Consider the following 227471-nt stretch of genomic DNA (forward strand, 5'->3'; position numbering starts at 1 on the left):
GCGAGCAGCGACACCCGGGTCGTCGACGTCCACGTGCAACGGCTGCGGATGAAGGTCGGCAAGGAGCGCATCGAGACGGTCCGCGGGTTCGGCTACAAGCTGGTGGGCTGACGTGCGCGTCGCGGTGAAGAACGCGCTGGCGATCGCCGGGGTCGCGGCGCTGGCGGGCGTGGCGTTCGCGCTGTGGACGCACTACCGCGCCGTGGACCTCAGCGAGGCGTTGAGCAGGCAGGAGACCGGCAGCAGGTTGCGGATCGCGGCGGAGTCGTACTACGCGCACCGCGACCTGCCCGAGTCCGCGAGCCTGGACGACGCGTCCGCCCCGGCACCGCTGGTGGCCGCGGTGCGGGCCGGTTCGCTCGCGACCTACGTGGACGCGGACGCCGCCGACCCGGCGGTGTGGGCGGGCACCGAGGTCGGCGGGCACGTGCTGACCGTCCACGACCCGTACACCGAGCAGGCCCGGCTGCTGGCGCAGCTCGACCAGGCGCTGGTGCTGGGTGTGGTGGCGCTGCTGCTGGTGTCCGGGGCGCTGGCGGTGTTCATCGGCCAGCGCCTGGCGCGGCGGATCGGCGCGGCGTCGGCGACGGCGCTGCGCATCGCCGACGGCGAGCTGGCTGCCCGCGTCGGCAACACCATCGCCGGAGCCGGGCGCGACGAGGTGACCGCGCTCGGCGGGGCGGTGGACGCGATGGCAGCGGAGCTGCGGGCACGGCTGGAAGCGGAGCGCCGGGTCACCGCCGACATCGCGCACGAACTGCGCACCCCGGTGACCGGCCTGGTCACCGCCGCCGAACTGCTCCCGCCGGGGCGGCCGAGCGAACTGGTCCGCGACCGGGTGTCCCGGCTGCGCGGGTTGATCGAGGACGTGCTCGAAGTGGCCCGCCTCGAAACCGACGGGGAGCAGGGCGCCCGGGAACGCATCGGCGCGGACCTGCTCGCCGAGCGGGCCGTCGCCGCCGCCGAGAAACCGGTGCGGCTGGAGGTCGCCGAGCCCGCGGAGGTGGACACCGATCCACGGCGGGTGCAGCGGATCCTGGTGAACCTGCTCCGCAACGCCCACCGGCACGGGCGACCGCCGGTGGTGCTCTCGGTGCGCGGCGCCACCCTCACCGTCGCGGACCACGGCCCCGGCTTCCCCGCGGACCTGCTCGCCGACGGGCCGCGGCGGTTCCGCACCGGACGCGCCGAACGCGGCGGCGGGCACGGGCTCGGACTGACCATCGCGGTCGGGCAGGCGCGGGTGATCGGCGCGGAACTCCGCTTCGGCACCGCCGAATCCGGTGGGGCGCGGGCGGATCTGGTCCTGGGGTGAGCCGCGCGGCCCGCTGCGCGCTCGGCGGCGGGTCACGCGTTCCGCCCGGCTCCGACCCCGGCGAGCGGCCGCGGCACCTCGCGGGGACGACCGGCCGCACGTGACCGCCCGGGTCAGAGGCGGGCCACCAGGTTCTCGAACAGCTCGTCGTAGGTGCCGTCGACGGCCGCGAACCGCTGCGGCTTCACCCGGTCCACGAGCACCTGCCGGATGTCCGGGTCGGCCTGGATCAGGCCGATCGCCTCGGACACGAACTCGCCCAACGGCATGGCCCCGGCGTGGTCGGTGCTCGGCCCCATCAGCGTGGTCCTGGTCAACGGCGGCGCCAGCTCGATCAGCTGCACCGGCGTGCCGCGCAGTTGTGCCCGCACGGCCTCGGTGAAGGCGTGCACGCCGGCCTTGGTCGCCGAGTAGGTCGGCGTCAGCGGCATCGGCACGTAGGCGAGGCCGGAGGTGACGGTGATGATCGACGCTTCGGGCCGGGTGCGCAGGTGCGGCAGGAACGCGGTGAACACGCGGATGGTGCCCAGCAGGTTGGTCGAGATCGTCCGCTCGGCGACTTCGAGCGCATCGGCCTCGAGGTGCCGCTCCGGGAGCATGATGCCGGAGCTGATCAGCACGGTGTCCAAGTCGGGGAACCGGTCGACGACCCGGTCGCGCAGCGCGGTGATGGACGCGGCGTCGGTGACGTCCACGACCTCTCCGGCGAAACCGTGTTCGGTGGCCAGCTCCTCGACCCGCTCCCGGTCGCGGCCGGTGATCACGACGGAGTTGCCGAGCGCGGTCAGCTGGTGCGCGAACTCCAGGCCGATGCCCGACGTGCCGCCGACGATCAGTGCGGTGCGTCCTGTGGTCTTCATCCCTACGTTCGGCGACAAGGACGACCTGATGGACGCGGTCGCCGGGCACGCGCTCAGCACGTACCTCGCGGGCAAGACCGCGATGCGCCCCTCCGGCGACCCGGTCGAAGACCTCCGCAACGGGTGGCGGCTGCACATCGGCTTCGGCCTGGAGAACCCCGACGTCTACAGCGCTCTCTACGGTTCCCGCAGGCGCCACGCCCCCTCGGAGGCGGAGCAGCAGGCGGAACGGATCCTGACCGGCCTCCTCCACGCGATCGCCGAAGCGGGACGGCTAGCGGTCCCCGAACCGCAGGCGGTGCAGCTGATGCACGCGGCCGGGCGGGGCACCATCTTCACCCTGATCGGCAGCGACTCCGACCCGGCGGACGCCGACGCGCTCGCCGACCGCGCCTTCGAGATGGTCCGCGGCGTGATCACCGTTCCAGACCCCGCCGACCGGCCCTCGGCCGCGGACCCGGTGGCGCGCGCGGCCACCACCCTCCGCGCGGCCCTGCCCGACGTCGACCGCCTCACCGCACCGGAGAAGGCGCTGTTGGACGAGTGGCTCGACCGCGTCCAGGGAAGCGGCCCACCCTCGCCCGAACGCTGATCCCACGCGCGGCGCGACACGACCGCAGCGCTTCCGAACCCGGCCGGATCCCTCGCGCGCGGAACCGAACGAGGAACCACCGCGCGCAGCGGCGCATCGCAGAACCGGAGCACGGCGCGACGTCCGATCCGGAGCAGCACGAGAAGATCGTCGTGGAGCACCACCGGACGACTCTCGGTGGCGTCCCGGAAAAGGCGATCGCCGACCACATCGGCCCCGGACCTCCAGGATCACCCCGAAGCGTTCAGCGGCTTCCTGCACATGCGTGACGGCTGGACGTCGAGCGCGTCGGCGCCGAGGGGACGGGGCGGCCACGCATTCCCACCTGATCCGGAAACCCGGCCGCCCGGCGTGCTCCCACGGACCGGTTCCGGCCGGAGAAGGGGAAAGTCGCCGAGCACCGGGACGTCCGCACCGATTCCGCCAACGCGAACGGCGTGTTCCGACCGGTCCGCCGGCCCGACTTCCTCGGCCCTGGGCGAGCAGCGCGAGGCGGGAGGGTAAAGTGGGGGATGATCTTGATCGAGATCGTCCCCCACCGCTGTGACCAGCATCGGAGCGCCCCCGGCAGGACTCGAACCTGCGACCTAAGGATTAGAAGTCCTTTGCTCTGTCCAGCTGAGCTACGAGGGCCCGCACATCGCTCGCGTGAGCTGCAGCAAGCAGGGTAACCGGCCGCTCCGTCGACAGTGGTACCGACGCCAACGGCGTTGCAGACCCGGTATCGAACGGCAAGCTGATCGACAGCTCCACGCCGGGAATCGCGCCGGAAGATCACAGAGGAATCACCGCGCGCACGTCGGGGCCGCCGCGCGAATCCCGCGCGACGGCCCCGACGGCTCCCCCTCAGGAGCAGGATTCGGGCTGCACCCGCAGCACGTCGTCGTCCTTGCCGGCACCGGTGAACGAGTAGTCGTCGACCGGCGTGGCCACGCCGTCGCGCACCTCGTAGGCGACCCGGGAACCGTCGTAGGAGGGTTCCGTCGTCTGGCTCTCGTTCGACGCGGCCAAGGTGATCAGGACCCGGCCGTCCGAGCCCGCGGGCGCGCACTCGTAGCCGAGGCGGGCACCGATCCCGCCGCCTTCGTTGATCTTCAGCGGCTCGCCGTCCTGCGTCTTCAGCTCGCGCGGCGCGCCATCGGCACCCAGGTCCCACACGCTGAACCAGGTGGTGTTCGCGCCGACGGACTCGGTCACCAGCAGTTCCTGCCTGCCGTCGCCGTTCACGTCCAGCACCCGCATCGGCTGGGTGCCGAAGGACGGGTCGCCGGTCAGCACGGCCTCGGTCGTACGACCGTCCACAGTGAACTTGAGCAACTGCTTCGCCCCATTGCCGATGGCGGACAGCTGCGCGGTGTCCGGAGTTCCGCCCCCGTTCAAGTCCACAACGGACGTCTCGCTCGAGTCAGCGGCGGCGATCCCCGCCGGCACCAGCGCCATCGCCGCCACGGCCAGCGCACCGATGCCGACACCCGCCCGAACACCGCTCTTCACCACAGCCGGTTCCTCCCGATCGCTTCGTCGCACCGGGACGGAAGAAATCCGTCCCGCCCCCTCACCTGTTCACAAGACGCACCACCGCGCGGCAGGTTGCCCGCGGTTCGAAAAACCTTCCGGCGGTCGTCGCGGCGCCCGGGTGATCCGGACGGCAGGGCCTTGTCTTCCCGCCAGAAGCAAGTAGCCTCCGAAGTGCTGGTGGTTCGCACAGCCCTGCGAAAGCGGGGGTGCGCGAGGCAAGAGGGAACCCGGTGGAAATCCGGGACTGCCCCGCAGCGGTGAGTGGGAACGAACGCCGTCACCGGTCGCCACGACCGGTCACAGCACTGAGCGCGAGCTCGGGAAGCGACGGCCAGTAGGAGACCCCGGTTCCACCGGGAAGCGCCCACGAGTCCGAAGACCTGCCGCCGGTGCGCGCGTCCTGCGTGACGCGCGCTGTTGCGAGGTCTCGCGGGAAGACCTGGACGAACGAGCCGCCGCGTGCGGCCACGTGTGCCCGGATCCTGCCCGCTCGACCTCGCAGAACTGCCGTCCAGCTCGCGAGGAGAGAGCGTTGACCAGCACAATCGGATCCACCGTGCTCGGGTTCCCCCGGATCGGCCCGAACCGGGAACTCAAGCGGGCGTTGGAGAGCTACTGGAAGTCCCGCACCGGCGAAGCGGAACTGCGCGAAGTCGCGCGCACGCTGCGCACCGACACGTGGCGTTCGCTGCGCGACGCCGGGCTGGACTCGGTGCCGGGAAACACCTTTTCCTACTACGACCAGGTCCTCGACGCCGCCGTCACCTTCGGCGCGGTCCCGCCGCGCTTCGCCGAACTGGGCCTGAACCCGCTCGACACGTACTTCGCGATGGCCCGCGGCGTGGAATCCGCGCCACCGCTGGAGATGACGAAGTGGTTCGACACCAACTACCACTACATCGTCCCGGAGATCGGCCCGGACACCGAGTTCCGGCTGTCCGACCAGACCGTCGTCGACCAGTACCACGAGGCCGCTGAACTGGGCATCAAGACCCGCCCGGTCGTCGTCGGACCGCTGACGTTCCTGCTGCTCTCCAAACCGCAGGACGGCGCGCCCGCCTCGTTCCGCCCGCTGGACAAGGTCGACGAGCTCGTCACCGCCTACGCCGAACTGCTCGGCGAGCTGCACCGGGCCGGGGTCGAATGGGTGCAGCTGGACGAGCCCGCGTTCACCGCGGACCGCTCGCAGGCCGACCTGGACACGCTGCGCGCCGCCTACCAGCGGCTCGGCGAGCTCTCGGAACGGCCGAAGATCCTGGTCGCGTCCTACTTCGGCGACCTCGGGGACGCGCTGGGCGTGCTCGCCTCCTCCCCCGTCGAAGCCGTCGGCGTGGACCTCGTCGCCGGGCAGCGCACCGTGGACGAACTCCCGTCGGTGCCCGGGCTGCGGGAGAAGACGCTCGTCGCGGGCCTCGTCGACGGGCGCAACATCTGGCGCACCGACCTGGACAAGGCGCTCACCACCGCCGCCACCCTGCTCGGCCTCGCCGGCGAGGTCGCCGTCAGCACCTCCTGCTCGCTGCTGCACGTGCCCTACGACGTCGACGCGGAAACCGACCTCGACCCGCAGGTCGCGTCCTGGCTGGCGTTCGCCGCGCAGAAGGTCGGCGAGGTCGTCGTCCTCGACCGCGCGCTGCACCAGGGCCGCGACACCGTCGCCGAGCAGCTCGACGACGCGCGGCGGCGCATCGCCGACCGCGCCGGAGCCGACCGGGTGCGCAACAACCGGGTGCAGGCGCGGCTCACCTCGCTCAAACCCGAGCACGCCCAGCGCGGTGACTACGCGAACCGGCTCGCCGCACAGCGCAAGTCGCTGCGGCTGCCGCCGCTGCCGACGACCACCATCGGCTCGTTCCCGCAGACCACCGACGTGCGCAAGGCCCGCGCCGCGTTGCGCTCCGGAAGCATCGACCACGCCACCTACAAGCAGCGGATGCGCGACGAGATCGAACGCGTCATCCGGCTGCAGGAAGACCTCGGACTCGACGTGCTCGTGCACGGCGAACCCGAGCGCAACGACATGGTGCAGTACTTCTCGGAACACATGGACGGGTTCGCCAGCACGCACAACGGCTGGGTGCAGTCCTACGGTTCGCGCTGCGTCCGGCCGCCGATCCTCTACGGCGACGTGTCCCGGCCCGAGCCGATCACCGTGGAATGGGCCAAGTACGCGCAGAAACTCACCGCCAAGCCGGTGAAGGGCATGCTGACCGGGCCCGTCACCATCCTCGCCTGGTCCTTCGTGCGCGACGACCAGCCGCTCGGCATCACCGCCGAGCAGGTCGCGCTCGCCATCCGGGACGAGGTCAAGGACCTGGAGAACGCGGGCATCCGGGTGATCCAGGTCGACGAGCCCGCGCTGCGCGAACTGCTGCCGCTGCGCTCCTCGCAGCACCAGGAGTACCTGGACTGGGCGGTGCGCTCGTTCCGGCTCGCCACCTCCGGGATCGCCGAATCCACCCAGATCCACACCCACCTGTGCTACTCGGAGTTCGGCGACGTCATCAACGCCATCGTCGACCTGGACGCCGACGTCACCAGCATCGAAGCCGCCCGGTCCCGGATGGAGGTCCTGGACGACCTCAACGCCGTCGGGTTCGGCCGCGGCGTCGGACCCGGTGTGTACGACATCCACTCGCCCCGGGTCCCGGAAGCCGGGGAGGTCACCGACCTGCTGAAGGCCGCGCTCGCCGCGGTGCCCGCCGAGCGGCTGTGGGTGAACCCCGACTGCGGCCTGAAGACCCGCGGCTACGCCGAGGTCGAGACCGCGCTCAAGAACGTGATCAGCGCTACGGCGGCCGTGCGCCCGGCTGCCGGCTGATCCCGAAGCCGGGGGTGGGTGGTCGCTCTTCCCACCACTGCCCACCCCCGGCCCCCGCTCCAGATCGAGTGAACGGACCGTTCGTCCGATCTAGTTGGTCGAACGGTCCGTTCACTCGCGTCAGGCCGGCTCCGCGGCCCGCGCGCCGCCCGTGCCGTGGTTCGGGGTGAACGGACCGTTCGTCCCATCTAGTTGGTCGAACGGTCCGTTCACCCGGCTCGCTGCGGCCGGTGCGCGTGGCGCCGGTGTCACGGGACGACAACGACCCGGCACCGCTGATCACTTTTGCACTACGGCTGCACGTCGTTCCCCGGCCCGCCCTCGCGTCGAGGTGCCGCCGGCCCGGATCCAGCGCGCCGGGCAGGCGCGGACATCCGCAGTGGAACCCGTTGCGGCCCAAGGGATCCGACGTCTCGAGCGCCGAGGGCGGAGCGCGGTTCCGAGACCTCCCGGCACCTACCACGACCCGGCGAAAGCCGCAGTGCAGGTGGTTAGGGTGAGCCGGTGTCGGAGCAGTGGAGCCACAACGTGCACTACCACCCGCTCGTTCTCGACTCGGTGCCCGAAGGATGCGACGCGGCGCTCGACGTCGGGTGCGGCGACGGGACGCTGGTGCGCGCGCTGGCGTCGAGGGCGAAGCGCGCCACGGGCATCGACCGCTCCCGCACGATGATCCGCCAAGCCCGCCGCGCCAGCTACCAGTACGACAACGTGTCCTATGTGGACTCGGACTTCGTCGATTTCGCCGCGAAGGCGCGGGACGGCTCGTACGGGTTCATCAGCAGCGTCGCCGCGCTGCACCACATGGACTTCGATTCCACGCTCACCGCCATGGGCCGGATGCTCGCCCCCGGCGGGAGGCTGGTGCTCGTCGGCCTGGCTCGGCACCACACCCCGCTGGACTGGGCGAGGGACATCGCGGCGATCCCGGTGCACCGCTTCCTCGCCCGCAGGCACGGCGGGGTCACCGAGCCTCCGGAGGTCCCGGTGAAGGACCCGATCATGACCTGGGATGAGGTGCGCCAGGGCGCGCAGCGACAGCTGCCCGGCGTCCAGTACCGCAGGTTGCTGCTGTGGCGCTACGCGCTCACCTGGGACAAACCCGTCCCGACCTTCTCCGGGTGAACGGCCCGTTCGACCAACGCGATGGGACGAACGGTCCGTTCACCCACTTCGGCGGCGACAGGACCGATCGCACACGAACCACTTCCCCGGGTGAACGGACCGTTCGACCAACGAGATGGGACAAAAGGTCCGTTCACTCGGAAACCCCTGGCCCGGTGCCGACCACTCGCGCCGGAGCGAACGGACCGTTCGACCAACCAGATCGGACGAACGGTCCGTTCACCCATCGCCGCGGCGGCGGGACGGCCGGGCGTTCCGGAGCGACGGTCGGCGTAGGCGCGGGTGCGCACGTGGACGTCGTGAACGGACCGTTCGTCCGGTTCCGCTGGACGAACGGTCCGTTCACTCCCGATCGGGGCGTCAGGCCCGGGCGGTGACCCGGTGGAAGGCGTCGACGAGGTCGCCGAGTTCGGGGACCTGTTCGGCTTCGGCGAGGGTCTTCTCGAGCGCCGCGTCGTGGGTGGGCCGCGCCTGTTCGAGGAGCGCGCGGCCTTCGTCGGTGAGTTCGGTGTAGATGCCCCGCCGATCGTCCTTGCACAGGATCCGGGTGAGCAGCCCCCGGTCTTCGAGCCGGGTGACGAGCCTGGTGGTGGCGCTGCCGCTGAGCGCGGCGGCGCGGCTGAGCTGCTGCATGCGCATGTGCCAGCCGTCCTGCCTGCTGAGCGCGTCGAGGACGGTGTACTCGACGACGGACAGCCCGTGGTCGGCGGTGAGCGCCTTCTCCAGGGCGGATTCGAGCATTCCGTGCAGTGCGGCGAGGGTGCGCCAGCCTTGTGCCCGCACTTCGACCGCGTCGTCGGCGATCCCCACGCCACACCTCCTACCGGCGAGCTTCGACGGGTGAGCTCGCTCTCCCCACCACCATAGCAGCTTGCGCAGATAGCAAGCGCCTGCAACTATTTAGGAAGCGCGTGCAACTACCGGCTAAAGCCGCATTTCTTCACACGCACGACGCCGAAACACCCGCATCACCCCGCGCCCCAGCGGGAACCCGTGGCGAACACCCTAGGAGAGCGAGCACCGATGAACACCGACATGACCGGCCGCACCGCCCTGGTCACCGGCTCCACCAGCGGCATCGGGAAGGCCATCGCGGCGAGCTTCGCCCGCGCCGGAGCCGACGTCGTCGTCAACGGCCGGTCCCGGGACCGGGTCGACGCCACCGTCGAATCGCTGCGCGCCGACACCGGCGGTTCGGTGCGCGGCATCGCCGCGGACATCGGCACGGCCGAAGGCGCCGAAGCGCTCATCACCGAGCTGCCCGACGTGGACGTTCTCGTGAACAACGCCGGGATCTTCTCCGCCACCCCGGTCTTCGAGATCAGCGACGCGGAATGGTCCCGGTTCTTCGAGGTGAACGTGCTCTCCGGGGTGCGCCTGGCCAGGCACTACACCCCGCGCATGGTGCAGCGCGGCTGGGGCCGGGTGATCTTCATCAGCAGCGAGTCCTCGATCTTCATCCCCACCGAGATGGTGCACTACGGCATGACCAAGACCGCGCAGCTGTCCGTGGCGCGCGGCATGGCCCAGGAGGTCAAGGGCACCGGCGTCACCGTGAACAGCGTGCTGCCCGGCCCGACGCTGACGCCCGGCGTCGCGGAGTTCATCGCCAGCCGGGTCGGCGACGACGTGCCGTTCGAGGAGGCGGAGCGCCGCTTCATCGCCGAGGAGCGCCCGAGCTCGTTGCTCGGCAGGCTGATCCGCCCCGACGAGGTGGCGAGCCTGGTGCTCTACGCCGGATCGGAGGCCGGCTCGGCGACGACCGGGGCCGCGCTGCGGGTGGACGGCGGCGTCGCCCCCTCGCTGGCCTGAGCGGTGCCGCGGATCCGGCGGGCGGTCGAGCCCACCGGATCCGCCGCTGCTCAACCGCGGTACTCGGCCAGGAACGGACGCATCGCGGCGAGCATGCCCACCGGATCCTCCTCCGGCACGTAGTGCCCGGCACCCTGCAGCACGACACTGGTGACGTCCGTCGCGACCGCGCCGATCTCGGCCGCCATGCCTTCCCCGATGGACTCCGAACCGGCGATCGTCAGCACCGGCAACGTCAGCTTCCGCTCACGCCGCACCAGGTTCTGCTCGATGATCGAATCGATGGCGCGGTAGTAGTCGAAGCTGGCCCGCAGCGCCTCCGGGTCGCGCAGCGCGTCCACGTAGACCTGCACCGCGTGCTCCGGGATCGACGTCGGCGTGGCGGCCTTCGTGGCGAACTGGTGCCCGAAGTAGACGTCCTCCCGGCCGCGCACCAACCGCTCGTTGATCTCCAGCGCGCGGTTGAAGTTGAAGTGCCACAGGAGATCGCTGGTCCGCCGGTCGGCCAGCAGCGGCGGCGACTCGGACAGCCCGGGCACGATCGCCTCCGAGAACACCGCCCGCTCCAGCACCTCCGGGTGGTCGGCGGCCAGCGCGTAGCCGGTCCAGGCACCGATGTCGTGCGAGACGAGCGCGAACCGCTCGTGGCCGAGCTCGCGCATCAGCTCCACCAGATCGGTGGCCAGCGTCCCGGAGTCGTAGCCGGCGGCGGGCTTGTCCGTCAGGTTCACGCCGCGCGGGTCCACCACCACGACGGAGAACCGCTCGGCGAGCTCCGGCAGGACGAAGCGCCACTGGTACCAGTTCTGCGGCCAGCCGCCGAGCACCAGCAGCGGCGGACCGTCGCCACCGCTCAGGTAGTGCGTGCGCAGGCCGCCTGCCGTGGTGTAGTGGCCCCGGAAGGTCTCGGTGAAACCGTCCGGCAGCAGCGGCGCCGAAGCGAGGGAACCGGGGCCGTGCGGAACTTCGGTTGAGGTCACGAGGAAACTCCGTGTTCGACGAAGGAGGGGAACCCGGCCGGTGCCGCTCGGCGCCTAGCGGACGGCTCACCTGGGTGGCCGGGCCGGCCGGTGCGACCTACACTAGCCATGTTGGAACGATCGGTCAAACATAGCGGAGGGAGTGCGCCAGATGGCAGGACGCAAGCAGTTCGACGTCGACACCGCCCTGGACGGAGCGATGCACGTGTTCTGGGAGCACGGCTACGCCGAAGCCAGCCTCAGCAGACTGCTCACCGCCACCGGGCTCGGCCGCGGATCGCTGTACTCCACCTTCGGCGGCAAGGACGAACTGCTCCAGCGCAGCGTCCGCCGCTACGCCGAACTGTTCGCCGCGCCCATGTCCGCCGCCCTGCGCTCCCGCCCGGACGACCCCACCGCCGCCGTCCGCGCGTTCTTCGACACCGTGCTCACCCGGCTCGCCGACCCCGAGGTGCCCGCCGGCTGCCTGATCACCCGGCTCGCCGCCGAAACCGCCGACCTGGACGCGCCGGTGCGCGAGGTCGTCGCCGGCGCCCTCGCCGGGCAGCGCGCCGAGATCCGCGCCGCCCTCCGGCCCGCCGAAGACGCGGTGTCCGCGGAACGGCTCGACGACCTGGCGCTGTACGCGGCGGCGATCAACCAGTCGCTGACCGTGCTGCACCTCGCCGGGACACCGGTGGCCGAACTGCGCACCATCGCGGACCTCGCTCACGAGCACATCGCGGCGGCGCTGGCCACGCCGCCGCGAACGGAGTGAACGGACCCTCCGACCAACTAGATGGGACGAACGGTCCGTTCACTCCGCTCCGGAGCCACCGAACTCCGAGTCAACGGACCGTTCGACCAACGGGACTGGACACACGGTCCGTTCACCCACGCGCAGCGACGCCCCGCACCGACGGGAGGCCCGTGGAGTGAACGGACCGTTCGACCAACTAGATCGGACAAGCGGTCCGTTCACTCCACACGGCGGGGCTCGGAAAGAGGCCGTCGCTCGCCGCCGCGGTGCACCGGTCGCGCCGAGTGAACGGACCGTTCGACCAACTAGATGGGACGAACGGTCCGTTCACTCCAACAAGGGGGGAGGAGTGCGGCACCCCGCTCTGTGGCGTCTGACGCAGAACCCGAACACCACGAGTGCTGAACTGGTCACGCAACGAGATCGGCCCACCGCAGGGAGGACTCCGCCATGGCCCGCCGCACCGCACCTCGTCCCGCTCCGCATCCCGAGCCCGCCACCGACGACCACCTCACCCCCGAGCAGGAGCTGGACGTGGCGCTGCGCACCGCAGGTGACTTCCGCACCTGGATCTCCGGCGCCGACACCAAAGCGGGGCTGCTGATCCCCGCGCTCGGCATCGGCATCGGCGGCGCGGGCAACGCCATGTCCGGGTCCCACGCCGCAGCGCTGCAGCACGGCCCGCTGCGGGCCGCGTCGCTGGTGCTGCTGGGGCTGCTGTTGTGCGGGGCGCTGGGCGCGCTGCTGCACCTCGCGGCCGTGCTCACGCCGCGCACCGGCGCTCCGGCCGGCGGGGCGAACGCGTTCGCCTTCCCCTCCTTCCGCCCGGCGCACGGAGCCACGGCTACCGAGCTGTGCGCGCAGGCCTGGCAGCAGGCGGAGGCACTGGCGCAGATCGCCGCCACCAAGTACCGGCGCCTGCGCATCGCCCTGCACTGCTCCTGCGGGGCGCTGCTGGCGTTCCTGGCGTGGACGGCGCTGCTCGCGGTGCGCTGAGCCGCTACTCGAGCCCCGCGTGCTGGGCGAGCAGTTCTCGGTCCAGCACCGCGATCCGGCGCCGCCGCGTGTCGACGGCGCCGCGGTCCCGCAACTCCCGCAAGGCCCGCGCCACCGTCTCGCGGGAGGCGCTGGTCGCGGCAGCCAACTCGGCCTGGCTCAACGGGATCGCGATCGCGTACCGGCCGGGCCCGTCCGGCACCCCGTGCTCGCGCACCAGGTCCAGCAGCAGCCGGGCCAGCCGCTGCCCCACCCCGGACGAGGTGAACTCCACCCGGTACCGGTCGGACTCGCGCATCCGGGCCACCACGCCGACCAGCAGCTCGAACATCACGTCGGGGTGTTGGTGCAGGAACCGGCGGAACTCGGCGCCCGGCACCACGTCCGCCTGCACCGGCCCCAGCGCCGTCACGGCGGAAGCCCGCGGTCGCCCGTCCACCGCGGAGAACTCGCCGATCACCGAGCCGGGCCCGCGGATCGCGAGCACCGTCTCCGCGCCCCGCGTCGACATCGACCACACCTTGACCTGGCCGCTGCGGATCAGCAGCACGTGGTCCGACCGGTCCCCCACGCCGAACAGCACGGCACCTCCCCGCCACCGCCGGGACGTGCCCACCGACCGCAACGCGGCCACCGCCGCCTCGTTCCACCGCTCGCCCATGCCGCCCCCGCTCGCGCGCCTCCGCGGGGCTCCACGCACCCCGGCGCTCCGCTGCAACCCGGTGGCCGAGTGGCGGCCGACCATGATCGTGGAGGACCCGAGCTTGGCAGGCGTGGGCCGGGCTCGGCCAGCACCCGGACGAGGAGCGGTGCGAGAGGCCTCCCACCACACCGACGTCCCGGCCGGACGCGACCGCGTGCGACCGACGTCAGCTGAAGGTCGGCAGGCCCACCGCGGCGTCCACCGCGATCGCCACGAACAGCACCGCCAGGTACGAGTTCGACAGGTGGAACAACGTCATCGGATTCGTCGCGCGCCCCTGCCGCACCGAAGCGTGCAGCCGCTGCGCCACGATCAGGAACGCCGCGCCGGACAGCACCGCGATCGCCACGTACACCCAGCTCGTCGCGGGCACCAGCAGCAGCGTGGAGGCGACCGTCGCCCAGCTGTACACCAGGATCCGCGCCGACACCTGCCGCGGCGTCGCCACCACCGGCAGCATCGGCACCCCGGCCCGCGCGTAGTCGTCCCGGTACTTCATCGCCAGCGACCAGAAGTGCGGCGGCGTCCACAGGAACACGACCGCGAACATCACCAGCGCCGGCCACTCGACCTTGCCCGCCACCGCGGCCCAGCCGATCACCACCGGCATGCAGCCCGCCGCACCGCCCCACACGATGTTCTGCGAGGTGCGGCGCTTGAGCAGCAGCGTGTACACGAAGACGTAGAACAGGATCGCGGCCAGCGACAACACCGCCGCCAGCAGGTTCGCCCCGATCGCCAGCACCGCGAACGACACGGCGCCCAGCACGATCCCGAAGATCAAGGCGTGCTTGCGCGGCACCTCGTAGCTCACCAGCGGACGGCTGCGGGTGCGGTGCATCACCGCATCGATGTCCGAGTCGGCCACGCAGTTCAACGCGTTCGCGCTGCCCGCCGACATGGCGCCGCCGACCAGCGTCACCAGCACCAGCCACGGCGACGGGATGCCGCGCTCGGCCAGGAACATCGCCGGGATCGTGGTGACCAGCAGCAGCTCGATGACGCGCGGCTTGGTGAGCGCGAAGTAGGCGGCCAGCACGCCGCGCCGCTTCGCAGTGGTGGTGGGAGCGGCTTCCGCCTGTTCGGGAACGGCCGTCATGAGCTCGTCGACCCGGTCGTCGCCGCGGCCTCGAACGGCAGCGGTTCACCGCCGGTGCGCAGCCGGTGCCACAGCACCACCTTGCGCTCCGCGAAGAACGCGCCGAGCGGGATCGTCCCGGCCAGCAGCACCAGCAGCATCCGGCCGTACGGGATGCGCAGCTGCACCGTCGTCACCAGCGCGACGAACAGGTACACGATGTAGAGGTAACCGTGGCCGATGCCGATCGTGGTCGTCCACGAGTCGCCCATCAGCTGCGCGGACGAACCCTCGGGCCACAGGTATTTGAACACCATCGCCAAGCACAGCAAGATGAGCAGCACCGCTGTCACGTACGCCATGACCCGGTATGCGGCCAGAACGCCAGGCTTCACCACAGATCCCTCAATCCCGCCTCTGCCACGAACACCGGAAACGACCGTACGCCACCACCGGTGCACGCCTGCGCGTGACCTGGCGGGACAGTGGTGCCGGCCACGCGATGGCGTGGCTCAGGACACTCCGGGCAGACCGTAGGCGCGGGCGATCAACTCGTAGGAGCGCAGCTTCGCGTCCCGGTCGTACAGGTTCGCGGTGAGCATCAGCTCGTCGACCTCGGTGCGTTCCCGCAGCTCCTCCAGCTCCGCGTGCACCGAATCCGGCGTGCCGTGGATCGCGTCCGCCAGCCACGAGTCCACGATGCTCTGCTCCACCGCGGAGTACGGGTAGTCCCGCGCCTCCTGCGGGCTCGGCATCCGGCCCGGGTTCCCGCTGCGCAGCCGCAGCATGCTCAACGCCATCGGACGCGCCAGGTCCAGCGCCTCCTGCTCGGTGTCGGCGGCGATCGCCTGCGCGCCGATCATCGAGTACGGCTCGGCCAGCACCTCGGAGGGTTGGAACGACTTCCGGTACAGGTCCAGCGCAGGCAGCGTGTTGCGCGCCGAGAAGTGGTGGGCGAACGCGAACGGCAACCCGAGCGCGCCCGCGACCTGCGCGCTGAACCCGCTCGAACCGAGCAACCACACCGGCGGCGCCTGCCCGTGCGGCACCGAACTCACCTCGGCGTACGGGTGGTCGGCGCTGAAACCGTCGCCGAGGAACCGCAGCAGGTCGCCCAGCTGCTCCGGGAAGTCGTCCACCGACAGCGGGCCGCTGGTGCGGCGCAGCGCCCGCGCCGTCCCCTGGTCGGTGCCGGGAGCGCGGCCGATGCCCAGGTCGATGCGACCCGGGTGCAGCGCCTGCAAGGTGCCGAACTGCTCGGCCACGACCAGCGGCGCGTGGTTCGGCAGCATCACCCCGCCCGAACCGAGGCGCAGCGTGCTCGTCGCCGACGCCAGGTGCGCGATCACCACCGGCGGGGAAGAGCTCGCGATGCCCGGCATGCCGTGGTGCTCGGCGACCCACAGCCGGTGGAATCCCCAGCGCTCGGCGGCCCGGGCGAGTTCGGTGGTGGTGGCCAGCGCCTCCCCCGGTGTCGTCTGCGCGCCGACGGGCGCGAGGTCCAAGATCGACAGCGGCACGGCCGAGCGGCCGCGGGCGGTGCCGCGGATCGGGTCGGGCCGGGATGCGGGACCGCCGGCCTCGAGGGCGGTGCGGTCCGGGTTGGCGACGGTATCCATCGCCGCTTGCAACCATCCGGCGGCGGGGCTTTGTTCCCGGGCCGCTGTGCGGGTGCTCACACGCCCGGCCGCGGGTGAACGGACCGTTCGTCCGATCTAGTTGGACGAACGGTCCGTTCACTCCCCCGCTCGGGTCAGGCCCGGTCGCCGGTGAGCGCGTAGTCCGGGTGCGCAGCCGGGGCCGGCGAGCTCCGGTGGCGCAGGATCGACTCGCGGATGTCCCCGGCCCGCACCGCACCGTTCGACAGCAGCGAGGAGGTGATGCCGTGGGTGTGCTCGGTCCCGCCTTGGAAGTACACGCCGCCGCGCACGCCGCCGGTGGTGCGCACCCGGTAGTCGCGGTCGACCTGCACCTGCCCGTCGCCGTCGCGGAGGCATTCCTCCCAGGTGCGCCCGAGGAACCGCCCGGGATCGCCGGGACGGCAGCCGGTGGCGTAGACGAGCACGTCGGAGTCGAGGACGGTGCGCTCCCCGGTCGGGAGGAATTCGACGGTGACGGCGACGCCGTCGTCGGTGGCGCGCACGTCGACGATGCGGGAGGCGTTGAGCATCCGCAGCCGTTCCTCGCCGCGCACCTTCTCCTGGTAGGCCCGCGCGTAGAGCTGCTCGATGAGTTCGAGGTCGACCACCGAGTAGTTGGTGTTGCGGTGGTAGTCCATGAGCATCTGCTTCACCCCGCTCGGCGCGGTGTAGAAGTGGTCGACCGCGTCGGGGTCGAAGATGCGGTTGGCGAAGGGGCTGTCGTCGGCGGGGGTGTGCCCGTACCGGCTGAACACCGAGCAGACCTCGGCGCCGGTGAACGTGCGGTGCAGGTAGTCGGTGACCTCGGCGGCGCTCTGACCGGCGCCGATGACGGTGAACCGGCGCGGTTCGCTGTCGCGGAGTTCGCCGACGCGGTGCATGAGTTCGAGGTTGTGCCACACGCGGTCGCCGAGCTCGGCGCCGGGCGGCAGGCTCGCTTCGAGCCCGACGGCGACGACGATGTTGCGGGCGCGGCTGGTGGTGACCTGGCCGGAACCGTGCCGCACGAGCACTTCGAAGACCTCGCCGTCCTGCACGGGCCGCACGTCGATGACTTCGGCGTCGTACTGGACGAGGTGGTCGAGCCTGCCCGCGGCCCACTCCAGGTAGTCGTGGTATTCGACGCGGGTGGGGAACATCGTCTTGTGGTTGATGAAGTCGACGAGCCTGTTCTTGTCCTGCAGGTAGGACAGGAAGGAGAAGTCGCTGGCGGGCTCCCGCATCGTCACGAGGTCCTTGAGGAACGAGACCTGCATGGTGGTGCCCTCGATGAGCATCCCGCGGTGCCAGCCGAACTGCGGTTTGCGTTCCAGGAAGCTCGCGTCGAGCCGTTCGCCCTCACCGCATCGGCGGTTGTGTTCCTCGACGGCTACGGCCAGCGCTAAGTTGGAGGGGCCGAAGCCGATGCCCAGGATGTCCTGGCCGTGGCCTTGCACGTGGGTCGGAGCCGCAGACACGGTTGTCCCTTCGCCGGTACCCGGTCGGTGTCGCGCGCGGGCACGGTGGAATCCGCAGACCGCTCGTCAGTCGCGGTCGTGGTTGTATCGATCGTGGTAGTCGGTTTCGGCCATGCCGGCCTTCCAGTAGCCGATGGCGAGCACCGACGCGGGGTCGAACCCGCGGTCCTGCCGCAGGTGGCGGCGAATTCCGCGGACGACCCCGGATTCACCGGAGACCCAGGCCGACACGTCGAGGGTGTCGGGGATGTCGAGGTCGCGGACCGCGTCGGTGAGCAGGGTGGAACGCCCCGCGGGGATCCCGTCGCGGTGCAGCCAGGTCATCCGCACGTTCGGCGGGCATTCGATGTGCTGCTGGTCGCCGCTCCCGCCGACTTCGAGGAAGACCTGTCCGCTGGCGGTGATCGGGAGCTCTTCGATGATGGAGGCGATGGCCGGCATCGCCGTCTCGTCGCCGACCAGCAGGTACCAGTCGGCTTCCCGGCAGGTGCGCCCACCGGGTCCGAGCACGCCGAGGTAGTCGCCGGGTTCTGCGCGGCGCGCCCAGGACGCGGCGACACCGTGTTCCCCGTGCATGACGAAGTCGATGTCCAGCTCGCCGCGCTGCTCGTCGTAGCGGCGCACCGTGTAGGTGCGCATCGTGGGTCGTTCGTGCGGTTCGGGCCAGTCGTAGCGGCCCTCGTCGTTGAGGACGGGGAGCACCGGGCGATGTTGACCGGGTTGCGGAACGAACACCTTCACGTTGGGCCCGCTGTGCTGCTCGCGGAATCCGGTGAGTTCCTCGCCGCCGAGGGTGATGCGCCGCATGGACGGCGAGAGCTCCGTCGTGCGCAGCACTTCCAGCGTGCGGGTCGGCGGACGGCGGTGTGCGCCGCGTCGGGGTCGGTCCGCTGTCGTCATCGGGCCTGGCGTTCCTTCCTCACTGTCTCCAGAACGATCACTGGAATTAAGGCTAGCCTAACCATAGAACGTCGGCATGTCTTCCTCCGGTGGGCCAGATCTCGCCACTCGGGCGCGACCACCCCACCGGCCCGTCAGCCGCGCCCGGCGGGCACCGCGTCGGCCCCGTCCCCGGCGTCGGCCGCGCGACCAGCGGTGGCCCCAAGTTCGCCCGGGTTCTTGATGCGCAGCGCGACCAGGACGCCGAGCAGCGCGAACCCGGCGGAGACGAGCATGGCGAAGTGGTACACCCCGAGCGAGCCGGAAGAACCCGCGCCGCCGATCGCCAGCACCCCCGCCGTCACCGCCACGCCCAGCGCCGAACCGACCTGGCGCTGCACGTTGAACAGCGTGGAGGCCCCGCCGGTGGCGGTGGCGCTGATCGTCGCGAACGCGACCACCTGCAACTCGATCGAGGCGGCGCCGACGAAGAAGCCGGAGGCGAACTGCACGACGCCCGCCGACAGCGGTCCGGTCACCAGGTTCATCGCGGCGAACGACCCGGCCGCGCCGAGCATCGCCACCGCGATCAGCAGCCGCGGACCCCACTTCGGGTGCGCCCAGGTCACCGCCTGCGAAGCCACCATCAGCCCCACCGCCTTCGGCAGCGTCACCAGGCCCGTCTCCCACGGCGAGGCGCCCATCCCCGACTGGTACATCAACGTGAACCCGTAGAGGGTGCCGAGGAACCCGGCCACGCACGTCGCCAGGATCAGGCTGGCCCGCCGGAACGAGGCGTCGCCGAACAACCGCACGTCCAGCATCGGCTGCCGCGACCGCAGCTGGCTCACCACCAGCGCCACCAGGCACCCGACGCCGACCGCGCCGGCCAGGTAGAAGTGCGGCGAACCGGGCCCGCGCATCGACACCGCGTCCAGCGCGTACATCAGCAGCCCCAGGCCGGGCGCGGCGAGCGCGAACCCGACCAGGTCGAACCGCTTGTGCACCGATTCGACGTGCTCCCGCAGCCGCAGCGCTCCGTACACCAGCGCCAGCACCCCGAACGGCACGTTCACGAAGAAACCCCACCGCCAGGTGAGCTGCTCCACGAACAGCCCGCCGAGCACCGGCCCCAGCGCGGGGGCGACGGCGGTCGGGATCACCAGCACCCGGGACAGCTTGATCCGCTCCTGCGGCGGGTAGGCGCGGAACAGCATGGTCAGCGCCACCGGGCTCAGCACCCCGCCGCCCGCGCCCTGCACGATGCGGGCGAGGGTCAGCTGGGTGAGGTCCTGCGCCGCCCCGCACAGCGCGGAGGCCAGCACGAACGCGCCGAACGCGGCCAGGAACACCTTCTTCGTGCCGAACCGGTCGCCGAGCCACCCCGACACCGGGATGCACACCGCGAGGCTCACCAGGTAGCCGATGTTGATGGCGCTGGTGGCGCTCGGCGGCACCCCGAACTCGGCGCCGATGGCGGGCAGCGCCACGTTCACGATGGTGGCGTCCATGCCGTTCATGAACATCGCGGCGACGTAGACGACGCAGACCGCGACCTTGGGGTCGTTCACACGCATTGGTTTCCCGATTTACACGCTGTTGCGGGCCGGGCGGATGTCCGTCCAGTGCACCTCGATGTGGTCCAGGCAGGACTTCCGGTCGGCGGGGCCGTGGGCGACGGTCCAGCCGTCGGGCACCCGGATCCGCTCCGGCCACAGCGAGTACTGGTCCTCGTCGTTGATCAGGGCGTAGAACGAGCCGTCGGCGTCGTCGAACGGGTTGCTCATGCTCCGGAACTCCTTCGTCGGTCGGAGGCGGTTCGCTGGTCGGAGGCGGTTCGCCGGTCGGAGGCGGTTCGCCGGTCGGGCTCCGCGGCGCCGCGGAGCCGATCTTCGACGATGGCCGCGATCTCGGCGAGCGGGGCGGGGCGGGTCATGTCCTTGTGCTCGCAGGCGATGTCGTGGTTCTCCACGACGCCGTCCACGTACGGCTCCCACATCCGGGGGGTGAGCGAGGCCTTCGCCTGGTTCTCGGTGGCGGTGAAGAACAGCAGGTCGCCGTGGAAGGTGCCGTGGTCGGCCTCGTTCTCCAGCACTGCGCAGTTGGCGAAGTTGTCGATGATCGCCTTGACGGTGTGCTCTTCGAGGTTGGCCAGGGCGCTGCCCTCGGCGGAGAGGATCTCCATCACGTCCGCGCGGCGCAGCGGCCCGTCGCCGAGCCGCGCCATGTCGTAGCCCGCCATGTACAGCAGCGCCTTGAGCGCCTCCTCCTCGGTGGGCAGCACGTCCCACACGTCCTTCGGGTACGAGTCCAGCATGCACAGGAACCGGACCTGTTCGCCCTGGTCCTGCAGCTGGGTGCTCATCTCGTGGGCGATGACGCCGCCGAAGGACCAGCCGAGGAAGTGGTACGGCCCGTGCGGTTGCACGGTGCGCACGTGCTCCAGGTATTCGGCGGCCATCGCGGCGAGGTCGTCGAGCACCGGTGCCGGTTCGTCGAGCCCCCGGGACTGCAGGCCGTAGAGCGGGCGCTGCGGGTCGATGTGCTTCATCAGCCCGGAGAACGGCCAGGCGAGCCCGGCGGCCGGGTGCACGCAGAACAGCGGTTCCTCCGTCCCGTCGGTGCGCAGCGGCAGCAGGATGCCCAGCGCGTCGCCCTTGCCGCCGGTGCGGACCCGCGCGCCGAGGCCGGCGACGGTGGGGGCGGCGAACAGGCTGCCGACGTTGAGCTTCACGCCGAGCGCCTCGTCGATGCGGGCGATCAGCCGGGCCGCGAGCAGCGAGTGCCCGCCCAGGTCGAAGAACCCGTCGTGCACCCCGACCCGCGGTAGTTCGAGGACTTCCGCGAACAGCTCGCACAGCACTTCTTCGGTGGGGTCGCGCGGCACGGCGGAGCCGACGGCGGCGGCCAGGTCGGGTTCGGGCAGCGCGGCGCGGTCCAGCTTGCCGTTCGGCATCAGCGGCAGCGCGTCCACGAACACGATCGCGGCGGGCACCATGTAGTCCGGCAGCGATTCGGCGACGTGCGCGCGCAGTTCCGCCTGCTCCACGTCCTGCTGGGCGACGACGTAGCCGATGAGCCGCTTGTCACCGGGCCGGTCCTCGCGGACCACGGTGGCGACCTGGCCGACCGCGGGGTGGCGGGCCAGCGCGGCTTCGACCTCGCCGGGTTCGATGCGGAAGCCGCGGATCTTGACCTGGTCGTCGGCGCGCCCGGCGAAGTCCAGCGCCCCGTCGGAACGCCACCGCACCAGGTCGCCGGTGCGGTACATCCGGGAGCCGGGGGCGCCGTACGGGTCGGCGACGAAGCGTTCCGCGGTGAGCCCGGGCCGCTTCAGGTAGCCGTGCGCGAGCCCGGTGCCGGAGACGTACAGCTCGCCGACGACGCCCGGCGGCACCGGGCGCAGCGCCGCGTCGAGCACGTACAACCGGGTGCCGGGGTCGGGGACGCCGATGGGCACGGAGGTGCCGGTGTCCGGTGCGCAATCCCACAGCGTGGAGTTCACGGTCGCCTCGGTCGGCCCGTAGCAGTTCAGCATCCGGCGGTCCCGGGACCAGCGCTGCACCAGGTCGGCGGGCACCTTCTCCGCGCCGCACAGCAGGGTCGCGTTCGGCGGCAGGTCCACCTCGGGCGGGAACATGCCCATCACGGACGGGCCGATGGCCAGGTGCGTCACCCCGTGCTCGGCGGCGTAGTCGGCCAGCGGCGCGCCCGGCACCCGCCGGTCGGCGGGCACCACGACGAGGGTGCCGCCGGAGAGCAGACCCATGCAGATCTCCCAGAACGCCACGTCGAAGCTCGGCGAGGCGAACTGCAGCACCCTGCTCTCGGCGGTGACGCCGACCCGCTGCGCCTGGGTGGCGACGAGCCCGGCGACCCCGGTGTGCGGGACGACGACCCCCTTGGGCCTGCCGGTGGAGCCGGAGGTGTAGATCACGTACGCGGGATCATCCGCAGTGGACTTGCGAGGCGGGGTACCGGTGGGCCGGGCGGTGAGCGCCGTGCGCACCTCCGCGTCGTCCAGCAGCACCGCGGGCGCCCCCTCGGGGACGCGGTCCGAACGCGCCAGCACCAGGCCCGGCTCCGCGTCGTCGATCATGTGCTGCAACCGGTCCGCCGGGTAGTCCGGGTCCAGCGCCAGGTAGGCCGCGCCGGAGGCCAGCACCGCCAGCAGACCGATGATCAGCTCCGGGGAGCGCGGCAGCATCACGCCGACGATCCGGCCGGGGGCAGCACCGCGCTCGATCAGCAGGTGCGCCAGCGCGTTCACCCGCTCGCCCAGTTCGGCATAGCTGAGCTCCACGTCCTCGAACACCAGCGCCGGCTCGTCCGGGTGCGCCGCGATCCGCGCGTCGAGCAGGTCGGGGAAGGTCGCGGGCCGCACGTCCTGCTCCGGCACCGCGTCGCCCCAGCGGAAGATCCGCCGCCGCTCCTCGGCGTCCAGCAGGTCCAGGTCGCCGATCGGGGTGTCCGGGGCGGCCGCGGCGGCGGTCAGCAACCGCACGAAGCGGGCGGTGAGCGCTTCCACGCTGCGCTGCTCGAACAGGTCGGCGCTGAACTGGGCGACGCCGTCGACCCCGTCGCCGGTCTCGCGCATGCTCAGCGCCAGGTCGAACTTCGCCGCCCCGGCGTCCACAGTATCCACAGTGGATTCGAGGCCGGGGAGTTCGGCGTGCACCGCCTCCGCCTCGCCCCAGTAGGCCAGCATCACCTGGAACAGCGGGTGCCGGGCCAGCGAACGCGACGGGTTGAGCACCTCGGCGAGCCGCTCGAACGGCAGTTCCGCGTGGTCGTAGGCGGCCAGGTCGGCCTGGCGCACCCGGTCCAGCAGTTCCGCGAACGTCGGCTCCCCGGAGGTGTCGGTGCGCAGCACGAGGCTGTTCACGAAGAACCCGACGAGCTCGTCGAGCCGGTCGTCGCCGCGACCCGCCACCGGGGTGCCGATGGGGATGTCGGTGCCCGCGCCGAGCCTGGTCAGCAACGCGGCCAACCCGGCCTGCACCACCATGAACGGGCTGGCCCGGTGCGCCGCGGCCAGCGCCCGCAGGTCCCGGTGCAGCGCGGCGTCGAGGGAGAACCGCACGGTGCCGCCGCGGTGGCTGGGCGCCGCGGGCCGCTGGTGGTCGGTGGGCAGCGCCAGCTCGTCGGGCAGCCCGGCCAGCTCCGCCCGCCAGAACGCGAGTTCGCGGGCGGCGAGGCTGTGCTCGTCCTGCTCGTCCCCGAGCAGTTCCCGTTGCCACAGCGCGTAATCCGCGTACTGCACCGGCAGCGGCGCCCACTCCGGTGCCGCACCGCGCAGCCGGGCGGCGTAGGCGGTCGCCAGGTCGCGCAGCAACGGCGCCATCGACCACTCGTCGGTGGCGATGTGGTGCAGCAGCACCAGCAGCACGTGCTCCCGCTCGCCGGTGCGGAACAGCTCGGCGCGCAGCGGCGGCTCCTGCGCCAGGTCGAAGCCGTGCCGGGCCGCGGTTTCCAGCGCCTCGTCCAGTTCGGCGGCGGCGACCTCGTGCACCGGCAGCTCCGGTGCGGCGGCGGGCAGCACCCGCTGCCGCGGCTCGCCCTGCCGGTCCGGGAACGTGGTGCGCAGGCTCTCGTGCCTGCCGACGACGTCACCGAGCGCGGCGCGCAACGCCGCCACGTCCAGCTCGCCGGACAGCCGCACCCCGATCGGCAGGTTGTAGGTGGCGCTCGGCCCCTCCAGCCGGTGCAGGAACCACAGCCGCTGCTGGGCGAACGACAACGGCACCTCGTCCGGGCGCGGCACCGGTCGCAGCTCCGGGCGGGCCCGCAGCGCCGGTCCCAGCCGCCGCACCAGCCCCGCCACCGTCGGGTGGTCGAACAGGGTGCGGATGGAGACCTCCACCCCGAGCTCGCCGCGCACCCGCGCCAGCAGCCGCGTCGCCAGCAGCGAATGCCCGCCGAGGTCGAAGAACCCGTCGTCGATGCCGACCTCCGGCACCCCGAGCACCTCGCCGAACAACCGGCACAGCGCCGATTCGACCTGGTCCCGCGGGGCACGGCCGGTGGCCTGCGCCGCGAAGTCCGGCGCGGGCAGCGCGCGGACGTCCAGCTTCCCGTTCGCCGTCAACGGCAACGTGTCCAGCAGCACCACCGCGGACGGCACCATGTAGTCCGGCAGCTCCGCGGCCAGGTGCGCGCGCAGCTCCGCCGGGTCGGCGGTCGACACCGCGTAGCCGACCAGCCGGTGGTCGCCCGGCTGGTCCTCGCGCGCCACCACCGTCGCCTGCGAGACCTGCGGGTGCGCGGCGAGGCGGGCCTCGATCTCGCCGAGCTCGATGCGGAACCCGCGGATCTTCACCTGGTGGTCGGCGCGGCCCACGAACTCCAGCAGGCCGCCGTCGCGCCACCGGGCCAGGTCGCCCGAGCGGTACATCCGGGTGCCGCCCGCGCCGAACGGGTCGGCGACGAACCGGGACGCGGTCAGCCCGCGCCGTCCCAGGTAGCCGCGCGCCAGGCCCGCCCCGGCGATGTAGAGCTCGCCGACCACACCCGGCGGCACCGGCTGCAGGTTCTCGTCCAGCAGGTACACCCGCAGGTCCGGGATGCCGCGGCCGATGAGGCTGCCGTCGCGGCGCGCCACCAGCTCGCGGTCCAGCTCCACGTACGAGACGTGCACCGTCGTCTCGGTGATCCCGTACATGTTGATCAACTTGGGTGCGTCGGGGTGCCGCGCGTACCAGTCGTCGAGCCGGGACAGGTCCAGCGCCTCACCGCCGAACACGACGCGGCGCAACGCCAGCTCCCGGCTCGGTTCCGGCGCGTTCCGGTCCGCCTCGACGAGCTGGTAGAACGCCGACGGCGTCTGGTTCAGCACCGTCACCCGCTCCCGCACCAGCAGGTCCAGGAAGTCCTCCGGGGAACGGCTCACCTCGTGCGGCACCACCACCAGCCTGCCGCCGTGCAGCAGCGCGCCCCACAGCTCCCACACCGAGAAGTCGAAGGCGTACGAGTGGAACAGCGTCCACACGTCCTCGGTGCCGAACCCGAACCACGGCTCCGTCGCGGTGAACAGGCGCACCACGTTGTGGTGCGGGATGACCACGCCCTTCGGCTGCCCCGTCGAACCGGACGTGTAGATGACGTACGCGGCGTGGTCCGGGGTCAGCGGGCCGCGCTCGCCGCCGAGCGGATCCCGCTGCGAGTGCTCGGCGATCTGCGCGGCGCTCGCCGGGTCGTCCAGCAGCAGCCGCGGGATGTCGGCGGGCAGGTTCTCGTGGTGCGCGGTGTCGCTGATCAGCATCGCCGGCTCGGAATCCGCCACGATGTAGGCGATGCGGCTCGCCGGGTTCCCCGGGTCCAGCGGCAGGTAGGCGGCACCGGCCTTGAGCACCGCCAGCACCGACACCACCAGCTCCGCCGAGCGCGGCAGCGCCAGCGCCACCAGCTGCTCCGGGCCGACGCCGTGGTCGATCAGGCAGTGCGCCAAGCGGTTCGCCCGCGCGTCCAGGTCCGTGTACGTCAGCTGCTCGTCGCCCCAGGTCAGCGCCACCGCTTCCGGGGTGCGGCGGACCTGGTCCTCGAACAGTTCCGGCAGCGTCTTCGCCGACAGGTCGGGGCCGACCGGGCCGCCGTTCCACTCCTCCAGCACCAGCCGCCGCTCGTCGGCGGACAGCAGGTCCAGCTCGCCGACCGCGCCGTCCCCCGCGGCGAACCGGTCCAGGAAGCGCAGGAACCGCTCGCGGTGCGCGTCGACCTCGTCGCCGGTGTACAGGTCGGGGTTCGCGTCGAACTCGAAGCGCATCCCGGTGCCCGCCGTGTACACCGACACCGTCAGGTCCTCCACCGGGCCCGCGGCCAGGTTGTGCACCGTCGAGGTGTGCTCGCCGAAGCACAGGTCGTAGTCGAACGCCTTCACGTTGATCATCGAGCCGAACAGCGGGCGATCGGTGCCCAGCAGCCGCAGGTCCCGGCGCAGGTCCTCGCCCCGGTACTGCTGGTGCTTGCGCACCTGCCGCACGGCCTTCGCGACCTGCGCGATCAGCTCGTCCCGGGTCGTCTCCGGGGTGACGGCCAGCCGCAGCGGCAGCACGTTCACCACCATGCCCGGCACCCGCGACGCCGCCGAACCGAGCCGCCCCATCACCGGCAGGCCCAGCACCACTTCGCGCCGGCCCGTCACCCGGTGCAGGTAGGCGGCGAACGCGGCGATGAACGCGTCCGGCCAGATCGTGCGGCTCTGCTGCGCGGCACCCGCCAACGCGTCCGCCGCACCCGAACCCACGTCGGCGACGCGGCGCACGAAGGTGCGCGCGGTGCGGCCCGACCGGCCCGCCAGCGTCGTCGCCTCCGGCTCGTCGGCGAACGACTCGCGCCAGAACCGCCGGTCCCGCTCGAACTTGTCCGACCCGCGGTAGTCCTGCTCCGCGTCGAGCAGCGCCGACAGCGGCTCGAACGGCGAATCCGCCGGCTTCTCGCCCGCGACCAGCGCCGAATAGGCCTCCGCGACCCGGCGCAGCACGATCGAGAAGCCGTAGCCGTCGATCGCCACGTGGTGGATCCGCTGGTACCAGAGCCAATGGTCGTCGGCGAGCTTCACCAGCGCCGCCGTGAACAACCTGCCCCGCTGCCCGCCGACCGTCAGGTCGACCGGTTCCGCCAGGTCCGCGCGCATCCACCTCAGCGCCGCCGCCAGCGGATCCGCGTCGCCGCTGACGTCCACGACCGGCAGGTCCAGGTGCCACGGCGGGTCGATCACCTGGCGCGGGCCGTCCGCCGCCTCCACCACCCGGATGCGCAGCGACTCCGCCTCGGCGAGCACCACGTTGAGCGCGTCCTCGAACAGCTCCGGCTCCACCGGGCCGTGGATCTCGACGTACTCGCTCGTGTTGTAGATCGGGTTCGCGCGGTCGAGGGCCTGCGCGAACCAGATCCCCGCCTGCGCGGCGGACAGCGGCAGCGACACGTCCAGAGGCTCCGGCATCGTTCTCCCCCACGGGACACGGACAAAGTAAGGCTAACCTTATTTCACCGTCCGCCGGGTGACCAGAACCCCTGCTGCGTGCGCTACCTCTCAGCGGGGAGGCGTCCACCCGGCGGTAACCACCCGAGCCCGTGGAGTGAACGGACCGTTCGTCCCATCTAGTTGGTCGAACGGTCCGTCGACTCGGGCTGCGCACCCGCGGCGGAGGACCTGGATCCGCCCGCCCCGGGAACGAGCGAACGGACCGTTCGCCCAATCCCGTTGGACGAACGGTCCGTTCACCGTCGAAGTCCTCCCACCCACCGCGCCGGACCATCGTCCGCGAGCACCGGGGTGAACGGACCGTTCGTCCCGTAGAACCGGACGAACGGTCCGTTCACCTGCGCGGGAGAGCTGTCAGCGGTCGTGCACCATCAACGCCGAGTTCTTGCCGGGCAGCCCGACCTCGCGGGCTCGGACGAAACCCGCCTTCCCGAACGCCGCCACCGACGCTCCGTTGTGGACGTTCGGCTCGGCGACGACCCGCGCGCATTCCGGATCCGCCGCCAGCAGGCCGTGAGCCACCGCCTCCAGCAGCGACGAGCCGAAACCGCGCCCGATGGCGTCCTTCTCCCCGATCGCGATGTGCACGCCGAGATCACGCGGGTGCAGCGGGTAGCAGGTGGCGAGCTTGTCGCGGACCACCCGGTACAGCTCGACGTAGGCGACGTCCCGCCCGTCGCGCCGCACGATGCACGGCACCGAGTGCTGCCCGCCGAGCTGTGCGCCGAGCTCGTCCCGCCAGCGCTGCAACGACCACGCCTGGTTCCAGTTGACCGCCACGTGGTCTTCGTTCATCCACCGGTGCACCAGCTCCGGGTCATCCGAGTCCAGCGCGACCGGCCGCAACGACCAGCCGTCGCCGAGTTCCGGGACCGGCACCCCGGGCACGCCGTCCGCGGCGGTGGCGCGCATCGGGTTCGGCACCTCGTAGCGCACGGGCGAGACCGCCACCTTGCCCTCGGCCAGGTAGCGCAGTCCGGAACCGTTGAGCACCGCCAGGTCGGTCAGGGTGGCGCTGTCGAGCCAATGCCGGATGACCCGCTCGGTGTCGGGGTAGGTGTCGGCGAGCGCGCCCAGCTCCTCGGCCAGCGCGACCAGCAGTTCCTGCTCGTCGGCGACTCCGCGCAGTCCGAACCGGCCGATGGCGGCCAGCGAGCGGCGGGTCAGCAGCCGGGCGGTCACCTCGGCCAGGTCGGCGCGCTCGTCGAGGTTGCGCAGCGCCGGCGTCACCGTGCTCTCCACGTGCGAGGCGAGCCAGCGCCGCGCCTCGTCCTGCGACGACACGCCCTGCCCGAGCACGTCGACCTCGTCGTTGCCCGTCAGCGGATCCACCGCGCCGGTGCGGACCGCGTCCAGCAGCCAGTCCAGCAGCGTGCCCGAACCTTCGGCGTTGATCGGGGCGTCCGCGGTGGCCCGGCCGCGTGCATCCGCCGAGCACGCCGCGGCCAGCAGCGCGGAGTCGGCGAGGTCACCGGAGTCCGCCACCCGGATCGGTCCGAACCCGTGCGCGCCGGTCGGTGAGCGGTAGGTGACCTCGGTGGTGAACCGCAGCGGCCCGATCGTCACCTTCAGCGAACCCGCTTCGATCGGGGTGTGCGTTTCCGCGAGCCACCTCCGCAACAACAGCGCCGCCCGCGGGTCCACCTGCACGTTCTCGGCCACACCTGTCACACGCCACCTCTTCACGCTGCGTTGGGAACGCCGACCCTAACTCAGCCGACCGGGTAAACGGACCTGCGTTCTCCGGTGCCCCCCGGTCACCGCCTTCGCGGAGTGAACGGACCGTTCGACCAACTAGATGGGACTAACGGTCCGTTCACCCGAAACCTCGCACGGCCGACCGGGTGAGACAGCTCCAGTGCCCGTCCCTCCACTCCGGGCGCCGGGTGAACGGACCGTTCGTCCAAGCGGATCGGACCAACGGTCCGTTCACCCCTGACGGCCGGCGGCAGCGGGGAGCTCCGAGCAGCATCGGCCGGAGTGAACGGACCGCTTGACCAACTAGATGGGACCAACGGTCCGTTCACTCCAGGACCGGCGGGGCGGGCGCGGCACTCGGCACCGCCCCGGCGCACCACGACAGCACCGGAGTGAACGGACCGTTCGACCAACTAGATCGGACGAACGGTCCGTTCACTCCGGAACGGGGGTCAGAGGACTCGGTCCAGGAACTCCCGCGTCCGCGCCTCCCGCGGCGCGAGCAGCACTTCCGCGGGCGGGCCCGATTCGACGACCAGGCCGTCGTCCAGGAACACCACGGAGTCCGCGACCTCCCGGGCGAAACCGATCTCGTGGGTGACGACGACCATGGTGAGCCCGCCGCGGGCGAGATCCTTCATCACGGCGAGCACTTCACCGACCAGCTGCGGGTCGAGCGCGCTGGTGGGTTCGTCGAACAGCAGCACCTTCGGTTCCACGGCGACGGCCCGCGCGATCGCCACCCGCTGCTGCTGTCCGCCGGAGAGCCGCCGCGGGTAGGAGTCGGCGTGCTCGGCGAGCCCGACGTCGCGCAACGCGGCCAGCGCCCGCACCGATGCGTCCTTCGTGGACAGTCGCCGCACGCCGACGAGCGCCTCGGCCACGTTGCCGAGCGCGGTCATGTGCGGGAACAGGTGGAACCCCTGGAAAACCATGCCGATCTCGGCGCGCTGCCGGGCGATGATCCGGTCCGGCAGTTCGTGCAGCTTGCCGCCCGCTTCCCGGTATCCGACGAGCGATCCGCCCACCTGCACCCGGCCGGCGTCGACCTTCTCCAGGTGGTTGATGCACCGCAGCAGCGTGCTCTTGCCGGAGCCGGACGGCCCGATGACGCAGGTGACGGACCCCTCGGCGACGGTGAGGTCGACGCCGCGCAGCACCGGCACCGGCCCGAAGCTCTTCCGCACGCCGCGGACATCGATCATCGCGGTCATCGCCCGCCTCCCAGGACTCGCCGCCACGACACCGGTTCCGCTTCGCTCCGGGTCCCGCGGGCGTAGTGCCGTTCGACGCGGTGCTGGGCGATGGTCAGCAGCGAGGTGACGATCAGGTACCAGGCGGTCGCGACCAGCAGCAGCGGAATCACCTGGTAGTTGCGGTTGTAGATCAGCTGCACCGAGTGCAGCAGGTCGTGCACGGCGATGACGCTGACGATCGAGGTGCCCTTCAACGTGCCGATGAGCATGTTCGCGGCGGGCGGCACGATGGCGCGCATCGCTTGCGGCAGCACGACGCGCCGCAGGATCCGGCCGCGCGTCATCCCCAGCGCCTGCGCCGATTCGGACTGCCCGGGGTCGACGGAGAGGATGCCACCGCGCACCACTTCCCCCGCGTAGGCCGCTTCGTGCAGCACGAGCCCGATCACCGCGGTCGTGACGCCGCCGAGCAAGTCCACCGTGCTGGTGGAGAACTCCCCCACACCGATCACCGGGTACAGCGCGCCGATGTTGAACCAGAACAGCAGCTGCACCAGCACCGGAACCGACCGGAAGAACCAGGTGTAGCCCCAGCTCACGGCGGCGAGCACCGGGTTCCCGGACAGCCGCAGCACCGCCAGCACGGTGCCGAGCGCGAACCCGAGCACCATCGTCACCGCGGTGAGCCACACCGTCAGCCACAACCCGTGCAACACCGCGGGCGTGGCGAAGTAGGCGCCGACGACGTTCCACTGGAAGTTCGGGTTCGTCGCCACCGAGAACACCGCGCCGGCCAGCAGCGCCAGCACGAGCACCGCGGCCGCCCAGCGGAACGGGCGGCGCAGCGGCACCACTTCGGGGACGTCCGCGACGGGCGTCGGGACGACTCGCAGTTCGGACATGATCTCCCTCCTGTGCAAGGGAATCGGGAGTTCGAACATCCATCCCGCGCCGAGTCCGGTCAAGACCGCGCCCTCCCCGTCCCACCCTGTGGCCACCGTTGACACCTCCGGTCGAACCCGGTGAAGCTCGTCGCGTGCCCGCCCGTACGTGCTTGGTCGCGCGAACTCACATCGACCTCGGCCTGGTGTGGTCGGCGTCCTGTCGACGCCACCGCTGAACCCAGGCCCGCCGCGCCCCGCCCTCGGTTTCCGGGGCGCTCCACCGATTCCCGCCGCCCGGTGCGGCGCGGAAGGGGACCACCATGCGCATCGGACACCGCGTGGCGACCGCGTTCGCCCTGCTGTTGAGCGGAGTTCTGCTCACCGCCTGCGGGCCCGCACCCGATCCGGACGCGGTCGCGCCGGGCCTGGACGCGCAGGCCGACGTCGTCTCCGGCGTCCGGCGCAGCGAGGCGGCGGCCGCGCTGCTGCCCGCGCGGATCCGCGACGGCGGGGTGCTGCGCATCGGCCGTTCCGTCGGCGGAGCACCGCCGACCGCGTTCTACCTGGCGGACGGCAGCACGGCGGTCGGCCTCGACGTCGACCTCACCGAGGCGGTGGCCCGCAAGCTCGGCCTGCGGGTGGCAGCGCAGGACGCCGCGTTCGAGACGATCCTGCCCGCGCTGGGCAGCGGCAAGTACGACGCCGGCACCGGGAACTTCGGCGTCACCGAGGAGCGCAAGCGCACCATCGACTTCGCCACCTACATCCGCGACGGGCAGGGCTTCGCGGTCCGCTCCGGGGACGACCGCGCCCCGATCGCGGAGGTGACCGCGCTGTGCGGGCAGACCGTCGGCACCGCGAAGGGCACCACCTTCGAGGCGACCCTGTCCGCGCAGGCCCACCGCTGCACCGACCTCGGCCGCCCCGCCTACCGGGTGCAGGTGTTCTCCGAGAGCAGCGCCCTCTACTCGGCGCTCACCCAGGGCAAGGTCGACGTCATCATGAGCACCATCAACGGTCTGCGCTACGCGGCGACGCAGCAGCCCGCGCTGCGGCTGGCCAACGAGTTCCGCAGGCTCGACGTCGGCTTCGCGCTGGCGAAGGACTCCCCGTTGGCCCCGGCGCTGCAGACCGCGGTGAACGAGCTGATCCGCGACGGCGGCTACGCCCGCATCCTCGACAAGTGGGGCGTGGCCGCGTCGGCCATCCCCGAATCGCAGGTCAGTCCACCCGAGATCCACTGAGCGGCGGCACTACTCGATCAGGTGGCGATCGCGCCGCTCCACCGCGCGCGGTGTCCGGATCAGACCTACTCTCCTCGGCGAGTCGACCCTCGCCTGTGGAGAGGAGTGTCCAACGTGGAGGACTCCGCACAAGCCGTCGTCCCGCTCCGTCCCGGATTCGACATCCAGGTACGAGGTTTCCACCGCCGCCAGGTCACCGAGCACATCGAGCTGCTCGAAGATCAGCTGCGCATGGTCAGCATCGATCGCAACGAGGCGGTGGCGTTGAACACGGACCTCCGCCGCCTCTGCGACGACGCGCGGCGCGACCTCGCCGAAGCCGAACTCCGCCTCAAGCGCATCGAAGCCTCCGACACCGGGCTTCCGCACGCGTCGCAGCGCGTGCAGAACATGCTGTCGCTGGCCGAAGAAGAAGTGCAGACGTTGCGCGAACAGGCGCAGCGGCAGGCGGAGACCATCCGGGGCAGCGCGGAATACGAGGCGCAGCAACTGCTCGACGAGGCCGGCCGGGCCGCGGAGGCGATGCGGGCCGAATGCGCCCGCCTCGTCGACGAGCTCGACGTCCGGCAGCGCGAGATCCGCCGGGAGCACGAACAGAGCCTCGCCGACATCCGGGAGCGGGAGCGCACCATGCGCCACGCCATCCGGGACGAGTACAAGTCGATCGTCACGGCCGCGCAGGAGGAGGCCGACGCGCTGCTCTCCCGCACCCGCTGGGAGTGCGGCAGGCGCGACGCCGAGACCGAGCAGCTGCGGCTCGACGTCCTGCAGGACCTGCACACCAAGCAGGCCCGGATGGAGGAGCTGCGCACCGCCGTCATGTCCTCGTTGGACAGCGTCGGCAGGCTCGTCGGCGCCTCCAGCAACGAGATCGCCGCGCAGGAGATCGACAACGTCATCGATGCCGAACTCGTCGGCGAACCGGCGCACCACGTGTGGTTGCCGGAGCCGCGCGGGGACACCCAGAGCTACCTGATCCCGCTGGAGTCCCCCTTCAACGGCGGTGCCGCGGAGCCCGCCGAGACCGCCGAAGCCGAACCGACCGAAGCCGTCCAGCGGAACTGATTCGGAGCGAGCACGTGGAGCTAGTCGTCTTGTCCTTCGCCGGAGGCGCCGTGGTGGCCGCACTGGTCTTCTGGCCGCTGCTGCGCCGGGTCCGCAAGCACGCGGACGGGCCGCCCACCGGCAGGCACGCGTTGCGCACCCACCGCAGCACCGCCCCGCCGACGGGAGCCCCCAGCACCGGGCCCGCGCCCACCGCGAAACCCGCCGCCGCCGAGGCGGACGCCGAACCCCACCCCATCCCCCGCCAGGAGACGGCGGCCGACCGCGCCGACGAGCCCGTCCCGGACCAGCCCGCGCACGGTGGCGAACTCGGCGTCACCGTCTCGACGTTGCCGACGGCGCTGTTCGCCGAGCAGTACGAGGCGAAGTTCCGCCGCACCCGCGACCGCATCGACCGGCTCCGCACCCAGCTCCACGACCACAACTGACCCGACGAGCAGCGGCGGCGACGCCTCGGTACCGACACCGAGCCGTCGCCGCCGCTTCTTCGTGCGCGCCACTCCCGGAGACCGCCGACCGGAGCAGGACCCGGCGGCCGAACGCGCCCCCGCGGCCGCCCCGGATGCCTCCGAACGGGACCCACCGCGCCGGGTTGTTAGGTTCGGCGCCTACCGCGCCCAGCCGCGAACCCGAACGGTGGAGAACCCAGTGTCGAGTCCCGCAACGCCCCCCACGCTGTACCTGGTCGCCACGACCGGGAACCCGAACTACGGCGACGAGCTGATCGCCGCGACCTGGCTGAAGTACCTGGCCAGAGTCGCCCCCGACAGCGAGGTGTGGCTCGACTGCCCCAACCCCGGCCCCAGCGAGGTGCTGCTCGGCCACCTGCACCCGCACGTCCGGTTCACCGACACGCTGTGGCGGCTGTGCTGGTCGGCGCCCTCCGACGAGCCGTGGGAGGTGGCGTCGTTCGTGCAGCACGCCATGATCAACCCGGGGTTGGCGCCGCACTGGCTGGCCGGGATCGAGCTCGCCGCGCGCGCCGACCTGGTGCACATCATCGGCGGCGGGTTCATCAACTCGATCTGGCCGCGGCACTACGGGCTGCTGGCGGGCGCGGTCGCCGCGGTGCGCCGCTCCGGCGGGCGGGCCGTGATGACCGGGCAGGGCCTGTGGCCGACGCCGGAGGAGGCGCGCCCGCTGGTGCGCAACCTCGCCTCGCAGTTCGAGCTGATCGACGTGCGCGACGAGCCGTCGGCCGAGCTGCTCGACTCCGCGGGCCAGCTCACCGCCACCGGCGACGACATGTTCTTCGGCATCGCCCCGGAGCTGTACCGCACCGACGACCTGCGGGACGTGATGATCTGCCTGCAGTCGGACCTGCTGGACGTCACGGTGCCCGCGCTGGCCGGGTTCCTGCTCGACACGCTGCGCGCCTGGGACGTGCGGCCCGAGCAGGTCGGTGTCATCGAAGGCATCCCGCGGGTGGACCGCGAGGTGTTCGCCCTCGTCGAGCACGACCTGCCCGGCGCCCGCTTCTACCCGTTCTCCGAGATCATGGACCACGGGCTGCCCGCCGCCGCCGGCCAGCGCTGGTTGTCGACCCGGTTCCACATGCACCTGATGGCCGCGGCCGCCGGGGCGCACGGCGTCGCCGTGTCGATCAACTCCGGGTACTACACGAACAAGCACCGGTCGCTGATCCAGCGCGGCTCCGGCTGGGGCCTCAGCGAGGGCCTCCAGGTGCCGCCGCAGCCGCGGGAAGGCGGCTACGAGCGGTCGACGCTGGACGCGTTGCAGGAGGCCAAGTCGAAGCTCGCCTGGTCCATCTACGGGGACTGAGCCGCCGGGCCGGGCAGCGGCGCGCTCAGGCCGCCGCCTGCCCGGTCTCGCAGGTGCCCTCGGCGCGGGGCCGCAGCACGTGGATGTCCGCGGACGATTTCTCAGGCTCCGTTTCCGCCTGGGCGGACTCGGCGTCCGCCCGGCGGTCGGCGATGTAGAAGGGGGCTGCGGCCAGCACCGGCACCAGCATCCCCGCCAGCATGATCAGAATTGAAGTCCCCGTACTCAAGGCCACCGAACCCCGCGCGGTGGGAGGCGGACCTCCCACGACCGAACACGCCGAACGAACGTGTCGTGAGCCTCATCGTCGTGGCTGAGGGTGTTCGTTAACACCGCCCGAAAGTGCTCCTGATCACGCTTCCCGCGAGCGCCCGCACCGCGGCTGACCACCCGCGTCACCGCCCCCGCCGCGCCGCAGGACACGTCGCGGAGGGTGATCGGGTCCGGGCATCCGCCGCAGCGCGGAAACCGTGCCGCCGCAACGACTTCTCACGCCGGGAGCCACTGCGCCGTCGGCCACCGCTCCAGGCGCCACGCGCCGTCCCAGAACATCCACTCGTACTCGGTGGCACGCGAGAACGCGGCCAGCATCCGCTCCCGCACCGGCTCGTCGGCGGCCGCGGCCGCCCGGTCGGTGAGCTCGCGGGCCGCCAGCACCGCTTCGGCGAACTCCTCGTCGGCGTAGGTCTCGATCCACCGCCGGTACGGGTGCGCCGACACGTCGCCGACGGCGGCGAGGATCTCGCTGCCCACGTGCTGGTACACCCAGAAGCACGGCAGCACCGCCGCCAGCAGCACCGGGTAGGGGTCGACCAGCGCGCTCGCCCGCAGGAACGAGGTGTAGGCGGTGCACGACGGCGAGGTCGCCACCCCCGCCAGGTCGTCCGCGGAGAGCCCGAACTCCTCGACGTAGCCCGCGTGCAACCGCCGCTCCTCCACCAGCGCGCCCCGCGCGGCCCCCGCGAGGAACGCCGCGTCCGCCGGATCCTCGGACCGGGTCGCGGCCGCCGACAGCGCCTGCGCGAACGCGATCAGGTAGCGGGCGTCCTGCACGATGTAGAACGCGAACCGCTCCCGGTCGAGGGTGCCGTCGGTGAGCGCCGCGTTGAACGGGTGCGCCACCACGGCCCGCTGCAGCTCGGCGGTGCGTTCCCAGGCGCGGGCGCAGAAACCGCCCGCGGGCGGATCGGGCAACCTGCTCATGACCTTCGTCCCTCCGATCTCACCACCAGCGGTGGAAGTGGTGCACGGGCCCGTGCCCGCGGCCCACGTCGAGGCGCTCCGCGGCCCGCAGCGCCCCGGTCAGGTAGTCCTTGCCGTCCCGCACGGCGGTCGCCCAGTCGGACCTGCGGGGGCGCAGCGCCGCGATCGCCGCGGACAGCGTGCAGCCGGTGCCGTGGTCGTTCGCGGTGTCGATCCGCTCGCTGCGCAGCCACCGCACCTCGCCGTCGCCGCGGAACAGGTCCGCGCTGGCGGGTTCCGCGCGCAGGTGCCCGCCCTTGAGCAGCACCTGCTTCGCGCCCAGGTCGGCGAGCCGCTGCGCCTGCGCGGCCATCTCGGCCGAGCCGGTGATCTCCGGTTCGCCCAGCAGGTCCGCCGCTTCCGGCAGGTTCGGGGTGATCAGGTCGACGCGCGGCAGCAGCTCGTCGCGCAGCACCGCGACCGCTTCGTCGGCGAGCAGCCGGTGGCCGCTCTTCGCGACCATCACCGGGTCCAGCACCACGTGCGGCGGGGCGTAGCGGTCCAGCACGGCGACGACCGCGCGGATCACCTCGGCGTTCGCCAGCATCCCGATCTTCACCGCGTCCACCCGGACGTCGTCGAGCAGCGTCGTGAGCTGGGCGGTGACGAACTCCGGCGGCACCTCGCGGACCTCGGCGACACCGGTGGTGGTCTGCGCGACCAGCGCGGTCACCGCGGACATGCCGTAGGCGCCGTTCGCGGAGAAGGCCTTCAGGTCCGCTTGGACGCCGGCTCCGCCGCTGGGATCGGTCCCCGCGATCGAGAGCACGTTCGGGACCCGGTCGGATCCGGGCAGGGCAGCACGAGTGGTCACGTCGGTGACGTCCCTCCGCTAGCACGAACTAGGTCAGGTTCGACGGGTCTGCTCTCAGCCCGGCCGTCCGGGCACCCCGCGTCACTGGCCCCAACCTAGCAACGGGCGTCAAGCCGCGGACTCACTCGACGAGGCCGATGATCGCGCCCGCGGTGAACCGCTCCCCCGCCCTGCCCTGCCGCCACAGCGTTCCGCTCGCCGGGGCGCGCACCGTGCGCGGGGCGCCGTCGGTCACGACCTCGGCCACCGGGGCTCCGCTGCGCACCCGGGCGCCGTCGGAGACCAGCCAGCGGGCGAGGGAACCGGGCTCCCGCGGATCGTCGTGCGGACGCGGGAAGTGCAGGTCCGTCACGGGGTGCGCCTCCGGGTTCCGCTCGCTCGACGCGCCCAGCATGAGCGGTGATCCTTCTCACCACAAGCGGGTTCCGGGCCCGGCGCCCTGGTTCGGGCGGCCCAGCACCGGGTCAGCGGCGGGTCGAGACCGCTCCGCCGAACAGCCGCTCTCACACGATCGGAGCAGCGCAGCCGCCGATCGCCCCCGCCACGCGAATGCAACGTGCGCGCTGATCGTTCCGTCTAGAGTTCGAGATCCGGCCAGTGGACCGAAGCCGGACGAACTGCGCGCCCGCGGGTCGTCCTGACAGGTATGGGGGTGGGACGGCAATGTTCCCCGATCAAGAGCACGTGTGGTGGATCGTCGGAGCGGGCAAGCGGGTCCGGCACGCGATCACGGTGCGCCCGGGCGCCAGACCGGCCGGTGATCCGGTGCAGACCCTGTGCGATGCGACGATCAAGCTCCCGCACGAGACGTGGCCCGCCACCAAGGAACCGTCGAGCCGCCGCATCACGGAGCGTTGCGCGGAGTGCGAGCAGGCGGTCGACGAACAGCTCGCGCGTGACGGCGATCTCGTAGTCACCACCTGGGACGCCTAGGGCGAGGGAAGTCACACCGCTCAGGGCTGATCGCCTAGTGAGGCGACCCTGCGTGGCGGATTAAAGTTGACGCAATGGACACCACTGCCGACGCCCCCCAGACCGCCCGTTCCCGCCGCTCCGCCCGGCCGGATCCGGCGGAGGTATGGGCTCCGCTGGCCGGTCTCGCCGACGCCGCAGCGCAGGGCGGGACGTCCGGAGCCGTCGCCATCACCCGCGGGTTCGACCGCAACAGCAGGCTGCGCGCCAAGGCGCTGCGCGACCTGCTGGAGGAGCGCGGGGTGGCGGCCATCGAGATCACCCCGGCCGTGGGCAGCGAGCGGCTGCTCGCGGACAGCGAGATCACGTCGGTGGTGAACCTGATCGGCGCCGGTTCCTGGCAGCCGTACCGGCTGGCCGCGAAGCTGCGCGCCCCGCTGCTGGCGGTGCGCGGCGACGAGGAGGCCGGGCAGGACTCGCGGGACGTCATCGGCGTCACCGCCGCCGAGGACCGGCGCGACGTCGCCCTCTCGCACGTGGCGGTGCGCCCGGAGACCGAGGGCCAGGGCAGCCTGATCGTCACCGCCGACGGCGAGCCGATCTCGGTGCCCGGCGGTTCCGCGGTGGTCACCCTGCGGGAGCAGCGGCTGGAGGTCCGGCTCGCGGGCCCGGACTTCGCCGAGCAGACCTTCACCGCCACCGAGGTGCGGGTGGAGACGGCTGACGCGCCGCACCGCCTGGTGCGCGACGAGCTGCCCATCGCCGACTTCGAGGGCGCGCTGACGTTCACCGCCGAGCCGGGCGCGCTGACGGTCCGCCCGGTCTGACCTGCCGCTTCCTCGCGCGGCCCCGGCGTCCGGGGCCGCGGGGAAGCGATGTCACAGCACCCGGTTCAGCAGCGCGACCAACGCCGCCAGCACCACGCCGACCAGCGCCAGTGCGAGCGGGGCGAGCGTGCCGGGGAACAGCGCGTTGGCGATCGTCCAGCCGAGCACGAACAGCGCCACCAGGCCCAGCAGCCCGATCATCGCGGTCATCAGCGGCCGGTGCCGCGGCAGCGCCCGCAGGTTCCCGCGGGCGACCGGCGTCATCCGCTGGAACGTGATCCACACCGGTAGCGCCACGAGCGCCACGACGAGCACGCCGAACAGCGAGTCGGCCCGGCTCGGCTCGTGCCCGAGGCCGAGCAGCAGGCCCAGCACGCCGACCGCGAGGACCAGCAGCACGCGGTGCAGGGTGCGCCACAGCATCCCGTCGTATCCAGCCATGATCGCAGTCTCCCAGCAGCGCTCACCCGGTGGTGGAACCCCGCGGGCACGGGCCGGTGGAATTCCAAGATTAATCAGGCGAACACCCGTCACGTCCGTGATCCTGAGTCGTCTTACCGGTGGAGGACGCACCGGACGAGCGTTCCCCCAGGGAGGGAGGCCACGTGGCTGACGACGAGAAGTGGCAGGTGAGCTGCCGCGATGTGGCGGGCAGGCGGCGGAACATGGCGGTGTACGTGAACCAGGGCAACGTCGTGGTCGTCGCTCCGCCCGGGGAGACGGCGGTGCTGGCACCATTGGAGGCGGGTCGCCTGCGGGCCGCGATCCGGGAGGCCGTGGTGGCCGCGGCGGCACCGGAACACACCATTTCGGACCGGTGAACCCTTCCCCCGCGTCGCCCCCCGAGGCATTATCTACCGATGAGTAGCTAAATCGGAGGAGACGCGTGGCGATGTGGCGACGGCCGGCGGGACGGACACGAGGCGAAGCGGCGAAGGCGGCCGTCCAGGCCGGGGCGGACCGGCTGGCCCCGACGCTGCAGACGCTGTGGCTGCTGATCAGGCAGGGCGTCGTCCGCCCGATGCGCCCGGACAAGCTGCTGCGCATCGTCTTCGCCTGGCGGCGCTGGGGCGTCACCCCCGCGCTCGGCTACGCCGTCGCCGCGATCCGGCATCCCGACCGGCCCGCCGTGATCGACGAGCGCGGCGCGCTGAGCTTCCTCGAACTGGAGCAGCGCACCACCCGCCTCGCCCGCGGGCTGCGCGCCCGCGGTATCCGGGACACCAGCCGGGTCGCGGTGCTGTGCCGCAACCACCACGGGCTCGTGGAGACCATCGTGGCCTGCGGCAAGATCGGCTCCGACGTGGTGCTGCTCAACACCGGCCTGCGCCCGCACCAGATGCGCACCGTGCTCGACGAGCAGCGGGCCGACCTGCTGATCGCCGACGTCGAATTCGTCGAGGCGCTGCCCGACCTGGAACTGGACGTGGTGCTCGCCTGGACCGAGGGCACCACTCGCAAGGCCACCCTGGAGCACCTCATCGGCAGCTCCGCCACCGGCACCCTCCCGCGCCGTCCCCGGCACGCGCGGGTCATCGTGCTCACCTCCGGCACCACCGGCACGCCGAAGGGCGCCCGCAGGCCCGCGCCGCCCGGGGTCGGGCCCGCCGCCACGATCATGTCGCGGATGCCGCTGCGCGCCGGTGAGCGGATCATGCTGGCGGCGCCGATCTTCCACACCTGGGGGCTCGCCGCGTTCCAGCTCGGCTCGGCCATCGGCGCCACCCTCGTGCTGCGCCGCAAGTTCGAACCGCAGCAGGCGCTCGCCGCCGTGCAGCGGCACCGCGCCACCGCGCTGTTCGTGGTTCCGGTGATGCTGCAGCGCATCCTGGACCTGCCGCGGGAGGCGATCGAGCCCTACGACACCTCCTCGCTGCGGATCGTGGCCGCCAGCGGTTCGGCGCTGCCCGCCGACCTCGCCACCCGGTTCCAGCGGGTGTTCGGCGAGGTCCTCTACAACTTCTACGGCTCCACCGAAGCGTCCTGGGTGAGCATCGCCACCCCGCGCGAACTCGCCGAAGCGCCCGGCACAGCGGGCCGCCCGCCGCGCGGCACCAGCGTGAAGATCCTCGACGAGCGGGGCGCGCGGGTGCCCGACGGCGAGACCGGGCGGATCTTCGTGCGCAACGACATGCTCTTCGAGGGCTACACCGGCGGCGGCGGCAAGGAGGTCCGGGACGGCATGCTCGCCACCGGTGACCTGGGCCGCATCGACGAGGCCGGGCGGCTGCAGGTGGTGGGGCGCGAGGACGACATGATCGTCTCGGGCGGCGAGAACGTGTACCCGAAGGAGACCGAGGACGCGATCGCCACCCTGCCGGAGGTCTCCGAGGTCGCCGTGATCGGCGTGGACGACGCCGAGTTCGGCCAGCGCCTCGCCGCGTACGTGGTGCTCGTCGACGGCGCCGAGCTGGACGGTGAAGCGGTGCGGGAACGGGTCCGGCCCGCGCTGCCCGGTTTCGCGCTGCCCCGCGACGTCGTCTTCCTGCCGGAGCTGCCGCGCAACGCCACCGGCAAGGTCGTGCCCGCGCGGCTGCGCGAGGGTTCCGCCGATACCGAACGGTGATCTCCGCGGCGCCGGTGCGATCCCGGCGCCCGGTCGCACCGCGTTAGGCTCGGTGAGGTGAACGACCGTCTAGTGTGGATCGACTGTGAAATGACCGGTCTCGACCTGGGTTCGGACGCCCTGATCGAGATCGCCGCCCTGGTCACCGATGCCGACCTCAACATCCTCGGCGAGGGCGTGGACATCGTGATCCACGCCCCGGACGAGGCGCTGTCGGCGATGCCCGACGTGGTGCGGGAGATGCACGCGCGTTCCGGGCTGACCGAGGAGGTGCGGCGCTCCGCGGTCACCACGGCCGAGGCCGAACAACGCGTCCTGGACTACATCCGCGAGCACGTGCCGGACACCGTGTCGGCACCGCTGGCGGGCAATTCCATCGCCACCGACCGCGGGTTCATCGCCCGCGACATGCCCGCGCTGGACGCGCACCTGCACTACCGCATGGTGGACGTGTCCTCCATCAAGGAGCTGTGCAGGCGCTGGTTCCCGCGGATCTACTACGCGCAGCCGGAGAAGGGCCTCGCGCACCGCGCGCTCGCCGATGTGCGGGAGTCCATCAGGGAACTCGCGTACTACCGCCGGACGGCGTTCGTGGCCGAGCCGGGACCGACCACCGAGCAGGCCCAGGCCGTCGCCGCGGACCTGCTGGACGGGCGCGGCCCCGCGGGCACCGGCCGCAGCCCCGACCAGCAGTGATGCGCGGCCGGGAGCCCGGTCGCAGCCCGCTCCGCAGCGCACGCTAGGATATTCGTGTTGCTCCGGAAGGCCGGGATCACCGGCTGGCCGGAAGCTGCGGTGGGTGTAGCTCAGTAGGTAGAGCACTGGGTTGTGGTCCCAGGAGTCGCGGGTTCGAATCCCGTCACTCACCCCGCGGGAAAAGGCCCGCTCCGTTCGCGGAGCGGGCCTTTCGCATCGCACGGGACGGAAACCGAGGCATACCGCGGCCTTTTCCCTGTCAGCGGCGAAGCCGATGAGCGGCGAACGTGCGCATCGGGACCACTCGCCGGCCCTCAGCGGGCCCCTCGCGAGGACAGCGTTCTCTCATGTGGCAGAGCCGCCTGTGAGAACGATCCCGCAGCGGGGGTCCCGCTGAGGTTCCGCCACCCGACCCGGACAGCAGGACGAGCGACCGCCGGAACTCACCGGTTCCCGGCGGTCCATTCGGCCCAGGGCACCTGCCAGTCGCCGAAGCCGTCCCAGGACCGCAGGTTCGGCCCGCCGGAGTTCGTGATCTCCACGACGTCGCCCTTCTTGAGCAGGTCGTAGACCCACTTGGCGTTGGCGTCGCTCATGTTGATGCAGCCGTGGCTGACGTTGCTGCTGCCCTGCTGGGCGACCGACCACGGGGCCGCGTGCAGGAACTCACCGCCGTTGGAGATGCGCACCGCCCACTTCACCTCGGTGCGGTAGCCGCCGTTGTCGATGTCCAGGCCGTAGCTGGACGAGTCCATGATCTTCGTGGCGTGGTGCTCGGTGACCACGTGCACGCCGTTGTTCGACGGCCACGCCGGCTTGCCGAGCGAGACCGGCATGGTGCGCCGGGTGGCCCCGTTGACCTCGACGGACATGGTGTGGCTGGAGCCGTCGGCGCGGAGCACGACGGCGTCGCCGATGGTGATGGTGGCGCTGCGGCTCTCCTCGCCCCAGGAGCCGTTGCCGAGGTCCTTGCCGTAGACGTCCGCGTTGATCGTGATCTTCGTGCCGGGCTTCCAGTACTCCTGGGGGCGCCAGTGCACCTCGCGGTCGTCGAACCAGTAGAAGGCGCCTTCCACCGCCGGTTCCGTCTGGATGCGGATGGCTTCTTCGGCCTTGGCCTTGTCCGGGGCGGGCGCGTTCTCGGAGAAGTAGAACGCGAGCGGCTGGCCGACGCCGACGGTCTCCCCGTCGAGCGGGTTCATCGACACGTAGGTCTGGTTCTCGGGATCGACGGTGCTGAACGTGGATTCCTGGACGACCGGGGCGCCTGCCGCGCCCTGCAGGGTGAGCTTCGCCGTGTAGGTCTTGCCGTAGCCGAGCGGCTCGGAGGCGGACCAGCTCGCGCCGTCCGGTGCGACGGTGTTCGCCACCGGCTTGCCGTCCTGGTTCACCAGTTCGGCGGCGGTGATCCGGCCGTCCACGGCGGTGGCCGTGATGGGCGCGGTCGGCGAGATCCGCTGGGCGCCGTTCGCCGGATCGAACCTGGCCGACGCGGGCGGCGGTGGCGGCGGGGCCGGGCTGCTCGCCCCGCCACCCGTGCACGACGCGAGGAGCATCCCCACCAACGCCACGACCACGGCCGGCACCGCACGAGACGACGCCCCCAGAACTCTCCCGACAGAGTTAAGACACAGCTTCATGCGTGACTGTCCGTTCGATCCGATCCCCACATCCGCCTGAGAACAGTGTGCATCAGCCCCCCGACCGTGTGGCCGACGACCAGCCCTGCACGAAGAGTCAACCGCGGATCTTCACCCGGGAGACGGATGACGACCCTCCTCGGTTGCTCGTCCAGCCACATCGGACCCCGCCGACCGGCTGAAACGCCACCGCGCACCCCGAAAGGCACCCCCCGATTCACCCCCCGGAACGGGGTGCTAAAGTTTCTTTCGTCGCCAGGGAGACGGCAAGAACGAAAACCTGGTGAACACCAAGCGCCAATAGCTCAACTGGCAGAGCAGCTGACTCTTAATCAGCGGGTTCGGGGTTCGAGTCCCTGTTGGCGCACCGAAACCCCAGGTCATCGACCTGGGGTTTTTCTTTTGCCCATCGAGCCGGTGAGAATCCCGCGCCTTTCCGCGATCGCGTCCAGCAGGGCGGAAGAATCCGGGGGCCGGAGATCCGGCATCGGCCGGTCCCGCCCCCGCGGGGAACGGGACCGGCCTCGTCGGTGCCCCGCGGGTACGCGCCGCGCACCCGGGAACCGCCGCCGATCAGCGGACCGAGCCGACCATCTGCCCGTCCGGAGCGCACTCGGCGCCGCCGACGTCCGGCCGCGACACGACCTCGTCCAAGTGCTTGCTGCAGTTCTCGAACGTCCCGTACTCCCCGAGGACCTCGTTGTGCCAGGCGAGCGCGGTACCCGCGCCCATCAGGGAGGCACCGGCGCCGGTGGCGCAGAGGACCATCGCAGCCATGCTCTTGCGGAACCGCATCAACAACACCTTCTCCACGAGGATCACGTGCGAGCGGCGCTCTGCCGCTCTGCCGCCCGCGACCCTAGGAACCACCCGCGGCCGGCCTCGGGGCTCGTTCGGCCGGACGAGGGTTCCCCTCACGGGAGCGCCGCCCCGGAACTCGCGGTTCAGGGGATGAGCAGGACCCGGCCGAAGGCGCCGCGGCCCTCGATGTGGCGGTGCGCCTCGGCCGCTTCGGCGAGCGGGAACTCGCGGTCGACGACCACGGTCAGCTCGCCCGCGGCGACCCGGGCGATGAGGCGTTCGATCAGCGCGCGGGTGCGGGCGGGGTCGTGCGCCATCTCGCCGCCGAAGTAGACGCCGTTGAGCGAGGCGCTCTTGAACATCAGCGGATCCAGCCGCGGCGGGTTCGGCTCCCGCCCGGCCTGGCCGACCCAGCTGATCCGGCCCCGGTAGGCCAGCGCGGCCACGCTGCTCTCCAAGGTGCGGCCGCCGACCGGATCCACCACCAGGTCGGCGCCGCGGCCATCGGTGAGCTCGGCGACCCGGGCGGCGACGTCCTCCTCCCGGTAGTTGATCGCGTGGTGCAGGCCGTGCTCGCCGAGCCGCGCCAGCTTCTCCGCGCTGGAGGCGGTGCCGAGCACCGTGGCGCCCGCCGCCGCGGCCAGCTGCACCGCGGCCAGGCCGACACCACCCGCCGCGGCCTGCACCAGCACCACTTCGCCCGCGCGCAACCGGCCGAACTCGAACAGGCAGTCGTCGGCGGTGCCGAACTCGACGGGGATGCCCGCGGCCAGCCGCGGATCCAGGTCGTCCGGGACCCGGTAGGCGTTGTGCTCCGGCACCGCGGCCAGCTCGGCGTGCGAACCGTGCGGCATGAACGCCACCGCCCGCTGCCCCTCGCGCAGGCCGGTGACGCCCTCGCCGACCGCGGCGACCGTGCCCGCGGCCTGGTAGCCGACGACGTGCGGCGTGGTCTCCGGCGGCGCGGACTGCCGGTGCAGCAGGTCGCCGCCCTGCACGCCGACGGCCTCGATGCGCAGCAGCACCTCCCCCGGACCGATCTCCGGGTCGGGGACGTCCGCGTAGCGCAGCACGTCCGGCCCGCCGTTCTCGTAGTACACCGCTGCTTTCACGACCACCACTCCCGATTCGATCGACGTCCGTTCCCGATCATGCCTCGTCCCGCTCGCGCATCTCCCGCACCGCTTCGCGGGCCTCCGCGCGGGAGGACGCGGTGGGCTTCGCCCCCGGCAGCGGCAGCCCCGCGGACTCCCGGGCGAACCAGGCCGCGACCAGCCCCACCACCCCGGCGGCCATCAGCAGGAACGCGGGCGCGGTGCTGTGGCCGGTGCCGGTGACCAGCGCCTGCGACAGCAGCGGGGTCGTCCCGCCGAACAGGGCCACCGAGATGTTGAACCCGATCGACACGCCGCCGTAGCGGACCTCGGTGGGGAACAGCGCGGGCAGGCTCGACGGCATCGTGGAGCTGAACGCGATGAGCATCAGCCCGATCAGCACCAACCCGGCCACCACCAGCCCCACCGAACCGCGGCTGATCAGCCAGAACGCCGGCCAGGACAGCACCACCAGCGCCCCCGACCCCGCCGCGATGATCGGCAACCGGCCGATCTTGTCCGAGGCGCGCCCGAGCCGCACCACGAAACCCATGATGATCAGCATGGTGACCAGCACGAACACCAGTGCCGAGGTGTGCGCGTAGTGCAGGTCCGCGGTGATGTAGGTCGGCATGTAGGAGGTGAGCATGTAGTTGACCACGTTGAACACCGCCACCATCGCCACGCACAGCAGCAGCGGCCGCCAGTGGTCGCGGAAGATGGTGCGGTAACCGGCCAGCCGGCCCTCGTCCTCGCCGCCGCTCTCCTGCTGCTGCTGTTGGGCGGGCGTCTCCTCCAGCCGGAACCGCAGGTACAGCCCGATCACGCCGAGCGGCGCCGCCAGCAGGAACGGGATCCGCCAGCCCCAGTTCACCATGTCCTGCTCGCCCAGGGTCGTCAGCAGCGCGGTGACCACGGCGGCACCGAGCGAATACCCCGCCAGGGTGCCGAACTCCAGCCAGCTGGCGAGGAAACCGCGCCGCTTGTCCGGCGAGTACTCGGAGACGAACGTGGTGGCCCCGCCGTACTCGCCGCCGGTGGAGAAGCCCTGCACGACCCGGGCCACCAGCAGCAGGATCGGCGACCAGATGCCGATGGTGGCGTACGAGGGGATCAGGCCGATGGCGGTGGTGCCCGCCGCCATGGTCATCATCGTGATGGCCAGCACCTTCTTCCGCCCGATCCGGTCCCCCAGCGGGCCGAACACGAACCCGCCGAGCGGCCGCACCAGGAACGCGACGGCGAACGTGGCGAAGGTGGCCAGCAGCTGCGCGGTGGCGTTCCCGGCCGGGAAGAACACCTTGCCGGTGATGACCACGAGGTAGCTGAAGACCCCGAAGTCGAACCACTCCATCATGTTGCCGATGCCGGCCGCGGTGACCGCCCGCCGCACGTTGCCGACCTTGACGATGGTGACGAGGTCGTCGAGCCGACGAACCGGCCCGGTGCGACGTCCCGTCCTCGACGATGGCATCCGCTGCGCCTCCTCGGCCTGGTTCCGGGTCCGGGCCAGGGGGTACCCGAGATCGGGTCCGGGCACGCCCGCCGCTCCCCGACCGGGTGCACGAGCACCGCTGACCAGGCACGTCGCCTGCCGGGATTTTTTCCGGGCCCCCGTTCGTTGATCCCTTCCGACGGATCGGCCTGCGTGTGTCCCTGGGGGTGGTGTGGAGCAGTCCGGACGCACGTTCCCCGCACCTCCGGCAGCGCGCCCGGTCCGGCCGTGCGAAACCGGCCGCGCCCGTTCCCGTCCAGCACACTCGGACGCGGCCTGCGCGGCGCGTTCCGGGAACGACCGCGCGGCACCTCTTCCCGTTCTTGTCGGACACCGACGGAGATCTCCATGTCCCACCACACCACCATCTCGCTGCGGGTGAACGGCGAGGACCGTTCGCTCGCGGTCGACAACCGCACGACGCTGCTCGACGCGCTCCGCGAGGGCCTCGACCTGACGGGCACCAAGAAGGGCTGCGACCAGGGCCAGTGCGGCGCCTGCACCGTGCTGCTCGACGGGCAGCGCGCCGTGTCCTGCCTGCAGCTGGCCGTCGCCGCCGACGGATCCGAGGTCACCACCGTCGAGGGCATCGCCGATGGCGACCGGCTGCACCCGGTGCAGCAGGCGTTCCTCGACTTCGACGGCTACCAGTGCGGCTACTGCACGCCCGGGCAGATCTGCTCGGCGGTCGCCGTCCTCCAGGAGCACGCGGCGGGCTGGCCCAGCGCCGCCACCGAGGACGTGCGGCCCGAGGCCGGCGCCCCCGCCCTGGACGCCGCGGAGATCCGCGAGCGGATGAGCGGCAACCTGTGCCGCTGCGGCGCGCACAACTCCATCGTCCGCGCGGTCGCGCAGGCCGCCACCATGCACGAGGTCGAGAGCACCGTGTCCCGCGGTGGAACGGAGGTCTCGGCGTGAAGGAGTTCGAGTACCGGCGCGCCACCGACGTGCGCACCGCCACCACCCTGCTCGCCGAGAACCCGGACGCGCGGTTCCTCGGCGGCGGCACCAACCTCGTCGACCTGATGAAGGTCGGGGTGGAGACGCCGCCGCAGCTGGTGGACGTGCGCCGGCTGCCGCTGGACGCCATCGAGGTCGCCGCGGACGGCGGGCTGCGCATCGGCGCCACCGCCACCAACAGCGGCGTCGCCAACCACCCGGAGGTACGGCGCCGCTTCCCCGCGCTCGCCCAAGCGGTGCTCGCGGGCGCCTCCGGCCAGCTGCGCAACGTGGCCACCGTCGGCGGGAACCTGCTGCAGCGCACCCGCTGCGGCTACTTCGCCGACGTCACCCAGCCCTGCAACAAGCGAGTGCCGGGCAGCGGGTGTCCGGCCATCGAGGGCGAGCACCACAACCACGCGATCTTCGACTGGTCCGAGCAGTGCGCGGCGACCAGCCCGTCGGACATGGCGGTGCCGCTGGCCGCGTTCGACGCCGTGGTGTCCTACGAGACCGCCGACGGCACCGGCGAACTGTCCTATTCGGACTTCCACCGCCCGGTGGGCGACCGGCCGGACGCGGACGTCGCGCTGCCCGCGGGCGCGCTGATCACCGGGATCACGTTGCCCGGAGCGGAGATCGCGGCCCGCTCCCGGTACCGGAAGGTGCGGGAACGGGCCTCCTACGCGTTCGCGAACGGCTCGATCGCCGCCGCGCTCGACGTGCGCGACGGGGTCGTCTCCGACGTGCGGATCGCGTTCGGCGCGGTCGCCAACCGGCCGTGGCGGGCGCGCGCGGCGGAACGCGCGCTGCTGGGCCGCCCCGCCACCGCCGCCGAGTTCGGGGCCGCCGCCGACGCCGAACTCGCCGCCGCGACACCCCTGCCGGACAACGCCTACAAGGTTCCGCTGGTCCGGAACCTCGTGGTGTCCGTGCTGACCGAGCTCGCCGAGGAGGCCACCCGATGACCACCGTCGACCCGCGGCTGAGCGCCACCGGCACCACCACCGCACCCGCGGACACCGGCACCGCCGGATCCGCGCGCACCCGGCTCGAAGGCCGCGCCAAGGTCACCGGCGAAGCCCGCTACGCGGGCGACCACCCCATCGAGGACCTCGCGCACGGCTCGCTGGTGCTGTCCACGATCGCCCGCGGCCGGATCCGCTCCATCGACGACGCCGCGGTGCTGGACATGCCGGGCGTGCTCACCGTGCTGCACCACGGCAACGCGCCGCGGCTCAACCCGGAAGCGGGGATCTTCGGCCCCGACGCCGGGCTGCAGCTCCTGCAGGACGACCGGGTGCAGTACGTGGGGCACCCGGTGGCGCTGGTGGTGGCGAAGACGCCGGAGCAGGCGCGCGCCGCCGCCGACGCGCTCCGGGTCGCCTACGAGGAGGAACCGCACGACGCCGAGTTCCGCGCCGACCACCCCGCCGAGTACGCGCCGCAGGGCGCGGGCACCGTCGACAAGGGCGACGTGGACGCGGAAGCCGACGAGGCCGCGGCCGTCGTCGAGCACACCTACACCACCCCCGAAGAGCACCACACGGCGATGGAACCGCACGCCTCCATGGCCCGCTGGGAGGACGGCAGGCTGGAGATCGTCGACGCCAACCAGGGCTCCTACCTGGTCGCGCAGGTCGTGGCGACGCTGTTCGACCTGGACCCGGCGGCGGTGCGGATCCGCTCCGAGCACGTCGGCGGCGGCTTCGGCTCCAAGGCCCTCGGCCCGCAGCTGGTGCTGGCGGTCATGGCCGCGACGCGGCTGCAGCGCCCGGTGCGGGTGGTGCTGACCCGGCCGCAGGTCTTCGCGATCACCTCGTTGCGCTCGGCGACCGAACAGCGGGTGCGGCTGGCCGCGGACGCCGACGGCCGGTTGCGCGCCGTCGACCACGAATCGCGCTCGTTCACCTCCACCGTGAAGGAGTTCGTGGAGCTCGGCACCGAGCTCACCGGCGTGATGTACGCGTCCGAGGCGATCCGCACCCGGACCGGGGTGGTGCCGCTGAACGTGCCCTCGCCCGGCTGGATGCGCGCGCCCGGCGCGGCACCCGGCTCGTTCGCGCTGGAATCGGCGATGGACGAGCTCGCGCAGCGGCTCGACGTCGACCCGGTGGAGCTGCGGCTGCGCAACGAACCGACCGTCGGCCCCGCCTCCGGGAAGCCGTTCAGCAGCCGCAGGCTGGTGGACTGCCTGGAGCAGGGCGCGAGCCGCTTCGGCTGGTGGCAGCGGGATCCGCGGCCCGGGGTGCGCCGGGACGGGCGCTGGCTGCTCGGCACCGGGGTCGCCGCCGGATCGTTCGGCGCCGGGCCGATGCCCTCCACCGCCGCGATCACCGCCGAGGGCGACGGGACCTACGAGGTGCGCATCGCCGCCGCCGACATCGGCACCGGGGCGCGCACCGCGCTCGCCCAGGTCGCCGCGGAGGCGCTGGACGTGCCGCTGGAGGCGGTGCGGATCCGGATCGCCGACAGCGACTTCGGGCCCGCGTTCATCGCGGGCGGCTCGCGCGGCACCGAATCCTGGTCGTTCGCGATCATCGAGGCCGCGCGGGCGCTGCAGAAGAAGCTCGCGGCCGGGGAATCCGCCCCGGTGACCGCGCGCGCCGACACCACCGAACTCATCGGCGCCCGCGAACAGCTCGAACGGCACTCGTTCAGCTCCCAGTTCGCCGAGGTCGCCGTCGATGTCACCAGCGGTGAAGTGCGGGTGCGGCGACTGCTGGGCATGTTCGCCGTCGGGCGGATCATCAACCCGCTCACCGCGCGCAGCCAGTTCGCCGGCGGCATGATCATGGGCTTGTCGATGGCGCTGCACGAAGAGGGCGTGCGGGACTCCAGCGGCCGCCAGGCCAACGCGAACCTCGCCGGGTACCACATCGCCGCGCACGCCGACATCCCCGAGATCGACGTCGACTGGGTCGACGACCCCGACCCGGGCAACCCGTCCGGGGTGAAGGGCATCGGTGAGGTCGGCATCGTCGGCACGGCCGCGGCGATCGCCAACGCCGTGTGGCACGCGACCGGGGTGCGGCACCGGGATCTGCCGATCAGCTTGGACAGGGTGCTGGAGGCGGCCGGGTGACCGCGTCGGCGGCCCGCTCGCCCCGCAACGGGGCGGGCGGGCCGCTGTTCGCCCGGCCCCCGGCTCGTCGGCCTTCTTCGCCTCGTCGACCGGTTCCCGGATCGGGACGCCGCTGAAGGACTCGGGCTCATCCCCGCGTTCCGCGGCGAGCGGATCCGCCACCGGACCTCGGGGAGCTGGGCCGGGGCACCGGCGGATGCGGGGAGCGGGGCGGGCGGCGGGTCAGTCCCGCAGCGGGTCGAACTCCGGCGGGAAGTCCTCGTCGTCGTCCGGTCTGCGCGGGCGGCGCTGGCCGGTCGGGCGGGTCGCGGACGAGCCGGGCGAGCCGGACCCCGGCGGGCTCGGCGGCGTCGGGCCGGGCCGCTGCTGCGGCTCGTCGTCCTCGGGCGCCGCCCACGTGGCGGACCCCGGTGCCTCGGCCTCCGGCTCGTCCGGTTCCTCCGGGAAGCGGTCGCGCAGGTTGTCCAGCATCAGCGATCGGGTCTGGCGATCCTCGTCGCCGAGCTGCTCGGACATCACCTCGCCGACGCGGGAGGCGATGTCGCCCTGCGCCTTGCGGATGGTGCCGAGGATCTGCGCGGACAGCTCCTCCAACGGCATCGAGCGGATCTTCTCCGAGAACTCGATGCCGGTGAGGCTGCCGTCGGCGCGCACCGTCACCTTCACCCGGCCGTCCGGGCCCGTGGCGGTCAACCGGATCTGCTCGGTCTCCTCGCGCACCGCCTCGTAGCGGCGGGCCTTCTCCTCGAAGCCCTTCACCCAGTCCTCGATGCGCCGTTCCGCGTCGTCCGGGTCGCTGCCGAGTGCGGCGAAGCCCGCTGGTCCGGACATGTTCTTCCCTCCGATGTGCTGCTCGATGACGTGCGCGCCGCGCGCCCGCGGCGGGGTGGGGCTACGACGTCGCCTCCGGGTCGATCCGCGGGGTGGTGCCGAGCACCTGCTGCGAATGCCCCTGGACGGCCGGGTTCAGCACCTGCCCGCCGTGCGGGGCGTTCATCGCCGTCGGGGCCTGCACCTGCCCGCCGTGCGGAGCGTTCATCGCCGTCGGGGCTTGGACCTGCTCGGTCGGGCGGGGCGCGGTTCCCCGCTGCTGCTCGGTCATGCCGTCCGGCGGAGTTCCCCGCTGCCGCTGGGAGAACCCGGTGGGCGACGTGCCCTGCTGCTGTTCGGAGGCGTCGCCGGGCAGCGTGCCCTGCTGCTGTCCGGTGGGGCCGGCGCCGCCGCTCATCAGCTGGAACTGCTCGGATCCCTCCGGCACGGTGCCGTGCAACTTCTGGAAGGACTGCGAGTTGTCCTCGTCGTTGGTGTCGTACTCCTCGGCGCTGGTGCGGACGTTCTGCGCGGTGGTCTCGATGCCTTCGCGGGCGGCCTGCAGCGCCGCGATCCCTTCCTGCTCGGTCGGGTTGATGATCGGCGGCAGGAACGAGCACAGCAGCCCGTAGGCCTCGTCGGACATGCTGACCTGTTCAGCGGCCGAGATCGCGGTGTCGATCCGGTCGGTGAGCGCGTCGAGGTGGGCGGCGTGCGCCGCCAGGTCCTCGGAGACGACTTCGTAGGCCATGCGGGGAGATCCTCTCCGGATGCGTTGCGCGGCAGAGTGATCAGCGGGACACGAGCTCCGCGAAGTCCACAGTGGACAGCACTTTGCCGAGCCGCTGCTCGACGCGGCCCGGCTCGGCGGGCATGATGCTCAGCCAGCCCCGCTCGCCGATCAGCAGGTAGCGGCCCTGCGCGGTGTCCAGCCAGCTGATGAGCGTCCGCGCCCGGGCTCCGCCGCGGCGGACGCCGAGCTGCCCACCACCGCGGCGGTTCTCCGCCAGCTCCACCAGCGCGGCCGCGTCCTGTTCGGACACTCCCGCCCGCACCAGCGCGGTGTGCTCGTCGAGATCGCCACCGAACGGGTCGTCACCGGGATCGTCCTCGTCCGCGGCCTTCGCCAGCACCTCCTGGCGCACCGTCAAGGACCGCCCCTTGCCCGGATCGGCGGGTGGCAGCACGCCCGCCACCACCGCGGCCAGCGCGCCCGGCCGGAAACCGCGCAGCGACAACCGATCCCCGTCCAGCACCGCCAGCACCCCGGACCGGCGGTCCGCGGCGGCCAGCGCCCGGATCGTCCCGCCCACGTGGCCGACGACGTCCACCGAGATCTCGTGGACCGCCAGCAACCGCAGCAGCCCCTCCAGCTCGGCGTCCAGCCGGTCGCCGGTGGCGAGACCGCGCTCGGCCAGCGCGCGGAACGCCGCGGCGGTGCGCGCCGCGCGCTCCCCGCCGGTCGCGCCGATGCTCGGCACCCGCAGCGGGTACGGCGCCCGGCCCAGGTCGAGCGCCCCGGACACCAGGTCGAACTCGACGGCGGACAGCACGAAGTCCGCTTCGCCCATCACTTTCCCCTCATCAGCACGCGCGTGATCGCGCACCGGCCCGGACCGGCCGGTGCGCCGGACGACGCGGTCAGTCCTTGTCCTTCTTCTTCGGCTTGCCACCGCCGATGACCGGCGGCGGCAGGTTCACGCCCTGGGCCTCGACGATCGGCGTGCTCTCCACGTACTTCGCGCGGCGCTCCTGGTCCTCGCCGCCCTTGCCGCGGTTCGCCTGCCCCGGCGCACCACCGGCCATGCCGCCGGCACCGGCCTGGCCGGTCGCACCCGCCGCGCCGGCCGCGCCCGCCGGCTGGCCACCTGCCGTGCCGCCGGTGGGGCCGACACCGGCCCGGCCGCCCGCACCGGGGCCGGAACCGCCCGAAGCGGCACCTCCCGAGCCCGCGCCACCGGCGCCGACCGCTCCGCCGGAGCCACCGGACGTGCCCGGAACCGACGGGATCGAACCGGACCAGCCACCGCGGGAACCACCCGGGCCACCGGAACCGGGGCCACCGCCCGGGTTCTTGGCGAACGGATTGGGGGTGATCGCGGTCGGCGCGTCCGGGCCGGACACCGGCCGCGGCTGGTAGGTGCCGCGACCGGTGATGTTCGGCGACGACGGGTTCGGCACCGAGCGGGGCTTCGCGGACTGCGGGGTCGTGCCGCTCGGCTTGACGTGCTTGACCGTCGGCGGGTCGAAGTTCGACTTCGCCGCGGGCGTCCGGCCGCTCGGGCCCGAACGCGAGGTCGGCGTGGTCCCGGCGGGGAGCTGGGTGTCGCCCAGCTTCGGAATCGGACCGCCGCGGTCGGGCTGCTGCGGGGCCTGCGGGCGTTCGGGCGCGAGCGCGTTCGCCGGTTCGCTGGACGCCGGTTCGCTGGACGCCGGGGTACCGGCGGCGGGGTCGCCGAGCACCGGCATCTTCCGAGTCGCCTGGTCCCCGCCCGGGGCGACCGGCTCGGCGGGCTGCTGGGCCTCCGCGGCCACCACGTTCGCGGGAGTTGCCTGGTGGTGCGGCGTCAGCTTCGCGGTCGGCCGCAACTCGCCCTGCTCCTGCTCGGTGCGGATCGGGTCCGGCGGCGGCTCGAAGCGGGGCGTGTCGCCGTCCAGCACGCGGGAGAGGTGCTCCATCCTCTGCATGACCTGCACGGCCTCGTCGTGCTTGGAGTCCGCTTCCACCGCCTGTTCGGACAGGTCGCTGTAGGCCATCAGCATGCCTTGGAGCGCGTTCAGCCCGGTTCCGCCCGCGGCCCACCGGTCGACGATCTCGTCGTCGAACTCGACGTCGACCGGCTCCGGCATGCTGGACTTGGCCTCTTCCATGGCCCGGCCCTGCTCCTCGACGTGCTTGCCGAGGTCACCGGCCGTCGAGCCCGCCGCCGAGGTCCACCCGGCGATCTCGTGGATCGCGCCGCGCGCCGCGGTCGCCGCCTCGCCCTGCCAGCCGTGCTCGGTACCGCGGAGCCGTTCTGCCATGCGCTGCGCGGCCTCGCCCATCTCGGTGCCCAGCCGGGACCACTCGCCGGCGAGTTCGCCGACGCGGCCCGGATCGTTGTCCTGGTGCACCGCGTCGTACAGCTCGCGGTGGCTGTAGGAACTCCAGTTCTGGACGTCAACCAAGGCCCGGTCGTCGTCGGACGACCGCGCGCTCTTCGCCCGCATCACGGCCTGCTGCTTTTCTGCCACTTCCACTTCCCCCTCCGGCGGCGGTTCGCGTGCGCATCACCACCGGCCTGATCCTGCGGCCGAACCGGCCGCGCCACTCCGCTGCACGCCCCGGACGCGCAGGCGTCCCGCCGAAGCCACGGCGGGGCGCTCGTTCTCGATCGTCGAGCCGGAACGCGGCCCGCTACCCGCGGCCGGTCACAGCTGCTGGCCGATGCGGCGGAATTCCTCTTCGGCGCGCTCGTCGTCGGCCCGGGAGCGGCGCATCGCGTCCTCGACGGCTTCGCGGGTGTCCTCCAGCACCTGGCGGTACTGCTGCAGCACGCCGGTGAACGAGTCCTCGTCCCCGGTGCCGTGGTCGGCGAGCTTCGCCGCCACCGCTTGCCCCACCGGGTTGCGCCCCAGCGGCGCGCGCCGACCGAGGTCCGTCGCGCGCTTCAGCCAGTTCTGCACCTGGTCCACCTGCTCGGCCAGCATGTGCTGGATCTCCTGGCCCGCCACCGGGTCCAGCCGGAGTCGCCCGGCCGCCACGTCCTGGCGCAGCGAGCCGACCGCGGCGGCCGAAGCGCGCACCTGTGCCTCAGCCGCGCTCGCCGTCCCCCGCACCTGGTCGGCCATCCTCGCCCCGCTCACGCGTCTTCCCCTCTTCTCGGCCGCGCTGTGCCGCCGGATCAACGGCCCCCCGCCACGACAACGGGCCGTACCGGTCCGCTTTCGGTTCGCGACAGTCCCGGAACAGGAAGGTGGCCGAACGGCCGGAATGCTCCGTCCTATCGGTCAAGATCGTTCCGAGCTCGGAGCGAGTTGTTCCCCGCGCGTCAGCTCGACCGGCCGGACCCGGTGCTGCGCGCCGCATCGACCACGAACCAGACCACCCCGATCGCCAGCGCCACCGCGGTCACGTAGTTCACCGTCGACCAGTGCTCGGTGGTGATCAGGGTCGGCACCACCGACAGCGCCGCCAGGACCAGCACCAGTGCGTTCACCACGTTGCGCTTGTTCATCTCCGCGCTCCACCTCCCGCGCCGCGCCGGCACCGGCGCGGTCTCGTACATCGACACCGGTGAGCCTGCCGGGGCCGGGCGGCGGGGGCATCGGACTTCGGTACGAGACGTGCGGCGCGCGCACCGGTCGAAAGTACGACGTCGACGAAAGCGTTGCGGGACAACGCGTTCCACCCGGTCCGGTGGTCGTCCGGTGCCGAGTACGATGGGCCGACCGCAGGCCGCCCCAGGGAGAACGCGATGGTGCCGACCGTGCAGCACCCGGAGCAGGACGCCACCGATCGCCGCGCGAAAGCGGCCTACCTGGGCAGGCGGTGCGGGCAGATCGTGCTGGACGCCCTGCTGCTGTGGCTGGTCTGCCTGCTGCAGATGCCGCTCGCGGCGGTGATCGCGCTGCCGCTGCACGGGCTCGGGGTGCCGCTGGCGCCCGCGTTCGTCAGCGGGTTCTCCGTCTACTTCGCACTGGTGCTGGCGGAGAACTGGTGGTGGCACGTGTGGGTGCCGTACCGCCGCGGCGGCAGCACGTTCGTCATGCGGTGGCTGGAGCTGCGCATCATCGGGCTCGACGGCGAACCGGCCCGGCTGGGGCAGCACAACGCTCGGTGGCTGCTGGTCTCGGCGGACGCGATGTTCTTCGGGCTGGTCGGGCTGGTGCTGATGACCGTGACGCCGCAGCACCAGCGGCTCGGCGACATCGTGGCCCGGACCCACGTGGTGCGGATCCAGGCGGCGGCCGAGCCTGGGCGGGGCGAGGCGGACCCGGGCGGCGCGGAGCAGGACGAGACGGGGCGGGGCGTTGCGGGGCAGGGCGAAACGGCTCGGAGCGGCGCGGCGCGAAGCGGAGTGGCTCACGTCGCGGTGCACGGGGATGCGGTGCGAAGCGGTGCGGCGCGCGCCGACCTGCAAGGCGACGCGGCAGGAGGCGGTCCCGCGCAGGGTGATGCGGCGGGAAACGACGTGGCGCTAGGCGACGTGGTCCGCGGAGGTGCGGCCCAGGGCGGTGGAATCCAGGGCGGTGGAGTCCAGGGCGGTGCTGCTCGGGCCGCGGAGGTGCCGTCCGAAGCGGGCCGGGACGCGGCATCCCGGCCCGATGCGGGAACCTCGCTCAGCTGACCAGGCCGTGCTGCCAGGCCCAGATCGCGAGCTCGGTGCGGTTGCGGGCCGACAGCTTCTGCTGCGAGCTCGCCAGGTGCGATTTCACCGTGGACAGCGACACGTGCAGCTCGGCGGCGATCTCCGCGTTCGTGGCGCCGCGCGCGACCGCCAGCACCACGTCCAGCTCCCGCTCGGTCAGCGGCGTCTCGCCGCGGCTCATCCGCCGCTTGCCGGGTCCGGTGAAGTGCTGCAGCAGTCGCGTCGTCACCGACGGGGAGATCATCGACTCCCCGTCCGCGGCCGCGTGCACCGCGTTGATCAGCAACGTGGCACCCGCGTCCTTGAGCAGGAACCCGCGCGCCCCGGCCAGCAGCGCCGCGTACACGTTCTCGTCCACGTCGTAGGTGGTGACCACCACGACCTTCAGCGGGTCCGCGACGTCCGGCCCGGCCAGCAGCCGCGTCGCCTGCAACCCGTCGACCTTCGGCATCTGGATGTCCATCAGCGTCACGTCGGGGCGCAGCTCCCGAGCCATGCTGACCGCGGCCTCGCCGTCCGCGGCTTCGCCGACGACCTCCAGGTCCGGCTCGGCGCTGAGGATGAGCCGGAACCCGGTGCGCACGAGCGTCTGGTCGTCGGCGATGAGAACGCGAATGGTCACCGGAGGTCTCCCTGGTCGCCGGTCGGCCGCGGCGGGTCCACCGGGAACCGGGCGGTGACCCGCCACCTGCGGCCCGGGGCGGGACCGGCCTGCACGGTGCCGCCGACCGCCTGCACGCGTTCGGCCATGCCGACCAGCCCGTACCCGGAACCGGTGCGATCCGGCGACACCGACGGCACGTTGTCGTTGTCCACGACGAGGACGAGTTCCGCCCCCTCGCGGCGCCCGGTGACCCGGGCTTCGGTGGCGTCCGGGGAGTGCTTGCGGGCGTTGGTCAACGCCTCCAGCACGATCCGGTGCGCGGTCGTCGCCAACTCCGGGTGCACCGGCACCCCGTCCAGCTCCGGAGCGAGGTCCACCGCCGCGTGCACGCCCGCGGCCTGCCGCACCGCGGTACCGAATCCGGTGCCCTGCGGGAGGGAATCGTCGTCGTCGGTGCGGAGCATACCGACGAGCCTGCGCATCGCGGCGAGCGCTTCCGCGCCCGCGTCCTCGATCTCGGTGTAGACCTCGACCGGATCCTCCTTGGCCGCGCGCGGATTCCCGGCGATCGCGCGGGCCGCGTTCGCCCGGACCACGATGCCGCTGACGTGGAACGCGACCAGGTCGTGCAGTTCCCGCGCCAGCCGCAGCCGCTCGCCGGTGCGGACCTCGGCCAGCTCGCCGCGCCTGCGGTTGTCGGCGTCGCGCAGCACCAGCCCGATCGCCAGCGCCAAGCCCCAGACGAGGGCCGCCACCACCGCGATCACCGTGCGCGGGGTGCCGTCGTAGCGCAGCAGCGCCGCACCCACCAGGGCGGGCACGCTGCCCGCGGCGACCAGCACCGCCGCCCGCGGCCGCAGCCGACGGCAAGCGGCGCCGACCAGCAGCGACAGCCCGACGACCTCCGCACCGGCCGGGAGCAGCCCGGGGCTCATCCCGGCGGCGCCGAAGGAGGCACCCAGCCCCGTGCTCAGCGCGCTGAGCACGATGGAGGCCGCGGCCAGCCTGCCGACGTGCGCGGGGAACCGCCGCCGCAGCACCGCCAGCAGAGCGATGATCGTGCCGCTCGACGGGACCAGGAACGCCGCGGTGGGCGAGACGTCCAGCCCGAGCCCGACCATCGAGACCAGGTCGCCGAGGTAGACCAGCGACAGCGCGACGACCTCCGCGGCGAACAACCCGCGCCGGGCAGGCGGCCCGAAGTACCACGGACTGCTCATGATCACCGACCTTAGCGCAGCGTGGGTGCCCGATCAGCGGACCGCTTTGACGTCGACGACGTACCGGTTGGACTCGGGCAGGAAGCTCAGGACCAGGCCGGCGAGCGCCAGGGCGAGCCCGACGTACTCGGCGACGCCCGCGGTCGGGCCGAACAGCGCGGTCACGTGCAGCACGGCGAAGATCGCCAGTACGATCCGGGCCCAACCGCGGCCAGCGCGCAATTTCACGACCAGCCAGAGATAGAGGATCAGCGGGACCACGGAGAAGACCGCGGACATCTTCATGATGAGATCGGCCTGTTCCGGCGAGGTGCCGGCGGGAATCGGGTAGTCGCCACCGGCGATCAGGGCCACGCTCCACACCAGCGGAACCACCGCTGAGATCAGGTAGGCCAGTGCTGCGAAGTTGATGCTCTTCGGGGCGACGGGAAGTGCGAATTCCGTATTCATGCCGAGGAAGTTAGCCGCACCGAAGAATCGGTATCAAGCCAATCCGTCGAGTTTCGTACTTTCGGCCATCCACCTCGTTCATGCGAACTAGAGCCGCATTGTTCGATTCATGCCCGAGACCGGTACATGAGCGCAGATAATCGCGCGACACTTCTCCCGGACCACCGACCCGAAGGAGCTCCGAATGCGCGATTCAACGAGGGTGCGGGCGGCCGCCGCCCGCCCTGGGCCACCCAAGGCCCCCATCCCCGCGACCGGAGTGGAGTGAACGGACCGTCTGTCCGATCTAGTTGGACGAACGGTCCGTTCACTCACGTCCGAGGCGGGGCGACGACCGTGGTGCCGCAGCCCTCCGCACCGCCGGCCGCCACCGCGGGAAGAGCGGGTGAACGGACCGTTCGTCCCATCCGGTTGGACGAACGGTCCGTTCACCCACATCACGGGCGGAGCAGGATCCTGATCGGGTCCCCCTCGTGCTCCCGCAGCCGCCGGATCCCCTCGGCGACTTCGTCCAGCGGGAGCACGGCGCTGACCGAGCCGGACACGTCGAGCCTGCCGCGGTCGGTCAGCTCCACCAGGTCTTCGAGGTGGCGCATCCGATAACCGGTGTGGCCGATGACGGTGTGCCGGTTGCGCACGAAGTGGATCTCCGGTCCGACGGCGAGCCGGTCGGGCGAGATGCCGACGAGCACGAGCCTGCCGCGGTGCCCGAGCGCGGCGTCGGCTTGGGTGAAGGTGGTGCTGCGCCCGACGCAGTCGAAGGCGGCACGCAGCCCGCGTCCACCGGTGATCTCCGCGATCCGCGCCGCGACGTCCGGGTCCCCTGGGTCGAGGGCGAAGTCGGCGCCGAGCCCGATGGCGCGTTCGCGGGCGGATTCCAGCGGGTCGAGCGCGATGATCGGCGAGGCCCCGCAGATCCGGGCGAGCTGCACGAGGTGGGTGCCGATGCCGCCGAGCCCCCAGACGCCGACGGATTCGGCGGGCCGCAGCTGCGCGGTGTCGAGGGCGCCGTACGGGGTGGACACGGCGTCGGCGAGCACGGCGGCGTGTTCCAGCGGCACCGATTCGGGGACGTCGACGAGCGACACCGCCGAGGTCAGCACGTACTCGGCCCACGCGCCGTCGTAGTGGAACGCCAGCACTTGCAGGTCTTCGCACCGGTCGGTGCCACCACCGAGGAGGCACTCGGGGCATTCACCGCATTCCTTGCCCGCGGCGATGACGACCCGGTCGCCGAGCTGCCGGTTGCGCACGCCCGCGCCGAGCGCGGCGACGACCCCGGCGGCCTCGTGCCCGGGCGTGATCTCGGGGAGCCGCGGCCGGATGTGTCCGTCGAGCTGGCTGAGGTCGGATTGGCAGATGCCGCAGGCGGCGACGCGCACGAGCACTTCACCGGGCCCGGGCTGGGGGACGGGCACGTCGCGGACGGCGAGCTCACCGGTGGCGGCGTCGAACCGGGCCGCGCGCATGGTGGCGGGAACCGGTCGGTCGAGGACAGCTGGCATGGGAGTGTCCTTTCTCGGTGCACCCCGGATTCGGGGCGCGGGAGGCGGTCGCGCACCGGCGCGCCCGGCACACGACGGGCACGACGCGCGGCGGAGCACGAACGGGTCGGTGGATCAGTCGACGGTGGATCAGTCGACGGTGGATCAGTCGACGGTGGATCAGTCGACGGTGGATCAGTCGACGGTGGATCAGTCGACGGCGGGTCAGTCGACGGCGGGTCAGTCGATCGGTGGAGTCGGTCGGAAACGGGCGGCGGCGCAAGCGATCGGCGACGAGCACCGCCGCTCGACGGCACGAACGACCGGCGTAGCTCAACGGCGCGGACGGTCGGCAGCCAACCGCTCGACGGCACGAACGATCGGCAAGAGCAGCCACCGCGAGGGCGAGCACGCACCCCCGGACCACCAGCACCACGACGCCCGGCAGCGCAAGCAGCGGCACGCGCACCCGCCGAACTCACCGCCCGAGCAGCGAAGCGCCCGAGCCGATCCGCCCCGCGCACTCACCCCCGGAATCCGGGCACCCCGCCGGAGAACAAGGTGCTCACCGAGTCGGCGAGCTCCGCGGGCGTCCAGTCGGCGTCGGCGTCGAGCAGCAGCCGGGCACCGGATTCGGCGGCGCCGACGGCGAGCGCCGCCAGCACGCCGGCGCGGCGGTCGCCCTCGGGCGCGGTGTCGCCGAGCCAGTCGCGCAGCACCGGGGTGAGCCGTTCGACGGCCCGCGCCCGGGAGCCCTGCACGGCGCGCGCCCGGTCGGCCCGCACCTGGGTCCCGTACAGCAGCCGGTAGCTCTCCGGCGCGTCGCGGACGGCGGTGTAGTAGGCGATGAGCACGTCGCGCAGCGCGTTCGCCGGGTCCGGCTCGGCGCGGGCGGCGTCGAGTGCGGTGGCGAGCTGTTCGGTGAACCGGCGGCTTTCCCGCTCGTCGAGGGCGTGCAGCATGGTGTCGCGGTTGTTCCAGCACCGGTAGAGCACGGTCTTGGCGACTCCGGCTTCGGCGGCGACGGCGTCCATGGACACGGCGTCCCCCTCGCGCGCGGTCACGCGCAGCGCGGCGTCGAGCACGAGTTCCTTGCGGACGGCGAGCGGCAGGTGCTGCGCGCGTCCCCCCTTGGCGCCGGTCATGGCCGCGTCCTCCCCGGTTCGTCTCAGCTGTCGCGCATCGGGTGCATGCGCAGCAGGAAGGTCGGCGAGACCAGTCCCACCGGCAGCGGCAGCTTGCCGACCCTCATGTTGACGCGGCGGTAGTGCGCGTTCAGCGGCGGCCCGGAGATGAGGGTGTCGAGCGGGTCGGTGTAGGAGCCGCCGATGGTGAGGTCGACGTCGGCGGCGCGCTGCTCCAGCGGGTGGTCGACGGTGCTGAAGGTGACGAGCCGGGGGACGGAGAGCCCGACGGTGCCGATGACGTTGCGGAACGGCTGGTTGAAGATCGGCGGCACCGAGTCGACCTCGTCGCCGAAGCGGCCGGTGATGCGGATGAGGTCGACGCCGCGGCGGCGCACGACGGCTTCGACGCGGTCGTCGTGCTCGGCCCAGTCGATCTCGGCCATCTTCTTGGGGAAGCCGAGGGTGTCGCGACCGCCGATGAGCGCGGTGTCGTCGTCGACGACGATCCACGGGCAGTGGGCGGCGCGGAACGGGCCGTGCTTGACGTTCAGGAACAGCGCGGCTTCGTGGTAGGTGCTGTTGAAGTTCGTCCACGGGTAGTCGACGACGAACAGGGTGGCGGTGCTGCTCTCGTCCATCTTGACCCCGGCGGGCAGCACGTGGTTCGCGGCGTCGCGGTCGATGGGGACGGTGGCGGAGAGGAACTTCGCGTTCTTGTACTTGTCGGCCTGGGGGCTCTGCCTGCGGCGGAGGTCGGCCTTGGCCTCGTCGAAGGTGAACTCCGGGCGGGCGTCGGCGGGGGCGACGCCTTCTTCGGACATCTGGACCTTGCCGACCTGGTGGGTCGTCATCTGTGCCTCCTCGTGTTTTGTACCTCGCAGTACAATCATTGTACTTACGGGTACAAAAGTCAAAGGTGCAGGTGAACAGCGTTGTTCGACCGCCCGAGGCCGCGGATCGCCACACGGGCGATCATCCGGCGGCCGAGCCGTCGTATCGTCCAGGACCGTCGGTGCCCGATCGGCTGCGAAGGAGCGGGCGGTGTCGAGTCCCACCACCGGAGGACCCTCGATCGCGGGTCGGATGGATCGCCTCCCGCTGATCGGCACGCATCGGAAGGCCACCACCGCCGTCGGGCTGGGGCTCTTCTTCGACATGTACGAGATCTTCCTGACGCCGGTGCTCAGCACCGCCCTCGTGCAGGAGTTCCAGCTCAGCAAGGCCGAACTGCCGCTCGTGCTGGCCTCCACGTTCCTCGGCATGTTCGTCGGCACGCTGCTGCTCGGCAGGCTCGCCGACCGCATCGGGCGCCGCCGCGCGTTCTTGCTCAGCCTCGCCGTGTACTCGCTGTTCTCCCTGCTCGGCGCGTTCAGCACCGGGCCGTGGATGCTGGCCGCCACCCGGTTCGTCGCCGGCATCGGCATCGGCGCCGAACCACCGCTGGCGGACGCCTACCTCAGCGACCTGCTACCCGCGAAGCGCCGCGGCCGGTACATCGCCTGGGCCTACACCGTGGCGTTCCTCGGCGTGCCCGCCGCCGGGTTCCTCGCGCACTGGCTCGTCCCCGCCGCACCACTGGGCATCGCGGGCTGGCGCTGGATGTTCGCGCTCGGCGCGCTCGGCGCCGTCGTCGTGTTCCTGCTGCGGCGCGGGCTCCCCGAGTCACCGCGCTGGCTGGCCGCCACCGGCAGGCAGGCCGAGGCCGAAGCCCTCGTCGACGAGTTCGAAGCGCAGGCCCGCGCCACCGGAGCCGCACTGCCCGAGCCCGAACCCGCGCGCACCGCGCCCCGCCCGGCCGGTGGACTCCGCGACCTCGTCGCCGCCCCGTACGGGAAGCGCACCGCGATGATGGCCGCGTTCCAGGTGCTGCAGACCGTCGGCTACTACGGGTTCGGCACGATGGTGCCGCTGGTGCTCGCCGCGAAGGGCTACGAGATCACCGACACGCTGCTGTTCAGCGCGGTCACCTACCTCGGCTACCCGGCGGGTGCGGCGCTGTCGCTGCCGTTCGTGGAGCGGATGGAGCGCAAGCACCTGGTGATCGCCTCCGCGCTGGGCATGATGGTGCTGGGGCTGGCGTTCGGGCTGTCCGCCTCGACGGTGCCGATCGTGGCGTTCGGGTTCCTCTACACCGCGGTGAGCAACGTGTTCTCGAACGCGTTCCACATCTACCAGGCGGAGATCTTCCCGACGCACATCCGCGCGACCGCCGCGTCGTGGACCTACTCGCTGTCCCGGCTGACCACCGGTGCGATGCCGTTCGTGCTGGTGCCGCTGCTGCACGCGCAGGGCGCCGGGGTGCTGTTCGCGGTGGTCGCCGCCGCGATGATCGGGGTCGGCGTGGACATCGGCCTGTTCGGACCGCGCTCGACCGGGCGCCCCCTGGAAGACGTCAGCGAGCGGTAGCGAGCTCCGGCTCCGGCTCGAACCGGGCCCGGAACCGCTCGGTGGTCTGCGGCACCACCAGCACCACCGCGATCGCCAGCGCCGGCCCCACCAGCAGCGCGGTGAACGCGGCGGAGTAGCCGCCGTGCTCCACGACGTAGCCGAACACGCCGGGGCTGAGCACCCCGGCCAGCTGCCCGCCGAACATGATCACTCCCCCGGCGGCGCCGGTGAGCCCGGCGGGCAGGCTGCGCAGCGGCACCGAGAAGCACGGCAGGTACGCCAGCCCCGCCACCCCGCCGAGCACGGTCACGCACGCCACGAACAGCGGCACCGACGGCATCCGCGGCAGCAGGGGCAGCAGCAGCCCCACCACCAGCATGCTCGGCACCACCAACCGCCGCGGCCGCCCGCCGAGGCGGTCCGACAACCGCCCGCCCAGCACCGTCCCGGCCGCCCCCAGCAGCGTCGGGCCGATCAGCGCCAGGCTCGCCTCGCCGATCGCCAGGCCGCGCACCTCGACCAGGTACGAGGTCGTCCAGGTGCCGATCCCCCAGCTCACCACGTCGTAGGCGAAGAACATCACCGCGAACCCCCACAGCACCGGGGAGCGCAGCAACCGCGCGGTGCCACCGCCGGCGCGCGCGGACCCGGTGACCTCCGGGGCCATCGGCTCCGGCATCCACCGCAGCACCGCGGCGAACACCAGCAGCCCCAGCACGGCCACCACCAGGAACCCGACCCGCCAGTCCCACAGCGACAGCAGCACCGCGCCCACCACGGCGGCCAGCAGCGCCCCCACCGCGTTCGAGCTCTGCATCCACCCGTTCGCGGTGAGCCGCTGCTGCGGGGTGCTGCGCGCGCTCAACGCGCTGACCGACGCCCCGGGGAACAGCCCCTGCGCGGCGCCGAAGCACAGCCGCAGCACCACCAGCGAGGCGAACGACCAGGCCAGCGCGGTCAACCCGGTGCACACCGACCACAGCAGCAGCGCGATCGCCGCCACCCGCACCCCGCCGAAGCGGTCCGCGAGCAGCCCGCCCGGGATCTGCACCAGGGCGTAGGTCAGGAAGAACGCCGACACCACCAGCCCGCGCTCCCCGTGTCCGAGGCCGAACTCCTCGCCGATCGACGGCAGCGCCACGTTGATGAGGAGCCGATCCACGTAGTCCACGGTCCAGGCCGCGAACAGCAGGGCCACGGTGATGCGGGTCGTCCGGTGCACGGGCGATCCTCCCACCCCTGCGGGGCGAACGGCCGACGGGGCCACCGGAACCTACGCCGGACGGACCCTCCCCGGGGAGGCCCCGGCGTGAATTCGATCTTGCGAATGGACGGCGCCGGGCCGAGCGCGCCACCATCCCGGCACTGCGCAGCACCTACCCCCGTCCGAGTGACCGTCCACGATTGACACGCATACCCCCCAGGGGTATACCTGGCACGGCGGAGGAACGGTGCGCACCGGACCGGGGAGGACGTCGATGCACGGGTACACCCAGGACAAGGACGAGTACGCCAAACGGCTGCGCCGAATCGAGGGACAGGTCCGCGGCCTCGCCAAGATGATCGAGGACGACAAGTACTGCATCGATGTGCTCACCCAGATCAGCGCCACCACCAAAGCGCTGCAATCGGTCGCGCTGGGACTGCTCGACGAGCACCTCAAGCACTGCGTCGCCGAAGCGCTCACCGAAGGCGGTGCGGCCGCCGACGCCAAGGTCGCCGAGGCCGCCGCGGCGATCGCCCGGCTGGTCCGGTCCTGACCACCGGCAGCACCACGAACCACGAGAAGGGGACGTACATGAGCCAGTCGACCTACACCGTCACCGGGATGACCTGCGGCCACTGCGTGAGCTCGGTGACCGAGGAGATCAGCGAGATCGCCGGCGTCTCCGACGTCGCCGTCGACCTCGCCACCGGATCGGTGACCGTGACCAGCGCCGAACCGCTGTTCGACAGCGCGGTCCGCGGCGCGGTCGAGGAGGCCGGTTACCAGCTGGTGACGGCGTGACCACCGCGGCGGGAGCGGCCGCCCCCGCTCCCGCCGCTCCCGCACCTCCGGGCGAACAGGAGACCGCACGATGAGCACTGCAACGCCGGCCGGCACCGGACGGCACGTCGAGCTGATCATCGGAGGCATGACCTGCGCCTCCTGCGCGAACCGGGTGGAGCGCAAGCTGCGCAAGCTCGACGGCGTCACCGCCACCGTCAACTACGCCACCGAGAAGGCCGCCGTCACCTACCCCGCCGAACTCGACCGGCAGCGGCTCATCGACCAGGTCGAAGCCGCCGGGTACACCGCCTCCGTTCCCGAACCGGACGAGACCGGCGACGCCGCCGAGACCACCGACCTGCGCGACCGGCTGATCACCTCCGCCGTGCTGGCGGTGCCGGTGATCGTGCTCGCGATGGTGCCCGCGTTCCAGTTCACCTACTGGCAGTGGGTGTCGCTGGTGCTCGCCGCGCCCGTCGTCGTCCTCGGCGGCTCCCCGTTCCACCGGGCGGCCTGGACCAACCTGCGCCACGGCGCCGCCACCATGGACACCCTCGTGTCCCTCGGCACGCTCGCCGCGTTCCTCTGGTCGCTGTACGCGCTCGTGCTCGGCACCGCCGGCATGCCCGGCATGACCCACGGGTTCGAATTCGGCACCAGCCCCGGCGGCAGCGGCGCCGGATCCATCTACCTGGAGGTCGCGGCCGGAGTCACCACGTTCCTCCTCGCCGGGCGCTACTTCGAAGCGCGCTCCAAGCGGCGCACCGGAGCAGCGCTGCGCGCCCTCCTGGAACTCGGCGCGAAGGACGTCGCCGTGCTGCGCGACGGGCGGGAGCACCGCATCCCCGTCGACGACCTCGCCGTCGGCGACCTGTTCGTGGTGCGGCCCGGCGAGAAGATCGCCACCGACGGGACCGTCGACGAAGGCGGCTCCGCCATCGACAGCTCCATGCTCACCGGCGAATCCGTGCCCGTCGAAGTGGGGCCCGGGGACGGGGTCGTCGGCGCCACGGTCAACTCCGGTGGATGGCTCGTGGTGCGCGCCACCCGCGTGGGGACGGACACCCAGCTCGCGCAGATGGCGCGGCTCGTCGAACAAGCCCAGACCGGCAAGGCCGCCGTGCAGCGGCTCGCCGACCGGATCTCCGCGGTGTTCGTGCCGATCGTCATCGGCCTCGCGCTCGCCACCCTCGGCGGATGGCTGCTCGCCGGTGGCGGTGCCGACGCCGCGTTCACCGCCGCCGTCGCCGTGCTCATCATCGCCTGCCCCTGCGCGCTCGGACTCGCCACCCCGACGGCGCTGCTCGTCGGCACGGGCCGCGGTGCCCAGCTCGGGGTGCTCATCAAGGGCCCCGAAGTGCTCGAATCGACGCGGCGCATCGACACCGTCGTGCTCGACAAGACCGGCACCGTCACCACCGGGCAGATGTCGCTGTCCGCCGTGCACCTCGCCGACGGCACCGACGAGCAGCAGGTGCTGCGGCTCGCGGGCGCCGCCGAACACGGCTCCGAGCACCCCATCGCCCGCGCCATCGCCCGCGGCGCCGCCGACCGCGTCGGCGAACTGCCCGTCGCCACCGACTTCGGCAACGTCGAAGGCCTCGGCGTGCGGGCCACCGTCGACGGGCACCAGGTCAGCATCGGGCGCCTTTTCGACGGCGAGCTGCCCGCCGCGCTGCGCGACGCCAAGACCGCCGCGGAGAACGCCGGCCGCACCGCCGTCGTCCTCGCCTGGGACGGCGCCGCGCGAGCCGTGCTCGACGTCGCCGACACCGTGAAACCCTCCTCCGCTGAAGCCGTGCGCGGGCTCCGCGACCTCGGGTTGCGGCCCGTGCTCCTGACCGGCGACAACGAGGCCGTGGCCAGGACCGTCGCCACCGAAGTCGGCATCGACGAGGTCATCGCCGAAGTCCTGCCGCAGGACAAGGCCGCCGTCGTCAGCCGCCTGCAAGGCGAAGGGCGGGCCGTGGCGATGGTCGGTGACGGCATCAACGACGCCGCCGCGCTCGCCCAAGCCGACCTGGGGCTCGCCATGGGCACCGGCACCGACGTGGCGATCGAAGCCTCCGACCTCACCCTCGTCCGGGGCGACCTGCGCGCCGCCGTCGACGCCATCCGGTTGTCCCGCGCCACGTTGCGCACCATCAAGGGCAACCTGTTCTGGGCGTTCGCGTACAACGTCGCCGCCATCCCGCTCGCCGCAGCGGGCCTGCTCAACCCGATGATCGCCGGTGCTGCGATGGCCTTCTCCTCGGCGTTCGTGGTGGCGAACAGCTTGCGGCTGCGCCGCTTCCACCCCACCACCCACCCGCCATCGGAGTGAACGGACCGTTCGTCCCATCTAGTTGGGCGAACGGTCCGTTCACTCCATCCGGTTCGGGACTGCACGGGGGCGCCGCGATCTTGCGGAACGGCGCACCGCGACCGACGAGGACTCCGAGTGAACGGACCGTTCGTCCGATCTACTTGGACGAACGGTCCGTTCACTCGCTCAACCGCGTGGCGCCGCGCCTCCGCCCGGCCGAAGCGGACCTCAGGCGCGCCGCGGGCTCGGCAACGCCCGGAGCACCAGCGCAGGATGCGGGTCCGGGCCGAACGCCGTGGACTTCACCGGCAGGCGAACCCCGGTCGCCGCGGCAGCCGACAGGTCCAAGTGGCTCGGCGGGAACGCGATCGCCGCGATGCCGCCGAGTTCGCGCACCGCGTGCAACGCCCGCGGCGCGCTCGGCTCGTACAGCACGGGTGACTCGGCCACCACATCGAGGAACGCCTGCAGCACCGAGATGTGCATCGACCGCAACGACTCTGGGAACCGCTCGCACGGTCCCTGCAGGAACTCGACGTTGGGCCGGTCCAGCAAGAAGGCGCGGTCCGGCGTCGCGATGATGAACGCGGCCCCGTGGTAGGAGCGGGCCCGCAGCACGTCGAGCCACTCCTCCAGCGGCCCAGCCAACGCGGTGATCTGGAACCACTGCTGCGCGGCGGCGAGCGCCTTCCACGGATCGACGTGCGGCAGCACCCGGTGCACCGGACGCAACCGCATCGGGCTGCGCTTGGTGTCGACGAGCAACGCGGGGATGTAGTCCCACGGCCCGCGCCCGTACCCGGCGGCGTGCACTTCGCGCCGGAACCGGCGGGCGGCCACGTGGCGGTGGTGACCATCGGCGATCAACGCGGCCCGCTCGTGCAGCGCATCGATGATCTCCCCGCAGGTGGAGCGTTCGGTGAGCCGCCACACCCGGTGCTGCTGGCCGTCCGGAGTGCGCAGCTCGGTCAGCGGCCGCTGCCGGACGGCGGTGTCGAGCTGCGCGGCGGTGCGGTCGGTACCGCCGTAGCCGAGCAGAATCGGCGGCATGCTCATCCGTCCAGCGCGCATCAGCTCGACCATGGCGTCGGTGTGCGCAGGTGCGACGTCTTCGTGCGGAAGCAGCCGGCTGTCCAGGTGCACTGCGGAGATCACGCCGCGTTGCACGCCAAGCGGACCGGTCTGCTCGTAGACGTACATGGCGGGACGTTCTTCGCGGGCGAGCACCTCGAGGCGCTTCCACTCGTCCAGCAACCGCACCGAGTTCTCGACGTCCACGCGGTCCCACGGAGTGGCGTGGCGATCAGCGAGGCCGCGCAGCCGCTCGGGCGCGAGTACCCAGGCGCGGAACGGGCGGATGTCGACTCCCACTCGTACCGAACTCGTCACCACCGCAGTATCAACCCGCGGCTGAGCGTGCGGTGAAGCGGTCGCGGAAAGCACCGATTTGTGCGCTATGCCAGAGGTTTCCTCGACGGAGAGTGATCTCCACTCACCCTGGCGGGGCTGCGACGAGCGCGGCGTGGAGGTCGTCCAACGCCCCGTCCGCGGCGACGAGGAGACGGGTGCATTCCTGCTCGGTACCGGGCTGCGGCGGGAAGCACCCGCGTCCGGACAGCTCGGTCACCCGCTGCTCCAGCGTGCGCGCCGGGTCGGTGATCTGCGGCGGGTTCTCGGTGGAGTCGGTGGCGCTGAGCGCGATGTTGCGCACCTGCGCCAGATAGCGTTCGCAGCGCTCGGTGCCGTGCTGAGCAGCACGCGTGTAGCACTGGTCCTGCGTGACGAAGCCGATCTTGGTGATGATGTCCTGCCGGGACACGCTCGGCACGTGGCGCTGCACGCCGGGGTCGGTCTGGTAGCCGGCGCACCCGGTCAACGCCAGCGCCGCCAGCGCCACGACCACCGCCGATTTCCGGTGTGATGTCGTCGTTCGCATCCCTCACCCCTTCCGCGGGTCACAGTACGCCCGGGTGGGTTCGGTCGGAGCGGTAGGCGGAGGTCGCGACGCCCCCGCACGCAGCCCTCCCGGAGTGAACGGACCGTTCATCCGATCGTTCTGGGCGAACGGTCCGCTCACTCGAGTCGAAGGCTCGGCGAGCCGGCTTCCACGAGCGGCGGACGTCGCGTCACACGCACGAGATCTCTCCCGGGTGAACGGACCGTTCGTCTGATCTATTCGGACGAACGGTCCGTTCACTCCACCAGGAATCGGGACGTTGTCCACAGGTCGGCGATTCATCCACAGATCTCGAAATCGATGTGGCGCCGAGGTGAGCTGAGTGGTCATCGTGGAGTCATGCCGAGGAGAACGATCGCTGACTGGGACGGGGTGGCCACCGCGGCCACCTACGGCGTCATCACAGCGCGCGCTCTCGACGAACTCGGCGTACCAAGGCAGACCGTCTACCACCGGGCCTCGATCGGCGGCCCGTGGAAGCGGCTACTCCCCGGGGTCATCATGCTGTCGTCGGGCACCCCCACTCGCGAGCAGCGCCTGGACGCCGCGCTCCAGTACGCGGGCACCGGCGCGATGATCACCGGAATCGCCGCTTGCCGATTGCACGGGATGACGCAGTTCCCCGGCACGGAAGAAGTGCACATGCTCATCCCGGAAGCTCGAAAGCGCGCCAGCAAGGAGTTCGTCGAGATCGAGCGGACCACCCGCTTGCCGCGGCCCGCATCTCAAGGTGGCTTCCGGGTTGCGCCTCTCGTCCGTGCGCTGCTCGACGCGGCGCGTCGACTGCCGACGCTGGACCAGGTGCGAGCACTGCTCGCCGAGGCCGTGCAACGCGGCATGGTCACGGCGGAAGCTCTCGCCAAGGAAGCGAAGGCCGGGTCTCGACGAGGGGTCGCCCGCTGCCGCGTCGTGCTCGAAGAGCTGGGTGCCAACGTCCATTCCGCGGCCGAAGGGTGGGCGTACCGGTTGGCGCGGAAAGCCGGTTTGCCGCGGACGCAGTGGAACGTCCGGTTGCTCGGCCCCGACGGGAAGCTGTTGGGCGTACCCGATGGCTGGATCGACGAGGTCGGGCTCGCCTGGCAGATCGATTCCCTCAACTTCCACCTACGGCCGGCCGGCTACGAGAACACGGTGCGACGGCACACGCTCATGACCGCCGCAGGTGTCGTCGTCGTGCACACGCTCCCGAAGCACATCCGATCGAACCCGGCCGCGGTGCTGGATGAGCTCCGACGCTCGTACCAGGTTGCTCGACAACGTCCCCGTCCACGAGTGACAGCCGTTCCCCACACGACCGAACGCCGCTGAACCACCCGCGCCCCGAACGGATCCCGTGCTTCGCGCACGGCGTCACGTCTCCCCGCCACCGGCTCCCCAGCGCCGACCTACGCACCACTCACGCCGCATTTCGGCCCACCCGCGTCGGTTACAGCACGCGCGGCGTTCTGCTGCCGCGAGGAAGGTGGGCGGACCGTTCGCCCAATCCGGCTGGACGAACGGTCCGTTCACTCCAGAGGATCTCGAGCGCGCTTGAATCGGTCTGCTGGTCACCACGCCGACAGCCGACGCAGGTAATCGACCGAATCAGTTGGTGAACGGACCGTTCGTCCCATCTAGCTGGACGAACGGTCCGTTCACTCCTGGACGGTGCGTGCGGGGCCGAACGGCGTTCTTCGAGTGAACGGACCGTTCGTCCCGATCTATTGGAACAACGGTCCGTTTCACTCGGGTGCCGGTTAGGGCTGGGCTAGGCGGAGCAGGCGCGCGCACGCCGTGTCCTCGTCCGGCGAGGTGGCGATCACGTGCCACTCGCCGCGTTCGGCGACGCCGGTGTCCCAGCCCTGCGCGCCCTTGCGCAGGAACAGGAACTCGGTGGGCGGCATCCGCGGTTCGTGCACGCCCTCGATCCACAGCTCGCTCTCGGCCACACCCGATCCGCGCAGGAGGGTGAACAGTTCGCGGCGGTCCATCCGCCTACCGTAGATCGTCCGCGGGCTTGAGGTAGCCGTTGGACAACAGCCACCGGACGTTCAGCCGCTGCCCTTCGCCCGGCTGGAGGAACGCGGGGTCGAGCAGGATCTGGGTGCCACCACCGGGCTGGGCGAACCAGGCGGCGATGGGTCCTTCCCACGCGGTGAACGGCCGCGCCACCTCGTACCGGTGGTAGCCGCAGGGGAAGTCGGCTTCCCTGGTGGTCAGGCTCTGCGGCGGCAGCGAACGTTCGGCGTAGTCGTCGCCGGCCGGGGCGAGGAAGGAGCCGTACTCGGAGCCGAAGCGGTCCAGTTCTTCGCCCACTTCCAGCACTTCGGCGTCCTTGTCGGCACTCCCGTCGGGGAGCACTTCGAACCCGTCCAGCGGCGGGTACTTCCAGCTCTCCGCCGCGGAGTCCCAGTACTCCGCCAGGAACCGGTCCGGCGGGAGGTTCCCGCTGCGGGAGTAGCCGGCCAACAGCGGTCCGACGGGCTCCTGCCACGGCCGGGGCAGCACCGCAGGCCCCCACCGTTCGTCGCCGGCGTGGACCCCGGTGCAGGGTTCGGGCCGGTCGGCGTGCGGCGCCGCTTGGGCCGGTGCGGCGGGCACCAGCACGGCCACCAGCCCGAAGCACAGCGCGAGCAGCGCTCGTCTGCGGCGCGGCACGCGCGGGTGCGGGACGGCCGCGCCGCTGCGTCGGATCGCGTTTCGGGAACACGGCATTTCGAACCCCAGCATGGAACTCCTCCTGATCACTGTGCTGGCCCCACTGATAGCGGCCGAGTGATCACCCGGGGAACGTTCCGCGTGGATTGCGCTCGATCGGTTCGCACTCGCTACCTGATCGGGTGGATCTTGGTTCTGATTCTGACGCTCCGCATCCGAAGTCGTCGGTGCCACCGCCGCGGGCTGCTCGGAACCCGCCGCTGAACTCGGCGACCGGCCCGCAGGTCCTTTTGGACGTGCCGAATCCGGGACTTTTCCCTGGCGGTGAACGCTCGACCTTCCCCGGAAGGCGGCCGCGGACCCCGCTGCGCGAACCCGGCACCGTCCACGCTGAGTCACCACGGAACCGACCGGCCTCCCGCGAGTGGAAATCCCGGATCCGGCCACGACTCGAATTCACCGGGAAAAAGCAATCCGGCATTGCCGGAACGCGCGCTCTGAAATCCGCTGCGCACATCGACCCAGCCCCGCCGAGACGGCGAACCGGCGGCGGAACGCCCGGCCACCCCGACGATTCGGCGGGCTCAGCCCGTGCCGGTCCCGCCGGTCCCGTCCCCGAACCGGACGTGCTCGGGCTGCGGGATGAGCAGTTCGTCGACCCCGCAGCCGAGCACGGCGCAGAGCACGTCCAGGTCGGCGAGCTTCACGCTCCCGGGCTGCCCGGACCACAACGCGGACATCTTGCCCGCGGAGATCACCATCCCGCGCTCGGCGAGCCTGCGCTGCAGGTCACCGGCCTTCCATATGCCCCGGTTGGCCGCAGCCAGCCGCAGGTTCCACCGCATCCGGACCTCCTCCTGCCCCAGCCGGCACCGCGGACGCGCGCGCGGCACCGGTCGCGAGACCACCCCGTTCTGATCGCCACACCGTTCCCCGCCCAACACCGCGCGACGCCTTTCGGGATTGTTTCAGGAATGCCGAATTCGCCTCGACAAGGTCGGGTTAATCGCGAACGCTACTGCATCGATCCAAGCACTCCGCAACCGGTTCCCACCGACCGCCCCCGCACTTCGCCCGGCCGGAGCAGCACGTCGTGCACGGCGCGAATCGGACCCGCTGGAAAACGGGTTCGATCGTCCGCGGAACGACCAGAGAACACCGATTTATTTCCAAGCGAAACTACTTCCCGTGATCACAATAGGCGAAACGAGTGATGGTCGGTGATGTAGCTCCCGCCCGCCACCGGAGCAGCCACTCTTAGCACCTTCGGGTGACTGTACGGCCCCATCCGGCGGTGCTAGCGTCTTCTCCGCCAGGAAATGAGCACGCAATTTGCCGATGCCCGGTTTCCACGTCGGCGTCTTTCCATTCACGCGAAACCCAGCGGAAAACAAGCGAACTCAGTCGAAGAATCGGCCTGTTCCCCTCGAACCGGCCGATTGGCGACCCCGCGACCCGAACCGGGCCGGGCCGGGTCGTTCGAAGCACCGGCACGGCGGCCAGCGAAGCCCGCCGCGGTCGAGCACGCCCCGCTCCACCGGAGCATTCGGCGCTTTCCCCAGAACTCGAACGAAAGATTAGGTGGTGTACGTCGTGACCGTGGCGGATTCGGGTGTCGACGAGAACGAGCGGCCGCAGCTGAGCCTGGGTACGGCCGCCGCGCGGAACCTCGCGACGACGACCAAGACCCCACCGCAGATGCAGGGCATCACCTCGCGGTGGCTGCTGCGGATGCTCCCGTGGGTGCAGGCGACCGGCGGGACCTACCGGGTCAACCGCAGGCTCACCTACACCTTGGGCGACGGGCGGGTGACCTTCACCAACACCGGCTCCGATGTCCGGGTCATCCCCCGAGAGCTGCGCGAGCTGCCGCTGCTGCGCGACTTCGACGACGAGTCGGTGCTCGGTGCGCTCGCCGACCGCTTCGTCCAGCAGAACTTCGAGCCCGGCGACGTCCTCGTCGAGGCCGGGCAGCCCGTGGACCAGGTCTTCCTGCTGGCGCACGGCAAGGTGAACAAGCTCGGCCGCGGCGAGTACGGCGACGACACCGTGCTCGGCGTCCTCGCCAACGGCGAGTACTTCGGGGAGTCCGCGCTGCTCAGCGCCGACGGAACTTGGGCCCACACCATCAAGGCCGTCACCTCCGGCACCGTGCTCGCGCTGCGGCACCAGAGCCTGCAGGAGATGAACGCCGCCGAGCCGCTGCGCCAGCACCTCGCCGGCATCGACACCTCCACCGGGAAACCGCAGAACGAGCACGGCGAAGCCGAGATCGGCATCCACTCCGGGCACAGCGGCGAAGCTCCGCTCGGCGGCACCTACGTGGACTACGAGCTCAGCCCGCGCGAGTACGAGCTCAGCGTCGCCCAGACCGTGCTGCGCGTGCACAGCCGGGTCGCGGACCTCTACAACCAGCCGATGAACCAGACCGAGCAGCAGCTGCGGCTCACCATCGAAGCACTCCGCGAACGCCAAGAGCACGACCTGCTCAACAACCCCGACTTCGGACTCCTCCACAACGCAGACCTCTCCCAACGCATCCACACCCGCACCGGCCCACCCACCCCCGACGACCTCGACGAACTCCTGTCCACGGTGTGGAAGGAGCCGACGTTCTTCCTGGCGCACCCGCGGGCGATCGCCGCGTTCGGCCGGGAGTGCAGTAAGCGCGGGCTGTACCCGCAGAACGTGGACTTCCAGGGCCACCAGGTCCCGGCGTGGCGCGGCGTGCCGCTGCTGCCGAGCAACAAGATCGGGGTGTCGGACACCCGCACCACCTCGATCATGCTGTTGCGCGCCGGGGAGCAGAACCAGGGCGTCGTCGGCCTGCACCAGACCGGCATCCCGGACGAGTACCAGCCGGGCCTGTCGGTGCGGTTCATGGGCATCAACGAGAGCGCCGTCATCTCGTACCTGGTCAGCACCTACTACTCGGCCGCGATCCTGGTGCCGGATGCCCTCGGCGTGCTGGAGCACGTCGAGATCGGGCGCGAGGGCTGACCCGGGATGCGGGCCTTGGAGATCACCGGTTCCGGTGCACCGTGCGGTGCGCGGCTGAACCCGCACGTGGATCGCGCGCACGCGCTCGCCGCCAGGTGGACGCGGGAACAAGGCCTGCTTCTGTCCGATGTGGACTTATCCGGTCCACGTCGGCCCGCGGACGCGGGGATCCCGAGCTCCCCGCACTCCCCCGGCGCGGACCCGTTCCGGATCGCGCCCGGGGAGGAAGCTCCGGGGCCGGTGGCTCACACGCCTGACGCCACCGGCCCCGGGGTGACCGCGTCCGCCGTGCGGGACCAGGTGCTGCTCGCCGCCTGGACCCATCCCGACGTGCCCGGCGCGGAGCTGGCGCTGATCGCCTGCTTCGAGGTGTGGGTGGCGGCGGTGCGCGGGCACGTCCGGCGCTGCTCGGGGGCAGTCGCCGAGCGCTCCGTGGCGGGGTTGCACCAGGTGCTGACCGGTGCGGCCGAATCCCGGGACGCCGCTGACCCCGCCGGCAGGGCGTTGCGCGACCTGCGTTCCCGGGTCGCGCCGTCGTGGCGGCGGCAGGTCGATGCCGCGCTGATCGACCTGCTGCGCGGGCAGGCCGCCGAGTCGGCGGGGGCGGCGGTGTCCCGGGTGCCCAACCCGATCGACCACCTGGGCGCGGGCCGCACCAGCGGGCCCGGCCCGTGGGCCGCGCGGCTGGTGGCCTACGGGCTGCGGGTGCGGATCCCGCGGCAGGTCGCCGCGAGCGCCGCGTTCCGCGCGGTGCACGACGCGTTCTGCGACGTGGTGCTGCTGCGCACCCGGAACGCGGGCGCGCCGGAGGAACCGCGGGACGAGCTCTCCGACAGCGTCGTGGTGCTGCAGCGGCACTTCGGGCAGTCCCGGGCGCGAGCGCTCGCCATGCTCGACGACCTGTTGTCGTGGCGCGCGGAACGGTTCGACGAGCTCACCGGCACCGGCCTGCCCGTGCTGCTGGCGGAGTGCGCGGACGCGGCGCAGCGCGACGCGGTGCTGCGCTACGTCCAGGGGCTGCGGGACTGGTCGGCGGGCCTGCTGGCGTGCCGGCCGGACACGGCGCCGCGGGACGCCGGGCAGCCGCGCCCGGCCCCGCGGCACACCTCGAACCGGGTGCGGCTGCCCGAGTTCTTCATGCCCTTCGACACCAGGCGGAATCCGGCGGTGGACGCGGCGCGGCGGCACTGCCGCGAGTGGGCCGAGGAGCACGGGTTGTTGCGCGGCACCCGCTCGTGGACGCCCGCCGCGTTCGACTCCGCCGACTACGCGCTGCTGGCCGCGCTGACCGAACCCGATGCGGCGGCGGCCGAGCTGGATTTGGCCGCCGATTGGCAGGTGTGGTCGTGGTACGCCGATGACCACCTCCGGTCCCGGGCCTCGGGTGCGGCGTTCCGGGATCGGCTCGCGGACCTGCTCCGCGACGGGCCGGAACCGCGGGAACCGTGGGAGCGGGCGCTGGTCGACCTGTGGCGGCGCACCACCGACGAGCTGGAACCCCGGCGGCGGCGCGAGTTCGCGGTGCGGCTAGCGGAACGCTTCGAGTACCGGGTGGCGGAACTGCGCGGCCCGGAGCCGGCCGACCCGCTGGCGCTGCTCGCGTCCCGGCGGCGCAGCTGCGGCGCCGAGTTCAGCGCCGCGCTGCTGCGGCACCGCCACGCCGCGCAGCTGCCCGCCGAACTGTTCACCGGCACCCCGATGCGGGCGCTCGCCGAGACGTTCGCCGAGGTCAGCGCGCTGCGGCACGACCTGCTCCGCTACCGGGCGACGTCTCCCGGCCCGCCGCGGACGCCGAACGTGGTGGCGGCGGTGGCGGCGTTCCTCGGCTGCCGGCCGCAGCAGGCGGTGTCGCTGACCGACGACCTGTGCACGGCGCGGCTGCGGCGGTTCGAGTCGGTCGCGCACTGGGAACTTCCCGCGCTCACCGGCGAGTTCGACCTCGACGCGGCGGGCTGCGCACGGCTGGAGCGGTACGTGCGCGGCATGCAGCAGTGGATGGCGGGCGAGCTGCGGTGGGTCGCGGTCACCGGCCGCTACGCCGGTACCGGAGACCGGCCGCGCCGGGTGCGGCGCGCGCACGGCCGACCCGGGCGCCCGGACGAGCGCTTCCTGCGCCGGGCTCCCGGCTAGTACCCCGGGCCGGCTCCCGGCCCGGTTCTTCCAGCAACGACAACGGGATTGGTGACTGCATGACCCGCGAGACCCACACCGAGGACCCCACGGACGCGGGTTCCGGCGCTCGCCCCGCGCTCAGCCTGGGCACCGATGCGGCGCGGAACCTGTCGACCACGACGAAGACCCCGCCGCAGATGCAGGGCATCACGTCCCGCTGGCTGCAACGCACCCTGCCGTGGGTGGAGGCGAGCTCCGGCACCTACCGGGTGAACCGCCGGTTGACCTACACCCTCGGCGACGGGCGCGTCACGTTCGTCAGCACCGGCAAACACGTGCAGGTGGTGCCGCAGGAGCTGCGGGAGCTGCCCGCGCTGCGCGACTTCGACGACGCCGCGGTGCTCGGTGCGCTCGCCGACCGGTTCGTGCAGCGCGAGTACGAGGCGGGCGCGGTGCTCGCCGAGGCGGGCGCGCCGGTCGATCGGATCCTGCTGCTGGCGCACGGCAAGGCGCACAAGCTGACCCGCGGCGAGTACGGCGACGACGCGGTGCTCGGCCTGCTCGCCGATGGGGACCACGCCGGGTCCGGGTTGCTGCTCGACCAGGGGTCGCGGTGGCCGCACACCGTGAAGGCCGTCACGCCCTGCACCGTGCTGGAGCTGCGCGGCGACGTCGTGGCGGAGACGGCGGCCCGCGCCGACGGGCTGCGCGCCCACCTCGACGACGTGCGTTCACGGCCGTCGAAGTCGCAGAACAAGCACGGCGAGGCCGAGATCGGCATCCACTCCGGGCACAGCGGCGAAGCACCGCTCGGCGGTACCTTCGTCGACTATGAGACCTCGCCGCGCGAGTACGAGCTGGCCGTCGCCCAAGCGGTGCTGCGCGTGCACAGCCGCGTGTCCGACCTCTACAGCACGCCGATGGACCAGACCGAGCAGCAGCTGCGGCTCACCATCGAAGCACTCCGCGAACGCCAAGAGCACGACCTGCTCAACAACCCCGACTTCGGACTCCTGCACAACGCAGACCTCTCCCAACGCATCCACACCCGCACCGGCCCACCCACCCCCGACGACCTCGACGAACTCCTGTCCAAGCGGCGCAAGACCCGGCTGGTGCTGGCGCATCCGCGGGCCATCGCCGCGTTCCGGCGCGAGTGCAACCGGCGCGGGGTGCTCCCGGACGTGGTGGAGGTCGAAGGAACCCGGGTCACCGGGTGGCGCGGGGTGCCGATGCTGCCCAGCGACAAGATCCCGGTGTCCGAGGTGGGCACCACCTCGATCCTCGCCATGCGCACCGGCGCCGAGGACCACGGCGTCGTCGGCCTGCGGCAGACCGGCATCCCCGACGAGCACGAGCCCGGGCTGAACGTGCGGTTCATGGGGATGGACGAGCACGCCGTGGTGTCCTACCTGGTCAGCACCTACTACTCGGCGGCGGTGCTGGTCCCCGACGCGCTCGGCGTGCTCGAACACGTCGAGACCACCCGGTGAAGGAGATCGGCGCAGATGACCGCACATGTGGACGAGGCACGACGGACGGTGGCCGACACGCTGCGCACCGGCCGGGAGCTGCTGGACCCGGCGCTGCGCGCCGCGGTCGGTTCGCTGCCGGAGTCGATGCAGCGCATCGTCGGGCACCACTTCGGCTGGCGGGACGAGCACGGCGCGCCCGTCGACGAAGACCAGGGCAAAGCGATCCGGCCCACCCTGGTGCTGCTCGCCGGGCGGGCCGTCGGCGCCGACGCGCGGCAGGTGCTGCCCGCGGCGGTCGCCGTGGAGCTGGTGCACAACTTCTCGCTGCTGCACGACGACGTGATTGACGGTGACCTCACCCGGCGGCACCGGCCCACCGCGTGGCGGGTGTTCGGGTCCGGGCCGGCGATCCTCGCCGGAGACGCGCTCTTGACGCTCGCCGCCGACGTGCTCACCGGCAGCGGGCATCCGGCGGCGCTCGCCGGGTTGAAGGAGCTCAACACCACCGTGCTCGACCTGGTGGATGGGCAGAGCTCCGACATGTCGTTCGAGCGGCGCGCCGATGTGGCGCTGCCCGAGGTCCTCACCATGGTCGGGGCGAAGACGGGGGCGCTGCTCGGGTGCAGCTGCGCGCTCGGCGCGTTCTTCGGCGGTGCCGGGCAGGAGCGGGTGGAGCACCTGCGGCGCTTCGGCTACCGGCTCGGCCTGGCGTTCCAGCTGGTCGACGACATCCTGGGCATCTGGGGGGATCCGGCGGTGACCGGGAAGCCGGTGCACTCCGACCTGCGGAACCGGAAGAAGTCCTTGCCGGTGGTGGCCGCGTTGAACTCCGGCACGGCCGCCGGTCGGGAGCTCGCCGAGCTGTACTCCCGTGAGATGTCCGATGAGGACGCGGTGCGGGCCGCGCGGCTGGTGTCCGACTCCGGGGCCCGGGAGTGGAGCCGCAGCCACATCGCCACGTTGGAGGCCGAAGCGCTGCACCACCTGGACGTGGCCGCCCTCGAACCGGGGCCGGCTGCGGAGCTGGCGGCGCTGACGCGGATGTTGACGGGGCGCGAGTTCTGACCCGCGCCCGGCTACGGGAGTGAACGGACCGTTCGTCCGATCTAGTTGGGCGAACGGTCCGTTCACCCATGTCCGAAGCCGCCTCCGGGTGGGGTTCGGTTCGCACCCGCGAGCCGATCACCTCGACCGCGGAACCGGGTGAACGGACCGTTCGACCGATCCAGTGGGACGAACGGTCCGTTCACCCGGAACTCGGCCCGTGGTGGGCCGGGACGGGTGTGTCGGCACCCGCCCGAGTCCACCCGCTCCGGAGGTTCGGGAGTGAACGGACCGTTCGTCCGATCTAGTTGGGCGAACGGTCCGTTCACTCCACCGGAGTTCAGTCCTCGTCGCCTTCGGCGGCGTCTCCGGCTTCGTCCAGGACCTCGCCGAGGACCATGCCGCCGACGAGTCCGGCGCCTGCGCCGAGCGCGGCTCCAGCCGCTACGCCACCCCAGCCCGGACCGCCGCCCTGCTGTTCCTGGTAGTGCTCGTGCTGCTCGGGATGTCCGCCGCTGAACATGCCGCCGCGCTGCGCCGCCTCGTCGAGCCAGCGGGTCAGCTCCGCGACCCAGTCCGCCTGCTCCGCCTCCGCGTGGGTGCGGCGGAACCGCCCGAACGCGTCCTCGCCGGAGCGGAACATGCCGCCGCGGCGGTCGGCTTCGAGCACGACGTGCAGGTCGTCGGCGTCGGCGACGAAGGTCAGCTCGACCTCGTCGACGCGGCCGCGGTACTGCTCCGGAGCGAAGAACTCGATCTCTTGGAACATCGGCAGCTGCTGGTCGATGCCGTGCAGCCGCCCGATCTCCAGGTCGGTCGACTTGAACTGGAAACCGAGCGCGCCGAACGCGTCGAGCACCCTGGACTGCGAGGGCAGCGGGGCCACGAACAAGCCGTCCAGGTCGCCCTTGTCGGCGCTCTTCGCGACGACCAGTTCGGTGCGCACGCCGAGGGCGACGCCGGGGAGCTGCGCGCCGTCGACGACGTTGATCGGTGTTTCCGCTGGCACGGGGATCGCGAACGGGATCACCTTGTGCTCTCCGTCGCCGACGTGGAAGTTCTCGGCGACGACGACCTGCATGAACTCGATGGTGGCGTCGTGCTGCTCGTCGCCCCGCTCGACCTCGGCGCGGGCTTCGAACCTGAGGACGATCCGCTCGATGTCGACTTCGTCGTCTCCGGTGACTCGGACTTCACCGGAGAGCGTCGAGCCCGGTTGGACGTGCGGTTCGGAGAACACCGTGTCGACGGTGGGTCCTCCGATCCCGAGCGCCCGCAGCATCTTCTTGAACACCAACGCGACCTCCCAGTCGTTTCAAGATCATCATACGAGCCCCTGCCCCGCGTCTGATCTTGCCCCAATGTCCGATTCGTCCGCCATCGCCGTGCCGCCGCGCCGCGAAGATCCGTCGAATGCCGCAGCGCTCACCCCCGGCCTCCCCCACCACGTCACTCACCGCGGCCGGGGACGAGTGAACGGACCGTTCGACCAACTAGATGGGACGAACGGTCCGTTCACTCCATCCACCGGGCGGGTGCCACCGCTGCCCACGATCTCCAGCCGCACCGGCACGACACCGAGTGAACGGACCGTTCGTCCAAGACCGCTGGACGAACGGTCCGTTCACTCACACCGGTGGTGGGGGCGGCGGCGCCGGTGATGAGCTGTCCCCACCGCCCCGGCTGGCCACGACCGCCACGCCGGGGGACGGTGTTGACGCGCCGCGGCGAGTGGTTCGCGGTCACCGAGCGCGAGGAGTCGACGTATGCCTTCGGGTCCGTTCCCCGAGCTGGAAGCCGCGCTGCCTGAGTTGGAGCGCTGCTACCTGGATCTGCACCGCCACCCGGAGCTGGCGTTCGCGGAGCACCGCACCGCCGAGGTGGGCGCGCGGGCGCTGCGGGCCGCCGGTTGCGAGGTCACCACCGGCGTCGGCGGCACCGGAGTGGTGGGCGTGCTGCGCAGCGGGGAGGGCCCGACGGTGCTGCTGCGCGCCGACATGGACGGGTTGCCGTTGCGGGAGCAGACGGGCCTGGACTACGCGAGCACGGAGGTCGCGGACGGCGAGGTCCCGGTGGCGCACGCCTGCGGCCACGACATGCACGTGACGTGGCTGCTGGGCGCGGCACGGCTGTTGGCGGGCCGCCGCGCCGAGTGGTCGGGCACGGTGCTGTTCGTGCTGCAACCGGCCGAGGAGCACGGCGGGGGTGCGCGGGCGATGCTCGCGGACGGCGTGTTCGACCGGTTCGGCACACCGGACGTGGTGCTGGGCCAGCACGTCGGCCCGATGCCGGCGGGGCACGTGTTCACCCGCCCGGGGTTGACGATGTCGGCGAGCGATTCGGTGCACGTGCGGATGTTCGGCCGCGGCGGCCACGGTTCGCGCCCGGAGACGACGGTGGATCCGGTGGTGATGGCGGCGGCGACGGTCATGCGGTTGCAGACGGTCGTGTCGCGGGAGGTGGCGGCGACGGAGTCGGCGGTGGTGACGGTGGGCGCGTTGAACGCGGGCAGCAAGGAGAACGTGATCCCGGACGAGGCGGAGCTGCAGCTGAGCATCCGGTCGTTCGCGGAGCCGGTCCGGACCCGGGTGCACGAGGCGGTGCGGCGCATCGTGCGCGCGGAGGCGGCTGCCGCGGGTGCGCCGCGCGAACCGGAGTTCACCGAGGTCGACTCGTACCCGGCGACGGTGAACGACGAGCGGGCCACGGAGGCCTTGACCGCGCGGTTCCGGGAGGTGTTCGGCGAGCAGCGGGTGCACCCGGCGCCGGTCGTGGCGGGCAGCGAGGACTTCGGCGAGTTCGGCGCGGCGAGCGGGGCTCCTTCGGTGTTCTGGTTCGTCGGCGGCGTGGACGCGGAGCGCTTCGCGGCCGCGTCGGAGGCGGGCACGGTGGAGCGGGACGTGCCGTCGAACCATTCGCCGCAGTTCGCCCCCCAGCTGCACCCGACGTTGTCGGCCGGGGTGGAAACCCTGGTGGCGGCGGCCCTGCACCACTTGGACTGACCGCCCCGCGGTGACCGCCCCGCCCCGCTACCGGTTGGCCGGCCCCGCCCCGCGGTGACCGGTCCCGCGGCGCCACCGGTGACCAGTCCCGCACCGCGGTGCCCGCCGCCGGTGGTCACCCCCGTCGCGGCGGCAGCGGCAGGAACCCGCTGGTGCGCTCGACGTAGTCCGCGTAGCCGGGCCGCCGTTCGCGCATTCCCCTCTCCAGCAGCGGTTTCCCGGTGCCGCGCGCCAGCAACCAGGTCATGACGAGCGGCGAGAGCAGCGTCGCCGCCCCGGCCCAGCTGTGGCAGGCCAGCAGGTACAGCCCCCACCACACGCAGGCGTCCCCGAAGTAGTTGGGGTGCCGCGTGTAGCGCCACAGCCCGCTGTCGAGGACCCGCCCGGAGTTGGCGGGGTCGGAGCGGAACCGGCTGAGCTGCGCGTCGCCGACGGTCTCGAAGCCGAACCCGATCACCCACACCACGATTCCCGCCCACCCGAGCGCGCCGAGCTCACCGGGGAAGGCGATGGCGGCTTGCACGGGCAGCGACACGAACCACATCACGAGCCCCTGCACCAGGTACACGCGCAGGAACATGAGCAATCCGACCCGGTCGCCGTAGCGCCGCGCCATCTCCAGGTAGCGGGGGTCTTCGGCCCCGCCGGAGTTGCGGTGGTGCAGGTGCGCGGACAGCCGCACCCCCCACCCGACGGTCAGCGCGGTGGCGGTCCACCCGGCGGCGGAGCCGGGCCCGGTGAACGCGCAGCAGAGGGCGATCACCGCGAATCCGGCTCCCCACACCGAATCGATGGTGTCGTAGCGCTTGCGCAGCCGGGCGACGCCGTAGGCGGCGAGCACGGTGACGAGCGCCGCGGCGGGGGCGGTGAGGAACGCGTTCATCGGGCGGCTCCGGCGAGCGCGGCGGCGGCACCTCGTCCGTCCGCGGTGGTCTTGGTGGCGAGGATCTGGTTGACGCCCATGCGGTTCTCCTCGAACGCGAGCCCGCCGCCGGCGAGGTAGAGCCGCCAGGTGCGGGCCTGTTCGGGGCCGAGCAGCGCGACGGCCCGCTCCCAGTTCCGGTCGAGCGTCCGCGCCCATTCCTCGACGGTTCGGGTGTAGTGCTCGCGCATGGCCTGCACGTCGCGGATCTCCAGTCCGGCGCGTTCCAGGTGGTCGAGGGTGTGGCCGACGGGGACCATGCTCATGTCGGCGGCGATGTAGGCCTCGATGAACGCCCCGCCGCCGGGCGCGTCGCCCGCTCGGGACATCTGCTGGATGAGCAGGTTGCCGCCGGGCCGCAGCATCCGGTGCAGGGTGGCCGCGTACACCGGGTACTGGTTCTCCCCGACGTGCTCGCCCATTTCGACGGAGGCGACGGCGTCGAAGGGTTCGCCGGAGATCTCCCGGTAGTCCTGCAGCCGCACGTCGACCTGCCCGCGCAGGCCGAGTTCGTCGATGCGGCCTTGGATGTGGGCGGCCTGCTGCGCGGAGAGCGTGACACCGGTGGCGTGCACGCCGTGGTGCCGGGCGGCGTGCAGGATGAGCGATCCCCAGCCGCAGCCGACGTCGAGGAGCCGGTCGCCTTCGGCGAGCCGCAGCTTGCGGCAGATCAGGTCGAGCTTGTCGTGCTGCGCCTCGGCGAGCCCGTAGTCCTCGCCGGTCCCGGTCCAGTAGCCGGAGGAGTAGGCCATGTTCGGGTCCAGCAGCAGCTCGTAGAACTCGTTGCCGGTGTCGTAGTGGTGCGCGATCACGTCGCGGTCCCGGGAGCGGCTGTGCAGCCGGCCCGCGAGCTTCGCCTCCCCGGCGGGCGGGGCGGGCCGGGGCCCGATGACGCCGAGCGCGACGGCTTCGGTCAGCAGCCGCCGCCACTGCGCGGGGCCGAACCGCACCGCGCCGGTGCCCCCCGCGCGGATCGCGGACCAGCAGCGGCGGAGCCCGTCGGTGAGGTCACCGCGCACGTCGAGGTCACCGCTGACGTAGGCGCGCGCCAGGCCCAGTTCCCCGGGCCGGTACAGCACGTGCCGCAGTGCTCGGCGGTTGCGCAGCACCACGCGCGGTGATCCTTCGGGACCGGCGGTGCTGCCGTCCCACGCGGTGAGCCCCACCGGCAGCGGGATGCCGATGAGGTCCCGCACGGCGCGTTCGATCCGGTGGGCCGCTCCGCGCGGCTTGCGCTGTTCGGACACACGAACCCCTTCCTCGGTCTGGTGCCCCTCGTTCGGAGCGGGATCGCCCGCGGATCGGTGGTTGTGATCCGACGCACAACGACCAAGCCGGATCGGGTGGTGTTCCGAACCGGGGGCATGCAGATCCAGCAGCGTCCCGGCGATCCGGCCGGGCGGCGCGGGCCGCGGCCGTCGGTGCGAGTCCTGCGGTCCCGCGTCGACGAGCCGCGGACGGTGGTCCTCGTGCTGCACGGCGGGCGCGCCACCAGCGACGACCCGGTGCGCACCCACCAGCTCGCGTACCGGCGGATGCTCGCGGTGGCGCGTTCGGTGCGGCGGGTGGCGGCGGGTAGCTCCGTGCGGGTGTGGCTGCTGCGCTACCGGGTCCGGGGCTGGAACGAGCCGCGGCTGGACGCGTTGGCCGACGCGCGCTGGGCGTTGCGGCAGGTCGAGGAGCGGCACCCGGGCGCCCGGGTGCTGCTGGTGGGGCATTCGCTGGGCGGCCGGGTCGCGTTGCGGCTGGCGGGCGAGCAGCGGGTGCGCGGGGTGTGCGCGCTGGCGCCGTGGGTGGAGCCGGGTGAGCCGGTGGAGCAGCTCGCGGGCCGCGAGGTGCTGATCGCGCACGGCGACGCGGACCGGGTCACGTCGCCCGCCGAGTCGGCGGAGTTCGCGCGCCGCGCGCTGCAACTTCCGCGGCCGCCGTCGCTGACGTACGTGCGCGTGCCCGGCGCGGGCCACGCCATGCTGCGCCGCTGGACCGAGTGGGAAGCGTTGACGAGGCGTTTCGCCCGCGCACTGATCGTCGAGGAGGAGCTGCGATGAGCGGCACCGTGGCCGTGGTCGGCGCCGGGGTCTCCGGACTCACCGCCGCGTACCTGTTGCAGCGCCGCTACCGGGTGCTGCTGTTCGAGGCCGACGACCGGCTCGGCGGGCACGCCCACACGCACCGGTTGCGCAGCGCGGACGGGCGCGTGGTGCCGGTGGACAGCGGGTTCATCGTGCACAACGAGCGCACCTACCCGAACCTGCTGCGGCTGTTCGGGGAGCTGGGGGTGCGGACCGCGGAGACCGAGATGTCGATGAGCGTGTCCTGCGACGGGTGCGGCTTGGAGTACGCGGGGGCGCGGCGGCTCGGCGGGTTGTTCGCGCAGCGCGGCAACGCGGTGCGCCCGCGCTACCTGGCGATGCTGGCGCAGGTGGTGCGGTTCCACCGGGCGGCGAACCGGTTGCTGGACGCTCCCGGCGAGTCGGCGGATTCGGTGACGCTGGGGGATTTCCTGGCGGGGCAGGGCTTTTCGCGGTACTTCGTGGACCACTTCGCGCTGCCGCTGGTGTCGGCGGTGTGGTCGGCGGATTTCGAGGTGAGCAAGCGGTACCCGGCGCGCTACCTGTTCGAGTTCCTGCGCCACCACGGAATGCTGTCGGTGGGTGGTTCGCCGACGTGGCGCACCGTGTCGGCTGGTTCCGGCGAGTACGTGTCGCGGGCGGTGGAGCGGCTGTCGGCGGTGCACGTGGGCACGCCGGTGCGGTCGGTGTCGCGGTTCGCGGACCGGGTGGAGCTGCGGGACGCGCAGGACCGGGTGCACGAGGTGGACCGGGTGGTGCTGGCCTGCCACGCCGATCAGGCGTTGGCGCTGCTGGCCGATCCGACTCCGGCGGAGGCGAAGGTGCTGGGCGCGTTCGGCTATTCGGAGAACGAGACGTGGTTGCACTCCGATGCGGGTGTGCTGCCGCGGGCGGCGGGCGCGCGGGCGTCGTGGAACCACCACAAGCCGAGCTGCGTCGCCGATCCGGGGCACGTGCTGGTCAGCTACGACATGAACCGGTTGATGCGGTTGGCGGAACCGGTGGACTACCTGGTGACGTTGAACCCGGCGGGCCGGGTGCGTCCGGAGCGGGTGCTGGCGCGGATGCACTACCGGCATCCGATCTACACGCCGGATTCCGTTGCCGCGCAACGGAACCTGCCCGAGCTGGGCGATGCGCGCACCCGGTTCGCCGGGGCGTACCACGGCTGGGGGTTCCACGAGGACGGCTGCGCCAGCGGGGTTCGGGCCGCCGAGGCGTTCGGGGCTGGCTGGTGAGCGCCGCGGGCGTTCCGGCGCTGTACCACGGGGAGGTGGTGCACGTCCGGCACGGCGACCCCGGGAACCGGTTCCGGCATCCGCTGTACACGTGGCTGGTCGACCTGGACGCGTTGCCGCGGCTGCCGTGGTGGCTGCGGCCGCTGGCCCGGTTCGACGCGCGGGACCACCTCGGTGATCCGCGGCGCGGCATCCGGGAGAACGTGGAGCGCTGGCTGGCGCTGCGCGGCGTCGAGCTGGACGGCGGCCGGGTGCTGATGTTGGCGCACGCCCGCGTGCTCGGGCACGTGTTCAACCCGATCACCGTGTACTGGTGCTACCGGCTCGACGGTTCGGTGCGCTGCGTCGTCGCCGAAGTGCACAACACCTACGGGGAACGGCACGCCTACCTGCTGCACCCGGACGAGTCGGGGCGCGCGGAGGTGGGCAAGGAGTTCTACGTGTCCCCGTTCCTGCCGGAACACGGCCGCTACGAGATGCGGGTCCGCCCGCCCGATGAGCGGCTGCACCTGCGCATCCGGCTCCACGACGAGCATCGGCCGCTGCTGACGGCGGTGCTCACCGGGGTGCGCGAACCCGCCACGGCGCGGGCGGTGGCGCAGGCCGCGCTGCGCCACCCGCTGGTGCCGCAGCGGGTGTCCGCGCTGATCCGCAAGCACGGGATCTCGTTGTGGCTGCGCGGATTCCGCATCGTCCCCCGCCGTCCCCACCCGCACCAGGAAGGCATCCGATGAGCATCACCGTCCAACCCGCCACCCAACTGGGGCCGTGGGATTCGATCGGGCCTGCACCGCATTCGCCGGTGCGCGCGCGCTTGGCCGAGCAGCTGTTCCGGTACGCGGTGCGGAACCTGCCGGTCCGCGTCGCCCTCGCCGGGGGTGAGCGGCTCGGCGCGGGCGGGCCTGGTGCGCCGCTGATGCGGATCCTCGATCCGGCGGCGTTCTTCCACCGGCTCGGCGCCGACTCGAAGATCGGGTTCGGCGAGTCGTTCGTGGCCGGGGAGTGGGACAGCCCGGAACCGGCCGAGCTGCTCACCCCGTTCGCCGAACGACTCGCGGACCTGGTGCCCGCACCGCTGCAGGCGCTGCGGCGCTGGGTGGACGCGCCCAAACCGGGCGCGGAGCGCAACACGACCACCGGGTCGCGGCGCAACATCGAACGGCACTACGACCTGTCCAACGACGTGTTCGCCGCGTTCCTCGACGAGACCATGACCTATTCGTCGGCGATGTTCACGCCCGGTTCGGACGACCTCGCGGACGCGCAGCGCACCAAGATGGACCGGGTGCTGGACCTCGCCGGGGTGGGCGCCGGGACCCGCTTGTTGGAGATCGGCACCGGCTGGGGGTCGTTGGCGATCCACGCGGCCGAGCGGGGCGCGCAGGTCACGACCCTCACCTTGTCCGCCGAGCAGAAGGAACTCGCCGAGAAGCGCATCGCCGCCGCCGGGTTCACCGACCGGGTGGACGTGCAGCTGCGCGACTACCGGCACGCCGAGGGCGGTCACGACGCGATCGTCAGCGTCGAGATGATCGAAGCGGTCGGTTCCGAGTACTGGCCCGAGTACTTCGCCGCGCTGGACCGGCTGCTCGTGCCCGGCGGCCGCATCGGGTTGCAGGCCATCACGATGCCGCACGACCGGATGCTCGCGAGCCGCCGCTCGCACACCTGGATCCACAAGTACATCTTTCCCGGCGGGGAGATCCCGTCCCTGCAGGCCATCGAGGGGACCGTGCGCGAGCACACCGGGTTGCGCGGCACCGGACGTCATTCGTTCGGGCCGGACTACGCGGCGACGCTGCGGACCTGGCGCGACGCGTTCCAGCAGCGGTGGGACGACATCGCCGCCCTCGGTTTCAGCGAGCGGTTCCGCCGCACCTGGGAGTTCTACCTGGCCTACAGCGAAGCCGGGTTCCGCGCCGGGTACCTCGACGTGTGGCAGCTCGGCTTCCGCAAACCCGCCTGACCACGCCGCCGGACCAGCGGCGGTGCACACTCGGCACGATCCCGGTGAAGGGACCCGGCATGCAGGAACGTCCGCACTCCAGACCGCAGCGGTGGACACCGCCGCCGGATGAAGGGCCCGACGCGCGGGCGCTGATCGCCGACGTCGCCAAGGGCGATGAACGCGCTTTCGAACAGCTCTACGAGCTGCTCTCCGGTTCGCTGCTCGCGATGATCCAGCGGGTGGTGCGGGACACCGCGCAATCCGAGGAGGTCGCGCAGGAAGTGCTCGTCGAGGTGTGGCGCCGCGCCACCCACTACCGACCGGAGCTCGGCAGCGTGCAGACCTGGGTGTTCACCCTCGCGCACCGGCGCGCCGTCGACCGGGTCCGCTCCGCCCAGGCCGGGCGGGACCGCGAGGCCCGCGTCGGTGCGCAGCAGCACGGCAGGCCGTTCGACGAGGTCAGCGAGTCCGTCACCACCCGGTGGGAGCAGCGGCAGGTGCGGCGCTGCCTCACCGCGCTCACCGAGCTGCAACGGGAATCGGTCCTGCTGACCTACTACCGCGGCTACACCTACCGGGAAGCCGCCGGTCTGCTCGAAGCACCCGCGTCCACCGTGAAGACCCGATTGCGGGACGGACTGATCCGACTGCGCGACTGCCTGGGGGTGGGCCGATGAGCACCGACCTCGCCACGTTGACCGGTGCTTACGCCGTCGACGCGCTGCCTGACGACGAACGCGCCGAGTTCGAGGCGCACCTGAACTCCTGCGAGGACTGCGCGCAGGAGGTCCAGGAACTGCGGGAAGCCGCGGCCCGGCTCGGGTCGGCCGAACAGTCCGCGCCGCCGGAGGCGCTGAAGCAGCGGGTGCTCGCCGAGATCGCCCAGACCCGGCAGGATCCGCCGCCGCCCGCCGACCTGGCGGCGCACGCGGCCAAGCGCCGCCGCCGGTACTCGTGGGCGACGCGGCTCTCGGTGGCGGCCGCCGCGGTCGGCGTGGCGCTCGCCGCCGTGTTCGGCGTCGTCGCCGTCCGCGCCCAGCAGGAGCTCGACGCGGCCCGCGACCGCATGACCGCCGCCGGGACGCGCGGCGCCGAGATCTCCGCCGTGTTGCAGGCCCCCGACGCGCGGGTGATCAACACGCCGGGGCCGGACGGGATGCGGGCCACCACCGTGCTGTCGCACGCGCAGGGCAAGGCGATGTTCATGGCGACCGGCATGGCGCCGCCGCCCGCGGACCGGGCCTACCAGGTGTGGTTCATCGAACCCGGCGGGTCGGCCACCTCCGCGGGCATGCTCACCGCCGCCGGCGCCGACGACACGGAACCGTTGATCGCCGCCATGCCCCCGGACACCGCGCAGCTCGGCGTGACGGTGGAACCGGAAGGCGGCTCACCGGCGCCGACGACGACGCCGATCCTGATGCTCCCCACCACCTGACCCGGAGCTGAGTGAACGGACCGTTCGTCCGATCTAGTTGGGCGAACGGTCCGTTCACTCCTTCCGGCGCGCGTGGGCGTGGTGCTGTGAGTGGCCCGCTCTCCGAGCCTCATTCCACCGGCGTTCGGGAGTGAACGGACCGTTCGTCCAGTCTTGTTGGGCGAACGGTCCGTTCACTCACCTCCAGGAGCGGAGGTGTCGGCGCGATGTGGTGTCGGGTGAACGGACCGTTCGTCCGATCTAGTTGGTCAAACGGTCCGTTCACTCACAACCGCGGGGTGGCAGGGGCTCCTTCGGAGGCGGAACCGACCAGGGCCGCGTACTTCGCCAGGACGCCGTGGCGGAGCGTCGGGCTGGGCTTGGTCCAGGTGGCGCGGCGAGCGGTCAGCTCGGCGTCGGGGACCTGGAGGTCCAGGGTGCGCGCGGCGAGGTCCAGGTGGATCGGGTCGCCGTCGCGAACCAGCGCGATCGGTCCCCCGTCCGCTGCCTCCGGAGCGACGTGCCCGATGCACAGTCCGGTCGTCCCACCGGAGAACCGGCCGTCGGTGAGCAGCAGCACGTCCTTGCCCAACCCGGCACCTTTGATCGCGCCGGTCACCGCGAGCATCTCCCGCATCCCCGGACCACCCCGCGGGCCCTCGAAGCGGATCACCACCACGTCACCCGGCCGCAACGTCCCTTGCTCGACCGCGTCCATCGCACCTTGCTCGCCGTCGAAGACCCGCGCCGTGCCGCGGAACGTGTCGGCATCGAAGCCGGCGCTCTTCACCACGGCCCCGTCCGGTGCCAGCGAACCGCGCAGGATCGTCACCCCGCCCGTGGGGTGCAGCGGGTTCGACAGCTGCCGCAGCACGTCGCCGTCGAGCTCGGGCGGATCCAGCGCCGCCAGGTTCTCCGCGAGGGTGCGGCCCGTGACGGTGAGGCAGTCCCCGTGCACCAGGCCCGCGTCGAGCAGCGCCTTCAGCACCACGGGAACTCCGCCGATCCGATCGACCGCGGGCATCACGTGCCTGCCGAACGGCTTCACGTCGGCCAGGTGCGGCACCCGGTCCCCGATCCGGTTGAAGTCCTCCAGCCGCAGGTCCACCTCGGCTTCACGGGCGATGGCCAGCAGGTGCAGCACCGCGTTGGTCGAGCCGCCGAACGCCATCACCACTGCGATGGCGTTCTCGAAGGCCTCCTTCGTGAGGATGTCGCGGGTGGTGATCCCCCGTTCCAGGAGTCCCACCACGGCTCGGCCCGCTTCGCGCGCGCTCACGTCGCGGCGCTGGTCCACCGAAGGCGGGCTCGCCGAGCCGGGCAGGGACATGCCGAGCGCTTCCGCGGCGCACGCCATCGTGTTCGCCGTGTACATACCACCGCACGCGCCTTCACCTGGGCAGATGGCGCGCTCGATGCGTTCCACTTCGTCTTCACCGATGAGGCCCCGCGCGCACGCTCCCACCGCTTCGAACGCATCGATGATCGTCACCTCGCGGTCGTCGACCTTTCCCGGCAGCGTCGAGCCCGCGTAGACGAACACCGAGGCGAGCCCCAGTCGTGCCGCCGCCATCAGCATGCCGGGCAGGCTCTTGTCGCAGCCCGCCAGCAGGACCGAACCATCCAGCCGTTCGGCCTGCATGACGGTCTCGACCGAGTCGGCGATGATCTCGCGGGACACCAGGGAGTAGTGCATGCCGACGTGGCCCATCGAGATCCCGTCGGACACCGAGATGGTGCCGAACTCCATCGGGAATCCGCCGGCCTCGCGGACCCCGTCCTTGCCGGCCTGCGCCAATCGTTGCAGTGACAGGTTGCACGGGGTGATCTCGTTCCACGACGAGGCCACTCCGATCTGGGGTTTCGCGAAGTCCTCGTCCTGCATGCCGACGGCTCGCAGCATGCCGCGGGCGGGCGACCGTTCGATCCCGTCGGTGACGTCACGACTGCGTGGCTTCAAGTCCGGTTCGCTGTGCTCGCCAGTGCTCATCCGGCCGACTGTAGTGCGGACGACAACTGCTGACCCGGTGCCGAGGTCCCACGACGGGACACAAAAAAAGGGGGCCCGGTCCCAGGTCGTGGCCTTCAAGCCACTTCCCGGGGACCAGGCCCCCATCATCGTCTCCGCCCCAGCCCCTTGACGGGCCTGGAAAGCAGGACACGCCCCGGAACTTGGTTCCGGGGCGTGTCCCCTCATGAGTATTGTCGGCGGTGTCCTACTCTCCCACACCCTATCGAGTGCAGTACCATCGGCGCTGGAGGGCTTAGCTTCCGGGTTCGGAATGGGACCGGGCGTTCCCCGCTCCGCTAAAACCACCGACAAATCCAACCACACCAACACCCCACCCGGGGCGCCGTGTGAAACCTCTATCCAATTCAACAACCAACCAGTTGCTGCCTCAGACACCGTATAGTGGATGCGTAGCAATCTTCGTGAACAAGTCCTCGGCCTATTAGTACCCGTCCACTCCACACATTACTGTGCTTCCATGCCGAGCCTATCAACCCCATCATCTCTAGGAGGCCTTAACCCACAAAGGGGTGGGAGACGTCATCTTGGAACAGGCTTCCCGCTTAGATGCTTTCAGCGGTTATCCCTCCCGAACGTAGCCAACCAGCCCTGCTCCTGGCGGAACAACTGGCACACCAGAGGTCCGTCCGTCCCGGTCCTCTCGTACTAGGGACAGCCTTCCTCACATCTCCTACGCGCGCGGCGGATAGGGACCGAACTGTCTCACGACGTTCTAAACCCAGCTCGCGTGCCGCTTTAATGGGCGAACAGCCCAACCCTTGGGACCAACTCCAGCCCCAGGATGCGACGAGCCGACATCGAGGTGCCAAACCATGCCGTCGATATGGACTCTTGGGCAAGATCAGCCTGTTATCCCCGGGGTACCTTTTATCCGTTGAGCGACACCGCTTCCACCAGCCAGTGCCGGATCACTAGTCCCTGCTTTCGCACCTGCTCGACCTGTCAGTCTCACAGTCAAGCTCCCTTATACACTTACACTCAACACCTGATGACCAACCAGGCTGAGGGAACCTTTGGGCGCCTCCGTTACCCTTTAGGAGGCAACCGCCCCAGTTAAACTACCCACCAGGCACTGTCCCTGAACCCGATCAGGGTCCGAGGTTCAGATGCTCAGAACGACCAGAGTGGTATTTCAACAACGACTCCACACCCACTAGCGTGAACGCTTCACAGTCTCCCACCTATCCTACACAAGCCGCACCGAACACCAATACCAAGCTATAGTAAAGGTCCCGGGGTCTTTCCGTCCTGCCGCGCGAAACGAGCATCTTTACTCGTACTGCAATTTCACCGGGCCTGTGGTCGAGACAGCGGAGAAGTCGTTACGCCATTCGTGCAGGTCGGAACTTACCCGACAAGGAATTTCGCTACCTTAGGATGGTTATAGTTACCACCGCCGTTTACTGGCGCTTAAATTCTCCGCTTCACACACCAAAGATGTGCTAACAGGTCCTCTTAACGTTCCAGCACCGGGCAGGCGTCAGTCCGTATACCTCGTCTTACGACTTCGCACGGACCTGTGTTTTTAGTAAACAGTCGCTTCTCCCTGGCCTCTGCGGCCACCACCAGCTCCAGGAGTAAATCCCTTCACCAGCAATGGCCCCCCTTCTCCCGAAGTTACGGGGGCAATTTGCCGAATTCCTTGACCACAGTTCACCCGACCGCCTCGGTATACTCTACCTGACCACCTGTGTCGGTTTCGGGTACGGGCCATGCACACACATCGCTAGAGGCTTTTCTCGGTAGCACGGGATCACTGACTTCACCACAACGGCTACGCATCACCCCTCACCCTTCACACCGCCCGGATTTACCTAGACGGCAGGCTACAGGCTTACACCAGTACTACCACTCACTGGCACAGCTACCCCACTACGTCACCCCATCACTTGACTACCGCAGAATCAGGTCCCATGCACTCACACAACAACTCCGAAGAGCCATCATGCTCGCGGATGGTTAGTCTCAACCGTTTCGCCATGGGCGCGTGCACACGGGTACGGGAATATCAACCCGTTCTCCATCGACTACGCCTGTCGGCCTCGCCTTAGGCCCCGACTCACCCTGGGCGGACGAACCTGCCCCAGGAACCCTTAGTCAATCGGCGGCAGAGATTCTCACTCTGCTCTCGCTACTCATGCCTGCATTCTCACTCCCACACACTCCACGCCAACCTTACGGTGACGCTTCACTGCATGCAGGACGCTCCCCTACCCAACAAGCCACAAGGACTCATTGACACGGCTTCGGCGGTGCACTTCAGCCCCGCTACATTGTCGGCGCAGGACCACTTGACCAGTGAGCTATTACGCACTCTTTCAAGGATGGCTGCTTCTAAGCCAACCTCCTGGTTGTCTGGGCAATCCCACATCCTTTCCCACTGAGCACACACTTAGGGGCCTTAGCCGGTGTTCTGGGCTGTTTCCCTCTCGACGATGAAGCTTCTCCCCCACCGTCTCACTGCCGCGCTCTACCCAGGCGTATTCGGAGTTTAGCTGACGTCAGTAACCCATAAGGCCCATCAACCAACCAGTGCTCTACCCCACCCAGGAAACACACGACGCTGCACCTAAATGCATTTCGGGGAGAACCAGCTATCACGAAGTTTGATTGGCCTTTCACCCCTACCCACAACTCATCCCCCAGGTTTTCAACCCTGGTGGGTTCGGGCCTCCACACGGTCTTACCCGCGCTTCACCCTGGCCATGGGTAGATCACTCCGCTTCGGGTCTGCACCACGCGACTCCACGCCCTCTTCAGACTCGCTTTCGCTCCGGCTACCCCACAACAGGTTAACCTCGCCACGCAGCAGCAACTCGCAGGCTCATTCTTCAAAAGGCACGCCATCACACAACCCAAAGATCATGCTCTGACGGATTGCAGGCACATGGTTTCAGGAACTATTTCACTCCCCTCCCGGGGTACTTTTCACCATTCCCTCACGGTACTATCCACTATCGGTCACCAGGAAGTATTTAGGCTTAGCGAGTGGTCCCGCCAGATTCACAGCGCCCTCCACGGAAACGCTGCTACTCGGGAACAAATCCACACGTATCGCATGTGCTTTCGCCTACGGGACTCTCACCCACTCCGGCCAGGCATCCCAACCTGTTCAACTAACACACACAACCACGCTGAAACGGTGACAGCCGCCTCCAGACAAGCCCCACAACCCCAGACACGCAACCCCTGCCAGGTATCCCACGCGCCCGGTTTAGCCTCCTCCGCTTTCGCTCGCCACTACTCACGGAATCACCAGTGTTTTCTCTTCCTACGGGTACTGAGATGTTTCACTTCCCCGCGTTCCCTCCCAACACCCTATACATTCAGGTGCAGGTGACCCGACATCACTCGGGCCGGGTTTCCCCATTCGGACACCCTCGGATCACAGCTCGGTTGACAGCTCCCCGAGGCATTTCGCAGCCTCCCACGTCCTTCATCGGCCCCTGGTACCAAGGCATCCACCATGTGCCCTACATAACTTGGCCACAAAGATGCTCGCATCCACTATACAGTTCTCAAACAACAACCGAAAAAACACACACAGTGTGTTCTCTCAGACACCCAACAGCGTGCACGATGACGAAAAACAGAGCGGCATTTCCACTAATCCTATGAGCACTCAGAGCATGAGAACATGCGTCTCATCAACCCTGAACACCCCACCGATACATCGTATCGATGGACGTGAGCTTGCTCCTTAGAAAGGAGGTGATCCAGCCGCACCTTCCGGTACGGCTACCTTGTTACGACTTCGTCCCAATCGCCAGTCCCACCTTCGACCACTCCCCCCGGGCGAACCGGTTGGGCCATGGGCTTCGGGTGTTACCGACTTTCATGACGTGACGGACGGTGTGTACAAGGCCCGGGAACGTATTCACCGCAGCACTGCTGATCTGCGATTACTAGCGACTCCGACTTCACGGGGTCGAGTTGCAGACCCCGATCCGAACTGAGACCGGCTTTAAGGATTCGCTCCACCTCACGGTATCGCCACCCTCTGTACCAGCCATTGTAGCATGTGTGAAGCCCTGGGCATAAGGGGCATGATGACTTGACGTCATCCCCACCTTCCTCCGAGTTGACCCCGGCAGTCTCCTGCGAGTCCCCACCATCACGTGCTGGCAACACAGGACAAGGGTTGCGCTCGTTGCGGGACTTAACCCAACATCTCACGACACGAGCTGACGACAGCCATGCACCACCTGCACACAGGCCACAAGGGAAACCCCCTCTCAGGGGCGATCCTGTGCATGTCAAACCCAGGTAAGGTTCTTCGCGTTGCATCGAATTAATCCACATGCTCCGCCGCTTGTGCGGGCCCCCGTCAATTCCTTTGAGTTTTAGCCTTGCGGCCGTACTCCCCAGGCGGGGCGCTTAATGCGTTAGCTACGGCACAGGAACCGTGGAAACAGTCCCCACACCTAGCGCCCACCGTTTACGGCGTGGACTACCAGGGTATCTAATCCTGTTCGCTCCCCACGCTTTCGCTCCTCAGCGTCAGTATCGGCCCAGAGACCCGCCTTCGCCACCGGTGTTCCTCCTGATATCTGCGCATTTCACCGCTACACCAGGAATTCCAGTCTCCCCTACCGAACTCAAGTCTGCCCGTATCGACCGCACGCCCACCGTTAAGCGGCAGGTTTTCACGGCCGACGCGACAAACCGCCTACGAGCTCTTTACGCCCAATAATTCCGGACAACGCTCGCACCCTACGTATTACCGCGGCTGCTGGCACGTAGTTAGCCGGTGCTTCTTCTACACCTACCGTCACCCGAAGGCTTCGTCGATGTCGAAAGAGGTTTACAACCCGAAGGCCGTCATCCCCCACGCGGCGTTGCTGCGTCAGGCTTTCGCCCATTGCGCAAGATTCCCCACTGCTGCCTCCCGTAGGAGTCTGGGCCGTGTCTCAGTCCCAGTGTGGCCGGTCACCCTCTCAGGCCGGCTACCCGTCGTCGCCTTGGTAGGCCATCACCCCACCAACAAGCTGATAGGCCGCGGGCTCAACCTGCACCGCCGGAACTTTCCACACGCAGACCATGCGGCCACGTGTCCTATCCGGTATTAGACCCCGTTTCCAAGGCTTATCCCAGAGTGCAGGGCAGATTACCCACGTGTTACTCACCCGTTCGCCACTCATCCACCCCGAAGGGTTTCAGCGTTCGACTTGCATGTGTTAAGCACGCCGCCAGCGTTCGTCCTGAGCCAGGATCAAACTCTCCAACAATGTCTTAGAGAAAATCCTGCCCCGAAATAAACGAGGCACCCCAGCAATCCGAAGAAAGCCGAGGCATGTAATTCATCAAGATGAGTTTACCACTCACCATCATCGGCACGCTGTTGAGTTCTCAAAGAACACACCCACACCATCACCCACAACCCCCTACATCCAGGGCCGCGAACTCCGGGGAGTCAGTTCATTTCGTCTTTCGTTCTTGCGATGTTCCAAACTCTAGCAGGCCCGATTTTCGGCCGTTTCAGGGGGGTCAGTTCCGCGTTCCCGCATCCCGCCACACCCACAGGCGAAACATCCGCCACCGGCCTGCCGTTTAGAGTTGATCCATCCGGCCGCTCACTCTACCAGTCACCTGGAAGCCCGTTTCGCGACCCCGCCGCACCCGGCCCGATTCGTTTTCGGCCCGTTCCGTGCTGGCAGAAAGAAATCTACACGGGCCGAAAACGGCCTTGAACACCACCCCCCATTAACGCGAAAACCGCAGGTCATCCCGCTTCACCCGGATGGCGGCTTGCCGCGGGACCACCGAGCACCGGGACACCGGGCCGCGGCCCGGCCCGAGTCCGGCGATCTCCATCGAGTGATCGCGGTGCGTTTCGCGGGCTGCACCCACCCGCGCGCGGGTAGCCTGCTCGCCGACCAAGAGGCAGGGGGTAACCGTGGACTCGACACCGATCTACACCGAGTTGCAGCAGCAGCTGATCGACCCGGAGGCGGACAACTGGGGACTGAGCTCCCCACCCGAGTTCGCCGCGGCGCTGACCGAGAGCGCCGAGTCGTCGGCCGCCGAACCGGTGGCCGCTCAGCACGGCGACTCCGGCGGTCGCGCGAAAGGGCGCAGGCACCGCGCCGCCGATTGAGGCACCGAGCGCTCCGCGCGCGGGGGAGGCGGCAGCGGAGCGACCGGTACCGGAAAGACGAAGAACCGCATCGCGGATCACCACGATGCGGTTCTTCTGCGTTCGGGGCCGGAAGCGTCCCGTTCCGGGAACGCCGGGACCACCGGTACCGGCTCAGTCCACAGCGGACGAGAATTGCGGCAGGGACACGGAGGCGACGGTGGAGTTCGACCGCTCCTCCTCCTGGCGCGGAGGTTCGGGGACGAGCTGTTCCGGTTCGCGCGGTTCCACCGGGAGTGCGGGCCCGGCCTCGGCGGCCTGCTCGTCCGCTTCCGGTTCCTGCTGCTTGTGCAACCGGTCCTTGCTCCGTTGCGCGGCACCGCGAATCTGCTCGGTCAGCTGCCGGTTGGCCTGGCGGGCGTCGCGTTCGTCCCGTTCCTGGCGTTTGGCCGTGGCGGCGGACTGCTCGCGCTCGGGAACGCGCGCCCGCTCGATGTACCGGGCGAAGACTCCGCGCAGGCGTTGCGCGTGCCGTTCGCTCAAGTCGATTTCGTAGGTCACGCCGTCCAGCGCGAAAGTAACGGTCTGCTGGGCTGGCGACCCGTCTATGTCGTCGACGAGTTCGACCTGAATCCGCTCGGCCATGATCACCTGTCTCGGGAACGTGCCCCGTCTCGATCCGCGACACCTGCAGGCGAGACTCCTGCGACCCTGACCCACGTTGTAGCACGCGGCATCGCTGTTGTCTCGCGTCAACGATAGAACAGCACCACCGGCCGTTGAGAACCGCCGTGCGGGGGCACCGTCGACCCCGCGATGCCGGGTCCCGGGCGAACCGCCCCGCGACACACCGTAGCCGATCGGCCGCGAAATCGAGAAAGTAATCTGAAGCACAACGTCGCTACAACAGCGTTCCGAGCTCACGGTCAGTGCTCGACGGACCCAGGGTGGCACATTTTCGCAACAACGGTTTATTGTTCAGAACGTTCTTCGTACGCTCTCGCACGAAGGCCAGCAATAACGAACCGGAATCGAGGGTTTTCCAGTGGCGCAGAAGGTCACCGTGCAGCTCGTCGACGACGTCGACGGGTCGGAAGCGGAGTCGACGGTCGAGTTCAGCCTGGACGGGGTCGACTACACCATCGACCTGTCCGCCGACAACGCAGCGAAACTGCGGGACTCGTTGGCGTCGTACGTCTCCGCCGCACGCCGCACCGGGGGTCGCAAGCGCGCGGCGGGCAAGGCGGGCAAGACCGCCGCTGCTCCTACCGCCGCCGACCGGGAACGCAACCAGGCCATTCGGGAATGGGCCCGGGAGCAGGGCATGCAGGTGTCGGATCGGGGACGCATTCCCTCGGAGATCGTGGACGCCTACGACAAGGCCAAGTGAGTCCATCGGGGTGTCGCGCGGCGCCGCCCGTGCGGGATCGGACATTTCTCCGGTCGGCGGCGTCCGCGACATTCCACCCCGCTTCCGCGCTCAGCCGCGGAACTCCCTGATCTCCTGTTCCGTCGGCATCGACGACATGGCGCCGTGGCGCCCCACGGCCAGCGCGGACGCGGCCGAGGCCGCCGCCAGCGCTTCCCGGACCTCCGCTCCTCCGGCCCGCGCGGCCGCGAAGACACCGACGAAGGTGTCCCCCGCCGCAGTGGTGTCCACGGCCCGCACCCGATGGGCGGGCGACCGGACGACCTCTCCCGCCGCATTGCCGTAGAGGGCTCCTTCGGCACCGAGCGTGATGATCGCTTCCGGTACTCGTTCCACCAATTCCCGCAACGCCGCGTCGGGATCGTCGCGACCGGTGAGGACCGCGGCTTCGTGTTCGTTCGGCACCAGCACGTCCACGTTCGCCAGCAACTCGGCGGACAGTTCCGCGGCGGGAGCCGGCGTGAGAATCACCGGAACTCCGGCGGAGCGCCCGGCCGCGGCGGCGGATTCGACCCCGGCGAACGGGATCTCCAGCTGCAGCAGCAGCGCTCCGGAACTCGCGATCAGTTCGGCATCGCCGGGCGCGAGCGAATCGACGGTCGCATTGGCCCCCGGGACCACGACGATCGCGTTTCCGCCGTCGTCGTCGACGACGATATGCGCCGTGCCGCTGTTTCCGGGGACGGTGCGCAGACCGCGGGTATCGACTCCGAACCCGCGCAATGCCTCGCGCAGCCCGCCACCCAGTTCGTCCTCCCCGACCGCGCCGATCATGAGCGCTTCCGCGCCCGCTCTGGCGGCCGCGACGGCCTGGTTCGCGCCCTTTCCGCCGGGCGCCGTGCGGAATTCGCGCCCGAGCACGGTTTCGCCGCGCTTCGGCGCGGTCCCCACGTAGGCCACCAGATCCATGTTGCAGCTGCCGAACACCGCCACCGTCGTCGTCACCGGGCCATGATCCCGCGTTCCCCGGTGGTGGCGCAGGCGGCTCTCCGCGCGGGCAGGCACGTACCATGCGGTGCGTTCGGGAGGAGAGGGCGAGCAGCGGTGGACTACGTGGTGACGGCGGTACTAGAACCGCCGGTGGCGGTGCAGGGACTGGACGAGTTGCAGCAGCAGGGCGTGGTCGCGCTGCTCGACCGCAGGCTCGCGCTCGTGGAAGGCGTCACCGGGCCGGACCAGGCCGACATCGACGTGCTGGACTTCCGGATCTCGCCGGGCCCGGCCCGGACGACGGTGGAGCTGGTGCTGGACGCGCCGTCGCTGGTGTCGGCCGAGTGGGCCGCGGCGACGGTGCTCGACGAGCTGCTCAGCGAGATCGACCTGCTCAGCGGCTGGTCGGTCGCGGAGTCGAAGGTGCGGATCACCGAGGACGAGTTCAACCAGAGCCTGGCCGCGGCGGACGTGCGCACTCCGGAGGACTCCAGCGAGCTGGAGCTGGCCGTGGAGGAGGCGCTGGGGGCCGCGGAACCGGTGGTGGAGGCGCGGCACTGGCGGGAGACGCTGCTGGAGTGCGCGCCCCGGCTGCGCGCCTTCGGTCCGGAGGCGTTCGCCGCCCCGGACGTGGACGAGTCGGCGGCGCGGCTGGCGGCGGGCGCGCTGATCCACGCGGTGTGGGTGGTGACCGACGAGATCTTCTACGACGAGCTGTCGTTGTCCATCAACAACGCGACGGTCGACGAGGCCCAGGGCCTGCTGGTGCTGGCGGAGCTGCCGCCCTGCTACGGCGCCCGCTACGACTCGGCGTTCGCCCGGGCGTTCCTGCTGGCGTCGGCGGCGGTGGCGACGCGGCTGTCGGAGCCGGTGTGGACGCCGCCGCGCTGCGTGGCCGAAGCGCTGGCGCTGCGGCTGGTGGTGCACGAGGCGCAGGTGCTGCTGGACGCGGCGGAGCTGCTGGACTGGTCGCAGAGCACGCCGATCTTCGCCCGGTTCGCCGCTACCGCGTTCGGCGACACCGCGCACGAGCGGTTGTACGAGGTGGACGCGCGGCTCGCGGAGGATGCGGGGAACGCGGAGCTGGAGGCGCAGCTGCGCGAGCGGGGCATCGCGTTCGAGCAGTGGTTCGGCGCGCGCAGCGGCGCCCCCGGGCTGCACCCGTACCTGCAGTTCCTCTGACGCCGGGCATGCGAAGAGCCCGCCGGATCGGGTGATCCGGCGGGCTCTACGGCGTTCGCTCAGCCCTGGTTGCGCACCGAGTAGGGCGGGACGGTGCAGCCGATGAGGCTGGCGTCGTCGATGGTGCGCGGCTGGTACTCGCTGTTCGGGAGGTTCTCCAGCATGAGGTTGGTGGGGTCGTCGACCGGTTCGGCGCGGCCGAACAGGAACGCCCACTCGTGCTCGTCGGAGCCGAAGTAGGTGACGGTCTCGAACACCGACCGGAACCGGTTGTAGGCGCGGATCAGCGTTTCGTTGCGCCACACGGTGGGGCAGCCCGCCTGGAAGGCGACGACGCCGCCGGGGGCGAGCACGGTCTGGCAGCGCTGCAGGAATTCGAGGCCGTAGAGCCGGTTGTGCTGGCCGTCGGCGTCGTCCGCGCGTTCGTCGGGCAGGTCCACGACGACGAGGTCGTAGCCTTCCGGCGGGGCCTGCTCCAGGAAGGCCACTCCGTCGCCGAAGTGCAGGGTGATGGGCCCGTCGCCGCGTTGCAGCGCGGGGATCTCGTCGGTGGTGTAGCCGTAGGGCAGGTGCTCGGCGCAGGCCCGGACGCATTCCTCGTCGATGTCGACGTGGTCGACGCGGGTGGCTCCGGCGGCGACGGCGAGCTGGCTGGCGACGCCTTCGCTGGAGCCGATGATGAGCACCCGGTCCAGGTTCGCGGCGAGCAGGAAGCCGGGGACCAGCATGGCCTCGTGGTAGACGAGCTGGGAGAACTCGGTGCTCTGCCGGTCGTCGTCGCAGAACAGCGAGACGCCTTGGCCGGTGCGGCCGATGAGCACGTGCTGGTAGGCGGTGTCGCCTTCCCAGATCACGTCGTCGATGCGCCACAGCCGCCGCATGTCGGCGCCCATGGGTTCGCTGACCCAACGCTGCCCGTCGATTTCGATCAACGGTGCTCCTCCTCGTTACGGCGCCCGGGTCGGGCGGGGGAACGCACTTGTGTGTCCATTGCGGAGGGTGTCCCGCCTGCTCGCGGTCGGCGAGCCGGCGAGCCGGTCACGAGACCAGTTCCGGGTCGTAGTCCCGGCCCCGGCGGATCGTGCGGGTGTTCACCGACGCGGGTCGCAGCGCTTCGGCGAGCAGTTCGACCGCCCGCTCGGGCTGCGCGGTGTTGCCGCAGGTGAACACGTCGATGAAGATCGATCCCTCTTCGGGGTAGGTGTGCAGCGACGCATGGGATTCCGACAGCAGCGCCAGCACTGTGACGCCTTGCGGTTCGAACCGCTTGGCGATCACCTGGCACACCGTGGCCTGCGAGCGGCTCAGCGCGCTGTCCAGGGTGTCGCGCAGGAACTGCTCGTCGTCCAGCAGCTGCGCGTCCACACCGTCGAGCTCGGCGAGCACGTGCTGCCCGGTGAACAGACCGACGGGTTGCAGGGTTCCGGCATCGATCGACATCTATCGACCTCCCAACATTTCGCAGATTTCGCGGAGAACGTTCGTGTTGCGCTCCGGGCGCACCGCTGCGGCACGGGCGTGCCGCAGCGGTCAGGGTCGCTCGTGCCCGTCGATGCAACGGGTCGGCAGCGGCGGGAAGCCGTTGAAGCCGACCGAGGCGTAGCTGGCGGTGTAGGCACCGGCGCTGAGCAGGTCCACGGTGTCCCCGGCGCGCAGGGTCAGCGGCAGCTCGTAGCGGGTGCGCTGGTAGATCACGTCGTCGCCGTCGCAGGTGGGTCCGGCGAGCACGACCGGGCCGACCGGGTCGCCGTCGCGGGAGGTGCGCAGCCGGTAGGTGATCGCTTCGCCTTCGGTCTCGGCGAGCCCGTTGTAGCGGCCGACGTCGAGGTAGACCCAGCGGCGTTCGCCGTCGGAGTCCGGGGAGACGAGGACGACTTCGCTGCGCAGCACGCCGGCGTCGCCGACGAGGCGGCGGCCGGGTTCGACGAGCAGTTCGGGCCGGTCGGCGCCGAACTCGCGGTCGAGTGCCTGCTCGATGCGCCGCGCGTAGTCGGTCAGCGGCGGCGCGACGTCGGTGTAGTGCGCGGGCAGCCCGCCGCCGAGGTTGACCAGTCGCGGCCGGACGCCGTGCTCGGCGGCGCCGCGGAACACCCGGTGGGCGGCGGCGATGCCGTGCTCCCAGGCCGCGGCGTCGTGCTGCTGCGATCCGATGTGGAAGGACACGCCGCACGCGTCGAGGCCGAGTTCGGCGGCGCGGCCGAGCAGCCGGACCGCGGTCTCGGGGGTGCAGCCGAACTTGCGGCCGAACGGGGTGCGGGAGCCGTCGTTGGCGACGAGCACGCGGCAGAACACGCTCGCGCCGGGCGCGGCTTCGGCGATGGCGGTGAGGTCGGCTTCGCTGTCGGTGGCGAACAGCCGGACGCCCTGCGCGTGGGCGCGGGCGATGTCGGCGCGCTTCTTGATGGTGTTGCCGTAGGAGATCGCCGCGGGGTCGGCGCCCTGTTCGAGGCAGAGGTCGATCTCGCCGGGGCTGGCGACGTCGAAGGAGGAGCCGAGCTCGACGAGCGCGGCGACGACTTCGGGCATCGGGTTGGCCTTGACCGCGTAGCAGATCCGCGCGTCCGGCAGTGCGGCTCGCAGTTCCGCGTAGCGCTCCCGCACCGCCGTCAGGTCCATCACCAGGCAAGGGGTGGCGGGTACCGCGCCGTCCAGGTGTTCCCGGATGCGTTCAGCGGAACGTGCCGCGGTTCCGGCGACGTCTCCGTCGCTCGGGCGGTCCGTCACACCGGTGGTGGCGGACTGATCGGTCAATCCCGTTACCTCCGTGGCTTCGCGTCGCGTCGGCCGCCGGGGTGGCGGCCGACCAAGCACGGTACCGGTCGACGCAGCCGATTACGAACCGATCGGGTGAAACATCCCCGGCCGGACGGGCGTTTGTGACGACTCACACGACGCAGCGGCCGATCAGGACGGGCTGTCGTCGAGAAGTTGCAGTGCGAGGTGGAAATCCACTCGTGCGGAGAGATCTCCCAGTTCTCGTCCGGTGATCTGCTCGACCCGGCCGATCCGGTACCGCAGCGTGTTCACGTGCACGTGCAGCAGCGCGGCGCAGCGCGACCACGAACCCGAGCACTCCAGGAACACCCGCAGGGTGCGCACCAGATCCGCCGCGTGCGCCGCGTCGTAGGACAACAGCGGCCCCAGCAACTTGTCCCGGTAGGACCGGCGCAACTCCGCCGGCACCGACGCCAGCAACACCCGGTGCGACGCCAGCGCATCCGCCGTCACCACCGCCGAATCCGGGGCCAGCTCCGCCAGCCGCCGCGCATGCCCCGCCTCCTCCAGCGCCGAGCGCAAGCCGTCCGCCGCCGCGACGTCGCTGACGCCCGCCCGCAAACCGGCCGCCGGACCCGCCAGCTCCGCGAACCCGCGGAACCGCGCGGGCAGCCCCACCAGCCGCCGCTCGTCGGCCGCGAACACCGCGACCGCCGCCTCCCCCAGCGGCGCCACGACCGACGGCGAGCCCGTCGCCGCCGCCAACTCGCGCAGCACCGCGGCCGCGCGCGCCGCACCACCCGGCACCGACAGCTGCACCACCCGCAGCGGCTCCCCCACCGGCACACCCGCCGCGTCCAGCCGCACCGCCACCTCCGACGCGCTCGACGTGCCGTCGAGCAGCCTGCGCAGCGCCGACTCCGCGGACCGGCCCGCGATGCGCCGCGCCTGGTCCACGCGGCTGCGCACCAGGGCGACCACGGTCGCGAGTTCCTCGAGCGCCTCCGGGGGAACCGCGCCGGCGCGGGACACCACGAACCAGCGGGCGATGCGCGGCTCACCGCCACCGCCCACCGGGCGGAAGGACCACCCGGCCCGAGTCCCCTCCCCGGCCAGGCCGGGGCGCAGGTCGTCCGCGGCCGGCGGCTCCGCGGGACCCGCCAGCACCGCCCCCGCGCCCGACACCACCCAGCAGCCGGTGCCCAGCTCGGCCGACGCCCGCTCCAGCACCTCCTCCAGCCCGGCGCCCGCCGCCAACGCCGACACCCAGCCCCGGCCCGCCGCGCGGTGCGCGTCCAGGACCCGCTCGGACAACGCGCTGAAGCTGACCGCGACCGGCACCTCCAGCAGCGGGAGGCCGTGCTCCCGGCAGGCGGCCACCAGGTCCGGCGGAGTGCTGCCCAGCCGCGCCGTGCCCGCGGCGACCGCCGCCACGCCCGCCGCCGCGAGCGCGGCGGCGAACCGGGCCGAATCCGCCGGGTCCGCTCGCCACATCAGGCCGGTGACGACCAGCTCGCCGCCGCTCAGGTAGCGGCTCGGGTCGAGCAGGTCGGTGACGTACACGCCGTGGACCACCGGATCCGCCGGGCCGGTGAGCAGCGTCAGACCCAGGTCCGGGTCGTCGACGAGTTCGCTCAGGCGCACGCCGCTCACTCTGCACCGTCCGGGGCGGGCTGTGGAGTCCCGCGGGAGGGAGTGAACGGACCGTTCGTCCGATCTAGTGGGACGAACGGTCCGTTCACCCGGCTCGGCCGTGCGGGCGGCGGCGGTGTGCGGTGCGGCACCGCTCGACCCGAGCGCGGGCGGCGAGTGCCGGGAGATCCGTGGTGAACGGACCGTTCGTCCCATCCCGTTGGACGAACGGTCCGTTCACTCCGCAGCGGTGGGTGCGTGCTTCGGGAGGCGGCCGGAGGGGCGCCGGGCGTGCCCCGGGTTCGTAGGAACGTACGAGGGACGGGTGTTCACCCGTCCGGCATTTCGGGTGTTCCACCGCTGGTCAACCTCCGTTCGCGAGTTGTGTACTGGGACGACCACCCACGGCGACGGGCTACGAGTGGTGCGGCCCTCGTCGACTCCGACCGACAGGGGGAAGCGCCGTGGACTTCCTGCGCCCGGCCTCGTGGCGCGAGGCCCTGGAGATCCGGGCGGCCCGCCCGGCGGCGACCGTGCTGGCGGGCGGCACCGACGTGCTGGTCGGGCTGAACTTCGGCCACGACCGGCCGGAGGCGCTGCTGGACCTCACCGCCACCGGCGCCGAGCAGGAGTGGTCGGAGTCGGACGGGGTGCTGCGCATCGGCGCCCTGCTGCCCTACGCGCGCCTGGTCGACGAGCTGGGCGACCGGCTCCCGGGCTTGGCGACGGCAGCGCGCACCGTCGGTTCTCCGCAGATCCGCAACCGGGGCACGCTCGGCGGGAACCTCGGTTCGGCCTCGCCGGCCGGGGACGGGCATCCACCGCTGCTGGCCTCGGACGCGCGCGTCGAGGTGGCCTCGGTGCGCGGCACCCGGACGCTGCCGGTCGCGGAGTTCTTCACCGGGCCCAAGCGCAACGCGCTCGCCGCGGACGAGCTGATCGCCGCGGTGCACGTGCCAACCGCTTCCGGCCCGCAGCAGTTCGCGAAGGTCGGCACCCGCAACGCGATGGTGATCGCGGTGTGCGCGTTCGCGATCGCCCTGCACCCGCAGCGGCGGCGGATCGGCACCGGCGTGGGGTCGGCGGGCCCGGTGCCGTTCCGCGCGACGGCGGCCGAGGACTTCCTCGCCGCCGAGCTCACCGCGAGCGACCGGTGGGAGCGGCCGCGGGAGCTGCCGGACCTGGTGGTGCGGCGGTTCGGCGAGCTCGTGGCGGCAGCCGCGCACCCCGTCGACGACGTGCGCGGCACCGCCGGGTACCGGCGGCACGCGCTGGGCGTCCTGGCCCGGCGGACGGTGCTGCGGGTGTGGGACGAGCACCGGAACGGGAGGCGGTCATGCGCGTGAACTTCACCGTCAACGGGCGGCGGCAGCGGGCCGACGACGTGTGGGAGGGCGAGAGCCTGCTGTACGTGCTGCGGGAACGCCTCGGCCTGCCCGGGTCGAAGAACGCCTGCGAGCAGGGCGAGTGCGGTTCGTGCACCGTGACCTTGGACGGGGTCCCGGTCTGCGCGTGCCTGGTCGCGGCCGGCCAGGTCGAGGGCCGGGAGGTGGGGACCGTGGAGGGGCTCGCCGACGGCGACCGGCTCAGCGAGGTGCAGCAGGCGTTCCTCGACGCGGGCGCCGTGCAGTGCGGGTTCTGCACCCCGGGTCTGCTGGTGCAGGCCACGGATCTGCTGCGGCGGCGCGCCGACCCGTCGGACGTGGAGATCAGGGAGGCGCTGGCAGGCAACCTGTGCCGCTGCACCGGCTACGAGAAGATCGTGGACGCGGTGCGGCTCGCGTCCCGGCGGGAGGCCGGCGATGCCTGAGCGGTTCGTGCTCGACGGTGCCGCGGTCGTCACCGTCGACGGCGCCGAGCATGCCGAGGGCCACGTGGTGGTCGACGGGGACCGGATCGCCGCGGTCGGCACCGGCCGGGCCGATCCGGGGCTGGGCGAGCGGATCGACGTGCGCGGTTGCCTGATCACGCCGGGCCTGGTCGACGCCCACCAGCACCTGTACCAGTGGGTGACGCGCGGGTTCGCGCCGGACGCGCCGCTGTTCGACTGGCTGACCTCGCTCTACCCGGTGTGGGCGGGGTTGGACGAGGACTGCGCGCACGCGGCGGCCGCCGCGGGTGCGGCGCGGCTGGCGTTGTCGGGGGCGACGACGATCGCCGACCACCACTACGTGTTCCCCCGCGACGGCGGTGACGTGTTCGGCGCGGTGATCGCCGCGGCCGGGAGCATCGGGGTGCGGCTGCACGCGGTGCGGGGCTGCATGGACCGCGGGCGTTCCCGGGGCGGGTTGCCGCCGGATTCGCTGGTGGAGGACGCGGACGTGGCGTTGGCGGGCACGGACGCGGCGATCGGCCGGTTCCACGATCCGAGTCCGGGGTCGGTGGTGCGGATCGCGGTGGGCCCGTGCTCGCCGTTCAGCGTCGGCGAGCGGTTGCTGCGGGACGCCGCGGAGCTGGCGCGGGCGCGCGGCGTGCGGCTGCACACGCACCTGGCGGAGACCGCGGAGGAGGAGCGGCGGTGCCGCGCCGAGTTCGGCCGCACCCCGGTGGAGCACGCCGACGCCCTCGGCTGGCTGGGCCCGGACGTGTGGCTGGCGCACACCGCGCACCTGTCGGCGGCGGAGGTGTCGCGGCTGGCGGTGACGGGCACGGGTACGGCGCACTGCCCGAGTTCGAACGGCCGCCTGGGGGCGGGGACGGCACCGCTGCGGGAGCTGCTGGACGCGGGCGTGCGGGTCGGGCTGGGTGCGGACGGGGCCGCGTCGAACGAGGCGGGCGGGATCGGCGAGGAGATGCGGCAGGCGCTGCTGACGGCACGGGCCCGGCGGGGTGGAGCTCCACCTGCGGCACCGGATCGGCGGGGTGCGGCGCTACCGGCGGAGCGGCACCGGCCCGGCACGGCGCGACCTGAGGACGCGGACCTGCCGGGCGCGGCGACATCGGCCGATCGGTCCCGGGGGCCGGCGGCGCTCTCGGTGCGGGAGGCGTTGTTCGCCGCCACCCTCGGCGGTGCCCGCTGCCTGGGCAGGCAGGACGAGCTGGGGTCGCTGCGGCCCGGGAAGCTCGCCGACCTCGCGGTGTGGCGGCTCGACGGGCTCGGTCACGCCGGGATCGAGGATCCGGTGGCGGCGCTGGTGCTGGGTCCGCTGCCGCCGCTGCGACTGCTGCTGCGCGGTGGCAGGCGCGTCGTCGAGGACGGCGCCCTCACCGCGGTGTCCGAACTGGACTTGGCGCGCGACCTGCGCGCCGCGAGCGCCCGGATCCGCGCGCGATCCGGGGCACGGCACGGGGAGGTGGCCCGATGAGCGGTCCCACGCGCACTCCGCAGCACCTCGACACCGGCATCGCGGGCGGCATCGGGGAGTCCCCGCTGCGCCCGGACGGCACGTTGAAGGTGCGCGGCGAGTTCGCCTACTCCTCCGACCTGTGGGCGGAGCACATGCTGTGGGGCGCGACGCTGCGCAGCCCGCACCCGCACGCGCGGATCACCTCGATCGACGTGACCGGGGCGCTGCGGCTGCCGGGGGTGCGCGCGGTGCTCACCGCCGCCGACGTGCCCGGCCGCAACCGGTACGGGGTGAAGCAGCAGGACCAGCCGGTGCTGGCGGAGGACGTGGTGCGCTACCGGGGCGAGGCGGTGGCGCTGGTCGCCGCCGAGCACCCGGAGATCGCGCGCCGCGCCCTGGACCGCATCGCCGTGGACTACGAGGTGCTGCCCGCCAGCACCGACGCGGAGCTCGCCGCGCACGACCGGGCGCTGCCGCCGCTGCACCCCGGCGGGAACGTGGTGCGCCACCAGGTGATCCGCAAGGGGGATCCGGACGCGGTCGCCGACGTCGTCGTCTCCGGCACCTACACCGTGGGCATGCAGGACCAGGCGTTCCTCGGCCCCGAATCCGGGTTGGCGATCCCCGCCGAGGACGGCGGCGTGGACCTGTACCTGGCCACCCAGGACCTGCACTCGGATCGCGCGCAGACCGCGGCCGCGCTCGGCCTCGACCCGGAACTGGTGCGGATGACGCTGTCCGGGGTGGGCGGCGCGTTCGGCGGGCGCGAGGACCTGTCGATCCAGGTGCACGTGTGCCTGCTGGCGCTGCGGACCGGGCGGCCGGTGAAGATGGTCTACGGCCGGGAGGAATCGTTCCACGGCCACGTGCACCGGCATCCGGCGAAGATGTACTACGAGCACGGCGCCACCCGGGACGGCGAGCTGGTGTACGTGAAGGCGCGGCAGTACTTCGACGGCGGTGCCTACGCCTCCAAGACCCCCGTCGTCGTGGGGAACGCGACCACGCTCGGCGTCGGTCCCTACCGGGTGCCGAACGTGGACGTCGAAGCCTGGGGCCTGTACACGAACAACCCGCCGTGCGGGGCGATGCGCGGGCTCGGCGCGGTGCAGCCGACGTTCGCCTACGAGTCCCAGATGGACCGGCTCGCCGCCGAGCTCGGCATGGACCCGGTCGAGCTGCGCATCCGCAACGCCATCGCCGAGGGCGACACGATCCCCACCGGGCAGCGGATCGACCACCCGGCGCCCGTCGCCGAACTGCTGCGGCGGCTCACCGCGATCCCGCCGCCCGCGGTCGGCGGCGACCGGGACGTGCGGGAACTGCCCGGCGGCGTCGGCGGCACCACGCACGGCGAAGGGGTGGTGCGCGGCATCGGCTACGGGGTCACCATCAAGAACATCTGCTACTCCGAAGGCGCCGACGACCACTCCACGGCCCGCGTCCGGCTCGCCCTCGTCGGTGGCGAACCGCTCGCCGAGGTGCACACCGCCGCCGCCGAGGTCGGGCAGGGTCTCGTGACCGTGCAGCAGCAGATCGCCCGCACCGAGCTCGGCGTCGAACGCGTCACCATCCATCCCAACGACACCTCCGTCGGCGCCGCCGGATCCAGCTCCGCGTCCCGGCAGACCTACGTCACCGGCGGGGCGGTGCAGGCCGCGTGCGCCGCGGTGCGCGACGCGGTGCTGCTGCGCGCCGCGGAACTGCACGGCGTCACGCCCGCCGCGCTGTCCCTGCAGGGCGGGAAGATCGTGTCCGCGACGGCAGGCGTGCTCGCGGACCTCGCCGAGGTGCTCGGTGACGGGCCCGTCGAGCACACCCGCGAATACCACCACCGGCCCACCTTCCCCATGGGCGCCGACGGCGCGAGCGAACGCGTCCAGGTGCAGCACGCGTTCTCCGCGCACCGCGCCGTCGTCGACGTCGACGTCGAGCTCGGGCTGGTGAAGGTCGTGCGGCTCGACTGCGTGCAGGACGTCGGCAAGGCCGTCAACCCGGACGCCGTGCTCGGGCAGATCCAGGGCGGCAGCGCGCAAGGGCTCGGGCTCGCCGTCATGGAGGAGGTGCAGGTCGTCGACGGCGTCATGCGCAACGCGTCGTTCACCGACTACCTCATCCCCACCGCGCTCGACGTGCCGCCGATGGAGATCGACGTCGTCGAACGCGGCGACCCGCACGCGCCGTACGGGGTGCGCGGGGTCGGCGAGCCACCGACGATCTCCACCACGCCGGCCGTCGTCGCCGCGATCCGCGCCGCGACCGGCCGGGACCTCACCCACGTTCCCGTGGCACCGCACCACATCGTCTGAGCCCCGTTGGAGAACCACGTGCCGTCGACCGGACTCACCGACACCCGCTGGGCCGCGGAAGCCGTGGCGCTCGCCGCCGGCAGCGTCACCGACGGCGGCGGACCGTTCGGCGCGCTCGTGCTGCGCGCCGGGCGGCCCGTCGCCAGCGGCACCAACCTCGTCACCGCCGAGCTCGATCCCACCGCGCACGCCGAGATCACCGCGATCCGCGCCGCCTGCCGGGAACTCGGCACGTTCCACCTCGACGGGTGCGTGCTGGTCAGCTCCTGCGAACCGTGCCCGATGTGCCTGGGCGCGGCGTTGTGGGCGCGGCTGGATCGCGTCGTGTACGCCGCCGACCGGCACGACGCGGCGCGCGGCGGGTTCGACGACCGGGCGTTCCACGACCTGTTCCGGCACCCCGAGCAGCCGTGGCCGACCCGCGTCCGCCAGGTGCCGCTGGCCGAACGGGCGGCACCGTTCGAGCGGTGGCTGGCGAAGGCGGACCGCGTCGACTACTGAACCGCCGCCCTGCCGGAGTGAACGGACCGTTCGACCAACTAGATCGGACAGACGGTCCGTTCACTCACGTCGAGGCGCGGCGTCCGGCTACTACCCGGGCTCGCGACGAGCGGGGGTGAACGGACCGTTCGACCAATCGGATGGGACAGACGGTCCGTTCACTCCCCCGCGGCGGGCGCCCCGCCGGCGCACCGGAACGGGGTGAACGGACCGTTCGACCAACTAGATCGGACGAAGGGTCCGTTCACTCCGCTCGTCGGTAGGGTCGGGGGCATGCGGGTCGCTGGCGTGGTGCTGGCCGCGGGAGCGGGGCGACGGTTCGGGATGCCGAAGGCGCTCGTCGACTACCGCGGCACCCTCCTGGTCGACCGCGCGGCCCGCGTGCTCACCGACAGTGGTTGCGCACCGGTGCTCGTGGTGCTGGGCGCGGCCGAGGCGGAGGTGCGCGCGGCGGCGGAGCTGCGGGGCGTCGACGTGGTGTCCAACCCGGACTGGGACAGCGGGATGGGTTCCTCGTTCCGGGCCGGTCTCACCGCGCTGGCAGGGGAATCCGCGGACGTGGCGGCAGCACTGTTCCTGCCGGTGGACATGCCGGGCGTGACGGCGGAGGCGGTGCGCCGGGTCGCCGCGCACGCCGCGCCGGACGCCCTCGCCGCCGCATCACTCGACCAGCGACGCAGTCACCCTGTGTTGCTGGGACGCGCGCACTGGCGGGGGGCCGCGGCGACGGCCGTCGGAGATGCGGGTGCGCGCGGTTACCTTCGTGATCACGCCGTCACCCTGGTGAGGTGCGATGGCGTCTCGGAAGGTTTCGATATCGACCGGCCCGCAGACCTCGACCGCGGCTAACCCGTAGAGTCGGCTGTCACGCGTGAGGTGACGCCGAGCCACCGTCCGCGGCTGCGGCGCCCGCCGAGCAGGAGCGCCAACCCGGTCGGTGCGCGCGTGACCGGCCCGCAACAGCGCCGACGGGGAGGCAACATGGCAACGGGACACATCACGGCCAACTACGTGCCGGACGGCGACGACTGGTCGGTCACCGTCTCGACCGGGCAGACGACCCGCACCGCCCGCGCTCCCGGCCTCATCGCCGCCCGGGACCAGGCCGACCAGCTCATCGAGCACTTGGCGCCGAACCCCACCGGCCGCGTCGTGATCCACCTGCTCAACGGCGACGGCTTCGCGTTCAGCACCGCCTACCTGCAGGCGCGGCACGGGTTGTCCGACGAGGCGACCCGCCAGGCCGCTGCCGCCGCCGACACCGCCAGCGCGCACGCCGCGCGGTGACCCGGCGCCCCGCGCCCTGGATCGGAAGATCACCCGAAAGGTCCGGCGGAAACCACGCCCCCACCACTTCTCCCTAGGATGGTCGCCGTGAACGCACCGACCAGCAGCTTGCCCGACGGGACCGGCCGGTCCCCCGGACGCGGCCGGCCGCGGGACGCCACGCGCGACGCAGCCCTGCGCACCGCGGCGATGGAGGTCCTCGCGGAAGTCGGCTACCGCGCGCTGACGATGGACGCCGTCGCGGCCCGGGCCCGCGCGGGCAAGGCCACGATCTACCGGCGTTGGGAGTCGAAGCTCGACCTGGTGATCGACACCTGCAACGAGCTGGTGCAGCGCAACATCCCGGAGCCGGACACGGGCAGCGTGCCGGGCGACCTCGGCGAGTTCCTGCGCGCGTTCGCCACCTTCCTCACCGGGCCCGCGGGGAAGGCGGCGCAGGCGCTGGTCGGCGAGCTGCCGCACGAGCGGGAGCTCGCGGCGGCGTTCCGCGAGTCGTTCCTGCTGCCGCAGCGCGACGTGCTGCGGCGCATCGTGGAGCGCGGTGTGCGGCGCGGCGAGATCAACGCGCAGGCTCCGATGGACACCGTGGTGGAGCTCGCCGGTGCCGCGCTGCTGCACCGGCTGATGCTCACCGGTGAACCGCTGGACACGCGGTTCGTGGACCGGTTGCTGGCGGACGCGCTGCTGCCGCTGCTGCACCGGGACGTGTGAGCGCCGGCGTGCTGCGCGGGACCGTCTCCCGGCTGCACCGCTGGCCGGTGAAGTCGTTGCGCGGCGAGGCCGTGCCCGCGGCCCGCTTCGACGAGCGCGGCATGGCCGGCGACCGGGCGCACGTCCTCGTCGACCAGCGCGAGCGGCGCGCCGGTTCGGTGCTGACGGTGCGGCAGAACCCGGCGCTGCTGCACTGGTCGAGCGGCTACGGCGCGGAGGTCGTGGATCCGGTGCCCGCGCCGACGCTGCACGCGCCGGACGGCACCGCGTGGGACTGGGCCGATCCGCGGCTGCCCGCGGCGCTCACCGGTTCGCTGGGCATCCCGCTGAGCCTGCGCAGCGAACCGGGCAATCAGGACCGGGGCCCGACGGTGCTGGTCACCGTGCAGTCCACGTTGGACGCGCTGGCCGCCGACCTGGGCGCCCCGGTGGACCTGCTGCGGTTCCGGCCGAACGTGCACCTGGAGCTGGACGTGCCGCCGTTCGCCGAACTGGACTGGGGGCCGGGAACCACCATCACCAGCGGCGAGGTCGATTGGGAGGTCGTCGGCCCGAACTCGGGGGCCTGCGTGCGCTGCGCGGTGCCCAGCTGGGACGCGGGCGGGCGGACGCGGTGGAAGGAGTTGCAGCGGCGGCTCATCGACCGCTGGGACAACCGGTTCGGCACCATCGTGCGCGTCTCCCGCGGTGGCACGGTGCACCGCGGGGCGGCCGCGGTCGTGCGCCCAGCAGGGTCGTGACCCCGCGGACGCACGCCGCGCGGCTCAGCGGAAGATCTTGCGCACGACAATGACGGCGACCAGTGCGCCGACCCCGATCATCGCGTAGCGCACCCGCGGGTCGTTCAACTTCTCCTGCACGCTGGCCTTACCGGACTCCACGAACCGCTTGGGGTCCGCCTTGGTGCTCAACTCGTCCAGTGTCACGGCCAGCGAGTCACGTGCCTTCTCGATGTCGCGCTGAATGGCGTCCGGATCACGAGCCACGCCGTCCTCCTCCATGTTCACCTGGCTGGTGACACCGTAGATCACACGTCAGTCCCGGACCCACCGACCGTTCCCCGAGTCGAGGCAGCCGGCGCCCGCCGAACCACCCGGCCGGGGACACAACGGACATCACCAACCGTTAGGCTGGTGCGCACTGGGGGCCGTAGCCCAATTGGCAGAGGCACTAGGTTTAGGTCCTAGCCAGTGCGGGTTCGAGTCCCGCCGGCCTCACCGTCCGCCGCCCGGCGCCGTCGCATCTCCGCGCCCGCACCGTCGAATCGGACGGCCTTCCCCGCTTCCTCCGTCGTGGCCCCGCGCTCGCGGGACGTCGCGCCACGGGGTCAGCGGTCGGAGTGGGTGAGCCCTTCGATGGTGAGGGCCTTGCGGCGCTGGTGGACCGTCAGGTAGCGGAGCCCGGACTCCCCGGCGAGGAACTCGCGGCGCGAGCGCTTCGGCAGCCAGAGCAGCACGCCGGGAGCGAGGGGGACGTCGCCGCCTTCGGTGCGCAGCGTTCCCGTTCCGCGCAGCACGTGGATCAGCACGTCGAGGTCGGGCCCGGCGTGCGCGTCGATCTTCCGGCCCGCGGGCAGCTGGACGACGTTGGAGTCGAGGTCGCGGTCGCGGACCGGCAGCGCCCACACCGCACCCGCCGCGTCGGGGTCGTCGCCCAGGTCGCCGGTGTCGCAGAGGATCCGGGGCAGCGGCGTCGAGTGCAGCCTGCCGATGCGCACCCGCCACTCCTGCGGGCCCTCGGCCAGGTACTCCCAGCTGAAGCCGCCGGGGAAGTCCGCTTCGAACTCGCCGCGCAGGGGCTGCGGATCGTGGTCGTTGACCAGGACGACCGCTTCACCGGGGGCGAGCGCGGCGAAGGCGCCGAAGATCGCGGGGTGCTTCTGCGGTTTCGGCAGCGCACGGACGTCGAGCTCCTGCTCGGGCATGGGGCCTCCCGGGCCTGTTTCCACAACGATCGGTTGTATAAACTCTACGACCAGGACCGGCAGCGGAACCAGGGCACCTCCCCGGCCCGCGCTCACGGCCACCACGCGAGGAGATCGTCATGGGCGGGAACCCGGCCCCGGCAGCGTCCGGGCGGCGGCGGGAAGTGCTGGCGCTGCTGCGGGAATCCCGCGCGACGTGGGACATCACCGCGCTCGCGCGACGGCTCGCGGTGCACCCGAACACGATCCGGTTCCACCTGGACGCCCTGGTCGGCGCCGGGCAGGTGGAGCGCGTCGACGCGCGGCGCCCCGGCCCGGGGAGGCCGCCGCTGCTGTTCCGCGCCAAACCGGGCATGGACCCGGCCGGACCGCGCGAGTACCGGCTGCTCGCGGGCATCCTCGTCGACGAGGTCGCGCAGGCCCCCGATCCGGTGCGCAGCGCGGGCGAGGCCGGGCGGCGCTGGGGCGCGCGGCTCGCCGGCGGCACCCCGCGGCCCACCCGGACGGACGCCGTCGAGCACCTGGTGGGCCTGCTCGACGAGCTCGGCTTCCGGCCCGAGACGCGGGCGGGGGGCGCGGAGATCGGGCTGCGGCACTGCCCCTTCCTGGAACTCGCCGAGCAGCAGCGGCAGGTCGTGTGCCAGGTGCACCTCGGCCTCATGCAGGGCGTCACGGCGGCGACGGGTTCCCCGGTGACCGTCGATCGGCTGGACGCGTTCGTGGCGCCCGACCTGTGCGTGGCGCACCTCGCGCCCGAGGAGCGGGGGTGACCGCGGGGTCGGTCGCGGCGGCCGCCACCTTCACCTGGGTCGGCATGGTGCTCGCGATCTCGTTCGTCGAAGCCCCGCTGAAGTTCCGCGCGCCCGGCGTGACCGCGCCGATCGGGCTGGGCATCGGGCGGCTGGTGTTCCGCGCGCTCAACGCCGTCGAGCTCGTGCTCGCGCTGGTCGTGCTGAGCTGCCTCGCCGCGCGGACGCCGCCGGTCGCGACCTGGGTCGCCTCGGGACTCGCCGTGGCCGCGCTGGCGGCGCAGCTGCTGCTGGTGCGGCCGGTGCTGGGCCGGCGCACGCGCGCCGTGCTCGCCGGTCAGGAGCCGCCGCGCTCGCCCGCCCACCTCGCCTACGTCGCGCTGGAGGTCGGCAAGCTCGTCGCGCTGCTGACCGGCGGCGTCCTGCTGCTCACGTCCTGAAGGGGAGACCGTTGGCCACGACCTCGCTCACCGAACTCGCCGCCGAACGGCTCGCCGCCGCCCAGCGCTCCCGCGCGGGACGGGCCGCGAGCACCGTCCACGGCGGGTCGGGGCACGCGTTGCGGCAGGTGCTGCTCGCGCTCACCGCGGGCAGCGCGCTCGCCGACCACGACAGCCCCGGCGAAGCCACGTTGCAGGTGCTGCGCGGTTCGGTCCGGGTCACCACCGGGTCCGATTCCGTCGCGGCGGCGGAAGGCGACCACCTCGCCCTCCCGCGCGAACGGCACGGCCTGACCGCGGTCGGCGACGCCGTGGTGCTGCTGACCGTCGTCGCGGCGACCTCGTGACCCGGCGACCTCGTGACGTGGCCGGTCGCTACCGGCGGATGAGGCCGCGGTCGACGGCCACGGCCACCGCCGCCGTGCGGGAGTCCACGCCGAGCTTGCCGTAGATGTGCACCAGGTGGGACTTCACCGTGGCCTGGCTGAGGAACAGCCGCTTGCTGATCCGCTGGTTCGACAGGCCGTCCGCGACGAGCTCCAGCACCTCCGTCTCGCGACGGCTCAGCGCGGTGCCGGGCGTGCGCATCCGGTCCATCAGGCGGTGCGCGATGGCCGGCGCCAGCGCGGACTGGCCGGCGGCGGCGGTGCGCACGGCCGCGGCCAGCTCCTCCGGCGGTGCGTCCTTGAGCAGGTAGCCGGTGGCTCCGGCTTCGACCGCGGCGAGGATGTCGGCGTCGGTGTCGTAGGTGGTCAGCACCAGCACGCGGGGCGCGTCCGGCAGCGCCGTGATGGCGGCGGTCGCGTCCGAGCCGTGCATGCCCGCGCCGAACCGGAGGTCCATCAGCACCACGTCGACCTGTTCGGTGCCGGCGAGCGCGACGGCGCGTTCGGCGCTGGCGGCCTCGGCGACCACCTCGAAGTCCGGTTCGGTGTCGAGCACGGCGCGCAGGCCGGTGCGCACCACCGGGTGGTCGTCGGCCAGCAGCAACCGGATGGTCCCGCTCATCGCACGTCCCCTTCCGCCGCGGGCCTGCGCGGGAAGCTCACCGCGAGCGCGGTGCCCTGCCCCGGCGCGGACTCCACGCTCAACGTGCCACCGAGCGCGCGGGCCCGCGCCCGCATCGCGGCCAGCCCGAAACCGCCGTCGACGCGCCCGGCACCGGACTCCGCCGCCGGGTCGAACCCGATCCCGTCGTCCACCAGGTCGAGCGCGACGCGGGTGTCCATGTAGGTCAGCGTCATCTCCGCCGCCGCGGCCCGCGCGTGCCGGACGGTGTTGGCCAGCGCGGACTGCGCGATCCGCAGCAGCGCCACCTCGAACGGGGTGGGGATCTCTGCCGGTTCGCCGTCCAGGTGGAACCGGACCGCGGCCCCGGAATGCGCCGAGGTGGTGGCGCACAACCGTTCCAGCGCCGCCGGCAGCGATCCCCCTTCCAGGTCGGGCGGGGTGAGGGCGTGCACGAAACGCCGGGCCTCCGCCAGGTTGTCCTGCGCCTCCCCGCGGGCCCGGAGCACGTGGTCCGCGGCCAGGTCCGGCTGGTCGGGCAGGGCGCGTTCGGCGGCGCGCAGCAGCAGCTGGATGCTGGAGAGGCCCTGCGCGAGGGTGTCGTGGATCTCCTTCGCCAGCCGCTCCCGTTCCGCGAGCACGCCCGCGGAGCGCTCGGCCGCGGCGAGGTCGTGGCGGGCCGCGGTGAGCTCCTCGATCAGCTCGCGGCGCTGCTCGCTCTCCCGGTGCAGGGCCTGGTAGCCGAGCACGACGGCCACCGCGACGGCCGCGCCGAGCGCGGGGCCGAGCGCCGCCGCCGGGGTGAAACCGCCCTGGTGCCAGGCGAAACCGGCGATCGCGAACACCGTGGTGAGCAGCACCACCGGCAGTCCGGAGCGGTCCGGCAGCAGGTGCAGCTGCAGGAAGAACAGCGGGAACGCCAGCCACACCCCGTCGGGCGTGAGCCACAGCAGCACCAGCCACACCGCGCCGAGCAGGCCGAGCCACACCGCCGCGGCCCACTTCGACCGGCTCACCCCGGGCAGCAGCGGGCCGGTGGCGTACACGGCGGCCAGCGCGGTGGCGGCGGCGATCACCGCGCCGGGGTGCGGCAGGTCGGTGGTGACGGCGTGCACGACGGCCAGCACGAGCAGGCCCGCCATCAGCAGGTGCAGGCACAGGCGCAACGCGCGCAGCGGTCGGGTGAGCGTCAGCGGGTCCACGGTGTTCCCAGGCTACGTGCTGGTCAGGGCGGTGCATCGATCGAAAGGTTGATTCGCGCCCGCACCTTTCGACACCGCGGAGCCGACCGGCGGCGCGATGTTCCGCGGCGTCCCCCGGCCGAGTGTTGGTGCCGTGCCGGGCAGGAACCCGGCCGGAACGTGAGAGAAAGGCACTCGACCGTGTTCGTCGCCACCAGAGACCTCCGGTTCGCGAAGGGGCGGTTCGCCCTGATGGGGACCGTCATCATCCTGATGACCCTGCTCGTCGGGTTGCTGTCCGGCCTGACCGCGGGCCTGGGCCGGGAGAGCACCTCGGCCATCACCGACCTGCCCGCCGACCACGTGGTGTTCTCCGCGCCGGCGGAGGGCCAGGAGCCGACCTTCACCGAGTCCGAAGTGGACCGGCAGCAGTGGGAGCGGTGGCGCGAGGTTCCCGGCGTGCACCGCGCGGACCCGCTGGGCATCGCCACCGCCAAGGTGCGGTCCGGCACGAACAGCACCGCGCTGGCCACCTTCGGCGTCGAGCCCGGCTCCGCGCTGGTGCCCGCGGGCGGCGCCGTCGGTCCCGGGGAGGTCGTGCTCTCCGAAGGGGCCGCCGACGACCTCGACGTCGGCGCCGGGGACGCCATCACCGCGTCGGGACAGGAGCTGCGGGTGACCGCCGTGTCCGGCGACGCGTCCTACAGCCACAACCCGGTCGTGTGGACGAGCCTCGCCGACTGGCAGCGGCTGTCGCCCGGCAGCGAGCGGCAGGCGACCGTGATCGCCCTCGGCAGCGACGACGGCGCCGACCTCGCGACCGCCGACGCGCGGCTGGGCACCAGCACCGCCACCACCGCAGGCGCCCTGTCGGCGATCAGCTCGTACAGCTCGGAGAACGGGTCGCTGCAGCTGATGCAGGCGTTCCTGTTCGTGATCTCCGCGCTGGTCATCGGCGCCTTCTTCACCGTGTGGACCATCCAGCGCGGCGGGGACGTCGCGGTGCTCAAGGCGCTCGGCGCCACCACCCGCTACCTGCTGCGCGACGCGCTCGGGCAGGCCGTGGTGCTGCTCGTCGGCGGCACCGCCATCGGCACCGGCCTCGCCGCCGCGATCGGCGCGGTCGCCGTGGGCACCGTCCCGTTCGTGCTGGAGGTCGGCACGGTGCTGCCGCCCGCCGCCGTGATGGTCGTGCTGGGCGCGCTCGGCGCGGCGCTGTCGGTCCGGCGCATCACCGCGGTCGATCCGCTGACCGCCCTGTCCACCCGCTGATCACCCTGTCCACCCGCTGATCACCCTGTCCACCCGCTGATCGCCCTGTCCACCCGCTGATCACCCGGCCACCGGCTGATCACCCGGCCAACCCGCTGATCGGGCCGTCCCGCTGATCGCCCGGCCGGCCCGCTGATCACCTCGAACCAGGAGCCAGTCATGAGCTTGCAGTTGCGCGACATCACCCTCACCTACCCCGACGGCGGTTCCCGGCTCACCGCCGTGGACCACGCCGACCTGGACGTGCCCGCCGGTTCGGTGACGGCGGTGATCGGCCCGTCCGGCTCGGGCAAGTCCAGCCTGCTCGCCGTCGCCGCCGCGCTGGTCACGCCCGACTCCGGCCGGGTCGTCGTGGACGGCACCACCGTCACCGGCATGAACCAGGCGCAGCTGACGGCGGTGCGGCGGGAGAAGATCGGCATCGTCTTCCAGCAGCCGAACCTGATCGCCTCGCTGACCGCGGCCGAGCAGCTGCAGGTCATGGCGCACCTCGACGGCCGCTCGGCGCGCGACGCGCGGGACCGCGCGGTGGAACTGCTGGACGCGGTGGGCCTGTCCGGCGAGAAGGACCGCAGGCCGCACCAGCTCTCCGGCGGGCAGCGGCAGCGCGTCAACATCGCCCGCGCGCTGATGAACGACCCGGCGGTGCTGCTCGTCGACGAGCCGACCAGCGCGCTCGACCACGAGCGCGGGGCCGCCGTGATCGACCTGATCACCACGCTGACCCACCGCCGCGCCACCGCGACCGTGCTGGTCACGCACGACACCACCCACCTCAGCGGGGTGGACCAGGTCGCCGAGGTCCTCGACGGCCGGGTCCGCGTGCCCGCGGCGAGCTGAGGGGACACGATCATGCGGAAGAACTTCTTCGCCGCGGTGGGCTACGCGGTGCTGGGCCTGCTGGCCGGGGTGTACTACCGCGAGCTGACCAAGGCGCAGGACTTCGTCGGTGACACGCAGCTCTCGGTGCTGCACACCCACCTGCTGGTGCTCGGCACCCTGGTGTTCCTGCTGGTCCTGCTGTTCGAGCGGGTCGCCGGGCCGTCCCGGAGCAGGTGGTTCGGCCGGTTCTTCTGGACCTACAACGCCGGGCTGCTGGTCACCACGGGCGGCATGGCGGTGCACGGCACCAGGACCGTGCTGGGCGAGCCGACGGGCGCCGCGCTCGCCGGCGCCTCCGGGCTCGGCCACGTCCTGCTGACCGTCGGCCTGGCCTGCCTGTTCACGGCGATCCACCGCACCCTGCCCGCCCCGGACCACGCCCAGCGGCGCTGAGCCCCGCCGCCACCGGAGTGAACGGACCGTTCGTCCAACTAGATCGGACGAACGGTCCGTTCACTCCCTCCGCGGCGTCGGCGGGTCGACGGGGAACGTGGCGACCGGGCGCGGCCCTCCCCCAGCTCGCCGCGCTGCTCGGCACCGGGCACCTTCGCGGCGGACCGGCCGCCCGAGCGCCACCACCGACGCGGGACCGACACCCCGGCCAGGCTGGTGAGCTGGGCCGATACCATGTCCGGGTGAGTGAAGCGGTGGACGAGAATCACGAGGACCTGCCGGAGCAGATGCGCATCCGGCGGGAGAAGCTGGACCGGCTGCGGGAGAGCGGAGTCGACCCCTACCCGGTCGGTTACCCGCGCACCACCTCGATCGGGCCCGTCCGCGAGAGTCACGAGGGCCTCGAACCGGACGTCGCCACCGGCGATCGGGTGTCGGTCACCGGCCGGGTGCTGCTGTACCGCACCGGCGGCAAGCTGTGCTTCGCCACCATCCGCGACGACAGCGGCTCCATCCAGATCATGCTCGCGCTGGACAAGATCGGCGCGGAGGCCCTGGACTCCTGGAAGGCCGACGTGGACCTCGGCGACCACGTGGGCATCACCGGCGAGGTGATCACCTCCAAGCGCGGCGAGCTCTCGATCATGGCCGACTCGTGGGCGTTGACGTCCAAGTGCCTGCGGCCGCTGCCGGAGAAGCACAAGGGCCTCACCGACCCCGAGGCCCGGGTGCGGCAGCGCTACGTGGACCTGATCGTCAACCCCGAGGCGCGGCAGCTGGCGCACCAGCGCGGCAAGGCCGTGCAGGCCCTGCGCTCGGTGCTGCTCGGCCGCGACTACCTCGAGGTCGAGACCCCGATGCTGCAGCAGGTGCACGGCGGCGCCACGGCCCGGCCGTTCACCACGCACATCAACGCCTACGACCTCGACCTGTACCTGCGGATCGCGCCGGAGCTGTACCTGAAGCGGCTCGTGGTCGGTGGGGTGGAGAAGGTCTTCGAGATCAACCGGAATTTCCGCAACGAGGGCGCGGACTCCACGCACAATCCCGAGTTCACCATGCTGGAGTTCTACGAGGCCTACGGGGACTACGACACGGCCGCGGAGCTCACCACCGAACTGTTCCGGCAGGCCGCGAAGGCCGTGTTCGGCGACATGGTGGTGCGCCACCCGGAGCACGGGGACATCGACCTGGGCGCCGAATGGCCGTCGATCACGCTGTACGGCTCGGTCGGCGAGGCGCTCGGCGAGGAGATCACCACCGCCACCCCGGTCGAGCGGCTGCGGGAGCTGGCCGATGCCAGGGAGATCGCCTGGGATCCGGCGTGGGGCCCGGGCAAGCTGGTGGAGCACCTGTTCGAGGAGCTCGTCGAGCACACCCTGATCCGGCCGACCTACGTGCGCGATTTCCCGTTGGAGACGAGCCCGCTGACCCGCCAGCACCGGCAGGACCCGCTGCTGACGGAGAAGTGGGACCTGATCGGGTTCGGCATGGAGCTCGGCACCGGCTTCTCCGAACTGGTCGATCCGGTGGAGCAGCGGCGCAGGCTCACCGAGCAGTCCCTGCTCGCCGCCGGCGGTGATGCCGAGGCGATGCAGCTCGACGAGGACTTCCTGCGCGCCCTGGAGTACGGCATGCCGCCGACCGGCGGGGTCGGCATCGGCATCGACCGGATGCTGATGGCGTTCACCGGCAAGGGGATCCGGGAGACGATCCTGTTCCCGATGGTCAAGCCCGGCTGAAGCCCGGTTCCCGTGGCGGGGCGGTGCGCGTGGTCGCACCGCCCCGTTGCGCGTCTCAGACCGCGGTGAGCACGGTGCTGACGACGAGCAGCCCGCACATCCCGAAGTTCACCACCCGGTGGGCGAGGAAGACCGCCACGAATTCGCGGATCGTGGCGCTCGGCCAGAAGTAGCGCGCCGTCGGCGAACCGATCACCTGGGCGTTCACGCCTTCCTTGCGGGCGATCCGGGCGGCCCGCATCACGTGGAAGTTGTTCGTCACGACCAGCGCGCGGTGCTCCGGGCGGTGCTCGCGCATGATGGCCGCGCTGAACCGCAGGTTCTCCTCGGTGCTGCGCGACCGGTCCTCGACCAGGATCCGCTCGGGCGGCGCCCCGTTCGCGATGAGGTGGTCGGCCATGGCGCGCGCCTCCGGGACGTCCTCACCGGGACCTTGCCCTCCGGAGGTGACCAGCACCGGCTCGCGCCCCTTCTCCTGCTGCGCGCGGAACTCGGCGAGGCCCTTGTCGAGCCTGCTCGCCAGCAGCGGCGGCACCCGCGAACCGATCAGCCCCGAGCCGAGCACCACGATGAAGTCGACGCGGCGGCGGTGCGGGAACGCGCCGTAGACGAGCGAGTAGAGCAGGAAGCACGCGAACAGCACCGAGACGTAGCCGATCACCTTGCCCGTGGCGTCCATCGTCACTTCCAGCGGTGCCCACCCGATGGTGCCCGCGATCCCGCGCAGCACCACGAAGCCGATGATCCCGACCCCGGCGGCCAGCGACAGCACGTTCGCGAGCCGCCTGCCCTCCCGCCGCAGCATCGTCACGCCGTTGAGGACGAGGAACACCGCGAGCGCCAAGGTGGTCAGCGGGATCAGCAGGGCCAGCACGATCAGCACCACCGCCGCCGCCGATTCCGAGTACGTGGCCAGCCACATCAGCAGGCCGCCGACCAAGAACAGGCAGGCCAGGAACAGGTAGACGCCGTTGCGGACCAGCCGCCGTTCGTAGGCGAAACCGATCCCGAAGATCACGAACAGGACGGCGGCGGGGATCAAGAACAGCACGCGCGGCAGCCTACCGGTCCGGATCGGGCGGTACGGCCGGTTCGGTCGATCTTCCGGCTTCGCCGCGGGTATTCCCCTGCGCTCACCCGGGTCGTGGTGCGGCCGGGATCGGCCGGGCGCACTCCGCGCCGCGGCAGCCCTGCAGCGCGTCGAGGTGCCGGTCGAGGAACGCCCGCACCTGCGCGTAGCGGGCGTCGTCGTGCTTCGACGCCAGTTCGTCCGGGTCCACGTGCAGGTCGTAGAGCTCGTGGTCGCCGCTGACGTACCGGACGTAGAGGTAGCGTTCGGTGCGGATCGCCTCGTAGGCGGCGTCGAGGACCTGGCTGTGGTCGTCGCGCGGTTTCGCCGGCGCGGGCGGTGATGCGGAACCGTCCTGGTCCAGGTCGCCTGCCCCGGCCGCCCGGCCCGACGCCACGTCCAGCGCGGACGCTCCGTCGCCCGCCGCGCCCGGCCGCACCGGGTCGGGCAGCGCGCCTTCCGCGGCCTCGTGCAGCAGTGGTCTTCCGGTGCGCAGCAACGGGTCCCGGGCGAACGGCAGCAGTGAACGCCCGTCCAGCGGGATCGTCGGTTCCGCCCCGCCGATGTCGGTGATGGTGGCGGTGAGGTCGGTGTTCGTGCTCAGCTCCGGCACGTGCGCGCCGCCCGCGATGCCCGGCCCGCGCAGCAGCAGCGGCACGTGCGCCGCCGCCTCGTGCGGCAGGAACTTGCCGGTCGGGACGCGGTGCTGGCCGAAGAAGAAACCGTTGTCCGACACGAACATCAGGTAGGTGTCGTCGAGCTCCCCGTTGGCGCGCAGCGCGTCGACGATCCGCTGCACCGCTTCGTCCACGGCCAGCAGCGATTCCAGGCGCAGCCGGTAGCTGGTGGTGATCTCGGTGCCGGTGGCCGCCGAGATCTCCGGGTAGTCGCGGAGGAACTCCGGCTTGTCCGCCACGTCCTGCTCGCCGTAGGACGCGTCGTACGGCGGCCGTTCCGCGGCGAACTCGCCCTGGTGGCGCAGCGCGGGCCGCGGGCCACGACCGACCCGGAAGAAGTCGCCGTTGTCCGGGGCGCCGTGCACGTTCTCCCCGTGCGGGGCCAGGAACGCCACGCTCAGGAAGAACGGGTCGTCCGCCGCCGACCGCCGGTCGATGAAGTCGATCGCCTTGTCCCGGTAGACGTCGGTCTGGTACATCGCCGGGTCCTGCACCCACGGGTCGCCGTAGGTGCGCAACCGACCGTTCTCGTTCAACCGGTAGCCGTACATGTCGTAGGTGGTCGGGTCGATCGAGCCGCGCCACTCGTCCCAGCCCGGTGGCACGTGCGTCTCGTCCGACTTGCCGTAGCCGTTCGGGTACTTGCCGATGTGCGAGGTCGTGTAGCCGGCCCGCTGCATCCACACCGGCAACGCGTTCTCCTCGTCCAGCGCGTCGTAGCCGCCGAGCGGCGGCGCGTTGTGCCGCACCCCGTTGTTGTGCGCCAACTGTCCACTGAGGAAGGTCGAGCGGGAGGGGCAGCACAGCGGGAACGACGCGTAGTACCGGTCGAACGTGGCGCCGCCCAACCCCAGCAGCCGCTGCACGTTCGGCATGAACCGCACGCTGTCCAGCCACTGGTCGTCGGTCATCACCACGACTACGTTCGGCCTGCTCGCGGGGGCGGCGGTGCGCACCGGACGGGCGCAGCCCGCCAGCAGCACGCCGAGAACCAGCAGCACGGCGACCGGGATTCGGGTGGTTCCGGCGGAACGGGCCATGGCCTCGATTTCCGCGCCGCGCCGCGGAGAAGTCAAGCTCCCCGGGGCGGTGGAACACGTTCAGCCGCGTCCCATCGGGTCATCTTCGGCGGGGTGGATCGATCCGGCGGGAACCGGCCGCCACCCCATCGGCGGGATCAGTAGCCGTCGCCGCCGAAGAAGGTCTCCTCCAGCTGGTCCGCCGTGTCCGCCACCAGCTGCAGCGGGTCGAGGAACTCGTTGATGTCGAGGTTCAGCAGCGGCAGCGAGTGGCGCAGCACCACGTGCTCACCCATGATCACCGCGCCGCAGACGACGGAGGTCTCGCCGATCTCCTTGAGCACCAGTCGCAGGTCCACGTCCGAGACGAGCCCGCACACCGAGGCGATCTGGACCCACTCCTCGCGCTGGTCCAGCACCTCCCGGCAAACGATGATCACCTGGCTGCGCTCGTCCTCGTACTCGATGAGGATGCGGATCTCGTCGCCGGTGTCCTCGATGACGCGGTACTCGGACCGGACGAATGCGGCGATGTCGTCCCACGTGGCCAAGGTGCCCCCAAGGTCGTCGATCGTGCCGCCGCGAGACTAGTGCACCTGATCATGTCGCGGGAACCGCTCGGCAGCGTGATCCGGTTGGCCCGATCGCACCGCCGCACCACCGGATCCGGCGACGCGGCGTGCACCGCCGCGGCAACGGGGTGGACCCGCCGGTTCTGCGGGTGAACGGACCGTTCGTCCCATCTGGTTGGACGAACGGTCCGTTCACTCCGCCCGGAGTGCGGCAGCGGTTATCGCCGAGTGAACGGACCGTCTGCCCAATCCGGTTGGACGAACGGTCCGTTCGCTCCGAACGGCTCGTGGCCGCCCCGCACGGCTCGAACCGCTCCCGTCCTCCCCCGGTGAACGGACCGTTCGTCCCATCTCCTTGGACGAACGGTCCGTTCACTCCACACCGCGCACGGGTGCCGGGGCGCTGCCTGCACACCGGTCTCGGAGTGAACGGACCGCTTGCCCCATCCCGCTGGACGAACGGTCCGTTCACTCCGCGGCGGATCAGCGGTGGGACGGGAACTCCACCACCTGCTGGTACGTCGGCCGGTTCTGCCAGCTGATCGGGTCGTGCGCGATGCCGCCGATCTTGTTGTGCACGATCGCGTCGGCGCACCACTGGTCGCCGGGTTCGCAGTCGGCGTCACCGGGGTAGGTCTGCTCGGCCGGCGTGTCGGCGGCGGCGCGGAGGCTGTCCTGCAGCGCCTGCCGGCACGCGTCGAGGTCTCCTTCACCGCACAGCGAGTTCCCGGGCGCGGCGGGCCCGGTGCCGAACCCGCCGGGCACCTCGTCGCCGAGCGCGCCGCGCAGGTTCTTCGACACCTGCCCGTACCAGCCGTTGAGGAACGCCGAGCCCTGGTGCGGCTGCCCGACGTGCAGCCCGGGTTCCTCGTTCTGCCAACCGGAGGGCGATTCGTTGATGTGCTCGGCGCCGGTCAGCGCCCGGTAGGCGTCGGCGCCCACGGCGGGTTCGAAGATGCCGCGGGTGAGCTGCGGCCACCAGGCGTCGAGGAGTTCGACGGCGTCGGCGTGCGCGTACTCCCGGCTGCCGGGTTCGGTCTCGGTGCGGAGGCCGCCGTCGGCGAGCCAGGCGCGCAGCGAGTCGATCTCCCCGGCGAGCGCCGGGTCGACGGGCCCGCTGTCGAGCACCCGCAGCAGGTCCGGCAGCACGCGTTCGGCGCGCAGGTCGGCGACGGCGGCCTCGGACATGGCGCGGGTCAGTTCGGCCCGGTCGACGCCGCCCTGGGCGACGAGTCCGCGGACGCGGGAGTCGAGCAGGTCGCCGCGCTGCACGGCACCCTTGTTGAGGCCCGCGCCGCTGGTCCCGGGCGCCTGCTTGTTGTTCCAGCTGACGTAGTAGTCCTGGTCGACGGACTGCGGGTGCTGCTCCGGCGGCAGGTACCGGGCGGTGTTCCCGTCGGGGTTCCAGTCCTGCCAGTCGTGGGCGGGGTCGGCGAGCACCGGCATGCTGGGGTCGACGTGCGGTTGCCGCGCCGGGTTGGCCCCGGAGTTGAAGTAGGCGGTGTGCTCGGCGTCGGCGTAGAACCAGTTGAAGGTGTAGTTCACGTCGTTCGCGGCCTGCTGGAACGCTTCCGGCGAGGTGATCTCGCCGGGGTCGTTGAACCGCTGGAACCCGATGATCGAGTCGACCTCGTGCTGGAAGGTGGAGCGCAGCGTGGTGTAGGCGACGGGTTTTCCGCCGATGGTGGCGCGGTGGGTGATCGGCCCGTACTCGGTGCGGAAGGACACGAGCCGGTAGGAGCCGGCGGGGGTGTCGTCACCGAGGTTCGGTTCCCACGCGTTGCGCCGCTCGACCTGCTTCATCGGCACGCATTCACCGCGGAACAGGTAGTGGTCGGCGTCCTTGGTGGCGGGACCGCCGTCCGGGGAGCAGAGCTCGACGGCGTAGGTGTCGATGATGTCCTGGGCGGCGGTGGTGGCGCTCCACGAGTAGTCCTGGCCGCGGCCGAGCAGCGTGTAGAAGCTGAGTCCCGCGAACGAGGCGCCCTGGGAGGAGATCCCGGGCCCCTGCAGCTCTTGCAGGGTGAGCAGCTGCGGCGCGAAGTACCCGGTCTGCGGCCCGTACACGGCGATGGGGTGCCCGCTGGCGGTGTGCTCGCCGGAGACGAGCAGCGCGTTGGACATGCCGCGCGGTTCGGCCATGCCCGCGGGCAGCACGCCGTCGTCGAACATGCCGCGCAGCGCGTCGACCTGCTCTTCGTGGGGCAGCGGCCGTTCGGGCGCGGCTTCGGGGGCGGTCTGCGGCCCGGGCGCGGCGGCGTCGGGTTCGGCGGCGGAGCCGGTCTCGTCGAACACGAGCTGCTGCTCGGTGACGGAGCCGGGGTCGGGCATGGCGCGGCCCTGCGGGTCGTCCGGGGTGGCGGCGTAGGGGAATTCGCTGCCGTCGTGCACGGTGGAGATGGCTTCGGGGTCGTTCTCGGCGCGGAAGGTGCGCCAGACCTGTTCGCCGCGTTCGGGCCCGAAGCGCTCGTGCAGGGACATGCGGGCCACCGCCTGCTGCACTTCGTTGCCGCCTCCGCCGCCGAACTGGGCGCCGACGACGGAGGCCAGCACGACGAGGTCGGTGAGCTCGAACGGTTCGATCTCGCCCGCGTTGGTGATGGGGTCGACGTGGCCGGTGGCGACGTATTCGCCGGGGAAGTAGCGGCCGTCGTGGGCTTCGCGGAGGTAGGTGTTGATGCCGTCCACGTAGGACTGCGCGTCGGCGAGGGCCTGCGCACCGCGCGGTCCCGATGCGGCGGCGTTGTCGATCTGCTGCTGCAGCTCCTCCTCGGTGTAGGGCGAGGTGGCGAAGAAGCTCTGCTCCAGTTCGCGGTTCGCGGGGGCGCCGCCGGCGAAGGGGCTGACCTCGCCGCGTCCGGCGTGGCGCAGCACGTCCATCAGGAACAGCTTGTCCTCGGCGGTGGCGTACCCGGCGCCGAAGGTGGTGCCCGCGCGGGTGTCGCCGTAGATGTGCGGGACTCCGGCGGACTTGTCCCGCACGACCGTGACGTCTTCGCGCGGCCGGTAGGTGCGGTCCACGTCGTCGGGTTCGACGCCGAAGGAGTTGTCGCTGAAGAACTCGTCGATGGTGCCGGTGGTGAGCTGCTTGTACCCGGTGGCCAGGTCGGCGTAGGGCGCGATCTGGTCATCGGAGTGCTTCGGCTTGGTGCCGAACAGCAGGTGTCCGGCGAGTTCGGCGAGCGTGGCGTTGCCGTTCTGGCCGGGTGGCAGCACGTGGTGGCACTGCCCGCCGCAGTGGTCCGGGACCTCGGGCGCGGTGAACCCGGACGTGCCGGGTGCGGCGGGCTCGGGGGCGGCGGCTGCGGCGGGGGCGAGGGCGAGCGCGCCGAGGAGGGCGCCGACGCCGAGTGCGGCGGTGATGCGGTGCGGCCCGGCCATCTGCGAGTCCTCTCGTCGGCTTCGGGCCGGACGCTAATCGAAGATCAGCGGAAATGAAATCAATTCACGTTCTGCGTGGATTCAGATTGGGCCGTCCGAGTGATCCGGTGGCCCCGAACGCTCAGCTCCGCCACGACCACCGCTGCCCGGGCCGGCGCAGCGGCTCATCCGGCATCCGGGTGCCGCCCCACGTCCGCGGCCGCCCTCGCCGCGGGCACCGGCGCGTCGCACCTCCCGGCCCCCGGCCGGTCCGGCACCGCCCGATCCGGCGCCACCCCGTCCGGCTCGTCCCGATCAGACCCGGCCCGCTCCGAGGCGGCCCGCTCCGAGCCGACCCGGCCGACCCCGGCCCGCTCCGGCACGCCCCGCCCCCGGAACGCACCACCGCGGATCCGCCGCAGCTCCCGCCGTTCCCGCCGCAGCGCCAGCACCTCCCGCACCACCACCGCGACCCCGTGCGGCAGCAGGTCCGAGCCGCGCCGCACCAGCCACGGCACACCGCGGAACACCAACCATCCCGCGTGGTGCCAGGCCGTGATCCGGGCACCTCCGGAACACCGCAGCGCCACCGGCTCCACCAGCAGCCCCGCGGCCGCCAGCTGCTCCCCCATCGCCCGCGCCAGCAACCGGTGCCCGAACTCGGAGGGGTGCAGCCGGTCCACCGACCACGCGTCCAGCTCGTAGGCGCCGGGCAGCGCGTCCAGGTCCACGCACCGCGCCCCGTGCCGGGCCAGCACCTCGTCGAGCACCGCGTTCACCTGCTCGATCCGCTTGCGCAGCGCGCGGTGCAGCGGAGCAGGCAGCCGGAACACCCTCCCGTGGTCGTGGTAGCGCGCGGCCACCACCACCGCACCTGCGCGGGTCAGCTCGCCCACCACCGCGTCCAGCCGCCGCCGCAGCGAGGCCGGGTCGAAGTCGGACCGCAGCGTGTCGTTCATGCCGACCACCAGCACCACCGCGTCCGGCCGCAGCCGCAGCGCCGCGGGCAGCTGCACCTCGTGCACGTCGCGCACCCGCGCGCCCGAAGCGGACAGGTTCGCGTACCGGATCCGGCCGGGGCCGCCGCAGGCGTCCGCGAGCATCCGGGCGAAGCCGCGCCAACCACCCGGGACCCGGTCGCCCATGCCGACGGTGGTCGAATCGCCGAGCGCCACCAGGGCGCGCACCGGCCGGGTTCTCGGCTCGCTCACCCGCACACCTTCACCGGCGCGGGCTCACCGGCGGTGAGGAATCGGTGGCCGGGCGGAGACGTCTCGGCGAACTGTCGGGCCGGTCAGCCGCTGGTGGGCCGCTCCGCGCGCCACTCGTCGTGCCTGCTGGTCAACGCCGCCCACAACCGGTTCAGCGGGTGGTCCGCGTCGTGCTGCCCGAGTTCGCCCGCCCTGGCGAACGCGCCGACCAGCACCTCCAGCCGCGGCTCCAGGTCGCCGAGCACGTCGAGGATCCGCAGGCCGCGGCCGTCCGGCAGCCTGCCGTCCGCGGCGGCCTCCGCGACGCCGCGGGTGACCAGCATGCAGCCGTGCAGCAGCCCGGAGCTGAGCAGTTCCAGCCCGTAGCGCACGTCGTCGACCTCGGCGGCCACGTTCAGCAGGCCCCGGTAGTCGGCGCCGTACCAGCCGCGCAGGAACTCGGCGACCAGCCCGCTGCCCGCGACGATCAGCGGTAGCCGGGGCAGCCCGGCGGCGCGCACCGCGGGGCCGGGGACCAGCCTGCGGTCCAGGTTGGTGACGAGGGTGAGCCCGCTGCGCCGCCACTCCAGCACGTCGAGGCCCGCCGGGTTCGCGCCGACGTGGGTGAGCGTGCTGCCGCAGACCAGGTCGACCTCGTTGGCGCGCAACGCTTCCAGCAGGTTGCGAGTGCGCAGGTGCACCACCTTGAGGTCGATGCCGTCGGCGCGGAACCCGGCGGCGACCCGTTCCACGGCGGGCGTGAGGAAGCCGAGGGTGAACCGGGTGGTGCCGACCCGCAGCGAACCGCCGACGCGGCGCCGGGAGTCGGTGACGACGTCCAGCCAGTCGTCGAGGGTGTCCCGCGCGCGTTCGACCAGCGCTTCGCCGGTGCCGGTGAACAGCGCGCTCTTCCCCCTGCCCTGCTTGAGCACCAGCGGTTCGCCGCACAGTTCCCGGAAGTTCCGGTTCAGCGTGTCCAGCTGCTTCTGCACGCTGGACTGCTCGCGTCCGAGCAGCCGGGCCGCGGCCAGCGCGGTGCCCGCCTCGTGCACCACCACCAGGGTCCGCAGCTGGTCCAGCGTCGTGTCCAGGAGTGCTTGCGGGGCGCGCACCCGCCGGTGTTCGGCTTCGGCGAGCGCGATCTCGGAGGCTCCGGGCAACGTCAGGTGTCCTTCCACATGTGCGGTACCGCCCGCTCCGCGGAGCGGGCGGGCTGCGACCACCACGCGCGGGCGGCTGACGACCCTCCCCGGGGTGAGTCTATCCCCGCGAACTGATCTCGACTGCAGGCCACATGTTCCTGCGGTTCGTCGGTCGTTCCGGTGGAAGCGGCGGCGGCGCTCGTGCCACTCTGGTCCCAGCGGCGCCGAGGGGGACGCCGCGAGGCATCCGGGGGGTCGGATGGCCTGGGGGTGGCGGGGGCCCGGTTTCCGGGTCCCCGCGACATCACCGCGCGTGGCGGCCGGGGGATCGGGCACGGAAGCGGGGCTGCGCTGGAGGATTCCGCTCCGGGAAGTTCTCGGCAGGGGCGCATCTTCGGTGCAGGGCCGGGAATCTGCGGCCGTTCGGGCAGTTCACCAGTACCTGATCGAGCGACGGTTTTTTCCGCGCTGGCACCATATTCTGACGATCATGTCGAACTCCCCCCGGGCCCGCGCGCTGGCGGCCGAGGTCCGCAAGGTGCGCAAGGACAAAGGGATGTCCCAGGGAGTGCTCGCCGAACAGCTGGGCTGGAGCATCGCGAAGATCAGCCGGATCGAGACGGCGCAGCGCGGCATCGGCGGCCCCGACCTGGCCGCGGTGCTCGCGGCGCTGCGGGTGCGCGGCAAGCGGCGCGAGCAGCTGCTGACGATGGCCGAGGAGCTGGGCCGCCCGTCGTGGTGGGAGGCGATGGCGGGGCTCTCGGCGCACACGCGCGCGTGCATCGACGCGGAGCAGCGCGCCTCCCGGCTCACCGAGCTCAGCCTCGGCTACGTGCCGGTGCTGCTGCAGACCCGGGCGTACGCGACCGCGGTGTGCGCGGCGTCCGGTGCGGGCACGGGCGAGGTGGACGAGCAGGTCAACGTGCGGCAGGTGCGGCAGGGCATCCTGCACAAGGCCTCGCCGGTGGCGTTGACGGCGTACCTGGACGAATCGGTGCTGACCCGGCCCGTGGGCGGTGCGGCGGTGATGGGCGGGCAGCTGCGGCACCTGCTGCGCTCCGCGGAGGCGCCGAACATCGCGGTGCGGGTGCTGCCGACGAACCTGGGGGTGCACGCGGGGCTCGGCGGGCCGTTCACGCTGATCGAGTTCGCGCGCGGGGTGGCGACGGTGCTGCTGGAGAGCCAGGAGTGCGGACTGCTGCTGGACGACGAGGAGCGGGTGGCCGCGTTCCGCGAGTCCGTCGACTGCCTGGACCGGGTCGCGCTGGGCACGGTGGAATCCCGCGCGATCATCGGCGGCTACGCGACGAAGTTCGAAGACCGCTCCACCCGCCAGCTCACCTGACCGGACGCACGAGAACGGGGCGGCCCTTCCGGACCGCCCCGCACTGCATTTCTCGTGGGCGGAGCCACCTGTGCAAACGATCCCGCAGCGAGGGCACCGCTGAGGTTCCGCCACCCGCCCAGCTCAGCCGAGCGAGCGGGAACCCGTCAGGCGATCAGCTGCCGATCTGCTCGGTCAGGACGTCGTTGTAGGCGCCGACGCGGGCGTACACGCCCGGCTTGCCGGGGCGGGCGCAGCCTTCGCCCCAGGAGGTGACGCCGATGAGACGGCCGTCGGCCACCATCGGGCCGCCGGAGTCGCCCTGGCAGGCGTCGACGCCGCCTTCGGGCAGGCCGGCGCAGACCATCGAGTCGGGGCTGTACTCGTCGTACCCGGCGGAGCAGTCCGCGTCGGAGCTCACCGGCACGGTCGCGGTCTTCAGGTGGTCGGAGGTGGAGCCGCCTTCGGAGGTGGTCCCCCAGCCGAGGAGGGTGGCGTCGGTGCCCGCGGTGTAGCCGGCGTCGTCGGCGGTGGCCAGCTCGATCGGCTGAGCGCCTTCGACGGGAGCGGACAGGGTGAGGACGGAGACGTCGAAGCCCAGGGTGGCGTCGGTGTACTCGGGGTGCACCCAGACGTCGCTGACCTCGGAGACGGTGCCGCCGGTGCCGCTGATCTCGGTCTGCCCGCTGAGCACGTTGATCTCGGACGGGTCGGAGCCGGTGGTGCAGTGCGCGGCGGTGACGACCTTCGTCTCGGAGACGAGCGATCCACCGCAGAACTGCTGGCCGTCGGGCGTGGTGAGCGCGACGACGAACGGGTGGTCGGCGATGTCGGCGTCCTGGCCGCCGACGATGTACGGGGTGACGTCGGCCGGTTCGGCCTGGGCGGCCGAGACGGAGACGGTGGCGGCGGCCGAGAGGGCGACCGCGGCGATCCCGGCGATGCGGGCCATGCGACGTGGGGCAGCGACCATCTTGCTCTCCTCGATCTCGCGCCCGGGGCGATGGGGCGTCCCGGGCGTTGTCGGTTGTCCGGGTTCGGCTGCGCGTGGTCCGTTCCCGGTCCCTCCACGAAACGGGCCGGTGCCCGCCCCGCTGCCATTGAGGAATCGTCTGCGACCCTAATCGCGGCGACATTCGGCCCAAAAGTGCCGGTATTTGCCGTTTTCACAGTGCCGTCGGACTATCCGCGGTTCGCCCGGTCGGCGGTGTTCGGCGGTTCGATCCCGCGCATTCGAGTCGAATGCGGGAAACGGGTCCGCGACCCCGGCGCGCCCCGAACGCACCGGGGCCGCGGTTCTGCCGCGACCGGTACTCCCGCCGGTCGTGGCGCAGCCACCGGTCCCCGGACCGTGGCGGGTGCGGCCGCCGGGCCCCGACTGCCGCTGTGGCGGGCGCACCGCGTCCGGTGTACCGAACGACCGGTGGAATATTCCAGAGCCATTCGGGCGAGCATGGTCACGCCGAGGGCGAACGACCGGCCGCGAAGCCCGTTGACCTGGCGGAACCACCTAGATCACAGATTGATCTCAACGCCCGCGCGCGGGTGCGCGGAGACGATCCGCGGCACGCCGCCCCACCGCGCCGCGGAGCGCGCGGACGAGGCCGCCGATCGGCTCGCCGCGGACTAGCACAGCGCCGGGACGCGCCGGACGACTCGCGTCCCGCTGCCGCGAAGATCTCAGGGGATCCCCTCGACAAAAACCGACTACACAGATTCGAAACACGTTCATCACGTTCTACGAGATCGTGAACCTTGACATCGAAGGCCGCGGAACACAGTATTCGATCAGCATCGCGAGCGGTCCGGAACGAAACCGGCGGACACCGCACGAGAGGCCATGAAACCCAGCAGCCAGAACGGGATTGGCACTGTGACCTCAATTGTGCACCAGCTCTCCCTGAACGAGAATTTCGCCCCACCGCTGCCCGGCGTGAGAACTGCCGCCGAAGCCGCCCTCGACACGCTGAACCTCACTCCGGACCCGTTCTCGTCGGATCTGGTGGCGCGCGTGGCCGAGCACCACGGGGTGGCCGCGGAGCGCGTGCTGGCCGGCGTCGGTTCGGGAGCGCTGCTCCAGCAGTTCCTGCAGGTCCACGCGGGCCCGGGCACCGAGGTGGTGCACCCCTGGCCGTCGTTCGAGATGTACCCGCTGATGATCCGCAACGCCGGGGCGAGCGCGGTGGGGGTGCCGCTGCGGGATTCGGCGCACGACCTGGACGCGATGGCGGCCGCGGTCACGGGCCGCACCCGGGTGGTGCTGTTGTGCAACCCCAACAATCCGACCGGGTCGATCCTCACCGCGGAACAGATCACCGGGTTCCTCGATCGCATTCCGAGTGATGTGCACGTCGTGCTCGACGAGGCTTACATCGACTTCGCCACCGGGACCGGCGAGACCATTGCGGATGGAATCGAACTAGCCCGAACGGACCACCGGCTCACCATCGCTCGGACCTTTTCCAAGTCGTACGGGCTGCTCGGCATGCGCGTCGGTTACCTGCTGGGGGCGGAGCCGGTGGTGGCCGCGTTGAAGCCGAGCGCGCTGTTCTTCCGGGTGAGCGGGCCCGCGCAGGCGGCGGCCGCGGCGGCGCTGGCGGCATCCGAGGTGATGCGCGCCCAGTGCGCGGAGGTCGCGGCCGAACGGGACCGGCTCCGGGAAGGCCTGCTGGCGCACGGGATCCCGGTGCCCGCCAGCGGCGGGAACTTCCTGTGGCTGCCGCTGGGCGGAGCGAACCAGCGGTTCGTGGACCGGTGCGCCGGGCGCGGTGTGGTGGTGCGGGAGATCGCCGAGTCCGGGGTGCGGCTGACCGTCGGCACCCGCGCGGCGAACGACCTGGTGCTGGAGGTCGCGGCCGAGTTCTCCGCCGCGGACGCCACCGCCGGAGACCTGGCCGCCGAGGTCAGCGAGCCCGCCCGGTGACCGCCCGGATCAGCGACGCCCACGACCTGGCCGGGGATCCGGCGGCGCTGCTGGCCGCTTCCCCGGTGGCCGCGGAACTGCGCGCGGAGCTGGAACGCCGCTGGCCTGCGGGCACCGACCACATCGGGGAGGTGTCGCGGTACGCGCTGCTGGCGCCGGGCAAGATGCTGCGGCCGGTGATGCTGGTCGCGGCCGCGGAGGCCGTCGGCGGGGATCGCGCGGCGGTGCTGCCCGCCGCGGTCGCCATCGAGTACCTGCACGTGGCCTCGCTGGTGCACGACGACATCATCGACGGCGACGAGCTGCGGCGGGGCCGGGCTTCGGTGCCGGTGCGGTTCGGGGTGCCGGACGCGATCGTCACCGGCGACGCGTTGATCCTGAGCCTGTTCGCCGCGCTCACCGAGTGCGGACTGCCCGCCGAACCGGTGCTGGCGGCGGTGCGCGCGGTCGCCGACGCGGGCGTGGACCTGTGCCGGGGGCAGGCGTTGGAGGCGGAGCTGCTGCGGGATCCGGCGTGCCCGCCGGAGCGGTACCGGCGGATGGCGGCGTTGAAGACGGGCGCCCTGTTCCGAGCGGCGTGCCGGTCCGGTGCGGTGCTCGGCGGCGGGGACACCGAGCAGGTGGCGGCGGCGACGCGGTTCGCCGACCGAGTCGGCACCGCGTTCCAGATGCACGACGACCTGCTGCCGTACCTGGCGGAGACCGAGGTGACCGGCAAGTCCGGCAGCAGCGACGCGGGGAACATGCGGCCGACGTTCCCGGTGATCGTGGCGCACGGCATGGCGGGTGCGCGGGATCGCGCGCTGCTCGCGGAAGCGCTCAGCGGCCACCGGTCCCCGGTGGAGTCGTTCGCGCTGCTGCGGGAGGTGCTGACCCGGCTGGGCGCGGTGGAGCGCGCCGCGGCGGAGGCCGCCGAGGAGATCCGGCGGGCGCACCGGGACTTGGCGGTGCTGCCGGGCGGAGACGGTGCGCGGCTGCTGGCGGCGGTGGCGGACCTCGCGATCCACCGGGACCGCTAGCCGTGGCCGCATCGATGTCCGCGGTGCGCCGCGGGATCCGGGCGCACGTGGAGACCTGGCGGCCCTACACCACCTGCTATCCGGCGATGGTGGGGATCGCGGGCGCGGTCACCGCCGGCGCCGGGTGGGGCGTGCCGCTGCTGGCGGCGGCGGTGGTGCCCGCGCTGGGCTGGTTGTCCGGGCACTACTTGGGCGACTACTTCGACCGGGAGCTGGATGCGATCGGGAAGCCGCAGCGCCCCATCCCGTCCGGCCGGTTGTCGCCGCGGGCGGCGCTGGCCTGCGGGGTGGGCTGCGCGGCGGCGGCCGCGGTGTTCGCGCTGCTGGTGAACTGGAACGCGGTGCTGCTGGTGGTGGTGGCGACGGCGGGCATCGTCGCCTACAGCCGGTTCTGCAAAGCGCGCGGCCTGTCCGGGAACCTGGTGCGCGGTTCGCTGACGGCGCTGGCGCTGGCGGCGGGTGCGCTGCTGGGCGCGGACCGGGTGCCGTGGACGGTGCTGGTGTTCGCGCTGGTGTTCCTGGCGCACGACGCGGCGTCGAACCTGGTGGGGACGATGCGCGACGTGGACGGCGACCGGGCGGGCGGCTACCGCTCGGTGCCGGTGCGCAGCGGCATCCCGGTGGCGGTGCGCACGTCGTTCGCGCTGTACGCGTCGGGGTTGCTGGTGGTGCTGGCGCTGGCGGAGGCGGTGCCGCAGCGGGGCGGTTACTCTGCGTTGGCGACGGTGGCGGCGTGCGCGGGGACGGCGGCGTTCTCCTTGCTGCTGGAGCACATCCGGGAGCTTCCGCCGCGGAAGGCGTTGCGGGCGCACGAGATCCTCGTCGCGGAGCGGCTGGTGCTGGCGGGCGCGCTGATCGCGGGTGCGGCGGGTCTGTGGCTCGCGTTGGCGGTGCTGGTGCCCGCGTTGGTCTTCAGCCTCGGTGCGCAGGCCGTGCTGCGTTCGGGGCACGAGTTCCCCACGGCGGAGCGACGGGAGGCGACGCTGCCATGACGACTTCGCGGGCCGAGGAGGTCTCCGAGGCGATCGAGGCCGCGGCGGAGGCCGTGTTCGCGGCGCGGCGGCCGGACGGCGTGTTCGACTACTCGGAGGACGGGCTGACGTCCACGTTGAGCACGGTGGGCGCGGTGAGCGCGCTGCACTTCGCCGATCCGCGCGGTTCGGCGGACCTGATCGAGCGGGGCGTGGCGTGGCTGCGGGAGCGGCAGTCGGACACCGGCGGCTGGAGCATGGTGCCGGGCGGCGCGGACGAGCCGGGGCCGACGGCGGTGGCGTCGGCGACGTTGCAGCTGGTGGCGCCGGAGTCGGCGGCGGACGCGGTGGCGGCCGGGCAGCGCTGGATGCTGGACCACGGTGGCCTGGAAGGGATTCCGCACCCGGAGGTGACGGCCTGGTGCCGCCAGTTCTACTCGTTCGTCGGCTGGTTGCGGACGTCGGACATGCGCCGGTTCCCGCTGGAGCTGGCGGTGCTGCGCGGCGCGTTCCTGCGGTTGTTCGACCTGCGGGCGCCGATGGTGTGCGCGCTGGGGTTGGCGCAGGCGGCGACTCGGGAGCAGACGCCGCTGACGCGGTTGCTGGCGAAGGCGGGCACGCCGGGCGCGCTGGCGATCATCCGCGAGGTCTACGAGCACGAGGGCAGCACCGGTGGCTGGTGCGAGGACGCGTGGGTGACCGGGTTGATCTGCGGTGGGCTGGCGCGCGCCGGGCTCGGCGCGGACATGGTGGCGGGCGCGGTCCGCTGGTTCCGGGAGCAGGTGAACGAAGACGGGTCGTGGAACAGCGGCCCGCTGGGGTTGACCTGGTCGATGTACGCGGCGGGCGGGCTGCTGGAAGCGGGGTACGCGACCGACGAGCGGTTGCTGGCGACGCGGGAGGTGTTCCTGCGGGAGCAGCAGCACCGGCCGTTCACCGCGTTCGGCTGCCCGCCGGGGTTCTGGGGCTGGTCCGGCAAGGGCTGGCCGGCCTCGCTGGAGACCGGGGAGATCATGTCGGCGCTGGCGCGCTTCCCCGGTGAGCTGCAGCGCCCGGCGCTGGAGTCGGGCGCGCGCTGGTTGTTCGCGCAGCAGGACTCGCGGGGTTCGTGGGGCCTGTGCGTGCGGAACACGAAGGTCGCCAACAGCGGGCCGTGCCCGCACATGACGGCGCAGTCGCTGGACGGGCTGCTGGATTCCGGGGTTCCGGCGGCCGATCGGCGAATCCGCCGGGCGGTGCGCTGGCTGGCGAGCGCGCAGCGGCCGGACGGGTCGTTCGAGTCGGTCTGGTACCGGATGCACACGGCGGGCACGTCGGCGGTGCTGCAGACGCTGGTGCGGGCCGGGGCGGGCGGTTCCGACGCGGCGCGGCGGGCGCGGGAGTGGCTGGTGCGCGCGCAGCTGCCGGACGGTTCGTGGGGCACCGGCGGCGACGAGCCGGGCACCGTCGAGGAGACGGCGTGGGCGGTCGGCGCGCTGCTGGTCGCGGGCGGAGGTGCCGACGGCGCGGAGGTGCGGCGCGGGGTGCGCTGGCTGCTGGACGCGCGCCGCCCGGACGGGTCCTGGTCGGCCGCGCCGGTGAACGAGTACGTGCGCCACGTGTCCCGCTACTCGAACCGGGCGCTGGCCAACGGGTTGGCGTTGCGCGCGCTGGCCCGCTACCGCGATGCCGCGGGGAGGAGTTGACGGTGGACGCCGATGTGGTGGTGTGCGGGGCCGGGGTCGGTGGGCTCGCCGCGGCCTGCGCGCTGGGAGCGCGGGGTTTCCGCGTGCTGCTGCTGGAGAAGATGGCCGAGCCGTCGCGGGTCGCGAAGGGCGAGGTGCTGCAACCGGGCGCGCTGCGGGTGCTGCGCGAGTGGGGCGTGGCGCAGCGCTTGGAGTCGCGCGGCGGGCTGCGCCTGGCGCGGCTGGTGGCGCGGGACACCGCGGGCGCGCCGCTGATGGCGTTGGACTACGACCGGTTGCGGGAGCAGGAGCGGTGGCTGCTGGCCCACGACTACCCGGTGATTCTGGAGGCGTTGGCGGACCGGCTGGACGGCTCGGTGGAGTTCCGCCGCGGCGTGCTGGTGCGGGACCTGCTGCGGGACGCGGACGGCCGGGTCGCGGGGGTGCGGGTCGCCGAGGGCGGTCAGGAGCGGGAGGTGCGGGCGTCGCTGGTGGTCGCCGCGGACGGCATCTCCTCGCGGCTGCGGAAGTCGGCGGGCATCCCGGCGCACCGCGACGAGTACCCGCACCGGTTGGCGGCGTTCGACATCGCCGACGCGCCGCGGGTCGAGCAGGACTTCTCGGCGTACGTCAGCGAACGCGGCCTGCGGTTGCGGTATCCGCTGCCGGGCGGCCGGGTGCGGCTGTACGTGCAGGTGGGTGCGGACGAGCTGCGCGGGCTGGATTCCGACGGCATGGCCGGCTGGATCGAGCACCTGGTGCGGGACACGCCGGCACTGGAACCGCTGGCGGACGCGCTGCGGGCGAGCTCGGCGAACCGGCAGGTGCTGCCGGTGTCCCGGTTCTTGGCGCCGGGCCTGGGCGTTCCGGGGCTGGCGCTGGTCGGTGAGACGGGGCATTCGGTGCATCCGATGGCGGCGCAGGGCATGAACACGTCGATCACGGACGCGGAGAGCCTCGCCCGGCACGTGGGCGGGGAGCTGAGCCCTGCCGCGGTGGACGCGGGAATCCGCTCCTACGAGGCGGAACGGCTGCCCGAACTGGTCCACATCGGACGGACGAGCCACAACGCGGCCCGCATGATCACGGACCTGTCCTGGACGGGCCGCGTGGTGGGGCGACGGGCGCTGCGCTGCACCGGCGGCAACGACCGGCTGCGCTACACCGTCATGCACAACATGGCCGGGCTCGGGCAACACCGGTTGTCGCTGCTGGACCGGCTGCACCAGGTGGGGGTGCTGCCGGACCCGCGGGCGCGGCGCCTCCCGGCCTGGGCATGAGCGCCGCCCAGGCCGGGGACGGGTGGCTAGCCGGCGAGTGCGCACTCCACGAGCACCAGGCCGCCGTCCCAGCTGCGGCTGCCGCGCACCGCGAGACCGGCTTCGGCGGCCAGCGCCTCGAAGTCGGCGATGGAGCGCTCCCGGCCGCCGAGCAGCGACAGCGACTGCAGGTCGAACGAGGAGTTGTTCTTCGCGTGCTCCTCCCCGGCCAGCACCTCCACCACCAGGACGCGTCCCGCGCTGCCCGCCGCTTCGGCGCAGCGGCGCAGGATGCGGACCGCGTCGGCGTCCGGCCAGTCCGTCAGCACCCGCGACACCACGTACCGGTCGTAGCCGGCGGGCAGCTCGTCGAAGAAGCTGCCGGGCACGAACGCGGCGCGGTCGGCCACCTCGGACGCGGCGAGCGCCTCGTCGGCTTCGGCGGCCACCGGTGGCAGGTCCAGCACCGCGCCCTCCAGGTGCGATTGCCCGCGCAGCACCTCGACGAGCAGCGCACCGACCCCGCCGCCGATGTCGATCACGCTCTTGACCGCGGACCAGTCGTACTCGGCGGCCAGCAGCGGGCCGGTCTGCCACGCGTGCGCGGCCATGATCGCGCCGAAGAACCCGCGCAGCGCGTCGTCGCGCTGGTAGTCCTCCCAGAACGGCACGCCGTGCACCGGTTCGTAACCGGAGCGGCCGGTGCGCACCGAGTGCGCCATGCCCGCGTACGCCAGGTCCATCTTCACACCCGGGCCGTCCAGGTCCAGCCACTTCTTCTGCCACGCGCTGTCCGCGCCCAGCAGGTGCCGGGACACGTCGGTCAGCGCGAAGCGGCCGTCCTGCTCGGCCACGAACCCGATCGCCACCAGGTGGCGCAGCAGCCGGGCCAGGGAATCGGCGTCGGCCCCGGTGGCCGCCGCGAGCTCGGCGAGCCCGGTGGTGCCCTCCGCGATCCGGTCCGGGACGCCGAGCGTCACCGCCGCGCGCACCGCGAACGGGGTGGCGAGGTCGGTCAGCGCCGCCAACCGCGCGCCGGGATCCGTCGTCTCCGAAGCCATACTGGTGCACTCCTGTCCATGCTTCCGGTGTTCTCCAGCCGGGTTCCCGGCTCGCGATCCCCCGTTTTCCCGCGCATTCCACGCGGTTCTTCCGCCCGGGGAAAATCACCACCGGAACCCGAATCCGGTTCGCGCAGCATCGCACCGGAACCCGATTCCGGTCAAGAATTCGACCCGATCCGGACGGCGATTCCTCGATTCGCCGATCCGCCGTTCCGCATGCGCGGAACAAGTGTCATCGGCTCCACTCAGAAAGGCGCATCATCATGGCGGCTCCCGCTCAGGACACCGGCCTGCAGGTTCGCCCGATCAGCGGCGCACTCGGCGCCGAGGTCCGCGGCATCGACCTGAACTCCCTCACCGACGAGGCGTTCGCGCAGGTCCACGCACTGCTGCTCGAACACCTCGTGCTGTTCTTCCCCGAGGCCGCCGGGCTCGGGCCGCAGGCGCACATCGAGTTCGGCAAGCGGCTCGGGGAACTGGAAGTGCACCCGTTCCTGCCGAAGCTCGACGGGCACGAGGAAATCGTGGTGCTCGATTCCGCGCAGGGCGCCAAAGCCGACGTGTGGCACACCGACGTCACGTTCAGCCCCACTCCGCCGGTCGCCTCCATCCTGCAGATCGTGCAATGCCCGCCGTTCGGCGGGGACACGATGTGGAGCAACCAGCACCGGGCTTACGAGTCCCTTTCCGCGCCGTTGCGCGACATGCTCGACGGGCTCACCGCGATCCACGTGTTCGAGCACCCCAACGGCTCGTTCCGCAGCGAAGCCGAGCACCCCGTGGTGCGGGTGCACCCGGAGACGGGGCGGCGCTCGCTGTACGTCAACCGCATGTTCACCCGGCGCATCCCGCAGCTGGCCGCCGCCGAGAGCGACGCGCTGCTCCAGCACCTGTACGCCGTCGCCGAGCACCCGAGCAACGTGTGCCGGTTCCGCTGGAACGCCGGGGCGATCGCCATGTGGGACAACCGCGCCACCCAGCACTACGCGATCAACGACTACACCGAGCGCCGCGTCGGCCAACGCGTCACCGTCCTCGGCGACACCCCTACGGGCGACACCCCGCGGTGGCCGCACCACGACGCGGACACCGGAGGCGCGGAAGCCCTGCGCACCAAGTCCTGACCGGAAGCCGAGTGAACGGACCGTTCGACCAACTAGATGGGACGAACGGCCCGTTCACCCCGCCACAGCCCGCGGGCAGGCCGACCGATCGCCGCATCCGCACACCTCCGACGAAGTGGAGTGAACGGACCGCTTGACCAACAAGATGGGACGAACGGTCCGTTCACCCCGGCCGAGCTCTCCGCGCAGCGGGTCGATCACCACGTCCGCTGGTGCGGAGTGAACGGACCGCTTGACCAACTAGATCGGACGAACGGTCCGTTCACTCCGCTAGGAGGGCGTCAGCCGGGGAAGGTGTGCGACCGCAACCCCGCCCCCGCCCCGGGCACGACGAGCACCGCCCCGTCCGCCGGCTCCGGTTCGGCGAGGCCGTCGCGGGCGGTCGTGATGTAGAGGTCGGTGAGGTCTTCGCCGCCGAAGCAGCAGCTCGTCGGGCGCCGGGACGGCAGCGGCACGGTCCGGTCGACCCGCCCGTCGGGCGCGTAGCGGCGCACTTCCCCGCGGTCCCGCACCGCGACCCACAGGAATCCGTCGGCGTCGGCGCACATCCCGGCGGGTTCCCCGTCGACGTCGAACGCGGTGCGGCGCTCGGTGGCGGCGCCGGTCACCTGGTCGACGGTCAGCACGTCGATGCGGCGGGCGGCGCTGTCGGCGAGGTGGAGCCGGGTGTCGTCGGGGCTCCAGGCGAGCCCGTTGCCCGCGGCGATCCCGTCGACGACCACGTGCGCGGCGCCGTTCGGGTCGACGCGGACGAGCCATCCGCCGCCGCTCTCGTCCTCGCGCACGGTGGTCGCCCAGACCCGTCCGCCCACGTCGACGGTGGTCTCGCCGGCGCGGACCCCGTCGCGGGCCCAGAAGGTGAGCCAGGTGCGGCGTTCCCCGTCGGCGTCGTACAGCGCGACGCCCTCGTCGAAGTGCAGCAGCAGTCCGCCGCGGGTGCGCGGTTTGGCGGCGCTGACCTGCTGCGGGACCTGCATGGCGTGGTCGGTGTCGTCGGGCGCGTAGCGGTGCACGGTGCGGGCGCGCAGGTCGGTCCACAGCAGGCTCGCGGTTCCCGCGTCCCAGGTGGGGCCGTGCCCGTGGTGCGCTGCGGCAGGCACGGCCTGCTCGGCGGTGGTGGGCACCGCTGTTACCTCCTGGGTTTCCGGGTTCGGCGAACGGTGCGGGAGCTTAGCGGGCGCGGCTGAACGTTCCCCCGAGTCACCGCTCCCCCGATCCGCGTAACCTCGGAAAGGTGACGAATCAGCCAGAGCGGCCGCGCGTCCTCCCGCGGAACCCGCTGCGCGCGGCGGTGCAGATGGCGTTCATGGTGGCGGTGCTCTACGCCGTCGAGTTCTGGGACCAGGCGACGCCGGGGAACCTGGACCAGAACGGCATCGTGCCCCACCGGATCAGCGGCTTGGACGGGGTCCTGTGGGCTCCGCTGCTGCACGCGGGCTGGGGCCACCTGATGTCGAACACGGTGCCGCTGCTGGTGCTGGGCTGGTTGCTGCTGGCGAACGGGGTGGGGCAGTTCGTGGCGGTGACGGCGATCGTGTGGGTCGTCGGTGGCCTCGGCACCTGGCTGATCGCGACCGGTGGCGTGCACGTGGGCGCGTCGGGAGTGGCGTTCGGCTGGATGGTGTTCCTGCTGGTGCGCGGTTTCTTCAACCGCAGCCTGGGGCAGATCGTGGTGGCGGTGGTGCTGTTCTTCTACTGGGGCGGCATGTTGTGGGGCGTGCTGCCCGGCCAGCCGTTGATCTCGTGGGAGGGTCACCTGTGCGGGGCGCTCGGCGGATTGCTGGCGGCGTGGCTGGTGGCGCGCAGCACTCGTCGCGGTTCGGGAACGCCGCAGCCTGGCACACTGTCGGCGTGACGAACGCGCCGATCGGGATCTTCGACTCCGGAGTCGGCGGGCTGACCGTCGCCCGCGCCGTGCTGGACCAGTTGCCGGGCGAGGCGATCCGCTACGTGGGCGACACCGCGAACGCCCCGTACGGGCCGCGCCCGCTGGCCGACATCCGCGAACGCACCTTGGCGATCACCGATTCGCTGGTGGAGGGCGGGGTGAAGGCCCTGGTCATCGCCTGCAACACGGCGTCGGCCGCATGCCTGCGGGATGCGCGGGAGCGCTACGACGTGCCGGTGGTGGAGGTGGTGCTGCCCGCGGTGCGCCGCGCGGTGGCCACGACCCGCAACGGCCGGGTCGGGGTGATCGGTACCGAGGCGACGATCCGCTCGCGCGCCTACGACGACGCGTTCACGGCGGCTCCGCAGGTGCGGCTCACGACGGCGGCGTGCCCCCGGTTCGCGGACTTCGTGGAGCGCGGCATCACCAGCGGCCGCCAGGTGCTGGGGTTGGCGCAGGGCTACCTGGATCCGCTGCAGCGGGCCGATGTGGACACGCTGGTGCTGGGCTGCACGCACTACCCGATGCTCACGGGCGTGCTGCAGCTGGCGATGGGTGATCAGGTGACGCTGGTGTCGAGCGCGGAGGAGACCGCGAAGGACGTGGTGCGGGTGCTCACCGAGCAGGACATGCTGGCGGGGCCGCAGGAACCCGATCACGAGTTCCGCACCACCGGCGATCCGGCGAGGTTCACCCGCTTGGCAGGCCGCTTCTTGGGTCCGATCGCGGCTTTCGGGTCCGTGCGGCAGGTCGCCATGTCAGGCTCGTCGGCGTGAAGCTGACGATTCTCGGATGTTCCGGCAGCCTGCCCCGGCCGGACTCACCCGCCTCCGGCTACCTCGTCGAGGCCGGCGGGGCGCGGATCGCGCTCGACCTGGGGAACGGCACCGTCGGTGCGCTGCAACGCCATTCGGACCCGTTCTCGCTGGACGGGTTGTTCCTGAGCCACCTGCACCCGGACCACTGCTCGGACTTCGGGGCGTTGACGGTGCTGCGCCGCTACCACCCCGATCCCCCGCACGACACGACGCGCCGCAAGCTGCCGGTGTTCGGGCCGCCGGAGACGCAGGACCGGCTGACCAGGCTGTACGCGCCGAACACCGCGGAGCTGGCGGAGACGGACCTGGCCGACGTGTACGACTTCGCCGGTTTCGGCTCGCCCGCGGAGATCGGCCCGTTCCGGGTGGCGGCGTTCCCGGTGGACCACCTGTGCCCGGCGTGGGGTTTCCGGGTGTCGGCTGGTGGCCGGGTGCTGGCCTACACCGGTGACACGGGCCCGTGCGCGGCGCTGGAGGAGCTGGCGCGGGGCGCGGACGCGCTGCTGGCCGAGGCGTCCTGGTCGGATTCGCCGGACCGCCCCGACGGGGTGCACCTGTCCGGGCGGCAGGCGGCGCGGGTGGCGAAGCGGGCCGGGGTGCGGCAGCTGCTGCTGACCCACCTGCAACCGTGGACCGACCCGCAGGAGATCCTGCGGGAGGCGACCGAGGAGTTCGACGGCCCGGTGGAGGTCGTCGAGGCCGGTCGCGACTACCCGATCTGAGTCGGTGGGAAGGACGAGGATGACGATCACGGCGGTGTGGTCGATCGCGTCGACGGCGGACGCGAACGCGGGCGACGGGCTCAGCGTCACCGAACCGGGCGAGGTCGACGACCTGGTTCGCCGGTTGGCGGAGCCGAACGCGGGCCCGGCGACGATCTGGCACGAGGGGCGGGAGCCCGCGGACTCCGCCACCGGCATGCTCGACCACGACGTGATCGCCGCGGTGTCCGGCGGCTACGGCTACCTGAGCCACATCGACACCGACCACGACTACGCCGTCCTCGACGGCGACCCGGAATCGCCCGCGCTGATCAGCGAGGACGCCGAGTTCCCCGCGGGCAGCGGCGTGGACCCGGCGGTGCTGGCGGCGGCGCTGCGGGACTTCTTGGAGACGGGGCGGCGGCCGAAGGCCGTGGAGTGGCGCACCCTCGACTGGTAGCGGTCCGGTCACCGCCACCCAGAACGGGCGCGGCACGGGCAGTTAGGGTGGGCGCGTGGCGAGAGCGGATGGGCGGAGCGACGACCAGCTCCGGGACGTGCGAATCACCCGCGGATACCAGGACTGGCCCGCCGGTTCGGTCCTGGTCGAGTTCGGGAAGACCCGCGTGCTGTGCGCGGCGAGCGTGCAGGACGGGGTGCCGCGCTGGCGCACCGGTTCCGGCCTCGGCTGGGTGACCGCCGAGTACGCGATGCTGCCGTCGGCGACGAACACCCGCGGGGTGCGCGAATCGGTGAAGGGCCGCATCGGCGGCCGCACCCACGAGATCAGCAGGCTCATCGGCCGTTCGCTGCGCGCCTGCATCGACCTGGCGGCGCTGGGCGAGAACACGATCGCGCTGGACTGCGACGTGATCCAGGCCGACGGCGGCACCCGCACGGCGGCGATCACCGGCGCGTACGTGGCGCTCGCGGACGCCGTCACCTGGCTGAGCTCGGCGGGCCGGTTGTCCGATCCGAAGCCGCTGTCCTGCTCGATCTCCGCGGTGAGCGTCGGCGTGGTGGACGGCCGGGTGCGGCTGGACCTGCCGTACGAGGAGGACTCGCGCGCCGAGGTGGACATGAACGTGGTCGCCACCGACCACGGCACCCTCGTCGAGGTGCAGGGCACCGGGGAGGGCGCCACCTTCCCCCGGTCCACTTTGGACACGATGGTGGACTTCGCGCTGAACGGCTGCGCCGAGCTGTCCCGCAAGCAGGCCGAGGCGCTGGCCGCGCCGTACCCCGGCGAACTCCCCGGCGGTGCCCGGTGACGCGGCTGCTGCTGGCCACCCGCAACGCGAAGAAGCTCGTGGAGCTGCGGCGCATCCTCGAAGCCGAAGGCGTCACCGGCGTCGAGGTCGTCGGCCTGGACGCGGTGCCCGAGTTCCCGGAAGCCCCCGAGACCGGGGCCACGTTCGAGGAGAACGCGCTCGCGAAGGCCGCCGACGCGGCCCGCGCGACCGGTCTCCCCGCCGTCGCCGACGACTCCGGGCTCGCCGTGGACGCGCTCAACGGCATGCCCGGGGTGCTGTCCGCCCGCTGGTCCGGCGCGCACGGCGACGACCAGGCGAACCTGGACCTGCTGCTCGGCCAGATCGGGGACGTGCCGGACGAGCGGCGCGGGGCGGCGTTCGTCTCGGCCGCCGCGCTGGTGCTGCCGGACGGCACCGAGACCGTGGTGCGCGGCGAGTGGCCGGGAACCGTGGTGCGTGCCGAACGCGGCACCAACGGGTTCGGCTACGACCCGATCTTCGTGCCCGAGGGCGAGACGCGGACCGCGGCGGAGCTGTCCGCCGCGGAGAAGGATGCGGACTCGCACCGGGGGCGGGCGCTGCGGCTGCTGCTGCCCACGCTGCGGGAGCTGGCGGGTCGGTAGTCGTAGGCGGCGGTTCCCGCGGAACCGGCTGAAAGTCGGGCTCATCATCGGGAAGCTCCGCCGCACCTGGCGCGGCCCCGCCGCAGGACGCCTCGGGTCCGGCGCTGCGCGGCCCCATCGATGTCACCGGATCCGTTCGCGACGATCGGGTCTGCTGATCGGGTCTGCTGATCGAGACCGCCTGATCGGGATCGCCTGATCGGTGTCGGCGCGGACCGCGCTGAGGCGCCGCCGCGCAGCCTCGGCGATCCGCCCCGGACTCCGTCGGTCGCCCCCACTTCTCAACATTCGGCGCGGTTCCGGACCGGTGGGCAGCGCGCGCATGGCGGACCCCTAGCCGGGTTTCACGCGGATGGCGGACCCGATCGGCGAGTTCGCGGACCCGAGGCGGCGGGGTGGCTCAGCCCGGAGGCCACCGATCGGCGCAAGCGGAGCGGTGACCGGGCGCGATGCCGCCCGAACGCCGGGTGTGCGCCGCACCACCCGCGCGGGGTGTTCCCCGGACGCCGCGTAACGACCGGCCACGATCCGGCGAAGTGTCGAGTGGGTCCGCGAATCGGGGCGGGCTCCGCAACTTCTCGCCATCGGGCGGACATCGCCGCGCGGCGCGGTGCAGGGATGCACCGAGCGCCGGCCCTTCGCTCTCCGGACCCCGCGACGCGGCGGCCGTCCGGAGCCTCCGCACCGATCGGCGTCCCGGTTTCCGCCGCGCAGTTCCCGCTGAAGGAGAACCTCGATGAAGCCGTTGCTCGTGTGCGTGTCCGTCGGTGTCACCTCCGCCGCCGTCACCTTCAGCGTCCTCGCCGCGTTGCACGCCGCGAACTCGCTCGCCGCGCCGCCGCACCGGGCCCGCCACCCCCGAACCCGCCGACATCGAACCCGCTGACGCCGAACCCGCTGACGCCGGCCGGCCGGAGCCGGTGCGCGTGCCCGTTCCCGCGCGCTGAACCGACCGGCGCATTCCGGTCATCACGTCCGGCGACACCCCGCGGAACGTTCGCCAGGCGGAATGCCGCTGTGACGACGGTCGCCCCAGATCCCGGTCCGGCGGTGTTGGCGGTTAGGTTCCGCTGGTGTTCAGCGAATGGATCGAACCGGTGCTGCTGCTCGTCGTCGGATTCCTGTCCGGGGCGATCAACGCCGTAGCGGGCGGCGGATCGCTGCTGGTGTTCCCGGCGCTGCTGGCCACCGGCATGCCACCGCTCGTCGCGAACGTGACGAACTCGGTGGTGCAAGGCCCCGGCTTCGTCGGCGCCGCCGTCGGGCAGCGCGACGACCTCACGGGTGCGCCGCGGCGACTGCTGTGGACGTCGATCGCCGCGGCCGTCGGCTCCGCCATCGGGTGCGTGCTGCTCATGGTGCTGCCCGGCGAGGTGTTCGACGCCGTGGTGCCCGTGCTGATCGGGCTGTCCGCGGTGCTCATGGCGTTCCAGAACACGATCAAGCGCTGGTTCGGCCGGAGCGAGGGTGGCGCGGAACGCCTCGGCTGGCTGTCGTTCGGGCTCTTCCTCGCCTCCATCTACGGCGGCTACTTCGGCGGGGCGCGCAGCGTCATCCTCATCGCGATCCTCATGTTCGCGGTCAACGACACGATGCGGCGGCTCAACGCGCTGAAGAACTGGCTCGGGCTCATCGGCAGCGCCGTCACGCTGGTCGTGTACTCGCTGATCGCGCCGGTCGACTGGGCGGCGGTGCTGCTCGTCGCACCCACGACGGTGCTCGGCGGCTACCTCGGGGGCAAGATCGCCCAGCGGATCCCGGCGACGCTGCTGCGCTACCTGGTGGTCGTCATCGCGGCCGGAGTCGCCCTCTACATGGCCTTCGACTGACCCGGGGTGAACGGACCGTTCGACCAACCGGATGGGACGAACGGTCCGTTCACTCCATCCGCGGGTCGCCGAGCCGGCCGCCTCTTCCCGGGGTGAACGGACCCTTCGACCAACCAGACCTGACCAACAGTCCGTTCACCACCCCAAACCGATCCGGGGTGAACGGACCGTTCGACCAACCAGATGGGACGAACGGTCCGTTCACCCATCGGCGGTGGACGTGCGGCAGGGGCGGTTCCGAGCCGGAACCGCCCCTCCCGGTGGTGCGGGTCGTCAGACGCCGAGGTCCTTGCGGAGCCGGTCGACGTGGCCCGTGGCCTTGACGTTGTAGAGCGCCTTGTTGATCTTGCCGTCGGGGTCGACGACGAAGGTCGAGCGGATCACGCCCTGCACGACCTTGCCGTAGTTCTTCTTCTCCCCGAACGCGCCCCACGCGGTCATCACCGACTTGTCCACATCGGACAGCAACGGGAAGGTGAGGCCCTCGGCGTCGCGGAACTTCGCCAGCTTCTCCGGCTTGTCCGGCGAGATGCCGACCACGTCGAACCCGGCGTCGTCGAGCACCGCCAAGCTGTCCCGGAAGTCGCACGCTTCCTTGGTGCAGCCGGGCGTGCTGGCCGCCGGGTAGAAGTAGACCACCAGGGAGCGGCCCCGGTAGTCGGCGAGCGCCACGGTCTTGCCGTCGGCGTCCGGCAGGGAGAATTCGGGTGCGGCGTCACCCGGTGCGAGTCGCTGCTGTTCGCTCATGCCTCGACGCTAGTCCACGCCGAACGCCCCGCTCGCCTGGGCGGCCACCGACCGCCCAGGCCACCGCGGGCGAGATCACCTCGGGCGGAACCCTCGACTCAGGGCAGTTGCGGCGCGGTCTCCGACACCGTCTGCGAGACGGTGTTCACCGACACCGCCTCCTCCTGATCATCAGCGGCGATGAACCCACCGAAGAACAGCCCGGCCAGAGCCGAAGCGGTCACGGACAGCGCGCAAACGGTGTAAAGGCGCAGGCTCACCGTTTTCCCTTTCCTGCAGGAGTTTTCGAGGAACACGTCGACATCGACTACCAAGTGATCGCCGGTCGGGGTGGAGACGTTACCGGGTTCCCCCGAACGGGGGGTGAACGCGGCGCTACCTCCTGGAGTTGCGGGGCTGCACCGCCCCGCGTAGACGGGAGACACCAGCACCCCACCTATCGGGAGAGCTCATGCCGACCGTGGCCGACCAGTTCATCGAAGTGCTCGTGCAAGCAGGCGTGCGACGGATCTACGGGATCGTCGGCGACAGCCTCAACCCGGTGGTGGACGCGGTTCGGCGCACCGACGGCATCGAATGGGTGCACGTGCGGCACGAGGAGGCGGCGGCGTTCGCCGCCAGCGCCGAGGCTCAGCTGACCGGGCGGCTCGCGGTGTGCGCGGGCAGTTGCGGGCCGGGGAACCTGCACCTGATCAACGGGCTGTACGACGCGCACCGCAGCGGCGCCCCGGTGCTCGCCCTGGCCTCGCACATCCCGTCGGAGCAGATCGGCACCGGCTTCTTCCAGGAGACGCATCCGGAGGAGTTGTTCAACGAGTGCAGCCACTTCTGCGAGCTGCTCTCCCAGCCGGAGCAGATGCCGCGGCTGCTGCGCAGCGCCATGCAGACCGCGGCGGGGCGGCGCGGTGTTTCGGTGCTGGTGCTGCCGGGGGACGTCGCGCACAAGTCGGCGGCGCGGCCGACGGGCACCGGCGCGGTCGATTCGGAGCCGCCGACGGTGGTGCCCTCCCCGACGCAGGTCGACCAGCTCGCCGAATCGCTGAACTCGGCGGAGCGGGTGATGTTGTTCTGCGGTGCCGGGACCCGTGGCGCGCACCAGGACGTGATGCAGCTGGCGAGCACCTTGCAGGCCCCGGTGGGCCACGCGCTGCGCGGCAAGGAGTGGATCCAGTACGACAACCCGTACGACGTGGGCATGAGCGGGCTGCTCGGCTACGGCGCCTGCCAGCAGGCGATGCAGAAGGCGGACCGGGTGGTGCTGCTGGGCACCGACTTCCCGTACGACAACTTCCTGCCGCAGGCCAACACGGTGCAGGTGGACATCGACCCGACGCACCTGGGCAGGCGCACCGTGCTCGACCTGGCGGTGCACGGCGACGTGCGCGAGACGATCCGCGCGGTGCTGCCGAAGCTGCGGCAGAAGACGGACCGCTCGTTCCTGGACCGGATGCTGCGCGAGCACGCCGACCAGCTGGAACAGGTCGTCGACTCGTACACCACGAACGTCGGCAACCAGGTGCCGATCCACCCGGAGTACGTGGCCGACGCGCTGGACGACCTGGCGGCCGAGGACGCGGTGTTCACCGTGGACACCGGGATGTGCAACGTGTGGGCGGCGCGCTACGTGACGCCGAACGCGCACCGCCGGGTGCTGGGTTCGTTCGTGCACGGGTCGATGGCGAACGCGTTGCCGCAGGCCATCGGCGCCCAGCTCGTCGACCGGCGCAGGCAGGTGATCGCGATGGCCGGCGACGGCGGGTTGTCCATGCTGATGGGCGAGCTGCTGACGCTGCGGACGCTCCAGCTGCCGGTGAAGGTGGTCGTGTTCAACAACTCCTCGCTGGGCATGGTGAAGCTGGAGATGCTGGTGGACGGGCTGCCGGACTTCGGCACCGACCACGATTCGATCGACTACGCCGGGATCGCCGCCGCGGCGGGCATTCACTCGGTGCGGGTGGAGCGGCCCGGTGAGGTGCGGGAGGCGCTGGAGGGGACGTTGGCCCGGCCGGGGCCGGCGCTCATCGACGTGGTGACCGACCCGAACGCGCTGTCGATCCCGCCGAAGATCACCGGAACGCAGGTGAAGGGCTTCGCGCTGGCGGTGAGCCGCACCGTGCTCTCCGGCGGGGTGGGGAAGATGGTGCAGCTGGCGCGGAGCAACCTGCGCAACATCCCCCGCCCCTGAGCACGCGTCACTCGTCCCGGGAGGGACCAGCCGGGTTTCCGGGAAATCGGTCGCTCTGCGTGAGTTTTCCCGCGTCGCGGCGGGATCGAGAGGCGCGGCGCGGCGAGCCGGTTGCCGCCGCATCCGCCCGGGGCGGCGCCGCGGTCCCGATCCTCGGACCAGCACACCGAGGTCGGGACCAGCTCCGCAGCGGGGAAAAGCACGCTCCGCCAGGTGTTCCGTCCGGTCCCGCACCGCCGCCCCCGGACTCGGTTCGTGCCGCCGGCGCCGGGAAAAGGATGTCGGTTGGGTGACGCGATGGTGACGCTCGGTTCGCAGGGTGGACACTGATCGCCATGACAGTGAGTCCCACGGTGCGCCGCCGCCGCCTCGCCGCGGAGCTGCGCAGGCTCCGAGGACTGGCGGAGGTCACCCAGCAGCAGGCGGCCACCCACCTCGGTTGCACCCAGGCGAAGATAGGCAGATTCGAGACGGCGAAGCGTTCTCCGTCAATCGGCGACGTTAGCGCGTTGCTGGACTTCTACGCCGTCAACGGTGCCGAACGCGAACAGTTGATCAACCTGGCTCGGGACGCCCGGAAGCGCGGCTGGTGGCATTCCTACAGCGATGTGCTTCCCGAGTGGTACGAGACCTACGTCGGGCTGGAGGCCGAGGCCTCGTCCATGCACACCTGGGAGTCGGAAGCGATCCCCGGCCTGCTCCAGACCGCCGAGTACGCGTACGCCATCACCAAGTCCACCTTGATCCGCGCGGACGAGCCGGAGATCAGCCGCCGCGTGGAGCTCCGGATGCAGCGCCAGGACCGGATCACCGGATCGCAGCCCCTGGACCTGTGGGCGGTGATCGGCGAGACGGCGCTGCGCCGCGGCGTCGGCGGTTCGGCGGTATTGCGCCGCCAATTGGAGCACTTGCTCGCTTTGGCGGAACTCCCGAACGTGACGTTGCAGGTCATGCCGTTGGACGCGGGCGCGCATCCGGCGCAGGCAGGGCCATTCGTCATCCTCCGCTACTCCAATCACGTGGATCCGGCTGTCGTCTATCTGGAAACCCACGTGGGAGGACTTTATCTCGAACGGGATAACGAGCTGTCCAAATACGTGACGATGATGGACCATCTACGCGCACACGCGATCGACCCGGAAGGGTCCATTCAAGTGATTCACGAGCGCATAGGAGAGCTGTAGATGGAATACCTCACGGGTTGGCGGACCAGCACCCGGAGCACGCACCAAGGACAATGCGTGGAGGTCGGCTTCGGTGCCGCGCGCATCGGCGTGCGTGACACGAAGGACCGGCCGGGTGGCTACTTCGTCGTCGATCCCGCGCGGTGGGCGGACTTCCTCGGAGGTCTCAAGCGCGGCACTTTCGACCGCTGACCCTCGCACCACCGCGTCCGGTGACCGCGCCGTCCCGGACGTGAGAACGAACCGAAGAACCGAGCGGGTCGCCGGATCCGCGCCCGCTCGGCTCCGATTCTCGAAGTCGGATTAATCCGACCGTCGATCGCCCCGTTTCCGCAGACCGAGGCGCCTTCCTGCTATTCCTTCGATCGCTGCGAAACGCATCTCACCCGAACGGCCCTACTCCTCACGGGTATTAATCGGTGGCGCGGGTTCGAGGAATGGGGTGAGCAGGCCCGGTACCGCCGCTTCGGCCAGCAGCAGGCCGTTCCCCGCGCGCACGTCGGGGATCGTGCACCGGCCGGACCCGGCCGCCGTGGTGGCCACGACGTCCAGCAGCCCGGAGCGGCGCTGGAACACCGACTGCTCGAAGCGCCAGCCGATGATCCCGTCCCGGCGCAGCGCGACGGTCCGGCGCAGCCCGGTGCCGCGCCTGCCCACCAGGTAGGCGCCGTGCAGCCGGTGTCCGAGGTTGCGGTAGGCGTCGACGCCGAACGCGATCGCGAGCAACGCCACCGAGGGCACCACGGCCGCCGCCGGGGCGAGGGGGATCCAGCCGAGCACCGCCGCCACCACCGCGGCCGCGGCGAACGGCAGCGCCACCAGCAGCCCCCACGTGATCCGCCGCCGCAGCGCGGCCCGCGGGTGCGCGGTGAAGCCGTCAGCGGGGAAGTTCTCCTCCCGCAGCACCTCGGCGGCGACCCGGCGGGCTTCAGCGCGCGGCGCGGGCGGCAGCAAGGTCTTCGCATCCGGTTGCTTCCCGCCCTCGGCGTCGCTGAGCCCGGTGGCGATCGCGTTGGTGCGGGCCCCGCCGACCCAGCGCAGCAGCAGCGGCTCGGCGAGCTCCACCCCGCGCAACCGGCTCTCCTCCAGGGAGATCGACCGCTGGGTGAGCAGCCCGCGGCGCACCCGGAGCGTCCCGGTGCTTTCGCGGGTGAGCCTGAACCCCCACCACAGCTCCACCGACAGCAGCAGCGAGCCGAGCACCCCGACCAGCACGACCGCCACCACGGGGGCGCCGATGGCCAGCCAGAGCGGGACCGCCCGGATCTCCTCCCCGACGAGCCGGTACACCCCGGACTTCGCCAGCAGTTCGGAGAACGAGCCGAACGCCGAGGCGATCGCGCCCCACACGGCGAGGATCAACGACATCGTGGCGCCGGAGTACAGCAGCCACACCGGACGCAGCCGGGCCAGCTCCCCGTCCCGCGGCCCGTCCGGCGCGTCGTCCGCGGCACCGTCCGCAGTGGACTCCCGGAGCAGCAGCGCCGCCCGGATCCGCTCCGCGTCGGACCGGGCCAGCGCGTCCAGCTTCAGCTCGCCGTCGCCCTGCGCGCCGGTGCCGATCTTCACCACGGACAACCCGAGCACCCGGTGCATCGGGTCGGCGGTGAGGTCGACGCTGCGGATGCGGTCCCGCGGTAGCGAGCGGTGGCTGCGGGACAGCACGCCCTTGCGCAGTTCCACCCGTTCCTCGCCGATCCGGTAGGAGCCGAACCACCAGTCCAGCCCGGTGGTCACCGCCAGCAGCGCCGCGCAGGCGGCCCAGATCCCCGCCATGGCGGCGACTCCGGCCGGTTTCGTCCCGGCCACGAGCATCACCGCGGCGGTGGGCACCAGCGGCAGCAGCGCCAGGAGCACCGGCACCAGCACGACCCGGCCGTCGAGCCGCCGCCAGCCCGCCGGCCCGCTCACGTCGCGTCCCCGGGCGCCGCCTGGGTGGTGGCGGTGAGCCGCTCGACGAGTTCGGCGGCGACCCGGTGGTCCAGCCCGTCGATGCGCAGCGGCCCGGCGGCCGATGCGGTGGTGACGGTGACGCTGGCGAGCCCGAACGCGCGTTGCAGCGGGCCGCGCACCGTGTCCACGGTCTGGATCCGGGACATCGGGGCCACGCGCCACTCCTGGCGCAACCAGCCGGCCGCGGTGTACACGGCGTCGTCGGTGTTCTCCCAGCGGTGCACCCGGTAGCGCCACTGCGGCATCACGACCAGGTAGGGGATGCCGAGCACGGCCACGACGGCGAGTCCGAGCAGCAGCCAGGGGCGGGCGGGGGCGATCAGCGCGGCGAGCACGGCGAGCACCACGGCCGGTGGGACGACGAGGATCGCGGCTTGGGCGGACCACCAGCCGACGGCTCGGCGCTCCACCCGGTGCCGGGGTGGCCGCAGGCGCACCTGCGCTGCGGGTTGTCTGTCTTCTGTGGACACGTCGTGGTCTCCGATTCGGTGGTGCGGCCCCGGTCGCGGCGGGCCTACTTCAAGCTCCGGACCTGTTCCCACAGCTGCGGCCACGGCTCCAGGCGGTCGGTGAGCAGCCACAGCGGGGTGCCGCCGCCGTCGATGCGGCGCACCGCCGCGAAGTGCGGCCGCCACGGTTCCGGGTCCTCGCCGACGAACAGCACGTCCCGCGCACCGTCGTCCGGCGTCCCGAAGTAGCCGTAGCCGCGATGCGCGCTGTGCGCCGGTGGCAGCCCGTACTCGTGGGTGTGCGCGTCGAGCATCGCAGCAAGGATGTAGCTCTCCCCCACCACCGCCGTGTGCTCCCGCTGCTGCGCGGGCAGCTGCCGGTACGCGGTGGCGACCTCTCCGGCCAGGGCCCGGTCCGCGGGCACCCCGAACGCGGTGGCCAGCATCGAGGACATCACCACGACGGCGCCCGCGGCGAGCACCGCCAGCGCACCGGCCGGCCACGCGAGCCACGCGGCGCCGCGCCGCCCGGCCGCGGCCCGCGCTTCCCGCCTGCGTTGGAAGGCGACCGCGCCGGCCGCGAGCAGCACGCCGTACATGCCGACGACGTAGTAGGGCCGCCCGCTGGTGGCGATGTAGAAGGCGTACTGCGCGAGGGCGGCGGCCGCGATGAACCGGTAGGGGCGGAACTCGGCGGCGGTGAGCATCCGCGCCACGCCGTAGAGGCAGAGCGGGACGCCGAGAACTCCCATGTACAGCACCATCGAAAGGGCCGCGCCGCTCCGGCCGCCGCTGAGGATCGGCGTCTCCGCCTGGACCACTTCGCTCATCGCCAGCTGCGGCCACCCGTGCGCCGCCTGCCAGATCAACGTCGGTGCCGCGATGACCAGTGCGATCCCGATGCACCCCCAGAACATCGGGCGGCGCAGCAGGTCCCGCGGACCGAACACCAGCAGGCAGAGCAGCAGCGCCGCGCAGAGCACCGCGACGTGCACCTTCACCTGCATCGTGACCCCGATGACGCCGCCGAGGCCGAGCAGCAGCCGATCGTCGGCCCGCCCTTCCGCGTGCTGCCGGCACCAGCGCACCATCAACAGGCACAGCAGCATCCACAGCGGCGCTTCCAGCGTGTACGGGGTGATCCAGTGCGCGACCAGCGAGGTCCACAGCCCCGTCGCGAACCCCAGCCCCGCGAGCACCTGGCTGCGCCGGTCACCGCCGAACTCCCGCGCCAGCGACCCGGCGAGCAGCACGCCGCCTGCCGAGATCAGCACGGCGGGCAGGCGCAGCACGATCATGGAGCCGGGCGCGAGCCAGCCCATCGCACCGGCCAGCAGCGGCGCGAGCGGCGGCTGGTCGACGTAGCCCCAGTCCGGGTGGTACCGGCCCGCGGCCAGCATGTACACCTCGTCGATCCAGTACCCGCCGAACGCCCCCGCCACGAGGTGGACCACCGCGAACGCGGCCGCGACGAGCAGCAGCGGACGGCGGGCGAACGCGGGCGGCCCCGCAGTGGTGGACGGTGGCCGCGCCGCGGTGGCGCGCACTTCGGTATGCATGGTCTCCCCCAGGAGGATTCGCGATCGAGGACCATTCCACTCCACCCGGGGCACCCGGCGCGACGGATTTCGGTCGGTTCTCGCTGTGACGGAAGTCGTGCGCTGGTGCGACTTTCGTAGGTTCGCGGCCGACGGCGGTGTGGATTTCGGCGGTTCGCCCCGGTTCCGCGGCTACGGTGTGGCTGTGCAACGCCCGCTGTGGCGACACCTCTGGGACACCCCGCGCGATGCGGTGTTCGACGTGGTGCTGGTCGCCGTCCTGTTCCCGCTCGGCCCGATACTGGCCGTGTTCTTCCCGCCGGACGTGCCGCCGCAGGACTTCCGGTGGCTCGGCGGGGAATGGGTCGCGCAGGCGGTGCTGAACCTGTTCACGCTGGGCCTGCTGGTGCGGCGCCGCTACCCGGTGGTGCTGCTGGCAGTCGCGCTGGTGATGATGCTGGTGCACCTCGTCGCGGTGAGCACGGGGACCGGGGCGCTGTTCTCGATCAACCAGCACTCCGATCCGTGGATGCCCGGGGAACTGCCGTTCCTCACCTACGCGTTCGCCGCGTTCGAGACGCGGGCCCGGTGGCGCGCCGCCGGCTGGGTGCTGGTCGCCGCGGTGGTGTTCACGGCGCTGCGGCCGTGGACGAACCCGGACGGCGAGACGTTGAACAACGCGGTCTGGGTGACGGCGTTCCCGGCGCTGCTCGGACTGTGGACCGGCGCGCGGCGGCGGCTGGTGGCGGCGCTGCGGGACCGGGCGGAGCGAGCCGAACGCGAGCAGCACCTGCTGGCCGAGCAGGTGCGCACCGAGGAGCGGGCGAAGCTGGCCTCGGAGATGCACGACGTGGTCACGCACCGGGTGAGCCTGATGGTGCTGCAGGCGGGCGCGTTGGGGGTGACCGCGCAGGACGCGGCGACCCGGCGGGCCGCCGAGGAGCTGCGGGCCGGCGGCTGCCAGGCGCTGGACGAGCTGCGGGACTTCCTCGGCGTGCTGCGCTCCGGCGAGCAGCGGCCTGACGTGGTCGCCGAGTCGGCGCTGCCCGACCTGTCCGAGCTGGTCGCCGAGTCGGAGTCGGTGGGCGTCCCGGTGCGGCTCACCGAGCTCGGCGAGTCGACCGCGGTGTCCCCGGCGGTGGGCAGGACCGCCTACCGCGTGGTGCAGGAGGCGCTGACGAACGTGCACAAGCACGCGCCGGGCAGCGAGGTGCTGGTGCACGTGGAGTACGACGCGGACCGGGTGCGGCTGGCGGTGCGCAACACGCGCCCCGATCCCGCGGGCGGGGGCGAGCTCGCGGCCAGCGGTTCCGGGGCCGGGTTGCTGGGCCTGCGGCAGCGGGTGGAGCTGGTCGGCGGGACCTTCCGGTCCGGTCGAACCGGGGACGGGGGGTTCGAGGTCGGTGCCATACTCCCCGGGTACGTGCCCACGGCCGAAGCCGGATCGGGCTAGGCCCGCGGTGAACGGGGTTTCTGTGGTGAGCGAGACGGTCCGCGTCGTCGTGGTCGACGACGAGCCGATGGTGTGCGCGCACCTGCGCACGATCCTCGGCTCGGCACCGGACGTCGAGGTCGTGGGCGAGGCGCAGGACGGAGCCGCGGCGGTGGAGGCCGTGGTGCGGCACCGGCCGCACGTGGTACTGATGGACCTGCGGATGCCGGGCGTGGACGGGCTGACCGCGACGGAACGCATCGCGCGGCTGCCCGAGGCGCCCGCGGTGGTGGTGCTGACGACGTTCGACGCGGACCAGCACGTGCTGCGGGCGCTGCGAGCCGGGGCGTCCGGTTTCCTGGTGAAGTCGACTCCGCCGGAGGACCTGATCGGCCTGGTGCGGGTGGCGGCGGACGGGCACACCGTGCTGTCCCCGCAGGCGGCGAAGCGCCTGGTGGCCGCGTCGGACGGGACCGGGAGGCAGCGCGCGCAGGAGGCGGTCCGCGAACTCACCGACCGGGAGCGGGAGGTGCTGGCGGGGATCGGCGACGGCCTGTCCAACGCGCAGATCGGCGAACGGCTCTTCCTGTCGGAGGCGACGGTGAAGGGCTACGTGTCCCGGACCTTGGTGAAGCTGGAGTGCGCGAACCGGGTGCAGGCCGGGTTGATCGCCCACGAAGCAGGCCTGACGGAACGCTGATCGCCGATCCGCAACGCACGCCCCCGGGAACGGCGGAAGGCCCACCCGAGGCGTGCTCGGATGGGCCTTCCGCTCGCCGGGCTCAGGCCCAGAGCTGTCCGTCGAGGCGCTGCGCGGCCTCGTCGAGGGTGCCGCCGTAGGCACCGGTGGACAGGTACTTCCACCCGGCGTCGGCGACCACGAACACGATGTCCGCCGACTCCCCGGCGGCGGCGATCTTCTCGCCGATGGTGAGCGCCGCGTGCACCACGCCCCCGGTGGAGATCCCGGCGAAGATCCCCTCCGATTCCAGCAGCTGCCGAGTGCGCCGCAACGCATCGTAGGAGCCGACGGAGAACCGCCGGGACAGCACGTCCGGGTCGTAGAGCTCCGGCACGAAGCCCTCGTCGAGGTTGCGCAGCCCGTACACGAGTTCGCCGTAGCGCGGCTCGGCGGCGACGATCTGCACGCCCGGCTTCTGCTCCCGCAGGTACCGGCCCACGCCGACGAGGGTGCCGGTGGTGCCCAGCCCCGCGACGAAGTGCGTGATGCCCGGCATGTCCCGCAGGATCTCCGGCCCGGTCCCCCGGTAGTGCGCGTCGGCGTTCGCGGAGTTGCCGTACTGGTAGAGCATCACCCAGTCCGGGTTCTGCTCGGCCAGTTCCTTGGCGACCGCGACGGCCTGGTTGGAGCCGCCCGCCGCGGGCGAGGACACGATGCGGGCGCCGAAGGCCTGCAGGATCTGCCTGCGCTCCTCGGAGGTGTTCTCCGGCATCACGCACACCAGGCCGTAGCCCTTGAGCTTCGCGGCCATCGCCAGCGAGATGCCGGTGTTGCCGGAGGTGGGCTCCAGGATGGTGCAGCCGGTGGTGAGCCTGCCTTCCTTCTCCGCCGCTTCGATCATGGACAGCGCGGCGCGGTCCTTGATCGAACCGGTCGGGTTCCGGTCTTCCAGCTTCGCCCAGAGCCGCACGTCGGCGGCGGGCGAGAGGTTCGGCAAGCCCACCAGCGGGGTGTCACCGAGCGCGTCGAGCAGCGAGTCGTAGCGGGCCACGACGAGCCTCCTGTCTCAGCGGCGGTGGGAGATCAGCGCATGCCGCCGGCGACGGCGGGCAGGATCGTCACGTTGTCCCCGTCGGCCACGCTGGCCTCCAGGCCACCGGCGAAGCGCACGTCCTCGTCGTTGACGTAGACGTTGACGAAGCGGTGCAGCGAGCCTTCCTTGACCAGGCGGTCCTTGAGGCCGCCGTGCTTGCTGTCGAGGTCGTTGATGACCTCGGCGACGGTGCTGCCGCTGGCTTCGACGGACTTCTGCCCGTCGGTGTGGCTGCGCAGGATGGTGGGGATCGAGACCTTGATTGCCATGATGGGAACCTCCCTGTCCACGAGGACTACTGAACGGAACTTGCGCACGCCGAAACCCGCCGCGGCGGGGCGGCGGGAGCGGCTCAGCCCTGGTCGGGCACCTCGTCGGCGCCGGTGTGGGCGAACATGTACGACTCCACGATCTGCACCGGTTCCTCGGTCACCACGCCGTCGAGGATCCGGTAGGAGCGCAGTTCGTGGGTCTCCGGGTCCCTGGTGGACACGAGGACGTAATGCGCGTGGGGCTCCGAGGCGTAGGAGACGTCGGTGCGCGACGGGTACGCCTCGGTGGCGGTGTGCGAGTGGTAGATGACGACGGGCTCCTCGTCGGCCTCGTCCATCCCCCGCCACACCTTGAGCTGCTCGCCGGAGTCGAACCGGTAGAACGTCGGCGAGCGCTCCGCGTTGATCATCTCGATGAGCCGCTCGGGGCGGTCCGACCCGTCGGGACCGGCGATGACGCCGCACGCCTCGTCCGGGTGGTCCCGTCGAGCATGCGCGACCATCGCGTCCACGAGGTCACGTCGAATCACCAGCACAGGCACCATCCTACTATGTGGGGCACCGGTGTCCAGCATGCGGAATTCCCGCGGTCCGGTGCCGTTTGCGGGATCAACGTCCGCCCACCTTGGTTCATTCCCGCGCCGAGGGGTAGAGGCTCGTGTACGACGTCACCTCGCCGACGGGTTCGGCGGCGAGCACGGCCCGCACGATCGCCCGGCGCACCACGCCGGCGGCGACGGCGCACACCTCGTCGAGCACGGGAACCCACTGCGCACCAGGCTCGCGTTCCCCGGTCGCGAGCGCGAACACCGTGTCACCGTCGGCGAGGGAGTGCGCGGGCCGGATCGCCCGGGCGAGCCCGTCGTGGGCGGCGACGGCGATCCGCTTGCAGTGCGCCTTGGTGAGCGCGAGGTCGACGGCGACGACGCCGATGGTGGTGTTCAAGGGGCGGGACGCGGTGCCGTGCCGGGAGGGGCGGCCCGCGGTGGGCCCGGTGCGGGCGCGGGCGGCGACGACCTCGGCTTCGGCGGGGGCGCGCAGCCCGGGGTGGCCGTCCCAGGGCAGTCCGGTCTCCGGATCGATCACGGAGCCGAGGGAGTTGACCGCGAACAGCGCGCCGACGGTGACGTCGATGCCGAGCGCCGCGCTGTGGAACACCTCGCCCGCGGTGCCGATGCCGCCCTTGAGCGAGCCGGCGACGGCGCCGGTGCCCGCGCCGACGTTGCCCTCGCGGGACTCCTCGGCGGTGGCGGCGTCGCAGGCGAGGCGGCCGAACTCGGCGCCGGGCCGGTTGCCCCAGTCCCCCATCGGCAGGTCGAACAGCACGGCCGCGGGCACCACCGGCACCACTTCGTGGGCGTGCTCGCCGACCCGGAAGCCGTAGCCGCGGTCGGCGAGCCAGCTCATCGCGCCGTCGGCGGCGGCGAGCCCGTAGGCGCTGCCGCCGGTGAGCACCACGCCGTGCGCCTGCGCGACGAGGTGGGTCGGTTCGAGCACGTCGGTCTCACGGGTGCCGGGGCCGCCGCCGCGCACGTCCACCGCGGCGGTCGCGCCGCCGGGGGTGAGCACCACGCTCGTCCCGGTGGCCCACCGCTCGTCCAGCCGCTGGTGGTGCCCGACGAGCACCCCGCCCACGTCCACGATCGAATCCCGCGTCCCGGCAGCCATCCCCCCATCCTGCCGCAGGGAGCGGCCCCGAAAACCGAGACCGAGCAACCCGCCACCCGATCTACCTCTTGTCAGCGGCAAAGCCGCTGAGCAGCGACCACCAAAGCAAAAGGACCACCCGCGGGTTCTCAGCCGCCTTCTCGCGAGGACGGCTTTTTCCCTCGTGGCGGAGCCACTCGGGAAAAAGATCCCGCAGCGAGAAGGCGGCTGAGGTTCCGCCACCCCACCCGAAAATCAGGCTGGGGAACGAAGAACCCCCTCAAGAAGAGACCGCGTCGACCAGGCTGTCCTGGACCCAGGTGAGCCACTGGTACACCCCGAGGTGCTCCCGCCGCAGGTCGTCCTCCGGCGGTTCCTCCGGCATGTCGTCCTGCACGTCGAGTGCGGTGCCGAGCGCGAGCCGCACGTCGTTGAGCGCGGCCATCCAGTTGTCGGCCTGCTCGCCGCTGAGCACGACCCGGCCGCCTTCGCGGGGGCAGGTGTCGAGGACGACGGCGGCGACGCCGGTCTTGACGTCGAGCAGTTCGGGTTCGTAGAGGGAGCGCATGGCGCCCGCGGCTTCGGGCTGCTCCTCGTCGGTCTCCCCGGTTTCGGGGTCGCGGCGGTAGAAGTCGGGCAGCAGCCGTCCGAGGACCCGGTCCTCGGGCGGGGTGGAGGGGCCGGTGCGGATGCCGGTGAGTTCGGCGAGCTCGTCCTGCGGCGTCTCCTCGGCGCGCGCGGTGAGCATGTCCTTGATCTGGCCGACGAGCCCCCGGATCACGGCCGCTTCCTGCTGGGAGAGCTCGGCGACGACGTGCCCGTTCTTGCGAGTCCAGCCGTTCACGTGATCACGAGTCTTTCTGCATCGTGGCCCACAGGCCTGCGGCGTGCAGTTTCGCGACGTCGCCCTCGACCTTCTCCTTGGCGCCCGAGGACACGGCGGCCCGGCCCTTGTTGTGGACGTCGAGCATGAGCTTGGTCGCGTGGTCCCGGCTGTAACCGAAGATCTTCTGCAGAACGTAGGTCACGTAGGACATCAGGTTCACCGGGTCGTTCCAGACCACGGTGACCCACGGCTTGTCCTCGTCTCCGAGTTCAGCCGGTTCCAGTTGCGCGCGCTCCAGTTCAGCGGGCGAGGTCATGTCCCCATGTTCGCACGCGGGCACGGAGCGCATGTCGACCGCACGGTCAATTCGGGCACGACCTGCGGAGGGGGCGGGCGGTCGCGGCCACGTAACCTCTGATCCATGACGGCCGCTGCCAGTACCGCGTTGCGCACAGATCATTACGAGCTGACCATGCTGGCCAGCGCCTTGCGGGATGGGACCGCGGAGCGCCGGTGCGTGTTCGAGGCGTTCACCCGGCGGTTGCCGGACGGTCGCCGCTACGGCGTGGTCGGCGGCACGGAGCGGGTGCTGGAGGCGATCGAGAACTTCCGCTTCGACGAAGCCGAGCTGGAGCGCCTTGCCGAGGATCATGTGGTCGATGAGACCACCCTCTCGTGGTTGCGCGACTACCGGTTCCGCGGCGACGTGGACGGTTACCCGGAAGGGGAGCTGTACTTCCCGGGTTCGCCGCTGCTGACGGTGCGCGGCACGTTCGCCGAGGCGGTCATCCTGGAGACCGTCATCCTGTCGATCATGAACCACGACAGCGCGATCGCCGCGGCGGCCGCGCGGATGGTGTCGGCGGCCAACGGCAGGCGGATCATCGAGATGGGGTCGCGCCGCACCCACGAGGAGTCGGCGGTGGCCGCGGCCCGCGCCGCCTACCTGGCCGGGTTCACCGCGACCTCGAACCTGGAGGCGGGCCGCCGCTACCGGATCCCGACGGCGGGCACCTCGGCGCATTCGTTCACGTTGCTGCACGACTCCGAGCGTGCCGCGTTCGAGTCGCAGATCGCCGCACTTGGCGCGGACACGACACTCCTGGTGGACACCTACGACATCTCGCGCGGCATCGCGACGGCGGTGGAGGTGGCGGGTCCGGGGCTGGGCGCGGTGCGCATCGACTCGGGTGATGTGGGCGTGCTGGCGCGGCAGGCGCGGGAGCAGCTGGATTCGCTGGGCGCGACGGGCACCCGGATCGTCGTCTCCGGTGATCTGGACGAGTACGCGATCGCCTCGCTGCGCGCGGAACCGGTGGACGGCTACGGGGTGGGCACGTCGCTGGTCACCGGTTCGGGGGCGCCGACGGCGGGCATGGTCTACAAGCTGACCGACGTGGAGGGCCGGCCGGTCGCGAAGCGCAGCACGCACAAGGAGTCCCGCGGCGGCACGAAGTCGGCGCTGCGCAGGCACAAGGACACGGGCACCGCGCTGGAGGAGGTCGTGTTCCGCACCGGCCGCGGCTTCGAGGACCCGAAGGCGGGCCCGCACGACCGGGTGGTGCCGATCCCGCTGGTCCGCGGTGGCGAACGGGTCGAGGACCTGCCGACGCTGGAGGACAATCGGGAGCGCCTGCGGCACGCCCTGGTGAGCCTGCCGTGGGAGGGCTTGAAGTTGTCCAGCGGGGAGCCCGCGATCCCGACGGTGTTCCAGGCGGAGGAGACGGCATGAGCGCTGCGGTGCGCGCGCTGCTGGTCGTGGACGTGCAGCTCGACTTCTGCGAGGGCGGCGCGCTGGCCGTGGCCGGTGGGGCCGCGGTGGCGGCGGCGATCTCCCGGCACCTGGCGGAGTCCGAGTACGCGCACGTGGTCGCCACCCGCGACTACCACGTCGACCCGGGCGGCCACTTCAGCTCGGAGCCGGACTACGTGCGGTCCTGGCCGGTGCACTGCGTGGCGGGCACGGCGGGCGCGGCGTTCCACCCGGAGCTGGAGGTGGGGCCGGTGCGGGCCGTGTTCTCGAAGGGACGTTTCGACGACGGCTACTCGGGTTTCGAGGGCGTCGACGGCGACGGCCGCGGCCTCGCCGAGTGGCTGGCCGAGCGCGGGGTGACCGAGGTGGACGTGGTGGGCATCGCGACCGATCACTGCGTGCGGGCGACGGCGTTGGACGCGGCGGCGGCCGGGTTCGCGACGACGGTGCTGCTGGACCTGACGGCGGGCGTCGCGCGGGCCACGGTCGACGCGGCGCTGGACGAGCTGCGCGCGGCGGGGGTGCGCGCCACGGGGACCCCGGTGGTGGCGTGACGTCGGGTGCACGGCCCGATGCACCCGCTCGGGGCGTCGGAGGTGGCCGGTAGCGTTGCCGGGCGTGCCAGGTTCTGTTCCGCAGTGGTCCGATCCGGACGTGTTCGCGCTCGACGACGATGACGAGCTCCCACCCGAGATCGCCGCCGACCTGGCGTCGCAGGGGCCGCCCGAACGCCGCAAGCAGCGCCGGGACGAACCGATCACGGCGAAACCACCGGAGCGGATCCCGGACCTGGCGACGCTGCTGGGCCTGGCGGTGAGCTCCGTCGGCGGCTCCGAACGCGAGGGCCAGTCGCGGATGGCGGCGGCCGTCGAGCACTCCATCGCCTCCGGCGAGCACCTCGCCGTGCAGGCCGGCACCGGCACCGGGAAGTCGCTGGCCTACCTGGTGCCCGCGATCCGGCACGCCGTCGCCGCGGCCACCACCGTGGTGATCTCGACGGCCACGATCGCCCTGCAGCGCCAGCTCGTCGACCGCGACCTGCCCCGGCTGTCGAAGGCGCTCGCCGACGCGCTCGGCAGGCCGCCGACCTTCGCGATCTTGAAGGGCCGCCGCAACTACCTGTGCCTGAACCGGGTCGAGGGCGGCGCCCCAGCCGAACCGGAGGAGGGCGCGCTGTTCGACCCGTTCGCCGCCTCCGCGCTGGAACGCCAGGTCAAACGGGTCCGCGAATGGGCCACCGAGACCGAGACCGGGGACCGCGACGAGCTGGTGCCCGGCGTCACCGACCAGGCGTGGCGGCAGCTGTCGGTGACCGCGAAGGAATGCCTCGGCGTGCACCGCTGCCCCATCGGCACCGACTGCTTCGCCGAACGGGCCCGCGGTGAGGCGGGGCGCGCCGACGTCGTCGTCACCAACCACGCCCTGCTGGCCATCGACGCCCTCGACGACCGGCCGGTGCTGCCAGAGCACGACGTCGTCGTGGTCGACGAGGCGCACGACCTCGTCGACCGGGTCACCTCCGCCGCGACCGGCGAGCTGTCGGCGAACCAGGCGAAGCTCGCCGCGCGGCGCTGCGGGCGTGCCATCGACCAGGGCGTCGCCGACCGGCTCGACGAGGCCGCCGAAGGGCTGGAGATCGTCCTCGCCGACGCCCGGCCGCAGCGGCTGGAGGAGATGCCCGAAGCGCTCGGCGGTGCGCTCACCGCGTTGCGCGACGCCGCGGCCGCCTGCACCACCGCGCTCGGGCCGGAGCGCAAGGAGGACCCGGACGGCAGCAGCGCCCGCAAGCTCGCGCTCGCCGTCACCGAGGAGGTGCACGACAACGCGGTGCGGCTGCTCGACGCCTTCGACGAGCCGGAGGGGCAGCGCCGCGACGTGGTGTGGGTCGCCGCCGAACCGAACCGGGCGCCCGCGGTGAAGGTCGCGCCGCTCGGCGTCGGCGGGCTGCTGCGGGAACGGCTGTTCGGGCAGCGCACGACGGTGCTCACCTCGGCGACGCTGGCGCTCGGCGGGTCCTTCGACACCCTCGCCCGGCAGTGGGGGCTGCCGCCCGAGCGCACGGCCTCCCCCGCCGCGGGCATGGCCAGCGGCAAGGAGGTGCCGTCCGACTCCGGTGGCCCGAAGTGGACGGGGCTGGACGTCGGCTCGCCGTTCGAGCACCAGCGCAGCGGAATCCTCTACGTCGCCCGGCACCTGCCCCAGCCCGGGCGGGACGGGTTGCCGCCGGAATACCTCGACGAGCTCACCGAACTCGTCGAGGCCGCCGGGGGCCGCACCCTCGGGTTGTTCTCCTCGATGCGGGCCGCGCGGCAGGCGTCCGAGGAACTGCGGGGGCGGCTCGGCACGCCGGTGCTGTGCCAGGGCGAGGACAACACGGCGCAGCTCGTCGCCAAGTTCGCCGCCGACCCGGCGACGTCCCTGTTCGGAACCTTGTCGCTGTGGCAGGGGGTGGACGTGCCCGGGGATTCGCTGCAGCTCGTGGTGATGGACCGGATCCCGTTCCCCAGACCGGACGACCCGTTGGCCTCGGCGCGGCAGAAGGCGGTCTCCGCGCACGGCGGCAACGGTTTCCTGACCGTGGCGGGCACGCACGCGGCGCTGCTGCTGGCGCAGGGTGCTGGGCGGCTGCTGCGGTCCTCGCACGACCGGGGGGTCATCGCGGTGCTCGACCCGCGGCTGGCCACCGCCCGCTACGGCGGGTTCCTGCGGGCTTCGCTGCCGCCGTTCTGGACGACGCACGATCCGCAGGTGGTGCGGGGTGCGCTGACGCGGCTGAACGCGGCGGCGGGTTGAGCTCGGACACGGGTCGCCGGGTGTCCACGATGTGGCGCAGGTCTTTCCGCCCCGGCCCCGCCTGCGGGTACGTTGACGCCGATCCCCTGATCCCCATGAGGAGGCGTCGTGCCCGCGCAGCGCACCGAACCGGCCGCGGACCTGGCCAGGACCGTGGTGTTCGCGGCGTTCATCGCCGTGCTCGGGTTGTTCCCCGGCCTGTACCTGGCGGGCGCGGCGGTGCCGGTGGTGCTGCAGAACATGGGGCCGCTGCTGGCGGGCAGCATCCTGGGGGCGCGCCGGGCGGGCGCCTCGGTGCTGCTGTTCCTGGCGCTGGTGGCGATCGGGCTGCCGCTGCTGTCGGGTGGGCGGGGCGGCATCGCCCCGTTCGCGGGCCCGAGCGGCGGGTTCGTGATCGGCTGGTTGCTCTCGGCGGTCGTGGTGGGGCTGATCGTGCAGCGCGGACTGCCGCGGCCCGGGTTGCCGCTGCTGCTGGCCGCGAACCTGGCGGGCATCGCCGCGGACTATTTGATCGGCATCCCGTACTGGGCGGCGTTCACGGGTGATCTGGGTGCGGCGGCCGTGCAGTCGCTGGTGTTCGTGCCGGGCGACGCGGTGAAGCTGGTGCTGGTGTCGCTGGTGGCGGCGGCGGTGCACCGGGCGCTGCCGTCGTCGTTCGCCGGGGCGCGGCGCTGAATGCTCCCGGCACTGATCTCGCGGGTGACCTGCGACGACGTCGCCTCGGACGGCGCGGAGCTGCGGCGTCGCGCGCACGGTGCGGCACGGGCGCTGGCGGGCGTGCGGCGGGTCGCGGTGGACGAACCGGATCCGGTGCACCGGTTGTGCTGGCTGCTGGGGGCCGAGCTGGCGGGCGCGGCGGCGCTGGTGGTGGATCCGGACTGGTCGCGGCGGGACGAGGTGCTGGCGGACGCGGCCCCGGAGGTCGTGGTCTCGGGCGCGCCGGAGCCGGGCGATCCGGTCGCGCGGCGGGGTGACGAGCGCACCTGGTTCTACCTGCCGACGACGTCGGGCAGCAGCGGGGCGCCGAAGGTGCTGGTGCGGTCGCGGCGTTCCTGGTCGGAGAGCTTCCGGGCGCTGGACGTGCCGCTCGGCCCGGACGACGCGGTGCTGGTGCCGGGCCCGTTGAGCTCCTCGCTGTTCCTGTTCGGCGCCGTGCACGCGCTGCACGGGGGCGCGTCGCTGCGGTTGCTGCGCCGCTGGTCGGCGAGGGCGGCGGCCGCGGCGTGCCGGGACGCGACGGTGGTGCACGTGGTGCCCGCGATGCTGGCGGCGCTGCTGTCGGTGTGGGAGCGCGAGCCGGAACCGCGCCCCCGGCTGCGGCTGGTGGTGTGCGGTGGTGCGGCGGTGGGCGCGGAGCTGGAGGCCCGGCTGCACCGGGTGCTGCCGGAGTGCGAGCTGCTGGAGTACTACGGGGCGGCGGAGCTGTCGCTGGTGGCGGTGCGACGCGGTGAGCCGCGGCTGCGCCCGGTGGTGGAGGTGGACGTGCGCGACGAGTCCGGCGCGTCCCTCCCGCCGGAGGTGCCGGGTGCGTTGTGGGCGCGGTCCGAGCTGGTCTGCGACGGCCACCTGCGCGGCGGTGTCCTCGTGCCCGCCGCGCCCGGCTGGCGCGGGGTGGGTGATCGGGCGGTGCGCCACGAGGACGGCACGGTGACGGTGCTGGGCCGCGCCGGGTCGGTGATCGGCACGGGCGGGCACCTGGTCGCCGCGGAAGAGGTGGAGGCGGTGCTGCGCGCGGTCGGCGGGGTGCTGGACGTGGTGGTGGCGGGGACGCCGCATCGGCGGCTGGGCGCGCTGGTGACCGCGGTGCTGGAGGTCGATCCGGGATCACCGCCGACGCGGGCGCGGCTGCGGGACGCGACCCGGCGCCTGGAGCCGGCGAAGCGCCCGCGGCGGTGGCTGGTGCTGCCCGAGCTGCCCCGCACTCCGGCGGGGAAACCGGCGCGGGCCGAGGTGGCGCGGCTGCTGCGGGACGGTGCGCTCGACGCGGAGGTGCCCGCGTGAGCGATCGCGAACCGGTGGTGATCGCCGCCCGCCGCAGCCCCGTCGGCGAGGTCGGCGGCGCGTTGAAGCACTGGGAGGTGGATCGGCTGGCCGCCCCGGTGCTGGCGGCGGTGCTGCGGGATTCGGGCTTGGATTCGGTGGACGACGTGCTGCTGGGCAACGTGCTGGGCCCGGGCGGTAATCCGGCGCGGGTGGCGGCGTTGCGCGCCGGGCTCGGCCTGGAGGTGCCGGGCATGTCGGTGGATCGGCAGTGCGCGAGCGGGTTGAGCGCGATCGTGGCGGCGGCGGCGCTGGTGCGCGGCGGCGCCGGGGAGCGCTACCTGGCCGGTGGGGTGGAGAGCGCGTCGACGGCGCCGTGGCGGGCGCACCGGCCCCGGTCGGCGGGGGAGCCGCCGCGGTTCTACTCGCGCGCCCCGTTCGCGCCCGCCGACCTCGGCGATCCGGACATGGGTCCGGCCGCGGACCTGGTGGCGGCGGAGGCGGGCGTGTCGCGGCGGCGGCAGGACGAGTTCGCGGCGCGCAGCCACGCGCGCGCGGTCGCCGCGCAGGACGCGGGCCGGTTCGACGCGGAGCTGGTCGATGTCAGCGGGCTGCGGGACGAGCGGCCGCGGCGCGGTTTCACCCCGGAGCGGCTGGCCCGGTTCCGCCCGGCGTTCACGGCGGACGGCACCGCGACGGCGGCGAACTCGTGCGGGATCAGCGACGGCGCCGCGGCCGTGCTGGTCACCAGCGAGCGGGAGCGCCGGCGGCTCGGGGTGCCGGGGCTGCGGCTGGTGGCCGAGCGCACCTGCGGGGTCGATCCGAACCGGTTGGGCCTGGGCGCGGTGCCCGCGTTGCGGCACGTGCTGCGCGACCGGCCCGCTCCGGAGCTGGTCGAGTTCACCGAGGCGTTCGCCGGTCAGGTGCTGGCCTGCACCGATGCGGCCGGGATCGACGAGCGCGCGGTGTCCCCGGACGGCGGCGCCATCGCGCTCGGGCACCCCTGGGGCGCGTCCGGCGCGGTCCTGGTGGTGCGATTGTTCAGCCGCATGGTGCGCGAGGACGGACCGCGCACCGGGGTGGCGGCCCTGTCCTCCGGTGGCGGGCTGGGCGTGGCGACGGTGTGGGAGCGCGTGGAGTGATCGAGTTCGAGGGCGTCGGGCACGCCTACGGCGAGCACGCGGTGCTGGACGGCGTGGACCTCCGGCTGCCGGAGAAGCGGGTCGCGTTCGTGGGGGCGAACGGGTCCGGCAAGTCCACCCTCGCCCGCATGATCAACGGGCTGGTGTCGCCGACGCGCGGGCGGGTGCTGGTGGACGGGTTGGATCCGGCGCGGGAGGGCCGGGCGGTGCGCCGCCGGGTCGGGTTCGTGTTCACCAACCCGGACAGCCAGATCGTGATGCCGACGGCCGGGGAGGACGTCGCGTTCTCGCTGCGCAGGCACGGCGTCCCGAAGGCGGAGCGGGAGCGGCGGGCGGCGGAGGTGCTGGCCCGGCACGGCCTCGACGGCTACGCGGAGCACCCGGCGCACCAGCTCTCCGGTGGGCAGAAGCAGCTGCTGGCGCTGTGCTCGATGCTGGTGCTGGAGCCCGACGTGCTGGTGTGCGACGAGCCGACGACGCTGCTGGACCTGCGCAACAAGCGGCACTTCGTGGAGCTGCTGCAGCAGCTGCCGCAGCAGGTGGTGCTGGTGACGCACGACCTGCACCTGCTGGACGGCTTCGACCGGGTGGTGGTGATCGACGAGGGCCGGGTGGCCGCGGACGACGCCCCGGCGGCGGCGCTGGCGCACTACCGGGAGCTGGCCGGATGAGCCCGATCGGGCTGTACGAGCCGGGGTCGAGCGCGCTGCACCGGACTCCGGCCGGGGTCAAGTTCGTGCTGCTGCTGGCGTTCGCGGTGCTGATCTTCCTGCTGGGTTCGCCGGTGGCGCTGGGCGCGGTGGTGGCCGGGGTGCTGCTGGGCTACACGGTGGCGCGGATCCCGCCGCGGCGCTGCTGGCAGGTGTCCCGGCTGCTGCTGCCGCTGCTGGCGGTGATCTTCCTGCTGCAGTGGTGGACGCTGGGGGCGCAGCAGGCGGGCGTGGTGACGTTGCGGCTGCTGGCGGCGATCGCGGCGGCGAACCTGTTCACGTTGACCACCCGGGTCGACGACCTGGTGTCGGCGGTGGAGCGCGGGTTGTCGCCGCTGCGGCGCGTCGGGGTCCGCCCGGAGCGGGTGGGCTTGCTGGTGGGGTTGACCTTGCAGGCCGTCGCCGCGCTGTCGATCATCGCGGCGGAGACGCGGGAGGCGCAGCGGGCCCGGAACGCGGACCGGTCGCCGAGCGCGTTCGCCGTCCCGTTCCTGGTCCGCACGCTGCGCCACTCCGACGAGTTGGGCGAAGCCCTCGCCGCGCGCGGGGTCGGGGACGACGAGCCGGCCCGCTGACCGACGAATTCCCCCGCCGCGTGGACGGGGGAATTCGTGCGGAGACGCGAGGCCGGGCTGTTCCGGCGCCGGTTCTCAGCCGCGCACGAGGTCGGTCGGACCTTCCGGATCGTCGGTGGTCGGCGCGCACATCAGCGGGCCCGGGTCACCGTCGGCGGCGTGCTGCATGAGCACGTCGGAGCACTCGGCGGAGGTGTCGTAGTGCCCGATCACCACTTCTTCGGCGAGCGCGGTACCCGGCCGAGCGCGGAGAAGGCGGCGGTGCACAGGGCCAGGGTGGTCAGCGTCTTGCGCATGCGGGGTTCCTTTCGGGTCGTTTCGAACGTTCGCCCCGGACGCTACGGACGAGGTGATCGGGAACGAGGCGAGGCGCGGCGGCGGACCGGGGAACCCCTCGGCGCGCGATTTCCGCCAAGGGCACGAGGAACGGGCAGGCCCTCGGCTGCTGCCACGAGCCGGGTGCGGCGTTCGCGACGTCGGCGGCGTTCGGGCGGCCATCGGGCGTTCGGGCGGCGACCGGATGGTCGGCGACAACCGGGAAATCGGCGGCGATCGGGAGTTCGGCGACGAGCGGATGTTCGGCGACAACCGGGAGCCCGGCGACAAGCGGGAGCCCGGCGACGAGCGGATGTTCGGCGACAACCGGGAGCCCGGCGACGACCGGCACATCGGTGACAACCGGGAAATCGGCGGCGACCGGGAGTCCGGCGACGAGCGGATGTTCGGCGACAACCCGGAGTTCGGCGGCGTGAGTTCCGGCGGCACGGCCGCTGATCGGGCGACGCGAAGCGCTGGACCGGGTGATTCCGGCCCAGCGCTTCGCCGCACTCCCCTCGGTGGTCGCGGGGCCCGCCCCGCGGGCTCCACGGCCCCGGTCGCCCCCTGGGGCGGTCGACGCGGCCGGCGGGCGGTCCACCCGCCCCCTCGCGCCGGTCTCCGCAGGTGTCCACCGCCGGGCACCGAGTGAAGCGCCTCCGGCGCGTCCGCGGGCGCGTCGCTCGGCGTTCGACGGGAGAACCCTCACCGAAGCGCCGGGGCGCTGCTCGAACGGCTCAGGACCGCCCGATGCCGAGCCGTTCGGCGTGCCGCGCCAAGTAGCTCCGCACGTCGTCGGCGGGCGCGTCGGGCAGGCCCCAGATCGCTTCCGCGACACCGCAGTCGGCCCATTCCGCGAGCAGGTCCGGCGTGGGCTTCCGGGTGGCCAGCACGCGGATCTCCGGTGCGCCCGCCCGGCCCGCCTCGGCCCAGGCCGTCCGCAACCGGTCCGCACCGCCGGGCACGTCGGTGTCGGCGGGGGTGGTGATCCAGCCGTCGGCGTGCGCGGCGATCCACGCGAAGGTCTTCGGCCCGGCGCCCGCCCCGATCAGCACCGGGATGCGGGACGGTTTCGGGTAGGCCCACGACGGCCCGAAGCGCACGAACTCGCCGGAGTACTCGGCCTCCTCCTCGGTCCACAGCGCGCGCATCGCCTCCAGGTGCTCGCGCAGCGCGGTCCGGCGCCGGTGCGCGGGCACCTGGTGGTCGGCGAGCTCGTCGGTGTTCCAGCCGAACCCGGCTCCCAGCACGACCCGGCCGCCGGAGAGCAGGTCGAGCGAGGCGATCGTCTTGGCGAGCGCGATGGGGTCGGATTCGACGGGCAGCGCCACCGCCGTGGCCAGCTCGATCCGGGTGGTGAGCGCGGCGGCCGAGCTCAGGCTCACCCACGGGTCCAGGGTGCGCAGGTAGCGGTCGTCGGGCAGGTCGGCGCCGCCGGTGCCGGGGTGCGCGGCGGTGCGCTTGATCGGGATGTGGGTGTGCTCGGGGACGTAGAAGGTGTCGAACCCGGCCTGCTCGGCCGCCTGCGCGGCCTGGCCCGGGGTGATCCCGCGATCGCTGGTGAACAGCACGATGCCGTGGCGCAACGGACTTCCCCTCTCCCGCGTCGTCGCGTGGAAGGAGCCTGGTGGGGCATCGACCCTAGCAAGCGTTCGGTCGAGCACCCAAGGACCAGGAGCGGAACCGTTGCGGCGCAGGGGAATCCCGAAGGTCGAGCGCGCGGACTACGTTCGGCGCGGACCCGCGCCGCGGGAACCGTCAGCGCCACTGCCCGAGGACGGTCACGGTGCCCGGGTCGACCTCGGTGAACCCGGCGTCGCGGACCGCGGCCACGCCGTCGCGGCGCCACGCCTTCTCCGCGTCGTCACCGGGCAGCAGCCGCGCCCAGGTCGCCGGGTCCGCGGTCCGCACCGAGCAGGGCAGGCCGGCCGCCGACCAGCGTGCCACCTCGTCGGCGCGGCCTTCGCCGTTCAGCAGCGCGGCGAGGAACATGGTGGCGTGCCCGACCTGCGCGGCGGACTTGCCCGCGCTCATCGGCACGTGCGGGTTCAGCCACAGCACCGGCGCGTCCGGGCGCGGCGGGCCCGGTTCGTCGGCGTCGAGTTCGCTGCCGGAGATCTGCAGCCGGGTGAGCTCCTTCGGCATGTCGGCGACGCGCGAGGGCAGGAACGCCCGCACCTCGGCGCCGTCCACCTCGACGGTGCGGCCGGGGAGGTCCTGCACGGCGGCCCAGTGCGCGCCCCGGGCCCGCCGGGACACCTTGCGGATGCGGCCGGAGGTCCAGCGGTGCAGCTGCTCGTGCCACTCCCCGCCGGGCTCGGCCCGCTCGTCCAGGCACACCGCGAGCGCGGCGGAGGCCGCCGCCTCCAGCAGCGCGGTGCGGCCGGGCGGGGTGCCGCGTTCGATGCGCAGCACCATCGGCATCAGCACGACCTCGTCCGGGTCCTCGTCGGAGGTGTCCGCGGTCGCTTCGGTGGGCATCGCCAGCCAGGAGGCGTAGCGGGTGAGCAGGGGGTCGAGCACGTCGGGCACACCCTGATTGTCCCCTGCTCCCGGACCGCGGCGGTGGCGACGGATCTCTCATTCCGCGGCGTCCGGCGGCGCGGGCGGACCGTTCGTGCGAGGCGAACGGCCCGCCGGCTCCGGGCTCACGCCTCCGCGGTGGCCTTGAGCCGCTGCAGCGTCTTCTCCATCCCGCCCCGGAACGAGGCGGCGAGCTTCTCCTCGCCCCCGGCGAGCCGGTTGAGCGTGTTCACCACGAACTTCTTGCTCTTCGAGGTGTCGCGCTGCTCGGTCACCACAGTGCCGTCCCCGTCCGGGGTGAGCAGGTAGCGCCACACGGTGTCGTGCGCGGTGGTGCGGAAGGAGAACTCGCGGCCGCGTTCGGCGCTCTCGATGACGTTCGGCGTCGGGAAGCCGGTCTTGTTGAAGCCGATGAACCTGGCCCCGGCGACGGGTTCCCGCACCTTCCCGCGCCAGCTGCAGCGCCACAGGTCCGGACTCCACTCCGGCATCCGGGTGATGTCGGCGAGCAGGTCCCAGACCTTCTCCGGGGCCGCCTCGATGCGCAAGGACACCTCGTCCACGTCGGTCATCTCCGTTCGACTCGTGATCTCCACTCGTCAACGACCGCGGCGCGGACGGGGTTCCGGGTCACGCTTCGAGCGGAACGCGCCGCAGCACGCCGTCCTCGGCGTCGGCGAGTTCCACTTCGGCGCGGGTCACGCCGAGCACGAACAGGATCGCGTCGAGGAACGGGTGGGACAGCGCGGTGTCGGCCACCTCGCGCAGCGCGGGTTTCGCGTTGAACGCGACGCCGAGCCCGGCGGCGGAGAGCATGTCGATGTCGTTGGCGCCGTCGCCGACGGCGACGCACTGCCCGGACGGCACGCCGAACTCGGCGGCGAACCGGCGCAGCGCACGGGCCTTGCCGGGCCGGTCGACGATCTCGCCGATGACGCGGCCGGTGAGCTTGCCGTCGACGACCTCCAGCTCGTTGGCGGCGCTGAAGTCCAGCCCGAGCTCGGCGACGAGGTGGTCGATGATCTGGGTGAACCCGCCGGAGACAACGCCGGTGTGGAACCCGAGCCTGCGCAGGGTGCGCACGGTGGTGCGCGCGCCGGGGGTGAGTTCGAGGTCGGCGGCGACCTCGTCGAGCACGGTGGCGGGCAGCCCTTCGAGCACGGCGACGCGCTCCCGCAGCGACTCGGCGAAGTCCAGTTCGCCGCGCATGGCGCGCTCGGTGACCTCGCGGACCGCTTCTTCGCAGCCGGCCTTGGCGGCGAGCATCTCGATGACCTCGCCCTGGATGAGCGTGGAGTCCACGTCGAACACGACGAGCCGCTTGGCCCGCCGGGTCAGCCCGGCGCGCTCGACGGCCACGTCCACGCCGAGCCCGGCGGACAGGTCGCCCATCTCGGAGGTGAGCAGCGCCCCCATCTCGTCGCTGGAGTCGGGGGCGGTGACCTGCAGTTCGAGCCCGGTGACCGGGTAGTCGGCGACGCGGCGGATGGAGTCGATGTTGACGTTCATCGCGGCGAGTCGGCGCGCGACCTCGGTGAAGCTGCGGGCGGACACCGGGTGCCCGAGCACGACGACGACGTGCGTGGCGGCCCGCTTCGCCGGGTCGCCGTCGGGCGCGCCGATCAGCACGTCCACGGCCATGCCGACGGTGGCCATGGCCTGCTCGACGGCTTCCTGGAGGTGTTCGGCGTCGCCGTCGGTGGAGACCAGCACGCCGAGCACCAGCCGGTCGTGGATGACGACCTGTTCGACGTCGACGATGTCCACCCCGTGCGCGGTGAGGGCGGCGAACAGCACGGAGGTGACCCCCGGCTTGTCCTGCCCGGTCACGGTGATCAGCACGGTGGTGGGTTTCGGCGTGCTCACGGCTGCCGGCACTCCTTTCCGGTCGGGAACACGAGAAACCCCGGCAGACCTGGGGTCTGCCGGGGCTCGTACTTCAGAGCCGACTCACCTTGGCACAGCGGTGCGGTGCGGCGGTAGCGCGCACGTCACGTTGCGCTCCCGCGGTGCCGCCGGTGGGTGCGGTCACTTCTCCCTGGCGTCGCGGTCCCCGCCCTGCTCGGGCGGCGTGACGGCCTGGGCGGCCTTCTCCGAGGGCGCGGCGTGCGCCAGCGGCTTGCCGGTGAGGCCGACGTGCGCTTCGAGGCGCATCCGCTCCGCGACGTGCGGGTAGTGCAGCTCGAACGCCGGGCGCTCGGACCGGATCCGGGGCAGCTCGGTGAAGTTGTGCCGCGGCGGCGGGCAGGACGTGGCCCACTCCAGGGAGTTGCCGTAGCCCCACGGGTCGTCGACGTCGACGATCTCGCCGTACCGGTAGCTCTTGAACACGTTCCACAGGAACGGCAGCATCGAGGCGCCGAGGATGAACGCGCCCACGGTGGACAGCGTGTTCAGCGCGGTGAAGCCGTCGGATTCCAGGTAGTCCGCGTACCGCCGGACCATGCCCTCGTTGCCCAGCCAGTGCTGCACCAGGAACGTGGTGTGGAAGCCGATGAACGTCAGCCAGAAGTGCAGCTTGCCGAGGCGCTCGTCCATCATCCGGCCGGTCATCTTCGGGAACCAGAAGTAGATCCCGGCGAAGGTCGCGAACACGATGGTGCCGTAGAGCACGTAGTGGAAGTGCGCCACCACGAAGTACGTGTCCGAGACGTGGAAGTCGATCGGCGGGGCGGCCAGCAGCACGCCGGTCAGACCGCCGAACAGGAACGTCACCAGGAACCCGACGCTGAAGATCATCGGCGTTTCGAAGGTCAGCTGGCCGCGCCACATGGTGCCGATCCAGTTGAAGAACTTCATGCCGGTCGGGATGGCGATGAGGAACGTGGTGAACGAGAAGAACGGCAGCAGCACCGCGCCGGTCGCGTACATGTGGTGCGCCCACACCACGACCGACAGCGCCGCGATGCCCAGCGTCGCGTACACCAGGCCGGTGTAGCCGAACAGCGGCTTGCGGCTGAACACCGGGAAGATCTCCGAGACGATGCCGAAGAACGGCAGCGCCACGATGTAGACCTCCGGGTGCCCGAAGAACCAGAACAGGTGCTGCCACAGGATGACGCCGCCGTTGGCGGGGTCGAACACGTGCGCGCCCAGCTGCCGGTCCGCCAGCAGACCCATCAGGGCCGCGGTCAGGATCGGGAACGCCATCAGGATCAGCACGCTGGTGACCAGGATGTTCCAGGTGAAGATGGGCATCCGCCACATCGTCATGCCCGGTGCGCGCAAGCAGACCACGGTGGTGATCATGTTGACCGCACCGAGGATGGTGCCCAGACCGGAGACGGCCAGCCCGGCGACCCAGAAGTCCGCGCCGTGGCCCGGCGAGTGCAGGGCGTCCGAGAGCGGGGTGTAGGCGAACCAGCCGAAGTCCGCGGCACCGCCCGGCAGCAGGAACCCGCTGACGACGACCAGCCCACCGAACAGGTAGAGCCAGTAGCCGAACGCGTTCAGCCGCGGGAACGCGACGTCCGGCGAGCCGATCTGCAGCGGCAGGATGTAGTTCGCGAAGCCGAACAGGATCGGCGTCGCGTACAGCAGCAGCATGATCGTGCCGTGCATCGTGAACAGCTGGTTGTACTGCTCCTGGGACAGGAACTGCATCCCGGGAACGGCCAGCTCCCCGCGGATCAGCATCGCCATCAACCCGCCCACGATGAAGAACGCGATCGAGGTGACGAGGTAGAGGATGCCGATCTGCTTGTGGTCGGTGGTGCGGAACATCCGCGCCAGGAACGACCCCTTGACCGTTTGGCGCGCCGGATAGGGGCGCGTGGCTATCGGCTGTGGCGCGACGGCCGTCACGGTGCCTCCTGCACTGTTCCTCGTGATTGCGCGGACCCGCTGGCGGGACCGCCCGACCCGGTCGGGTCGGCGCGTCGGCTGCGACGCGCCCAGGAATCAGGTGGCCTGCGCCCGGCACGATCGCTGCCGTCTGCGGATAGTAGTCCGGCCGCCGCGTGCTCGTGCGGCCGGGCCGTAGCCACCCTAGTCATCGCTTCGCGCAAGGTCACCTGCGGTGAGAGGCAGGCGACACCGCGCGTCGGCCACGACGCCGGCGCACCCTGGCGGCAGGGGGCTCCCCGATCGTTAGCCTGGAGCCCGACAGCCCGGCCGCCGACCGGCCGGAGACGATCACCAGCTCGGGAGAGGGCGGACGTGCAGCGAACCTCGTTCGATCGTTCCCCCAGGTCGCGGCCGCGCGACCGGCCGGGGCCGTCCGCGCCGCGAGCCCGGCTGCGGGTGCTCGCCGGGGCCGCGCTGACCTGCGGACTCGTGCTCACCGGCTGCGGCCCCGCGGAACAGCCCGCTCCCCCGCCGCCCGCGCCCGACGCGCCGCCGCCCGTCGAGGACGACGCGACCGACGGGGACGAGGTGTCGGACGACGAGGATCCCGGCGTCGAGGAACCCGAGGACGCCTCGCACACCGGCACCGACCAGGAGTTCGCCCGCCGGTTGCTCGCCCACCACCAGCTGCTGCTGGAGATCAGTTCGCTGGCCCGCGAGTCCGGTGACCCGCGGGCCGCCCGGTTCGCCGAGCGCATCGCACCGGAGCGGCAGGCCGAGGCCGACGAGCTGACCGCTTGGCTCACCGCCGTCGAAGGCGCCCCGTCCGGCAGCGCCCCCGAAGACCTCGTCACCGAGGACGACGAGCAGTCCGGGCTCCCGCACCCCGACCTGGTGGAGCGGTTGCGCACGGCGCGCGGCACCGAGTTCACCGCCCCGTTCAAGCAGGCGGTCTCCGAGCTCTACGGCTGCTCCGAGCAGCTCGCCCAGGCCGAGATGCAGGAAGGTTCCGCCGCGCAGATGCGCGCGCTGGCCGAGCGGGTCCTCGACGAGCACGACGGGGAGCGCGCCGAGCTGGCCGCGCTCTGAGCCCGTGGTGAACGGACCGTTCGTCCGGTCCGGTTGGACGAACGGGCCGTTCGCTGCGCGCTCCTCGTCGCTCCTCCGCCCGAGGCCGGCCTCGCCATGACCGCGGGTGAACGGCCTGTTCGTCCCATCCGCTTGGACGAACGGGCCGTTCACTCGATGCCCTCGCCGCTCCTGGCACCGACGGCTTCCCGCGCACCGGATCCCGGGTGAACGGACCGTTCGTCCCATCCGCTTGGTCAGACGGTCCGTTCACTCCGCATCCAGCGGGGCCACTCGATCACCGGACGTCTCGGGTGAACGGACCGTTCGTCCCATCCGCTTGGTCAGACGGTCCGTTCACTTCGCATCCCGCGGGGCGGCGCGGCGTCTCGGCGATCTCCGGGTGCCCCGGTGAACGGACCGTTCGTCCGGCCCGGTTGGACGAACGGTCCGTTCACTCCACCTCGCTCCGGTGCGGTTCCACGCGCGTCGCTGGACCTACCGAAAGTAAGCTACTGGCGGTAGGCTACTTCGGAGTAGGTGAAGGTCCGCCCAGGAAATCGGGAGCGCGCATGCCGTCAACGACGCCCGGCAAAGTCGTCCTCATCACCGGTGCCGCCCGCGGCATCGGAGCGCAGACCGCGAGGGAACTCGCCCGCCGCGGCGCCACGCTGTCGCTGATCGGACTCGAACCCGACGAGCTCAAGGCCGTCGCCGCCGAACTCGGCGAGGGCCACACCTGGTTCGAGGCCGACGTCACCGACCCCGACTCGCTGCAGACCGCCATCGACGGCACCATCGCGGCCCACGGCCGGCTCGACGCGGTGATCGCCAACGCCGGCATCGCACCGCTGGGGACCGTGCTCAACGGCGACCCGCACGGGTTCACCAAGACCGTCGACGTGAACCTCAACGGCGTCTTCCACACGGCGCGGCTCGCGTTGCCGCACATCATCGAGCAGCGCGGCTACGTCCTGATCGTGTCCTCGCTGTCGGCGTTCGCGCCGATCGGTGGCATGGCCGCCTACACCGCGAGCAAGGCGGGCGCCGACGCGCTGGCCAGCGCGCTGCACTCCGAGACCCAGCACCTCGGCGTCGCGGTCGGCACCGCGCACCCGTCGTGGATCGACACCGACCTGGTGCGCGACATGAAGACCGACCTGCGCAGCTACAGCGAGATGCGCAAGCGGCTGCCCTGGCCGATGCACGCCACCACCACCGTGGAGAAGTGCGGCACCGCGTTCGCGAACGCCGTGGAGCGCCGCTCGCGCCGGGTGTACGTGCCGCGCTCGATCATGCTGATGCACTGGCTGCGCAACCTGCCGTCCTCGAAGCTCGTCGCCCGGCTGATGGCGCCGTCGCTGCGCAAGATCATGCCGCAGATGGAGGCGGAGGTCGCCGCGCTGGGCCGCTCGTTCAGCGCCCGCAACCAGGCGCTCCAGGGGAAGCCGAAGGACCCGGCCGACAAGAGCTGACCAGAGCTCCATCCGGTGGCGCGCCGCCGGATGGTTCCCGATGGCCGGGCGGAAGCTGGTGCGGGCCGCCCGGCCACCGAGGTCACGCCGCCGCCCTTCGCCCTTCGAGTGAACGGACCGTTCGACCAACTAGATCGGACGAACGGTCCGTTCACTCCGGGAATCGTCAGCGGGAGCGGGTCGGCGTGCGGCCCGCGGCGGCCGGGACCGCGCGGCCGGGCGACGTAACCGGGCGGGCGGCGGGGCGCGGAGCCCGGGATTCGGCGCGCATCGCCCGAGGGTCGGCGCCCGCCGCGCGGACCGGTGCGGCGGGGCCGGGCACCGGGTTCGCGGGCAACCGCGGCTGATGCGGGGCCCGGCCGCGCGGTGCCGCGGGCGCTCCGGTGCCGCGGGCGGGCCGGGCGGCGGCGAACCGGTCCGAGGGGCCGCCCTCCGGGACGGCCTCGGGCCGCCGCTCCTGCTCGATCTTCTCGATGATCCGCCACACGGTGGTCTGCGCGTCGTCCGGTTCGGCGCTGCGGTGGTTCGGCCCGGGCAGCTGGGCTTCGGCGCGTCGCCAGCTCGCGCACACGACTACTCCTCCGGCGGCGGCGCCGAGGGTGTTGAGCACGACGTCGTCGGTGGAGGCGACGCGGCCGGGAATGCAGAAGAACTGAATGGTCTCGATGGTGAGTGCGGTCAGCAGTCCGCCGATCACGATCTTGCCGAAGCCGTCGAACCAGCGGACCCGCAGCGGCACGAGCGTCGCCATCGGGATCAGCAGCATCAGGTTCCCGCCGAGCTGCACCCACGGGCGGATGTCGCCGGGCGCGGCCCGCAACGCGGTGTAGAGGTCGTTGCCGAGCTCCATCTCCACCCGGTCGGCGATCTCCGGCTGGGGGTAGAAGACGAGGTAGCCGGTGAACAGGACCGCGAACACGAGCAGCGCGTCGATCAGCGGATCGTGCAGCGGGGACACCGATCGGAGCCGGTTGCTGCGCACCGTGCCGGACACGGCGGCGACCAGCACCGCGAGGGGGAACAGGACCGTGAGCGCCGGGACGAACCCGTCGAACGCCATGAAGAGTTGATACATCTCAGCCGCTCTTCCTCTGGTCAAGCCAGAACCGCGAACCAACGTCTGCATCAGGCGGTGCCACTCGGGGCGGCGCTGTTCCCGCGCCGCGGGTGACGACCGCCTGCCGCGCTCGGGGGCGCGGCGGGCCGGCGGTCGACATTGACCGATCAAGAAGGAGGTCGAGAATGTGGCCGGGCATCGCCGCTGGGGTCGATGCCCGGCCACACCGGGATCGTGCTGGGCGTCAGCCCGCTTCGACCTGCAGGAGGTCGGCGATGGTGCCCTGCGGCGCACCCTGGATGACGCCGGTCGAGGCCCCGCTCTGCAGGCCCTTGATCACGTCGGCCGGGGCGGCACCCTGGTTGGCTTCGAGGAACAGCGCACCGGCGCCGGCCACGTGCGGGCTGGCCATCGAGGTGCCGTCCATCGCCTCGGTGCCGCCGCCGGGGACGGTGGAGGTGATGTCGACGCCGGGGGCGTAGCCCTCGACGGTGGCGCCGAAGTTGGTGAACTCGGCGGAGGTGTCGGTCTCGTCGGAGGCCGCGGTGGTGAACACGCCCTCGGCGCTGGCCGGGGAGACGTTCTCGGCGTCCTGCGACTCGTTGCCCGCGGCGACCGCGAGGAACACGCCCTTGTCGACCAGGCCGGTGGCGGCCTCGTCGAGCGCCGGGTCCTTGCTGCCGCCGAGCGACATGTTCGCCACGGACGGGCCGTTCGCGTTCTCCGCGACCCAGTCGAGGCCGGCGATGATGTCGTCGGTGGTGCCGCTGCCGTCGTCGCCGAGGACCTTCACGCCGACCAGCTCGGTGCCGGGCGCGACGCCGTAGGTCTTGGAGCCGATGGTGCCCGCGGTGTGGGTGCCGTGGCCCTGGACGTCGGCACCGTCGCCACCGGTGGCGTCGAAGCCGATGGAGGCGCGGCCTTCGAAGTCGGGGTGGTCGACGGCGAGGCCGGTGTCGATGACGTAGGCGGTGACGCCCTGTCCGGTCTGGGCCGGGGTGTAGCTGTCGTCCAGCGGCAGGTCGGGCTGGTCGATCCGGTCGAGGCCCCAGGACCCGGTGGCCGCGGCGTGCGGGTTCTCCACCTGGATGCGGAAGGACTGCGAGACGCCGTCGACGGCCGGGTTGGCGCGGACGTCGTGCAGCTGCTGCGGGCTCAGCGTCGCCGAGAACCCGTTGAGGGTGTTGTTGTAGACGTGCTTGGTCTGCACGCCGAGCTCCTTGGCGACCTCGGCGGCGTTGGCGCCGTCCTTGAGGTTGACGACGAAGGAGTCGCCGGCACCGGCCGCGTTGGCCGTGTGCATGGTCAGCGGGGCCAGGTCTTCCTGCGGGGCGGCGGCGAGTGCGGGGACCGCTGCGACCACGAGCGCCGCGGCCGACAGACCGGCTCCGGCACCGAACAGCATCTTCTTCACGGGATTCCCTCCGTCACGAACCGACAAGTTTCCCGGCGGACGCACCGCCCGAGGCACTGGAGTCGATTGCTCTAATTGACTCGGATGCCAGGAACGTAACCAGCGGATCGAGCTCGAACAAAGACGTGGCTAGAACCCGCCACCCCTTCTCGACGTGCGGAGATGACGTTCAAGATCTCCATCTTGACAGTCCTCATCTGGCGTTTTCCTGAATGCTGGGAGCGATTCGGGCGAAAGTGCCGAGGGACACGTACCGGGACTTTGCCATCATTCCCACGCCGCGTGCGGCGGCTTTACTGTTCAAGCTGGGAAAGCGCGGGAAAAACGTGGAGGACGGTGGCGATGCCGCAGCTCAGCGACCACTTCCGCCAGACCCCTGCTGCCTCGCCTGCCGAAACACCGCCCGCGCGGCCGATTTCGAGCCCGCCGAGGCGCAGCCCGCCCAACACGACCGCCCGGAGCCCGAAAAGACCGATTCGAAGAGCCTGATCACCGTGCGCGTTCATCCGAGCCACCGTAAGTGCACGATTCCCGTCAGGTGAAACGAGGTAGTTCACCGCGAAACAGATCGGACATCCGATCGTCGCCCCCGCGCATTGCATCCGATCACATCGCCGAGCGCAATGCGCGCTCGGGTTTCAACGACGTTTGCGGAACAGCCGCAGCAGCGGGTCGTAGTAGCGGTCCGCGGCGCGCTCCTTCAACGGGATGAGCGCGTTGTCGGTGATCTGGATGTGCTCGGGGCACACGTCGGTGCAGCAGCGGGTGATGTTGCACATGCCGAGCCCGTGCTCGGTGCGCGCCTCCCCGGCGCGGTCGGTGCCGCGGGCGTCCAGCGGATGCATGTCCAGCTCGGCCTGCCGCATCAGGAACCGCGGCCCGGAGAACACCTCCTGGTTGTCCTCGTGGTCGCGGATCACGTGGCAGACGTCCTGGCACAGGAAGCATTCGATGCACTTGCGGAACTCCTGCGAGCGCTGCACGTCCACCTGCTGCATCCGGTACTCGCCGGGTGCGAGGCCGGGGGGCGGTTCGAACGCGGGGACCTCGCGGGCCTTGACGTAGTTGAACGAGACGTCGCACACCAGGTCCTTGATCACCGGGAAGGTGCGCAGCGGCGTCACCGTGACGATCTCGTCGGTGGCGAACGTGGACATCCGCGTCATGCACATCAGCTTCGGCTTGCCGTTGACCTCGGCGGAGCAGGAGCCGCACTTGCCCGCCTTGCAGTTCCAGCGCACCGCAAGGTCCGGGCATTCGGTGGCTTGCAGCCGGTGCACGAGGTCGAGCACGACCTCGCCCTCCTCGGCTTCGACGACGTGGTCGCGCAGCTCGCCGCCGTCGGCGTCGCCGTGCCACACGCGAAGGTGCGCCAGGTAGCTCATTCGGCCTCCTCAGCCCGCGAGTTCCTCGTCGGTGAAGTACTTGCGCAGTTCGTCGGCGGCGAACAGCTCCAGCAGATCGGGGCGCACCGGGGGCTGGCGCTGCTCGTCGACCCGCACCCCGTCCCGGCCGAGGGAGCAGGCCAGCAGGGTGCGGCGCCATTCGGCGACCATGCCGGGGTGGTCGTCGCGGGTGTGCCCGCCGCGGCTCTCGGTGCGCTGCACGGCGGCGCGGGCCACGCATTCGCTGACCAGCAGCATGTTCCGCAGGTCGAGGGCGAGGTGCCAGCCGGGGTTGAACTGCCGGTTGCCCTCGACGGCCAGGTGCCGGGCCCGCCCGTCGAGCTCGCGCAGCCGCCGCAGCGCGTCCCGCACCTGCTCGCCGGTGCGGATGATGCCGACGAGGTCGTTCATCACCTGCTGCAGTTCGGCGTGCAGCGCGTACGGGTTCTCCGCGTCGCCCGCGGCGGGTTCGAAGGGCCGCTCCGCCCGCCGCGCCGCATCGTCCACATCGGACTCGCGCGGTGCGGGCCGTCCCGCGCCGGCCAGGTGGTCGGCGGCGCCGATGCCGGCGCGTCTGCCGAACACCAGCAGGTCGGACAGCGAGTTGCCACCGAGCCGGTTCGAGCCGTGCATGCCGCCCGCGACCTCACCGGCCGCGAACAGCCCCGGCACCCCGGAAGCCGCGGTGTCCGGGTCGACCTCGACGCCACCCATCACGTAGTGGCAGGTGGGCCCGACCTCCATCATCTCGGCGGTGATGTCGACGTCGGCGAGCTCGCGGAACTGGTGGTGCATCGACGGCAGCCTGCGCCGGATCTCGTCGGGGCTCAGCCGGGTCGCGATGTCCAGGAACACCCCGCCGTGCTCGCTGCCGCGCCCCTCCCCGATCTCGGTGTTGATGGCCCGCGCCACCTCGTCGCGCGGCAGCAGTTCCGGTGGCCTGCGGTTGTTCTCGGGGTCCTCGTACCAGCGGTCGGCCTCGTCCTCGGTGTCGGCGTAGGCGTCCTTGAACACCTCGGGGACGTGGTCGAACATGAACCGGCGGCCCGCCGCGTCGCGCAGCACTCCCCCGTCGCCGCGCACGGATTCGGTGACGAGGATGCCCTTCACGCTCGGCGGCCACACCATGCCGGTGGGGTGGAACTGCACGAACTCCATGTTGATCAGCGCGGCTCCGGCGCGCAGCGCCAGCGCGTGGCCGTCGCCGGTGTACTCCCACGAGTTCGAGGTGACCTTGAAGGACTTGCCGATGCCGCCGGTCGCGAGCACCACGGCGGGTGCCCGGAACAGCAGGTACCGGCCGCTCTCCCGCCAGTAGCCGAACGCCCCGGCGATGCGCCCGTCCGGGGCGTCCTTGAGCAGGTCGGTGACGGTGCACTCGGGGAACACCTTCAGCCGCGCCTCGTGGTCGCCGTGCTCGGCGAAGTCGGCCTGCTGCAGGGACACGACCTTCTGCTGCAGGGTGCGGATGAGTTCCAGCCCGGTGCGGTCGCCGACGTGGGCGAGCCGCGGGTACTGGTGGCCGCCGAAGTTGCGCTGGCTGATCTTGCCGTCGGCGGTGCGGTCGAACAGCGCGCCGTAGGTCTCCAGCTCCCACACCCGTTCCGGGGCTTCCCGCGCGTGCAGCTCCGCCATCCGCCAGTTGTTGAGGAACTTCCCGCCGCGCATGGTGTCCCGGAAGTGCACCTGCCAGTCGTCGTGCGGGTTGGCGTTGCCCATGGACGCGGCGATGCCGCCTTCGGCCATCACGGTGTGCGCCTTGCCGAACAGCGATTTGCACACCACCGCCGTGCGCAGCCCGCGCTCCCGGGTTTCGATGGCCGCGCGGAGCCCCGCGCCGCCCGCGCCGATCACGATCACGTCGTAGTCGTGCTGCTCGATCCGCATCGCGGGCCCTTCAGTTGAACAGTCGGGGGTCGGGGAACGCTCCCGAGGCGAGCAGCAGCACGTACAGGTCCACCAGCGCCACCGAGATCAGCGAGGCCCACGCCAGCTGCATGTGCCGCGCGTTCATCGCGGTCACCTTCGTCCACAGCCAGTACCGCACCGGGTGCTGGGAGAAGTGGTTGATGCGGCCGCCGACGAGGTGCCTGCACGAGTGGCAGGACAGCGTGTACGCCCACAGCAGCAGCACGTTCACCACCATGAGCAGCGTGCCGAGCCCGACGCCGAACCCGCCGTCGGCACCGCGGAACGCGATGGCCGTGTCGTAGGTGAGCACGCCCGCGACGAGCAGCGCCGCGTAGAAGAAGTACCGGTGGAAGTTCTGCAGCACCAGCGGCAGCCGGGTCTCCCCGGTGTAGGTGCGGTGCGGTTCGGCGACCGCGCACGCGGGCGGCGACAGCCAGAACGAGCGGTAGTAGGCCTTGCGGTAGTAGTAGCAGGTCAGCCGGAACCCGAACACGAACGGCAGCACGAACACCGGCGGCGGCAGCAGCGGGCCCAGCGCGGGGAACGGCTGCCCCCAGTGGCTCGAACCGGGGACGCAGGCCGCGCTCAGGCACGGCGAGTAGAACGGCGCCAGGTAGTGGTACTCGGGCACCCAGTAGGCGGTGTTCATGAAGGTGCGGATCAGGCCGTAGATCAGGAAGAGCCCCAGCCCGGTGGCGGTCAGCAGCGGGGCCAGCCACCACCGGTCGGTGCGCCGGGTCCGCGGGTCCGGTGGCCCCGGCGGGTGCGCGGGTTCGGCGCCGAACGGATCGATACCGGGGAGTGCGGACATGGCTGACCTCGTCGTCGGTGTCCGGTGCGGCCTGGTGCGCCTCGATCTCGTGTCGTGCCGGGTCGTTCCGGGCGGGCCCCGGGGCGGCCGGTTCAGTGCGGTTGGCGCCCGCCGACCCCTTCGTCGTCCGCGTCGCGCCACAACGCCGGGTCGTAGGGCGTGTCCGGCACCATCACCGTTTCGCCGCCGGCCATCTCGCGGCGCGGGGCGGGCAGGGCGGACAGCTCGGCAAGGTCGATCTCGAGTCGTTCCACATCGTTGCTCAGGCGGCGCACGGCCGCAGCGTCGCCGTAGCGCGAACGGAGCATGCCCACGCTGCTGCGCAGCTGCCCCAGCACTCGCTGCACATCGGTCAGTTCGGTCGTCGAAGCCATGGGCGAGCACCTCTCGTACGGGTCGTCGCATCGACGTCTCCGAGAGTGCCCGCGGGCGCCGAATGTGACAAGGGCCACACGGTCGACTTCGGGGATTTCCCTCGACCGAGCTCCGCGGCGGACCGGTTCCGGGTTCCGCGGGGAACCCGCGGTGACCGGGACGGCCTCAGCCGTCGGCGGGGTCGCGGGTGGTGGCGGTGCCGCCGGGAGCGGTGGTGTCGCGGTGGCCGGTGGTGTCCGCGCCCGCGCCGCCGACCGCGTCCCCGTCCTCGGACCGGCGGCGGTCCCGGTAGACGATGACGCCGACGACGGCGAGCACCGCGAAGGTGGGCACGAAGAACGGCACGGCCGTGATGATCGGATGGCTGGCCAGGATCTGCGTGCCCGCGAGGATCACCGCGCAGCCCTCTCCGCTGCGGCTCCGCTCTCGGTCGCTCCGGGCTCGACCGCTTCCGGCTCGATCGCCTCGGGCCGGTCGGCGCCGACGCGCCCGATGCGGTGCGCGCCCCAGCCGAGCGACAGCACGAGGGCCAGCGAGCAGGCCAGCACGACCAGCGAGGCCACCACCCACAGCCAGGACGGCACGTCCTGCTTCGTCTCGCGCTGCAGCACCTGCCACTCGGGCTGGGAGTCGCGGCTGAACTGCGCGTCGGCGGGCACGGCGGGCAGGCCGATGGCCGTGTCGGAGGGCATGTAGACGGGGATCGCGACCTGCGCCCGGCCCTGGTGGAACCGGATCATGGTCTTCCAGGTGCCGTGCAGCGGCATCGGCCGGGTGGTGCGGTAGGTGTCCGGGCCGATCGGCACCAGCCGGTCGACGTGCAGGCCGCCGCCCTGCCAGCCGGTGGTGGTGAGCCAGGTGGCGTCCTGCCCGGTGCCGGGCGGGCTCATCCGGATCACGGCCTGCGCGGTGCGGTCCTGCGGTCCGCCGCGCACGTCGGTGAGGGTGACGTCGGCGCGCACCGGCGGCGCGGTACCGATCAGCGCGTTCGTCACGGCGAGCGCGATCACCACGAGGGCGCCGCCGAACAGCGGTGCCGAGACCTTCGGCTTCGGCGGCGCGCCGCGCAGCGCCAGCGCCAGCAGCGCGCCGAGCACGCCACCGGGGACGCCGCCCGCGACGGCCATGGCGGCGCCTTCGACGGCCATGTCCGGGCTCCACGGCAGCGGGAAGGCGACCTGGGTCCAGGCGTACTCGGACGCGTAGCCGACGGTGCCGATGAGCAGGCCGGAAACCGCGCCGAGCACCAGCGGGCGCCGGACGAGGAACACCGCGGCCAGTTCGACGCAGAGCGCTTCGACGAGGTGCAGCGGGATCGTGGCGAACTCCTCGCCGATGATCGGCCCGACGAACACGGCGACGCCGCCGCGCACCAGCACGTAGAACCCGATGGCGAACAGCGCCGCCCCGCGCCCGGCCCACAGCCGGGCGACGACGAGCGCGCACCCGGTCGCGACCGCGATCATGAACGGCTGGTGCACCATGCGGAACTGCTGCACGCCGTAGTCGAACTCCGCCTGGAACACGGAGAGCCCGACCAGGAGCCCGCCGACGGCCATGCCGCGGTGCGCGAACCGGGCCAGCGCACGCGGTTCGCCGAGGTCGGTGCGGGCGAGCCTGCCCTCGCGTTCCAGCAGCACCACGGCGACCAGGGACAGCCCGGCGCCGCCGATGAGCATCAGGTGCGTCGGCCCCCACAGGGTCACGTCCTGGCCGAAGATGCGGTGCCACACGTCGTCGAGGGGGAAGCCGAGCAGCGCGTAGAACCCGGCGCCGGCCAGCAGCACGCCGCTGATCGGGGCGTGCCAGTCGCGGGTGATGCGCACGGCGGCGCGGCCGACGGGTTCGCCCTTGGGCAGCACCACGGCGAGCATGCCCGCGGCGAACAGCCCGAACAGCCCGATGAGGATCGGGTAGTGCGCGACGTTGGCGAGCGGGCCTTCGTCGCGGCCGTGGGTGATGTGCAGGGAGATGTCCCAGTACATCCCGAGCAGCGCGGTGAGCAGCGAGATCATCGCGAGGAGCTGGGGCAGCGCGACCCACCCGGGCAGCCCGGCGGGCAGCACCCGCTGGGAGCGCTCGGCGAGCCGGGCGAGCACCTGGGTGCGCCCGGTGCGGTGCCCGTAGCCGAGCAGGAGCAGCAGCAGGGTGAGCGCGGTGGCTCCGCCGGAGGCGATGAAGATCTGGTCGAGCGCGGCACCTCCCGCGGGCCGCACCTCTTGCGCCAGCAGCGTCGTCCAGGGCTGCTCTGCCGGGGTCGAGTTCATGCGGGTCATGGAACACCAGAAGCTGGACAATGTCATCCCCGAATGTGACATTGATTGTTGTCAACATCCGGAGTGACCTCGGAAGGACCAACGCCATGACAACGACCCGGCGGCTCATCGGATGCGCGTCGACGGCGGCGGCCCTGCTGCTCTCCGGCTGCGGCGCGCCCGCCCCGCGGCCCGCGGACCGGCCCGCCGCGGCGAACGCCGCCCCCGTCGTGATCGACGCCGAAGTCGCGGGCGGGCAGGTGCGCACCGGCACCGCGCGCATCCCGGTGCCGCTGGGCTCGCAGGTCCGCTACCAGGTGCGCAGCGATCAGCCGGACGAGGCGCACGTGCACGGCTTCGACGAGGCCGTCGAGCTCACCCCCGGGCGGACCGGCGTCATCGAGTTCACCGCCGACGTGCCCGGCGTGTTCGAGGTCGAGCTGCACCACTCCGGGTTGTCGCTGCCCAGCCTGGAAGTCCGGTGAGCACCGAGGTCCTCGCGCACGGCCTCGGCGGCCGCACCGACCTGCCGCTCAACGGCGCGGCGGCCGTCGTCGGCGGCGCGCTCGCCGTCGCCGTCTCGTTCCTCGCGCTCGTCGCGCTGTGGTCGAAGCCGTGGCTGGACCCCGAGGCCGGTCGGCCCGTGCGGTTCCCGGTGCGCCCCGACCGGCTGCTCGGCGCCGCGCGGATCGCCGTGCTGCTGCTGGCGGTGTTCGTGGTCGCCGTCGGCGCCTTCGGTCCGGCGGAGACGAACCGGAACCTGGCGCCGTGGGTGCTGTTCGTGACGTTCTGGGTGGGGCTCATCCCGGTGAGCGTGCTGTTCGGGCCGGTGTGGCGGGCGGTGAACCCGCTGCGCACCCTGCTGCGGCTGCTGCGACTGGGACGCGCGCCGCGACCGCTGCCCGCGTGGCTCGGTTACCGGGTCGCCGCCGCGTGGCTGCTCGGGTTCGTGTGGCTGGAGCTGGTCGCGCCGGACCGCGCCGATCCGCGGCTGGTGACCGCGTTGATCGTCGGCTACGCGGTGGTGAACCTGGCGGCGGCCGCCCGCTACGGCCCGGTGTGGTTCGAGCGCGGCGACGGCTTCGAGGTGTACTCGACGCTGCTGGCCCGGTTCTCCCCGCTGGGCAGGCGGGCCGACGGGACGGTGGTGCTGCGCAACCCGCTGGCCGGGCTGGTGCGCGCCGACCCGGTCCCCGGGCTCGCCGGGCTGGCGTGCGTGCTGATCGGCTCCACCGCGTTCGACGGGTTCACCCGCACCAGCTGGTGGCAGGCGCTGCGCAACGCGTCCGGGCTGCCGGACGTGCTGGTCGGCAGCGGTGGGCTGCTGGTGTGCGTCGCCGGGGTGTCGGCGCTCTACTTCGGCTCGATGCGGCTGAGCGCGCGGCTGTCCGGCAGCGCCGAGCCGCCGGCCGCCCGGTTCGCCGCGACGCTGCTGCCGATCGCCGTGGGCTACGGGGTGGCGCACTACTTCTCGTTCTTCGTGATCGAGGGGCAGCAGCCGTTCATCCTGGCCGGTGATCCGTTCGGGACCGGGCTGGACCTGTTCGGGTCGGCCGGGAACCTGCCGGACCACTCGGTGCTCTCCCCCGGAGTGGTGGCGATGGTGCAGATCAACGCGATCGTGCTCGGCCACATCGCGAGCACCGCCGCCGCGCACGACCAGGCGCTGCGGTTGTTCGACGCGCGCGGCGCGCGAGTCGGCCAGCTGCCGGTGGTGCTGGCGATGGTGTTCCTGACCGGCGTCGGACTGCTCCTGCTGCTGTCCGGTTAGGACGGACGCGGGTCAGTCGCCGCCGCCACCACCGCTGTCGCCGCCACCACCGCTGTCGCCGCCACCGCCGCCGCTGTCGCCACCGCCGCTGTCACCGCCGCCGGACCCCGAGTCGTGGTGGTGACCGTGATGTCCGTGGTGCCCGTTCCAGTCCGAGCTGTAGGAGGGGTCCGAAGACCCCGCATAGCCACCGCCGCGGCCGCGCCCACGCCGGCTCGCGACCCCCGCGAGCACCAGCACGACCAGTACGAACAACACCGACACAGCCAAGGCCACGATCTTCACCCCAGTTCCGCTCCGGCCCGCTTCCCCAGGTCGAGCGGACCGCCCGGAAATTACCAGCGGGCACCGATCCCGAGACCGGATTCCGGGAAACCGCCCGGAAAGTCCGTTCCGATCATCGACCGCAGCACCGTCTCCCCGCGCCTGCCAGAGTCCCGGGCCGCGGCGACCAGCAGGGCCGGACCCGGTTCGAGCGCCCGGCAGTGACTCTCGCCACGACGGCCGACGCGAACACCGAAGGATTCCCGAACCGCGCGGCACCCCTCGGCCCACCCGCTGAGAACCGCAGCGAGAGGCCGCCGGAGGTCACAGGGCTTCCTCCCGACGCGGCCTCACCCCTCCACGCGCGGCGGCCCCACCCACAGCAGGTCCCGCGCCCGGGTCAGCGCGACGAGCCGGGCGCGCTGCCCCAGCTCCCGCAGGTCGCGGCTGCGCTCGTCGAAGCCCTCTTCCGCGGGGAGTTCCGGCACGAACACGGCGCGGAACTCCAGGCCCTTCGCGCGATGCACGGTCCCGACGCGGACCTTGCCATCGCGCTCACCGGTCCAGCCGTCCAGACCTCGCACTGGAATCCCGTTGCGCCGCAACACGTTTCGCCATCGATCCGCGTCGGGGTTCCGGAACGTCAGCACCGCGATGTCGTCCGGTTCCGCCTGTCCGCGCACGGCGTCGACGAGCGCCTCCTCCAGGCCTTCCGGCCGGTCCGACCAGGACACCACTTCGCCGCCGCGCAACGTCGCCACCGACTCGCGCAACGAGAAACCCGCGGCGCCGTCGAGGTCGTCGACCTGGTTGGTGGCGTCGAACCGCTGCGCCCATTCCAGGATCCGCGAGGCGTTCCGGTAGTTGGTGCGCAACACCTCACCCCGTCCCTTGATCGGGATGCCCGCGTCGGAGAGCCGCCAGCCACCGGCGTAGATCTGCTGCTGCCCATCGCCGACCAGCAGGAGCCGGTCCCCCGCCATGGTGTGCAGCAATCGGAGGCCGACCAGCGTGATGTCCTGGACCTCGTCGACGACGACACCCGCCAGCGGCCGTGGCAGCGGCTCCCGTTCCAGTTCGGCGCGGGCTTCGGTGAACACGTCGTTGTGGTCGTGCAGGCCGCGCTCCCGGCGGATCTGCTCGTAGTGCTCGTGGAGCCGCCACACCAGTTCGCGGTCCGCCGCGGTCAGGCGCAGGCCGCGTCCGGTGCGGTGCAGGCTCTGGTACTCGGCGAGTGCGGTGATGCCGCGGCCCTTGATGACGCGGTCGATCTCGTCCCGCCAGTACTCGTGCCGGTTGAGCTCGGCGAGCCTGGTGTGCTTGCCGAACTTCGACCAGGCGAGGGAGAAGCAGGTCTCCGAGGACTTCACCTGGAGCGCTCTGCCGCGGCTCTGCAGGAATTCCCGCGCCCAGCGGTGCAGGTGGTCGAACCGGACGCGGTCCCCGATCTCCGGCGCGAGCCGCTGGAAGGACCGCTGCGCGATCGGCGGCAGGTTGCTGGCGAAAGTGGTGAACAGCAGCGGGCCGACGCTGTTCCGCGCCATCCGCACCAGCCGGTGCAACGCGACCACGGACTTCCCGGTGCCCGCGGGTCCGCTGATCCGGGCCGGTCCGCTGTAGTCGCGGCGCACCATCGCGTGCTGCGAGTCGTCCAGGAACGTCAGCCAGGACTCGAACGGGCCGTCCAGCGCCGCGTCGAACCGGTCCTGCGCGAGGTCCTCGAGGTCGAACAGCTCCGCACCGGCCTCGGCGGGAACGGGCTCTAGCTGGGGCACGAGCCGGGTGAACTCGCTCCGGTGCGCGGACAGGTGAGCGGTCAATGTCTCCACGTCCCGCTTGGTCAGCCTGCGTTCGCCGCGGTCCAGCACCCGGTCCAGCGTCCCTTCGGTCACCGTGAGGTGGTGGCCGATGGACCGCTTCGACGGTTCCCGCCCTGCGGGCAGCACCACCACCGGCCGGACCACCGCCTCGCTGACGACACCGGCAGGCACTCGCAGGCCGAGGAACGACTCGGACGCGTTCCGCAGCACGGTGCGGACTTCGTCCGGGTCCGGTTCGTGGTCCCGGACGACGACGGCGAGAACACCGCGCGGGCCGATCAGCAGCACGTCGGCGTGCCCGGACGGGACTTCCGGCAGGGCGGTGTGCACGTGGGTGTGCCAACCGGCGCGGCTCTCCACCAGGAATCTGGACAGCACCTGCCGCTGCCAGCCGGCCAGCGACGGGTGGGCGGCGACGGCGCGTTCCGCGGCGCGGCGCAACCGCTCCCAGCGGTGATCGGTGCTCATGTTCGCGAACCTTCCCCCGACGCCCTCGGACCAAGATCGAACGTATCGGGGGCATTCGCTCGGGTCAGCGTTCCGCGGCGCGGACCACCCGATCGCCGCAGCCGGTGCTGGTCCGTCCGGGCGGTTCTCCTTGCCGCGCAGGGGGATCAGACGCCGTGCAGGCGTTCGCGGGTGGCGTGGTAAGCGTGGCGGACCGCGTCGCCCTGGTAGGCGTTCGCGGCCTCGCAGCGGCTGGAGCGCAGTTCCCACTCGGGCGGTGCGGCGGCGCCGGACAGCACCCAGGCGGCCTGCTTCGCGGCGCCGAGCGCCACGTACTCGGCGGCTTCCGGGATGTCGACCGGCACCCCGAACAGGGCGGGCGCGACCGCGCGCACCGCGGCCGATTCGCTGGCGCCGCCGATCAGCAGCACGCGCCGCACCTCCACTCCGGCCGCCCGCAGCGCGTCGACCCCGTCGGCGAGGCCGCACAGCATGCCTTCGACGGCGGCGCGGGCCAGGTTCTGCGGGGTCATGTTGCCGCCGCGGATCCCGGCGAGCGTGCCGGTGGCGTCCGGCAGGTCCGGGGTGCGTTCGCCTTCCAGGTAGGGCAGCAGGGTGAGCCCGCCCGCGCCGGGTGCCGCCTCCAGCGCCAGCCGGTCCAGCCCGGCGAGGTCGGTGCCGAGCATCGTGGCGGCACCGCTGAGCACCCGGGCCGCGTTGAGCGTGCACACCAGCGGCAGGTAGCGGCCGGTGGCGTCGCAGAACCCGGCGACCAGGCCCGTCTCGTCCGCGCTGGGGTGCTCGGCGACGGCGAACGCGGTACCGGAGGTGCCCAGCGACACCACCACGTCGCCCGGCCCGGCACCGATGCCGAGCGCGCCCGCCATGTTGTCGCCGGTGCCCGCGCCGAGCAGCGCCCCCTCCAACGGGGCGAATCCCGTGGCACGGCCCGCGGATCCGGCCGGGTCGAGCACGTCCGGCAGCCGCGGGCTCCGGCCGCCCATCGCGGCGGAGAGCAGGTCCGGCAGCCATTCCCCGGTGGCGGGCGCGAAGTAGCCGGTGCCGGAGGCGTCACCGCGGTCGGTGCAGGCCCGCTCCGGCCGTCCGGCGAGCAGCCAGGTCAGCCAGTCGTGCGGCAGCAGCACCCGGTCCACCAGGTCGGCGCGGTGCGGTTCGTGCTCGGCGAGCCAGGCCAGCTTGGTGAGCGTGAAGCTCGCGACGGGCACCGAACCGGTGCGCTCCGCCATCACCGCCGCCCCGTGCTCCGCGACCAGGGCGCGGGCCTGCGGCGCGGAGCGGGTGTCGTTCCACAGCAGCGCGTCCCGCACCGGGTCGCCCGCGGCGTCGACCGCGACCATGCCGTGCTGCTGGCCCGCGACCGAGACGGCGCCGATCTCACCGGGGGTGTGCGCGGCGGCCTGCTCGATGGCGTCGCGCGCCGCGGTCCACCACGCCCACGGGTCCACTTCGGTCCCGGTGGGGTGCTGCGCCTTGCCCTCGGCCACGACCCGGCCCGTCGCCGCGTCGGCGACGACCGCTTTGGTGGATTGGGTCGAACTGTCGATGCCGAGAACGAACACGGGTCAGCCTCCACCTCAACGCCCGGTGCAACGTCGGAATCCTGCCAGACCACCGACCGCGACCGGGGTGCGCGGTGGGCCGGTCAGGGCTTGCGGCCTACCCCGCACAGCAACAGGTTCTGCGCCGGTACGCGGGCGCGCAGCCGCGGGCCGTCCGGCCACCAGTCGAGGGGGCGCACCAGGCCGGGTTCGGTGATCTCGGTGCCGTCGAACAACGCCTCGATCTCGGCCCGCCCGCGGAACCAGCCGGTGCCGAGCTCGGCGAGCATCAGCTTCTCCAGCTGCGCGGCGGACGCCGCGTGCGCCGGGTCCGCCGGGCTGTGCAGGTGGCTGATCGCGACGTAGGAGCCGGGTGCGAACGCGTCCAGGTACCGCGCCAGCACGCGGTGCGGCGACCGGTCGTCCGCGACGTGCTGCAACGTGGCGCCCTGCAGCATCGCGACCGGGCGGGACAGGTCGATGTTGCGGGCCACGGCGGGCAGCGCCAGCAGCGCCTCCGGTTCGGTGAGGTCGGCGAACGCGAAGTGGGTGTGGTCGTTGTCGACGAGCAGCGCTTGGCCGTGGGAGAAGACCATCGGGTCGTGGTCGGCGTACACGACGACCGCGTCCGGATTGGCGCGCTGCGCGACCTCGTGGGTGTTCTCGCCGGTGGGGAGGCCGGCGCCGATGTCGAGGAACTGGTCGATGCCGACGGTGCCCGCCAGGTAGCGCACGACCCGCATCAGCCATTCCCGTTGGTCCTGGGTGGCGACGACGAGGCCGGGGGCGATCTCCAGGGCGGCGTCGACCACGGCCCGGTCCACGGCGTAGTGGTCCTTGCCGCCGAGCAGCGCGTCGAAGAACCGCGCCACGCTGGGGCTCCGGGTGTTCAGCACCGGCGATCCAGGTGCCACGGCGATCGCGCCGGCTCCGGGGCGCGTCCAGCTGAGACGGGCGGGTTCGACACCGGAACGATCAGGCATCGAGCACCTCACAACCGATCGTGACACTTGCACTGTCACGAACAGTATAAGCACTGTCCGGCCGGATCCGATCGCCCGGTCGGCCGCCGGATCGCGATCGAACGCCCGCCCTCCGCGGGGTGCGCGCCGACGCGCACGACACCGGCATCATGATCGACTCGGACGGCCGTCGACACCGCCGCGCGGCCGAACCTCACCGCAACGGCGCACCCACCCCGCCCGCTCGGAGCCCGATCAGGGGCGGCGGGCGGCGAGGAAGGTTCGGGTGGCTCGGACGGTGAGGTCGTCGCGGTTGCGGAGGGCGCCGGGGCCGTCGGAGTCGAGGAGTTCGCCGAGGGCCGCGACGTCGGCCTCGTCGAGGGACGCGTCGAGGAACGGGCGCATCCGGCGCAGCGTCACCTCGGCGTAGCGCCGCGCGACGGCGGGCAGCGGGGCGGGCAGGTCGACGTCGACGGTGCGGTGCGCGACCGCGGTGAAACCGGCCCCGGCCACCGGTTCCGCCCAGTCGGCGCTGATGTGCGGCAGGTGCTCGGCGCGCTTGCGGGCGAGCAGGTCGCGGCAGCGCTCCTCCAGGCCGGGCCGGCCGAAACCGAGGTCGTCGGGCAGGAACCGGGGGAACGAGTCGAGCTCCGCCACCGCCAGCACCCCGCCGGGCCGCAGCGCCGCGAACACCTCGCCGAGCACCCGCGCCGGATCGGCCAGGTGGTGCAGGGACGCGGACGCCCACACCAGGTCCACGGGCTCGTCGAGCGCCGGGAACTCCGCGTCGAGGTCGGCGCGCTCGGTGCGGACCCGGTCGGACACGCCCCGCGCCGCCGCCTTCCCCGCGAGGTGCGCCAGCACGGGTTCGGCGGTGTCCACGGCGAGCACCGCGGCCTGCTCGAAGCGCTCCAGCAGGACGAAGGTGCCCGCGCCGGTGCCGCTGCCGAGGTCGATGATCCGCCGCACCGGCGGGTCGACGAGCCCGGCGAGTTCCGCGGTCAGCTCCGCCAGGTCGTCGTGCATGACCTCGGCGTCGAGGTCGAGCATCTCGAACTGGGCTGTGTCGTCGGCGGCGGTGTGCTCGTGGTGCGTCATGCCGCCACGGTAGCCGCGGATTGCCCCGATGGCATATCGTTTTGCTCATGACGCAAGACGGTGAGCTGGACGCCCTCGTCCGGCAGCGGATCCGGAGCCTGCGGACCTCGCGGGGCCTGTCCCTCGACGAGCTGGCCGCGCGCTGCTACCTGAGCACCTCCACGCTCAGCCGCATCGAGACCGGGCACCGGCGGATCAGCCTGGACCAGCTGGCGCCGCTGGCCCGCGCGCTCGGCACCACCCTGGACCAGCTGGTCGAATCGGCCACCGACGAGGACGTGGTGATCCGCCCGGTGCGCGACGAGACCCGCGGAGCCACGTCCTGGCTGCTCAGCAAGGACTCCGGGCCGCACGGCATGACCGTCGCGAAGATGCGGCTCACCCGGCCCGCGCCGGCGCGGGACTCCGGGCGGCTGGCGGTGCACCCGGGCAAGGACTGGTTCACGGTGCTGTCCGGGACGGTGGAGCTGGTGCTCGGCGAACGCACCATCCTGATCGAGTCCGGGCAGGCCGCGCAGTTCAGCACCATGACCCCGCACGCGTTCGGCGCGCGCGGCGGACCGGCGGAGATCCTCACCATCCTCGACCACGACGGGCAGCGCACCCACCTGAGCTGACGGTGCGGGTTCCCGCCGCGCGACTGCGGCCCGGCGAGGCCTGCGGGGGCGGGCCGAGCCCCGACGGCGATCAGGTCTCGCAGGCGACCCCGTCGCCGTCCCGGTCGAGCGCCGAGCGGTATCCCGGCTGACCGCGGTAGAGGGGAGCCGCGCCCGCGTCCTTCGCCGCCGTGCAGTTCGGGTAGTAGGCGGCACCGCCGCCGTCCTCGTCGTCCTCGTCGTCCTCGTCGTCCGACGCGTAGGTCGGGTCCGGCGCGGGCTGCGGGTTCGGCCGGGGCTTCGGCTCCGGGTTCGGCTCGGGGTTCGGCCGCGGATCGGGTTCCGCCGTGGAGCTCTCCCGGGCCGCGCCGCACACCGCCCAGGACCCGGTGCCCGCCAGCTCGGCGCGCCCGCCCGCCGCAGAGATCTCCGCCCAGCGCAGCGAATTCGGCGGCATCTGCTCGGCGACGGCGAAACCACCGCCGACCAGGTCAGCGTTGACGAACTCCCCGCGGTCGTTCCAGAGGTACCGCAGGTCCCACCCCTGCTCGTCCTGCGGCTGCACGTCCGGGAGCACCCAGACCACCGATCCGACGGGGGCGAGCCGGTTCAGCTCGGCGGTGGCCTCCTCCCGGAAGCAGTCCGCGACGGGGCGGACGTGCAGCAGCCGGACGCCGCGCGGGACGGAACCGGGCATCGCCCCGTCCTCGACGGCGGTGACCCGGAGCCGAGCGCCGGCCTCGACGCTCAGCACGACCGCGCGCTGCACCCCCGCCGGCACACCGGCCGGGAGCGCCGGAGCGGGCGGCGCGGCCGGGGCGCTCGGCGCCGGCGCGGTCGCCGAAGGCTGCGCCGCCTGATCGGCCACCACCCGCGTGGTCGACCCGGTGGGCGGCAGCAACGCGAACGCCACGCCGAACAGGACCGCTCCCGGCGCCAGCCGAGCCGCGAACCCGCGGGTGATCGTCCGGTCCCACCCGCGCGGATGCCGGACCGCGAACACGCCGGACCAGACGATCAGACCGATCCCGGTCAGCAGCAGGAATCCCGCGAAGGCGTCCGGTTCGGCCGGGTCCAGCAGCAGCGCCAGGAACATCGCCGCATAACCGCTGCCGAACCGGAGCCAGAAACCCTTGCGCACCACCGGATCCCACCGGCCTCGACGGCGGACCCCCAGCACGATCGCCCAGATCATGACCCCCAGGCCGGTGATCCCCAGCAACGCGACCAACGCTTCCACGACGAGAACTCCCCCACGGACGACAGCGGTGGACCTCGCGCACCCTCCGCGACGAGGTCGGCACGTAAGGTATCGGACTGGGCACGGTGCGTGTTCAGCGCGTCGCATCGGCGTGCTTCGCGCCGCTCCCGGTCTCACCGGTCGTCGTCGGGGGCGGCTCCGGTGATGCGGACGCGGGAGATGCGGCGGCCCTCCACCGCGCGGACCGTGAACTCGTGGCCGAGGGCGGTGACCGAATCGCCCTCGCGCGGCATCCGGCCGAGGCGGGCGAGGACGAACCCGGCGAGGGTGTCGTACGGGCCCTCCGGCAGCGCGATCCCGGAGCGGTCGGCCACTTCGCTGCGGTGCAGCAGGCCGTCGAGCTCCAGCACGCCCTCGGCGGGTGGCGCGGCCGGGCGTTCGCGCGGGTCGTACTCGTCCCAGATCTCGCCGACGATCTCCTCCACCAGGTCTTCGAGGCTGACGATGCCCGCGGTGCCGCCGTACTCGTCGGCGACCACGGCGAGGTGCCCGCCGCCGCGACCGCGCATCGCCGTCAACGCGGCCAGCGCGGGCTTCGTGCCCGGCAGCGTCGTGATCGGCCGCGCCAGCGAACCGACCGTGCGAGCCCGGCTCCCGCGGCTCGCCTCGTACAGGTCGCGCACGTGCACGAAACCGACCACGTCGTCGGCGGAACCGTCCCGCAGCACCGGATAGCGCGAGTGCGGTTTCCCCAGCACCTCGTCGACCGCGTCGGCGGCGCCGGTGTCCGCGTCGAGGAAGTCGACCTCGGTGCGCGGCACCATCACTTCGCTCAGCACCCGGTCGCCGACCTCGAAGGCGTCGGTGATGAGGCGGCGCTCCTCGGTGGTGAACTGATCGCTGGTGCGGACCATGTCGCGCAGCTCCTCCTCGCCGACCTGCTGCTCGTCGGCGCGCGGGCTCACCCCCAGCAGCCGCACCACCCCGTTCGTCGACACCGACAGCAGCCAGATCACCGGCCGGAACGCGGTCGCCACCGCGTCCAGCACTCCCGCCGTCGCCAGCGACACCGCCTCCGGCTTCTGCAGCGCGAGGCGCTTCGGCGCCAGCTCGCCGAACACCAGCGACAGGTACGACACGAACGCGGTCACCAGCACCAGCGCCACCGTCGTCGCCACCCCCACCGGCAGGCCCCACCCGACCAGCGGCGGCTCCAGCCGCACCGCGAGCGTCGCCCCGCCGTAGCTGGAGGCGAAGAAGCCGGTGAACGTGACGCCGACCTGCACCGCCGAGAGCATCCGGTTCGGGTCGGACTTCAACCGGGCCACGCCCGCCCCGCGCCTGCCCAGGTCCTCCAGCCGGTGCACCTGGCTCTGCCGCAACGACACCAGCGCGATCTCCGCCGCCGCGAAGAAACCCCCGAGCAGGACGAACAGCGAGATCAACGCCAGGTTGCCGAAGACGTCCCCCATCAGGCGATGGTGCCGAGAGGCGGGCAAGAACACCACGCGCCTCACGTTCCGGCGCCGCCCGGCGTCTACTGGACGTGATGAGACCGTTCGAGCAGATCGTCGCCGAGCACGGGGCGGTGGTGCTGCGGGTGTGCCGGGCCGTGCTCGGGCCGGTCGACGCCGAGGACGCCTGGTCCGAGACGTTCCTCGCCGCGCTGCGCGCCTACCCCGAGCTGGACGAGCACGCGAACGTGCAGGCGTGGCTGGTGACCATCGCGCACCGCAAGGCCATCGACGCCACCCGCGCCCGCGCCCGCCGCCCGAACCCGGTCGAGCAGGTCCCGGAACGGCCCGCGCACCGCGGGCGCCCCGAGGACTGGGACGGCGACCTGTGGGAGGCGTTGGCCGCGTTGCCCGACAAGCAGCGCACCGCCGTCGCCTACCACCACCTCGCCGGGTTGCCCTACGCGGAGATCGCGGCCATCACCGGCGGCAGCACCGACGCGGCCCGCCGCGCCGCCGCCGACGGGATCCGGGCGCTGCGCCGCAGCTACCCGGCTTCGGGAGGAGGAACACGATGACATCCGACGGGTTGTTCGACGCGCTGCCCGAGACCGACGCGGGCACCCTCGCCCGGCTGCACGACCGCGTGGTCGCCGCCGCCACCGCGGACGGGCTGCTCGACGTCGCCTACCGGACCGTGCCCAGCCCGGTCGGGGAACTGCTGCTCGCGGCCACCGAGGACGGGCTGGTGCGCGTCGCGTTCGGGGCCTCCGAGCAGGTGCTGGCGTCGCTGGCCGAGCGGATCAGCCCGCGGGTGCTGCACGCGCCCGGCAGGCTCGACGGGGTCGCGCGGCAGCTCGACGAGTACTTCGCGGGGCGCCGCACCTCCTTCGAGCTGGCGGTGGACCGGCGGCTGTCCCGCGGGTTCCGGCGCACCGTGCTAGCCCGGCTCGCCGAGGTCGGCTACGGGCGCACCGCCAGCTACGCGCAGCTCGCCGCCGCCGCGGGCAGTCCGCGGGCGGTGCGGGCGGTCGGCACGGCGTGCGCGACGAACCCGCTGCCGATCGTGGTGCCGTGCCACCGGGTGGTGCGTTCCGACGGCAGCGCCGGCGGGTACGTGGGCGGGGCGGAGGCGAAGCGGACCCTCCTGACCCTCGAAACCACCGGTTCGGAGTGAACGGACCGTTCGTCCCATCCAGTTGGGCAAACGGGCCGTTCACCCCGACCAGACGTTCGCACACGACCGAACCCACGTTGAGTGAACGGACCGTTCGTCCCATCTAGTTGGACAAGCGGGCCGTTCACCTCAACCGGACGTTCGCACACGACCGACTTTGATCGGAGTGAACGGACCGTTCGTCCGATAGAGCTGGACGAAGGGGCCGTTCACCAGGCGACGGTGGGGCGGCAGGGCTCGCTCTGCCGGTCGGCACCGAGTGAACGGACCGTTCGTCCCATCTAGTTGGACGAACGGTCCGTTCACTCCCCCAGCACGACGCGGCGAGGCGGGGTGCCGGCCGGCTTCCGCCGAGGAGGAGGATCGGAGCGATGGGTGCACCGCTGTTCTCGCTGCCGCCCCGGGTCGTCGCGCCGGGCGCGGTGCACGTGCCGGGCTGGTTGGACCTGGACCGGCAGCGGGAGCTGGTGGCGGCGTGCCGGGAGTGGGCGCGCGGCCCGGTGCCGATGCGGGCGGCGCGGCTGCCGAGCGGGCACCGGATGTCGGTGCGCACGGTGTGCCTGGGCTGGCACTGGTACCCGTACGCCTACAGCCGCACCGCCGACGACGCGGGCGGCGCGCGGGTGGCGCCGTTCCCGGGCCGGCTGGGCGAGCTGGGCCGGGCGGCGCTGGCCGCGGCGTACGGTCCGGCGGAGGCCGCGGACTACCACCCGGACGCGGCGCTCATCAACTTCTACGACGAGCACGCCAGGATGGGCATGCACCGGGACGAGGACGAGCTGTCCCGGGCACCGGTGGTGTCGTTGAGCATCGGCGACACCTGCGTGTTCCGGTTCGGCAACCCGGAGTCCCGCGGCCACCCGCACACCGATGTGCAGCTGTGCTCGGGGGACCTGTTCGTGTTCGGCGGCCCGTCGCGGCTGGCGTACCACGGTGTGCCGGCGGTGCGCCCGGGCACGGCGGACCCGGCGTGCGGGCTGCGCTCGGGCCGCCTCAACATCACCCTGCGGGTCACTGGACTGGCCCCGGAACGCGGAGGAGAAGCGTGCGCGAGCGGGACCTGATCGTCGGGGAGGACGGGCTGGCCCGTCCGCCGTGGGCGGCCGCCGATCCGCTGCTGCGGGAGTACTACGACACCGAGTGGGGATTGCCGGTGCGGGGCGAGCAGCCGCTGTTCGAGCGGATCTCGCTGGAGGGCTTCCAGGCCGGGTTGTCGTGGGCGACGATCTTGCGCAAGCGCCCGGCCTTCCGGAAGGCGTTCGACGACTTCGACCCGGACCGGGTGGCGGCCTATGCGGAGGAGGACGTGGCACGGCTGCTGGCGGACGCGGGGATCGTGCGCAACCAGGCGAAGGTGCGGGCGACGATCGGGAACGCGCGGGCGACGGTGGCGTTGCGCGAGCAGGGCGGCCTGGACGCGCTCGTGTGGTCGTTCCGCCCGGAGCGGACGCCGCGCCCGCGCTCGATGAGCGAGGTGCCCACGACGTCCCCGGAGTCGGTGGCGCTGTCGAAGGCGTTGCGCGGCAATGGTTTCCGCTTCGTGGGTCCGACGACGACGTTCGCGTTGATGGAGGCGGTGGGCATGGTGGACACGCACCTGCTGGGCAGCCACCGCCGGGGTTCGTCCGGGTTGTGGCCGGAGCGGTGATGCTGCGGATCCCGATCCGGGGCCCGTTCGCGGTGGATGCGGCGGTGGCGGCGCTGGCGGCGCACGCGCTGCCGGGCGCGGAGCGGGTGGACCGGGAGCGGCGGTGCGTGCGGCGGCTGCTGCCGCTGGCGGGCGGTCCTGCCGAGGTGTCGGTGCGGCTGGCGGCGGATCACGTGGCCGTGTCCGGGGAGGCCGGTGGCGCCGAGGAGGAGGTGGCGGCGCTGGTGCGGCACTGGCTGGGGTTGGACGCGGACGTGGCGCGGATCGACGCGGTGCTGGCGGCGGATCCGCTGCTGGAGCCGTTGGTGGCGGCCCGGCCGGGGCTGCGGGTCGTGGGCTGGGCGGACCGGTTCGAGGGCGCGGTGTCGACGGTGCTGGGCCAGCAGGTGAGCGTGGCGGCGGGCCGCACGTTCGCGGCCCGGTTGCTGGCGGAGTACGGCGAGCCGCAGCCGGGCGGGCTGGTCGCGTTCCCCGCGCCGGAGGTGCTGGCCGCGGCGCCGCTGGAGGAGTTGCGGACCGCGGTGGGCGTGCCGCGGTCCCGCGCCCGCACGGTGCGGGCGCTGGCGGCGGCGGTCGCGGACGGGTTGCCGCTGCGCCCAGGTGCGGAGGTGTGCGGGGAGCTGCTGGCGCTGCCGGGCGTGGGGCCGTGGACGGTGGAACACCTGGCGTTGCGCGCGTTCGGCGACGGGGACGCGTTCCCGTCAGGCGATCTGGTGCTGCGGCGGGCGTTGGACGCGGAGTCCGCGGCGGCCGCGGCGGAGCGGGCGCGGGGGTGGTCGCCGCATCGGGCGCACGCGGTGTTCCACCTGTGGACCGCGACCGCGTACGGGGTGCGGTGAACTTCGGGCCCCGGTCGGGCGAACGCGCGGGGCCGGTACTTGCGCGAGGGCCTTCCCCACCTGCGAAGACGTGATCTTCGGGGCGCCACGCCGCGCCGCAGCTAAACTTGACTAATTCCAGAAAAGCTGGTTGTCTCGGGTCATGCCGGTCATCGACGCCACCGCACTCCTGCGCGACGCCGCGCTGCGCGTCACGCGCCCGCGGGTGGCGGTGCTGTCGATGGTCGCGAACCACCCCCACTCGGACACCGACGCCATCGCGACCGCGGTCCGCCGCGAGCTCGGCTCGGTGTCCACCCAAGCGGTCTACGACGTGCTGCGCGCGTTGACCGAGGCCGGCCTGGTGCGGCGCATCGAACCTGCGGGCTCCCCCGCCCGGTTCGAGACCCGCGTGGGGGACGACCACCACCACCTGGTGTGCCGCGGCTGCGGCGGCATCACCGACGTGCGCGGTGCGGTCGGCGAGGCGCCCTGCCTCGACGTCCGCGACTCGCGGGGATTCACCCTGGAGCGGACCGAGGTGACCTACTGGGGCACCTGCCCGGCCTGCCGCGCGCGAACCGAATGAATCCCGAACAGGAGCCGATCTTGCCGGAGAACAACCAGAAGCCGTTGACGACCGCCGCGGGCGCGCCGGTTCCGGACAACCAGAACTCCATGACCGCCGGTGCCCGCGGCCCGATGCTGCTGCAGGACGTGTGGTTCCTGGAGAAGCTGGCCCACTTCGACCGCGAGGTCATCCCCGAACGCCGCATGCACGCCAAGGGCTCCGGCGCGTTCGGCACGTTCACCGTCACCAACGACATCACCCAGTACACCTCGGCGAGCATCTTCTCCGAGATCGGCAAGAAGACGGAGATGTTCGCCCGGTTCTCCACCGTGGCCGGTGAGCGCGGTGCCGCCGACGCCGAGCGCGACATCCGCGGCTTCGCGCTGAAGTTCTACACCGACCAGGGCAACTGGGACCTCGTCGGCAACAACACCCCGGTGTTCTTCTTCCGCGACCCGCTGAAGTTCCCCGACCTGAACCACGCGGTGAAGCGCGACCCGCGCACCAACATGCGCAACGCCGAGAACAACTGGGACTTCTGGACCAACCTGCCCGAGGCGCTGCACCAGGTCACGATCGTCATGTCGGACCGCGGCATTCCCGCGTCGTACCGCCACATGCACGGCTTCGGCTCGCACACCTACAGCTTCATCAACGCCGAGGGCGAGCGGTTCTGGGTGAAGTTCCACCACCGCACCCAGCAGGGCATCAAGAACCTCACCGACGCCGAGGCCGAGGCCCTCGTCGGCAAGGACCGCGAGTCGCACCAGCGCGACCTGTTCGACTCGATCGAGAACGGCGACTTCCCGAAGTGGAAGCTGTACGTGCAGGTCATGCCGGAGGCGGACGCCGACGGCTACCGGTTCCACCCGTTCGACCTGACCAAGGTGTGGTCCAAGAAGGACTACCCGCTGATCGAGGTCGGCGAGTGGGAGCTCAACCGCAACCCGGAGAACTACCACGCCGACGTGGAGCAGGCCGCGTTCACGCCCGCGAACGTGGTGCCCGGCATCAGCTACTCGCCGGACAAGATGCTGCAGGGCCGGCTGTTCTCCTACGGTGACGCGCAGCGCTACCGCCTCGGCGTCAACCACCACCAGATCCCGGTCAACGCGCCGAAGATCCCGGTGAACTCGTACCACCGCGACGGTGCGATGCGCGTGGACGGCAACCAGGGTGCGACCCCGGGCATCGAGCCGAACTCGTACGGCCGCTGGCAGGAGCAGCCCGCCTACCGCGAGCCGCAGCAGGCCGTGGGGGCCGTCGCCGACCGGTTCAACTACCGCGAGGACGACGACAACTACTTCGAGCAGCCCGGGAACCTGTTCCGGAGCATGACGGCCGAGCAGCAGCAGGTGCTGTTCGCGAACACCGCCCGCGCGATCGACGGTGCCTCGCAGGCCACCATCGAGCGGCACATCCACAACTGCACCCAGGCCGACCCCGCCTACGGCGAGGGCGTCCGCAAGGCAGTGGAGGCCCTGGCGGCCGGCAACCTCTGAGTCGATACCGAATTCCCCGGCGTGGCGCGCGGTTCCGCGTGCCACGCCGGGGTTTCTCTTCCGTTGGGGAGGACTTCCATGAGCGACGGCGGGCTCACCCCGGAGCAGACCGAGCGGGTCGTGGCGATCGCGATGGACCTGGCCCGGGAGGGCGACACCGCGCAGCTGCTGGAGTTCGTCGAGCACGGGCTGCCGGTGGACGTGGCCGACGCGGACGCGAACACGCTGCTGATGCTCGCCGCCTACCACGGGCACGCCGCCACGGTCCGCGCGCTGCTGGACCGGGGCGCCGACCCGGACCGGCGCAACGCGCGGGACCAGTCGCCGATCGCGGGCGCGCTGTTCAAGGGCGCCGACGAGGTGGTGGCGGTGCTGCGCGAGGCGGGCGCCGACCTGGACGCGGGCACCCCGACTGCGCGGGACGCCGCAACTCTCTTCGGCAGGCAACACCTCATCGCCGACTGACGACAAGGCTCTTCCTGTCAGCGGCGAAGCCGATGAGCAACGACCCGGCAAGCGACCGGCACCGCCGCGGGTTCTCGGCGCCCTCCTCGCGAGGACGGCGTTTTCGCATGTGGCGGAGAAACGCTCTCGCAGCGAGGAGGGCGCTGAGGTTCCGCCACCCCGCCCCCGAGCAGCAGGAGTCGAGCACCAGTCAGGGGTCGCGGCTAGCGTCGGGTGCATGGCTCTTTCCCAGCAGGAACGCGAAGATTTCCTGGCCGAACCACACACCGGTTCGCTGGCGGTGGCCGAGGGTTCCGGCCGCGCCCCCTTGGCGGTGCCGATCTGGTACCACTACGAGCCCGGCGGCGAGCTGTGGATCAACACGGGTGCGGACACCCGGAAGACCCGCGCGATCCGGGCCGCGGGCCGGTTCAGCATGCTGGCGCAGCGCACCGAGCCGACGGTCCGCTACGTTTCGGTGGAGGGCCCGGTGCTCTCGATCGAGCCGGGTTCGGTGGAGAGCTCCCGGGTGATGGCGGCCCGCTACCTGCCCGCGTCGCGGGTGGACGAGTTCGTCGAGTTCGAGCGGGCGCAGCTCGGCGAGCACGTGGTGATCCGGATGCGCCCAGAGCACTGGCTGTCCGCGGACCTGGGCGGCTGATCCGGCGTCACACGGCGGGGATGATACCGCCGTGCCGTTGTCTGGCAGCGGCGAAGCCGACGAGCGGCGACCCCCGAGCAACCGGCACCGCCGCGGGTTCCCTCACGAGGACGGCGATGTCGCCACGCGTGGGCCGTGCATCAGAAATCGCAGCCACACCGGTAAAGCGGGCAGCGAGCGAACCGCTGACCGACTGTCTTCGAACCTTGCCCGGTGGGCTCTTCGCCTGCTTCTTCGGCAGCGGCGGAGCCGCTGAGCCGCCGACCACGTACGCAACCCGGCCACCGGCGGGTTCTCAGCGGTGGACGGCGGAGTGACCGGGGGGTTCAGGAAGGTGGGCGCAGCAGGCAGCTGTCCATGATCCAGCCGTGCCGGTCGCGGGCCTCGGCGCGGAGTTCGGCGATGCGGTCGGCGACCTCGTCGAGCGGCCCGGCGACCGAGAGCTCGTCGGGCGTGCCCACGTAGGCGCCCCAGTGGATCCACCAGCCGCCGCCGCGCCGGGCCGCGATCGCTCCCGGCACGTCCAGCATCACCAGGGTGTCCTCGCGCAGGTCCGGCCGGTCCACGCCGGGACGGCCGGTGGTGATGCGGACGGGCCTGCCCACCCGGGTCCAGGTGGTGCCGTGGTGCGCGGCGAGCGCGGAGATGCTGCTGATGCCGGGGACCACCTCGCAGGTGAGGTCGCCCGCGGCGCGGATCTCCGCGAGGACGTCGAGAGTGCTGTCGTAGAGCGCCGGATCGCCCCACACCAGGAACGCGCCGGTCTCCCCCGGCGCGAGCTCCTCGTGCACGACCCGCGCCCACTGCTCGGCGCGGCGCCGCCGCCAGTCGTCGACCTGCGCGCGGTACTCGTCGGTGCCCGCGGTGGTGCGGTCGCGCGGCGGGTCGGGCATCGCGACGGTCCGGGCGGAGTCGGCGGCGTGCTCGCGGAGGATCTCGGCGCGCACCCGCAGCAGCCGTTCGGTGCGCTTCCCCTTGTCCGGCAGGAAGAACACGTCGGTGCGGCCGAGGGCGTCGACCGCTTCGAGGGTGAGGTGGCGCGGGTCGCCCGCGCCGATGCCGATGGCGATGAGGTGCCTGGCACCCGCCGACGTTCCGCTCACGACGACCTCCCGCTGTCCGCTGCTCCGGGCCCCATCCTCCCCGGTCAGCCCGCGCGATCCTCGGCGAGGTGCGCGCGGTACCAGGCGAGGGAGCGGGCGAAGCCGACCTCGAACGGCGTCGGTTCCCGGCCGCTGCCGCGCCAGGCGGCGGTGGAATCGAAGTACCGGTCGCAGGCCAGCAGCGACAGCTGGTCGGCCGCGCCGGGCAGCCGCTGCACCGCGTCCCGGTAGGACATGTCCCGCTGCGGCGCGGGAACGCCGAGGTCCGCGACGATCCGGTCGACCAGCGCGCGGACCGGCACCGGCCGCGGGTGGTTCGCGTGCAGCACCCGGCCCGGCGGCGCGCCGTCGACGGCCAGTGCCGCGATGATCTCGGCGAGGTCGTCCACCCACACCATGCCGAGCCGGGGCCGGGCTCCCTCGATCGTGCTGCCGGTCGCGGCGAGCAGCCGGGCGAGGCCGGGCACCACCCAGCGGTCCCCTGCGCCGTACACGAAGTAGGGGCGGACGACGGTCCCGCCCGCGGCGAGCACCGCGTTCTCCCCGGCGAGCCGGGTCTCGCTGGTCACCGACTCCGGGCGGGGCCGCACCTCGTCCTCGGCGGGTCCGCGGTGCTCGCCGCGGCCGTAGACGGCGGCGGTGCCGAGCTGCACGAAGCGGTGCACGCCCGCGCCGCGCGCCTCCGCCAGCAGCGCCCGCACGCCCGCGTCGTTGACGGCCCGGCAGGTGTCCGGGTCCGAGCCGACGGCGGCGGCCAGGTGCACCACCGCGTCCACGCCCGCACAGCTCCCGCGCAGCGAGGCCGGATCGGCCAGGTCGCCTTCGACCTGCTCGTCGTCGTCGCCGGTGCGCCGGTGGTGCACGAGGGTCCGCAGCCGCACCCCGCGCTCCCGCAGCGCCCGGCGGGTGGCCGCGCCGACGAACCCGGTCGCGCCCGTCACCAGCAGTGCCGTCATGCCCAGCTCACCACCGCTGCTTGGCACACCAGTGCCGCGTACCACCCGAGCACGAAGGTCATCGCAAGCCCGGCGGGCCAGGCGCGGCTGCCGCCGAAGAACCGCCGCGCCCCGACGGCGGGCAGCACCAGCGCGCAGTACGGCAGCAGCCGCCCCAGGTCGGCGGCGCCGTCGAGCTCCCACGGCCGGAACAGCACCGCGGCGGAGGCGGCGGCCAGCGCCGGTGCGGCCAGCACCAGCACCGCGCCGCCGACTGGCCCGACGACGTTCGAGTACAGCCGCGCATCGGCCGGGGCCGTCCACGCCGTCTTGCGGGCGAACTCGAAGTGCAGGAACACGCAGGAGAAGCACCCGATCAACCCGATCGCGGCCGGGTCGAGCCCGCCGGTGGCCGAGACGCACACGTACACGCTCAGCAGCACCTGCACCGGATAGGTGATCGCGAGGTTCGGGAACAGCGCGTCCCGCAGCCGCGCCGACCGGCGCTCCAGCACCACCAGCAGCAGCGCGTAACCCAGGTCCAGCGCCAACACCGCCACCGAGACCGCCTCGACCAGCGCGTTCGCCAGCACCAGCAGCGCGGCGAACAGCAGCATCCAGCGCCGCAGCTCGACCGCGGTGATGGAGCCGCGCACCAGCGGCCTGCCGGGGTTGTGCTCCCGGTCGTAGTCGAGGTCCTTCTGCTCGTCGACCATCCGCAGGTACAGCAGCACCAAGCCGACCGAGCATATCCGCACCGCCGTGCCCGCCGACGGCGCCCACCGGTCGCCGGCGACGACGGCGAGCGACCCCTCCAGCGCGAGCACCCACAGCACCGCGTACGTGCCGTAGACCTTCGGCGGGAACACGTCCAGCACGAACCGGCCCAGCCGAGCTCCCGCCCCGGGAGCGGCGGTGGTGGTCACGACGGCACCTCCAGCACGGTGACCTCTCCGGAGGCGCCGTCGACGGCGATCCGCGCCCCGTCCGGGATGGCGGTGGTGGCGCCGCGCAGCGACACCACGGTGGGGATGCCGAACTTGCGGCCGGTGATCGCGGTGTGCGACAGCATGGTGCCGCGCTCCACGACGATGCCCTTCGCGGTGAGCATCAGGAACAGCCAGCCGGGATCGGTCTCGCGGGCGATGAGGATCATGCCCTCGCCGGGTTCGACGGGGTCGCGCGGGTCGAGCACGATCCGCGCGGTGCCTTCGACGCGGCCGCTGCTGGAACCGAGGCCGCGCAGCTCTCCCCCGCCGGGGTCGGCGGCGGCCCGCACGGCGCCGAGGGAGGTGGTGACCCCGCCGAGGGTGCTGAACCGCTCGGGCAGTTCCGGCGCGTCCTGCTCGAATTCGGCCTTGCGGACGGCGGCGACGGCGCCGAGGTCGCGGGTGACGCCGGTGCCGTCGAAGTGGCCGAACACCTCGTCCTCGGTCAGGTGCACCACGTCGGCGGCGGAGCGCAGCACGCCCTGCGCGGCGAGGTCCTCGCCGAGCGAGTGGAAGACCGTCTTGGCGAGGCCGAACAGTTCGCTGCGGCAGTAGCGCGAGTTCTCCCGGTGCCGCACGCTGCGGCGCAGCTTGTCGAGCAGCCGCCGCAGCACGGCGAGCTTCGGGGAGCGGGCACCGAGGGCCGCGGTGAGCCGCCGCTCGGCGTCGGCGCGGATGCGCTCCTCCCGCTCGACGAAGGTGGCCCGGTCCAGGCCGGCTCGGGCGTAGTCGGCGACCGTGCGCAGCAGTGCGCCGGGTTGGGCGCGCAGCGTCGGCTGTTCCATCTTCAGGTCCTGCACGCTGCGGTCCCCGTAGCGGTGCAGGTGCTCGTGCACCGCGGCGCGGAACGCGTCCCCGTGCCGACCACCGTCCACTTCGGACCACACCTGCGCGGCGGGCCGGTCGTCCATCGCGGCGAGGAACTCCGGCCGGGCGCGGGCGAGTTCGGCGAGGCCGACGGCGGAGAGCACGGCGGCTTCGCCGCGGTTGCGCTCGCCGCCGCACAGCAGGTCGTTGAGCACGCCCTCGTCCAGCCCCGGCGCCCACTTCGCGAGCAGCCCGCGGACGGCGCCGGTGGTGGCCGACAGCACCGAGTCGTTGATCAGCGTGACGCCCCAGTGTGCGCCGACCTCCCGCCACGCGGCGCGGAAGTCCGCGATCCGGGCCAGCGGGTCCCGCTGCGCCCAGTCCACCGCGCGGCGCGGTGCGATCACGCCTTCCCACCAGGTCTCGAACTCGCGCATGGCCCGGTCGTGCCGGGCCAGCGCCCGCAGCAGCCGGGCGAGCGGACCGGCGAGCCTGCCGACCACTCCGGGCCACGTCGGCGCCAGCGAGCGCAGCGAACCCTCGCCGCTGACGGGCAGGCCCATCATCTGCTCCCAGGAAGCCCGCAGCAGCGGGAAGAACGCGACCTGACCGTGCAGGTGCAGCCACGAGTCCAGGTCGTAGTAGACGCGGCCGCCGAGGTAGCCGATCATCCGCTCCAGCTCGGGCCCGCTCGCGTCGAGCAGCGCCCGGTCCACGCCGTAGCGGCGGTACAGGTCGTGGAAGATCGTGCGGTAGAAGCCCCGGGCGAACGAGTAGGTCAGCGCGGTCGTGGTGCCGGAGAAGCTCTCGGTGACGTTCGCGTTGCTCCACTGCTTGCGGGTGGACAGGTCGATCGCGATGGGCCGGGCCTGCACGAGGCGGATGGTGCCGTCCTCGGTGAGCACGCCTTCGACGTCCTGCGGGGCGCCGAGCAGCGCCGCGACCCGGGCGCCGAGCGCGGCGACCTCCCGCACCTGCGCTTCGTCGAGCACCGGCGCGTCCCGCAGTTCCGGCGGCACCGGCAGCGGGACGGGCCCGGCGTCGGGGCGGTCCGGGTCGAGGCCGAGGAGTTCCGGCTTGTGCGCGAGGTGCGACTCGCAGCGGCCGGTGGCCGAGCGCAGGAAGTAGTGGTCCACGCCGACCTTCTCCTGCACGACGCCTTCGCCGATGCCGTGCCCGGCGGCGAGCACCGCGTCGTCGGCGCCGGTGGCCGGATCGCAGGTGAACAGCACGAAGGACTTGGCGCCCAGCACCATCTCCTGCACGCCGACGGACACCGCGAACCCGTCGAGCGCGAGCCCCTGGACGTGCCGGTACAGCAGCGCTTCGGCGGTGAACCCGGACGCCCAGCACTCGCGGACCCGGTCCAGGACGCGGTCCCGGCCCACGTACAGGAAGCTCTCCCCCATGCCCGCGAACGGGTCGGCGGCGGAGTCCTCGCTCTCCCGCTCGGAACGGCCCACGCTGGAGGAGCGGACGGCGACCAGCGAGCCGGGCGCGAAGGTCGCGTCGAACGCGTCGAGCACGGACCGTTCGACCCCGGCGGGGAACGGGACGTCGAGGAACAGGTCGCGGATGGCCTTCGCGGCGGCGTCGAGGGAGGCGCGGTCGGTGAAGTCGATGCCGTCCAGCTCGCGGCGGATCCCGCCGCCGATCTCGCGCGCCACGTCGCGGAAGACGGCGGCGTCGAGGCAGCAGAACCGCGGCACCGGCAGGCCCGCGGCCCGCATCTCGGCGAGGCGCGCGAACTTGTTGCCGACCTGCGCGCCGGTCGGCCGGGCGTCGTCGTGGATCATCGCGGCGGTCACCGGTCCCATCACCACACCGCCGGGATGAGCCGGGGGCGGTCGCGCGCGTAGTCGGGGTAGTCGGGCAGCCGCATCAGCGTGTCCTCCTCGACGAGGACGCGGCGCACCACGGCGGGCACCATGAGCGCGGCGAACGCGAGCACCCCGTACGGGTTCAGGAACGCGGCGACCAGCCCCAGGTGCGCGAACACCATGCCGGTGTAGGCGGGGTGGCGCACCAGCCGGTAGGGCCCGGTGCTGACGATCGCGTGCCCGTCGACGGTGCGGACGCGGTGCGAGTAGAAGCGGCCGAGCCGGTGCACGGCGGTGAGCCGCAGCACGACCCCACCGAAGAACACGGCGACGGCGGCGGTGCGACCGAGCCCCCACCCGTCCCAGGTGTTCGGGGGCAGCGCGACGGCGGCGAGGACGGCGAGCCGGGACAGCCCGTAGAGCTGCAGGCTGCCGCGGTCGGCGGAACTGGTCTCCTGCACCGAGCCCTGGAAGGTGACGCGGGATTCCAGCAGCGTCCACGCCAGGTAGGCGAGCAGGACGGCGGCTTCGCCGGACGCGGGATCACCGTCGAGCAGGCGGCCGCCGATCCCCCAGGCGAGCACCAGCATCCCGCACAGGAAGATCGCGGGCGGGAAGAGGCTCTCCAGCTTGCGGTTCATCGTGCTGCTTCCCGGTTGGCCCAGCGCAGGTGGTCGTACACGCGCGGGGGAACGATCATGCCGGTGAGCCGGACGGAGCCGATCACGTCGCCTGCGGCGAGCAGGTCCACGGCGAACTCGACGCGCTTGCGCCGCATGGTCATCGTGGTGGTGCGGAGCCGGACGTCCTCGGTGGCGGCGACGGGGCGGCGCTGCTCGTGCCGGACCCCGTTGAGCACGTACTTCCAGTCGTGCGCCACGTCCCACACCTGGTGCCCGACCAGGGTGATCAACTGGCGGGCGCTTTCGACGAGTTCGAGCGCGGAGCGGTGCCGCGGGTCGCGGCGGCGCAGCGCGTGGTCCGGCGCGAAGTCGAGGATTCGCGCGGTGCAACCGGAATCGTCGCCGGTGAAGTCGCCGATGGCGACGTTCTCCGTACGGTGGCGGTGCACCAGCTCCCGATCGACCGGTACCGGTGCGGGCAGCACGGGGCCGGGTGGCGGCGGGTCGTGGTGGTCGCGCAGCGACACGTTCCCGTCGGCGACGACGAGTCCGCCGGAGGAGCAGTACGCGTCCCAGCGCTCCCCGTCGGTCGCCGGGCTGCTCATCAGCACTTCGACCGGGCGGTCGAGCTCGCAGAAGTGGTGGAACTCCACGGCCAGCTCCGCGACTCGGCCCGGGGACGCCGAGGCGAGCCCGGCGATGCCGTCGAGCAGCAGCATCGCGGGCAGGTGGTCCAGCGGGTGGTCGAAGAAGAACGCGTCCGTCGGATCGGAGACCATTGATCCGATCATCGTGTGCACGACGGAGTCGATCGTGACGCTCATGTTTCTCCTCAAGGCCCGGGGAAGTCGCCGAATGGTCCGGTCGCCTATTCCAGGACTACCGGAAGTTGATCTAGTGGAATTCCCAGTGTTGACCGGAGAGGCACCAGCGCCCCCGGTGCTCCCAGCGGCGATCAACGGAGAAACCGAGCATCCAGCCCGCCTTCTAGGGAAATCAGCAGTCCTCGGCATCAGGACTCCTGCGCTGGTCCCGAGCCCGCGACGATCCCCACCACGCGGGCGGACATGCCATTTTCCGCACCGCGTCGCGCATTTCACCGGCGAACCGGGGAAATCAGCGGACCGAATCACCGGGAACCGGAGCTGCGCACCGCGACAACGCCGGGACCCCATTCCGGCGATCCCCGCGCGAAAGGCACCCGGTGCCTTTTCGGGCCGCGAGGACCGCGACCACCCGATCGGCGACGCCGACTCCGGCGGCGGTTCCGCGGCCCGGCACCGGCGCGGTGCGACGATGACCCGCGGACGACGCAGCCCACCCGAGGAGGGGCCGATGAGCGCGGCGGAGCACGACGACGAGGGCGGCGCGGCCACCGGCCCGCCGCGGGTGGCGCGGCTCGACGCCCGCGAGCGGCTGAGCCGGGCGCGCCGGGAGCGGAACGAGGGGGCCTTCCTCGCCGAGGCCGCCGCGCAGGGCTTCGTCCCCGACTCGTCCACCCAGGTCTGGTTCGAACCGGCCGCCGACCTCGCCGAGCCGTTCGGGATCCACGCCGGGGACGAGATCTGCGTCCGCGACCGGGTGCTGCGCGCCGACGGGCACCCGGTGCTGCTGGCGGTCTCCCGGTTCCCGCGGTCGATCACCGCCGGGACGGCGCTGGAGCGCCCCGACACCGGGCCGGGCGGCGCACCGGCCCGCCTCGACGAGCTCGGCCACGGCGCCACCCGCTACGAGGAGGTCGTCACCGCCGCGATGGCGACCGAGCTGGAACGGCGGGCGCTGGAGACCGAACGCGCACCGCTGCTGCACGTGCGCCGCACCACGTGGAGCGGGGACCGCGTCGTCGAGCTCACCGACGTGAAGATGCCCGCCGGCGCCGCCGAACTCCGCTACTCCTGGGACGCCTGCTGACCACCACCGCCGGCACCCGGGCGACCGACGGGCGGTTCGCTGCCCGGGGGCGGGAGGATCGGAGCATGAGCGGGAAGTGCGCCGTGCTGGCGCTGCACTGGCAGGTCAACGTCATCGCACCGGAAGGGTTCTTCGGCGACCTGCTCGCCGCTCCGGTCGCGCGCAGCGGGGTGGTGGCGCGCGCCGCGCGGTTCCACGCTGCCGCCGCCGCGGCGGGCGCCGAACTGGTCTTCACCCGCTTCACCGTTCCCGCCGGGGAGGGCGAGCTGGTCCGCAACACCGAGTTCATGCGCGCGGTCGGCGAGGCGCAGGAGTCGTTCCGCCCCGACGCGCCGGGCGCGGCGCTGGTCCCGGAGCTGGCCGGACGAGCGGGCCTGGTGGTGGACAACCAGAAGCTGTCCGGGCTCGCGGGCAACGACCTGCCCGCCCGGCTGCGCGACCGCGGGGTCGGGACGCTGTTCCTCACCGGCGTCGCCACCGACCTCACGGTCGAGCAGACCGCCCGGCACGCCACCGACCTGGGCTTCCACGTGCACGTCATCACCGACTGCACGGCGGCCGCCGAGGAGGCGACGCACCGGGCGTCCCTCGCGGCGCTCGCGCGGACCACGGCGGGCAACCGCACCGCGGCGGAGGCGCTCGCCGCCTGCCGGTAGGCCGGGCCCGGCACGTCAGCCGAGCGGGGACGCGAGCCACGGGAGGTTGAGGCCGATCAGGCCCGCGCCGAACTCCAGCGCCCCGAGCAGCCACACCGTGCCCAGCACCACGGCGCCGGTGCCCGCGAGCAGCAGCAGGCGCACCGCGGGGTGCCGCCCGCGCTGCCACGCGTCCCACCGGTCGTACCCGCGGCGCAGGAAGGCGAGCGCGCGGCGGGCCGGCTCGAACTCGGTGCCGAGCACGGCGAGGCCCGCGAACGCCACGACCCAGCCCGGCCCCGGGTACGGGATCATGACGATCCCGGCGACGAGCACCGCGGAACCGGCGATGCCGACCCCGGTACGCCACGCGACTTCGGCGGCGCGGTTGCGGCGGGCTCGTTCCCGCTGCCCGCGGTACCGGTCGCGGAGGCTCGGGCGTGCCGTGGCGGCGGGTTCGGTGGCGCCGGACTCGGTGGCGCCGGGCCCGGCCGGGGCTGACCCGGCCGGGTCGAGTTCGGTCGTCGCGGATCCGGTCGCGGATTCGGCGGTGGATCCGGTGGTGGCGGTGCCGGTCACGGTCGTCCTCCGGGTCTGCTGCGCGTGCGGTCCGCTCACGACTTCCGGAGGAGGCGCTTGCTGCTGCGGCGGAACGCCCAGACGACGACCAGCGCGCCGAGCACCGTCAGCGGCGTCCCCATCGCGACGCGGGCCACCGCCAGCCCACCGGTCGTGTCGATGACGTAGAGCCACTGCTGCACCGCGAACCGGGCGCCGAACACGAGCGCCGCCGCGAGGGTGGCGAGGTCGTGGGCGCGCAGGCTCGGCCGGTCCTCCCGCCACGGGTTCGTCCCGCCGTGCACCAGGTTCCAGACCACGCCGGTCACCGGCCGCCGGGCCAGCAGCGAGCCCGCGGTGAGCACGAACCCGGCCAGCGCGGCCCAGATCCCGATGGCGAAGAAGTCCTTCGCCGACCCAGTCCACGCGGCGAGTCCCACGGCGACGCCGACCGCGACCAGCCCGCCGACGGCGGAGGCGAACTTCTCGCCGCGCAGCATCCGGAACGCGGTCAGCAGCACGGCGGCGCCGACCGAGACGGCGATGGTCACCGGCAGCGGCAGGAACGAGTTCGCCCCGGCGAAGACGATGACGGGTGCCGTGGAGTACACGAATCCCACCGGCCCGCCGACCTGGTCCAGCACCGACGGCTTCGGCGCCTCGGCCGCGACGGCCTCGATGCGCTCGGTCGGCCGCTCGTCCCGCACTTCCTGTTCCACGTTCGTCATGGCCTTCGCTCCTCGATCGACATCCGGTGACGAGGAGAAGGAGAAGCCGTGCCGCAACGTCATGCTCAAGGCACTGCGACGCACGTCACACCGAGGGGGCGCCGCTACCGCCACTGGTCCACATCGGACACTCTGCTCGGTCCATCCACATCGGACGCTCCCGCGCCGCCCAGGCCGTCCCGGATCAGCATTCCGGCCGGGCTCCGCCGCCATCGGCGTCGATCCGCGCGGCACCGGGCCGTCCGCCGTCATCGCGGCCACGCTGGCGGTGCTGTCCGCGCGCGGCGTGCTGCGCCCGGCCCGGGAACTCGCCGAGGCGGCGCGGCGGCTCGGCGGCGGGGACCTGCGCACCAGGATCGAGGTCCGCGGCTCCGACGAGCTGGCGCAGGTGGCGCGCACGTTCAACGACACGGCCGCCGCGCTGGAGGCGCACGTCGAGCGGCTCCGCGCGATGGAGGCCGACGCGCGCCGGTTCGTCGCCGACGTCTCGCACGAGCTGCGGACCCCGCTGGCCGCGATGGTCGCCGTCAGCGACCTCCTGGAGGAGGAGGCCGAGCGGCTCCCCGCCCACGCCGGGGACGCCGCCGCCCTCGTCGGCCAGGAGACGCGCAACCTGGACCGGCTGGTGAACGACCTCATCGACATCAGCCGGTTCGACTCGCAGGTGGCCGCGCTGGCGCTGGACGAGCTGGAGGTCACCGGCCTGGTGCGGACCACGCTGCGCTCGCGCGGCTGGTGGGACCGGGTGCGGGTCGAACTGCCGCCGGAGGAGGTCGTGGCGCGGCTCGACCCGCGCCGGGTGGACGTCGTCCTCGCGAACCTCGTCGGCAACGCCCTGCGGCACGGGCGGCCGCCCGTCACGGTCTCGTTGCGCGCCGACGAGCGGTGGCTGACCTTCGTGGTCCGCGACTCCGGCGACGGGCTCGGCCCGGAGGTGCGCGCGCACGTCTTCGACCGCTTCTACAAGGCCGACACCGCCCGGACCAGGTCCGAGGGCAGCGGGCTGGGGCTGGCCATCGCCCGGGAGAACGCCCGCCTGCACCGCGACGGCGAGCGCACCGGCGGCATCGCGGCCGACGACGCCCCGGAAGGCGGGGCGGTGTTCACGCTGGCCCTGCCGAGGTGGGCCGAGGATTCCGGGGACGGAGGTGGACGACCGTGAAGCGCAGGAACGGGCTGGTGCTCGCGCTCGGCATCGCGGTGCTCGCCGCCGGCGGGTGCGGGGTGCGCTCCAGCGGGGTGATCACCGGGTCCTCGCCGCCGAGCGGCGTGGCCGACCCCGCGGCGGGGACCACGCTGTACCTGGTAGCGGACGGGCGGCTCGAAGCGACCACGCGGCCCGGCCCCGCGATGTCCAGGGCCGATGCGCTGCGGTTGCTGGCGATCGGGCCCACCGCCGAGGAGCGCGCCCGCGGTCTCGGCAGCGAGGTCCCCCCGGAGGCCGTGCCCTTCGCGGTGAGCACGCGCCCGCCCGGGCGGGTGCTGGTGAGCACGTCGATGCCCGCCGCCGACCTGTCCGGCACCGCCGTCGAGCAGATCGTGTGCACGGTCGCCGCCGGGACGCCGGACGCCCGCGCCACCGTCCAGCTACTCGGCCGGGACCCCGTGCCCCGGCGCTGCGCGGGAGGGTAGCCGGTGGTCGCGGACATCCGGGGAGCCCGGGCCGGGGCGGCGGGCGGCCCCCACCGGCGGCGGTGCACACCGCAGGAGGAAGATCCCAGGCGGACCGCCCGCCGCTGCGCAGCGCGCCGGCGCCCGCCGGCGGCGAGTGGCGAACTCGACATCGGGGACAGGATCGGAACATGACGCAGCCAGGTGCGGCTACGGACGGCGGCTCGCGCGCCGCGGGGCAGCGCGTGCTGGTCGTGGAGGACGATCACGAAGTGGCCCAGGTGATCTCCGATTACCTGCACCGGGCCGGGTACAGCGCCGTGGTCGTCTCGGACGGCGCGGTCGGCCTGGAACTGGCCAACCAGACGTCGCCGGACCTGGTGGTCCTCGACGTGATGCTGCCGGGCCTCAACGGCATCCAGGTCTGCCACCGGCTGCGCGCCCGCAGCCAGGTCCCGGTGATCATGTTGACCTCGATGGGCAGCGAGAACGACCGGTTGCGCGGCTTGGAGGTCGGCGCCGACGACTACCTGACCAAACCGTTCAGCCCCCGCGAACTGGTGATGCGGGTGCAGGCGGTGCTGCGCCGGACGACGGCGATGCCGCCCGCTCCCAGCAGCCCGGTCCGCCGGGTCGGCGACCTGGAGGTCGACGAGGCCGCGCGGACGGTCACCAAGGCCGGGCGCGCGCTGACGATGACCAACAAGGAGTTCGAGCTGCTGGCGTTCTTCCTCGACCACCCGGGGCGGGTGTTCCGCCGGGACGAGCTGCTGCGCGAGGTGTGGTCCTACGACTTCGGCGACGCCTCCACGGTCACCGTCCACGTGCGCCGGCTGCGCTCGAAGATCGAGGACGACCCGTCGCGGCCGACGGCGCTGGTGACCGTGTGGGGCGTGGGCTACCGCTTCGACCCGCCCGGCGGAGCCGCCCGGTGAGCCCGTGGCCGGTGGTGCTGATCGCGGCCTGCGAGTCGGTCGGGGTGGGGCTGCTCGGGGCGGCGGTGCTGCGGATGCTGCGCCGGTGCTCGGTGGACGTCTCGCTGGTCGCCGTGGTCGTGATCACCGTGTGCGCGATGAACGTCAGCGTGCTCACCGTGGTGCTGCTGGTCGGGGCGGACCGGTTGCCGGTGTCGACGAACCTGGCGGTGAACGCGGTGGCCGGGGTGGTCTCGATCGGCATCGGCCTGCTGCTGGGCCGCTCGGTGGTGCGGGGCAGCAGGCGGTTGGCGGACGCGGCGCGCGACTTCGGCCGGGACCAGCGGTTCCGGCTGACCGACGAGCTGCCGACCGCCGATCTCGCCGATCTGGCCCGGCAGCTGCGGGCCACCAGCGACAAGCTCGCGGAGTCGCGGAAGCGGGAGCAGGCGATCGAGGCGTCGCGGCGGCAGCTCGTCGCGTGGCTCTCGCACGACCTGCGCAGTCCGCTGGCCCGGTTGCGGGCGATGGCCGAATCCCTGGAGGACGGGGTCGCCGACGACCTCCCGCACTACTGCCGCAAGATCCGCGCGGACGCCGACCGGCTGAGCGACATGGTCGACGACCTCTTCGAGCTGTCCCGGCTCCAGTCGGGGACGTTGCACCTGACCCTGCGCGAGGTGGCGGTCGACGACCTGGTCAGCGATGCGGTGGCGGGCTTCGACGACCTGGCCGTGCGGCGCGGCATCCGGTTGCGGCCGGACCACGTCGAGCCGGTCACCGCCGCGGTGGACGAGCGGATGATGACCCGGGTGTTCAACAACCTGCTCTCGAACGCGCTGCAGTACAGCCCGCCGGGCACGGCGGTGGCGCTCGGGGTGCGGGCGCAGCGCGGCTGGGCGGTGGTGTCGATCTCGGACGAGTGCGGCGGGATCCCGCCGGAGAACCTGGCCGCGGTGTTCGACGTGGGCTGGCGGGGTGCGCCGCGCACGCCCGGCGCCGAGCGGGGCGGTGGGCTCGGGTTGTCCATCGCGCAAGGGGTCGTACAGGCCCACCGGGGTCACGTGTCGGTGCGCAACGTGCCGGGCGGGTGCTGCTTCGAGGTGCTGCTACCGCTGGCGGGGGGTTGACGCGCGCCCGCCGGGGCGGCCTCCCCACCCGACCGGCCCAGTCGGAGTGGTAATGCCACATTTGAAAATCTTGCTGCGCAAGATGGAGGTTGCGAGTGCCTCTGTACTCGGTCAACGATCTTTCCGGTGGGAACCCGGGCGAGAACCGGCCCACCCCGCGAACGCTGCCCGAACCGGACGAGTCCCGGACGATGCCGATCCCCCGGATCGGCCGGCGCAAGGCCGAGCGGCGACGGCTGCTGCTGCTCGGCTCGGTCGGCGCCCTGCTCGTCGCGGCGCCGATCGCGCTGATCGGCTTCTTCGACGACCAGGACCGATCGCGGCGCCGGGATCCGTGTCGCCGCCGGGATCCTCGGTGCCGGCCGGCGGCGGGGTGATGAACGGCTACTCGAAGGAACCCGCGTCGCGAGTGGTGCCGGACAGCGGCTGGCGGCTGACCCACGTCGCCAGGAGCAAGGCCGGGACCGTCGTGCGCACCCACCACAGCGGCAAGATCGAGGACACCACCACCGGCTGGGTCGACCTCGGCGGCAGCGCGGGCGGAGACCCGGTCGCCCTCACCGACGTGCAGGGCAGGATGGCCGCGTTCGTGGTCTCCACCGAGGGCGTGCTGACCTACGACCCGCAGATCGACCCCGACGCCGAACAGCCCGGTACCTGGCTCGAACTCGGCGGGCGCGACCTCGTCGGCACCCCGGCGGTGGCGCAGGACTCCCTCGGCCGGATGTTCGCGTTCGTCCGCTCGGCGGACGGCACCGTCTGGGAAACCCACGAGACGACGGCGGGCACCGGCGCCTGGAGCGGGCTGCAGGACACCGGCGTCCCGCCGGTGCAGGACGACCCGGTGGTCCACATCAACGCCCAGGACGAGTTGACGTTGTTCGCCCTCGGCACCGACGGCGTGCTGCGGACCCGATCCCAGCACCAGCCCGGCGGCGACACGTGGAGCCCGCCGCGCGCCATCCACGGCACCGTCGGCACCTCCCCCGCCGTGGCGATCGACTTCCAGGACCGGTTGCAGCTGTTCGCGCTCGACCCGTCCGGCGAGGTCCGGCAGAGCACCGAGCTCGGCCCGTACGACCGGTGGACCGACTGGCGCGGCTGGGAGAGCTGGCGCACCGGCCCCGCGTTGTTCGCCGAGCGGCCCGGGGTCGCGATGGACGCCAAGGGATCGCT

At 72.2% G+C, this 227471-nt stretch carries 213 protein-coding genes, 4 tRNA genes, 3 rRNA genes, 1 pseudogene and 2 riboswitches (2 of these 223 only partly in view); of the genes and pseudogenes, 110 read left to right on the forward strand and 111 right to left on the reverse strand.

Annotation, left to right across the window (positions count from 1 at the left end; genetic code table 11):
• Positions 1-111: the 3' end of a two-component system response regulator CseB gene (cseB, locus tag H1226_RS22625; RefSeq protein WP_258342413.1), read on the forward strand. The gene continues 585 nt to the left of window position 1, outside the view; 111 of the gene's 696 nt are visible here — the last part of the coding sequence; its start codon lies off the left edge, out of view; it ends in the stop codon at positions 109-111.
• Between the two features lies 1 nt (position 112).
• Positions 113-1315: a sensor histidine kinase gene (locus tag H1226_RS22630; protein WP_258342418.1), complete on the forward strand. Its 1203-nt coding sequence runs from the start codon at positions 113-115 to the stop codon at positions 1313-1315.
• A 113-nt stretch (positions 1316-1428) separates the two neighbouring features.
• On the opposite strand, the gene H1226_RS22635 is transcribed toward H1226_RS22630, so the two are convergent.
• Positions 1429-2175, reverse strand: coding sequence for an SDR family oxidoreductase (locus tag H1226_RS22635; RefSeq protein WP_258342420.1), 747 nt, complete (start codon positions 2173-2175; stop codon positions 1429-1431).
• Here H1226_RS22635 and H1226_RS22640 point away from each other — a divergent pair.
• Positions 2165-2767: a TetR/AcrR family transcriptional regulator gene (locus H1226_RS22640; protein ID WP_258342421.1), complete on the forward strand. Its 603-nt coding sequence runs from the start codon at positions 2165-2167 to the stop codon at positions 2765-2767. The genes H1226_RS22635 and H1226_RS22640 overlap by 11 nt on opposite strands.
• Before the next feature lie 559 nt (positions 2768-3326).
• Here the strand turns inward: H1226_RS22640 and H1226_RS22645 are convergent.
• Positions 3327-3400 (reverse strand) — tRNA-Arg (locus H1226_RS22645).
• Positions 3401-3613: 213 nt separating this feature from the next.
• A complete protein-coding gene (locus tag H1226_RS22650) occupies positions 3614-4261 on the reverse strand; it encodes a hypothetical protein (RefSeq protein ID WP_258342423.1) in 648 nt (215 codons plus the stop codon).
• Between the two features lie 185 nt (positions 4262-4446).
• Positions 4447-4687, forward strand: a riboswitch (cobalamin riboswitch).
• A 130-nt stretch (positions 4688-4817) separates the two neighbouring features.
• Here H1226_RS22650 and metE point away from each other — a divergent pair.
• Both metE and H1226_RS22660 read left to right on the forward strand, forming a co-directional pair.
• On the forward strand, positions 4818-7106 hold the full coding sequence (gene metE, locus H1226_RS22655; RefSeq protein WP_258342424.1) for a 5-methyltetrahydropteroyltriglutamate--homocysteine S-methyltransferase: 2289 nt from the start codon (positions 4818-4820) through the stop codon (positions 7104-7106).
• A gap of 504 nt (positions 7107-7610) precedes the next feature.
• Positions 7611-8231, forward strand: coding sequence for a class I SAM-dependent methyltransferase (locus tag H1226_RS22660; RefSeq protein WP_258342425.1), 621 nt, complete (start codon positions 7611-7613; stop codon positions 8229-8231).
• A gap of 360 nt (positions 8232-8591) precedes the next feature.
• Here the strand turns inward: H1226_RS22660 and H1226_RS22665 are convergent, their stop codons facing one another.
• Positions 8592-9041, reverse strand: a complete 450-nt coding sequence (locus tag H1226_RS22665; RefSeq protein ID WP_224960339.1) for a MarR family winged helix-turn-helix transcriptional regulator — start codon at positions 9039-9041, stop codon at positions 8592-8594.
• Positions 9042-9254: 213 nt separating this feature from the next.
• Here H1226_RS22665 and H1226_RS22670 point away from each other — a divergent pair, with 213 nt between their 5' ends.
• Positions 9255-10043 carry an SDR family NAD(P)-dependent oxidoreductase gene (locus tag H1226_RS22670; RefSeq protein WP_258342426.1) on the forward strand — a complete coding sequence of 263 codons (789 nt, stop codon included), beginning with the start codon at positions 9255-9257 and terminating at the stop codon, positions 10041-10043.
• A 50-nt stretch (positions 10044-10093) separates the two neighbouring features.
• On the opposite strand, the gene H1226_RS22675 is transcribed toward H1226_RS22670, so the two are convergent.
• Positions 10094-11023 (reverse strand): alpha/beta fold hydrolase, encoded by a 930-nt coding sequence (locus tag H1226_RS22675; protein ID WP_258342427.1) that lies wholly within the window; start codon positions 11021-11023, stop codon positions 10094-10096.
• Between the two features lie 151 nt (positions 11024-11174).
• Here H1226_RS22675 and H1226_RS22680 point away from each other — a divergent pair, with 151 nt between their 5' ends.
• Together H1226_RS22680 and H1226_RS22685 are read left to right on the forward strand one after the other, a co-directional pair.
• The gene (locus tag H1226_RS22680; RefSeq protein ID WP_258342428.1) at positions 11175-11780 is read left to right on the forward strand and encodes a TetR/AcrR family transcriptional regulator; all 606 of its coding nucleotides are present in this window, start codon (positions 11175-11177) and stop codon (positions 11778-11780) included.
• 432 nt (positions 11781-12212) lie between these two features.
• Positions 12213-12758 carry a Pycsar system effector family protein gene (locus H1226_RS22685; RefSeq protein ID WP_258342430.1) on the forward strand — a complete coding sequence of 182 codons (546 nt, stop codon included), beginning with the start codon at positions 12213-12215 and terminating at the stop codon, positions 12756-12758.
• A 4-nt stretch (positions 12759-12762) separates the two neighbouring features.
• Here the strand turns inward: H1226_RS22685 and H1226_RS22690 are convergent, their stop codons facing one another.
• The 12 genes from H1226_RS22690 to H1226_RS22745 all read right to left on the reverse strand — a co-directional run bounded on the left by H1226_RS22690 (position 12763) and on the right by H1226_RS22745 (position 31294).
• A complete protein-coding gene (locus H1226_RS22690; RefSeq protein ID WP_258342432.1) occupies positions 12763-13419 on the reverse strand; it encodes a Crp/Fnr family transcriptional regulator in 657 nt (218 codons plus the stop codon).
• Positions 13420-13627: 208 nt separating this feature from the next.
• Positions 13628-14560, reverse strand: coding sequence for a heme o synthase (locus H1226_RS22695; protein WP_258342434.1), 933 nt, complete (start codon positions 14558-14560; stop codon positions 13628-13630).
• Entirely contained in the window at positions 14557-14937 is a 381-nt protein-coding gene (locus tag H1226_RS22700) for a DUF3817 domain-containing protein (RefSeq protein ID WP_309148750.1), read from the reverse strand. Before H1226_RS22700 ends, H1226_RS22695 begins: the two co-directional genes overlap by 4 nt.
• Before the next feature lie 114 nt (positions 14938-15051).
• Complete coding sequence (locus H1226_RS22705; RefSeq protein ID WP_225044415.1) at positions 15052-16158, reverse strand: LLM class flavin-dependent oxidoreductase; 1107 nt, start codon at positions 16156-16158, stop codon at positions 15052-15054.
• A 134-nt stretch (positions 16159-16292) separates the two neighbouring features.
• Positions 16293-17636, reverse strand: a complete 1344-nt coding sequence (locus H1226_RS22710; RefSeq protein ID WP_258342438.1) for a lysine N(6)-hydroxylase/L-ornithine N(5)-oxygenase family protein — start codon at positions 17634-17636, stop codon at positions 16293-16295.
• Between the two features lie 66 nt (positions 17637-17702).
• A complete protein-coding gene (locus tag H1226_RS22715) occupies positions 17703-18536 on the reverse strand; it encodes a siderophore-interacting protein (protein WP_258342439.1) in 834 nt (277 codons plus the stop codon).
• A 134-nt stretch (positions 18537-18670) separates the two neighbouring features.
• Positions 18671-20086, reverse strand: coding sequence for a DHA2 family efflux MFS transporter permease subunit (locus tag H1226_RS22720; RefSeq protein ID WP_258342443.1), 1416 nt, complete (start codon positions 20084-20086; stop codon positions 18671-18673).
• 18 nt (positions 20087-20104) lie between these two features.
• Positions 20105-20302 carry an MbtH family protein gene (locus tag H1226_RS22725; protein WP_224960315.1) on the reverse strand — a complete coding sequence of 66 codons (198 nt, stop codon included), beginning with the start codon at positions 20300-20302 and terminating at the stop codon, positions 20105-20107.
• Entirely contained in the window at positions 20299-27456 is a 7158-nt protein-coding gene (locus H1226_RS22730; protein ID WP_258342444.1) for an amino acid adenylation domain-containing protein, read from the reverse strand. Before H1226_RS22730 ends, H1226_RS22725 begins: the two co-directional genes overlap by 4 nt.
• Positions 27457-27852: 396 nt before the next feature.
• Positions 27853-29169 carry a GNAT family N-acetyltransferase gene (locus tag H1226_RS22735; protein ID WP_258342446.1) on the reverse strand — a complete coding sequence of 439 codons (1317 nt, stop codon included), beginning with the start codon at positions 29167-29169 and terminating at the stop codon, positions 27853-27855.
• Positions 29170-29648: 479 nt separating this feature from the next.
• Positions 29649-30410: an amino acid ABC transporter ATP-binding protein gene (locus H1226_RS22740; protein ID WP_309148751.1), complete on the reverse strand. Its 762-nt coding sequence runs from the start codon at positions 30408-30410 to the stop codon at positions 29649-29651.
• Positions 30407-31294, reverse strand: coding sequence for an amino acid ABC transporter permease (locus tag H1226_RS22745; RefSeq protein WP_224960307.1), 888 nt, complete (start codon positions 31292-31294; stop codon positions 30407-30409). The genes H1226_RS22740 and H1226_RS22745 overlap by 4 nt, the downstream gene beginning before the upstream one ends.
• Before the next feature lie 302 nt (positions 31295-31596).
• On the opposite strand from H1226_RS22745, the gene H1226_RS22750 reads away from it, so the two are divergent.
• The 4 genes from H1226_RS22750 (at position 31597) to H1226_RS22765 (ending at position 35367) form a co-directional block, all read left to right on the forward strand.
• Positions 31597-32520, forward strand: coding sequence for an ABC transporter substrate-binding protein (locus H1226_RS22750; protein WP_224960305.1), 924 nt, complete (start codon positions 31597-31599; stop codon positions 32518-32520).
• Positions 32521-32634: 114 nt separating this feature from the next.
• Positions 32635-33585: a DivIVA domain-containing protein gene (locus H1226_RS22755; RefSeq protein WP_224969002.1), complete on the forward strand. Its 951-nt coding sequence runs from the start codon at positions 32635-32637 to the stop codon at positions 33583-33585.
• A 14-nt stretch (positions 33586-33599) separates the two neighbouring features.
• Positions 33600-34013: a hypothetical protein gene (locus H1226_RS22760; protein WP_258342447.1), complete on the forward strand. Its 414-nt coding sequence runs from the start codon at positions 33600-33602 to the stop codon at positions 34011-34013.
• A 220-nt stretch (positions 34014-34233) separates the two neighbouring features.
• A complete protein-coding gene (locus H1226_RS22765; RefSeq protein ID WP_258342449.1) occupies positions 34234-35367 on the forward strand; it encodes a polysaccharide pyruvyl transferase family protein in 1134 nt (377 codons plus the stop codon).
• A 25-nt stretch (positions 35368-35392) separates the two neighbouring features.
• On the opposite strand, the gene H1226_RS22770 is transcribed toward H1226_RS22765, so the two are convergent.
• From H1226_RS22770 to H1226_RS22785, 4 genes are all read right to left on the reverse strand, one after another.
• Positions 35393-35602: a hypothetical protein gene (locus tag H1226_RS22770; RefSeq protein WP_224962703.1), complete on the reverse strand. Its 210-nt coding sequence runs from the start codon at positions 35600-35602 to the stop codon at positions 35393-35395.
• Between the two features lie 254 nt (positions 35603-35856).
• Positions 35857-36570, reverse strand: a complete 714-nt coding sequence (locus H1226_RS22775; RefSeq protein ID WP_258342452.1) for a TenA family protein — start codon at positions 36568-36570, stop codon at positions 35857-35859.
• Positions 36571-36589: 19 nt separating this feature from the next.
• Positions 36590-37423 carry a bifunctional hydroxymethylpyrimidine kinase/phosphomethylpyrimidine kinase gene (gene thiD, locus H1226_RS22780; protein ID WP_258342460.1) on the reverse strand — a complete coding sequence of 278 codons (834 nt, stop codon included), beginning with the start codon at positions 37421-37423 and terminating at the stop codon, positions 36590-36592.
• Positions 37417-37512, reverse strand: a riboswitch (TPP riboswitch). (Overlaps the previous gene by 7 nt.)
• Before the next feature lie 32 nt (positions 37513-37544).
• On the reverse strand, positions 37545-37817 hold the full coding sequence (locus H1226_RS22785) for a lipoyl domain-containing protein (protein WP_258342465.1): 273 nt from the start codon (positions 37815-37817) through the stop codon (positions 37545-37547).
• Between the two features lie 269 nt (positions 37818-38086).
• Between H1226_RS22785 and H1226_RS22790 the strand changes: the two genes are divergently transcribed.
• Together H1226_RS22790 and H1226_RS22795 are read left to right on the forward strand one after the other, a co-directional pair.
• On the forward strand, positions 38087-38356 hold the full coding sequence (locus tag H1226_RS22790; protein WP_224962712.1) for a hypothetical protein: 270 nt from the start codon (positions 38087-38089) through the stop codon (positions 38354-38356).
• A gap of 74 nt (positions 38357-38430) precedes the next feature.
• Positions 38431-39162 (forward strand): hypothetical protein, encoded by a 732-nt coding sequence (locus H1226_RS22795; RefSeq protein ID WP_258342467.1) that lies wholly within the window; start codon positions 38431-38433, stop codon positions 39160-39162.
• Between the two features lie 51 nt (positions 39163-39213).
• On the opposite strand, the gene H1226_RS22800 is transcribed toward H1226_RS22795, so the two are convergent.
• A complete protein-coding gene (locus H1226_RS22800; protein WP_224962716.1) occupies positions 39214-39603 on the reverse strand; it encodes a hypothetical protein in 390 nt (129 codons plus the stop codon).
• Between the two features lie 164 nt (positions 39604-39767).
• On the opposite strand from H1226_RS22800, the gene H1226_RS22805 reads away from it, so the two are divergent.
• The 4 genes from H1226_RS22805 to H1226_RS22820 all read left to right on the forward strand — a co-directional run bounded on the left by H1226_RS22805 (position 39768) and on the right by H1226_RS22820 (position 42596).
• Positions 39768-39983, forward strand: coding sequence for a hypothetical protein (locus H1226_RS22805; RefSeq protein ID WP_224962718.1), 216 nt, complete (start codon positions 39768-39770; stop codon positions 39981-39983).
• A 71-nt stretch (positions 39984-40054) separates the two neighbouring features.
• Positions 40055-41728 (forward strand): AMP-binding protein, encoded by a 1674-nt coding sequence (locus tag H1226_RS22810; protein WP_258342474.1) that lies wholly within the window; start codon positions 40055-40057, stop codon positions 41726-41728.
• Between the two features lie 57 nt (positions 41729-41785).
• Complete coding sequence (gene orn, locus H1226_RS22815) at positions 41786-42424, forward strand: oligoribonuclease (RefSeq protein ID WP_258342475.1); 639 nt, start codon at positions 41786-41788, stop codon at positions 42422-42424.
• A gap of 99 nt (positions 42425-42523) precedes the next feature.
• Positions 42524-42596: transfer RNA gene (locus H1226_RS22820), tRNA-His, on the forward strand.
• Positions 42597-42867: 271 nt separating this feature from the next.
• On the opposite strand, the gene H1226_RS22825 is transcribed toward H1226_RS22820, so the two are convergent.
• Positions 42868-44010, reverse strand: coding sequence for a L,D-transpeptidase (locus tag H1226_RS22825; protein WP_309148752.1), 1143 nt, complete (start codon positions 44008-44010; stop codon positions 42868-42870).
• Positions 44011-44358: 348 nt separating this feature from the next.
• On the opposite strand from H1226_RS22825, the gene H1226_RS22830 reads away from it, so the two are divergent.
• Positions 44359-44431 (forward strand) — tRNA-Lys (locus tag H1226_RS22830).
• A 206-nt stretch (positions 44432-44637) separates the two neighbouring features.
• On the opposite strand, the gene H1226_RS22835 is transcribed toward H1226_RS22830, so the two are convergent.
• The 3 genes from H1226_RS22835 to H1226_RS22845 form a co-directional block, all read right to left on the reverse strand.
• Positions 44638-44859 carry a hypothetical protein gene (locus tag H1226_RS22835; RefSeq protein WP_224961979.1) on the reverse strand — a complete coding sequence of 74 codons (222 nt, stop codon included), beginning with the start codon at positions 44857-44859 and terminating at the stop codon, positions 44638-44640.
• A gap of 149 nt (positions 44860-45008) precedes the next feature.
• Positions 45009-45977 (reverse strand): quinone oxidoreductase family protein, encoded by a 969-nt coding sequence (locus tag H1226_RS22840; protein ID WP_258342480.1) that lies wholly within the window; start codon positions 45975-45977, stop codon positions 45009-45011.
• A gap of 37 nt (positions 45978-46014) precedes the next feature.
• Positions 46015-47433, reverse strand: coding sequence for an MFS transporter (locus tag H1226_RS22845; protein ID WP_258342481.1), 1419 nt, complete (start codon positions 47431-47433; stop codon positions 46015-46017).
• A 369-nt stretch (positions 47434-47802) separates the two neighbouring features.
• Between H1226_RS22845 and H1226_RS22850 the strand changes: the two genes are divergently transcribed.
• Genes H1226_RS22850 through H1226_RS22860 form a run of 3 tightly spaced genes read left to right on the forward strand, consistent with a single transcriptional unit; the run spans position 47803 to position 51478 of the window.
• Positions 47803-48372, forward strand: a complete 570-nt coding sequence (locus H1226_RS22850) for a (2Fe-2S)-binding protein (protein WP_224961974.1) — start codon at positions 47803-47805, stop codon at positions 48370-48372.
• On the forward strand, positions 48369-49361 hold the full coding sequence (locus tag H1226_RS22855) for an FAD binding domain-containing protein (protein WP_258342485.1): 993 nt from the start codon (positions 48369-48371) through the stop codon (positions 49359-49361). Before H1226_RS22850 ends, H1226_RS22855 begins: the two co-directional genes overlap by 4 nt.
• A complete protein-coding gene (locus tag H1226_RS22860) occupies positions 49358-51478 on the forward strand; it encodes a xanthine dehydrogenase family protein molybdopterin-binding subunit (RefSeq protein WP_258342487.1) in 2121 nt (706 codons plus the stop codon). Before H1226_RS22855 ends, H1226_RS22860 begins: the two co-directional genes overlap by 4 nt.
• Before the next feature lie 222 nt (positions 51479-51700).
• On the opposite strand, the gene H1226_RS22865 is transcribed toward H1226_RS22860, so the two are convergent.
• From H1226_RS22865 to H1226_RS22890, 6 genes are all read right to left on the reverse strand, one after another.
• On the reverse strand, positions 51701-52309 hold the full coding sequence (locus H1226_RS22865) for a YbaB/EbfC family nucleoid-associated protein (RefSeq protein ID WP_258342490.1): 609 nt from the start codon (positions 52307-52309) through the stop codon (positions 51701-51703).
• 61 nt (positions 52310-52370) lie between these two features.
• Positions 52371-53039, reverse strand: coding sequence for a type VII secretion target (locus tag H1226_RS28205; RefSeq protein WP_309148753.1), 669 nt, complete (start codon positions 53037-53039; stop codon positions 52371-52373).
• A 40-nt stretch (positions 53040-53079) separates the two neighbouring features.
• The gene (locus tag H1226_RS22875; protein ID WP_258342491.1) at positions 53080-53859 is read right to left on the reverse strand and encodes an ESX secretion-associated protein EspG; all 780 of its coding nucleotides are present in this window, start codon (positions 53857-53859) and stop codon (positions 53080-53082) included.
• A 70-nt stretch (positions 53860-53929) separates the two neighbouring features.
• The gene (locus tag H1226_RS22880) at positions 53930-55528 is read right to left on the reverse strand and encodes a WXG100 family type VII secretion target (protein ID WP_258342493.1); all 1599 of its coding nucleotides are present in this window, start codon (positions 55526-55528) and stop codon (positions 53930-53932) included.
• 171 nt (positions 55529-55699) lie between these two features.
• Complete coding sequence (locus H1226_RS22885; RefSeq protein ID WP_258342495.1) at positions 55700-56134, reverse strand: hypothetical protein; 435 nt, start codon at positions 56132-56134, stop codon at positions 55700-55702.
• A gap of 185 nt (positions 56135-56319) precedes the next feature.
• Positions 56320-56505, reverse strand: a complete 186-nt coding sequence (locus tag H1226_RS22890; protein ID WP_258342498.1) for a hypothetical protein — start codon at positions 56503-56505, stop codon at positions 56320-56322.
• A 240-nt stretch (positions 56506-56745) separates the two neighbouring features.
• Here H1226_RS22890 and H1226_RS22895 point away from each other — a divergent pair, with 240 nt between their 5' ends.
• The gene (locus tag H1226_RS22895; RefSeq protein ID WP_258342499.1) at positions 56746-57618 is read left to right on the forward strand and encodes an RDD family protein; all 873 of its coding nucleotides are present in this window, start codon (positions 56746-56748) and stop codon (positions 57616-57618) included.
• On the opposite strand, the gene H1226_RS22900 is transcribed toward H1226_RS22895, so the two are convergent.
• The 6 genes from H1226_RS22900 to H1226_RS22925 form a co-directional block, all read right to left on the reverse strand.
• Positions 57611-58261, reverse strand: a complete 651-nt coding sequence (locus H1226_RS22900; protein ID WP_258342501.1) for a response regulator transcription factor — start codon at positions 58259-58261, stop codon at positions 57611-57613. The genes H1226_RS22895 and H1226_RS22900 overlap by 8 nt on opposite strands.
• Positions 58258-59463 (reverse strand): sensor histidine kinase, encoded by a 1206-nt coding sequence (locus H1226_RS22905; RefSeq protein WP_258342503.1) that lies wholly within the window; start codon positions 59461-59463, stop codon positions 58258-58260. The genes H1226_RS22900 and H1226_RS22905 overlap by 4 nt, the downstream gene beginning before the upstream one ends.
• Positions 59464-59496: 33 nt before the next feature.
• Positions 59497-59913 (reverse strand): hypothetical protein, encoded by a 417-nt coding sequence (locus H1226_RS22910; RefSeq protein ID WP_258342505.1) that lies wholly within the window; start codon positions 59911-59913, stop codon positions 59497-59499.
• A gap of 437 nt (positions 59914-60350) precedes the next feature.
• Positions 60351-61418, reverse strand: coding sequence for a zinc-binding dehydrogenase (locus H1226_RS22915; protein WP_258342506.1), 1068 nt, complete (start codon positions 61416-61418; stop codon positions 60351-60353).
• 503 nt (positions 61419-61921) lie between these two features.
• Positions 61922-62542 carry a TetR/AcrR family transcriptional regulator gene (locus H1226_RS22920; RefSeq protein ID WP_258342507.1) on the reverse strand — a complete coding sequence of 207 codons (621 nt, stop codon included), beginning with the start codon at positions 62540-62542 and terminating at the stop codon, positions 61922-61924.
• A 23-nt stretch (positions 62543-62565) separates the two neighbouring features.
• Positions 62566-63375 carry an acetoacetate decarboxylase family protein gene (locus H1226_RS22925; RefSeq protein ID WP_224961991.1) on the reverse strand — a complete coding sequence of 270 codons (810 nt, stop codon included), beginning with the start codon at positions 63373-63375 and terminating at the stop codon, positions 62566-62568.
• A 232-nt stretch (positions 63376-63607) separates the two neighbouring features.
• Between H1226_RS22925 and H1226_RS22930 the strand changes: the two genes are divergently transcribed.
• Positions 63608-64930, forward strand: coding sequence for an MFS transporter (locus H1226_RS22930; RefSeq protein WP_258342511.1), 1323 nt, complete (start codon positions 63608-63610; stop codon positions 64928-64930).
• Here the strand turns inward: H1226_RS22930 and H1226_RS22935 are convergent.
• A complete protein-coding gene (locus tag H1226_RS22935) occupies positions 64917-66134 on the reverse strand; it encodes an MFS transporter (protein WP_258342514.1) in 1218 nt (405 codons plus the stop codon). The two genes, H1226_RS22930 and H1226_RS22935, sit on opposite strands and share 14 nt — an antisense overlap.
• Before the next feature lie 256 nt (positions 66135-66390).
• Here H1226_RS22935 and H1226_RS22940 point away from each other — a divergent pair, with 256 nt between their 5' ends.
• From H1226_RS22940 to H1226_RS22950, 3 genes are all read left to right on the forward strand, one after another.
• Complete coding sequence (locus H1226_RS22940) at positions 66391-66672, forward strand: metal-sensitive transcriptional regulator (protein ID WP_224961995.1); 282 nt, start codon at positions 66391-66393, stop codon at positions 66670-66672.
• 38 nt (positions 66673-66710) lie between these two features.
• A complete protein-coding gene (locus H1226_RS22945) occupies positions 66711-66920 on the forward strand; it encodes a heavy-metal-associated domain-containing protein (protein ID WP_258342517.1) in 210 nt (69 codons plus the stop codon).
• 70 nt (positions 66921-66990) lie between these two features.
• On the forward strand, positions 66991-69225 hold the full coding sequence (locus H1226_RS22950; RefSeq protein ID WP_258342521.1) for a heavy metal translocating P-type ATPase: 2235 nt from the start codon (positions 66991-66993) through the stop codon (positions 69223-69225).
• 210 nt (positions 69226-69435) lie between these two features.
• On the opposite strand, the gene H1226_RS22955 is transcribed toward H1226_RS22950, so the two are convergent.
• Both H1226_RS22955 and H1226_RS22960 read right to left on the reverse strand, forming a co-directional pair.
• Entirely contained in the window at positions 69436-70578 is a 1143-nt protein-coding gene (locus tag H1226_RS22955; protein WP_258342523.1) for a DUF1015 domain-containing protein, read from the reverse strand.
• Between the two features lie 121 nt (positions 70579-70699).
• The gene (locus H1226_RS22960) at positions 70700-71143 is read right to left on the reverse strand and encodes a hypothetical protein (protein WP_258342526.1); all 444 of its coding nucleotides are present in this window, start codon (positions 71141-71143) and stop codon (positions 70700-70702) included.
• A gap of 360 nt (positions 71144-71503) precedes the next feature.
• Here H1226_RS22960 and H1226_RS22965 point away from each other — a divergent pair, with 360 nt between their 5' ends.
• Entirely contained in the window at positions 71504-72472 is a 969-nt protein-coding gene (locus tag H1226_RS22965; RefSeq protein ID WP_258342527.1) for a hypothetical protein, read from the forward strand.
• A gap of 428 nt (positions 72473-72900) precedes the next feature.
• On the opposite strand, the gene H1226_RS22970 is transcribed toward H1226_RS22965, so the two are convergent.
• The 3 genes from H1226_RS22970 to H1226_RS22980 form a co-directional block, all read right to left on the reverse strand.
• A complete protein-coding gene (locus H1226_RS22970; RefSeq protein ID WP_258342528.1) occupies positions 72901-73134 on the reverse strand; it encodes a hypothetical protein in 234 nt (77 codons plus the stop codon).
• Positions 73135-73138: 4 nt separating this feature from the next.
• Positions 73139-73873 (reverse strand): TNT domain-containing protein, encoded by a 735-nt coding sequence (locus H1226_RS22975; protein WP_258342531.1) that lies wholly within the window; start codon positions 73871-73873, stop codon positions 73139-73141.
• A 512-nt stretch (positions 73874-74385) separates the two neighbouring features.
• The gene (locus H1226_RS22980) at positions 74386-74646 is read right to left on the reverse strand and encodes a helix-turn-helix domain-containing protein (protein ID WP_224967202.1); all 261 of its coding nucleotides are present in this window, start codon (positions 74644-74646) and stop codon (positions 74386-74388) included.
• A 748-nt stretch (positions 74647-75394) separates the two neighbouring features.
• Here H1226_RS22980 and H1226_RS22985 point away from each other — a divergent pair.
• From H1226_RS22985 to H1226_RS23000, 4 genes are all read left to right on the forward strand, one after another.
• Positions 75395-76801: a family 2B encapsulin nanocompartment shell protein gene (locus H1226_RS22985; protein WP_258349484.1), complete on the forward strand. Its 1407-nt coding sequence runs from the start codon at positions 75395-75397 to the stop codon at positions 76799-76801.
• 240 nt (positions 76802-77041) lie between these two features.
• Entirely contained in the window at positions 77042-78931 is a 1890-nt protein-coding gene (locus tag H1226_RS22990) for a terpene synthase family protein (RefSeq protein WP_258342538.1), read from the forward strand.
• A gap of 59 nt (positions 78932-78990) precedes the next feature.
• Positions 78991-80406: a family 2B encapsulin nanocompartment shell protein gene (locus tag H1226_RS22995; RefSeq protein ID WP_258342539.1), complete on the forward strand. Its 1416-nt coding sequence runs from the start codon at positions 78991-78993 to the stop codon at positions 80404-80406.
• A gap of 15 nt (positions 80407-80421) precedes the next feature.
• Complete coding sequence (locus tag H1226_RS23000) at positions 80422-81453, forward strand: family 2 encapsulin nanocompartment cargo protein polyprenyl transferase (RefSeq protein ID WP_258342540.1); 1032 nt, start codon at positions 80422-80424, stop codon at positions 81451-81453.
• Positions 81454-81772: 319 nt separating this feature from the next.
• Here the strand turns inward: H1226_RS23000 and H1226_RS23005 are convergent, their stop codons facing one another.
• Positions 81773-82726, reverse strand: a complete 954-nt coding sequence (locus H1226_RS23005) for a sporulation protein (RefSeq protein ID WP_258342542.1) — start codon at positions 82724-82726, stop codon at positions 81773-81775.
• Positions 82727-83198: 472 nt separating this feature from the next.
• Between H1226_RS23005 and H1226_RS23010 the strand changes: the two genes are divergently transcribed.
• Entirely contained in the window at positions 83199-84434 is a 1236-nt protein-coding gene (locus tag H1226_RS23010; protein ID WP_258342552.1) for an amidohydrolase, read from the forward strand.
• Positions 84435-84549: 115 nt separating this feature from the next.
• Here the strand turns inward: H1226_RS23010 and H1226_RS23015 are convergent, their stop codons facing one another.
• Both H1226_RS23015 and H1226_RS23020 read right to left on the reverse strand, forming a co-directional pair.
• Positions 84550-85317: a DUF1295 domain-containing protein gene (locus H1226_RS23015; protein WP_258342554.1), complete on the reverse strand. Its 768-nt coding sequence runs from the start codon at positions 85315-85317 to the stop codon at positions 84550-84552.
• Positions 85314-86603 (reverse strand): SAM-dependent methyltransferase, encoded by a 1290-nt coding sequence (locus H1226_RS23020; RefSeq protein WP_258342555.1) that lies wholly within the window; start codon positions 86601-86603, stop codon positions 85314-85316. Before H1226_RS23020 ends, H1226_RS23015 begins: the two co-directional genes overlap by 4 nt.
• 117 nt (positions 86604-86720) lie before the next feature.
• Here H1226_RS23020 and H1226_RS23025 point away from each other — a divergent pair, with 117 nt between their 5' ends.
• Genes H1226_RS23025 through H1226_RS23050 form a run of 6 tightly spaced genes read left to right on the forward strand, consistent with a single transcriptional unit; the run spans position 86721 to position 92052 of the window.
• On the forward strand, positions 86721-87404 hold the full coding sequence (locus H1226_RS23025) for an alpha/beta hydrolase (protein ID WP_258342556.1): 684 nt from the start codon (positions 86721-86723) through the stop codon (positions 87402-87404).
• Positions 87401-88666 (forward strand): NAD(P)/FAD-dependent oxidoreductase, encoded by a 1266-nt coding sequence (locus H1226_RS23030; RefSeq protein WP_258342558.1) that lies wholly within the window; start codon positions 87401-87403, stop codon positions 88664-88666. The genes H1226_RS23025 and H1226_RS23030 overlap by 4 nt, the downstream gene beginning before the upstream one ends.
• Complete coding sequence (locus H1226_RS23035) at positions 88660-89400, forward strand: DUF1365 domain-containing protein (protein ID WP_373690088.1); 741 nt, start codon at positions 88660-88662, stop codon at positions 89398-89400. Before H1226_RS23030 ends, H1226_RS23035 begins: the two co-directional genes overlap by 7 nt.
• Complete coding sequence (locus H1226_RS23040) at positions 89397-90632, forward strand: SAM-dependent methyltransferase (protein ID WP_258342563.1); 1236 nt, start codon at positions 89397-89399, stop codon at positions 90630-90632. Before H1226_RS23035 ends, H1226_RS23040 begins: the two co-directional genes overlap by 4 nt.
• Before the next feature lie 59 nt (positions 90633-90691).
• Entirely contained in the window at positions 90692-91291 is a 600-nt protein-coding gene (gene sigK, locus H1226_RS23045; RefSeq protein WP_258342564.1) for an ECF RNA polymerase sigma factor SigK, read from the forward strand.
• Entirely contained in the window at positions 91288-92052 is a 765-nt protein-coding gene (locus tag H1226_RS23050; protein ID WP_258342567.1) for an anti-sigma factor, read from the forward strand. Before sigK ends, H1226_RS23050 begins: the two co-directional genes overlap by 4 nt.
• Positions 92053-92317: 265 nt before the next feature.
• Here H1226_RS23050 and ilvD read toward each other — a convergent pair whose 3' ends face one another.
• The 4 genes from ilvD to H1226_RS23070 form a co-directional block, all read right to left on the reverse strand.
• The gene (ilvD, locus tag H1226_RS23055; protein ID WP_258342568.1) at positions 92318-94021 is read right to left on the reverse strand and encodes a dihydroxy-acid dehydratase; all 1704 of its coding nucleotides are present in this window, start codon (positions 94019-94021) and stop codon (positions 92318-92320) included.
• Positions 94022-94234: 213 nt separating this feature from the next.
• Positions 94235-94352: ribosomal RNA gene (gene rrf, locus H1226_RS23060) — 5S ribosomal RNA — on the reverse strand.
• 112 nt (positions 94353-94464) lie between these two features.
• Positions 94465-97551, reverse strand: a 23S ribosomal RNA gene (locus tag H1226_RS23065).
• A gap of 216 nt (positions 97552-97767) precedes the next feature.
• Positions 97768-99291, reverse strand: a 16S ribosomal RNA gene (locus H1226_RS23070).
• The 16S, 23S and 5S rRNA genes sit together here, the layout of an rRNA operon.
• A gap of 668 nt (positions 99292-99959) precedes the next feature.
• Between H1226_RS23070 and H1226_RS23075 the strand changes: the two genes are divergently transcribed.
• Positions 99960-100160 carry a hypothetical protein gene (locus H1226_RS23075; RefSeq protein ID WP_224966803.1) on the forward strand — a complete coding sequence of 67 codons (201 nt, stop codon included), beginning with the start codon at positions 99960-99962 and terminating at the stop codon, positions 100158-100160.
• Between the two features lie 153 nt (positions 100161-100313).
• Here H1226_RS23075 and H1226_RS23080 read toward each other — a convergent pair whose 3' ends face one another.
• Entirely contained in the window at positions 100314-100784 is a 471-nt protein-coding gene (locus H1226_RS23080) for a histone-like nucleoid-structuring protein Lsr2 (RefSeq protein ID WP_224960585.1), read from the reverse strand.
• Between the two features lie 400 nt (positions 100785-101184).
• On the opposite strand from H1226_RS23080, the gene H1226_RS23085 reads away from it, so the two are divergent.
• Complete coding sequence (locus H1226_RS23085) at positions 101185-101529, forward strand: histone-like nucleoid-structuring protein Lsr2 (RefSeq protein ID WP_224960576.1); 345 nt, start codon at positions 101185-101187, stop codon at positions 101527-101529.
• Between the two features lie 90 nt (positions 101530-101619).
• Here H1226_RS23085 and H1226_RS23090 read toward each other — a convergent pair whose 3' ends face one another.
• On the reverse strand, positions 101620-102513 hold the full coding sequence (locus H1226_RS23090; protein ID WP_225045047.1) for a ribokinase: 894 nt from the start codon (positions 102511-102513) through the stop codon (positions 101620-101622).
• 99 nt (positions 102514-102612) lie between these two features.
• Between H1226_RS23090 and H1226_RS23095 the strand changes: the two genes are divergently transcribed.
• The gene (locus H1226_RS23095) at positions 102613-103680 is read left to right on the forward strand and encodes a hypothetical protein (protein WP_258342569.1); all 1068 of its coding nucleotides are present in this window, start codon (positions 102613-102615) and stop codon (positions 103678-103680) included.
• A gap of 59 nt (positions 103681-103739) precedes the next feature.
• Here the strand turns inward: H1226_RS23095 and H1226_RS23100 are convergent, their stop codons facing one another.
• From H1226_RS23100 to H1226_RS23115, 4 genes are all read right to left on the reverse strand, one after another.
• Positions 103740-104612 carry a spermidine synthase gene (locus H1226_RS23100; protein ID WP_258342570.1) on the reverse strand — a complete coding sequence of 291 codons (873 nt, stop codon included), beginning with the start codon at positions 104610-104612 and terminating at the stop codon, positions 103740-103742.
• A gap of 106 nt (positions 104613-104718) precedes the next feature.
• Positions 104719-105120: an adenosylmethionine decarboxylase gene (gene speD, locus H1226_RS23105; RefSeq protein WP_224960582.1), complete on the reverse strand. Its 402-nt coding sequence runs from the start codon at positions 105118-105120 to the stop codon at positions 104719-104721.
• A gap of 90 nt (positions 105121-105210) precedes the next feature.
• Positions 105211-106431 carry a type III PLP-dependent enzyme gene (locus tag H1226_RS23110; protein WP_309148754.1) on the reverse strand — a complete coding sequence of 407 codons (1221 nt, stop codon included), beginning with the start codon at positions 106429-106431 and terminating at the stop codon, positions 105211-105213.
• Positions 106432-106584: 153 nt separating this feature from the next.
• The gene (locus tag H1226_RS23115) at positions 106585-108048 is read right to left on the reverse strand and encodes a helix-turn-helix domain-containing protein (RefSeq protein ID WP_258342574.1); all 1464 of its coding nucleotides are present in this window, start codon (positions 108046-108048) and stop codon (positions 106585-106587) included.
• 443 nt (positions 108049-108491) lie between these two features.
• Here H1226_RS23115 and H1226_RS23120 point away from each other — a divergent pair, with 443 nt between their 5' ends.
• The 9 genes from H1226_RS23120 (at position 108492) to H1226_RS23160 (ending at position 116862) form a co-directional block, all read left to right on the forward strand.
• A complete protein-coding gene (locus tag H1226_RS23120; protein WP_258342575.1) occupies positions 108492-109373 on the forward strand; it encodes an FAD binding domain-containing protein in 882 nt (293 codons plus the stop codon).
• On the forward strand, positions 109364-109837 hold the full coding sequence (locus H1226_RS23125) for a (2Fe-2S)-binding protein (RefSeq protein WP_258342576.1): 474 nt from the start codon (positions 109364-109366) through the stop codon (positions 109835-109837). Before H1226_RS23120 ends, H1226_RS23125 begins: the two co-directional genes overlap by 10 nt.
• Positions 109830-111332: an amidohydrolase family protein gene (locus H1226_RS23130; protein WP_258342579.1), complete on the forward strand. Its 1503-nt coding sequence runs from the start codon at positions 109830-109832 to the stop codon at positions 111330-111332. Before H1226_RS23125 ends, H1226_RS23130 begins: the two co-directional genes overlap by 8 nt.
• The gene (pucD, locus tag H1226_RS23135) at positions 111329-113623 is read left to right on the forward strand and encodes a xanthine dehydrogenase subunit D (protein ID WP_258342581.1); all 2295 of its coding nucleotides are present in this window, start codon (positions 111329-111331) and stop codon (positions 113621-113623) included. Before H1226_RS23130 ends, pucD begins: the two co-directional genes overlap by 4 nt.
• A gap of 18 nt (positions 113624-113641) precedes the next feature.
• Positions 113642-114124: a nucleoside deaminase gene (locus H1226_RS23140; RefSeq protein ID WP_258342583.1), complete on the forward strand. Its 483-nt coding sequence runs from the start codon at positions 113642-113644 to the stop codon at positions 114122-114124.
• 273 nt (positions 114125-114397) lie between these two features.
• Positions 114398-114973: a nucleotidyltransferase family protein gene (locus tag H1226_RS23145; RefSeq protein WP_258342584.1), complete on the forward strand. Its 576-nt coding sequence runs from the start codon at positions 114398-114400 to the stop codon at positions 114971-114973.
• Between the two features lie 132 nt (positions 114974-115105).
• A complete protein-coding gene (locus tag H1226_RS23150) occupies positions 115106-115411 on the forward strand; it encodes a hypothetical protein (RefSeq protein ID WP_224960604.1) in 306 nt (101 codons plus the stop codon).
• Between the two features lie 87 nt (positions 115412-115498).
• Positions 115499-116122, forward strand: coding sequence for a TetR/AcrR family transcriptional regulator (locus H1226_RS23155; protein ID WP_224960605.1), 624 nt, complete (start codon positions 115499-115501; stop codon positions 116120-116122).
• Positions 116119-116862, forward strand: coding sequence for an MOSC domain-containing protein (locus tag H1226_RS23160; RefSeq protein WP_258342588.1), 744 nt, complete (start codon positions 116119-116121; stop codon positions 116860-116862). Before H1226_RS23155 ends, H1226_RS23160 begins: the two co-directional genes overlap by 4 nt.
• 24 nt (positions 116863-116886) lie before the next feature.
• Here the strand turns inward: H1226_RS23160 and H1226_RS23165 are convergent, their stop codons facing one another.
• Complete coding sequence (locus tag H1226_RS23165; RefSeq protein WP_224960620.1) at positions 116887-117108, reverse strand: DUF3618 domain-containing protein; 222 nt, start codon at positions 117106-117108, stop codon at positions 116887-116889.
• Between the two features lie 157 nt (positions 117109-117265).
• Here H1226_RS23165 and H1226_RS23170 point away from each other — a divergent pair.
• Positions 117266-117339: transfer RNA gene (locus H1226_RS23170), tRNA-Leu, on the forward strand.
• A gap of 110 nt (positions 117340-117449) precedes the next feature.
• Here the strand turns inward: H1226_RS23170 and H1226_RS23175 are convergent.
• The gene (locus tag H1226_RS23175; RefSeq protein WP_258342589.1) at positions 117450-118046 is read right to left on the reverse strand and encodes a DUF2249 domain-containing protein; all 597 of its coding nucleotides are present in this window, start codon (positions 118044-118046) and stop codon (positions 117450-117452) included.
• A 119-nt stretch (positions 118047-118165) separates the two neighbouring features.
• On the opposite strand from H1226_RS23175, the gene H1226_RS23180 reads away from it, so the two are divergent.
• The 3 genes from H1226_RS23180 to H1226_RS23190 are packed head-to-tail and all read left to right on the forward strand — an operon-like array spanning position 118166 to position 119582.
• Positions 118166-118816, forward strand: coding sequence for a helix-turn-helix transcriptional regulator (locus H1226_RS23180; RefSeq protein WP_258342592.1), 651 nt, complete (start codon positions 118166-118168; stop codon positions 118814-118816).
• Positions 118813-119235, forward strand: coding sequence for a hypothetical protein (locus H1226_RS23185; protein ID WP_258342594.1), 423 nt, complete (start codon positions 118813-118815; stop codon positions 119233-119235). The genes H1226_RS23180 and H1226_RS23185 overlap by 4 nt, the downstream gene beginning before the upstream one ends.
• A gap of 11 nt (positions 119236-119246) precedes the next feature.
• Entirely contained in the window at positions 119247-119582 is a 336-nt protein-coding gene (locus H1226_RS23190; protein ID WP_258342596.1) for a cupin domain-containing protein, read from the forward strand.
• Between the two features lie 28 nt (positions 119583-119610).
• On the opposite strand, the gene H1226_RS23195 is transcribed toward H1226_RS23190, so the two are convergent.
• Positions 119611-120243, reverse strand: a complete 633-nt coding sequence (locus tag H1226_RS23195) for a response regulator (RefSeq protein ID WP_224960615.1) — start codon at positions 120241-120243, stop codon at positions 119611-119613.
• Positions 120240-121445, reverse strand: coding sequence for a sensor histidine kinase (locus tag H1226_RS23200; protein WP_258342597.1), 1206 nt, complete (start codon positions 121443-121445; stop codon positions 120240-120242). The genes H1226_RS23195 and H1226_RS23200 overlap by 4 nt, the downstream gene beginning before the upstream one ends.
• A 231-nt stretch (positions 121446-121676) precedes the next feature.
• Here H1226_RS23200 and H1226_RS23205 point away from each other — a divergent pair, with 231 nt between their 5' ends.
• The 4 genes from H1226_RS23205 to lysX all read left to right on the forward strand — a co-directional run bounded on the left by H1226_RS23205 (position 121677) and on the right by lysX (position 125713).
• The gene (locus H1226_RS23205) at positions 121677-122696 is read left to right on the forward strand and encodes an ABC transporter permease (protein ID WP_425565601.1); all 1020 of its coding nucleotides are present in this window, start codon (positions 121677-121679) and stop codon (positions 122694-122696) included.
• 159 nt (positions 122697-122855) lie between these two features.
• The gene (locus tag H1226_RS23210) at positions 122856-123536 is read left to right on the forward strand and encodes an ABC transporter ATP-binding protein (RefSeq protein ID WP_224960618.1); all 681 of its coding nucleotides are present in this window, start codon (positions 122856-122858) and stop codon (positions 123534-123536) included.
• 12 nt (positions 123537-123548) lie between these two features.
• Positions 123549-123971 (forward strand): DUF2871 domain-containing protein, encoded by a 423-nt coding sequence (locus tag H1226_RS23215; RefSeq protein WP_258342599.1) that lies wholly within the window; start codon positions 123549-123551, stop codon positions 123969-123971.
• Positions 123972-124213: 242 nt separating this feature from the next.
• Positions 124214-125713, forward strand: coding sequence for a bifunctional lysylphosphatidylglycerol synthetase/lysine--tRNA ligase LysX (gene lysX / locus H1226_RS23220; RefSeq protein WP_258342601.1), 1500 nt, complete (start codon positions 124214-124216; stop codon positions 125711-125713).
• Positions 125714-125768: 55 nt separating this feature from the next.
• On the opposite strand, the gene H1226_RS23225 is transcribed toward lysX, so the two are convergent.
• The 6 genes from H1226_RS23225 to H1226_RS23250 form a co-directional block, all read right to left on the reverse strand.
• Positions 125769-126764, reverse strand: coding sequence for a YdcF family protein (locus tag H1226_RS23225; RefSeq protein ID WP_258342603.1), 996 nt, complete (start codon positions 126762-126764; stop codon positions 125769-125771).
• Positions 126765-126846: 82 nt separating this feature from the next.
• The gene (locus H1226_RS23230; RefSeq protein WP_258342605.1) at positions 126847-128499 is read right to left on the reverse strand and encodes a sulfatase family protein; all 1653 of its coding nucleotides are present in this window, start codon (positions 128497-128499) and stop codon (positions 126847-126849) included.
• Positions 128500-128636: 137 nt separating this feature from the next.
• Complete coding sequence (locus tag H1226_RS23235) at positions 128637-129029, reverse strand: hypothetical protein (RefSeq protein ID WP_224962730.1); 393 nt, start codon at positions 129027-129029, stop codon at positions 128637-128639.
• 504 nt (positions 129030-129533) lie between these two features.
• On the reverse strand, positions 129534-132431 hold the full coding sequence (locus H1226_RS23240) for a penicillin acylase family protein (RefSeq protein WP_258342608.1): 2898 nt from the start codon (positions 132429-132431) through the stop codon (positions 129534-129536).
• 164 nt (positions 132432-132595) lie between these two features.
• On the reverse strand, positions 132596-133621 hold the full coding sequence (locus H1226_RS23245; RefSeq protein ID WP_258342609.1) for an SGNH/GDSL hydrolase family protein: 1026 nt from the start codon (positions 133619-133621) through the stop codon (positions 132596-132598).
• Between the two features lie 83 nt (positions 133622-133704).
• Positions 133705-134760, reverse strand: a complete 1056-nt coding sequence (locus H1226_RS23250; protein ID WP_258342610.1) for a LysR family transcriptional regulator — start codon at positions 134758-134760, stop codon at positions 133705-133707.
• 472 nt (positions 134761-135232) lie between these two features.
• On the opposite strand from H1226_RS23250, the gene H1226_RS23255 reads away from it, so the two are divergent.
• Positions 135233-136087: a helix-turn-helix domain-containing protein gene (locus H1226_RS23255; RefSeq protein ID WP_224956093.1), complete on the forward strand. Its 855-nt coding sequence runs from the start codon at positions 135233-135235 to the stop codon at positions 136085-136087.
• A gap of 154 nt (positions 136088-136241) precedes the next feature.
• On the opposite strand, the gene H1226_RS23260 is transcribed toward H1226_RS23255, so the two are convergent.
• Positions 136242-137039, reverse strand: coding sequence for a S1 family peptidase (locus H1226_RS23260; protein ID WP_258342613.1), 798 nt, complete (start codon positions 137037-137039; stop codon positions 136242-136244).
• An 867-nt stretch (positions 137040-137906) separates the two neighbouring features.
• Here H1226_RS23260 and H1226_RS23265 point away from each other — a divergent pair.
• The 5 genes from H1226_RS23265 to H1226_RS23285 are packed head-to-tail and all read left to right on the forward strand — an operon-like array spanning position 137907 to position 143923.
• Entirely contained in the window at positions 137907-138989 is a 1083-nt protein-coding gene (locus H1226_RS23265) for an aminotransferase class I/II-fold pyridoxal phosphate-dependent enzyme (protein ID WP_258342615.1), read from the forward strand.
• Positions 138986-140008 carry a polyprenyl synthetase family protein gene (locus tag H1226_RS23270; RefSeq protein WP_258342616.1) on the forward strand — a complete coding sequence of 341 codons (1023 nt, stop codon included), beginning with the start codon at positions 138986-138988 and terminating at the stop codon, positions 140006-140008. Before H1226_RS23265 ends, H1226_RS23270 begins: the two co-directional genes overlap by 4 nt.
• Before the next feature lie 2 nt (positions 140009-140010).
• Positions 140011-141000: a UbiA family prenyltransferase gene (locus H1226_RS23275; protein WP_258342617.1), complete on the forward strand. Its 990-nt coding sequence runs from the start codon at positions 140011-140013 to the stop codon at positions 140998-141000.
• Positions 140997-142664: a prenyltransferase/squalene oxidase repeat-containing protein gene (locus tag H1226_RS23280; RefSeq protein WP_258342618.1), complete on the forward strand. Its 1668-nt coding sequence runs from the start codon at positions 140997-140999 to the stop codon at positions 142662-142664. Before H1226_RS23275 ends, H1226_RS23280 begins: the two co-directional genes overlap by 4 nt.
• A 2-nt stretch (positions 142665-142666) precedes the next feature.
• Positions 142667-143923, forward strand: a complete 1257-nt coding sequence (locus H1226_RS23285) for an FAD-dependent oxidoreductase (RefSeq protein WP_224956099.1) — start codon at positions 142667-142669, stop codon at positions 143921-143923.
• 26 nt (positions 143924-143949) lie between these two features.
• On the opposite strand, the gene H1226_RS23290 is transcribed toward H1226_RS23285, so the two are convergent.
• Positions 143950-144963 (reverse strand): methyltransferase, encoded by a 1014-nt coding sequence (locus tag H1226_RS23290; RefSeq protein WP_258342620.1) that lies wholly within the window; start codon positions 144961-144963, stop codon positions 143950-143952.
• 266 nt (positions 144964-145229) lie between these two features.
• Here H1226_RS23290 and H1226_RS23295 point away from each other — a divergent pair, with 266 nt between their 5' ends.
• On the forward strand, positions 145230-146090 hold the full coding sequence (locus H1226_RS23295) for a TauD/TfdA dioxygenase family protein (RefSeq protein WP_258342622.1): 861 nt from the start codon (positions 145230-145232) through the stop codon (positions 146088-146090).
• Positions 146091-146371: 281 nt separating this feature from the next.
• Here the strand turns inward: H1226_RS23295 and H1226_RS23300 are convergent, their stop codons facing one another.
• The gene (locus H1226_RS23300) at positions 146372-147214 is read right to left on the reverse strand and encodes an SMP-30/gluconolactonase/LRE family protein (RefSeq protein WP_224956102.1); all 843 of its coding nucleotides are present in this window, start codon (positions 147212-147214) and stop codon (positions 146372-146374) included.
• Positions 147215-147324: 110 nt separating this feature from the next.
• Here H1226_RS23300 and H1226_RS23305 point away from each other — a divergent pair, with 110 nt between their 5' ends.
• The 8 genes from H1226_RS23305 (at position 147325) to H1226_RS23340 (ending at position 153202) form a co-directional block, all read left to right on the forward strand.
• Positions 147325-147945, forward strand: a complete 621-nt coding sequence (locus H1226_RS23305) for a rhomboid family intramembrane serine protease (protein ID WP_373689980.1) — start codon at positions 147325-147327, stop codon at positions 147943-147945.
• On the forward strand, positions 147942-148754 hold the full coding sequence (gene murI / locus H1226_RS23310) for a glutamate racemase (protein WP_224956103.1): 813 nt from the start codon (positions 147942-147944) through the stop codon (positions 148752-148754). The genes H1226_RS23305 and murI overlap by 4 nt, the downstream gene beginning before the upstream one ends.
• A complete protein-coding gene (locus tag H1226_RS23315; RefSeq protein WP_224956104.1) occupies positions 148751-149518 on the forward strand; it encodes an MBL fold metallo-hydrolase in 768 nt (255 codons plus the stop codon). Before murI ends, H1226_RS23315 begins: the two co-directional genes overlap by 4 nt.
• Positions 149519-149537: 19 nt before the next feature.
• The gene (locus tag H1226_RS23320) at positions 149538-149957 is read left to right on the forward strand and encodes an Imm1 family immunity protein (RefSeq protein ID WP_224956105.1); all 420 of its coding nucleotides are present in this window, start codon (positions 149538-149540) and stop codon (positions 149955-149957) included.
• A gap of 55 nt (positions 149958-150012) precedes the next feature.
• Positions 150013-150768 carry a ribonuclease PH gene (gene rph, locus H1226_RS23325; RefSeq protein WP_258342625.1) on the forward strand — a complete coding sequence of 252 codons (756 nt, stop codon included), beginning with the start codon at positions 150013-150015 and terminating at the stop codon, positions 150766-150768.
• Positions 150765-151373 (forward strand): RdgB/HAM1 family non-canonical purine NTP pyrophosphatase, encoded by a 609-nt coding sequence (gene rdgB / locus H1226_RS23330; protein ID WP_258342627.1) that lies wholly within the window; start codon positions 150765-150767, stop codon positions 151371-151373. Before rph ends, rdgB begins: the two co-directional genes overlap by 4 nt.
• A 736-nt stretch (positions 151374-152109) precedes the next feature.
• Positions 152110-152259, forward strand: coding sequence for a hypothetical protein (locus H1226_RS23335; RefSeq protein WP_258342629.1), 150 nt, complete (start codon positions 152110-152112; stop codon positions 152257-152259).
• A gap of 187 nt (positions 152260-152446) precedes the next feature.
• Complete coding sequence (locus H1226_RS23340; protein ID WP_258342631.1) at positions 152447-153202, forward strand: sulfite exporter TauE/SafE family protein; 756 nt, start codon at positions 152447-152449, stop codon at positions 153200-153202.
• A gap of 273 nt (positions 153203-153475) precedes the next feature.
• On the opposite strand, the gene bcp is transcribed toward H1226_RS23340, so the two are convergent.
• Together bcp and H1226_RS23350 are read right to left on the reverse strand one after the other, a co-directional pair.
• Positions 153476-153949, reverse strand: a complete 474-nt coding sequence (gene bcp / locus H1226_RS23345) for a thioredoxin-dependent thiol peroxidase (protein WP_224959039.1) — start codon at positions 153947-153949, stop codon at positions 153476-153478.
• A 98-nt stretch (positions 153950-154047) separates the two neighbouring features.
• A complete protein-coding gene (locus tag H1226_RS23350) occupies positions 154048-154245 on the reverse strand; it encodes a hypothetical protein (RefSeq protein ID WP_224959038.1) in 198 nt (65 codons plus the stop codon).
• A 155-nt stretch (positions 154246-154400) separates the two neighbouring features.
• Between H1226_RS23350 and H1226_RS23355 the strand changes: the two genes are divergently transcribed.
• The 3 genes from H1226_RS23355 to H1226_RS23365 all read left to right on the forward strand — a co-directional run bounded on the left by H1226_RS23355 (position 154401) and on the right by H1226_RS23365 (position 157510).
• Positions 154401-156134 (forward strand): pyruvate dehydrogenase, encoded by a 1734-nt coding sequence (locus H1226_RS23355; protein ID WP_258342634.1) that lies wholly within the window; start codon positions 154401-154403, stop codon positions 156132-156134.
• Positions 156135-156469: 335 nt separating this feature from the next.
• Positions 156470-157318, forward strand: coding sequence for a helix-turn-helix domain-containing protein (locus tag H1226_RS23360; RefSeq protein ID WP_258342635.1), 849 nt, complete (start codon positions 156470-156472; stop codon positions 157316-157318).
• A complete protein-coding gene (locus tag H1226_RS23365; RefSeq protein ID WP_258342636.1) occupies positions 157319-157510 on the forward strand; it encodes a DUF397 domain-containing protein in 192 nt (63 codons plus the stop codon).
• A gap of 204 nt (positions 157511-157714) precedes the next feature.
• Here the strand turns inward: H1226_RS23365 and H1226_RS23370 are convergent, their stop codons facing one another.
• Genes H1226_RS23370 through H1226_RS23380 form a run of 3 tightly spaced genes read right to left on the reverse strand, consistent with a single transcriptional unit; the run spans position 157715 to position 161279 of the window.
• Positions 157715-159229, reverse strand: coding sequence for a PH domain-containing protein (locus tag H1226_RS23370; protein WP_258342637.1), 1515 nt, complete (start codon positions 159227-159229; stop codon positions 157715-157717).
• Positions 159226-159741: a PH domain-containing protein gene (locus tag H1226_RS23375; RefSeq protein WP_224968052.1), complete on the reverse strand. Its 516-nt coding sequence runs from the start codon at positions 159739-159741 to the stop codon at positions 159226-159228. The genes H1226_RS23370 and H1226_RS23375 overlap by 4 nt, the downstream gene beginning before the upstream one ends.
• A 44-nt stretch (positions 159742-159785) precedes the next feature.
• Entirely contained in the window at positions 159786-161279 is a 1494-nt protein-coding gene (locus H1226_RS23380) for an ArnT family glycosyltransferase (RefSeq protein ID WP_258342639.1), read from the reverse strand.
• Positions 161280-161463: 184 nt separating this feature from the next.
• Here H1226_RS23380 and H1226_RS23385 point away from each other — a divergent pair, with 184 nt between their 5' ends.
• Both H1226_RS23385 and H1226_RS23390 read left to right on the forward strand, forming a co-directional pair.
• Complete coding sequence (locus tag H1226_RS23385) at positions 161464-162711, forward strand: sensor histidine kinase (RefSeq protein WP_258342640.1); 1248 nt, start codon at positions 161464-161466, stop codon at positions 162709-162711.
• A 25-nt stretch (positions 162712-162736) separates the two neighbouring features.
• Positions 162737-163390 carry a response regulator gene (locus tag H1226_RS23390; RefSeq protein WP_258342642.1) on the forward strand — a complete coding sequence of 218 codons (654 nt, stop codon included), beginning with the start codon at positions 162737-162739 and terminating at the stop codon, positions 163388-163390.
• A gap of 82 nt (positions 163391-163472) precedes the next feature.
• Here the strand turns inward: H1226_RS23390 and H1226_RS23395 are convergent, their stop codons facing one another.
• From H1226_RS23395 to clpS, 6 genes are all read right to left on the reverse strand, one after another.
• Entirely contained in the window at positions 163473-164423 is a 951-nt protein-coding gene (locus H1226_RS23395; protein WP_224959029.1) for a PLP-dependent cysteine synthase family protein, read from the reverse strand.
• A 32-nt stretch (positions 164424-164455) separates the two neighbouring features.
• Positions 164456-164734, reverse strand: a complete 279-nt coding sequence (locus H1226_RS23400) for a MoaD/ThiS family protein (protein WP_224959028.1) — start codon at positions 164732-164734, stop codon at positions 164456-164458.
• A gap of 83 nt (positions 164735-164817) precedes the next feature.
• Entirely contained in the window at positions 164818-165273 is a 456-nt protein-coding gene (locus H1226_RS23405) for a M67 family metallopeptidase (RefSeq protein WP_309148755.1), read from the reverse strand.
• Between the two features lie 94 nt (positions 165274-165367).
• Positions 165368-166405 (reverse strand): P1 family peptidase, encoded by a 1038-nt coding sequence (locus H1226_RS23410; protein ID WP_258342646.1) that lies wholly within the window; start codon positions 166403-166405, stop codon positions 165368-165370.
• A 259-nt stretch (positions 166406-166664) separates the two neighbouring features.
• Positions 166665-167228: a DUF2017 domain-containing protein gene (locus H1226_RS23415; protein ID WP_224959026.1), complete on the reverse strand. Its 564-nt coding sequence runs from the start codon at positions 167226-167228 to the stop codon at positions 166665-166667.
• A 4-nt stretch (positions 167229-167232) separates the two neighbouring features.
• Positions 167233-167526 (reverse strand): ATP-dependent Clp protease adapter ClpS, encoded by a 294-nt coding sequence (gene clpS / locus H1226_RS23420; protein ID WP_184477241.1) that lies wholly within the window; start codon positions 167524-167526, stop codon positions 167233-167235.
• A gap of 105 nt (positions 167527-167631) precedes the next feature.
• On the opposite strand from clpS, the gene H1226_RS23425 reads away from it, so the two are divergent.
• The 8 genes from H1226_RS23425 to H1226_RS23460 all read left to right on the forward strand — a co-directional run bounded on the left by H1226_RS23425 (position 167632) and on the right by H1226_RS23460 (position 176163).
• Complete coding sequence (locus tag H1226_RS23425) at positions 167632-168942, forward strand: nicotinate phosphoribosyltransferase (protein WP_224959025.1); 1311 nt, start codon at positions 167632-167634, stop codon at positions 168940-168942.
• Positions 168939-169517: an isochorismatase family protein gene (locus tag H1226_RS23430; RefSeq protein ID WP_309148756.1), complete on the forward strand. Its 579-nt coding sequence runs from the start codon at positions 168939-168941 to the stop codon at positions 169515-169517. The genes H1226_RS23425 and H1226_RS23430 overlap by 4 nt, the downstream gene beginning before the upstream one ends.
• Positions 169518-169581: 64 nt before the next feature.
• Positions 169582-171756, forward strand: coding sequence for an ATP-dependent DNA helicase (locus tag H1226_RS23435; protein ID WP_407074027.1), 2175 nt, complete (start codon positions 169582-169584; stop codon positions 171754-171756).
• Positions 171757-171864: 108 nt separating this feature from the next.
• Positions 171865-172431, forward strand: a complete 567-nt coding sequence (locus H1226_RS23440) for a biotin transporter BioY (RefSeq protein WP_258342647.1) — start codon at positions 171865-171867, stop codon at positions 172429-172431.
• On the forward strand, positions 172432-173757 hold the full coding sequence (locus H1226_RS23445; protein ID WP_258342649.1) for an AMP-binding protein: 1326 nt from the start codon (positions 172432-172434) through the stop codon (positions 173755-173757). It abuts the gene before it with no gap.
• A complete protein-coding gene (locus H1226_RS23450) occupies positions 173754-174878 on the forward strand; it encodes a thiolase family protein (protein WP_224959023.1) in 1125 nt (374 codons plus the stop codon). The genes H1226_RS23445 and H1226_RS23450 overlap by 4 nt, the downstream gene beginning before the upstream one ends.
• A complete protein-coding gene (locus tag H1226_RS23455; RefSeq protein ID WP_224959022.1) occupies positions 174875-175549 on the forward strand; it encodes an energy-coupling factor ABC transporter ATP-binding protein in 675 nt (224 codons plus the stop codon). Before H1226_RS23450 ends, H1226_RS23455 begins: the two co-directional genes overlap by 4 nt.
• Positions 175546-176163, forward strand: coding sequence for an energy-coupling factor transporter transmembrane component T family protein (locus tag H1226_RS23460; RefSeq protein ID WP_258342653.1), 618 nt, complete (start codon positions 175546-175548; stop codon positions 176161-176163). Before H1226_RS23455 ends, H1226_RS23460 begins: the two co-directional genes overlap by 4 nt.
• 75 nt (positions 176164-176238) lie before the next feature.
• Here the strand turns inward: H1226_RS23460 and H1226_RS23465 are convergent, their stop codons facing one another.
• Complete coding sequence (locus H1226_RS23465; protein WP_258342656.1) at positions 176239-176430, reverse strand: hypothetical protein; 192 nt, start codon at positions 176428-176430, stop codon at positions 176239-176241.
• 253 nt (positions 176431-176683) lie between these two features.
• Between H1226_RS23465 and H1226_RS23470 the strand changes: the two genes are divergently transcribed.
• Positions 176684-177130 (forward strand): hypothetical protein, encoded by a 447-nt coding sequence (locus H1226_RS23470; protein WP_258342658.1) that lies wholly within the window; start codon positions 176684-176686, stop codon positions 177128-177130.
• 85 nt (positions 177131-177215) lie between these two features.
• On the opposite strand, the gene H1226_RS23475 is transcribed toward H1226_RS23470, so the two are convergent.
• From H1226_RS23475 to ctaD, 5 genes are all read right to left on the reverse strand, one after another.
• The gene (locus H1226_RS23475) at positions 177216-178064 is read right to left on the reverse strand and encodes a TIGR03619 family F420-dependent LLM class oxidoreductase (RefSeq protein ID WP_224959018.1); all 849 of its coding nucleotides are present in this window, start codon (positions 178062-178064) and stop codon (positions 177216-177218) included.
• A 172-nt stretch (positions 178065-178236) separates the two neighbouring features.
• Positions 178237-179010, reverse strand: coding sequence for a peptidyl-tRNA hydrolase (locus tag H1226_RS23480; protein ID WP_258342661.1), 774 nt, complete (start codon positions 179008-179010; stop codon positions 178237-178239).
• Between the two features lie 116 nt (positions 179011-179126).
• Complete coding sequence (locus H1226_RS23485; protein WP_224959016.1) at positions 179127-179573, reverse strand: SRPBCC family protein; 447 nt, start codon at positions 179571-179573, stop codon at positions 179127-179129.
• A gap of 58 nt (positions 179574-179631) precedes the next feature.
• On the reverse strand, positions 179632-180867 hold the full coding sequence (gene serB / locus H1226_RS23490; protein WP_224959014.1) for a phosphoserine phosphatase SerB: 1236 nt from the start codon (positions 180865-180867) through the stop codon (positions 179632-179634).
• A 162-nt stretch (positions 180868-181029) separates the two neighbouring features.
• Positions 181030-182805 (reverse strand): aa3-type cytochrome oxidase subunit I, encoded by a 1776-nt coding sequence (gene ctaD / locus H1226_RS23495; protein WP_224959013.1) that lies wholly within the window; start codon positions 182803-182805, stop codon positions 181030-181032.
• 354 nt (positions 182806-183159) lie between these two features.
• Between ctaD and H1226_RS23500 the strand changes: the two genes are divergently transcribed.
• Positions 183160-183876 (forward strand): DUF305 domain-containing protein, encoded by a 717-nt coding sequence (locus tag H1226_RS23500; RefSeq protein WP_258342664.1) that lies wholly within the window; start codon positions 183160-183162, stop codon positions 183874-183876.
• A gap of 551 nt (positions 183877-184427) precedes the next feature.
• Positions 184428-185330: an SDR family oxidoreductase gene (locus H1226_RS23505; protein ID WP_224968812.1), complete on the forward strand. Its 903-nt coding sequence runs from the start codon at positions 184428-184430 to the stop codon at positions 185328-185330.
• A 166-nt stretch (positions 185331-185496) separates the two neighbouring features.
• Here H1226_RS23505 and H1226_RS23510 read toward each other — a convergent pair whose 3' ends face one another.
• From H1226_RS23510 to H1226_RS23550, 9 genes are all read right to left on the reverse strand, one after another.
• The gene (locus H1226_RS23510; RefSeq protein WP_258342666.1) at positions 185497-186405 is read right to left on the reverse strand and encodes a VanZ family protein; all 909 of its coding nucleotides are present in this window, start codon (positions 186403-186405) and stop codon (positions 185497-185499) included.
• A 226-nt stretch (positions 186406-186631) separates the two neighbouring features.
• The gene (locus tag H1226_RS23515; RefSeq protein ID WP_224959010.1) at positions 186632-187792 is read right to left on the reverse strand and encodes a S8 family peptidase; all 1161 of its coding nucleotides are present in this window, start codon (positions 187790-187792) and stop codon (positions 186632-186634) included.
• 302 nt (positions 187793-188094) lie between these two features.
• Positions 188095-188307, reverse strand: a complete 213-nt coding sequence (locus H1226_RS23520; RefSeq protein ID WP_258342667.1) for a hypothetical protein — start codon at positions 188305-188307, stop codon at positions 188095-188097.
• Positions 188308-188439: 132 nt separating this feature from the next.
• Positions 188440-189186 carry a succinate dehydrogenase/fumarate reductase iron-sulfur subunit gene (locus H1226_RS23525; RefSeq protein WP_258342678.1) on the reverse strand — a complete coding sequence of 249 codons (747 nt, stop codon included), beginning with the start codon at positions 189184-189186 and terminating at the stop codon, positions 188440-188442.
• A gap of 9 nt (positions 189187-189195) precedes the next feature.
• On the reverse strand, positions 189196-191073 hold the full coding sequence (locus H1226_RS23530) for a fumarate reductase/succinate dehydrogenase flavoprotein subunit (RefSeq protein ID WP_258342679.1): 1878 nt from the start codon (positions 191071-191073) through the stop codon (positions 189196-189198).
• A gap of 10 nt (positions 191074-191083) precedes the next feature.
• The gene (locus H1226_RS23535; protein WP_258342681.1) at positions 191084-191908 is read right to left on the reverse strand and encodes a hypothetical protein; all 825 of its coding nucleotides are present in this window, start codon (positions 191906-191908) and stop codon (positions 191084-191086) included.
• A gap of 92 nt (positions 191909-192000) precedes the next feature.
• Complete coding sequence (locus tag H1226_RS23540; protein ID WP_224959004.1) at positions 192001-192282, reverse strand: hypothetical protein; 282 nt, start codon at positions 192280-192282, stop codon at positions 192001-192003.
• Positions 192283-192448: 166 nt separating this feature from the next.
• The gene (locus H1226_RS23545; RefSeq protein ID WP_258342684.1) at positions 192449-192679 is read right to left on the reverse strand and encodes a hypothetical protein; all 231 of its coding nucleotides are present in this window, start codon (positions 192677-192679) and stop codon (positions 192449-192451) included.
• A complete protein-coding gene (locus tag H1226_RS23550; RefSeq protein WP_258342685.1) occupies positions 192676-194586 on the reverse strand; it encodes a hypothetical protein in 1911 nt (636 codons plus the stop codon). The genes H1226_RS23545 and H1226_RS23550 overlap by 4 nt, the downstream gene beginning before the upstream one ends.
• Before the next feature lie 59 nt (positions 194587-194645).
• Between H1226_RS23550 and H1226_RS23555 the strand changes: the two genes are divergently transcribed.
• Together H1226_RS23555 and H1226_RS23560 are read left to right on the forward strand one after the other, a co-directional pair.
• Positions 194646-195023 (forward strand): cupredoxin domain-containing protein, encoded by a 378-nt coding sequence (locus H1226_RS23555; protein WP_258342687.1) that lies wholly within the window; start codon positions 194646-194648, stop codon positions 195021-195023.
• Entirely contained in the window at positions 195020-196309 is a 1290-nt protein-coding gene (locus H1226_RS23560; RefSeq protein WP_258342689.1) for a hypothetical protein, read from the forward strand. Before H1226_RS23555 ends, H1226_RS23560 begins: the two co-directional genes overlap by 4 nt.
• A gap of 12 nt (positions 196310-196321) precedes the next feature.
• On the opposite strand, the gene H1226_RS23565 is transcribed toward H1226_RS23560, so the two are convergent.
• The 5 genes from H1226_RS23565 to H1226_RS23585 form a co-directional block, all read right to left on the reverse strand.
• Positions 196322-196594, reverse strand: coding sequence for a hypothetical protein (locus H1226_RS23565; RefSeq protein ID WP_258342691.1), 273 nt, complete (start codon positions 196592-196594; stop codon positions 196322-196324).
• A 329-nt stretch (positions 196595-196923) separates the two neighbouring features.
• Positions 196924-198861: a 3'-5' exonuclease gene (locus H1226_RS23570; RefSeq protein WP_258342693.1), complete on the reverse strand. Its 1938-nt coding sequence runs from the start codon at positions 198859-198861 to the stop codon at positions 196924-196926.
• 146 nt (positions 198862-199007) lie between these two features.
• Complete coding sequence (gene xylB, locus H1226_RS23575; RefSeq protein ID WP_258342695.1) at positions 199008-200420, reverse strand: xylulokinase; 1413 nt, start codon at positions 200418-200420, stop codon at positions 199008-199010.
• A gap of 83 nt (positions 200421-200503) precedes the next feature.
• Positions 200504-201295, reverse strand: coding sequence for an SAM-dependent methyltransferase (locus H1226_RS23580; protein ID WP_258342697.1), 792 nt, complete (start codon positions 201293-201295; stop codon positions 200504-200506).
• Positions 201296-201616: 321 nt separating this feature from the next.
• Complete coding sequence (locus H1226_RS23585; protein ID WP_258342699.1) at positions 201617-202459, reverse strand: class I SAM-dependent methyltransferase; 843 nt, start codon at positions 202457-202459, stop codon at positions 201617-201619.
• A gap of 47 nt (positions 202460-202506) precedes the next feature.
• Between H1226_RS23585 and H1226_RS23590 the strand changes: the two genes are divergently transcribed.
• On the forward strand, positions 202507-203076 hold the full coding sequence (locus tag H1226_RS23590) for a helix-turn-helix domain-containing protein (protein WP_258342700.1): 570 nt from the start codon (positions 202507-202509) through the stop codon (positions 203074-203076).
• 70 nt (positions 203077-203146) lie between these two features.
• Here H1226_RS23590 and H1226_RS23595 read toward each other — a convergent pair whose 3' ends face one another.
• Positions 203147-204295: an excalibur calcium-binding domain-containing protein gene (locus H1226_RS23595; RefSeq protein WP_258342701.1), complete on the reverse strand. Its 1149-nt coding sequence runs from the start codon at positions 204293-204295 to the stop codon at positions 203147-203149.
• Between the two features lie 134 nt (positions 204296-204429).
• On the reverse strand, positions 204430-205728 hold the full coding sequence (locus H1226_RS23600) for a hemolysin family protein (protein WP_258342702.1): 1299 nt from the start codon (positions 205726-205728) through the stop codon (positions 204430-204432).
• A 77-nt stretch (positions 205729-205805) separates the two neighbouring features.
• On the opposite strand from H1226_RS23600, the gene H1226_RS23605 reads away from it, so the two are divergent.
• From H1226_RS23605 to H1226_RS23645, 9 genes are all read left to right on the forward strand, one after another.
• Positions 205806-206288: an RNA polymerase sigma factor gene (locus H1226_RS23605; protein WP_258342703.1), complete on the forward strand. Its 483-nt coding sequence runs from the start codon at positions 205806-205808 to the stop codon at positions 206286-206288.
• A complete protein-coding gene (locus H1226_RS23610) occupies positions 206285-206887 on the forward strand; it encodes a methylated-DNA--[protein]-cysteine S-methyltransferase (protein ID WP_258342712.1) in 603 nt (200 codons plus the stop codon). The genes H1226_RS23605 and H1226_RS23610 overlap by 4 nt, the downstream gene beginning before the upstream one ends.
• A gap of 371 nt (positions 206888-207258) precedes the next feature.
• Positions 207259-207951: an alpha-ketoglutarate-dependent dioxygenase AlkB family protein gene (locus tag H1226_RS23615; protein ID WP_258342714.1), complete on the forward strand. Its 693-nt coding sequence runs from the start codon at positions 207259-207261 to the stop codon at positions 207949-207951.
• Positions 207933-208535: a DNA-3-methyladenine glycosylase I gene (locus tag H1226_RS23620; protein ID WP_309148757.1), complete on the forward strand. Its 603-nt coding sequence runs from the start codon at positions 207933-207935 to the stop codon at positions 208533-208535. The genes H1226_RS23615 and H1226_RS23620 overlap by 19 nt, the downstream gene beginning before the upstream one ends.
• Positions 208535-209374 carry a DNA-3-methyladenine glycosylase family protein gene (locus H1226_RS23625; RefSeq protein ID WP_258342717.1) on the forward strand — a complete coding sequence of 280 codons (840 nt, stop codon included), beginning with the start codon at positions 208535-208537 and terminating at the stop codon, positions 209372-209374. The genes H1226_RS23620 and H1226_RS23625 overlap by 1 nt, the downstream gene beginning before the upstream one ends.
• A 142-nt stretch (positions 209375-209516) precedes the next feature.
• On the forward strand, positions 209517-209942 hold the full coding sequence (locus H1226_RS23630) for a Fur family transcriptional regulator (RefSeq protein ID WP_258342719.1): 426 nt from the start codon (positions 209517-209519) through the stop codon (positions 209940-209942).
• Positions 209943-209962: 20 nt separating this feature from the next.
• A complete protein-coding gene (locus H1226_RS23635) occupies positions 209963-211426 on the forward strand; it encodes a catalase (protein ID WP_309148758.1) in 1464 nt (487 codons plus the stop codon).
• A 78-nt stretch (positions 211427-211504) separates the two neighbouring features.
• Positions 211505-211891: an ankyrin repeat domain-containing protein gene (locus tag H1226_RS23640; protein WP_258342721.1), complete on the forward strand. Its 387-nt coding sequence runs from the start codon at positions 211505-211507 to the stop codon at positions 211889-211891.
• A gap of 217 nt (positions 211892-212108) precedes the next feature.
• Positions 212109-212531: a pyridoxamine 5'-phosphate oxidase family protein gene (locus H1226_RS23645; RefSeq protein WP_258342724.1), complete on the forward strand. Its 423-nt coding sequence runs from the start codon at positions 212109-212111 to the stop codon at positions 212529-212531.
• Between the two features lie 326 nt (positions 212532-212857).
• Here the strand turns inward: H1226_RS23645 and cobF are convergent, their stop codons facing one another.
• The 6 genes from cobF to H1226_RS23675 are packed head-to-tail and all read right to left on the reverse strand — an operon-like array spanning position 212858 to position 219632.
• Complete coding sequence (gene cobF, locus H1226_RS23650) at positions 212858-213634, reverse strand: precorrin-6A synthase (deacetylating) (RefSeq protein WP_258342727.1); 777 nt, start codon at positions 213632-213634, stop codon at positions 212858-212860.
• A 44-nt stretch (positions 213635-213678) separates the two neighbouring features.
• Positions 213679-214590 carry an NAD-dependent epimerase/dehydratase family protein gene (locus H1226_RS23655; RefSeq protein WP_258342729.1) on the reverse strand — a complete coding sequence of 304 codons (912 nt, stop codon included), beginning with the start codon at positions 214588-214590 and terminating at the stop codon, positions 213679-213681.
• Positions 214587-215495, reverse strand: a complete 909-nt coding sequence (locus tag H1226_RS23660) for a hypothetical protein (RefSeq protein ID WP_258342730.1) — start codon at positions 215493-215495, stop codon at positions 214587-214589. Before H1226_RS23660 ends, H1226_RS23655 begins: the two co-directional genes overlap by 4 nt.
• Complete coding sequence (locus H1226_RS23665) at positions 215492-218182, reverse strand: PEP/pyruvate-binding domain-containing protein (RefSeq protein ID WP_258342733.1); 2691 nt, start codon at positions 218180-218182, stop codon at positions 215492-215494. Before H1226_RS23665 ends, H1226_RS23660 begins: the two co-directional genes overlap by 4 nt.
• A complete protein-coding gene (locus H1226_RS23670; protein ID WP_258342734.1) occupies positions 218182-218826 on the reverse strand; it encodes a methyltransferase family protein in 645 nt (214 codons plus the stop codon). The genes H1226_RS23665 and H1226_RS23670 overlap by 1 nt, the downstream gene beginning before the upstream one ends.
• The gene (locus H1226_RS23675) at positions 218823-219632 is read right to left on the reverse strand and encodes an AfsA-related hotdog domain-containing protein (RefSeq protein WP_258342736.1); all 810 of its coding nucleotides are present in this window, start codon (positions 219630-219632) and stop codon (positions 218823-218825) included. Before H1226_RS23675 ends, H1226_RS23670 begins: the two co-directional genes overlap by 4 nt.
• A gap of 511 nt (positions 219633-220143) precedes the next feature.
• On the opposite strand from H1226_RS23675, the gene H1226_RS23680 reads away from it, so the two are divergent.
• Together H1226_RS23680 and H1226_RS23685 are read left to right on the forward strand one after the other, a co-directional pair.
• On the forward strand, positions 220144-220719 hold the full coding sequence (locus tag H1226_RS23680) for a UTRA domain-containing protein (protein ID WP_258342737.1): 576 nt from the start codon (positions 220144-220146) through the stop codon (positions 220717-220719).
• Between the two features lie 65 nt (positions 220720-220784).
• A complete protein-coding gene (locus H1226_RS23685) occupies positions 220785-221375 on the forward strand; it encodes a cysteine hydrolase (protein WP_258342746.1) in 591 nt (196 codons plus the stop codon).
• A 15-nt stretch (positions 221376-221390) separates the two neighbouring features.
• On the opposite strand, the gene H1226_RS23690 is transcribed toward H1226_RS23685, so the two are convergent.
• Together H1226_RS23690 and H1226_RS23695 are read right to left on the reverse strand one after the other, a co-directional pair.
• Entirely contained in the window at positions 221391-221933 is a 543-nt protein-coding gene (locus tag H1226_RS23690) for a TIGR02611 family protein (RefSeq protein ID WP_258342748.1), read from the reverse strand.
• Between the two features lie 35 nt (positions 221934-221968).
• Positions 221969-222640 carry a DUF3159 domain-containing protein gene (locus H1226_RS23695; protein ID WP_258342750.1) on the reverse strand — a complete coding sequence of 224 codons (672 nt, stop codon included), beginning with the start codon at positions 222638-222640 and terminating at the stop codon, positions 221969-221971.
• Between the two features lie 235 nt (positions 222641-222875).
• Between H1226_RS23695 and H1226_RS23700 the strand changes: the two are divergent.
• The 6 genes and pseudogenes from H1226_RS23700 to H1226_RS23725 all read left to right on the forward strand — a co-directional run.
• Positions 222876-223802 (forward strand): annotated as a pseudogene (locus H1226_RS23700) (ATP-binding protein); the annotation flags it as partial.
• Entirely contained in the window at positions 223799-224272 is a 474-nt protein-coding gene (locus H1226_RS23705) for a hypothetical protein (RefSeq protein WP_258342751.1), read from the forward strand. The pseudogene H1226_RS23700 and the gene H1226_RS23705, both read left to right, overlap by 4 nt.
• A gap of 170 nt (positions 224273-224442) precedes the next feature.
• Positions 224443-225186, forward strand: a complete 744-nt coding sequence (locus H1226_RS23710; RefSeq protein ID WP_258342757.1) for a response regulator transcription factor — start codon at positions 224443-224445, stop codon at positions 225184-225186.
• Positions 225183-226295, forward strand: coding sequence for a sensor histidine kinase (locus H1226_RS23715; protein WP_258342758.1), 1113 nt, complete (start codon positions 225183-225185; stop codon positions 226293-226295). The genes H1226_RS23710 and H1226_RS23715 overlap by 4 nt, the downstream gene beginning before the upstream one ends.
• Before the next feature lie 95 nt (positions 226296-226390).
• Positions 226391-226672: a hypothetical protein gene (locus H1226_RS23720; protein WP_258342760.1), complete on the forward strand. Its 282-nt coding sequence runs from the start codon at positions 226391-226393 to the stop codon at positions 226670-226672.
• Positions 226651-227471, forward strand: partial view of a hypothetical protein gene (locus H1226_RS23725; protein ID WP_258342762.1) — the 5' portion only. It continues 262 nt past the right edge of the window; 821 of the gene's 1083 nt are visible here — the first part of the coding sequence; its start codon is at positions 226651-226653; the stop codon falls past the right edge of the window. The genes H1226_RS23720 and H1226_RS23725 overlap by 22 nt, the downstream gene beginning before the upstream one ends.

Origin of the sequence: Saccharopolyspora gregorii (assembly GCF_024734405.1) — a bacterium.
GTDB lineage: Bacteria > Actinomycetota > Actinomycetes > Mycobacteriales > Pseudonocardiaceae > Saccharopolyspora_C > Saccharopolyspora_C gregorii.

What these genes read in the sequence shown, in the direction of transcription:
- H1226_RS22635 (WP_258342420.1), bottom strand. Translation starts at nt 2,175, where the DNA reads ATGAAGACCACAGGACGCACCGCACTGATCGTCGGCGGCACGTCGGGC.
- H1226_RS22670 (WP_258342426.1), top strand. Translation starts at nt 9,255, where the DNA reads ATGAACACCGACATGACCGGCCGCACCGCCCTGGTCACCGGCTCCACC.
- H1226_RS22680 (WP_258342428.1), top strand. Translation starts at nt 11,175, where the DNA reads ATGGCAGGACGCAAGCAGTTCGACGTCGACACCGCCCTGGACGGAGCG.
- H1226_RS22685 (WP_258342430.1), top strand. Translation starts at nt 12,213, where the DNA reads ATGGCCCGCCGCACCGCACCTCGTCCCGCTCCGCATCCCGAGCCCGCC.
- H1226_RS22690 (WP_258342432.1), bottom strand. Translation starts at nt 13,419, where the DNA reads ATGGGCGAGCGGTGGAACGAGGCGGCGGTGGCCGCGTTGCGGTCGGTG.
- H1226_RS22695 (WP_258342434.1), bottom strand. Translation starts at nt 14,560, where the DNA reads ATGACGGCCGTTCCCGAACAGGCGGAAGCCGCTCCCACCACCACTGCG.
- H1226_RS22705 (WP_225044415.1), bottom strand. Translation starts at nt 16,158, where the DNA reads ATGGATACCGTCGCCAACCCGGACCGCACCGCCCTCGAGGCCGGCGGT.
- H1226_RS22715 (WP_258342439.1), bottom strand. Translation starts at nt 18,536, where the DNA reads ATGACGACAGCGGACCGACCCCGACGCGGCGCACACCGCCGTCCGCCG.
- H1226_RS22725 (WP_224960315.1), bottom strand. Translation starts at nt 20,302, where the DNA reads ATGAGCAACCCGTTCGACGACGCCGACGGCTCGTTCTACGCCCTGATC.
- H1226_RS22730 (WP_258342444.1), bottom strand. Translation starts at nt 27,456, where the DNA reads ATGCCGGAGCCTCTGGACGTGTCGCTGCCGCTGTCCGCCGCGCAGGCG.
- H1226_RS22740 (WP_309148751.1), bottom strand. Translation starts at nt 30,410, where the DNA reads ATGACCGCGATGATCGATGTCCGCGGCGTGCGGAAGAGCTTCGGGCCG.
- H1226_RS22745 (WP_224960307.1), bottom strand. Translation starts at nt 31,294, where the DNA reads ATGTCCGAACTGCGAGTCGTCCCGACGCCCGTCGCGGACGTCCCCGAA.
- H1226_RS22750 (WP_224960305.1), top strand. Translation starts at nt 31,597, where the DNA reads ATGCGCATCGGACACCGCGTGGCGACCGCGTTCGCCCTGCTGTTGAGC.
- H1226_RS22775 (WP_258342452.1), bottom strand. Translation starts at nt 36,570, where the DNA reads ATGAGCAGGTTGCCCGATCCGCCCGCGGGCGGTTTCTGCGCCCGCGCC.
- H1226_RS22785 (WP_258342465.1), bottom strand. Translation starts at nt 37,817, where the DNA reads ATGCTGGGCGCGTCGAGCGAGCGGAACCCGGAGGCGCACCCCGTGACG.
- H1226_RS22790 (WP_224962712.1), top strand. Translation starts at nt 38,087, where the DNA reads ATGTTCCCCGATCAAGAGCACGTGTGGTGGATCGTCGGAGCGGGCAAG.
- H1226_RS22795 (WP_258342467.1), top strand. Translation starts at nt 38,431, where the DNA reads ATGGACACCACTGCCGACGCCCCCCAGACCGCCCGTTCCCGCCGCTCC.
- H1226_RS22800 (WP_224962716.1), bottom strand. Translation starts at nt 39,603, where the DNA reads ATGGCTGGATACGACGGGATGCTGTGGCGCACCCTGCACCGCGTGCTG.
- H1226_RS22810 (WP_258342474.1), top strand. Translation starts at nt 40,055, where the DNA reads ATGTGGCGACGGCCGGCGGGACGGACACGAGGCGAAGCGGCGAAGGCG.
- H1226_RS22835 (WP_224961979.1), bottom strand. Translation starts at nt 44,859, where the DNA reads ATGCGGTTCCGCAAGAGCATGGCTGCGATGGTCCTCTGCGCCACCGGC.
- H1226_RS22845 (WP_258342481.1), bottom strand. Translation starts at nt 47,433, where the DNA reads ATGCCATCGTCGAGGACGGGACGTCGCACCGGGCCGGTTCGTCGGCTC.
- H1226_RS22850 (WP_224961974.1), top strand. Translation starts at nt 47,803, where the DNA reads ATGTCCCACCACACCACCATCTCGCTGCGGGTGAACGGCGAGGACCGT.
- H1226_RS22860 (WP_258342487.1), top strand. Translation starts at nt 49,358, where the DNA reads ATGACCACCGTCGACCCGCGGCTGAGCGCCACCGGCACCACCACCGCA.
- H1226_RS22865 (WP_258342490.1), bottom strand. Translation starts at nt 52,309, where the DNA reads ATGTCCGGACCAGCGGGCTTCGCCGCACTCGGCAGCGACCCGGACGAC.
- H1226_RS28205 (WP_309148753.1), bottom strand. Translation starts at nt 53,039, where the DNA reads ATGGCCTACGAAGTCGTCTCCGAGGACCTGGCGGCGCACGCCGCCCAC.
- H1226_RS22875 (WP_258342491.1), bottom strand. Translation starts at nt 53,859, where the DNA reads ATGGGCGAAGCGGACTTCGTGCTGTCCGCCGTCGAGTTCGACCTGGTG.
- H1226_RS22890 (WP_258342498.1), bottom strand. Translation starts at nt 56,505, where the DNA reads ATGAACAAGCGCAACGTGGTGAACGCACTGGTGCTGGTCCTGGCGGCG.
- H1226_RS22895 (WP_258342499.1), top strand. Translation starts at nt 56,746, where the DNA reads ATGGTGCCGACCGTGCAGCACCCGGAGCAGGACGCCACCGATCGCCGC.
- H1226_RS22905 (WP_258342503.1), bottom strand. Translation starts at nt 59,463, where the DNA reads ATGAGCAGTCCGTGGTACTTCGGGCCGCCTGCCCGGCGCGGGTTGTTC.
- H1226_RS22910 (WP_258342505.1), bottom strand. Translation starts at nt 59,913, where the DNA reads ATGAATACGGAATTCGCACTTCCCGTCGCCCCGAAGAGCATCAACTTC.
- H1226_RS22915 (WP_258342506.1), bottom strand. Translation starts at nt 61,418, where the DNA reads ATGCCAGCTGTCCTCGACCGACCGGTTCCCGCCACCATGCGCGCGGCC.
- H1226_RS22920 (WP_258342507.1), bottom strand. Translation starts at nt 62,542, where the DNA reads ATGACCGGCGCCAAGGGGGGACGCGCGCAGCACCTGCCGCTCGCCGTC.
- H1226_RS22925 (WP_224961991.1), bottom strand. Translation starts at nt 63,375, where the DNA reads ATGACGACCCACCAGGTCGGCAAGGTCCAGATGTCCGAAGAAGGCGTC.
- H1226_RS22930 (WP_258342511.1), top strand. Translation starts at nt 63,608, where the DNA reads ATGGATCGCCTCCCGCTGATCGGCACGCATCGGAAGGCCACCACCGCC.
- H1226_RS22940 (WP_224961995.1), top strand. Translation starts at nt 66,391, where the DNA reads ATGCACGGGTACACCCAGGACAAGGACGAGTACGCCAAACGGCTGCGC.
- H1226_RS22945 (WP_258342517.1), top strand. Translation starts at nt 66,711, where the DNA reads ATGAGCCAGTCGACCTACACCGTCACCGGGATGACCTGCGGCCACTGC.
- H1226_RS22950 (WP_258342521.1), top strand. Translation starts at nt 66,991, where the DNA reads ATGAGCACTGCAACGCCGGCCGGCACCGGACGGCACGTCGAGCTGATC.
- H1226_RS22960 (WP_258342526.1), bottom strand. Translation starts at nt 71,143, where the DNA reads ATGCGAACGACGACATCACACCGGAAATCGGCGGTGGTCGTGGCGCTG.
- H1226_RS22965 (WP_258342527.1), top strand. Translation starts at nt 71,504, where the DNA reads ATGCCGAGGAGAACGATCGCTGACTGGGACGGGGTGGCCACCGCGGCC.
- H1226_RS22970 (WP_258342528.1), bottom strand. Translation starts at nt 73,134, where the DNA reads ATGGACCGCCGCGAACTGTTCACCCTCCTGCGCGGATCGGGTGTGGCC.
- H1226_RS22975 (WP_258342531.1), bottom strand. Translation starts at nt 73,873, where the DNA reads ATGCTGGGGTTCGAAATGCCGTGTTCCCGAAACGCGATCCGACGCAGC.
- H1226_RS22980 (WP_224967202.1), bottom strand. Translation starts at nt 74,646, where the DNA reads ATGCGGTGGAACCTGCGGCTGGCTGCGGCCAACCGGGGCATATGGAAG.
- H1226_RS22995 (WP_258342539.1), top strand. Translation starts at nt 78,991, where the DNA reads ATGACCCGCGAGACCCACACCGAGGACCCCACGGACGCGGGTTCCGGC.
- H1226_RS23000 (WP_258342540.1), top strand. Translation starts at nt 80,422, where the DNA reads ATGACCGCACATGTGGACGAGGCACGACGGACGGTGGCCGACACGCTG.
- H1226_RS23010 (WP_258342552.1), top strand. Translation starts at nt 83,199, where the DNA reads ATGCCTTCGGGTCCGTTCCCCGAGCTGGAAGCCGCGCTGCCTGAGTTG.
- H1226_RS23015 (WP_258342554.1), bottom strand. Translation starts at nt 85,317, where the DNA reads ATGAACGCGTTCCTCACCGCCCCCGCCGCGGCGCTCGTCACCGTGCTC.
- H1226_RS23025 (WP_258342556.1), top strand. Translation starts at nt 86,721, where the DNA reads ATGCAGATCCAGCAGCGTCCCGGCGATCCGGCCGGGCGGCGCGGGCCG.
- H1226_RS23030 (WP_258342558.1), top strand. Translation starts at nt 87,401, where the DNA reads ATGAGCGGCACCGTGGCCGTGGTCGGCGCCGGGGTCTCCGGACTCACC.
- H1226_RS23040 (WP_258342563.1), top strand. Translation starts at nt 89,397, where the DNA reads ATGAGCATCACCGTCCAACCCGCCACCCAACTGGGGCCGTGGGATTCG.
- sigK (WP_258342564.1), top strand. Translation starts at nt 90,692, where the DNA reads ATGCAGGAACGTCCGCACTCCAGACCGCAGCGGTGGACACCGCCGCCG.
- H1226_RS23050 (WP_258342567.1), top strand. Translation starts at nt 91,288, where the DNA reads ATGAGCACCGACCTCGCCACGTTGACCGGTGCTTACGCCGTCGACGCG.
- ilvD (WP_258342568.1), bottom strand. Translation starts at nt 94,021, where the DNA reads ATGAGCACTGGCGAGCACAGCGAACCGGACTTGAAGCCACGCAGTCGT.
- H1226_RS23080 (WP_224960585.1), bottom strand. Translation starts at nt 100,784, where the DNA reads ATGGCCGAGCGGATTCAGGTCGAACTCGTCGACGACATAGACGGGTCG.
- speD (WP_224960582.1), bottom strand. Translation starts at nt 105,120, where the DNA reads ATGTCGATCGATGCCGGAACCCTGCAACCCGTCGGTCTGTTCACCGGG.
- H1226_RS23125 (WP_258342576.1), top strand. Translation starts at nt 109,364, where the DNA reads ATGCGCGTGAACTTCACCGTCAACGGGCGGCGGCAGCGGGCCGACGAC.
- H1226_RS23130 (WP_258342579.1), top strand. Translation starts at nt 109,830, where the DNA reads ATGCCTGAGCGGTTCGTGCTCGACGGTGCCGCGGTCGTCACCGTCGAC.
- pucD (WP_258342581.1), top strand. Translation starts at nt 111,329, where the DNA reads ATGAGCGGTCCCACGCGCACTCCGCAGCACCTCGACACCGGCATCGCG.
- H1226_RS23145 (WP_258342584.1), top strand. Translation starts at nt 114,398, where the DNA reads ATGCGGGTCGCTGGCGTGGTGCTGGCCGCGGGAGCGGGGCGACGGTTC.
- H1226_RS23150 (WP_224960604.1), top strand. Translation starts at nt 115,106, where the DNA reads ATGGCAACGGGACACATCACGGCCAACTACGTGCCGGACGGCGACGAC.
- H1226_RS23175 (WP_258342589.1), bottom strand. Translation starts at nt 118,046, where the DNA reads ATGCCCGAGCAGGAGCTCGACGTCCGTGCGCTGCCGAAACCGCAGAAG.
- H1226_RS23180 (WP_258342592.1), top strand. Translation starts at nt 118,166, where the DNA reads ATGGGCGGGAACCCGGCCCCGGCAGCGTCCGGGCGGCGGCGGGAAGTG.
- H1226_RS23195 (WP_224960615.1), bottom strand. Translation starts at nt 120,243, where the DNA reads ATGAGCGGGACCATCCGGTTGCTGCTGGCCGACGACCACCCGGTGGTG.
- H1226_RS23205 (WP_425565601.1), top strand. Translation starts at nt 121,677, where the DNA reads ATGGGGACCGTCATCATCCTGATGACCCTGCTCGTCGGGTTGCTGTCC.
- H1226_RS23210 (WP_224960618.1), top strand. Translation starts at nt 122,856, where the DNA reads ATGAGCTTGCAGTTGCGCGACATCACCCTCACCTACCCCGACGGCGGT.
- H1226_RS23215 (WP_258342599.1), top strand. Translation starts at nt 123,549, where the DNA reads ATGCGGAAGAACTTCTTCGCCGCGGTGGGCTACGCGGTGCTGGGCCTG.
- H1226_RS23230 (WP_258342605.1), bottom strand. Translation starts at nt 128,499, where the DNA reads ATGGCCCGTTCCGCCGGAACCACCCGAATCCCGGTCGCCGTGCTGCTG.
- H1226_RS23240 (WP_258342608.1), bottom strand. Translation starts at nt 132,431, where the DNA reads ATGGCCGGGCCGCACCGCATCACCGCCGCACTCGGCGTCGGCGCCCTC.
- H1226_RS23255 (WP_224956093.1), top strand. Translation starts at nt 135,233, where the DNA reads ATGTCGAACTCCCCCCGGGCCCGCGCGCTGGCGGCCGAGGTCCGCAAG.
- H1226_RS23260 (WP_258342613.1), bottom strand. Translation starts at nt 137,039, where the DNA reads ATGGTCGCTGCCCCACGTCGCATGGCCCGCATCGCCGGGATCGCCGCG.
- H1226_RS23265 (WP_258342615.1), top strand. Translation starts at nt 137,907, where the DNA reads ATGAAACCCAGCAGCCAGAACGGGATTGGCACTGTGACCTCAATTGTG.
- H1226_RS23280 (WP_258342618.1), top strand. Translation starts at nt 140,997, where the DNA reads ATGACGACTTCGCGGGCCGAGGAGGTCTCCGAGGCGATCGAGGCCGCG.
- H1226_RS23290 (WP_258342620.1), bottom strand. Translation starts at nt 144,963, where the DNA reads ATGGCTTCGGAGACGACGGATCCCGGCGCGCGGTTGGCGGCGCTGACC.
- H1226_RS23295 (WP_258342622.1), top strand. Translation starts at nt 145,230, where the DNA reads ATGGCGGCTCCCGCTCAGGACACCGGCCTGCAGGTTCGCCCGATCAGC.
- H1226_RS23320 (WP_224956105.1), top strand. Translation starts at nt 149,538, where the DNA reads ATGACGATCACGGCGGTGTGGTCGATCGCGTCGACGGCGGACGCGAAC.
- H1226_RS23335 (WP_258342629.1), top strand. Translation starts at nt 152,110, where the DNA reads ATGAAGCCGTTGCTCGTGTGCGTGTCCGTCGGTGTCACCTCCGCCGCC.
- bcp (WP_224959039.1), bottom strand. Translation starts at nt 153,949, where the DNA reads ATGAGCGAACAGCAGCGACTCGCACCGGGTGACGCCGCACCCGAATTC.
- H1226_RS23355 (WP_258342634.1), top strand. Translation starts at nt 154,401, where the DNA reads ATGCCGACCGTGGCCGACCAGTTCATCGAAGTGCTCGTGCAAGCAGGC.
- H1226_RS23360 (WP_258342635.1), top strand. Translation starts at nt 156,470, where the DNA reads ATGACAGTGAGTCCCACGGTGCGCCGCCGCCGCCTCGCCGCGGAGCTG.
- H1226_RS23365 (WP_258342636.1), top strand. Translation starts at nt 157,319, where the DNA reads ATGGAATACCTCACGGGTTGGCGGACCAGCACCCGGAGCACGCACCAA.
- H1226_RS23380 (WP_258342639.1), bottom strand. Translation starts at nt 161,279, where the DNA reads ATGCATACCGAAGTGCGCGCCACCGCGGCGCGGCCACCGTCCACCACT.
- H1226_RS23400 (WP_224959028.1), bottom strand. Translation starts at nt 164,734, where the DNA reads ATGGCAATCAAGGTCTCGATCCCCACCATCCTGCGCAGCCACACCGAC.
- H1226_RS23410 (WP_258342646.1), bottom strand. Translation starts at nt 166,405, where the DNA reads ATGGCTGCCGGGACGCGGGATTCGATCGTGGACGTGGGCGGGGTGCTC.
- clpS (WP_184477241.1), bottom strand. Translation starts at nt 167,526, where the DNA reads ATGACCTCGCCCGCTGAACTGGAGCGCGCGCAACTGGAACCGGCTGAA.
- H1226_RS23425 (WP_224959025.1), top strand. Translation starts at nt 167,632, where the DNA reads ATGACGGCCGCTGCCAGTACCGCGTTGCGCACAGATCATTACGAGCTG.
- H1226_RS23430 (WP_309148756.1), top strand. Translation starts at nt 168,939, where the DNA reads ATGAGCGCTGCGGTGCGCGCGCTGCTGGTCGTGGACGTGCAGCTCGAC.
- H1226_RS23445 (WP_258342649.1), top strand. Translation starts at nt 172,432, where the DNA reads ATGCTCCCGGCACTGATCTCGCGGGTGACCTGCGACGACGTCGCCTCG.
- H1226_RS23460 (WP_258342653.1), top strand. Translation starts at nt 175,546, where the DNA reads ATGAGCCCGATCGGGCTGTACGAGCCGGGGTCGAGCGCGCTGCACCGG.
- H1226_RS23470 (WP_258342658.1), top strand. Translation starts at nt 176,684, where the DNA reads ATGGTCGGCGACAACCGGGAAATCGGCGGCGATCGGGAGTTCGGCGAC.
- H1226_RS23485 (WP_224959016.1), bottom strand. Translation starts at nt 179,573, where the DNA reads ATGACCGACGTGGACGAGGTGTCCTTGCGCATCGAGGCGGCCCCGGAG.
- H1226_RS23505 (WP_224968812.1), top strand. Translation starts at nt 184,428, where the DNA reads ATGCCGTCAACGACGCCCGGCAAAGTCGTCCTCATCACCGGTGCCGCC.
- H1226_RS23510 (WP_258342666.1), bottom strand. Translation starts at nt 186,405, where the DNA reads ATGTATCAACTCTTCATGGCGTTCGACGGGTTCGTCCCGGCGCTCACG.
- H1226_RS23515 (WP_224959010.1), bottom strand. Translation starts at nt 187,792, where the DNA reads ATGCTGTTCGGTGCCGGAGCCGGTCTGTCGGCCGCGGCGCTCGTGGTC.
- H1226_RS23520 (WP_258342667.1), bottom strand. Translation starts at nt 188,307, where the DNA reads ATGAACGCGCACGGTGATCAGGCTCTTCGAATCGGTCTTTTCGGGCTC.
- H1226_RS23525 (WP_258342678.1), bottom strand. Translation starts at nt 189,186, where the DNA reads ATGAGCTACCTGGCGCACCTTCGCGTGTGGCACGGCGACGCCGACGGC.
- H1226_RS23530 (WP_258342679.1), bottom strand. Translation starts at nt 191,073, where the DNA reads ATGCGGATCGAGCAGCACGACTACGACGTGATCGTGATCGGCGCGGGC.
- H1226_RS23535 (WP_258342681.1), bottom strand. Translation starts at nt 191,908, where the DNA reads ATGTCCGCACTCCCCGGTATCGATCCGTTCGGCGCCGAACCCGCGCAC.
- H1226_RS23540 (WP_224959004.1), bottom strand. Translation starts at nt 192,282, where the DNA reads ATGGCTTCGACGACCGAACTGACCGATGTGCAGCGAGTGCTGGGGCAG.
- H1226_RS23550 (WP_258342685.1), bottom strand. Translation starts at nt 194,586, where the DNA reads ATGACATTGTCCAGCTTCTGGTGTTCCATGACCCGCATGAACTCGACC.
- H1226_RS23555 (WP_258342687.1), top strand. Translation starts at nt 194,646, where the DNA reads ATGACAACGACCCGGCGGCTCATCGGATGCGCGTCGACGGCGGCGGCC.
- H1226_RS23570 (WP_258342693.1), bottom strand. Translation starts at nt 198,861, where the DNA reads ATGAGCACCGATCACCGCTGGGAGCGGTTGCGCCGCGCCGCGGAACGC.
- H1226_RS23585 (WP_258342699.1), bottom strand. Translation starts at nt 202,459, where the DNA reads ATGACGCACCACGAGCACACCGCCGCCGACGACACAGCCCAGTTCGAG.
- H1226_RS23590 (WP_258342700.1), top strand. Translation starts at nt 202,507, where the DNA reads ATGACGCAAGACGGTGAGCTGGACGCCCTCGTCCGGCAGCGGATCCGG.
- H1226_RS23600 (WP_258342702.1), bottom strand. Translation starts at nt 205,728, where the DNA reads ATGGGGGACGTCTTCGGCAACCTGGCGTTGATCTCGCTGTTCGTCCTG.
- H1226_RS23605 (WP_258342703.1), top strand. Translation starts at nt 205,806, where the DNA reads ATGAGACCGTTCGAGCAGATCGTCGCCGAGCACGGGGCGGTGGTGCTG.
- H1226_RS23610 (WP_258342712.1), top strand. Translation starts at nt 206,285, where the DNA reads ATGACATCCGACGGGTTGTTCGACGCGCTGCCCGAGACCGACGCGGGC.
- H1226_RS23615 (WP_258342714.1), top strand. Translation starts at nt 207,259, where the DNA reads ATGGGTGCACCGCTGTTCTCGCTGCCGCCCCGGGTCGTCGCGCCGGGC.
- H1226_RS23625 (WP_258342717.1), top strand. Translation starts at nt 208,535, where the DNA reads ATGCTGCGGATCCCGATCCGGGGCCCGTTCGCGGTGGATGCGGCGGTG.
- H1226_RS23630 (WP_258342719.1), top strand. Translation starts at nt 209,517, where the DNA reads ATGCCGGTCATCGACGCCACCGCACTCCTGCGCGACGCCGCGCTGCGC.
- H1226_RS23640 (WP_258342721.1), top strand. Translation starts at nt 211,505, where the DNA reads ATGAGCGACGGCGGGCTCACCCCGGAGCAGACCGAGCGGGTCGTGGCG.
- H1226_RS23645 (WP_258342724.1), top strand. Translation starts at nt 212,109, where the DNA reads ATGGCTCTTTCCCAGCAGGAACGCGAAGATTTCCTGGCCGAACCACAC.
- H1226_RS23655 (WP_258342729.1), bottom strand. Translation starts at nt 214,590, where the DNA reads ATGACGGCACTGCTGGTGACGGGCGCGACCGGGTTCGTCGGCGCGGCC.
- H1226_RS23665 (WP_258342733.1), bottom strand. Translation starts at nt 218,182, where the DNA reads ATGGGACCGGTGACCGCCGCGATGATCCACGACGACGCCCGGCCGACC.
- H1226_RS23670 (WP_258342734.1), bottom strand. Translation starts at nt 218,826, where the DNA reads ATGAACCGCAAGCTGGAGAGCCTCTTCCCGCCCGCGATCTTCCTGTGC.
- H1226_RS23675 (WP_258342736.1), bottom strand. Translation starts at nt 219,632, where the DNA reads ATGAGCGTCACGATCGACTCCGTCGTGCACACGATGATCGGATCAATG.
- H1226_RS23680 (WP_258342737.1), top strand. Translation starts at nt 220,144, where the DNA reads ATGAGCGCGGCGGAGCACGACGACGAGGGCGGCGCGGCCACCGGCCCG.
- H1226_RS23685 (WP_258342746.1), top strand. Translation starts at nt 220,785, where the DNA reads ATGAGCGGGAAGTGCGCCGTGCTGGCGCTGCACTGGCAGGTCAACGTC.
- H1226_RS23695 (WP_258342750.1), bottom strand. Translation starts at nt 222,640, where the DNA reads ATGACGAACGTGGAACAGGAAGTGCGGGACGAGCGGCCGACCGAGCGC.
- H1226_RS23710 (WP_258342757.1), top strand. Translation starts at nt 224,443, where the DNA reads ATGACGCAGCCAGGTGCGGCTACGGACGGCGGCTCGCGCGCCGCGGGG.